Below are 230,686 nucleotides of genomic sequence, written 5' to 3' on the forward strand. Positions count from 1 at the left end.
TTCAGCAGCGATTCATAGCGCGTATTGAGGTCTTTCAGTTCGGTATAGGCGTCCCGATACTGGTTAAGCTCGGCCACCTTCTTCTTGAGCAGGCGGTTTTCGCGCACGGCGAAGAAATAGTCGTCGATCCAGTTGGTGCCGTCGCCCATCTTGTGAACGGGCCATGACAGGACATTATTGACCGGCCCTGCCGCCGCATCGAAGCCTGAGCGGTTGCCATAGGCCGTGGCCTCGTCCTGACCGCGCCGGTCGCCCAGAAACATCAGCGCCGCCCCGACGCAGATCACCGCCACCAGCCCCATGACCGTCCAGGTCACCGGCAATTTCAGATGCTCGAAATGCTTATTATTGTCCCCGTAAGACACGCGACCTGATTCCCTTCAGCGCATCCCGAAAGCGCAATGCACTTTCGGATTCAGACGCGCATCATAACAAAGATTAGAGCGCAACGACCTGCGGGTGGAAAGTCATTTTGCCCATCGGAGAGCGTCACAAGAAAAGTCTGCGCGATTCGCCTTAACAAGGGCTTATGCCGGAGACTTGCGTCCATTTTGTGGACATGGTGCAAAAACTGCGCCGAAAAAGCTCTTATGGGCTGACGGTTCCGATCAGATCAGCTCATCGTGGCGTCGAGAATGCCCTTCATCCAGCGCGGATGTTCCAGCACGCGCCCGCAGCCGATGGCCACGCATGACAGGGGATCCTCGGCCACCGATACCGGCAGGCCGGTCTGGTCGCGGATTTCGACGTCGAGGCCGCGCAGCAAAGCACCGCCACCGGTCAGCATAATGCCCTTGTCGGCGATGTCGGCGGCCAGTTCGGGCGGCGTGGCTTCCAGCGCCACCTTGACCGCATCGATGATCTGCGCCACCGGTTCAGCCAGGGCTTCCGCCGCCTGACGCTCAGAGATGCGCACTTCGCGCGGCACGCCCTGCATCAGGTCGCGGCCCTTGACCTCAATATACATGCCCTCGCCATCGTGTGGCACGCGCGCCGTGCCGATGTCTTTTTTAATGCGTTCGGCGGTGGTTTCGCCGATCAGCAGATTATGGTTGCGGCGCATGAAATTGGTGATCGCCTCGTCCATCTTGTCGCCGCCGACGCGCACCGACTTGGAATAGACGATGCCCGACAAAGACAGAACCGCCACTTCGGTCGTGCCGCCGCCAATATCGACCACCATCGAACCGGTCGGCTCATGGATGGGCAGGCCCGCACCGATCGCGGCGGCCATCGGCTCGTCGAGCAGGCCGACGCGGCGCGCCGAAGCATTGAGGCAGGAATCATTGATGGCGCGGCGCTCAACGGCGGTGGCGCCCGAAGGCACGCACACAATCACCTTGGGGTTCACGAAACCCTTGCGGTTATGCACCTTGCGGATGAAATGCTTGATCATTTCCTCGGCGACTTCGAAATCGGCGATCACACCGTCACGCATCGGGCGGATGGCCTCCATATGGCCCGGCGTACGGCCCAGCATCTGCTTGGCCTCGATGCCGACGGCATGAACCACCTTGCGGCCGCCGACATTGCGCAGCGCCACCACCGAAGGTTCATTGAGCACGATGCCGCGCCCTTTCATATAGATCAGCGTATTCGCGGTTCCCAGGTCGATGGCAATATCATTGGAAAAACTGCCGAAGAAGGATTTTAGCATGGACGATAACTACCTTGGGGCCGCGCGAGGAGGGAAATTCGGGAAGCCGGACGATCCGCTGTGCCAGGCCAAGAGCGATGAAAAGGCCTGGACTCAGCTTCTGTGCGCCCGGATGACCTCACTTGCCCTTAACTGAAAGCAATTTCAAGGCCCTAGACAGGCCCCATGTCAAAAAGATAGTTTCAACTCACAAGGGATTTTTTCAAGCAATTGAAAACGCTTGATTATTACATATATCCGGGTTGATGATCACAGAAAATGTCATTAAAGACCACGGCTTAGGGCCGCTTGCCCTGCTCGGCCCTGTGGCGGCCACGCTCATAGACCTTGCGCGCCGCCAGCATGACGCCCAGCCAGACCACGGCCAGACCGGCCATGACCAGCGCCATCTTCCAGTCCCCCCCCTTTTGCAGCGAGCTGTAGGACGAGCCAAACAGGGTCACCAGCGCCGTCTTGGGCAGGACGCCCAATGCACAGCCGGCGAGAAAGCCCGGAAACGAAGCGCGCGAGGCGCCAAAAGCCATATTGACGACGATAAACGGCGCCGAAGGAATATTGCGCACGATGAACGAAGCCGTAAAGGCGTTGCGTCCCAGATAGGAGGACAGACGATCTAGCCGTTTGCCGCCCCATTTCGTCAGCAGGCCCTGCCCGGCGAAGCGCCCCATATAAAAGGTCACCACCGCCGAGATCAGGGTGGCGACCCACGAATAAACAAAGCCCCACACCGGCCCGAAAGCCACGACGCAGGCGGCGATCAGCACGAATTGCGGCGCGCCGAACAGGGCCGATACGCAAAAGACCAGACTGACAATGAGCACAGCCAGCGGCGAATGCCGGTAGGTGGCCATCCAGTGTTCGAGATCTTGCGTCACCGCCTGCCCCCAGGGCGATTTGCCGATCAGGAAGACCACAGCCATCAGCGCCAGCAGCAGCAGGCTGGCCCAGACGGCGCGCACGGCCCTGGCGTCGAGATTGACGAAAAAGGACGTAACACGCCGCCATATATGTTGAAGCTTGTTGTGCATTGCACACTTTATCGTTTGGAGGCTAAACTGATCCGTCCATAGCACCGCTTTTGCGGTGATGGCACCGAAAATTACGTCCTGTCGTCAGGCTGAGCCGGAAACTGGAAACAGATGCAACGAGGCGCGTTGCCTGAGCCGCACATGCCCGCCCCTCATGAGAGATTTTTGCAAAATGAAGACGGAAGAGAGTTGGACAAACGAAACGGGGCGCGTAAAGAGAGGCCTGCATTTTTCCTCGGGCCCCGATCCAAGGGCCGTTCAGCAGTCGAGCAAACCTATGGCCAATTTTTCCGAATCCGATACCCTGAAGCGCATCAAGCCTTCGCCGACACTGGCCGTTTCCGCCAAGGCGCGTGAACTGGTTCGCCAGGGCAAGAAGGTCATCGGTCTTTCTGCCGGCGAACCCGATTTCGACACGCCGGAAAACATCTGCGACGCCGCCATCAAGGCGATCAAGCGCGGCGAAACGCGCTATACCGATGTTGACGGCATTCCCGAACTGAAAGCGGCCATCGTCGCCAAGTTCAAGCGCGAAAACGGCCTTGATTACAAGACCACGCAGGTTTCGGTGTCGCCTGGCGGCAAGCCCGTCATCTATAATGCCATGATGGCGTCGCTCAACCCCGGCGACGAAGTGATCGTGCCCGCCCCCTACTGGGTATCCTATCCCGACATGGTGCTGCTGGCGGGTGGCACGCCGGTCATCGCGGTCGGCGAAATGGAAACCGGCTTCAAGCTGAAGCCCGAAACCCTGGAAGCCGCCATTACCGACAAGACCAAGTGGCTGATCCTCAACTCGCCGTCCAACCCTTCGGGCGCCGTCTATACGGCCGATGAGCTGAAGGCGCTGGGCGAGGTGCTGAAGCGCCATCCGCAGGTCTGGATCCTGACCGACGACATGTATGAGCATCTTTTGTTCGACGGCGTGCAATATGCCACCATCGCCCAGGTGGTGCCGGAGCTTTATGAGCGCACCCTGACCATGAACGGCGTGTCGAAAGCCTATTCGATGACCGGCTGGCGCATCGGCTATTGCGCGGGCCCTGAGCCCCTGATCAAGGCCATGTCGAAGATTATCTCGCAATCGACCTCCAACCCCTGCTCGATCGCCCAGTGGGCGGCGGTGGAAGCGCTCAATGGCACGCAGGATTTCATCCCGAAGCGCGCCGCCATCTTTAGTAAGCGCCGCGACCTGGTGGTGGCCATGCTCAACAATGCCAAGGGCATTGAATGCCCCACGCCCCAAGGCGCGTTCTACGTCTATCCGTCGGTAGCGGGCTGCATCGGCAAGCAGGCCCCTTCGGGCAAGATCATCGAGTCCGACGAGGATTTCGCCGGTGAATTGCTGCAACAGGAAGAGGTCGCCGTCGTTCACGGCGCGGCTTTCGGCCTGTCGCCCTTCTTCCGCATCTCCTACGCCACGTCGGAATCGGTGCTGACCGAAGCCTGCTCGCGCATACAACGCTTTTGCGCCAGCTTGAAATAAGCTGACGCGGGCAACGCTTTTGCGCCAGCTTGAAATAAGCTGACGCGGGCAACGCTTTTGCGCCAGCCTGAAATAAACGGGCAGGCTCACGAAAAGACGCGACTTGACAAAAAAACGGCGGCAGAGCCTTCTGTCGCCGTTTATAATCCTGAAGCGGCGGGGGCCGAATCTCAGGGCCGGGTTCCGGGCCGGGTCATTGGGGGGTAACCGGCGTTCGTGCGATCCGAATGCCGGGAAACGTGGAGATACAGGTCACACATGATGCTTCACCTGCTCTCGACCTGGCTGGTTTCACCTTTGATCCTGCTGATCGGATTCGCGGCGGCGATTGTCGTGACGACAGCTCTGTCATGGCTGGTGATGCGCGGAGGCCCGATTGATTGCCCGCGCGAACGCGGTGCCCATGACCAGCCCACCCCGACCAGCGGAGGTCTGGCTATGATCGGCGGTACGGCGCTGGCCGTCGGGCTGGTCGTCTGGCTTTTCGGCGCGCAGATTCCGGGCGGCGCGCGTGACGGTTTGCTGCTGCTCGCCTTCGCCAGCCTGATGGGCCTGTGCGGGGCGCTCGATGACGTGTTCGACCTGCCAGCCCGATTGCGGCTCGGCTTTCAGGTCGTGCTCAGCCTGGCCTTTTCCAGCCTTTATCATGTCACCCAGCTCGATTTTGGCCCCGGCCTGATCCTGAACCTGCCGGTCTGGGTGAGTATCGCAGGCAGCACCCTCTGGCTCGTTCTCGGCATCAATGCCATAAATTTCATGGACGGCGCCAATGGTCTGGCCGTCGGCAGCCAGACCCTTGCGCTGGCGGTGTTTGCCTTGCTGATCCTGCTGCTGGCCCCCCTCAGCCCGATTGGGGCCTGGCTCGGTTTGCCGCTGGTCATCGCCGTCTGCGCTATCGGTGCGCATCTCGGTTTTCTGCCGTTCAACCTGCCGCCGGGCCGCACCCGTCGCGCACTCGCCTTTCAGGGCGATGCCGGTTCCTTGTTCGGCGGGGCCCTGATTACCGGCCTCACCCTGATGGTGCGCGCTTACGGCGTTGGTTCGGTGTGGATCGGCGGCTTCGTGCTGGCGCCTTTGCTGGTCGATGTGGTGCTGACCCTGATCGTGCGTGCCCGTCATGGCCAGAATCTGATGCGTCCGCATAAGGAGCACCTCTATCAGCTCTGGCTGCAAAAGCGCGACCCCAGCCATCTGCGGCTGGCCTGGCGAATCTGGCTCCTGATCGCCGCCTCCAGCGGGGTGGGGCTGGCAGCCCGGCTGATCGACTGGCGTTACCATACCGATATTCGCTTCATTGCCCTGGCCTGCGTCCTCGCTTTTTACAGCCTGGGCTGGATGCGCCTGCGTGAACGTCTGCTGGCCGCCCCGGTCAAAGGCACGACGGCTGTCAGCCAGGCCTGATTCAGACGTTTGATTTCAGGTCTGGTCTTCGGGATCGACCCGCCCGCGTCCGGCCTTGACCGTAGCCCGGATCGCCTTTCCCACCAGCCGACGCTGCACCGAACCGCGCGTCGGCTTGGTTTTGATGCGTGGCGGCGGCGGCGGTTCGGCGGCCTTTTGCACCAGTTCGACGAAGCGCTGCAATGCCGCCTTGCGGTTCATATCCTGCGTGCGGTGGGTCTGGACGAACAGCACCAGCTCGCCCTCCTGCGTCACCCGGCGGCCGCCTAATCTGGTCAGCCTCTGCTTGATGTCGTAAGGCAGGCTCCAGTTGTTGACGATCGAAAAGCGCAGTTCCACCGCCGTCGAAACCTTGTTGATATTCTGGCCGCCCGCGCCCGAGGCGCGCACGAAGGTTTCGTGCAACTCATCGTCAGGTACAGAAAGGCGCGGCGTGATATAGACCATGCCGCGCCCTTATCAGAAAAATTAAGCTCTGTCCGGATTCGCGTCAGGGCGAGCCGAGAATGGCGCTTTTCGAGCAACGGAGCGGAGCCTACCGTGCTCAAGGAGCAAAGCGTTCGCACACCTTAAATGTGTAGGTGAGCACCGGAAGCGCAGACAAGCGCCAATTCGCAGGCCGCCCTCACGCGAATTCTTTAAGCTAAAGAGGCTTTCAGCATCCATAGATGCTTCTCATGCGCCGTGATGCGCTGGGTGCACAGGTCGTTGGTGGAAATATCGCCCGCCTCATCAGCCATTTCGGCGGCCTTTTTCAGCGTCGCCACTGTGGCTTCGTTACCGGCCACCAGATCCTTCAGCATGGCATCCGCCGAAAGCGACGGATCGCCGTCCTTAATCGAGGTCAGGTTGCCGAAGGCGTCCGAACCCATCGGCGCAACCTCGCCCAGAGCGCGGATGCGTTCAGCGATCTCGTCCACCGAAGTCCAGATTTCATTATATTGCTCTTCCAGCAACAGGTGCAGGCCACGGAAATTAGGGCCGCGCACATTCCAGTGGTAGCCATGTGTCTTCTGATAGATGGTAAAGGTGTCAGCCAGAACCTTGGACAGTTCGTGGGCCACGGTCTTGTTGTGATCGACGCCGGTTTCTTTCGCCATGTGAATGCTCCTTCTGGACGGTGATGATGCCCATCAATATGACGCCGACCTGTAAGGATTCAAGGTGTATCGCGGCCAATAATCACCGCATTTCTGGTATGTCTGCACAGGCCGAAAAAGGCGCCCGATCACGGCTGTTGTCATAAATCGTGATGATTTTACGACAAAAGCATATTGCATCATACGCCGCAGTGACTATTTTATAGCTACCTTATGCTTAAATTGAGCATAAGTGATGACTGCCCCGCCCACGAGCCGTCTTAAGGAGCCGCTCATGCTGGATCAAGCCCTGCCGCTGGACTTCACCCCTGAGGTGGAAGCTGAAACCCGTGCGATCCATGCCCGGCTGAGCGGCAAGGTGTCGCCGCTGGAATGGCAGATTCAGGCCCCTTTGATCGCCGCCATCAACCGGCTGAAGCGCGAAATGAACGCCGTCATTCTGGCGCACAACTATATGACGCCCGATATTTTCCACGGCGTTGGCGATTATGTTGGCGACTCACTCGGTCTGGCGCGCGAAGCGGCCAAGTCCGACGCCGCCATCATCGTGCAGTGCGGCGTGCATTTCATGGCCGAAACCTCGAAGATTCTGGCCCCCGAAAAGACGGTGCTGATCCCCGATCTGCGCGCCGGCTGCTCGCTGGCCTCATCCATTACCGGCGAGCAGGTGCGGCTGATCAAGCAGCGCTATCCGGGCCTGCCGGTCGTCACCTATGTCAATACCACCGCCGATGTGAAGGCTGAAACCGACATCTGCTGCACCTCGGCCAATGCGGTTCAGGTGGTCGAACATATTGCGCGGCAATGGGGCGTCGATACGGTCATCATGCTGCCCGATCAGTTCCTGGCCAAGAACGTCGCCCGCCAGACCGACATTAAAATCATCGTCTGGGCCGGAGCCTGCGAAGTGCATGAACGCTTTGATGCCGAAGATATTGCCGAGGTGCGCAAGGCCCATCCCGGCGCGGTGGTGCTGGCCCACCCGGAATGCCCGCCCGATGTGATCGCGGCGTCGGATTTCACCGGTTCGACCACGGCGATGAGCGACTATGTAACGAAAAACAAGCCCGCTCAGGTGGTGCTGATCACCGAATGTTCGATGGCCGATAATGTCACCGCCGATGCGCCGGGCGTCGAATTCCTGCGCCCGTGCAACCTCTGTCCGCACATGAAGCGCATTACCCTGCAAGGCATTTATGACAGTTTGCGCCTGCATCAGTTCGAGGTGACGGTCGATCCGGCCATTATCCCGCGCGCCGCCCTAGCCGTGCAGCGCATGATCGACATGCCGCCGCTGGCAACCCCCGCCCGCTACGACATGGTCAAGGCAAGGCATCATGTTGATGTGGAAATGATCTCGTAATTGTCCATCTACAAACTGTAGCGCCCCCTCCGGCGGGACTTCGCCCGCCCCCTCCCCCGCTTCTCAGGGGAGGATCAGAACCACCCCTTGATCCTCCCCTGCGAAGCGGGGGAGGTGTCAGCGCGAGGCTCGAAGAGCCGGTGTCGCTGACGGAGGGGGCAAGCTTAAGGAGGCCATCATGGCCGAAGTCTATATCCATAACGGCCCATTGATCATCGGCGCAGGTCTGGCGGGCCTGTCCACGGCTCTGGCCTGCGCGCCGCATAAGACGCTGGTGTTGTCACCGGTCAGCCTCGGTCAGGCCTGTTCGTCGGCCTGGGCCCAGGGTGGTATCGCCGCGGCGCTTTCCGCCGAAGATTCCCCCGCCGCCCACGCCAGCGACACGCGCAATGCCGGTGCCGGGATCGTCGATGATCTGGCCGCCCTCACCCTGACTGAGGCGGGGCCCGCCACCGTGCGCCACCTCAATGATCTCGGCGCGCCGTTTGACCGCACCCCCGAAGGCGGCTTTGTGCTCAACCGCGAAGCCGCGCACGGTCTGGCTCGCGTGGCGCGCGTCGGCGGCGATCTGGCCGGCAAGGCAATCCTCGAAGCCGTGGTGCGCGCCGTGCAGGCCGCGCCGCATATCGAAATCTGGGAAAACGCACAGGCGCTTGGCCTTATCAAATCGGACGCTAAAACCGTCATCGGCGCTTTGATCCGGCGCGGCGATCAGGTGATCGAAATCTATGCCCCCGCCGTCATTCTGGCCACGGGCGGTTCGGGCGGGCTTTACGCCGTCACCACCAATCCGGCGGCCCTGCGCGGCGAAGGCATGGCGATGGCCGCTCTGGCGGGGGCCGAGATCGCCGATCCCGAATTCGTGCAATTCCACCCGACCGCGCTGAAATTCGGCCTCGATCCGGCCCCCTTGGCCACCGAAGCCCTGCGCGGCGAAGGCGCCACCCTGATCGACACGCATGGCCGCCGGTTTGCTTTCGACGACCACCCCGATGGCGAACTGGCCCCGCGCGACATCGTGGCCCGCGCCGTTTTCACGGCCGACAGAAACGGCGGCGCGTTCCTCGACGCCACGAAAGCCATCGGCGCGCATTTCGCCGAGGAATTCCCGACCGTCTTCGCCTCGTGCATGGCACAGGGGCTCGACCCGCGCGTAACACCCATGCCGGTGGCCCCCGCCGCCCACTATCATATGGGCGGCATCAAGACCGATATCGACGGGCGCACCTCGCTTCACGGCCTCTATGCGGTCGGCGAATGCGCCTCCACCGGCGTACACGGCGCTAATCGTCTGGCTTCCAACAGTCTGTTAGAGGCCGCCGCCTTTGGCGAACGCACCGGTCTGGCCGCCGTCGCCGGTCTGGCCGCCGATTTCAAGCCCGATCCGGCCGATGCTATAAAGCCCGCCGTGCCGCCGCAACTGCCGCCGCAAGACCTGCAAACTCTGCGCGACGCCATGAGCCTTTATGCCGGTCTGGTGCGCGACGAAGCGGGCCTGAAGACGCTTCTGGCCCTGATCGACCAGCTTGATCAGGCCCATCCGGGCGCCCTGGCGCTGGTGTCCGCACGCCTGATTGTCGATTCGGCCTTGCATCGGCGCGAGAGTCGCGGTTCTCATTACCGCAGCGACTTCCCGCACACCGAAACGACGGGCAAGCGCACCTCTACGGACTGGAACGCTGTGAAACCTGCCTTGCCACTTTCACCATCGAGGGAACCCGCCTGATGAACATGACCGGACTGCCTGACCTTCTGATCGAACCCGTTGTACGCGCAGCACTTTTGGAAGATTTGGGAAGGGCCGGTGATGTGACGGCAGCGGCGGTGATCCCGCCCAAGGCGCGCTTTCAGGCCGAATTCCGGGCGCGCCAGACCGGCGTCAGCGCCGGTATCGACTGCGCCCGCCTCGCTCTGGAGATGATGGATCCGCACATTCGCTTTGAGACGCTGCTGCCCGATGGCAGCGCGGTCAAGCCCGGCGATGTGATCGCCCGCATCGAGGGCAAGGCGCGCGCCATACTGGCCGCCGAGCGCGTGGCGCTCAATCTGCTTTGCCATTTGTCGGGCGTAGCCAGCCTGACCGCGCGCTATGTCGAAATCGTCGATGGCCTGCCTGCCAAGATCGTCTGCACGCGCAAGACCCTGCCCAATTTGCGCGGCCTGCAAAAACATGCCGTGCGCTGCGGCGGCGGACATAATCACCGCTATGGCCTCGACGACGCTATCCTGATCAAGGACAACCACATCGCCATCTGCGGCGGGGTGGAGGCAGCCATGCAGCGCGCCAAGGCGGGCGTCGGCCACACGATGAAGATCGAGATCGAGGTCGATTCGATTTCCCAGCTCAAACAGGCCCTGCCCTTTGGCCCCGATGTGCTGCTGCTCGACAATTTCACCATCGATATGTTCGCAGAAGCCGTGAAGCTGGCAGCCGGAAAGACCCTTCTGGAGGCGTCCGGCGGCGTCAATCTCGACACCGTGCGCGCCATCGCCGAAACCGGCGTCGATGTGATTTCGGTGGGCGCGCTCACCCACTCCGCACCCAATTTCGACATCGGACTGGACGCGGTTTAGAATCTCAGACGCCGCCCTTGACGAAGCTTAAGCGCGACACATACTGGCTCAGAGGCTTATCGACCAGAGCATCAAACACAAAGGCCGCCGCGATGGCCAGGGCGACGCCAAAGCCCCACAGGCCCCATTGCGCCGCCGTGCCCAGTCCGAAATGGCTGACCAATTTGGCCGCCAGCCCGAACCAGATCGCCCCCACCAGCGAATGGACGAGAAACAGCGCGAACGAAGCCCGTCCCATGCGCTGAGTCACCACGGTTTCGCGGAAGGTGACCCCGCCCGAAACCGCCAGAACCAGCGCCAGTAAGGCCAGCATCAATGTGTCGAGGCCGAAATTGCGCGGCAGCAGGCATAAAAGCGGCAGGGCGATCAAGGCCCCCACCGCGCCCAGCCAGAAAACCGCTTTCGATGTCGTCAGGCCCGCTGTAGCCCGCTCGATCAGGCTGCCGATCACGAACAGCGGAATGGCGCGCAGCAGCCCCCATTCAAACGGCACATCAACATAGGGATGGTGCACCAGCAGCAGGGCCAGCAGATCGGCCCCGGCCAGCACCAGCACTGCGATCAGCGCCATCTGCCAGCGTTTCAGCCGGTAAACATAGGGCACGTAAAAGCTGAACAGGCCATAGCAGACCAGCAGGGCCGAGATCGTCCAGGTCGGCACATTCCACGAGGGCTCTTTGAACATGCCCCAGCCATGCACCATGAAGGCCTGCGCTATAAAGGCAAAAACGCCATATTTTTCCGGGTGTTTCGGCGTCAGCCCCACCGCTGCCGACAGCATGACGAACGCCCCGAAGGCGAGCAGCACCAGAATATGCGACGGCCACAGGCGCGCAAACCGGCGCAGGAAGAAGTGCGTGCGTCGCATGTGCGAATGCACCAGCCGTTCGCCATAGGCGCGCATCAGCACATAGCCCGACAACATGAGGAAGAAATCGGTGGCCAGCCAGCCTTGCCGGAAGACCGGCAGCAGGGTTTCCAGATCGCGCGGCGCCGTACTGCCATAGTGGAACAGCAGGATGAACAGGGCGGCGAGAAAGCGCAGCACATCAAGCGACGCGCCGCCGGTGCGCTGCGTTACGGGTCTGTTCGACACGAGGCCGGGAGAGGAGAATAAAAACGGCTTCACGCGAAGGAGTTTAGGCCAAAGCTGTTAAAATTTTTTTGGGATGCGCTCCCAGAGCATCATGCCAAAAAGTGGGTGCCACTTTTTGGAAAAACATGATGCGTAAGCAAAGACTTAGAGCGAGATGACGAGTCTATCTAAAGTCATCTTGCTCTAAAGTCAGAATCCCCACCACCACGAGCCATTCTTTGCGCGGCATACCCATGAGTCGGCTCGCGGTCCCCCTCCCCAAATTTGAAGGCAAATTCGGGGAGGTATAAGATAAAGTCTAATTATACCTCCCCATCTTCGATGGGGAGGGGGACCATCAAGCGTAGCGCAGATGGTGGTGGGGGGTCTTGTTCTTACGACCCCGAAGGCGCTGCCGAAGCCGAAGAGGTCGCCGCCGTGGCGTGGGCCGCCTTGCCCGGCTTCATGAACTTGACCAGCACGCGCTGACCGATCAGGAAGGGGGCCTGATCGGCGCTGACCACCACCTCGACCACGCGCTCGTCGGTGGCTTCATTGGCCCCGTCCGACAACAGCTTGCGCGCCCCGAACGTAGCGGCGATGCGCAGCACCTTGCCTGTATAGGTCTTGGCCGGGTCGTTTTCCGAAACGATCTCAGCCTCCTGCCCGACATGCACGTCGGGGATGGCGCTTTCGGTAATTTCAGCGCGCACAATATGCGGAATGGCCGGTTCGATGTCGAACATGTCCGACACATTCAGCGTCGAGGCCCCGGCGCCGGGATTGGCGTAGCGGCGGATGATCTTGCCATCCATCGGAGCACGGATAATGGTCAGTTCTTCATTATATTGCGCCTGCGCCAGTTGCGCCCGCGCCGTCTGCACGGCGGCCAATTGCGAATCAAGCGTGGCCTTGGCGGTGTCGATGGCGTCGCGCGCCTCATCGAGCTTTTGCTTGGCGACGAAATTCTGCGGGGCCAGCGGGGCCAGACGGTCATATTCGCGTTGGGCCGTGCGGATATTGACCTCGGTCAGTTGCTCGGCGGCCTTCGCCTGCCCCACCTGAGCCTGTGCCGTCTGGACGGCCAGCCGCTGGGCGTCATCTTCCTGACGGGCCAGTATTTCGCCCTTGGTGACCGAATCGCCTTCCTGCACATAGACATCGCGCACCGTGCCCGGCGCGCGCGCCGCCACCTGGATTACGCCGCCCTCGACATCGACCTTGCCATTGGCGATGGTGGCGTAGGGGCTTTCCGGCACGGTGACCGCCGCCTGTCCGCCACCCTTGCCGCCGGGCTTCATATGGCAGGCGCTGACCGACAGGGTGAAGATGGCGGCCAGCGTCAGGGTGGCGGCATAGGTGACGGTGCGAGACATGTGGTTTCTCTGTAAATTTATTTGTCGGGGCAAAAATTTAAGCCATAGCCGGCGGCTCAGAGACCATATGGTCGCTTAAGATATGGCCGTCTTCCATGTGGATGATGCGGTCGGCATAGGCTTCGAGGCGCGGATCGTGCGTCACCACCACCACAGCGGCGCCGCGTTCCTTGGCGGCCTGATGCAGCAGCTTGATCACCACCTGACCCGATACCGAATCGAGCGCCGAGGTCGGCTCATCGGCGAAGATCAACGACGGCGACTTGGACAGGGCGCGCGCAATGGCCACGCGCTGCTTTTCGCCGCCCGACATTTCCGACGGCCGTAAAGTCAGGCGATGGCCTAAGCCCACCGATTCCAGCACGGCGCGGGCGCGCAGTTTCGCTTCGCCATGCGGCACCTTGCAATATTTCAGCACCTGCTCAACCTGCTGGGTGGCGTTGAGCGACGGGAACAGGTTGAAGCCCTGAAAGATGAAGCCGCAGTGATCGAGGCGGAACTTGTCGATCTTGCCGCGCTTCTTCTTCCACAGGTCTTCACCCAGCGCCAGAACGCTGCCCTCATCGGGTTTCATCAGGCCCGACAGCGCGGCGATCAGGGTCGATTTGCCCGACCCCGACGGCCCCATCACCATCGTCACCTGACCGTGCCAGGCGGTGAAATCGACGTTTTTCAGCACCTGCTGTTTGGTCTTGCCAATCTTGTAGCTCTTGCCGAGCTGTTTGGCGTCGAGTGCCAGTCTGGGCGCTAATTTGGGTGCATCGCTCATCGCAGCAGATCCGCAGGCTGGCTTTTCTTGAGGACGCCGAGCGAGAACAGGCCCGACAGGATGGCGATCAGCAGCAACACCACCGCCACCGGAATATCGATATAGAGCGGGAAATCCATCAATATGCCAAAGCTGTGAGCCAGCAACGCCACCCCGCCCACCAGCACCACGGTCAGCCCCAGCCCGGCAATCCCCACCCAGAAGCTCAGCTCCATGATGATCCAGCGCAGCGAACCCATCGAAACACCCAGCGCGCGCAGGCCCGCAAATTCCTTGATATTGGCCAGGATCGCCGCCTGAAGCGTCTGCCAGGTGATGACAATGCCGATAAAGATGCCGACCACCACCATGAAGCCGACCAGAATAGAAATCCCGCCCTCTTTCAACATGCCGCTTTCCGACACTTTCGACAGGTCTTCGCGCGTCCAGGCCTTATACTGGCCATTGCCCATCTTGTTCAGCTCGGCCACCACCTGTTTGACGCGCGATGGATCCTTGATGCTGACCAGCAGCGAGCCGACGCGCGGGCCGTCCTGCACGATGTACAAAAGCTTGGCCGTCTGGCTCGACATGAAGACCATCGAATTGAACATCGACGGATAGTCGTTGGTTTCGCCGCGCACATAGACGGTCATGCCGTTCATCTTGGCCTTGTCGCCGATCTTGACGCCCAGCTTGCCCTCGCTCGACTTGTCGATCATGATGGCATAGGGCTCAAGGATAGTTTGCAGCATCTGCTCGTTGAAATCGGTCGGCACGGTGAGCGCGCCCGGCGTCGGATCGATGACAATGACCTGGACGCCGCCGCTTTTGGCGGGTTGCCCCGGCTTAGGAAAATTCGACCAGCCCGCCCAGCCACCGCCCAGCGGCATGACACTGAGCACATCGGGATGCTGATAGATGGTCGGGATAATGCGGCGCGGCAGGCCGTTGGAATTGCCGAACAGGCCCTGAGCCGTCGGCGGCAGCACCATGATCTGGGCCGGTGAACGATCGATGGTGGCGGTGAACGCCTTGCCGACGCCCAAAAACATGCCGGTCATGGCCAGCACCAGCAATCCGGCGACAGCCAGGGCGATGATGGCGGCAAAATAGCGCCGCCATTCAAAAATCAGCGTTGATAAGGCTAGTGACACACATCCCCCAGTGGCTGACGCGAAACGCATCCGCCAACATCTACAGGTTTATTCTAAAGGCCGGATTAAATCACCGCAAGGGGCAACACCGTTCACTTTACAGCTAGCTACAGCCCACCGGCGCGTAAATGCGCAGCCCTGAGCCAGATCATAGCCGGCAAGCGAAGCGGGTATCTCTATACCCGCGAGCGCAGACTTGCGCCACCTACAGCCCACCGGCGCGTAAATGCGCAGCCCTGAGCCAGATCATAGCCGGCAAGCGAAGCGGGTATCGCTTATACCCGCGAGCGCAGAGTGCGTATGAGGTGGCCAGGGATGCGCATTTACAGGTCGTCTTTGGCGGCGATGAAGTAAGCCGCGCCCGTCCAGACCGAGATGATGGCGGCGGCCCAGATCAGCAGATAGGCGGCGGGAAAGACCCATCCCGCCCAGGCGGCGGGCAGGTCGAAGGCCGACCAGCTTTGCGCCAGCAACAGGCTGCCCAGCGCAATCAACTGCACGGTGGTTTTGATCTTGCCCATGAAGCTGACCGGCACCTGAACGCCTTTTGCACCCGCCGCTTCGCGCAAGGCGCTGACGGCGAATTCACGAAACAGGATGAAGGCGGCGGGCAGGTCGAAATAGGGATCGCTGGTTTGCAGGGCGAACAGGCCGAGAATCGTGCCGCACACCAGAATCTTGTCGGCAATCGGATCGAGAATCGCCCCCCAGCGGCTTTCGGCGTGTAATTTGCGCGCCAGCATCCCATCGAACAGGTCGGTAAGAGCGGCGATGACGAAGATATAAAACCCCCAGCGCTGCATCCCGAACAGCATGTCAGAGGTGGTGTTGAGGAACGGAATCCCGCCCGCCGCCCCGGTCAGGAGGCAGAACATCACCACCCCGGCGATCAGACGGATCAGGGTGAGGATATTGGGGATCGGGTTGACGGATTCGCCGGTCATTGAGTCTGCCTGCTGCTGGGGGCCTGTTGGCGGCGCATATTAGCCATCTAAACCCGGCGGCCAAGCCTTTTATCCGATTTGGAGTCACGAAAGCGGCACAGCCCCCGCAGCGGCGCGCTCAATCGCCATGAAAGAAGTCATAGATCTTCTGCGCCATCGCCTGCGAAATGCCATCCACCTTGACCATATCCTCGACGCGCGCCTGCGACACCTCTTTGCCGGAGCCAAAGGCCGCCAGCAGGGCGCGTTTGCGCACGCTGCCGATGCCGTCGATTTCGTCGAGCGGGTTTTTGGTGATGGCGGCGTCGCGCTTCTGTCGGTTGGCGCCGATGGCGTAGCGGTGGGCCTCGTCGCGCAGGCGTTGCAGATAATAGAGCACCGGCGATTTTGGCTCCATCATGAAGGGCAGCCTTCCAGGCATAAAGAAGCGCTCCAGCCCCGCATCACGGTCGGGCCCCTTGGCGACGCCGATCACCGGAATATCGTCAATGCCCAGTTCGCCCATCACGGCCAGCACGGCGTCAAGCTGGCCCTGCCCGCCATCCACCAGCACCAGATCGGGCCGCCCGAAGCCCTTCTGATCTTCCGGCAGATCCTTTTCGCGGATCAGGCGCATGAAGCGGCGGCGAAACACCTCGGCCATCATGGCGTAATCATCGCCCGGCACGGTATCGAGATCGCGGATGGTAAATTTGCGGTACTGGCCTTTCAGAAAACCTTCCGGCCCGGCCACGATCATGCCGCCCACCGCATGGGTGCCGCCGAGGTGCGAATTGTCATAAACCTCGATGCGCGTGGGCGGGTTTTCCAGACCGAAAACCTCGGCCACGCCGCGCAGCAGTTTTGACTGCGCGCCCTGTTCGGCCATACGACGACCCAGGGCCGCGCGGGCATTATTGAGCGCGCTTTGCACCACATCAAACTTGTCGCCGCGCTGCGGTCGCGTCACCGTCACCTTGCGTTCTGCGCGTAAGCCCAGCGCCTCGGCCATCACCTCCGGCTCATGCAGATCATGCGACAGCAAAACCAGCTTCGGCACCTGACGATCCTGATAAAACTGGCCGAGAAAGGCATCGAGGATAGTGCCTGCATCGTCCTCGGCATCGACGCGCGGGAAATAGGCGCGGTCGCCCCAGTTCTGACCGGCGCGATAGAAAACCACCTGCACGCAGGCCGCCGCGCCCTCGTTAAACACGGCAAAGACATCGGCCTCTTCGTCGCGCAGGTCCACCGATGACGACATCGAGACATGGTTAAGCGCCCTGACCCGGTCGCGCAGATGGGCGGCGCGTTCAAAATCCATCTCGTCCGAAGCGGTCATCATCTCGGCGGTCAGGCGCTCGATCACACTGCGGCTCTTGCCCTTGAGGAAATCATGGGCCTGCTTCGCCAGCTCCTGATAGTCGTCGAGCGCGATTTCGCCGGTACAGGGGGCCGAGCAGCGCTTGATCTGATGCAACATGCAGGGCCGGGTGCGCCCGGCATAGACCGCATCTGTGCAGGTGCGCAGCAGGAACGCCTTTTGCAGCGTGTCGAGCGTGTGATTGACCGCCAGTGTCGAGGCGAACGGGCCGTAATAATCGCCCTTGATGGTGTGCGCGCCGCGATGCTTGGTGATCTGCGGCGCCTCATGATCCTTGCGCACCAGAATCTCGGCGAACATCTTGTCGTCGCGCAGCAACACATTATAGCGCGGCTTCAAAGCCTTGATCAGACGCGCTTCCAGCAGCAGGGCCTCGCCCTCGGTCTGGGTGCGCAGCAGAACCATTTCGCGCGTCAAAGCCACCATGCGGGCGATGCGCTGGGTGTGGAAACGGCCTTGCGCATATTGCAACACGCGCTTTTTCAGCGACTTGGCCTTGCCGACATACAAGACCTCGCCCTCGGCACCCAGCATCCGGTAAACCCCCGGCTTATCGGGTGCCAGAGCGGCCTCGCGGCGGATCAGGGCCGCGCCGGTCAGAATCGCGTCTGCGGGTTCAACTGTATCGTCCTTATCCATATCCGCCTTTTAGCATGACTCGCGGCGCATATATGGCGTCGATACAGCGAATGTCACCTCCACCGCCGCGACGGGCGCAAGGCTTGGTAACATTTAAGCCATCACACGTCCGTGATTGTGATTTTGCATTTGCGGGCCAATGCCGTAAAGCCTGCCTTCATGTCGTTTTTGTCACTTTTCCCCGCCCTCCTGCATTCCGTCAAGACGCCCGCCCCGGTCGCGCCCCAAGGCGTCGTTAAACCCAAAGGCGAAATCCGCGCCCTGACGGGCCTGCGCGGCATCGCCGCTCTGTATGTGGTGTTTTTCCACGCCAATGGCCTGCACGCCTTTCCATCGCTGGTGCGGCCCTTCGTCCATCACGGCTATATGGCGGTCGATCTGTTCTTTTTATTGTCGGGCTTCGTGATGGCCCTGACCTATGCCGACATGTTCCGCGACGGTTTCAGCCTCAGCAATTTCAAGACCTTCATCCTGCTGCGGCTGGCGCGCATCTATCCGCTCTATCTGCTCGTTACCCTGATCACGGCGGTGCTGATCAGCACGGTCTTGTCGTCCACCTATCATTTCGACGATAATGTGCTGCGCGCCCTGCCCTATAATCTGACCCTCACCCATGTCTGGGGGCTGGCCTATGCCATTGTGCCGCCGTCATGGTCGATCAGCACCGAATGGGCGGCCTATCTGCTGTTTCCGCTCAGCATCATGGTGGCGATGTGGCTGCCGCGCCGCTATGCGCTGGCGGGCGTGGTCGCGGCCTTCGCCATCCTGGCCTCCGTGGCCTTCGGCCCCTACTGGATGACACGCCACCATCATATGCACGGCCAGCTCGATGTCGTGCATTCCTATGCGCCGGGCACCATCCTGCGCTGTTTGGCCTCGTTCTATATCGGTCTTGTCGCCTTTCGTTTCCGTCATCGGATTCCCGCCGCCGCCGCCAATGTGGCGATGGCGCTGGCGCTGATTTTGCTGTGTTTCCGCAATACCGACCTGTGGCTGGTGGCGGTGTTCGCCGTGCTGATCATGGGCCTGAGCCATGATCAGGGCCCACTGGCGCGCCTGCTGCAAAACCCGGTCATCTACTGGCTGGGGCTTGTTTCCTATGCGCTCTATCTGGTGCATGACCTGATCCAGAAGATCATCCTCAAATCCATGCCGGCCTGGGGCGTGGGCGACAGCCTGTCGCGCAGCTCATGGGTGTGGATTTCGATCGCCATCTCGCTGGCCGTGGCGGCCGTGGCCCATTACGGCTTTGAAAAACCGTCACGGCGCTGGGCGCGCGGCCTGTTCACAAAACGCGACAGCGCCGTCGTGGCCGCACCGGCGGAATAGATCACCACAGCGGATCGGGCGGAAAGCCCATCAGCGCTTCCTGAATCCGCCTGAGCGAACCGGCATTGATATTGTCGGGCAAGGCATCGAGCGCGAAAAAATCGACATTCTTGATCTCGGCGTGCGAGGTCATGGCGCAGGCCTCAAAATCATCGACGCGGAACACCAGCACATGATCGCCGGGGAAAAAGCGCTCATTGGAATGAACTGACAAGAGTTGCGGCAGGCCCACCGGATTGACGCCGGCTTCCTCGCGCAGTTCACGCGCCACGGCCTCATGCGCCGTTTCGCCCGTATCGACGCCGCCACCGGGCAGCCACCAGCCTTCGAGATAGGTGTGTTCTACCAGCAGAACGCGCTTATCCTTATCGACCACCAGCCCACGCACACCTAAGGTCTTGCCGCGCGTCGTGCGCGACCAGGCGAAAAAGAACGGCCTCGAATAGGGCTCGACGATGCGCTTCCAGTCTTCCATGCCGCGATGTTGCCGGTTTTTTTCAGATAGGCAAGGGCGGAAATTTCAATAATGCTACGCGCCACCTCACCATGCAAAACAGGCTTGCCCCCCGGCCCGGCTGAGTTTAACACCTAAACACCATCCTTTGCGGAGTCGCTCCATGCTTGCCATCGCTATTTTCGCCGTCTTCCTGATCGTCATCGGCCTGCTCAACGTCGTCGATTTCGGCCGCGTTGACTAAGACCGCTCCCAAAACGGCTCTCGTTACCGGCGCCGCCAAGCGCATCGGCCGCGCCATCGCCATCGCCCTGGCGCGTGAGGGCTATAATATCGGCGTCCATTATGGCCGTTCGCGCGACGATGCTTTAGCGCTGGTCGCCGAACTGGAAGCCATCGGTGTGCGCGCCTGCGCCTTACAAGCCGATCTGGCCGATGTCGCCACCATCAACCATCTGATCGACGATGCGCGCGCCAGCCTCGGCCCCATCGACGTGCTGGTCAATAATGCTTCGGTCTTTGCCGATGACCGCGCCCGCAGCCTGACGCTTGAGTCGTGGCGGCTGCATATGGATACCAATCTGCTGGCCCCCGTGCTGCTGGCTCAGGCCTTCGCGGCGCAAGCTAATCTGCGCGCCGGTGCCTCGATCATCAATCTGATCGACCAGCGCGTGCTGAAACCCTCACCGCCCTTCTTTTCCTATGGGCTGTCGAAAGCTGGCCTGTGGCACGCCACGCGCACACTGGCGCAGGCCCTGGCCCCCGCCATCCGCGTCAACGCCATCGGGCCGGGGCCGACGCTCAAATCGATCCACCAGTCCGAACAGGATTTCGAACGCGAATCGCGCGCCACCCTGCTGCGCAAGCCCACCTCACCCGAAGAGGTGGCCGAGGCCGCCCTGTTCCTGCTGCGCGCCCCCAGCGTCACCGGCCAGATGATCTGCGTCGATTCCGGCCAGCACCTGACCTGGAAGACGGTCGATATGCTGGATTTGTGATCCGTATATCGTATGAAAGCCCCCTCCGGCTCAGTATATCCTCCCCTGCAAAGCGGGGGAGGTGTCGGCGCGAAGTCGCCGACGGAGGGGGCAAAAAAGACGCCTGGCATTACCCATATGTTCGATCTTTAAGGCCTGCTTTTCAGCTTTTCCCGCACATAACGCACAATCCCCTCACTGACATCATGCGCATCCGCCATAATATCGGCGGCGGCGATCCGCATTGTCTCGATACCCTGCTGCGCAACCCATTGATCGCGCAGATGATCGCGTTGCGGTCTGTCTTCGCGTTCATGAATTTGCCCGTCCACCTCGATAATCAAACCCGCTTTCGCGCAGTAAAAATCAGCGATATAGGGGCCAAGCGGATGCTGGCGGCGAAAGGCAAACCCCTCGCGGGAATGCCCTTTCAGGCCGATCCATAACAAGACCTCGGCATGGGTCATCTGCCTGCGGAAATGCCGCGCCAGTTTAATTTTCGCACCTTTGCGCATAAATGCCCCCTCCGGCTCGACAGGCTCGCCACCTCCCCCGCTTCGCAGGGGAGGATAAAATGGACTGATCCTCCCCTGTAGCGCCGCGTACGGGGGAGGTGGCGCGGCTTGTCCGCGACGAAGGGGGCAAAACCGCCTTACCGCCGCCTGGTATTACCCATCAAACCGCGGATCAACTGACCGGCGATGGCGATGCCCACCGAACGGATGATCGGCACGGCCACCGACGACACGCTTTTGACCATCTGGGCCTGCGCCTTTTGCCGCGCCTTTTCATCGGCCAGCTTCTGGCGCTCGACCTCTTTTTCGGCCTGTACGGCGGCGCGCTGGGCGGCCTTGTCTTCGGCGCTGGGCGGCGCAGGCGGCGCGGAAGCCGCCGCAGCGGCCAGCCGTCCGCTCAACACCTCAAACGCCGATTCCCGGTCGATCGCCTTGTCATAAACGCCTGACACCGGGGAGGCGGCGATGATGACGGCGCGTTCAGAATCGTTCACCGGCCCCATGCGCGAAGCGGGCGGACGGATCAGGGTGCGCTCGGTCACGGTCGGCGTGCCCTTGGCGTCCATCAGCGACACCAAGGCCTCACCCGTCCCCAGTTGCTGCAAGACCTCCAGCGTATCAAAGGCCGGATTGGCGCGGAACGAATCAGCCGCCGATTTCAGCCCCTTCTGCTCCGAAGGCGTATAGGCGCGCAGCGCGTGCTGGACGCGGTTGCCCAACTGGCCCAGCACCGTATCGGGCACATCGGCGGGATTTTGCGTGATAAAATAGATGCCGACGCCCTTGGAACGGATCAGGCGCACCACCTGCTCGATCTTTTCCAGCAGGGCTTTCGACGCTTCATTAAACAGCAGATGCGCCTCATCAAAGAAAAACACGAGGCGCGGCTTATCGGGATCGCCGACCTCCGGCAATTGCTCGAACAGTTCCGACATCAGCCACAAAAGGAATGTCGAATAGAGCTTAGGGCTCTGCATCAGCTTGTCAGAAGCCAGCACATTGACATAGCCCTTGCCGGAAATATGGGTGCGCATCAGGTCTTCGAGCCTGAGCGCCGGTTCACCGAAAAACTGCGCCGCGCCCTGATTTTCGAGCGTCAACAAATTGCGCTGAATGGTGGCGATGGTGGCGGGCGACACCTGACCATAGGTGGCACCGATGTCTTTGGCATTGTCGTTGAGATATTTAAGCATGGCGCGCAGGTCGTCGAGATCGAGCAGCAGCAGGCCTTCCTTATCGGCCACGGCAAAGGCGATATTGAGCACGCCTTCCTGCACATCATTGAGATCGAGCAGGCGCGCCAGCAGAAGCGGCCCCATTTCGGAAATGGTGGCGCGGATCGGGTGACCCTTCTGGCCGAACAGGTCCCAGAAAACCACAGGCGCAGCGGCGGGCTGAAGATCAAGACCAATCTGTTGGGCGCGCTCCAGCACCTTGTCATTGAACTGACCGGCCACGGCAATGCCCGACAGGTCGCCCTTGATGTCGGCGGCGAAGACCGGCACGCCTGCATCCGAAAAGGCCTGAGCCAGAATTTGCAGGGTGATCGTCTTGCCCGTGCCGGTGGCTCCGGCCACAAGGCCATGCCGGTTGGCGCGATTATAGAGCAGGGTTTCGGGCAGCTTGTCGGCATTCTGCGCCTGCCCCACAAAAGCACCGGTTGAGTCTGCCATGATCACGCTCCTGTATGATATGAAGTACGAATTACCGCATCGGCGCGATACGCGCCAGATGCGGCGTCAGCCAGTTGCGAATGTGTTTGCGCATCGGCATTTCGAAAAAGCGAAAGCTGAGCCAGGCCAGCCCCATCGCCGTGCCCATAAAGGCCACGAAGGTCAGGGGCGAACCGAAAATATGGGCGCGCGCCGCGAAGGGCCAGTGGGCCATCACCAGCATGATGCTGATCTGCAAGGGAAAATGGATCAGATAAAGCGAATAGCTGATGTCGCCGATCCAGGCGATACGATGCAGGCTGTCCGGTTTCAGCCACGCCGCCTGCCACAGATTACGGCGCAGGCCGAAATAGACAAGGGTGAGCGGGATCAGGCCGTACACAAAGCCTTCGGTTGACAGGGCCGCCGTCAGGCCGAAACCCTGCGTCCTCAGCCAGTGACGCGCGGGATGCCACAGGGCGTCATAGGCGCAGATATAGGCCAGCAGCCACAGGATCGGCAAACAGGTGACCAATGCGATTTCGGCCCGCCTGCGCCAGGTTTCGCGCTGACGCAGAGCTTCCACCGCATACCAGGCCAGTCCGCCCAGAAAGAAACTCGGCAGGCCGCGCACGAAATCATCGGTCGGGTCAGGATGCAGATATTTGAACACCAGACCCGCCACCACCAGAGCCATCGCCGTCCAGACCGAGTTGAGCCGGAAGCGGCAGAGCAGGAAGAAGACGACATACAGGAACACCTCGACCGAAATCGACCAGCTTGGCCCATTGAACGACTGGTTGGCGTGGGGCCGCCACTGATGCACCATAAACAGGTTGAGCACGAAATTGATCGGGCCATTATGGCTGTAGATGAAATCATGGCCATAGACGGTATGAAACGCCCACTGGATCAGGGCCACGGCGATAAAGGTCATGAAATATAAGGGATAAAGCCGCGCAAACCGGGCAATGAAGAAGCTGCGCAGGCCGGTCTGGCGCGTCGAAATGGCCCCGGAATAGAGCCAGAAAAACACATAGCCGGAGATCGAGAAAAACAGCTCGACGAAGAACTGGCCATAGACATAGACCGGCATCAACACGGTATGAAACGGCATGTCGTGATAATCAAAACCGGCGGCGTCCGAGATCAGCAGGAAGTGCTTGTAATGGAAGGTGACCACCATGAAGGCGGCCAGACCACGCAAAATATCCAGCTCGTAGAACCGGCTTTCCGTCACTTTCGGGCTGTCGCCGGAGCCGGTCAAAACCTTGCGCTCCTAGGTTTGACGCTCGACACTATAAACAGCCAGCGCCTCAAGCGCCGAACGCCACGGGCCGGCTGCAAAACCGCTGAGCGCCGCCAGCGCCGCATCGGCATAGGCGCGCGCCGTCTTGCGCGCCGCATCAAGCGCGCCGGAACTGTGCATCAGGCGCTGGGCGTGGGCGAAATCACCGGGCTGTTGTTCGCGGCGGCCAATCGTCCGTTCCCAGAACGCGCCTTCGGCACCTTGCGTCGCCTGCATGGCCAGAATCAGTGGCAGGGTGGACTTGCCCTCGGCGAAGTCGTCACCGGCATTTTTGCCGAGCGCATCCGCCGAGCTTTCATAATCGAGCACATCGTCGCGGATCTGAAACGCGAGGCCGAGATTGAGGCCGTAATCATAAAGCGCCTGAATCTGCGCATCGCTGGCCTTCGCCGCCACCGCGCCGCTTTCCGAGGCCGCCGAAAACAAGGCCGCCGTTTTCGACGAGATGATTTCGATATAATCGGCCTGGCTGAGATTGAGATCAAACGCCTTGGTCAGTTGCATCACCTCGCCCTGGGTGATGACCGCAGATGCTTTTGACAAGATGCCGAGCGCCCGCAACGAACCGGTTTCGACCATCAGCTCAAAAGCGCGGGCAAACAGGAAATCGCCGACCAGCACCGAGGACGGTGCGCCCCAGATCAGGTGGGCGGCCACCTTGCCACGGCGCAGGGATGAGGAATCGACCACATCATCGTGCAACAGGGTGGCGGTATGGATGAATTCGACCGCCGCCGACAGATTGTGGTGGTGACGGTTATCGGTGCCACACAGACGCGCCGCCGCCACGCACAGCAGGGGCCGCAGGCGCTTGCCGCCCGCCGAAATCAGGTGTTCGGCCAGGGCCGGAATGGTCGGCACATCCGACTGCATACGGTCGGTGATCAGGGCGTTGATGCCGGCCATATCGGCGTCGCACAACGCCACCAGCGCCTGAACATCCGCCTTCGGCGCCACCGCTGCATCGGCTCCGGCGCGCACAGTATCGAGATTGGCCGAATCCAATGCGTTAACTCCTGACATTCACGCTCCGCCATAAACCGCCTTGACGATACAGGCAAGGCGTCACGATACTATTTAACGTTTAGGTTCGCCGGAGCAACAGCTTGAAATCCACTATTTTATCAGAAATCTCTCCAATATGAGCGAAACCACCGCCAAAACCGCTCTGCCGACCACCCTGACCCATCTGCTGGGTCAGAGTGTGCGCCTGATGCAGCCCGCGCGCGGCTATCGCGCTGGCATGGATGCTGCCCTTTTGGCCGCCGCCGTGGCGGCCCTGGCGAGCGAGCGCCGCGCCGCCAGCGCGCTCGAACTGGGCTGCGGCGTCGGCGGGGCACTTTTGTCGCTGAAAGCCCGCGCCCCGCACCTGACCCTCACCGGCATCGAGCGCGAACACGATCATGCCGGACTGGCGGCGCATAATGTGGCGCTCAACGGCTTTGAAGATGTGCGGATCATCACGGGCGACATCGCCGGCGGCTTTAAAGCATTCGGGCTGAATCGCTGTGACATCGTGTTTTGCAACCCGCCCTATTTCGACGATCCGAACGCTTTACGCGCCCCCGATGAGAACAAACGCGCCGCCTGGATGGCCGATGACGGCTTGCAGGCCTGGCTCGATTTCGCCACGGCAGCGGTGCGCGATGGCGGCCATATCGTCTTCATTCACCGCGCCGACCGGCTGGCCGACCTGCTCGGCGGGCTGACCAGATGCGGCAGCTTCATGATCAGGCCGATCCTGCCCTTTGCCGATAGCGACGCCAAACGGGTGATCGTGCGCGCCCAGCGGCTCGGCAAGGCCCCTCTGCGCCTGCTGGCGCCTCTGGTGCTGCATGATGGCGGCGAACGCCAGCACACAGATACGGTCGAGGCTATTTTGCGCGGTGAAGCAGAATTTTCGTGGTGATGGCAGCGGCCAGCACCCGCGCCCCGGCCATGCTTAAGTGCTGGCCGTTGAAATAGAGGACGCCGATGCGCGCCGCATAGACATGGCACAGGCGCTCATCACAAAAACTGTCGGCGGGGCGGATCAGCCTCATGCCGTGCGCCGCCGTGAAGCCTTGCAGTTCGGCGGAGATGGCGGCGTGGGCGGCATCGAAAGCGACCCGCGCCTGCCCCAGATCGCGCGGATCACGCCCCAGCCGCATGTACAGACCGACAGCCGAGGGCGGGTCGAAATTATAGACCGGCAAGGGTGCGATGATCACCACCGCCTTCCCCGCATGGCTGAGATCGAGCGCGCTCAGTTCCAGCCCGCCAGTCATGGCCGCCGCATCCGCATAACGGTCGAAATTGGCGATCAGCACCACGGTCTTGATCGCCGGATCGGCCTTCAGATGCAAGAGCGTATCGGCATTATGGGCGCGGCAGGCCGGATTATAGGCGATGCGAAAACCGAGACTGGGCGGGCAGGCCGAAGCCGTGATCTGACGCACGCCCATGCCGCTTTCACCCAAGGCCTCGGCCAGTTCGACGCCTTCCGAATCGCCCCAGACGGCCAGCGACGCCGCACCTTTCGTCCCCAGAACACAGGTGTCAGCATAGGCGCGCTGCGCCCCCGTCGCCAGATGGCAGCGCTTGCGATCAGGGCTGAAATCCTGCGCGGCGGCAAGGGCGGTTTGTTCGCGTAAGGAAAAGCGCTGCGGCAGGCCGTGACCGGCGAAAATCAGCAGGCACGGCAACACCGACGCGGCCATCAGGGCGGCGGCAAGGCCCCACAGGCGACCGCGCGGCCAGGCATATTTCAAAGCGGGCTGTTCGATAAAACGCCAGCTTAAAAAAGCGATGGCCAAGGCCAGAACCAGCGCTGTCACACTGACCCACAGATGCTCACCCAGCACCATGCGGCCATAGACCAGCAGCGGCCAGTGCCAGAGATAGAGCGAATAGGAAACATTCCCTGCCATCACCAGCGGCGGGGCGGCGATCAGTCTGTTGCCATAACCCTCGGCGCTGATCAGCAGACAGGCCGCGCCGAGGCAGGGCGGCAGGGCGTACAGCCCCGGAAACGGCAGGTCGGCGTTCAGCAGGGCCAGACTGGCCACGATCAGCACGAGCCCGGTCACGGACAGCCAGTGCTGGCGAGCGGGCGTGGCGGCGTAAGTCTGCAAAGGCAGGCACAGGGCGCCGATCAGAAGCTCGAAGGCGCGCGTGGTCGGCCAGTAAAAGGCGGCGTCTCCCGGCGTCAACATGGCCGCCAGCAGAGACAGCAAAGCCAGCCCCGCCAGGATCGGCCACAGGAAGCGGGCCGCAAACCTTCGGATCACCAGCAGTATTACCGGAAAGGCGAGGTAAAACTGCTCCTCAACCCCCAGCGACCATGTGTGCAAAAGCGGCTTGAGCGAGGCTTGCGTGTCGAAATAGCCGCTCAGATGCGCAAAAGCGAAATTGGAGGCGAACAAAGTGGTGAAAAACTGCGTATAGACCAGTTCGCTCAACAGCCTGGGCGGCAGGATGATCAGACCCGCCGCCAAAACGGCGAAAAGCATCCCGTAAAGCGCCGGAAACAGCCGCCGGATGCGCCTTTTGTAGAAGTCGCGCAGGCGAAAAGACCCGCCTTCCATGCCGTCCAGCAGGATGCGCGTGATCAGGAATCCGGAAATGACGAAGAAAATATCCACACCGGCAAAACCACCCGGCACCGCGCCGCGAAAGGCATGAAAGCCCAGCACGGCCAGAACGGCCACACCGCGCAGACCCTGAATATCAGCGCGTTTTGAACCGGTTTCGGTCATGTCTGACCTTGACCCGCCGCTTCATCCAGATCGCGCTTGGTGCGGTCGAGCAGATTGTCTTTCAGAGCGGCGCGGCGCGCCAGCAGGTCGGGGCTGCCCGCGTCGTAATCCTGCATCAGGCGGCGGACAAAATCGCCCGACTGCACCGATTGCAGCACGTCCTGCATGGCGGCGCGCGACGCCTCGCCGATCACGCGCGGGCCGGTCAGATAGGCGCCATATTCGGCGGTGTTGGAGATCTTGCCAAAGCCCTCTGACATGCCGAGTTCCCACAAAAGATCGACGACCAGTTTCAGCTCATAACAGGTTTCAAACCACGCCACTTCGGGCGGATAACCGGCATCGACCAGGGTTTGAAAACCATTGCTGACCAGTTCGCGGGTGCCGCCGCACAACACCACCTGTTCGCCAAACAGATCGCTTTCGCATTCGGCCTTCATCGTCGTTTCCAATATGGCCTTGCGCCCGCAGCCGAGCGCCGCCGCAAACGACAGGCCAAGCGCTTTGGCCTGCCCGCTGGCGTCCTGCTGCACGGCAAACAGACAGAAGACGCCCTCGCCTGCCACGTAAATATCACGGATGCGCGGGCCGATCCCCTTAGGCGACACCAGCAGCACATCGACATCCTCAGGCGGCGTCACCAGCCCGAAATTGCACGACAAACCGTGGGCGAAAATCAGGGCCTGACCCACGCGCAAATGCGGATGGATCTCGTTGGCAAACAGGTCGCGGTGGGCTTCATCTGAGGTCAGGATGACCAGCACATCGGCCCATTCCACGCCTTCGGCCACGGTCACCACATCAAAGCCGTCGCCCTCGGCCTTCGCCCGCGTGGCTGAGCCGGGTTTGAGCGCCACCTTGATTTGCGTCACGCCGGAATCGCGCGCATTCAGCGCCTGGGTGCGCCCCTGACTGCCATAGCCGATCACCAGCACACGCTTTGAGCGGATGATCGCCAGATCGCAATCCTTGTCGTGATAAACGGGTAAAGACATGGCGGGCTCCGCAAAAGAATCGTTCAATAGCGTTCGTTTTAGGCTATTAAGAAGGCCCCCTCCACCACTTCGTGGTCCCCCTCCCCATGCCTTCGGCACAGGGAGGAGAGGCAGGATCGCCTTTCTCCTCCCTGTCTTTGATGGGGAGGTGGCGTCGAGCCCTTAGGCGAAGACGACGGAGGGGTCTTTTTTTCGACGGAAGCACCATGTTTGATCACCCCGAATATCAGTATCTCAACCTCGTCCACGACATCATGGACAATGGCGTGGCGCGTTCGGATCGCACCGGCACCGGTACATTGGGCCTGTTCGGACGTCAGATCAGGTTTGACCTGTCGCAGGGCTTTCCGCTGCTGACCACCAAGAAGGTGCATTTCAAGTCGATCGCGGTCGAGCTTCTGTGGTTCCTGCGCGGCGACACCAATGTGCAATATCTGCACGATCACGGCGTCACCATCTGGGATGAATGGGCGGATGAAAACGGCGATTTAGGGCCGGTTTACGGCAAACAGTGGCGTTCCTGGGAAGCCCCCGATGGCCGGGTGATCGACCAGATGAAAAACCTGATCGACAATCTGAAAACCAATCCCTATTCGCGCCGCCACGTCATCTCGGCGTGGAACCCGGCTGAGGTGGATGAGATGGCCTTGCCGCCCTGCCACTGCCTGTTTCAGTTTTTTGTGGCCGATGGAAAATTGTCCTGCCAGCTTTATCAGCGCTCGGCTGACATCTTTCTGGGCGTGCCGTTCAACATCGCCTCCTATGCCCTGCTGACCCATATGGTGGCGCAGGCCGTCGGGCTGGAGGCCGGGGATTTCGTGCATAGTTTCGGCGATGTTCACCTCTATACCAACCATATCGAGCAGGCGAAAATCCAGCTTGAGCGCACGCCCTTTGCCTTCCCGAAACTGGTCTTGGCCCCCAAGACCGACCTGTTCGGCTTCGACTATGCCGACATCGCTATTGAAGATTACCAGTCGCACGGCGCGCTGAAAGCCAAGGTGGCCGTATGACGTATAATTAGTAAAATAATTTAACCAAAATTTACAAAAAAAAGATCATTCCCCCACAGAATCGCAGCAAGCAATTTGTTAACGCGCTGTTAATTGGAACTACTATGCGTTAATATATGATTCATAGATTGAAGGAATGAATGATTATGTCGCTAATTAGCGTCATCGCAGCGATGTCGGAAGACCGAGTTATCGGGAAAGACAATCGGCTGCCTTGGAACATAAAAAGCGACCTTGCCAATTTTAAAAAAATTACACTGGGCAAGCCTGTTATCATGGGGCGAAAAACCTTTGAGTCCCTTCGCGCGCCCTTACCAGGGCGTGAAAATATTATCATTACTCGGGATCCGTTTTTTACTGCGGAAGGCATTAAAGTCTTTCGGTCCATTGAAGACGGTTTAAATTTTGCCCGTGACATTCCTGCTGATGAAATTATGGTAATTGGCGGTGAACAAATTTTCGAAGCCACTTTAGATACGGCAAATAGGATGTATCTAACTGTCATTCGTCAAATTGTTGTCAACGGCGATGCGTTCTTCCCTGAATATGACACGGCTCAATGGCAACAAATTGAGACAAAAGATTTAGAAGAGAACGTAACATTTACAGTTTATGACAAGATTAAAGCCGCCTAAACTATCAATTTTTGGCTTTGATCATTCGCTACTGAACGTAGCGAATGATTTATCGCGTATAATACACTCGCTATGTCCTATTATCACTGATGATGACACCTGGGATTCGCTGCCGAAAAAGCCGCTGCCGGGGCGGCTTAATCTTGTCCTGTCGCGCGATCTGAAATTCGAGGCCGAGGGCGGCATTATCTGCTCCACCCTGCTGGAGGCCATCGACATCGCCCGCGAACAGGCGGCTGATGACGGCGTCGATGAGATCTGCGTCATCGGCGGGGCTAATATCTATGGACAGACCCTGCCGCGCGCCGACCGGCTCTATGTTACCCATGTCCATGCCGATGTGGAGGGCGACACGCATTTTCCCGCCATTGATCCAAAGGTCTGGAAGGTGGTGCGCGAAGATGCCCACGCAGCCGGTGAAGGCGACGACTACGCCTTCACCGCCACGGTTTATGAGCGGGTTTAAACCAGGGTCGCCAGCAGCTTGCGGTCAAAGCCGTGGGTGTCGCTGAGGCGGCCTTCACGCGCCTTGGTCACCCATTCGGGATCGGCCAGCAAGGCGCGCCCAACGGCGACCAGATCGAATTCACCGCCATCGAGGCGCTTCAGCAGAGCATTGATGTCGGTCGGGCTGGAGACTTCGCCGCCAAAACCGGCAATGAAATCACCCGACAGGCCAACGCTGCCGACCGTGATGGTGGGCGCACCGGTAATCTTCTTAGCCCAACCGGCGAAATTCAGCTCGGAACCCTCGAATTCCGGCTCCCAGAAGCGGCGTTGCGAACAATGCAGAATATCGACACCCGCATCGATCAGCGGGGTCAGCCATTGTTCCATCTCTTCGGGCGTTTTGGCGACCTTCGCATCATAGGCGGGCGATTTGAACTGCGACAGGCGCATAATGATCGGGAAGTCCGGCCCAACCGCCGCCCGCGCCGCCTTGGCGACCTCGACACCGAAGCGCGTGCGTTCGCCCACCGTGGCGCCGCCCCATTGATCGCTGCGTTTATTGGTGCCGTCCCAGAAAAATTCGTCGATCAGATAGCCGTGCGCACCATGCAGTTCGATGGCGTCAAAACCGATGCGTTTGGCATCACCCGCCGCGCGGCCAAAGGCGGCGATGGTGTCGGCAATGTCAGTCTCGCTCATCGGTTCGGCGATCTTTTCACCTGCAATGCTCAGGCCGGACGGTGAATCCATCGGCGTCGGGCGGTAGTCGGGATTCTGGCCATAGACAATGCCGGTATGCCAGATTTGCGGGGCGATCTTGCCGCCCCTGGCGTGCACCGCCTCGACCACCTTTGCCCAGCCGTTCAGGCCCTCGCCGTAAAAATTGGGGATATTGGCTTCGTTTTTTGAGGCCGGACGCTCAATCACCGTGCCTTCGGTCAGGATCAGGCCGACGCCGTTTTCGGCGCGGCGCTCATAATAGGCCGCGACATGCTCATCCGGCACGCCACCGGGCGACATGTTGCGGGTCATCGGGGCCATGACCACGCGGTTGGGCAGGGTCAGATTTTTCAGCGAAAACGGCGAAAACAGGGTGTTGGATGACATGTGGGCTCCATAACAGAAAACGTATCTGTTGCTGATATGGTTTCGCCAGCGCCAACTGCAAGGCAATACTCCCGCATTGCAGCAAATAAACCGCTTACGCGCCGAGTGCCGCCATCACGGCCTCGGCGATCTTACGGAACCGGCCCGCCATCTCGCCTTCGGGTTCCAGCGCCGTCAGCGGGCGGCCCGCATCGCAGCCCTTGCGCAGGGCCGGATCGAGCGGCACTTCGCCGAGAAACGCCACGTCCAGCGCACCCGCCATCGCCTTCGCGCCACCGCGCCCGAAGACCTCGATCTCGCTGCCATCGGGGCCCGTCAGATACGCCATATTCTCGATCACGCCCAGCACCTTCACCCCCGTCTTGCCGAACAGGGTGACGGCCCGCCTGGCATCGGCCAGCGCCATTTCCTGCGGCGTGGACACCACCACCGCCCCGTCGATCAGGGTCTTTTGGGTGAGCGTAAGCTGCACATCGCCCGTGCCCGGCGGCAGATCGATCACCAGCACGTCGAGCGGCTCCTCCGCCGTGCCCCAGCGCGTCTGGGTCAGCAATTGCGTCAGGGCCTGCGAGGCCATCGGGCCGCGCCAGATCATGGCCTGATCGGGATCGACGAGAAAACCGACCGAATTGACCTTCAGCCCAAAAGCTTCAGGCGGCACCATCAGCTTGTCAGCGCCAAATTCCGGCGGCTTGGACAGGCCCAGCATGACGGGTGCGGACGGGCCGTAAATATCGGCATCGAGCAGGCCGATTTTCAGGCCCAGTTGCGACAAGCCGATGGCCAGCCCCAGCGACAGGCTCGACTTGCCGACCCCGCCCTTGCCGGAACCGACAACGATGACATGCTTCACATGGTTGGGGCGGCTTGAGGCCACCGGCGCTTTCGGGCGGCTGTCCTCGACCGCGCGTTCGGACAGCTTGGCCGAGGGGGCCTTGCCCGCCTGCGGGGCCGCCGCCATTTCCGCCGTCAGCACCACCTGTACCTTGCCGACACCGGGCAGGGTCTTTAAAAGCTTTTCCGCCGCCAGCCGCACCGGCCCATATTCGGTGACGCGCGCTTCGGGCACTTCCAGCATGAAGCCCGTGCGTTCGGGCAGCACGATCAGGGCGCGCACCATGCCGGCCTCGGCAAGACCCTTGCCGCTCATCGGATCGGTAATGGTGTTGAGCGCGGAAAGCACCTGATCGCGGTCAAGAGGGGGCATGGACGAACCTTCGGGGACTGTCTAAAACGGGCATTCCTTAGGCCCATTGCGGGTCGGTTAAAAGACCTAAAGCTGCGATGAGCGCATTTGACGCCCCCCTTTATCTGCTGGCCGGCCCGACGGCTTCGGGCAAGTCGGCCAAAGCCCTGGCCTGGGCGCAAAGTACGGGCGGCACCATCCTCAATGCCGATTCGATGCAGCTTTACGCCGACCTGCCGATCCTGACGGCGCGGCCTTCGGCGGAAGATGAGGCGATGGCCCCGCATGTGCTGTATGGCGAGATCGGGCCGCAAACCCTGTGGTCGGCGGGCGAATGGCTTCGGGCGGCCAGACCCTATATCGACGCTGCGCTGAACGGCGGGCCGAAGCTATGTATCACCGGCGGCACCGGCCTCTATTTCAACAGCCTCATTCATGGTCTGGCCGAGATTCCTGAGATCGGCGACGAGGCCCGCCAGCAGGCGCGCCGCGCTTATGAAACCCTCGGCGAGGCGGCTTTCCGCGAAACCCTGCGCCAGCACGATCCGGCGGCGGCCACGCGCATCATGGCCCATGACCGCCAGCGCCTGACGCGGGCTTATGAGGTTTTCCTGCAAACCGGCGTGGCCTTGAGCGACTGGCAGGCGCGCACCCGGCCCGAACTGCCCGACGGTTCCTACCATCTCGAAATCCTCGATCCGCCGCGCGATCAGCTCTATGCGCGCTGCGATGCGCGTTTGCAGATCATGCTCGATCAGGGCGCGCTCGATGAGGTGCGCGATCTGGTGCAGAGCGGCCTTGCACCAGACTGGCCGATCATGCGCGTGCTGGGCCTTAATGAGCTTTCCGCCCATCTGCGCGGTGAGATGACACGGGAAGACGCCCTGAAACTGGCCCGTCAAAAGACGCGCAACTATGCCAAGCGGCAGATGACCTGGTTCCGCAATCAGTTCGGCTAAACCTCCGCGTCCCCCCCTTGCCGAAACAGACGCATGCGGCTAGATTTTGCGCATCAGGGGGGACTTCATCATGACATCGACAACCGACCGCCGTGCGTTTTTGACTGCCAGCAGCGCCATTGCCACCTTCAGCGCCCTGCCCGGTCTGAGCCTGCCGCGCCGCGCCCGCGCCGACACAACCAAACCCGCAGGGCCGCCCGATGTGGCCGTCTATGCCGGTTCGCCGCTCGTTGATCAGATCGCCCTGTCGCCGGATGGTCAGCGCATCGCCATCGTCTCGCAAAAGGGCGATAACAAAATACTGATGCATTTCGACATCAATAATCCGCAACCCAAAAGCCTGAGCCTCGGTCAGAGCAAGGTGCGCGGCCTCTTCTGGGGCGATAATGCCCATGTCGTTCTGATCGATTCCCAGACCACAGCCCTGACGGGCTTCGCAGGCTATCGCCATGAATTCAGTCTGGCACACAGCATCAATATCGATACCGGTGAAGTGGCAGGCCTCTATGATAATATGGGCGGTTTCTACAATGTCGTCCTGGGCAATCTACAGCGCATCAAGACCCCGGATGGCTATCGCGTCACGGCCTCAAATTACCGTCTCCATACCGATGACGGAACAACCTCGGTCTATGATGGCAAGCTGTACCTGTACAGTTTCAGCCTGGACAAGGCACCGGCGCACAGGATTTGCGACGCCTCTCAGGAAGCGACGGGCTTCGTCGTCGGGCCGGACGGAACCCCCATCGCCTATGACGAGCATATCGATCTCCATAATGAATGGAATCTCTATATCAACGGCACACCGGACAACAGATCGCCCGCCTTCCGGCTGGCCTACAGCATGAAGGATCCGGTTGACCTGCCCAGCGCCGAGGGCATTGGCCGCGACGGTCAGTCGGTCGTCGTCTTCTTCAACAAGGGCGATTACGAAGGGCAGTTCCGCGAAATCTCGGTGGACGGAAAGGTCAGCGAGCCGCTCGACCCGCAGGCGACGCTGGACCGCGATGCCCTGTTCCATCCAGTAACGCGCCGTCTGGCTGGATTTCGATATTACGACGACTGGCAGCGTGACGACTATTTCGAACCCTTGCTGAAAAAGCTGGCTGAGGCCCTGCCGCAGGTCGTCGATCCCGGCGACCGCGTCAGGATTGTCGATTTCGCCGAAGACCCGCGCAAGATGCTCATCTATAGCGAAAGCCCGCATAATGCCGGAACCTATGCCTTCATCGATTTCAGCACCGGTGCGGGTTCGCCGATTGCCACCAATTATGGCGACCTGCCCACAGAATGGATCACGCAAAAGCAGCCGATCGACTACAAGGCCGCTGACGGGCTGGACATCCATGCCTATCTGACCGTACCGCCCGATGTCGTGATGAAGGGTCGCCCCCTGAAAAACCTGCCGCTGATCGTTTTGCCGCATGGCGGGCCGTGGGCGCGTGACTATGTTGACTTCGACTGGCAGGCGCAGGTGCTGGCCTCACGCGGCTATGTGGTGCTGCAACCCAATTATCGCGGCTCCAGCGGCAATGGCCGCGCCTTCATGGATGCAGGCAATGGCGAATTCGGCCGCAAGATGCAGACCGATCTCTCGGATGGGGTGCGCCATCTGGTCGTGCAGGGGCTGGTCGATCCGAAGCGCGTCGCCATCCTCGGCGCGTCCTACGGCGGCTATGCGGCGCTGGCGGGGGCCACGATGGATACGGGCGTCTATAATTGCGCCGTCTCGGTGGCCGGGCTGTCCGATGTGGGGGCCTTCGTCAGCTATCTGCTGGAATCGACCAATAATATCGACACGCCTGCCATTGTGGCGTGGCGGCAGGTGCTGGGCGACAAGTCGGGCTGGGACGACATTTCACCCGTACATCAGGCCGCCAGGGCTTCCTGCCCCATTCTGCTCCTGCACGGCACTGACGACACCGTGGTGCCGATCAACCAGAGCCAGCGCATGGAAAGCGCGCTGAAGGCCGCGGGCAAGACCGTCACCTTCATCACCTATCAGGGTCAGGACCATTGGGAAACCATTGGCTCGACGCGCATAGAGATGATGAAGGCGGCGCTCGACTTTCTGGAAAAGTACAATCCGGCTTAGGGCGAAAGCTTAGAGCATTGTCACCATAGCCGCGTCGTCGTCCTGCGTGACCACCTGCAAGGGGTTGCGCAGGCCATAGACAAAAGGATCGGCGGTGATTTCGAACACATCGCCGTCCTGGGTACGGACGCCATCGGCAAACGACGCCGTCGAGGTGCCGAAGCAATGGACATGGACATCACCCGGCTGGCGGAACAGGCCGTATTTGAAATGATGATGTTCGAGATTGGCCAGGCTGTGCGACATATTGTCTTCGCCGGTGGCGAACGGCTTTTCCCACACCAGCTCATTGCCGCGCCAGATGCGCGCCATGCCCTGCACATTGTCGGGCAGTTCGCCGGTCAGCAGTTCCACGCCGATCGAGGCCGGACGCAGCTTGGAATGGGCCAGCCACAGATAATTGTGCTTTTCGGTGACGTGATCGGAAAACTCATTGGCGATGCAAAAGCCGAGGCGGTAGGGCTTGCCATCATCGCCGATGATGTAGATACCGGCCATTTCCGGTTCTTCGCCGGCGTCTTCGGCAAAAACGGGCGAAACGAGCGCCGCATTGGGCCCGGCCAGCGTATAGCCATTGCCCTTATAAAACCATTCCGGCTGCACGCCGGTCTGGCCCTCGGCGGGCTTGCCGTCCTTCAGCCCCATCAGGAACATGCGCATCGTGTCGGTCAGGTTTTCCTCACCCGACGCCGCCGCCTCATGCATCCGGTGGCGGCTTTCGGCCGATCCGAGGTGGGTCAGGCCCGTGCCGGTGACGTGCAGATGCGCCGGATCGGGATGATCGACCGGGGCCAGCACACGACCTTCGGCCAGGGCCAGGGCCACGTCTTCCGTCTCGCCCAGACCCTGTTCGGCGACCTGTGCGGCCAGACCGCGCCCGGCGGCGATAGCCTTGCGCGCCAGGTCGTAGGTGGTGGCGACGCCCTCAATGATGCGCGCCGAACCATCGGTCTCGGCGGCCAGAAGACGGCGTTCGCCGGAAGGGGTGACAATCTGGATCAGACGAAGGGACATGAGACTTTCCTGTGTGGCGTGTGGCTACTTAACTCAGACAAAATATGGGCGACCTGCATGGCTTTGTAAATTGACTTTGTCAAACAGGCAATTCAGTGGCATGACTGCGACATGAGAAAAGCCGAAACTTTCACCGCCGATGTGACCCAGCCCATGTATCAGGGCCGCCTGCATGGCGCACTGGCCTATAAGCTCGGTGTCGATATTCTGCGTGGCGTCCATAAATCGGGCGACATCCTGCCCAATGAAATCGATTCGAGCGCCAATCTCAACATCTCGCGTTCGGCCTACCGCGAAGCCATCCGCATCCTGGCCGCCAAGGGCATGGTGGAAAGCCGCCCGAAAACCGGCACGCGCGTCACCGAACGCACGCGCTGGAACCTGCTTGATCCCGAAGTGCTGGGCTGGATGTTCGCCACTGAACCCGATCCGAACTTCATCCGCGCCCTGTTCGAGTTGCGCCTGATCACTGAACCGGCCGCCGCCGAACTGGCCGCCGCACGCCGCAGCGAAGAACAGGTGGCGCGCATGGGGGCGGCGCTGAAAATCATGGAACGCGACACGCTGCAAACCGAAACGGGACGGCGCGCCGACCTCGATTTCCACCACACCCTGATCGAGGCCACCGGCAATGAGGCCCTGGCCTCGCTGACCAGTTCGATCGGTGCCGCTGTGAGCTGGACGACGCGCTACAAGGCGCGCCAGAACGCCCTGACGCGCGACCCCGTGCCTGATCATGTGCTTGTTTATGAGGCCATTGTCAAAAAAGATACCGGCGCGGCGCGCTGGTGCATGGAATCGCTGATCCGCATGGCGCATCAGGATACCGTGCGCGCGCTGGGCTGACACAGGCGATGCAAGACTTAAGGGCAGACATGATAAAAATCTATTGTCTGACTAATTTCACGGGTCTATGAGTGGTCGCATTCCGCGCCATTTCAAAAAAGCTGGCCCATAAAAAACCCAGGGAGGGATAATCACATGATGAAACGCCTGATGACGGCTGCCGCCTCTATCGCCCTAAGCGCCATGATGGCCCACACGGCGGGCGCGGCCACGGCCACCAAATCCGTGTTCGGCACGCTTGCCGACGGCACGCCCATCGAAGGCGTGACGCTGAAGAACAGCCACGGCCTGTCGGCCCACCTGATCACCTATGGCGCCATGTGGCAGGCCATGCACGTGCCCGACCGCAACGGCAAGATGGCCGATATTATCCTGGGCTATGACACCATCGGCGAATATGTGGCGCGCAACCAGTATTCCGGCATGATCGTCGGCCGTTACGCCAACCGCATCGCCAAGGGCCAGTTCACGCTCGACGGTAAATCCTATCAACTGGCGATCAACAATCCGCCCAATGCCCTGCACGGCGGCCCCACCGGCTTTGAAGTGCGCGTCTGGAAGATCACCCATATCGATGCCGGCGGCGCGGGTAAGCCCGCCAGCGTGACGATGGAATATGTGTCGAAGGACGGCGAAGAAGGCTATCCCGGCACGATGACGGTCGATGTCACCTATACCCTGACCGACTCCAATGATCTGAGCATCGGCTACAAGGCCACCACCGATGCGCCGACCATCATCAACCTGACCAACCACGCCCTGTTCAATCTCGAAGGCGTCACATCGGGCCACAGCGCGCTCAACGCCACGGCGCAGGTCGAGGCCGACACCTATCTGCCGACCGACAAGACGGCGATCCCCACGGGCGATTGTGTGCCGGTCAAGGGCACGGCCTTTGATTTCACCAAACCCGCCGACATCAATGCGCGCGCCCATGACGGCAAGGATCCGCAGATCCTGATCGGCACCGGCATCGACCACAATTTCTGCCTGCGCGGCGGCGTGACCAAAACGCCGAAGCTGGCCGTCACCATGATTGATCATGTTTCGGGCCGCGGCATGAAGATCTTCACCACCGAGCCCGGCATCCAGTTCTATACCGGCAATTTCCTCGACGGCATCACGCCGGGCAAGGGCGGCGTCACCACCCGTCAGGGTGATGGTGTGGCCTATGAGGCGCAGCACTATCCCGACAGCCCCAACCACCCCGATTATCCGTCCACCCGCCTCGATCCGGGCCAGACCTATACCCAGACCACCTCCTATCACTTTTACACAGTCAAGTAGCATAAATGACCGACAAGCCTGCCTCCAAGCCCGGCCTGCGCTCGCGCGCCTGGTTCGATAATCCCGCCAATGCCGATATGACGGCGCTCTATCTGGAGCGTTACATGAATTTCGGCCTGTCGCTGGAGGAGCTTCAGTCTGGCAAGCCGATCATCGGCATTGCCCAGACCGGCTCGGACTTAAGCCCCTGTAACCGCCATCACCTCGTGCTGGCCGAGCGTATCCGCGCCGGTATCATCGAAGCGGGCGGCATACCGCTGGAATTTCCTGTCCATCCGATTCAGGAAACCGGCAAGCGGCCTACGGCGGGGCTTGACCGCAACCTGGCCTATATCGGTCTGGTCGAGGTGCTGTACGGCTATCCGCTCGACGGGGTGGTGCTGACCATCGGCTGCGACAAGACCACGCCTGCCTGTCTGATGGCGGCGGCCACGGTCAATATTCCGGCCATTGCCCTCAGCGTCGGGCCGATGAACAATGGCTGGTACAAGGGCGAACGCACCGGTTCGGGCACGATTGTCTGGAAGGCGCGCGAACTGCTGGCGGCGGGCGAGATCGACTATAAGGGCTTTATCAAGCTGGTCGCCTCGTCCGCACCCTCCACCGGCTATTGCAACACGATGGGCACGGCCACCACGCTCAACTCGCTGGCTGAAGTGCTGGGGATGCAACTGCCCTATTCGGCGGCCATTCCGGCTCCGCACCGCGACCGTCAGGAAATGGCCTGGCGTACCGGCAAGCGCATTGTCGATATGGTTCACGAAGACCTGAAGCCTTCGGACATACTGACCAAAAACGCCTTCATCAACGCCATCCGCGTCAATTCAGCCATTGGCGGTTCCACCAATGCGCCGATCCATCTCAATGCGCTGGCGCGTCATATCGGCGTCGAACTGAAGGTGGAGGAGTGGCAGACCTATGGCGAAGACCTGCCGCTGCTCGTCAATCTGATGCCCGCCGGTGAATATCTGGGCGAGGATTACCACCATGCCGGCGGCGTGCCCGCCGTGGTGCGCCAGCTTCTCGATCAGGGCCTGATCGAGGACGCCCTCACCTGCACCGGCGCATCGCTGGCCGAAAACTGCAAGGACGCCGAAATCGAGGACGAAAAGGTTATCCGTCCGTATGGCCGGCCGCTGAAAGAACGTGCCGGTTATCGCGTGCTGTCGGGCAATCTGTTCACCTCGGCCATCATGAAGACCAGCGTAATTTCCGAACAGTTCCGTCATCGCTATCTCGATAATCCGGCCGATCCGATGGCCTTCGAGGGCCGCGCCATCGTCTTCGACGGGCCGGAGGATTACCACCACCGCATCGATGATCCGGCGCTGGCCATCGACGAGCACTGCATCCTGTTCATGCGCGGCGCAGGGCCCATCGGCTATCCCGGTGCCGCCGAGGTGGTCAATATGCGCTGCCCCGACTATCTGATCAAGAAAGGCGTCACCTCGCTGGCCTGCATCGGCGATGGCCGCCAGTCGGGCACGTCGGGCTCGCCGTCGATCCTCAACGCTTCGCCCGAAGCGGCGGCGGGCGGCAATCTGGCCATTCTGAAAACCGGCGACCGGGTGCGCGTCGATCTCAATAAGGGCACAGTCAATGCGCTGATCTCGGATGAGGACATCGCACAGCGCCGCGCCGAACTGGAGGCGGCGGGCGGCTTCCAGTATCCGGCCAGCCAGACGCCGTGGCAGGCCATGCAGCGCCGCACGGTGGGCCAGATGGATACCGGCGCGTGTCTCGAAGACGCCGTGCCCTTCCAGCGTATTGCCCAAACCATGGGCTTGCCCAGAGACAATCACTAGAATGTCGATGGGCTTGCCCAGAGACAATCACTAGAACCATAAAAGCCGCGCAAGTCTGACTTGCGCGGCGGTTTAGTTTTGATCTCGCCAAAGTGCGAATATTCCTCGTTTGATCGCAAGACCCGGATGCGCGACAAGAGGGCATGAGCACACTGACCGACACTCTTCTTCTGGCCCTGGCGGGTGGCGCGCTGATCGGCGCAGCGGCGGGCGGACTGTATCTGACCACAGGCCGCATCGCGGGCATCAGCGGTATCTTTGGCAATGCCGTATTGCACAAACCACAAGCCTGGCGCTGGCTGTTCGTTGGCGGCCTCATTGTGGCCGGACTGATGGCGCGTCTGTTCGGCATAGCGCCGCACACACTGGGCTCAGGCCCCTTCATTCTGGCCGTTTCAGGCCTGCTGGTGGGCTTCGGCACGCGCCTTGGCAATGGCTGCACCAGTGGTCATGGTGTCTGTGGCCTTGCCCGTCTCTCCCCGCGCTCACTGGTGGCCGTGATAGTCTTCATCGCCACGGCGGCGGCCACCGTCTTCATCGCGCGCCATATCGGAGGTTTGTCATGAAGCTTTCGTCTAACCTCTGGGCTCTGGTCTTTGGCCTGCTGCTGGGCGGCGGCCTGATCGTGTCGGGCATGACCGATACGGCCAATGTCAAAGGCTTTCTCGATTTCGCCGGACACTGGCGTCCGGCTCTGGCACTCGTCATGGGCGGGGCTGTGCTGGTGGCCCTGCCTTTGTTCCGCCTCGCCGCCGTGCGTGGCCGAACCATGATGGGTGCAACGCCGCCGCAACGTATCGACGCACGCCTGCTGATAGGGGCGGGCATCTTCGGTATCGGTTGGGGCCTGAGCGGCATCTGCCCTGGCCCTGGTCTGGTCTGGCTTGGCATCGACCCGCTTCAGGCCGCGCCCTTCATCATCGCCGTGCTCGTTGGAGCTGGTCTGGCTGACCTGCTCGATGCACGCCGCGCCCTTGTGTCCGATACCGCGCCTGCGCCCAAGACCCATTGATCCCAAGACCCAGTGAAGATGGGCTTGTCAGGGATGACAGGCCCATTTTCGCGTCAGGCGCGCCGAACCAGCCGCAGGATAAGGATCAGCACAGCCGCGCCAACCGTAGCGGTAAGGATGGTGGCCAAAATCCCCGTGCCTATATGGATATGCAGGACTCCGGCCAGCCAGCCGCCGATAAAGGCCCCCAGTATCCCGACGATGATGTCGCCGATCAGGCCGAAGCCGCCGCCCTTGATCAGGGTGCCTGCCAGCCAGCCGGCCACGGCGCCGACCACGATCCAGATAATAAGGCTATGCGTATCAAGGGATAAATTAAGGTGATGCGCGTCCATGACGGTCTTTCCGATAATGAAAGGGGCCGCATGTGCGACGCCATTATTAAGGATAACCTGAAAGCAGCATGTTACCAAAGATCGTTTCTTTATTTATCGATGACCGCGACCGTCTTTGATCTTGCGCGCACCGGTAACACCGCCTAGCTTCGCGGCATGATCGACAGACTAACCCGCCTTCCCCACACCCTTGCGCGGCGGCTGAACCTGCCGCAAACCGCCACAGCCCCCTTCTGCCCCAGCGAAGTGCAGGGTGTGATCGCCGTCCCCGACGGACTGAGCCGCCTGAAGCGACTGATGCTCTATGCCGGGCCGGGGCTTCTGGTGGCAGTCGGCTATATGGATCCCGGCAACTGGGCCACCGACATCGCCGCTGGCGCGCGCTTCGGCTATGATCTGCTGTTCGTGATTTTGCTGTCCGGTCTGGCCGGGATTCTGTTGCAGATGCTGGCGGCGCGTCTCGGCATCGTGGCCGGACGCGATCTGGCGCAGGCGTGTAGCGCCCATTATCCGCGCCCCGTGGCGCTGGGCCTGTGGCTGATGGCCGAACTGGCGATCATCGCCACCGATGTGGCCGAGGTGCTGGGCGCGGCTCTGGCCATCAAGCTTCTGTTCGGCCTGTCGTTGTGGCTCGGCATCCTTTTGACCGGCCTGGACCTGGTGATCGTGCTGGGGCTGAAGGGCAAGGGTTTCCGCCAGGTCGAGGCCATCATTCTGGCGCTCGTCTCCACCATCGGCCTGTGCTTCGTCATCGAACTGTTTCTGGCCCACCCGGACGGCACCGCCATCATGGCGGGTCTGGTGCCCGATCTTGGCCGCCTGCGTGATCCCGACGCCCTCTATCTGGCCATCGGCATTATCGGGGCCACGGTCATGCCGCATAATCTCTATCTGCATTCCTCGATCGTCCAGACGCGCCAGGTGGCGCCGGGTGAGGACGGGGTGCGGCGCGCCCTGCGCATGGCGTCGCTCGACACGGTGGTGTCGCTGGCCATCGCCATCTTCATCAATGCCGCCATTCTGATTCTGGCGGCGGCCACCTTTCACCTGCATGGCCGCAACGACATCGCCGACATCGCCGACGCCAAGGCCCTGCTCGCCCCCCTGACCGGCGCGGCGGCAGCGGGCCTGATCTTCGCCATCGCGCTTTTCGCTTCGGGCCAGAGCTCCACTTTTACCGGCACCATTACCGGTCAGGTGATACTGGAAGGTTTTCTCGACCTGAAAATCCCCTGCTGGCAGCGGCGCGCCATCACCCGCATACTGGCGCTGATCCCGGCCCTGGGCGGAGTTTTGTGGCTGGGCGATGGCGGCATTGGTCGCCTGCTGGTGCTGACCCAGGTGGTTTTGTCGCTGCAACTGCCCTTCGCCATCTGGCCGCTGATCCGCCTGACGCGCAATCGCGGCCTGATGAAGACGCATCGTGCGCCGCTGTGGATGGCGCTGGCCGCCTGGGGCATTTTCGCCGCCGTCGTCGGGGCCAATCTGTGGCTGATCCTGCACATGATGGAGGGCTAGGCACGCCTCCAGCTTTTTAGGTGTATTTATTAAGAATTGCGGGTACAGTTTAATGCGATAATGGCGACGTCAAAGGGGATATTTCATGTCGATCCGCGCACGCATTATGGCTTTGATGGCGTGTTTTGCCCTGATGGCCCTGGCGGTCACCGCGCTGGGTCTGGCCACGATTTCCGATTACAACCGCATGATGAAGACCTATGGCCACGCCTACGAAAATGCCTGGCGCGGCGAAAGACTGAACCATCTCGTCTCCAATGTCGTCATGGATTCACGCGGCATCTATCTTGCGCGCAATGCCGAGGAAAGAGACAGTTTCGCCACCAATCTGCGCAATAATCTCGATGAGGTCGAGCGTCTGCTGGCACAGTGGCGGGCCGACGCCACGCCGCAGGAATTGCAAAAAATGCAACCGATCCTGAATCAGGCGCAGGCGTTTATCGTGGTGCGCCGCGATGTGATCCAACTGGCCTTTTCCGGCCAGCAAAGCGCCGCTGAAAAGCGCGGCGTTGATAGCCGTAACGACCGCATCGCCTTCCAGAACAATGTCGAAACCCTGGTCAATGTGATGCGCGACGACCTCAAGGTAACGCAGGCGCAGGTGGACCGTTACAGCCATCGCCGCGCCGGGGAGTTTCTAATCGCCGCGCTTGTCGGCATTTTCGTCATGATGGGCCTGTCCTTGTGGATCGTGGCGCACTTTATCACCCGACCGCTCCAGGATGTGGCTTCGGCCATCATCAAGACATCGAAGGGTGATTATGAGGTCGCGCTCAATGAGCATCAGGGGCAGGATGAGGTGTCGAGCGTCTGGCAGGCTCTGGCCGTGCTGAAGGCGCGCGCCATCGAAGCCGAGCGTCTGGCGGCGGCCCAGCGCGAGGCCGAGCATCAGGAAGAAATGAAATTGCGCGAAATTTTGCTCGATTAGCGCTTGCCCCTTCCCCACCGGGCCGGATGCGCCTATATTGGTAATGTCCGGGCAACCGGACTATGGGGATAAACGCCCACGTAATAAGCGAACTGGACCCGGGTGCGATTCCCGGCGGCTCCACCATCTTCTTTTCCGCCATAGCTGTGGTGGAAATTCATGGGGCCGATCAGCATCGACAGGCGTGTAAAGGTGAAGCTTTCCCCCGGCATGGGCTCCCGCGATCGGCCCATTTTTTAACTGCGAACGATAACTTCGCTCCGGAATATGCTCTTGCTGCGTAATGCAGCGGAGTCATCCGAACCAAACTCCTGACGATTAGCCTCGTCAGGCGGGGCCCGCTGGACGCCTGGCAACAGAAGTCCAGCACTTTTCCAGACAGTTTACAGGCGTCCCAACACCCGACCAGGTGTCGGCGGTTTTCCGCCGCCCGCGCGGAGGCTTTGTGCGAAGCGCAAACGCCGTGAGCGGCAACATGTCGCCTGGCAAGAGAAACCTGTCACCTTTCCCTTTATCAGCCGTGCGCCTGTAACGCCCGACCGGGCGGCGTTCAGGTGCATCACGCTTAAAAGACAGGATTTAACCACGGAAAACACAGAAAACACGGACATCTGGATAGGGCGACATCTATGACATCGGTATCCGGGATCGCAACGCGCAGCCCTTTTCTCGATAGGATGCGCCAGGGGCGAGACGATAGATTTCCGTGTTTTCTGTGTTTTCCGTGGTTGAATAATGGGCAACCGCGCTTTTCACCCGATCTTAAAAGCGGGGCTCTATGCTGTCGGCATGAAGCCCAATGCCTCACCTGACAGCCCGCTCAATACCCTGAACGCCGCCGCCCCGGCTGTGCTGGCTCTGGCAGTCTTTGCGCTGGTCATGTGGCTGCCGCCGCTGCTCAATGACGGCGATACCTGGTGGCACCTGGCCGCCGGTGACTGGATGCGCGCCCACCACGCCATTCCGCGCAGCGATCCCTTTTCGTGGAGCTTTGCCGGTCGCCCGTGGCAGGCGCATGAATGGCTGAGCGAACTGATCCTGTCGGCGGCTTTTTCTCTGGCCGGATGGCAGGGCGTCATGCTGCTCACCGCCGCCGCCTTTGCGCTGGCCGCCGGGCTGTTGATGCGCGCCGCCGCCCGACATCTGCGTGGCTTACCGCTGTGGCTAACCGTGGGCGCGGGCCTGAGCCTGTGCGGGCCGCACCTGCTGGCGCGACCGCATATTCTGGTGCTGCCGCTGATGGTCTTGTGGATCGATGGTCTGGTGCGCGCCCGCGAAAAAGGCCGTGCGCCATCTTTCTGGCTGTTGCCGCTGATGATCGTGTGGGCCAATATGCACGGCGGCTTTCTGGTCGGTCTGGTGCTGATCGCGCCCTTCGCCGCCGAGGCCTGGTTAGAGCGCCGCACTCTGCGTATGGCACTGGGCTGGGGCGGGTTCGGGCTGGCGGCGCTGGCCTGCGCCCTGGTCACGCCGTTTGGCGTGCAGGGGCTGATCTTTCCGATCCGGCTGATGACCATGAGCCAGGTGGACGGCATCGGCGAGTGGGGGCCGATCCTGCTGCATCCGCTACCGCCGATCCTGATCGTGGCGCTTGGCTTCATCATTGTCTGGTGGCGGCAAAAGCCCAAGATCGGTTACATCCGCGCCCTGCTGCTGACCGGGCTTTTATATGTCAGCCTGCGCCATCAGCGCCATGAGGTGATTTTAAGTGTGGTCGGCATCCTGCTGCTGGCCGAACCCTTGGGGCGCAGCTTTCTGACCTCGCCCGCCACGCGCCGACGCACACCGCCCTTCATCCATGCCAGCCTGATCGCACTGGCCGTCGCCGCAACGGTCATCCGCCTTGCCGTGGCCACGCCCGAACCGGTCAACCGCGCTGAACCGTCCGCCGCCATCGCCGCCATCCCGCGCGATCTGGTGCAAAAGCGTGTGTTCAACGCCTATACCTTAGGCGGTTACCTGATCCGCGCCGGTATCCATCCCTATATCGACAGCCGCGCCGACATGTATGGCCCGGCCTTTCTGGCCGCCTATGGTCAGCTCATGGACGATCCGGCACCTCTGGCGGGTTTTCTCGACCGCGAGCATATCGGCTGGACGATTCTCATCCCCGGCACGCCCGCCGCCGAAGCCATGCGCCATATGCCCGGCTGGAAGCGGCTTTATGCCGACCCGCAGGCGGTTATTGATGTGCGCGGTTAGAGCGTTTCCCCAAAAAGTGGATCCACTTTTTGGATAAGGAAGAGCGATAAAACAAAAACTTAGAGCGTCGATCTGAGTCTATCAGATCGAAAAGCGCTCAAAATCCCAACGGCTTTTTTACGGACAGGGCCATTTTTCGGTTTTGTTTCCACCTGACCATGTTAAGTCTTGAAGCGCATATCTCTCGCCCCAAGCCTCTGTGAGTACCGTCCAAGCCTATGTCTGAAGAACCGATGATCATCGATCAGATGGATTATGCCGGAATGACCCAAAACGCCCTGCGCGGCGTGATCCGGCAGGCGCTGCAACGCGCCGACGACCCGGAGGGCCTGCCCGGCGAGCATCATTTCTACATCACCTTCTTAACCCGCGCGCCGGGGGTTTCGATCCCGCCCGACCTGCTGGCGCGGTATCCGTTCGACATCACCATCGTTTTGCAGCACCAGTACCGCGACCTGCGCGTGGCCGATGATTTCTTCCGCGTCACCCTGGCCTTTGGCGGCGCGCCGAAAATCCTGACCGTGCCCTATGCGGCGATCAGCCGTTTCCATGACCCCTATGCCCAGTTCATGCTCGAATTCGAGGTCGATGATCCGGCCTCGCTGACCCAGGACATTGAGGATCCCGAACGCAGCGACGACACGCCCGAAGCCCCGGCAACGGCCAGGGCCGACAATGCGGCCTCGCCCGATGACGATGGAACGCCCAAGATCATTTCGCTCGACCAGTTTCGCAAAAAATAGTTCGGTTTTCGCCAAAAAAGCGCGACGCTGTGCGGCAGAATCGCCTAGATTCATGCTGATGCGAAACCCTCCATTATGGACGGCCAACAGGGGCGAGGGCGAATCATGGTCTGGCGTTTGAAGAAATGGCCCGGATATGCGGCAGCCGGTGTCCTGCTGACCGCCAGCCTGATCCTGGGCGCCGGCCCGGCTATTCCCCAGACCAGCTCGCAGACCAGCTCTCGGGCCACTTCACCGGTCAGTTCGGGCGCCAGCCTGCCCCCAGAGGCCGAACTGCATCCGTTTATCCCGCCTAAGGCCGCCGAACCGGTGACCAGCCGCGCCGCCGCACCCTCGCATATCGCCAGACCACCTGCGCCAAAACCTGCTGCGCCAAAACCCACGGGGCCAAAGCCTGAGCCACGGCCCGCCGCCCCAGCCACCGCCGCGCCGCCTGCGCATCCCGTGCCCTATCTGGCCACCACCACGCCTGCCTCGCAAGCTGCCCCGCGGCCCGCCGCGCCCCATGCGCCCGCCCCCGCCAAAGCGGCGGCAAACCCTGCGTCCACCAGCCCGGCTGCCACTCCGATCAGCGCCGACGACATCGAAACCTTCACCGATTCCGTGGTGCGCACCCTGATGCAGCGCGATCATGTGCTGGGGGCCGAGGTGGCCGTGGTGCAGGGCAATACGCCCCTGCTGATCAAGGGCTATGGCTATGACCGGCTCAATCCCGCCCGCCGCGTCGATCCCGATTCCAGCCTGTTTCGCCTCGGCTCGATCAGCAAGGTCTTCACCTGGGTGGTGGCGCGCCAGGAAATCGAAGCCGGACGCATCAACCCCAATGCCTCGATCGGCGATTACCTGCCGGACGATCTCTATAATGAGGATCGCCGCTACAAACCGATCACCCTCAATAATCTGATGGATCACACGCCGGGCTTTGAAGATACCAGCCTTGGCCATCTGTTCACGCTCGATCCCGCCCGGCTTGAGGGGGTGGACAGTTATTTCCGCATCCATCGTCCGCGCCGCGTGCGTCAGCCGGGACAGTTTTCGTCCTATTCCAATTACGGCACGGCGCTGGCGGCGCGCGCCCTCGTCCAGACCGCCCACGCCAAAGACGTGCCGACCCTGATGGAGGCGCGCGTCTTCGCGCCGCTCGGCATGGACCACACCACCCTGCGCGAGCCCTATCCCGCCGACGGCCTCGATGCCGACGATTTACCGGCCCCGCTGTCGCCCGCTCTGACGCAGGCGCTTTCAGACGGCTTTATCTGGGACGGGGCCAGCTACGCGCCCCAGCCCTTCGATCACGCCATTGCCCTGTCAGGCGCGCTCGGCGCGTCTTCCACCGCGCAGGACATGGCCAAATTCATGAGCCTGATGCTGGATGGCGGCCAGACGGGCAACGGGCCGGACGGCATCCAGCTCTACAATGCCGCATCCGCCAAAGCCTTCCGCACGCCGATGCTCAACATGCCCGAAGGCTATAATGGCTGGGCGTCGGGCCTGATGATCCGCCAGTCACCTTCGGGCTTCACCACCTATGGTCACGGCGGCGCTACCTTGTGGTTCAACGCCAATATGATTCTGGTGCCGCAACTGAACCTTGGTATCTTCATCGCCACCAATACCCAGACCGGCGGAGCCCTGACCGCCAGCTTCCCCAACCTGCTGCTCGATCACCTCAATGGCGATATTGTCAAGCCGCCGCTCATGCCCGCGCCCGATATGGCCTATGCCAATCACCGCGACTATGACCGCGCCATTACCGGCCAGTATGTGTCGAGCCGCCGCGCCTATGGCGGGCTTGAGGGGGCGGTGACGCGGCTGATCAATACGGTGGCTGTCAGCATCGACCGCGACGGGCGGCTGGTTTTGAGCACGCCCAATGGCCAGTCGGCCTTCGTGCCGGCCAGCGCGCCCGGCTTCTATGTGCAGCAGGACGCCGAGGATCCCGGCCCGGCGTCGGATACCGGCGGCCTCCACTTCCTTTTCAACGCCGCGGGCACCCACGTCACCGCCTTTGAGACGGCCAGCAATCTGGCCCGTTATGAGCGCGTCGGCTGGGTGCACAGCCCGCAGGTGCTCGGCTGGCTGACCATCGTGATGGTGATGTCGTGCGTGGTGACGCTTCTGTCGCTGGCGCGCACGCCGGCGCGGCATGAACATCCGACGGCGGCGCAAAACCGCGCCACCTTCCTGTCGGTCGGACTGGCCATCATCTGGCTGGTGGCCTTGTTCATCTTCCATAGCTGGCGCGCCGGACTGACCGATGATCCGGGCTCGCTATTTACCCGCTGGCCCAGCGGGTCGGTGCGGCTGGCCTCGGCGCTCGCCTTCTTCGCCGCGCTGGCCACACTGTATCAGGCGGCCACCTTCTATTTCGTGGTGTCGGAAAATGGTCGTCACGGCGATGGCTGGCCGGTGTGGCAAAAAATCGCCCACGGCCTGCTGGTCGGCTGGTGGCTGTTTTACAGCGTGGTGCTGATGCTGTGGGGCGCCCTGGAGCCGTGGAGCTGGTAGCCCGGCGGCGGGGCCTTTCGGCGTCAGCGCCTGAGCGGATAAACGCGGATATTGATCTGTTCGCGGTCGCCCGGAAAGCGTTCGACCAGCAGGCGCGCCACCTGCGAATCGTCATGAAACACAAAGCCCTTGATGGCGTCGAGCAGGGCCTTGGCGAGATTATCGAGATCCATCATCGGCGGATCGCCGATATGCTCCATGCGAATATCGACGCCGTAATCGCCCCAGGCCGGGCGGTTACCGCGCCATTCCTTGCGGAAAAACTCATAGACCAGCGGCTTGTAATAACGGCCCTGCGTCGAGAGGCCGTCAATGACGATTTCCAGCCCCTCCGGGGTTTCGCGCGCCTTCACCTTGCCCGCCGTGATCCAGTCGCTCACAATCTGGCGCTCACAATCTGGCGCTCATGGCATCACGTCAAGCCGCGCCAGACCGCGCACGCCCGGCACGGCGCGCCAGTCCGCCGGGCCGTTTTCGCGCAGGCGCAGATGCGGGAAGCGCGCCAGCAGGCGGCCAATCGCCAACTGCCCTTCGATACGCGCCAGCGGTGCGCCGATGCAGATATGGGCACCGGCGCCGAAAGCCAGGTGCGGATTGGGCTTGCGGCTGATGTCAAAGCTATGCGGTTCAGCAAAGCGCGCCGGATCGTGATTGGCCGCCAGCAGGCTGACCACGAGGGCGTCGCCGCCATGATAGGGACAGCCCTTGATCTCGCCCTCATGCTTGGTGAAGCGCGCCGTATAGGAGATCGGCGGTTCGAAACGCAGGATTTCCTCGACCGCGCCATTGATCAGGGCCGGATTTTCGGCGATGGCGGCGCGCGCCTCAGAATGGGTCAGCAAAAGCCATATGCCATTGCCGATCAGATCGGCGGTGGTCAGGTGACCAGCCACCAGAAGCGCAAACAGATTGTGCAGGATTTCATTGTCGCTGATGTCCGCGCCCGCGCTTTGCGCCGCCAGCAGGTCGCTGACCAGATCGTCGCGCGGCTCGATACGGCGGGCCGCCATCAGGTCGCGGTAATGGCCGAGAATGCCGCGACGGCCTTCGAGGGCCAGCTTTTCCTGATCGGCGGATTTGGTGGGGTCGAAGGCCAGTTGCCCGCCTTCCGTCCAGCGCTTCAGGTCGTCGAAGCTCTCTTCGGGTGAGCCAAGGATACCGCCCAGCACACGGATCGGAATCTGGGTGGCATAGTCGTTGACCGCATCGAAACCATCACGGCCCTGCAACGTATCGAGGCGCTCATCGATAATGTCCGCCACACGCTTTTGCGCCTTGGCGGCCCGCTTCAGGAAAGCTTCGGCGACAATGCCGCGCACCCGGCTGTGATCGTCGCCGTCGAGGGTGAGCATGGTGTCGTGACGACCATATTCGGCCTCGACGGCGGCATCGAGTTTGCGCACATTGGCGATGACCGGATTATCGGGGGCGGCATCATTGAAATTGCGTGAAAACTGCGGGTCGCGCAGCGTATCGCGGCCATGACGGTGCGCCGTGATCAGCATGGCCGGGATCATGCCATCGTGCTCGACCGGGCGCTCGGCGCGCTGCGGATCGAACAGGGCATGCGGATCGGCGCGCATGGCGGGGTTCAGTTCGGAATATTCAAACAGAAGCAGACGCGGCATGGAAAAGGCCGGTTTCGGCTCGTTCGGCATATTATGTAGTCTCCTTAGGCCTTCGCCTCTGCACAATCTAGGCCCGCTCCACAAAGCTGTCGATGACCTTTTTGTCACCACTCGTCTCAAAATGGACAACAAGCTTGTTGCCATCCTGTTCGGTGATGTGGCCATAGCCGAACTTCATATGGAAAACGCGCTCGCCGAGCTGGAAATTCTTGGCAGACGGCTTGGGCGCAGGCGTGGGACGGTGCGGCGTCGATTTGGGTGTCAGCCGCGACATATCCACGCCGGACACATGACCGCCGAATTCGTCCGAATTGGGGCGGCGGGCATGGTTGGGCTGATGACCCGCCGCATAATTTTCACGCGACCAGCGATCCTGTCCGCCCGCACCGCTGGATTGCCAGCCCGATGACTGATAACCGGTCTGCGACACGGCCTCGACATTCTCAATCGGCAGCTCATCGACGAAGCGTGACGGCAACTGGTTGGTCCAGCGGCCATAGACCTGGCGATTGGAGACAAAGCTGATGCGCGCCTGCTCACGGGCGCGGGTAATACCGACATAGGCCAGACGGCGCTCTTCTTCGAGGGCGCGCAGGCCATTTTCGTCCATCGAGCGCTGCGAAGGAAAGACGCCCTCCTCCCAGCCCGGCAGATAGACGACCGGAAATTCCAGCCCCTTGGCGGCGTGCAGCGTCATCAGACGCACCGAAGACGCGCCATTGTCGCGTTCCAGATCCATGACCAGAGAGACGTGTTCAAGAAAGGCGGCCAGATCATCGAAGGCCTGCATCGAATCGCCGAGTTCCTTCAGGTTGTCGAGCCGCGTCTGGCCCGAAACCTTATCGGCGCGCTGCATGTCCTTGTAGCCGGTATCGGTCAGGATCATGTCGAGCAACACATCGGCGGCCATATCGGCGGCGCGCTCACGCCAGCGGTCATAGTCGCGTAAAAATCCGGTCAGAGGCGTTTTGGCGCGCGACGGCAGTTCGTCGGTTTCGATCAGATCGCGCAGGCCCGCCATCACCGAAACCCCGGCCAGACGCGCCTGTTGCAGCAGCTTTTGCACCGTGGCGTCGCCAATGCCGCGCTTGGGCACATTGATGATGCGCTCAAAGGCCAGGTCATCGTCGGGCGACTGGATCAGGCGCAGATAGGCCAGGGCATCGCGGATTTCGGCGCGTTCGAAAAAGCGCGGCCCGCCCACCACCGTATAGGGGATTTGCAGCATGACGAAGCGCTCTTCGAAGGCGCGCATCTGAAACGAGGCGCGCACCAGAATGGCCATGTCGGCATAGGCGCGACCCGCTTTTTTCTGGCGCTCGATGTCTTCGGCGACGAATTGCGCTTCCGCCGCGCCGTCCCACAGCCCCTGCACCTGCACCTTGTCACCGCCTTTAAGATCGGTGAACAGGGTCTTGCCGAGGCGGGCGGAATTGGCCTTGATCAGGCCCGAAGCAGCGGCCAATATATGCTGGGTGGAACGATAGTTGCGCTCCAGCCGCACAATCTTCGCGCCGGGATAATCGCGTTCGAACTTGAGGATATTATCGACCTCGGCGCCGCGCCAGCCATAGATGGACTGGTCGTCATCACCGACGCAGCACAGGTTTCGGGAGGCCGAGGTCAGCAAACGCAGCCACAGATACTGGGCGACATTGGTATCCTGATATTCATCGACCAGAATATATTTGAATCTACGGTGATAGGTTTCGAGAATATCGGGGTTTTTGGTCAGCAGTTCGAGATTGTGCAGCAGAAGATCGCCGAAATCGCAGGCATTGAGGATGCGCAGGCGATCCTGATACATCCGGTAAAGCTTAACACCGCGCCCGCCGGCGAATTCTGTTCCCTCATCTGATTTGACCTTGTCGGGCGTCAGGCCCTTATTCTTCCACTGGTCGATATGCCAGGCGAACAGCTTGGGTGGAAAGCGTTTCTGGTCGATGCCCTCCTGCTCGAACAGGCCTTTCAGCAGGCGCACCTGATCGTCATCGTCGAGGATGGTGAAGCTCGATTTCAGCCCCACCAGCTCGGCATGGCGGCGCAGGATCTGTGCGGCGATGGAATGGAAGGTGCCAAGGCTCGACAGCCCTTCCGCCGATGCGCCCACCAGAGCCAGGGTGCGTTCGCGCATTTCGCGCGCCGCCTTGTTGGTGAAGGTGACGCACAGGATTTCCCACGGTCGCGCCAGACCCAGAGCCAGAATGTGGGCGATGCGGGTGGTCAGCACGCGCGTCTTGCCGGTGCCAGCGCCTGCCAGCACCAGAACGGGGCCTGACACGGCGCGCACAGCGGCTTCCTGTTCGGCATTGAGGCCTGCAAAAAAATCGGGCCGCGCCGTGGCCAGCTCGCTGAGCTTGGGGCCGTTCGGAACTGTAGGCGGAGAGGTTTCCATCCGCCTCAGTTAATCCTTGTCGCCGCCCACGCCAAGGGACAAACGCAGAACGTCAACAAAAATCGACACACCGAAGCGAGGCATGTGGCCACAGGACGGAGTCTTTTCGCGTAACACTGTTACTTAAAGTGCGCGAACCGGCATCCTCCGAGCCTCGATCAGACCTTTTTGCGGCGTAGGGCAGCCCCCTTCTGGCACCAGGCCAGGGCTGATAACCGGCAAAAAGACGCGAGCAGACTTTCGCCGCGCCGCGAATCGAGTTCGGCGATCAGGGCAGCGAGGCTGAGCTTACGTTCTTTCGCCATCATTTCGAGCACGGCCCAGAATTCAGGCTCCAGCGCCACGGACGTAGCGTGGCCAGCGAGGTTGACGGATCGTTTTTTTAGACCTGGCATTGGTTTTCCTCCGGTTTCGGAAAGGCTTGCCCCCTGACTAAATCGTATCAACACCCCCGACGCTATCGGCACTGGTTATATAACCGACTGAATATACGGTATTATAAAACCACATACTCATATTGAACGGTAATCAGAAACCATTTACTGATAAGCGTCAACTGTTTTTGCTGTCATCCGCCCCTGCAATTCTGCCGGCCTCAAAACGCCGCTCTGTGTTTTTCTGATTTTCTCGTGCATCTTTTTTTAGATGCACCGGCATTCCGTACAGAATACGGTTTTCAGCCGCCTTCTCAACACGCCGTTGTTTGTCACGCGCCTTGCGGGCCTTATTGAGATTGATCAGCTCCGCCATCTCCACTCTCATCCTTTGCTCGGAAAGTATAACCATCCGGATAGGGCTTTATACCCACTTGCGCAGCCCAGAATCTATTTGGGTGCAAGTTTGTATAAAGCATTATTTGCAGCTCAAACGCCGCCATTTCTTTTAAGAAGAATGGGCTCCTCGCATAAGCTCGACGGCCAGTCGGCCTTGCCAAGCCGCCATGAGTCAAGGTCATCGCAGCTTGGTACAGGTAAGCTTTGGCCGTTTGGAAAGTGTTCGCATACGGCAAATAAAATAGCCATTCGCTTTCTCTTTCCGTCCGTTGCCTTCATTATAAATCCAATACCGGTTTAAATCCATTCGGCATCACTTAACCGTGTTAGGATGGTGGCGGGTCGAAATTGCCGGTGAAACGCCGCGCAAAACCCTTATAATCGTCTGATCCTTTGTGCGGAGCGCGGCATGACCCTCATCCTCAATTGTCTCTGGCTGTTTTTCGGCGGCTTCGTGGCGGGCTGTCTGTGGCTGTTTGGCGGGCTGATCCTGGCCTGCACCATAGTGGGCCTGCCGTGGGCCTTCGCCGCCTGGCGCATCGCCGGATTCGTCTTCTGGCCATTCGGACGGCGCATTGTTGACCGTGAGGCATGGAACGGCAAGCCCGATGTCGGCACGGGTTGCCTGGGACTGGGGCTCAATATCATCTGGTTCGTCTTCGCCGGCTGGTATATTGCCCTGGCCCATGTGCTGATCGCTATCCCCGAAGCGATCTCCATCATCGGCATTCCTTTTGCATTCAAGGATTTGCAGCTCGCGCAACTGGCTCTGGCCCCCATCGGCAAGCAGATTGTCGATGCCGAGTGAAGCGGGCGGGCGTCACTTCACCTATTGATACAGTTTGTAGCAAAGCGGTTGGCCAAGACCACCCTGCATTCGGATAATTTCCGAAATTACCGCAAAAATGTGAGAAATTTTACCATCTTGCGCTGCGGCGCGGCACTTTAGCGTACGGTGCAGCAATTTTTTACGAAATACACGATTAACGTCTTTTAATAATTTGAATATATTAAGTATTTTTCTTTCGATCACGGAAATGTGTTAATTTGCACTGCACAAAAAACACCTATATCCCTGCCTGCGCTCAGGCGCATAACAGGAGATAATCTCATGACTTCCACCACTTCCGCCGTTTCGGCCCTCGTTGCTTTTACCGCTTTCATGGCTCTGGCCCTGCTCGGTATCGGCCACATCTAAAACCGCCAGACATATCTGACGGTACAGGGACTAAAAAATAAAAATAAGGCGCGGCGAGCCACTGGCTCCCGCGCCTATTTTTATGCCTCAAAAGGCCGAAAGCCTTAGGACGGATCGACATTCGACCCCTTGCGGAAGAAAGTGACCCCTTGTCTTGAATACCTGTGTTTAGCCCGGATGCACCATATTCTCCGGGCGGACGATCTCGTCGAATTCTTCATTGCTGAGGTATCCGCCGCCGACCGCTTCTTCGCGCAGGGTGGTGCCATTCTTGTGGGCGGTCTTGGCGATCTTGGCGCAGGCGTCATAACCCAGGCGGCCATTGAGCGCCGTCACCAGCATCAGCGAGTTTTCGACACCCTTTTTGATATTGTCGAGGCGCGGCTCGATGCCGACCACGCAATGATCGGTGAAGCTGACCGCCGCATCGGCCATCAGGCGCACCGATTGCAGGAAATTATAGGCCATGACCGGATTATAGACGTTCAGCTCGAAATTGCCCTGCGAACCGGCAAAGGTGAGCGCGGCATTATTGCCGAAGATCTGCACGCAGACCTGCGTCATCGCCTCGCACTGGGTGGGATTGACCTTGCCCGGCATGATCGACGAGCCCGGCTCGTTTTCCGGCAGGGCCAGTTCGCCCAGACCAGCGCGCGGGCCGGACGCCAGGAAGCGGATGTCCTGCGCGATCTTGAACAAAGACGCCGCCACCGTATTGATAGCGCCGTGGCTGAATACCATCGCGTCATGGGCGGCCAGGGCCTCGAACTTATTGGGCGCCGTGGTGAATTTCATGCCGGTGATGGCGGCGATCTTGTCGGCCACGCCTTCGGCAAAACCGATCGGGGCATTGAGACCGGTGCCAACCGCCGTGCCGCCCTGCGCCAGTTGCATCAGCTTGGGCAGGGTCTGCTCGATACGCTCGATTCCGTTGGTCAGTTGCTGGGTGTAGCCGGAAAATTCCTGGCCGAGCGTCAGGGGCGTGGCGTCCTGGGTGTGGGTGCGACCGATCTTGATGATGTCCTTCCACGCCTCGGCCTTATCGTTGACGGCATTACGCAGGGCTTGCAGGGCGGGCAGCAGGCGGTGGACGATCTCCTCGGCGCAGGCCACATGCATGGCGGTCGGGTAGGTGTCGTTCGACGACTGGCTCATATTGACATGATCATTGGGGTGGACGGGCTTTTTCGTGCCCATCTCGCCGCCCATGATTTCGATGGCGCGGTTGGAGATCACCTCATTGGCGTTCATATTCGATTGCGTGCCCGAACCGGTTTGCCAGACAACCAGCGGGAAGTGTTCGTCGAGCTTGCCTTCCATCACTTCGTTGGCGGCCTGCACGATGGCGGCACCGATGGCGGGATCAAGCTTGCCCAGCGCCATATTGGTTTCGGCGGCGGCGCGCTTGACAATGCCTAAGGCCCGCACGATGGGCAGGGGCTGCTTTTCCCAGCCGATCTTGAAATTACCAAGCGAACGCTGGGCCTGCGCGCCCCAGTATCTGTCGGCGGCGACCTCGATGGGGCCGAAGGTATCGGTTTCGGTACGGGTGGTTTTGGTCATCAAGGCTGTCTCCGGGGACGGGTGTGGCATTTCGGAGCTTGCAAAACCGGCTTCGCCTGACGGACGAGGCTTTTTTCCGCCAAAAAGACCGACAGCGCCGTGCTTTCAGCTCCTTACGATTACGGGCGTTTCCTTATACCCTGACCCGGAAAAGGCCAAGAAAAAACCCTCCCGGCAGGCACCGGAAGGGTTTGTTTTTGATGGGCCGCGCTGAAAATCAGCGGGCGCCGAACAGACGCGCCCAGAAACCGGGCTTCTTCTTCGTAGCTTCCTGCGCCTTGCCCGTGGCCTCATGCGCTTTGGCAGCGACATCTGCGGTAAAGGCATCGGCCTTTTTGGCGAAATCCTCGACGTGCGGCCTGGCCTGCTCGATGGCCTCCTCGACGCGCGCCTGAGCCGAAGCGATGGCGGCCTCGGCCTTCTTCTCAATATCCTTCAGCGCCGGTTCGGCAGCCGTCTTGATCTCTTCGATCTTTGCGGCGGCGGCGTCACGCGCCTCATTGATCGAGGCCTTGGCGGATTCGGTGGCCGCATCGACGCGGGCGGCGGCGCTCTGCTTAGCCTGGCTTGCGGCGGGGCGGGTGCGCGATACCTTCTGGGCGGCGGCTTTTTCGATCTTTTCGACCTTGGCTTCCGCCGCCTTGGTGGCGCTGGTCACGCGGCTCTTGGCGGCAGCCGCCGTCTTTTTCACGGCCTTTTCAGCCTTGGCTGCGGTCGTCTTCACGGCTTTTTCCGCCTTGGCCACCCCGGCCACGACCGGCTTCTTGACATCATCGACCACGGCCTTTGAGACAGCGGCGGCCTTTTTCACAGGCGCTGCTTTTTTAACAGCCGCCGCCGGTGCTGCTGCGGTTTTCGCCGCAGGCGCCTTGCGGGCAAGGGTTTTCTTCACACCGGCATCCGCCGCAATGTCCGCCGCCGGGGCTTTCGCATCACCCGAAGTCGATTTTTTGGTAGCTCTCGCCATCGTCTGTCCTTAAATGCCTGTTTTCCAGATAACCGCAAATCTCATGCCGAGGTTATCCGAATCAGTTCGCTGAATCAATTAAAGCCGTTATAATTCCTTACCGCAGGCCCCCATGACCTACAATCCTCAACAAATTATCGCGCGCGGACCGCGCTCCGTCTCGGAAGCCGCCGCCGCCGCCATCGATGCGGACGAGTTGCTGGAAGGCACCACCTATTCGATCCTTGAGGAAGATGAGGATCACGATGTCTGGCGCATCGACGCCTTTCCGACCGCCGAAGACGAGGACGAACGCCTGCAAACCGTGCTGGCCGGTTTCCCGACCTTAAGCGTCAAAGTCGATGCGCTGGCCGATGCCGACTGGCTGGCTATGGCGCTGTCGGGCCTGCCGCCGGTGCGCGCCGGGCGCTTCTTCGTGTACGGCATCCATGATCATGGCCGCACCCCCGACAATACGGTCAATCTGCGCATCGAGGCCGGCGCGGCGTTTGGCACCGGCCACCACGGCACCACGGTCGGCTGCCTGATCGCCTATCACGACCTGCTGAAATCCCACCGCTTTGACCGCGTGCTCGATGTCGGCGCAGGCACGGGCGTGCTGGCCATCGCCGCCGCCAAAACCGGTACGCGCATCGCCGTCGGCACCGACATTGATCCGATCTCGGTACGCATCTCCAATGAAAACGCCAAACTCAATCAGGTCAGGGCGCGCTTTGTGTACGCCAGCGGCCTTGATCACGGCCTGGTGCGGCGCGATGCGCCCTATGATCTGGTCTTCGCCAATATTCTGGCGCGGCCTCTGGTGGGGCTGTCGATGGCCATTCGCGGCGCGCTGAAGCCGAAGGGACTCGTTATCCTGTCAGGCCTGCTGCGCACCCAGGAACGCTTCGTCAAGGGGGCCTATCTCAGCCACGGTTTCCGGGTGGTGCGCCGCATCCACCGTGACGCCTGGTGCACACTGGTGATGCAAAAGATCTGAGGCGCAGACGGCGGGCTTGCATTTGTATGATTTTTTGGCATGATTCCGCCCTCATATAAAAACAGGGAGAGTTGCCCATGCCTATTTCACGTCGCAGCCTGATTGCGTCCTCAGTCGCACTCGGTGGCCTCATGGCCGCCCGCGCCGCCTTCGCCGCCGATGCGCCCGCCACCGCCGCCGCGAAGCCACCGCTCGTCCTCTATGATGATGGCCTGCAAAACGGCTGGCAGGACTGGAGCTGGGGCACCACCAACCACCTTCAGATACCGGCTGGCAATGTCAAGCCGATCAAGGTGGAGGGCGGGGCCTGGTCGGCGCTCGATCTGCACCATGACCCCATGTCCACGGCGGGCTACACCAAGCTGACCTTCTATATCAATGGCGGCGTCGAGGGCGGACAGACGCTTGGCGTTCACGTCAAGACGCCCGATGGAAAGTCGCCGCCCTCGACTTTCACGTTCAAGCCGGAGGTCAAAAAATGGGGTATTGTCGAGGTGCCGCTGAAAGACATCGGCGCCGAGAACACCACCATCGCCGATGTGTTTATTCAAGGCGGGGCCGATCCTTACAAGCCCTATTATATCGACAAGATTCAGTTCGAATAAGAAGCGTTTGAAACGCTGGATGGCGGGGCTATATAGGGAGGGACATTCTCCCGGAAAGCCTCGCCATGACCGCCGACACCGCGCAAAAATCCGACTATTTTCAGCATTACGATGTCACCACCTCGCCGGAGCAGGGTGTGCGCCATGTGGCGGCGCTGCGGGCGCAGATGAACGCGCAGGGGCTCGATGCTTTTATCGTGCCGCATGAGGACGAGCACCAGAATGAATATCTGCCCGACGCCAATGAGCGGCTGGCCTGGGTATCGGGCTTCACCGGGTCGGCTGGGGCGGCGATCATCTTTATGGACCGCGCCATTCTCTTTGCTGACGGGCGCTACACGCTGCAATCGCGCGAACAGACCGATCCGTCCGTCTTCACGGTCGAGGACTATCATGGCGGCGCTGTGGCCGACGCCATCGCCACGGCGCGCCCCGGTGCAATTATCGGCTATGATCCCCGCCTGACCAGCCCGGACGGCCTGAAACGGCTGAATGACGCCGCCACGCGCACCGGCATGACGCTGAAGGCCGTGGACCTTAATCCCATCGACATGGCGTGGGGAAAAGCCCGCCCGGCCCAGCCGATGGCCCCGATTGTGGCCCAGCCGCTTAAGCATGCGGGCGAAGCGTCCGCCGACAAACGCGCCCGTATCGGCGACGCCCTGAAAGCCAAAGGCGTGGCTGCCGCCTTGATCACCGCGCCATCGTCACTGGCCTGGCTGTTCAATATTCGCGGCGGCGATGTCATCCGCTCGCCCCTGCCGCTCGGTCAGGCCATCCTGAAAAGCGATGGTTCGGCGGAACTGTTTGTCGAACCGGCCAAGATCAGCGATGGGCTGGCCGCATGGCTGGGCGATGAGGTGGCGCTGAAAAGCCCCGATGCGATCACAGTCCGCCTCGCGGCCTTCTGCGGCCAGCCGGTGCTGATCGACGGCCAGTTGTCGTCGGCCTATTGGCTGGAAGCCATCCGCGCCGCCGGGGCCACGCCGGTGATGGGCGAGGATCCGTGCCTGCTGCCGCGCGCCATCAAAAACGCCGTCGAGATCGCGGGCACCAAGGCCGCCCATATCCGTGACGGCGCCATGCTGACCACCTTCCTGCACTGGCTGGCCACGGAGGCGCAAAACCTGCTGCCGACCGAGATCGAGGCCGCGCAAAAACTGGAAGCGATCCGCCGCCGCATGTCGGCCCAGACCTTCGGCATCGCGCTGCAAGACCTGTCGTTTGACACGATTTCCGGCTTTGGCCCGCACGGCGCCTTGCCGCATTACAAGGTCAATGTGCAGTCCAATCTGAAGACGGCGCACGGCAATCTGCTGCTCGTCGATTCCGGCGCGCAATATCTGGACGGCACCACCGATGTGACGCGCACTGTGGCCATCGGCACGCCTAAGCCTGAGCATAAACACATGTTTACGCTGGTGCTGAAAGGCCATATTGCGCTGGCCACGGTCAGGTTCCCGGCGGGCACGACGGGTACGCACCTCGACGCTCTGGCGCGGCAGTTTTTGTGGGCCGAGGGCTTTGATTACGACCACGGCACCGGCCACGGCGTCGGCGTCTATCTCGGCGTCCACGAAGGGCCGCAGCGCATCTCGAAAGGCTTAAGCGCGCAAGGTTTGCTGGCTGGCATGATCGTTTCCAACGAGCCGGGTTTTTACAAGACGGACGATTACGGCATCCGCATTGAAAACCTGCAATATGTCACCGAAGCCACGGTGCCCGAAGGCGGCGAGCGCGCCATGCTCGGCTTCGAGAACCTGACATGGGCCCCCATCGACCGCGACCTGATCGATGTCGCCATGCTCAGTGCGCCCGAACGCGCCTATATGGACGCCTACCATGCGCAGGTGCTGGAAAAGGTCGGGCCGCTGGTGTCGGCGGAGGTGAAGGCGTGGCTGGAAGGTGTGTGCGCGCCGCTTTAGTTTATTGGCGGCTTGTTCGTTTTGTGGTAGGTTTAAACTATGAAAATGGAAATCATCAAGGCGCGTAAAGCCGGGGCCAGGCCCAAGACGGTAGCGGTCAAGACCATCATCAATGATGATGGCGAAAAAAGCCGCGTCTATTCGGTCAGCAGCAACAGCCCCAATCTCGGCGAAGACCTGCTATATGTTTTCAAAAAAGGCGTTCAAAAAGCGCGTGAGGAAAATCTACGCCTTTTCGGCTCCCGCTCAGGCAAGTAGGTGTTGCCCGCAAGCCTGCCGCAACCGGAACTATGGATTATCGCCGGACCCAATGGCTCTGGGAAAAGTTCGGCCTATGGTCTGCTGACGATGGATTCGCCTAAGAATTCCGTATGGATCATCAACCCCGACATACTGGCGAAGCGCATCGCCGACAGCGAAGCTCTGGAACTCGATCCTGCCAATCTGCTGGCGGTGCAACGGATCGAGGCATGGCTTTATGCGTCGGTCGAAGCCTATCAGACCGTTGGCGTCGAAACCGTGCTTTCCAGCCCGAAATACCGGCGGCTGGTAGAAATGGCCAGGGAGCGAGGTTTTCAGATCAACCTGATTTACGTCTATCTGAAAACCGTTGAACTGAATATTGAGCGCGTCCGGCTGCGGATCAAACGCGGCGGCCATGATGTGCCCGAAGACAAGATACGTGCAAGACGTAGCCGCTCTTTCGAACAACTCGCCTGGTTTTTCGACATGGCCGACAAGGCGTATATTTTTGATAATTCCGAGGCCGATCCCAAACTGATCGCCTCCAAGACAGATGACGGTTTTTCGGTCGATAGCAGCGCCATCGCCGAAATCATGGACGCCGTCTTAGCCTCCGCGCCGGAATTGAAAGACCTGCTGGAACGACCTGCCGACGGTTTTCAAAAGCTCTAACCCCGGCCATACAGCGGCATTACCGACGCCATCACCGTGACGAACGGCATATTGGCTTCGGGCGGCATCTGCGCCATGTGCAGCACGGTTTTGACGACATGGGCCATCTCCATAAGCGGCTCGGGGCGGGTGGCGCCATCGGCTTGCAACACGCCCGTGGCCATGCCCGCCGACATATCGGACACCACATTGCCGATGTCGATCTGCGACCCCAATATGCCAAAGGCGCGGCCATCGAGGATGATGCTCTTGGTCAGGCCGGTGACGGCGTGCTTGCTCATCACATAGGGGGCGGCGTGGGGGCGCGGCGCATAGGCCGACACCGAGCCATTATTGATGATGCGCCCGCCCTGCGGGTTTTGCGCCTTCATGACGCGGAAGGCTTCGCGCGCGCACAGCAACATGCCGGTGACATTGGTGTCGATCAGGTCGCGCAGAGCCTCGACCGGCAGTTCATCAAGCGGCACGGCGGGCGCGCTGCGCCCGGCATTATTGAACAGAAGATCGACCCGCCCGAAACGCGCCACAGCCGCATCGAACAGGGCGGCGACGGCGTCAGGATCACGCACATCGCTGGCGACGCACAAGCTGTCACCCGCGATGTCAGCGGCGGTCGCTTCAAGCCTGTCCAAATGACGGCCCGCCAGCACCACGGCGTAACCGGCCCCGGCCAGACCCAGCGCCACGGCACGGCCAATGCCCGAACCGGCCCCAGTGATAATGGCGGTCTTCATCCGGCCCCCCCTGCCATGTCCAGCCATTCGTCCTCGCTCAACACGGCCACGCCCAGTTCGGCGGCTTTTTTGAGCTTGGAGCCTGCGCCGGGGCCCGCCACCACATAATCGGTCTTGGCTGAGACTGAGCCTGACACCTTGGCCCCCAGCCGTTCGGCCTGCGCCTTGGCCTCGTCGCGCGTCAGCTTTTCCAGCGTACCGGTGAAGACGATGGTCTTGCCGCTGACAGCATGATCACCGGCCACGACCTCGGCGTCTTCGACCGTCACCTGCGCCTTGAAGCGGTCGTACATCTCGCTCTGGTAGGGGTGAGCGAAATAGCTGATCACGGCCTCGGCCACCACGGGGCCGATCTGGTCGAGATCACCCAGATGCTGTCTGGCCGCCTCATCGCCCTGCGCCGCCGCCGTCATGGCCGCATGAAAATGGCTTTCGGAGCCATAGGCGCGGGCCAGCAGACGCGAGGTGGTTTCGCCGACATGTTTGATGCCAAGCGCCGCGATAAAGCGGTCGAGCGGCAGGGTGCGACGATCATCGATGGCGGCGAACAGCTTGTCGATGCCAGCAAAGGCGCGATTTTCGTCGGCCAGCGCCTTATCTGCGCCCTGACCGCTTTTTTCGCGGCGCTCGGCGGACTGGCGCTTGCGTTCCTCCAGCACGGCGGCGCGCACCTGATCGGCGCGGGCGTGCAGGCGGTAGATGTCCGCCGGTTCGTCGAGCAGGCCTGAGCGATGGAAGACTTCGATATTGCTTTCGCCCAGCCCCTCAATATCAAGCACGCGGCGGCTACAGACATATTTCAGATATTCGACGCGCTGGTGCGGGCAGGCCTGATCGCCCGAACATTTGCGCGCCACCCCCTCCTCGCCCCTGGCATTGGCCTCGCGCACCACCTCGGTTTTAAGCGGACACGGACAGATGACGGGAAATTCATAGGCTTTCGCATCGACAGGGCGCGCCTCCAGCTCAACGCCGACGATCTGTGGTATCACATCACCGGCACGCTGTAACCGCACAAGATCACCGAGATGGATGTCCTTGCGGGCGATTTCGTCGGCATTGTGCAGGGTGACATTGGTGACCACCACCCCGCCGACATTGACCGGTTCCAGCCGCGCCACCGGCGTCAGCGTGCCCATACGGCCAACCTGAATATCGATGGCGAGAAGCCGCGTCAGCGCCTGTTCGGCGGGGAATTTGTGCGCGATCGCCCAGCGTGGCGAGCGCGACACGAAGCCCAGACGACGCTGCCAGTCAAGCCTGTCCACCTTATAGACCACGCCGTCAATATCGTAGCCCAGTTCGGCGCGCGTCTTTTGCAAGCCGCCATAAACATCGAGCAGGCCTTGCGCCCCCGTAACGCGCACGGAATACGGATTAACGATGAAGCCCCAGTCGCAGAATTTTTGCAGGGCTTCAGATTGACTGGCGGCAAAGTCCTCGCTGACCTCTCCCCAGGCATAGGCGAAGAAATGCAGGGGCCGCGCTGCGGTGATACTGGCATCAAGCTGACGCAGCGCGCCAGAGGCCGCATTGCGCGGATTGGCGAAAATCTTGGTGCCCGCAACTTCGGCCCTGGCGTTCATGTCGGCGAAAGCGGCCAGCGGCATATAGACCTCGCCGCGAATCTCAATGTGTTTAGGCCAGCCGGAGCCATGCAGGCGATGCGGAATGTCCTTGATAGTTCTAACGTTTTCGGTGATGTTTTCGCCGGTTCGGCCATCGCCGCGCGTGGCGGCGCGCGTGAGTATGCCATCGACATAGAGGATCGAGCACGACAGGCCGTCGATCTTGGGCTCGGCGGCGAAAGCCACCGACTCGTCGTCCGGCAGTTTGAGGAAGCGGCGGATGCGCGTCTCGAAATCTCTGACATCTTCCGACGCGAAGGCATTGTCGAGCGACAGCATGGGCACGCCATGCGCCACAGGGGCGAACTTTTCCGAGATCGGCGCCCCCACCAGAGCCGTCGGGCTATCCGGCGTTTTCAGGTCAGGAAAATCGGCCTCCAGCGCGCGCAGGCGTTTTTCGAGCGCATCATAATCGGCGTCCGTCAGTTCGGGCGTTTCCTCATTATAATAGAGGTCGCGGTGATGCTGAACCTGCGCCGCCAGTTCGGCATGGAGGGCGCGGGCATCGTCTGGGGTCATGCTGGCCAAGGCGGGACTTCCTGTTCGCGCGGTTCAAACATATCTGGTGGCGCGATAGCATAGTCAGCCACGATGCAGCAACCGGTACGCCGCCTTCCCGCCACGCCCTTACTCCGCCGCCTGAACCGTGATTCGATCCGCAGCTTTCAGACGCTGGGCCGCCGCGCGTGCTTCCGGCGTGATTTCCGCGCCCGACAACATGCGCGCCAGTTCTTCCAGCCCCTGCGCAGGCGTCAGCACCTGCACGGTGGAGCGCATCGCGCCGTCGTGTTCGGCCTTGCTGACCTTTAAGTGCTGATCGCCGCATGCCGCCACTTGCGGGCTGTGGGTGACCACGATCACCTGAGCGTTTTTCGCCAGTCGCTTGAGACGCAATCCCACCGCATCGGCCACCGCACCACCCACGCCCTGATCGACCTCATCGAAGATCATGACCGGCGTAGCCGCCTCTTCGGCACCTTTCGACGCCATTTTCGAGGCAAGGGCCGCCTTGAGCGCCAGGGCAAAGCGCGCCAGTTCGCCGCCCGAAGCGATAGCGCTGAGATTGCCCCAGTCGGCACCCGGATTGGTCTTGATTTCAAACGCCACCGCATCGCCGCCGCCCGCGCCATAGCGCTCAGGCTCCAGCGCCGTCACGCAGACGCGGAAACGTGCCTTGTCGAGCTTAAGCGGCCCCAATTCGGCCATTACGGCCGCACTCAGGCCCTCACCCGCCTGTTCGCGGCGCGCCCGCAAGGCTTCGATTTCCGCATCGAAGGCCTGTTGCGCGGCGTGGATGGCGATGTTCAGCTTGCCAAGATGGGCGTCGAGATCTTCGATTTCATTGAGCGCATGGGCGATGCGCGCCCGTGCCTGCGGCAGGTCTTCGACCAGAATACCCAGCTTGCGCGCCATAGCCCGCAAGGCGAACAAACGTTCCTCACAGCGATCCAACTGGCCCGGTTCGACATCCATACTGTCCGCGGCCTGATCCATCAGGGCCATAGCCTCATCGGCGGCGATCAGGGTACGATCCAGCGCATCGGCGGCAGCGGTCAGGCGTTTCAGCACCTCGTCGTCCGATGTGGCCCCGGCCTGCATGGCGCGGGTGCGGGCGTGATCGAGGGCACGAAACGCCTTGGCCAGACGCTGCGATAGCTGATCGCCGCCCACCGCATCGCGCGCCTCGCAAATATCTTCGAGCGCACGCTCCGAGGCCCCCAGCAGAGCGCGCTCCGAGGCCAGTTGCGCCTCTTCATTTTCCTGCGGATTAAGCCGATCCAGTTCCTGCAAACGCTGGGTCAGGGTTTCCAGTTCGGCCTTGTCGCCCTGAGCGCGCTTCAACAGGTTGCGCTGTTCGTCACGCAGGGCTTTCAGCGCCTTCCAGGCCGCCGCCACGCGCTGGCGTTCAGGCCCCGTCTGGCCATAGGCGTCGAGCAGGCCGACATGGGCGCGCACATCAAGCAGCCCGACGGTTTCATGCTGGCCATGCACTTCCAGCAGGCCCTCGCCCAGCGCCTTGAGCACGGCGACGCTGACCGGCTGATCATTGACGAAGGCTTTCGAGCGGCCATCGCGCGTCACCACGCGGCGCAGCAAAAGCGTCTCGCCCGGTTCGAGCAGCAGCCCCTTGTCATCGAGAAAGGCATAGAGGGGGTGGCTGGCGGCCAGATCAAACTCGGCCGCCACCGAAGCCTGAGATGCGCCTGCGCGGATCAGGCCGGTATCGGCGCGCGCCCCCGTGGCCAGGCCCAGACTATCGAGCAGGATCGACTTGCCCGCCCCGGTTTCCCCGGTCAGGACGCTCAGGCCGGGCCTGAGATCGAGTTCGAGGCGATCAACGAGAACAACATCGGAAATGGTTAGGCGGGTCAGCATAATATGGCCCCGGCAAATGCGAACATTTGGAGAACATGATGCAAAAAATAGTTAAAGTCAATCCGTGTAGCCGTATCTCAAAAAATCGTGGCTATATAAATGCGAAACATATGCTTGGGTCTTATCTGTCAGCCTGCTCGTAATTCCAGTCCCCAAGGTCTGCGAAGACTCCAGATGCTGATTAAATTCCGTTTTCAAACCAAGATACTGACCGACCTCCTGTACATCATCGTGAAGATTTTCATATCTGATGATGTAATCCAGAGGCTCATCAAGAATATTGCCATAGACCTGCCCTGCAATATGGTGCGGTTTTAAAATATTTTTACGGTCATAGAATCGATAGTCGCATTCCAGTACAACATCGCTGCCGAAAAGCTTGTGATATTCAGAAAAATCGATGTTTCCCTGAGAGTCAAGGTAAGTTCCGAAATAATCCATATATTTTAAAGACGATAAAACGCGCGTGTATGGATTTCGGACAACAGAAAATTTAAAATACTCATTCCAGTATTCTGAATAAATTTCTTTAGCTTGACTGGCAATTACATGCTTTGTACTCGATTCTACATACCACCAGTCCTGACCACCTATCCAGGACTCGATACTTGTACCAGCACAACGTGGAATATGTATAAAAATACATTTATGATCATGCGAAATCATACACGAACCTAAAAAAGAATCATCGTGAGCCGGTGACTGTTAATGCATACCGCATCACAGTTTGTCAGACCTTTGGCCGCATAAAGCCCAGCCAGCTCTTCTTCTTGGTGACGTCGGGTGCCTTAGGCCCCTTTTTGCCTTTGGGATCGGGTTTGACATCGGGCTTGGTGCCCTTGTCGGTCAGCAGCTTGTAGGCCGCCGCATACCAGCGGTCGCCCGGATAATTATAGCCCAGCACCGCGCCATCGCGCTTGGCCTCCTCGTCCAGACCCAGCATTTCATTGGCCTCGACCAGACGATACAGGGCCTCAGGCACATGGCTGGTGGTCTGGTAGTTTTCGACCACGGCCTTGAAGCGGCCTATAGCAGCCAGGGGCTGATTATCGTTCAGATACCAGCGCCCGATGGCCATTTCCTTGCCCGCCAATTGGTCATGCACCATGTCGAGCTTGACGCGCGCATCCTTGGCATATTCGCTGTCGGGATAGCGGCGAATCACATCGGTCAGCAAGGCCTGCGCATTAAGGGTGAAGCCCTGATCGCGGCCAACATCGACGATCTGCTCGAACTGGCAGATGGCCTTCATATAATAGGCGTAAGGCGTCAGGTCGCTGCCGGGATACAGCTTGATGAACTGGTCGGCGGCATCGGACGCATCGTCATATTTGTCGGCCTGATAGTCGGCATAGATGGTCATGACAATGGCGCGGCGCGACCATTCCGAATAGGGATGCTGGCGCTGGACTTCCTGGAAATACAAAACAGCGTCCGCCCAGTTTTTCTGATCGAGATTCTGCATACCGGTATTATAAAGCAGTTCAACCGGGCGTTCTTCGTAAACGAGGTGCTCCTGCTTCGACTTACCGGCGCAGGCCGTCAGGCCAGACACGGAAACACCGGCCAGCAACACGACAATCGCCGTTTTTTTGAGAAGACCCGCAGCGCTCACGTTTACATCCTCTTGTTTGCGCAGAGCCCGGAAACACCCGGCACCGCGCTCATCCTGATTTTGAGGATACATCTACACGAGCCATCCCGGCCCGCCAACCGAATTCGGTTAATCAGATCCGTGTGGCGCGCTGGCCTCAGCCGACCTTAGCCAGGGCTGGCCCGCGCGAAACCACACGGTAGGCATCCGGTTGCGACAATAGGGCACGGACCAAGGCATTATTAAGGCCGTGACCGGCGCGGATTCCTTCAAAGCGGCCAAGAATCGGCATACCCAGCACATACAGGTCGCCGATAGCATCGAGCGCCTTGTGGCGCACGAATTCATCGGCGAAGCGCAGCCCGCCCTCATTCATGATATGATCGCCATCGATCACAACGGCATTGTCGAGCGAGCCGCCGCGCGCCAGACCGGCAGCGCGCAAGGCCGCCACGCCATCGAGAAAGCCGAAGGTGCGCGCCGCCGCCAGTTCTTCGCGGAAGGACTGTTCGGTGACGATCAGATCGACGGCCTGATGACCGATCGGCGTGCCGGGAAAATCGATTTCAAAGCGCACTTCGAAACGGTCGGCGGGCAGAAGCGTGGCGCGCTTGTCGCCCTCGGTCACTTCAACCGGCTTAAGGATTTCGATAAAGGATTGCGGAATTGGCTGCGGGCGGAAACCGGCCTGATCGAGCAATTGCACGAAGGGCTCAGCCGAACCATCCATGATCGGCACTTCCGGCCCATCCAGCTCGACCACCACATTATCGATGCTCAGCGCCGCAAAGGCCGCCATCACATGCTCAATCGTCGATACAGAAACACCGGCGGCATTGGTGATGACCGTGCCGAGTGTGGTTTTGGTGACATTATGCGCCAGGGCCGCTACCCGGTTATCACGGTCGGAGACGTCGCTGCGGACAAACATCACGCCCGTGCCGGCAGGCGCAGGACGCACGACCATGCGCACGGCAATGCCCGTGTGCAGACCCGTACCGGCGATAATCGCGGCATGGGCCAGGGTCTGTTCATTCTGATCAGGCAACATGATAACTTCAATCCCTAGGCATTTTTACGGCTGGCTCAAAACGCGGCGCAACGCAAAAACAAAAATGCGGGCGCATTTCTGGCCCGCATTCTGTATATATTTTTAGGCCTCGCCTCACAAACGAACTTGTATTTCCGTTTGTAACGCTTTGCTTAATGAGGATTTAATTGGCAAGGCGTCTTAAAAAAGAAGGAATTTCAAGATCGTCTTCCGCTTCCATAGCGGGCTGGATTTCCGAACGCGCCGCCGGGTTCAGATTACCTTTCGCCGGTGCGGGCACATAGCGGTCAGCCTCTTCGCGGCCATCCCGGCCAGAAGCTTCGGCGGGCGCCTGAGGTGCTGCGTAAGGGGCCGACTGACGCTGCGGGAACAGGCCGCGCCAGAAAGATTCACGCCCCTCTTCCTCACTGGCCAGGCGCGTCGGCTGCGCGGCAGGACGCTGCACCGGAGCTTGCGGAGCCGGATTGGCATAGCTGGCGGGGCGCTGGATCGCCGGGCTGGCGGGGCGCTCAGCATAGGAGGGCTGGGCCACCGGGGTTGATTGCGGCATGACGAAGTTGTCGTCTTCCACCGAAGGATCGACGATCCGCGAAATAACACGCTGCTCGGCGGGTGCCGCTTGCGGTGCAGGCGCAGACTGAGTCGCGGGTGCTTCGTTAAACAGGCTGGAACGCGGCGTCGCGGCGGCGGCCTGAACGGGTGCGTACGAAGGCGTCTGAACCTGCGCTGACGGAACCGGGGCGTTCTGGCGCATTTCGGCGACCTGCGGCACGGGGGCCGGCTGCGATGCGTGTGCGGGGCTTTCCTGACGCGCACCATAACCCATGCCGAAGGTCGGGGCGGGAGTCGGGGCCTGGGTCTTGGCGGGCGTGGTGAGTGGCGTTTGCAGCGCCACCCCATCCATACCTGTCGCCACGACCGATACGCGCAACTTGCCTTCGAGTTGCGGATCAAACGCCGCGCCGAAGATGATGTTCGCTTCGGGATCGACTTCGGAGGAGATAGCGTTGGCTGCCTCATCGACCTCATGCAGAGTCATGTCGAGGCCGCCGGTCACATTGACCAGCACGGCCTTCGCGCCCTTCAGCGAGGTTTCATCGAGCAGCGGATTCTGGATGGCGTTTTGCGCCGCCAGCAGGGCGCGGTCTTCGCCCGAAGCCTCGCCCGTGCCCATCATGGCCTTGCCCATATCGGACATGACCGAGCGCACATCGGCAAAATCAAGATTGATCAGACCGGGCAGCACCATCAGATCGGTGATCGAACGGACACCGGCGTGCAGCACCTGATCGGCCATGCCGAAGGCTTCGGCAAAGGTGGTGCGCTCATTGGCAATGCGGAACAGATTCTGGTTGGGGATGACGATCAGCGTATCAACATAGCGCTGCAACTCGCTGATACCGGCATCGGCCAGACGCATCCGGTGACGGCCCTCAAACGTGAAGGGCTTGGTGACCACGCCCACCGTCAGGATACCGCGCTCGCGGGCGCATTTCGCAATAATCGGTGCTGCACCGGTGCCGGTGCCGCCGCCCATACCGGCGGTGATGAACACCATATGGGCGCCATCGAGATGCTCGGCGATTTCGGCGGCTGATTCCTCAGCGGCGGTCATGCCCACTTCGGGATGCGCGCCCGCACCCAGACCTTGCGTAATGCCAACGCCCAGTTGCACCCGCGCTTCGGTGCGCGAAAACTGCAATTGCTGGGCATCGGTATTGGCGACGACGAACTCGACGCCTTCGAGGCCCGCCTCGATCATATTATTGACCGCATTGCCGCCAGCTCCGCCTACACCGAAGACAACGATACGCGGTTTCAATTCTGTTGCGCGTGGCGCAGAAAGATGAATAGCCATGGCTCTAGGATCAACCTTTCACAATCTCATCCCACTTCGGAAGGCAGCCTTAAAACTGCGCCTCTTTATATAGTGACCTATGAGACTACGGTTATGCTTAACGAATGATTACCCGATAGCTTGAGTCGCGGGGATTTGAACCCGTTTTGGTAATAAATTTTAAGATTGATTACCGAAGTGTGACCAGATGACTGAACAATGAGTCCAAAGGGAGTCGCGGCGCAGAAAGAGTGCCGTTAGGGTAGAAAGCTATTGCGAATCAATATGGTGACAAAATACCTAAAGATTCGCCTTCAGCCAATCAATCACACGCATCACCAGATTACCCGAACCCGAAGGCGCGTCGCGCGGGCCTATCTTGGCGGTCATGATCTTGCGCACCGGCACCACATCGCGCGGGCCGTAAAGCGTGCGCAGGATAACGCCTGATGTGGCGGAAAATGACGGCCCCGACGCCGCATCGCCCAAATGAGGGACTCTACGTGGTTTGCCCAGGCGCACCGGACGATCAAACACACGGATGGCCAGTTCGCGCACACCGGCCAGTTGCGACGCGCCGCCGGTCAGGACAATGCCCGCGCCCGGCTCGATATGGACGCCCGACGCCTTGATCTTTTCGCGCAGCAGCTCGAAAATTTCTTCGACGCGCGGCGCGATAATGCCCTTGAGGATTGAGCGCGGCACCACGATCGGCGCGCCACCACGATCATCGCCGCGCGGCGGGGCCTCGACCGTCTCGCGGTCTTCGTTGCTCGACGCAATGGCAGATCCGTGCAGGGTTTTCAGCCTTTCGGCCCCGGCCAGGGTGGTGGAAAGGCCGCGCGCGATGTCGGCCGTGACGTGGCCGCCGCCGACATTCAGGCAATCGACATGGATCAGTGTGCCGCCCGCGAAAATGGCCGCCGTGGTCGAGGACGCGCCCATATCGATGCAGATGCAGCCCAGTTCCTTTTCGTCTTCTTCGAGCGCCGCCACAGCCGAGGCCAGCGGAGCCGACACGATGGCGTGGACTTCGAGATGGGCCTGCGAAACGCACTGATTGATATTGTTGAAGACGTTGTCGTCGATGGTGACGACCAGCAGTTCGAGGCCAAGGCTGCGGCCGCTCAAGCCACGCGGATCGCGCACGCCCGGTTGCTCATCAACGCTCCACGCCACAGGCAGCAGGTGAATGGCGCGACGGTTGGGGAAGCGCACCTGCGCCAAAGCCGAGGCGATGGCACGGTTGAGATCAAGGTCGGAGATCGGCTTTAAGCCCAGAGACACCTGCGCCGATACGCGATGCGAGGCGCAGCCCGCGCCGGGCACAGTGACGCGCACGCCCTGAATGGACACCTTGGCCATAGCTTCGGCGCGTTCCACCGCCTGGGCTATGGCCTGAGACGCGGCCTCCATATCGATAATCGCGCCTGCGCGTACGCCGCGCGACTGCACATAGCCAACCCCGGCGACGCGGATCGAGCGATCAGCCTGACGCGCCCCTTCCGGCCGCATGATGAAGCAGCCGATCTTCGACGCGCCAAGGTCAAGCGCCGCGATCAGACCAGAGGCGGCAGGCGGCCTGACCTGACCTGCGCCGGACGTACCGGTGGCCCAGTCGGTCTTGCTGACCGGCTGTATGTGCTGGGGGCTGACGCCGCGTTTGGCGTTCTGACGGTCTTCGAATCTGGACATGAGCTTCTACTCGGATCAGATCAGGTTGCAGGGGTAGCGGTTGCCGGATGCGACGGGCGCGCTTCGAGCGGCACGACGACAAGGGCGGTGGGGTCTAAGAGGTCGATTTCGGCAAGGCCCTGATCGAGCACGCGCTGCTGTGCGATCAGCACATCAAGGCGACCAAGAGCCTGATCCTGATTGAGGGCAGGCAGCTTGATGACCGTGCCATTCTTCAGGATGATGTTCCAGCGGCGCGTATCGACGCGCTGAAGGGCAAAGATACGCTGATACAGGTCGGGACGCGCCTGCACGAGCTGGATGATGTCGGAGGCTGTTTCATTGGCGCCTTCGCCGACGATCAGCGGCAGATTGGGAAATTTGACGGCATTGGCTTCGGGAATCACCTGGCCGGTATCATCGATCACCTGCTCGCGGCCATTATATTGCCAGACGGCCAGACGCGGGCGCTCCACCACCGACACGATCAGCGTATTGGGAAACTGGCGATGGATGGTGGCCGACTTGACCCAGCCGACATTTTCGACCGCCGCCTGAACGGCGCTCAGATCCATGAAGACGAAAGGCTGGCCACGATGGAAATCGAGCGCTTTCTTGATGTCGGGCGCCGCCTCATCGGATACACCCGCCAGACGGACATTTTCGAGTTTGACGCCTAAGGACGCCATGCGGTCATCGGCAAAATTGAGCATGGCCCGACCTAATGCCTCGGCGCGATGCCCGGTCAGCAGCACGGCAGCCAATAGCCCGGCGATCACCAGAACCGCCAGCCAGCCCGTCAGTTCGCCCGGCATGGGAACGGCACCGAGCAGACGCGATTTTCCGGCCTGCGGCGCGCGCCCCTTGCCCGCGCGCCGCAGGCCCGCCGTTTTGCCCGCCGCTTTACCAGCCCCCGCTGACTGAGCGGAAGATGCTTGTCGTCTGCCACCACGAACGACAGCGGGCATATGCGCCTCCGGTTACTCAAAATCGTTACAGGGAGCCGGGAAATCGGGTGCGCGCTCAGCCGCCGTCCGGCGCGCTGATCGATCGAATTCCCTGACTGGTTAAGCGCCCATAAAAGCCAGAACGACCTTAACAGACTGATAACGAATCGGGCCCGTCGTAAGATTTTGGTAGGGATAATTGCAAACCTGTAACCGCGCACCGGCTCAGAACGGATCACGGATTCCGCATGTCCAGGTATAAAAAAACCGGAGCAGATGCCCCGGCTTTTCTATACGGATTTTGCCAGCCCTTATTCGGCCACCACCGGCACGGCGGGCGCGGCAGCCGCCTCTTCCTTCGGCGCTTCCGTTTCGGGCACAGCCGAATTGGAGCTGAGTTCGATGGCCACGCCGGTTTCTTCGTCGCGGACGATTTCCTCGCCATTCAGGATCTTGGCGATTTCATCACCGGTCAGGGTTTCAAGATCGAGCAGGGTTCTGGCCAGACGGTGCAGGCCATCGAGATTTTCGGTCAGGATACGCTTGGCCTCTTCATAGCCGACATTGATCAGGCGCTTGACCTCATCATCAATGATCTGCTGCGTCGCTTCCGACGTATCGCGGCCAAGCGCGCCATATTCATCTTCGCCCTGCTTGTAATCGACGAAGCCCAGCTTGTCCGAAAAGCCCCAGCGCGTCACCATCGACTTGGCCAGGCGCGTGGCGGCCTGAATGTCCGAAGACGCGCCGGACGTGATATTGTCCTTGCCCATGATGATTTCTTCGGCGACGCGACCGGCCATCATGATGGCGAGGCGCGAGGTCATCTGGGTGTAGTTCATGGAATAGCGGTCGCCTTCCGGCAACTGCATCACCATACCCAGCGCCCGGCCACGCGGGATAATGGTCGCCTTGTGCACCGGATCGGCCTGCGGGGTTTTCAGCGCCACGATGGCATGGCCGCCTTCGTGGTAAGCCGTATTGCGCTTTTCGTCTTCCGACATGGCCATCGATTTGCGCTCGGCCCCCATCATCACCTTGTCCTTGGCGTCTTCAAAATCGCGCATGGTGACCAGCTTGCGATCCTTGCGCGCCGCCATCAGGGCCGCTTCATTGACCAGATTGGCCAGATCGGCACCGGAGAATCCCGGCGTGCCGCGCGCGATCACCTTGACATCGACATCGACGGCCAGCGGCACCGGCTTCATATGGACGCGCAGAATGGCTTCGCGCCCGGTCAGATCAGGATTGGGCACTGTCACCTGGCGGTCGAAACGGCCGGGACGCAGCAGCGCCGAATCGAGCACGTCCGGGCGGTTGGTGGCGGCGATCATGATGATGCCTTCATTGGCCTCAAAGCCGTCCATCTCGACCAGCAACTGGTTGAGCGTCTGTTCGCGCTCGTCATTGCCACCGCCATGACCGGCGCCGCGATGGCGACCGACCGCGTCGATTTCATCGATGAAGATGATACACGGCGCATTCTTCTTGGCCTGTTCGAACATATCACGCACACGCGATGCGCCGACGCCGACGAACATTTCAACGAAATCCGAACCGGAGATCGAGAAGAAGGGCACACCCGCCTCACCGGCCACAGCGCGCGCCAGCAAGGTTTTACCCGTACCCGGAGGGCCGACCAGCAGAGCGCCCTTGGGGATCTTGCCGCCCAGCTTCTGGAATTTCGACGGATCTTTCAGGAAATCGACGACCTCCTGCAAATCTTCCTTGGCTTCCTCGACACCGGCCACTTCTTTAAACGTGACGCGGTTCTTGTGCTCGGTCAGCAGGCGCGCCTTTGACTTGCCAAAGCCCATCGCCCCGCCGCGTCCGCCGCCCTGCATCTGGCGCATGAAGAAGATCCAGATGCCGATGATCAGCACCACCGGCAACAGCGTGGTGACGATGCTCATGAAGATACCGGCGCGACCCGACTGGATGGCCAGTTGCACGCCCTTGGCCTGCATCTCGTTCTGCAATTGCTGGCTGTCATAGGGGATGGTGGCGTGGAAATCCTTGCCGTCGGCCAGCTTGCCCCTGACCTCGTCATTATGGATGGTGGCCGATTTGACCTGTCCCTTTTCGACCGAATTCAGCAGATCGGAATAGATCAGTTCGGTCGTGCCGCCTCCATCCGCCGCCAGCAGCGGGCCGGATTTCATGTGCATAAAGGAAAAGACACCGATCAGAAGCGCCAGTATGACGCCGATAATCGCCATTGACCTCAAATTCATGCAATTCAATCCTTAATTCAGCCCTTTCGGGTGGCCCCTCCACGGGGCTCTTTACAAACCTATCCCCCATATAGGGAGAAATACAGCGCTTCGCCACACGCCTTTTTCAGAACAGATCAAGTTCGCTCTCTGCCTTGACCGCGCCGATGGCCGCCAGAAAGCGCGGCATGACGAGTCCCGTGACGGAAAGCGCACCTGAATCTGTGCCATTGCTGTCAGGCATTGCAAGAAGCGGGCCTGACTTATCGATCACCGGCAGGACAGGACGCAAGGCGGCGGGCAACCGGGTCAGCCTGCGCTGATCGGATTTCGACAGATGCGCGCGCAGGCCATCCGCAGGGCTTAAAGTGGCTGTGCCCGCGCCTGTCAGTTCAAACCGGCCATCCCAGATAAGCGATCCGGTTTCGTTGACGGTGGCGATGGGTCGCCTGTGCATGTCACCGGCATCGCGCACCAGATGGATATGGCCGTTTTCCAGCCAGACCCTGGCACCGCAAAGTGTGGCGACGCCGCCCTGTTGCAGATTTTGCCACAGATGCGCGGTCTGGCCCTGGCGCGGCAACTGGTCGCGGCCACCGGCACACACCGCCGCCATAGCCAGGATACGACCCTGCCGGTCTTCGCCCAGCCCCGCCAGCCGCGCCGCATCGAGCCGGATCAGGCCAAGCGCACCCCAGCCCTGCGGATCATACAAAAGATCCGTCGGCAAGAGTCCAGGTTCTGATGGCGGAGTCATTTCAGCATCGCAAGCCGTCATATCCTGACGCATACGGGCGCGCAGCGATTGCGGATTGTCATTGGCCGGGTCATCGATCCAGCCGAGCCCCTGCGCCCTCAGCCAGTCACGCAAAGCCGCGCGGCGCACGTTCAGCAGCGGGCGATACAGAAACAGTCCGCGCCCCTGCGGCCAGACCGGCGACGGCGACCAGATACGCGGCGCACCGACATTCGATCCCGCCGCACGCATGGCCCGCGCCTCGATGACATCATCCGCCGTATGGCCCAGACACAGGACGCGGCAGCCGCGCGCCCGCGCGGCTTCGGCCAGCAAGCCATGCCGCGCTCTGCGCGCCGCCGCCGCCAGTCCGCTAGACGGCTTGGCGTCACGCCATTGCAAGGCTGTGAAACCGGCTCCCAGTTGCGTGGCCTGCGCCGCCACCTGTTCGCTCCAGCCGGTCGAGGCCGGGTTGATACCGTGATCGACGCAAAAAACCTCAAGCGGTCTTTGCCCCCACAGAGCCAGACTCTGCAAAAGCGCCAGCGAATCGCCACCGCCGGACACGGCGACGCCCAGCGGCCCCTCACCGTTCAGGCGTGTGGCAAAATCAGCCAACAGGGCCTCAGGCGTAAAATCCTTCGCCTCGGCCTGGCTCAGGAACACTTGTCCTTGGCTTTCAAGTCCTTCGACAGGGCGCGCGTTTCAGCCGTGGCCGCCCTGGCATACACCTTGTCGAACTGGCTGATCGCCGCGCAGGCATCCTTGGGCCGGTTGGCATCGGACAGGACACCGGCCAGCCGCACCGTAGCCTCAGGCGCCCAGGAGGTTTTGGGCCAGCCTTTCAGGGCGGTGGCATAGGCCGCGATCGCGCCATTGACGTCAGATTTCATGGCGCGCAACTGGCCAAGGCGGTACCAGGCTTCGGGCAGTTGCGTCGCTTCCGGCCAGGTGGTGGTGAAGGCCTCAAAAGCACGCTCGGAATCATCGGTCTTGCCGGAGGTCATGAGATTAAAGGCTTGCTCAAAATCACCTTCGGCGCTGCCGGTCGTTGGCGGCGGCGGCGGCGGCGGGGCCAGTTGCGCGTCAATATCCTTCAGATGGGCGTCGGCCAGATCGGCGCGCTTGATCAGGGTATCGGTGCGCGCGGTCAGGGCCGACACTTGCTGGGTCAGGAGCTGGTTATTGTGCTGAGCGTCTTCCAACTGGCCGGTGAGCTGGGTCACGGCCTGATTGAGCTGATCCTGTTTGCGCGACAGGCTATCGACCGTGGCTTGCAGGGCCACCACTTCGGGATCAGGCTCGATCAGGATCGGCGGGCTCGACTTGTTCTCTACGTGTTGCACCGAGCGTTCGAGCTTGCGCACATTGCGATCAAGGCGTTGCAGCTTCTTGGCGTCCCAGACGGTCGAATCCGTCGGCGGCTGAGTGGGATTGTCCTTGTCGTCGTCATCGCCGCCGAAAATCTGGGCATGGGCGCTGGCCGGATGCAGCACGATCGCCGTGCCTCCCGCAATGCCGACGCTCATCACCGCCAGCGACAGGCCCGCCATCAGGCGGACGCGCCAGTTTGCACAAGGTTGCGTTACTGATCCCACTGCCGACATGAAGCCTACCATCCTGCGCTCTAAAAGACCGGGCGCACCAGCCCTTTCAGGCCAGACGCATTGCTAACTGGCTAGAGCGGTTTGCATTCTGATTGAATCGGTCAAAGGAATGCAAACCGCTCTATATTTTACGTTTTTCCGCATCTCGCATTCAATTTGTAAGTCAAATTAAACGCTCGTTGCTCTAGCAACATAGTCGGGCTGAAATAAGACGTAAATGATTAAATACGGGTGCGGCTTTATTGCGAAGCCGCCAGCTTGTCATTGATACCCAGCCGACATTGTCATCGAGCGGAGCTTTCTCAAAAATACCGGGCTGAAAAAGCAACACGCTCCCCACCTTACGGTCAGGGAGCGTGCGTTTCATTCAAAACTTGCGCAGATTATTGCGCCAGATATTTATTGAGCGCCCGATACCAGGGTGGTGTGGGCGTTGCGGTTCTTGGCCCAGGCGGCTTCGTCATCGCCCGGATCGATCGGCTGCTCCTTACCGTAGGAAATGGTGGAGATGCGGGCCGGCACAACGCCATGTGCGGTCAGGAAATCGGCGACAGATTGCGCGCGGCGGGCACCAAGGGCAAAGTTATATTCGCGGGTACCGCGATCATCGCAATTGCCTTCGATGCGGATATTGACCGACGGATAACGCACCAGCCAGGCAGCCTGGGCGGCCAGGATGCTCTGGGCATCGGAGCGGATGTCGGAATGATTGGTGTCGAAATAGACGCGGTCGCCGACATTAACCACAAAATCCTGTTGCGAGCCGGGCACGATACCGGGCAGCGGCGCTTGGGTTACCGGCTGCGGAGCGGGGGGCGGCGGCGCCGGCGGCGGGGCCTGCTCAGCGACGGGCGGCGGGGCGGTTTCCACCGGCTTCGGCTTACTGGCGCAGGCGGCCACCGAAGCGAGAATAAAAGCAGCGGCGGCAATTCGAACGACAGGCTTTGTCGATACCAGCATGGTCTTGGTCCCTTTCACCAGAATATATGTCAGCGCACAATCGCACGGATATGTGACGGCATTATGCGCACCTTTTTATAAGAAAACGATTATATGCCTTTTGGCTTTTGTCAAACGCCAAGCGACACATTTTATCAACAGGCTTCTTTTTTCTGCGCAGACGGCGCGATACGGTATTTTCGGCATGGTGCGCCGCAATCCTATACCATCCGCTGCAACTCCGGCGACAGAGCTTTTTTTGCTCTGCCCGCCTTAATTCCGGCCTAGTTCAGCCGAGGTGACCAGGCCGGGTCGGATGCGCCACCCGGATAGGGCCCATGTTTCTAAAGTGTGTGCCCTATCCTTACTTCAGCCGAGGTGACCAGGCCGGGTCGGATGCGCCACCCGGATAGGGCCCATGTTTCTAAAGTGTGTGCCCTATCCTTACTTCAGCCGAGGTGACCAGGCCGGGTCGGATGCGCCACCCGGATAGGGCACGGGTCTCTCAATGCGGCCCGTGACCTCCACCGTCCACAGAGACGGCAGGCCGCTCGGCGGTTCGCGGAAGAACATGATATAACGGCCATTGGGCGCCCAGGTCGGGCCTTCCTCCAGATAGGACGAGGTCAGCAGCTTGCTGTTGCTGCCATCAGGGTTCATCACGCCAATCGAAAAACGGCCCCCCGCCTGTCGCGTAAAGGCGATCTTATCGCCCTGCGGACTGAAGACCGGCGTTGAATACTGGCCGCCGCCAAAGGTGATGCGGTGAACATTCGAGCCGTCGGCATTCATCAGGTAGATTTGCGGCGAACCGCCACGATCCGATGTAAAGGCGATCTGCGAGCCATCGGCTGAGAAGGAGGGCGAGGTATTGATCGCCCCGCCGCTGGTCAGGCGCGTGGTGGCGCGCGTGCGCAGGTCCATGACATAGATGTTGGTCGCCCCGCCGGTCGAGACGCTGTAGGCCAGCTTGGTGCCGTCGGGTGAGAAGCGCGGCGCAAAGGCCATGCCGTGAATCTGGCCCACGGCTTCCTGACGATTGGTATCGAGATTATAGATATAGATGCGGGCGGAATCGGCGGTCAGCGACATATAGGCCACTTCCTGCGAATCGGCCGAGAAACGCGGCGTCATCACCGCCATCGCGCCATCGGCCACCGGCAGATAGGAGGCATTGGCCCCGTCCTGATCCATAATGGCCAGATGGCGGACGCGGGCATTGCGCGGCCCGCTTTCGGCCACGAAGACGATGCGCGTATCGAAATAACCTTCCTGACCGGTCAGTTTTTCATAGATGGCATCGGCGATCTTGTGCGCCACACGCCGCCAGTTTTCCGGCGTGGCGGTCAGGGACTGGCCTAAGAGCTGGTTTTGCGAGAAAATGTCCCACAGGCGAAAATCGACCTGCAAACGGCCATCGGCATCGACAAAGGCGTGGCCAGAGGTCAGGTACTGCGCGTTGATCGTTTTCCAGCTCTGCCAGGTCGGCTGCACGCTGACATCGAGATTGGTTTCGATAAAGGCATTGGGATCGATCGGCGCGAAATAACCGGAACGCTCAAGATCAGCCGACACCACCTTGGAAATCTGCGCGCCGAGATCATTGCCCGTGGCGTCCTTGCCGAGAATTTCGATGGCGATGGGCAGGGGCTGGATATTGCCCTGATCGACCGTGCCGGTCAGGCCCTGCGCAAGAGCCGCCGCCGGAGACGTGGCCAGAGACGTGGCCAGAGACGTGGCCACGGCCACGCCGCCCAGCCCGCTCAGCACAGCCGTGCGGCGCGTCAGTTTCATCGCTTGGGGAGTCGTCTTGATCATGGCGTAGCTCCTTGTCTGATCTGGCTTCCTGTCAGCAGGTCTGCGGGGCATCATTGCCCCTCGCAGGCCTTTTCCGCCAGGAAGGTGAAGGTAATTTTCTGCCCATACATGCTAACCGGCAAATCTGTCGATTTCTCGGCAGCGTTATTGACCGCCGCCATCGCCAGGCTGGCACCTGCCTGCCAGACGGGATCGCTACGGCGGTTCACCCAGGTGACCTGCAAGGCGCGGCCATTCGGAGTCAATACGAAACTGATTTCCGGATTGACATCGCGCGAGCCCGGCACATCGCAATTGAGCAGCCAGGCGTCCTGCAATCTTTTGCCCAGCAAGGCCAGGGCCTGTTTCTGACCGGCATCGGCCGGGCCGGAACCGACCGCCGACGCGCCGGTCGTGCGGTGCGTATTGGCCCTTGCCTGTTGCCGCGTCGGCGATTTTGACGGGGCGGCGGCCAGTTGCGCCAGAGCGTTGAGATCGAGCGTGGGCTTTTGCGGCTTGGCGGGCTTGGGCGGCACCGGCTTTTTCAGGCCGTTCTTGTCAGGCGGCGCGGGCTTGGGAGGCGCGGGCTTGGGGGTCGGCTTTGGCGTGGGCTTCGGCGCAGGCGTCACGGCCTTTTGCGGCGTGGGCACGGGCAAGGGCGGGGCCGGTTCAGGCTGGGGCGGGGTCGGCGTTTCTTCCGGGGCGGGGATCGGCGATGGCGGCAGGACGGCGTGCTGATCGACCGGGGCCTCGGCCTGTTCGCGGCTCGGAATCTGCGACACAATCTCGACCGGCACGGCGGCAGGCACCAGCGGCTTCTGCGTGCGCACCCAACTGAACAGGAAAAGCGCCAGCAGACCCGCGTGCAGCAGGAGCGAGATCAGAAAGGACGGCCCGAACTTCTTCATGCGTTTACGGCGTCACCGCTGATGAAGCACCGACAGTCTGGCCCACATTCTGACCTTGCGCCTGGCTCATGGTTTCGGTGAGCAGGTTGATCTTGACGAAGCCCGAGGTGGACAGCCTGGCCATCACCTTGGCCACGATGTCATACGAGGCCGCGCCCGCCGCGCGCACATAGACCGGCTTGTCCGTCTCGCCATTGGTGATGGCCAGCAGGCGCGGCGTCAGTTGCGCATAGGAGGCCGGATCGTCATTGACGAACAGATTGCCTTTTTCATCGATGGATACGGTCAGAGGATCCCCCTCGTCCTTCAGCGCGGCGGCCTCGGTCTTGGGCAACTGGATCTTGATGCCGGAGGTCAGAAGCGGGGCCGAGATCATGAAGATGATCAGCAGCACCAGCATGACATCGACCAGCGGCGTGACATTGATTTCCGACAGGGCGGCGCGGCGTCTGAGGCGGCGATTGCTGCGCCTGCCGCCACCACCACCACCGGCGCCTGATGCTCCCATAGCCATGCGAAAGCTCCCTAGTTGCCGAGCTTATCGCCGATGCGGCGGCTCAGCGACACCATCAGCTCATCGGCGAATCCTTCCATGCGCCCCGAAAAGCGCGCCACGCGGGCATTGAACAGGTTGAAGCCAATATAGGCGGGAATGGCGGCGAAAAGCCCCATCGCCGTGGCCGACAGGGCTTCTGAAATGGCCGGGGCCACCGTGGCCAGATTGGTGTCGCCGGCGCTGGCGATAGCGGCAAACGAATTCATAATGCCCCAGACCGTGCCGAACAGGCCGACAAAAGGCGAGGCCGTGGCGATCACCGCCAGCAGGCTCAGGCCCTCTTCGATCGTGTCGGCCTCAAGGGCCATCGTCTGGTTCAGTTCGCGGTCAACCTGCGAGATCAAAAGATCGCCCTGGGCCGGGCTTAAGCCCTTGCCCTTATAGTCCTTCCACGCCGAGGTGACGATGACCAGCAGCTTCTGGAAGGCTTCCTTCGGCTGGGTGCCGAGGCCCGCGGCGATGTCGTCGAGCGCGCGACCGGTGCCGAGCATGGCCTCGAACTGATTGGCCTCGCGGTTAACGCGGCCCAGCGCCAGGGTTTTTTGCACGATAATGGCCCACGACCACAGCGAGGCCAGGATCAGCAGCGCCATCACCGCCTTGACGACGATGTCGGCGTGCATGAAAAGCTGGACGAAGCTCAGGGTGCCTTCAAGGCCACCCGAAGCCGAACTGACGGAACCTGCGTCCATGCGCACCCCCTATATACGATGAATCCGAATGGTGAATCTCTAAGCGCCGCACCTTGCAACAGATTTGACGACATTTCTATGGCAGGCGGTTGTAATTTGCCGTTTTCAGCCGTCTTTTTCGTTAACGGCGCAGGCTGAGATCAGAGCTTGCAGGTGCGCAGGCAGGCGTTTCGGGCGGCCCTGCATATCGATGCACACCACCTGCACCTCGCCCTCGGCCAGCACCTGGCCGTCGCGCTCCACCGCTTGCTTCAGGGTGAAACTGGCGCCGCGCACCCTGATCAGGCGGCTGCGCACCGTGATCATCTCATCGATGCGGGCCGGGGCGCGGTAACGGATATGCAGATCGGCCACGGCGAAGGCCAGCGGAACATCTAACGCAGCAAGCTGATGATGATGGATGCCGATCAGGCGCATATATTCCGAACGGCCGCGCTCGAAATATTTGAGATAATTGGCGTGATAAACGAGGCCCGAAAAATCGGTGTCCTCGTAATAGATGCGCACCGGCAGGTGATGTTCATCGTCTGATATATGGCCGGAAATATCATTCATCCCGCTGTTGTAGCGATATGTGGCGCAGATTTGAACCACGGAAATGAGCCTTTTGTCATCCGGCCCTGCCCCGGCAGCCGGAGTCGCGTACCCGACCAGAACACAAGTGGTTTCACCTGATTTTATTTATGGAATTATTGTTAAGTGTGAGGTCAATCTAATTTTATCGGTATAATTTTACATTTATCCTTTCCCTTCACTTTCACAGGAGGTTGTTATGGGTAAAGGTATTCTGTTGTGGCTGCTCGGTGTACCGATTCCGGTGATCATTCTGCTTGCTCTCTTCTTCCACGGTTGAGGTCATCATGAATATTTCATCGGATAAGGATGGCCCCAACTTCGAATCTTCGTCTTCGGGCATCCACTGGTCGTCGATACTGGGCGGGGCTGCGGTGGCCGCCGCCGTCTCGGTTATGCTGATCCCGCTCGGATCGGCCTTCGGGCTGGGTTCGTTTTCGGTCTTCACCGCCAAACCCGACACCGCCGTGGTCTTCACGGTCGGCATGGCCATCTGGCTGGTGGTGATGCAATGGATTTCGGCAGGTCTGGGCGGCTATATCGCCGGACGTTTGCGCGTCAAATGGGCCGATCTGCACAGCGACGAGGTCTTCTTCCGCGACACGGCGCACGGCTTCATCGCCTGGGCCGCCGCCACCCTGCTGACCGCCGCCCTGCTGGCCGGGGCCGGAGCGTCTGCGCTTGGCACCGCTGGCAAGGCCGCCGCTACAATGGTGCCGGGCATGGACTATTACAGCGATATGATGTTCCGTGGCTCAAGCGCCCCCTCTCCCGAAGCCACCGCTGAAGCGGGCCGCATTCTGGCCCATGATCTGAAAGACGGCAGCGTCAGCGACAGCGACAAGGCCTATCTCGACAGTCTGGTGGCCGCCCATACGGGACTGGACACCACCCAGGCCGATCAGCGCGTCTCCGCCACACTCAATGACATCGAAGCGGCGAAGCAAAAGATGGCCCAGACCGCCGAAGCCACGCGCAAGGCGATGGTGGGCTTCTTCACCGCTCTGTTCATCTCGCTGCTGGTCGGTGCCTTTATCGCCAGCGTTTCCGCCGCTATCGGTGGTCGCCTGCGCGATCAGGTTTAGCGGCTGTTTCAGGCAAATTGGGACGGACGGGATGGCCACATCCCGTCCGTCATCTCGCCTTACGGCGTATCGCGGTAGCGGCAGACATCCTTGCGCATGTCTTGGCGCACTTTCGGGCCCTTATGGGTAAATTCAAGATAGCGCCCGGCCCTGCCATGATCGGGCCACGCCGCCAGCCCCTCGCCTGCCGGTTCCCCGGTCTTGGCGAACTGCGTCCAGTAATCGAGAAGCGGCGGCCAGTGCGCATCGTCCATGCCGGGAGGCTGCGGATTCATCACAAAAGCCAGATCCGATGAATGGTGCGGCGGGCCTTCGCCATGCCCGGAACCAATATCTATGTCGAGCTGATATTCCCAGACCGGTTGGCCCGCCTCGGTCATGCGATCGGCCACCCAGGTGGACGGGCAGCGCATCATCAGGTCGGTGGACAGAGCCATCGAGACGGGCCCCAGCAGCGGATCATCTTTCGGCAGCTTTTTGAGCTTCACATCGTAAAACTTCATCATTTTCGGCGCATGTTTGCCAAATTCACGCACGATGGTGGAATAGACGGCGTCCTGACCGCCATGCAGGCCCAGTTCCTGCGCCACCGTGCCGATGATCAGCGGCACCTGCGCCGCCTGATGCTGGCGCAAGACATCGGCGGGCGGGCGCGTCAGCACCTTGCCGTCGATCACAGCCTGCAACCAGATGAAGCTGTCATCGTCGATCGCCACGGGCAACTGGTCGGCGGCGGTCTGTAGCTGGTGCGCGGGCACGGCGCGTAAGGCCGCCAGCGCCGCATCGCTATCGGGCGCGGCACTGGTGTAGAATTTCGCCAGATCGACACCCATCGCTTCGTTTTGCGCCAGGGTGCGCACCGGCAGGCCGAACTGCGGCGGGCCGCTTTCCTCGATGGCTCTGGCGAACAGGCCGCGCGCATCCGGGGCCACCAGCAACAGACCAACATCCTGCGCACCGGCGCTCTGGCCGAAAATCGTCACATTGGCCGGATCGCCGCCGAAGGCCGCAATATTGTCGCGCACCCATTGCAGGGCCTTGATCTGGTCCATCAGGGCGTAATTGCCGCTATGGCCATCCTGTTCGCGGCTCAGGGCCGGATGCGACAGGAAGCCGAACACGCCAAGCCGATATTGCAGCGACACAATGATCACGCCCTTATCGGCAAATCCGGCCATGACCGTGCCTGCGCCACCCCCGGCGCGATTGGCCCCGCCGTGGATATAGACCATCACCGGCAAGGGGGCGGACGGATGCAGATCGGGCGTGCGGATGTCGAGATAGAGGCAGTCTTCCGAGGATTTGGCGGCCATATCGGTCTGCCAGCCATAGTCGTTTTGCAAACAGGCGGGCGCGCTGTCGGTTTCGTGGCGGACACCGCTCCACGGCGCGGGGCTTTGCGGCGCACGCCAGCGCAAGGGCCCCACTGGCGGGGCGGCAAACGGCACGGCGCGGAAGACGTAGGACTGATCGGGCAGGCGATCCCCGGCCAGTTGACCACCTGTGACATTTAGCACGGTGTCATAAGCGTGGTATGGCGGATGATCGGCTATGACGGGATCTGGAACAGGCAGGACGGGATCTTGCACAGGAGGTTCGACAGTCGGCGCGTCTAGCCTTGCCGGGGTTTGTCGCGATGTCCTATGCGCAGACAAAGGCGCGCCCGGAACCACCATATGAAAGCGGCCATGTGTGGTCTGGCCGCCCGCAAAGGCGAAGGTGGGCAGGACGGCAAGGCCCGCAACCAGGCCAATGGCCAGCCCGCGCAGGCGTCTCACGCCTTCTTCTCATGCTCAGGGGCATGAATCGCTTCCGCGCCCAGTTTATGGCCCGGATTTTGGCCCTGAGCCCACAGATAGGCTGCGCCGCGCACGCCCGATGAATCACCCCATTTGGCGGGGGCGATTTCGGCCTGCCAGCTATCGGAGAAAACATAGGGCCTGATCTTGCCGGGCAGGCGATCATAGATTTCCGGCACATTGCTTAAGCCGCCGCCAAAGACGAATATATCGGGATCAAGCGTATTGACGATGACCGCCATGCCGCGGCCCAGACGGTCGAGCATCCGCTCAAACGCCGCCTCCGCCTCGCCATCGCCCTTGCGCATGGCGTCGATAATCTCTTCGCCTTTTAATGTGCGCCCGGTAGCGGCGTGGAAATCACGCGCGAAACCGGTGCCCGACACCCACATTTCCAGACAGCCGTGCTGACCGCACCAGCATTGCGGGCCGGGCACCTCGTCGAGCTTCGGCCACGGCAGGGGAATATGGCCCCATTCGCCTGTGACGCCGTTGGCGCCTTCCACCAGCTTGTGATCGAGCACAACGCCGCCGCCGCAACCGGTGCCGACGATGATGGCGAACACATTGGCATGAACGCGCGCCACCCCGTCAATCGCTTCGGACAGGGCCAGGCAGTTGGCGTCATTGGCCAGCCGCACGGGGCGCTTCAGCGCCGCCTCCAGGTCTTCGCGGAAGGTCTTGCCGTTCAGCCAGGTCGAATTGGCGTTGCGCATTACGCCGGTGCGCGGCGAAACGCTGCCCGGCGCGCCGATACCGATGGTGGCCATATGCCTGGCCAGTTCGGGATGGCTGGACTGGGCTTCCTTTTCCACCTCGGCGATCAGGTCGCAAACCGTAGTCAGGGCGTCGGCATAGTTGCCGGGATTGGGCTTGCGCTGCCGTGACAGAAACTTGCCGTCTGAATCGAGAACAGCCGCCTCGATCTTGGTTCCACCGAAATCCACGCCAACGTAAAGCATTTCTCATCCCGCGGCGACGCGCGCCGTCTGTTGTTCTTATAATGAAAAACGGCTCCCGGCAGGTGCCGGGAGCCGCATAGGCAGGTTTAGTGCGCCGAAGCGATATCTTCCTCGATGGCGTGAACCGGTGCCTTCTTGGCGGCCAGGGTAAACCACAGGACGTAGAGGTAGCAGATCAGCGGCACGACGAAGGCCAGCGAACGGGCCCCGACGGGGAAGTGGGCCAAGAACTGGTCAACGGCCCAGCCATAGAGCAGCGAGATGAAGCCGCCGCCGCAGATGGCCATGCACATCAGGCCTGACGTGGCCGAAGCCGGAGCCGAAGAACGCTCGAGGGTCAGGGTGAAGATGGTCGGGAACATGATCGAGTTGAACAGGCCGATCAGAATGGCCGCGATGCCGGGCACAAAGCCCATCGTCAGGGCCGTCTGATAACCGAACACATTGACCGTGCCGCCCAGCGGCGTGGCCGGCATGTGGAAGGTGAAGATGACGACGAGGCACAGGATCGCCGCGCCGAGCGCCACAATGGTCAGCATGGTGGTGGCCTTGATGAAGGTCATCAGCCACGAACCGATAAAGCGGCCGAACATGGCCATCAGCATGAAGATCGGCCCGACATAGCCGGCAATCTGCGACGGCACATTGAGGATCTGCGGCTGTTCCAGGAAGAAGATCATGCCCGAAATCACGCAGACCTCAGCGCCGACATACAGAAAGATGCCGAGCGAACCGAGATTGGCCCATTTCGAGCTGAAGGCCTTGAAGGGTGATTCGACGTGCAGGGCCTTCTTCGGCGAATGGGCGGCAATGGTGTTGCGCACCAGAAAGACGGCCAGGGTGAAGACGGCGAAGACAACGGCGATCTCAAGATAGACATTGGTGACGAAGTGCAGACCCGCATCCTTCATGGCCTGGGTCGGCACGACATCCTTTTCGAACAGCGGGCCTTTCAGCAGGAAAACAGCGCCGAACGAGCCGCCGATATAGGCGCCCATCGAGTTGAAGGCCTGCGACAGGTTGAGGCGGAAGTGCGAACCCTGCGGCTTGCCCATCGCGGCGATCAAAGGATTGGCGGCCACCTGAAGAAGGGTGATGCCCGAAGCGGCGACAAACAGGCCAACCAGCACGGTGACGAAGGTGTGCGAATAGGCGGTAGAGAAAGCGATCAGGCAGCCGGCGATAATGCCGATCAGGCCCAGAATAATTGAATTGGCATAGCCGTACTTGGCCAGATACCAGGCCGACGGGATCGACATGACGCCATAGGCGATGAAGAAGGCGAACTGGTTGAGCTGGGCTTCGAGATTGCTCAGATGATAGATAACCATCATCGATTTGACGAGCGGATCGACCAGATTGGTGACGAAGGCCCAGATGAAGAAGAGCGCCGTGACGTAGAGGACGGCCAAGATGAGGCCTCCACCACCGGACTTGGCCTGAGGAGCCGTTGCGGAATCGGACATATTACCTGCCTGTGTGTACTGTTATGGGCGAAAGGGTGCGCTACCTAGCCTTCGCCAATTAAATAAATCAAATTGCAAAAAGCGTGTTTCGACACATCCTGCAAGCCCAAAAGCCTGACTACCCGCCGAAATCGCGCCTGTGCGCGCTTTTTCTGTAACCCGGAATAAATAGTCCGACAAGAGATACCACCCGCCACGAGAGCCCCTGACGGGAATATAGGGGCCCGATGCGATTTTAAGCGCCCATTAAGAGCCGGACAGGCAGAATGGCCATGTCTCGCGGACAATATTCGACAGCGCTGTCATCGTTTGCGGCGCAACGTAAAATTCACTTGACCATGATGGAGAATAGAGGCTTTGTCGCACGCGAAAACGCCCGCCTTAGCTATAAAACGGGTGTGCCCGACAATCCTCATCGCCAGTCTCAAAACTAAGCTTTTGAATTGTCACATAAACTGTGAGTCTAGATTTTGAAAATTCTTCGCCGCCGCAAAACCAAGATCGTCGCCACCTTAGGCCCCGCCAGTTCCAATGCCGAGATGCTGGCCCAGCTTCATCAGGCCGGTGCCGATGTGTTCCGGCTGAATTTTTCGCATGGCAGCCATGAGGATCATGGCCGCAATATCGAACTGATCCGCGCGCTCGAAGCCAAGACCAAACATCCGATCGGCATTCTGGCCGATGTGCAGGGGCCTAAATTGCGCGTCGGCCGGTTTATGGGCGGCGCCGTGGTGCTGACCAATGGCCAGCCCTTCCGCCTCGACCTCAACCCGACGCCTGGTGATTCGCGCCGCGCCAATCTGCCCCACCCCGAAATCATCAAGGCCGCCCAGATCGGTTCGAACCTGCTGCTCGACGATGGCAAGCTGAAGCTGCGCGTGACGCATGTGCGCGAAGATCATCTCGAAACCATCGTCGTCAATGGCGGCCGCCTGTCCGACCGCAAGGGCGTCAATGTGCCCGACGTGGTGCTGCCCATCCCAGCCCTGACCGAAAAAGACCGCGCTGATATGGAATTCGCGCTCGAAAATGGCGTTGAATATATCGGCCTGTCCTTCGTGCAGCGTGCGGAAGACGTGATTGAGGCGCGTGAACTGATCCGTGGCCGCGCCTGGGTGCTGTCGAAGCTCGAAAAGCCGCAGGCGCTCGATAATCTTGACGAAATCATCCGTCTGTCTGATGCCGTCATGGTGGCGCGCGGCGATCTCGGCGTCGAACTGCCGCCCGAAGAGGTGCCGCTGGCGCAAAAGCGCATCGTCAATGCCGCCCGCCTGATGGGCAAGCCGGTCATTGTGGCCACCCAGATGCTCGAATCGATGATTTCGGCCCCTACCCCCACCCGCGCCGAAGCTTCGGACGTGGCCACCGCCGTATTCGATGGTGCCGATGCGGTCATGCTGTCGGCTGAAACCGCCGCCGGTCAGTTCCCCGTCGAGGCCGTCACCATCATGGATCGCATCGTCGCCCGCGTCGAGCAGGATGACGGCTGGCGCGGCCTGACCGACCGCCGCCGTCCTGAGCCGGAAAAATCGACCTCCGGCGCCATCGCCGCCGCCGCCTCTCAGGTGGCGCAAACCATCGGCGCCGTGGCCATTGCCGCCCTGACCAATTCGGCCAATACGGCGTTGCGCGTGGCGCGCGAACGCCCGACCGCGCCGATTCTGGGCGTCACGCCCAATATCGAAACCGCCCGCCGTCTGGCCCTGACCTGGGGTGTGCATCCGGTGATCGCGCCGGTCACCCATTCGATGACCGAAACCGTCGCCGTCGTCACCAAGCTGGCGCGCGCGGAAGGCATTGCCGAGCCGGGTCAGGATCTGGTCATCGTGGCCGGTATGCCGTTCGGCAAGTCGGGCTCGACCAACTCCCTGCGTGTGGCGCGTGTATCGCGCAGCAATGCCGAGGAAGCCGAATTCGTGGACGACAAATAGGCTTGTCTGACCGTTGACGACAAGACAGGCTCCGTATTCTGGCGGAGCCTGTCTTGTATGTGCCCTATTCGATATATGCCGGCGCGTCGATACGCTGGCCCACCAGCATGGCGTCGGCCACGATGCGCAAGGGTGAGAAGTCGGCGTCGCTTTTTCCCGCACGGACAAGATCGTGGAAGTGCTGATAAAGCCCCGGATATTCGGCCTCTTTTTCTTTGATCACCACCCGACCGTCGATCTCCATTTCGGTGCCGCCCATCGAAAGCGTCAGGCGCTCGCCCGCCGCTGATTCAACGAAGATGCTCCAGGTCTGGATGCCGGTTTGCAGGAAGTCGTATTCGGCGCGGATCGGCAGACCGGCCTCGGTGGTCATGTCCATCTCGACCTGAATCGGCGCGGCGCAATTGACCGGCACATGCAGGTCGGCTTTTTTGACCAGCACCGTGTCGGGCAGGATGCGCGTCAGGATCGACAGGGAATTGATGCCAGGATCGAACACCCCCATGCCGCCCGCCTCGAAAATCCAGGTCTGGCCGGGGTGCCACTGACGGACATTTTCCTTCCAGTGGATGGTGATGTTTTTGATGGCACGCTCGACGATCCATGCGCGCGTGGCTTCCACCGCAGGCGCAAAACGCGAATGCCAGCTCGCCAGCAGCGACACGCCTTTTTGCGCCGCCATCACCTTGATCGCCTCAGCCTCGCCCAGTGTGGCGGCGGGCGGCTTTTCCAGAAAGACATGGCGGCCCATCCCGATCACCTGTTTGGCGATGGCGTGCCTGATCTGCGGCGGGGTGCAGATGGCGATGGCCTCGATTTCGGGATGCGCCGCCATCATGGCACCGAGATCGGGATAGGCCACAACGCCTTCGGGGCGGGCGTGCGGCGAACAGCCAGCCACCAGTTCGAGCCCCGGATTGGCGTGTATCGAGGGGATATGCTGATCCACAGCGATCTTGCCAAGGCCGATCAGGCCGATTTTCAGCGGGGCGGTGGATCCCATAGTGCGCTTCCTTTGGTGAGTTTCGGGAGTTGGTGTTTCGGGACTTATAAATTATAATATAATTTGATCAAGGCTGTCGGGTGAGATCATCTTCACATCGCGCAGATAGGAAAACTTGTCCATGCGGCTGCTTTTTTTGCTACACCTTCTTTTGTCAGACTATTGCCAGAGCCTGCGGCGGAGTGCAATCTCTCGTTAAATTTCATATTTGACCAATTTGTTCATATGTGATCAGAATGTAACCGACACGGCAACAGACCGTTCCAATAAGGGGCAGGAAATGACGACCGACGAAACGGCACCCAAGGGCTTCAAAGCCTTCTGGCCAGTGATTTTGATCACCGCCCTGTTCTTCTTCTGGGGCGTGGCCAATAATCTCAACGACATTCTGATCCCGCAGTTCAAGAAGGCGTTCGACCTCAGCAATCTGCAATCGTCGCTGGTGCAGTCGGCCTTCTATATGGGCTATTTCCTGTTCGCCCTGCCCGCAGGGTTTCTGATGCGCCGTTTCGGCTACAAGGCCGCCGTGCTGACCGGGCTTTGCCTGTATGCGCTGGGGGCCCTGCTGTTCTGGCCAGCCGCCGAAGTGCGGCAATATCCGTTTTTCCTCGGTGCCTTATTCGTCATCGCTTCGGGTCTGGCCTTTCTGGAAACCTCGGCCAATCCGCTGATGACCGTGCTCGGTTCGGAAAAGGGCGCGGCCTTCCGGCTCAATCTGGCGCAGGCCTTCAATCCGCTGGGCTCGCTGGCCGGTATCTGGATCGGCAAGACCTTCATCCTGTCGGGCATCGAAAAAATGAGTTCAACCGCCGATTATGTCCGTGAAGCGAAGGCCGTGCAGATACCCTATCTGGTCATTGGTCTGGCCGTTCTGGTCTGGGCCGGGCTGGTGGCGCTCAACCGCTTTCCGAAGGCGGCCACGGATGACGATTCAAAGGGGGCTATCCACGATCACGATGAGGCGCAGTTGTCACCCTGGCAGGCGGTCAGTGGCCTGTTCAAATACCGCCACTTCCTGCTCGGCGTGGCGGCGCAGTTCTTCTATGTCGGGGCGCAGGTCGGCATCTGGAGCTATGTGATCAAATACGGCCAGTCCGAACTGCACATGATCGATAAGACCGCCGCCAACTATCTGACCTATGCCCTGACCGCCTTTTTGATCGGACGCTTCGCGGGCACCGCCCTGATGAGCGTCATCAATCCGGCGCGCCTTTTGACCGGCTTTGCCGTCATCAATATCGGTCTGGCCGCCGTGGCGGTGTTTGTCGGTGGCCAAACCGGCCTGTGGGCGCTGGTGGCCGCCAGCTTCTTCATGTCGATCATGTACCCGACCATTTTCGCCACCGCCGTGCGCGGCCTGGGCCCCCTGACGAAAACCGGCTCGTCCCTGCTGGTCATGGCCATTGTCGGCGGCTTCATCCTGACCAATCTGATGGGCTATATTCTCGATCACGGCAGCGCGCGTCTGGCCATTATCGTGCCTCTGGCCTGCTTTGGCGTGGTGGCCCTGTACGGCCTGACGACACCAAAACTGGCCGGAAAACCGGAGATGGTCGCGGCATGATCGACGCCCACCACCACCTCTGGCAGATCGGACGCAACGGCCATGACTGGCCGGGCCCCGACCTGCCTGACATCTATCGTGACTTTCTGGCTGAGGATTACGCCTCCGCAGCCTCTGATGTTGAGGGCACGGTGCTGGTGCAGTCGCAGGCCTCGGAGGTCGATACGCTGTGGCTGCTGCAACAGGCCGCCGCCATGCCTGTGGTGCGCGCCGTCGTCGGCTGGACCGACATGGCCGCACCCGATGCGGCTGAGCGAATCGCATGGCTGGCGGCCCAGCCCAAATTACGCGGCCTGCGCCCCATGTTGCAGGGATTGTTCGAAGACGACTGGATTCTGCGCCCTGAGCTGGAACCGGCGCTCGACGCCATGCTGGCCCACGGCCTGACCTTCGACGCTTTGGTGTTCACGCGCCATCTGCCGCCTATTGCCGAACTGGCGCGGCGCTGGCCCAGGCTGAAGATCGTCATCGACCACGGCGCCAAACCGCCCATTGCCCGCGCCCAAAGCCATCCGGCTGAGGTCGCCCGCTGGCGCGAGGAGATCGACGCCGTAGCCGCCCTGGCCAATATCGCCTGCAAACTGTCCGGCCTGATCACTGAGGCCGCGCCCGGTGCGCCGTTCGAGGCCGTGCGTCCGTTCGCCGATCATCTGCTCGATGCTTTCGGGCCGATGCGCCTGATGTGGGGTTCTGACTGGCCGGTGCTCAATTTACGCGCAAGCTGGCAGGCATGGCGGCACTGGACGCATGACTGGCTCTCCGATAAGCCAGACGCGACACGCACCGCCATCTTCAGGGGTGCCGCCCGCCAATTTTACGCCCTTTGACCGGATATCCTCCCATGCCCGAAACTGAAAAAACATCCGGTAAGTACCGCGCGCCCGCCCTCGAAAAAGGGCTGGATGTCCTCGAACTGCTGGCCAGCGCCAAGACGCCGATGACCCTGTCGCAGATCAGCGCCCGACTGACGCGCTCGGTCAGCGAACTGTTCCGCATGGTGCAGGTGCTGGAGGCGCGCGGCTATGTCGGCCTGTCGCCCGCCGGCGATGGGTTTGAGCTGACCAACAAACTGTTTTCACTGGGAATTTCTCGCGGCCCCAGCCAGAACCTGCTGGCCAGCGCCCTGCCCCTGATGCAGGCTTTGAGCGAAGACACGCGCCAGGCCTGCCATCTGGCCATCGTTTCCGACGACCGCATGGTGGTGATCGCCCGCGTTGAAGCGCCCGGCGATCTCGGCTTTTCGGTGCGTATCGGTTATCAGCGGCCGCTGGCCCACTCCACGTCCGGCCTTGTCATCTACGCCTTCCAGAAGCCGAAGATCCGCGAACAGTGGCGCGCCTTCCTGCGCCCTGGCCTGACGCAGGAGGAATGGGCGGTGTTTGAAACCCAGTCCGAACGCGCCCTGGCTCAGGGTCATTTCACGGCGAAAAGCGAATATATCGACGGCATTATCGATCTTTCGTGCCCGATTGCCAATGATGCCGGGGTCATTGCCGCCCTGACCATGCCCTATATCCACGTCCATGACGGACTTACCCAGAGCGAGGCTCTGGCCAGACTGAAGGCCACCGGCCAGCTCTTGAGCAAGGCCCTCGGCGGATGAGTAACGGCGCACACCTAAGCCCCTTCATCCTGCTCCATGCCGACGACAATGTGCTGGTCTGCCGGGAAAGCGCGCCTGCCGGTGCGGCCTTCATAATTGATGGCGAAAAGGTGAGCTTAAGCGAAGCTATTACGGTCGGTCACAAGATCGCCCGCCGTGATCTCAATCCCGGCGACAAGGTGATCAAATACGGTGCGCCGATCGGCTCAATGACCGCCCCTGCCTTACGCGGCGCGCATGTTCACATGCACAATATGCAAAGCGATTATCTGTCTTCCCATACCCGAGAGGCCACAGGCCATGTCCACTGACTATCCCGCGTTTCCGGTTTTCGACGGCTATCTGCGCCGCGATGGCCGGAAGGGAATCCGCAATATCATCGTCGTCGGCTATCTGGTCGAATGTGCCCATCATGTGGCGCGCCGTATCGTCGAAATGCCGGGCCACGATGATGTGCATCTGATCGGCTTTCCCGGCTGCTATCCCAATTCTTACGCCTACCGCATGATGGAGGCCCTGACCACGCACCCCAATGTCGGCGGGGTTGTGCTGGTCAGTCTGGGCTGCGAAGGCTTCAACCGCGAAGACCTGAAGCACCATATCGCGGCGTCGGGGCGGCCGGTCGAAACCTTCGTCATCCAGCAAAGCGGCGGCACGCGCGCCACGATTCAGGCAGGCGTGGCGGCAGTAGAACGCATCCGCGCTCAGGCAGCGCAAACCCCGCGCGTGGCAATGGATGTCAGCGAACTGGTCATCGGCACGATCTGCGGCGGTTCGGACGGCACATCGGGCATCACCGCCAATCCGGCGGTCGGGCGCGCCTTCGACACGCTGGGCGCGGCGGGCGCGGCCTGTATTTTTGAGGAAACCGGTGAGCTGGTCGGCTGCGAAACCATCATGGCCTCGCGCGCCATCACGCCCGAACTGGGCGCGGAACTGATGCGCAGCGTGCAGAAGGCCGAGGCCTATTATACGGTGATGGGCTATGGTTCCTTCGCACCCGGCAATGCCGAGGGCGGCCTGACCACCCAGGAAGAAAAATCGATGGGGGCCTATTCCAAATCAGGCTCGGCGCCGATTGTCGGCATCCTCAAACCCGGTGATCTGCCGCCTTCGGGCGGGCTGTACCTGATGGATGTGGTGCCTGATGGCGAGCCGCGCTTCGGCTTTCCCAACATATCCGACAATGCCGAGATCGTTGAGCTGATCGCCTGCGGGGCGCACCTGACCATCTTCACCACTGGACGCGGCAGCGTGGTCGGTTCGGCCATTTCGCCGGTCATCAAGGTGTGCGCCAATCCCGAAACCTATCGCCGCCTGTCCGACGACATGGACATCGACGCCGGACGGATCATGGAAGGCCGCGCCACGCTCGATCAGGTCGGGGCCGAGATTACCGATCTGGTCATGCGCGTCGCCGCCGGTGCGCGCACGGTATCCGAAGAGATGGGCCATCAGGAATTCATCCTGACCTACAAGACCTTCGAACCGGTCGGCCCGGCTTGCCTGCCCCTGCGCGGGTAAGCAGGCTTTTTAGCAGATCAGACGCCGCATGGCTCGCCCAAACGTGGGCGGCGTGCGGTCGCACTTGCCAAGATTCAAAAAAATTTGAATCTTGGAAATTATGGAGAATGAAAACATGGGTCGTCTGACCGGCAAAACCGCTCTGATCACCGCCGCCGGGCAAGGCATTGGCCGCGCCACCGCCGAAGCCTTCCTGCGCGAAGGCGCGCGCGTCATCGCCACCGACATCAATCCGGCCACGCTTGATCTTGACGGCGCGCAATGCCTTCCGCTCGACGTGACCAATGCCGATGCCGTCAAGGCCATCGCCGCCGAATTTCCGGAAGTGGATGTGCTGTATAATTGTGCGGGCTGCGTCCATGCCGGTACGATTCTGGAGTGCGACGAAGACGCCTGGGCCTTTTCGCTCAATCTCAATGTGACGGCCATGTACCGCATGATCCGCGCCTTCCTGCCGTCCATGCTGGCCAATAAAGGCGGCTCGATCATCAATATGTCGTCAATCGCCTCGTCGGTGAAGGGCATTCCCAACCGTTTTGCCTATGGCGCCACCAAGGCCGCCGTCATCGGCCTGACCAAGTCGGTGGCCGCTGATTTCGTGACGAAAGGCATACGCTGCAACGCCATCTGCCCCGGCACGGTCGAGACGCCGTCCCTGCTGCAACGCCTGCGCGATACCGGCGATTTCGACAAGGCTTACGCAGAATTCACGGCGCGGCAGGCGATGGGACGCTTTGGTCGCGTCGAAGAGCTGGCGGCGCTGGCCGTCTATCTGGCGTCGGATGAATCGAGCTTCACCACCGGTCAGGCACATATTATCGACGGCGGCTGGGTGAATTAGCCTTTCGCCGCCGTTGCAACATCCCTAAATAGACGGCGTTAAAGGAACCTCCCCCATGACGCCGCCTGATACCCTGTCCGTCCATTCCGCAGAGCCTTTGCTGCACATCCGCGATGCCTCGGTGGTGCGCGGCACCCGCGCCCTGATCGACCATTTAAACCTCGATCTGATGCCGGGCCAGCACACGGCGATTCTGGGCCCCAACGGTTCGGGCAAGTCCACCCTCGTCAAGCTGATCACGCGCCAGCTCTATCCGCTGGCGGGGGGTGAGGTGCGCATCTTCGGTCAGGATCGCTGGAACGTGGCCGAGCTGCGCAGCCTGATGGGCATTGTGTCGTCGGCCATGCAGCTCGATTTCGACGCCCATCCGCCGCTGGAGGCTTTCGACTGCGTGGTGTCGGGCTTTTTCGCAGCGCGCGGCCTGTGGAAGAACCATAAGGTGACCGACGAGATGCGGGTGCGCGCCACGGAAGCCCTGCACAGCGCAGGGGCCGCCCACCTGACGGGCCGTGATATGTCGAGCCTGTCCACCGGCGAAGCGCGCCGTGTGCTGATCGCGCGCGCTCTGGTGCATCGTCCCCGCGCCCTGTTGCTCGATGAACCGTGCGCCGGTCTGGATCCGGCGGCGCGGCGCAGCTTTCTTGAATCGCTGCGCGGTGTGGCGGCCACCACCACCCTGGTGCTGGTCACCCACCATATCGAGGAAATCCTGCCTGAGATCGGCCATATCGTCATGCTGAAAGACGGTCGGGTGTTCCGCGAAGGCGACAAGGCCGATCTGCTGACCAGCGATGCCTTAAGCGCCCTGTTCGGTATGCCGGTGGCCACCCGGCAGCGCGGCCTGTGGTATCACGCCACGGTCGATTGAATCTTCGCCCCCGGCGTCATGCTCATCGGCACGACACGCGGCCTTTCGGGCACGACCGGGGCTTTCAGCAAGGACACAAAGTCGTCGCGCCAGCGCGACACGTCGCTCTTTTGCACCTTGTCCATCAGCAGTTCCCAGCGGGTCTTGCGTTCCTTGAGCGGCATGGACAGCCCCTTGCGGATCGCTTCGGCCACGTCTTCACGGCTCATCGGATTGACGATCAGCGCCTCCTTCATCTGCTCGGCGGCGCCGGCAAATTCCGACAGCACCAGCACGCCCGGATCTTCGGGCGGTTGCGAGGCGACATATTCCTTGGCGACCAGATTCATGCCGTCGCGCAAAGGCGTCACCAGCCCGACATGGGCCGAGGCATAGATGCCCGCCAGTTCATCGCGGCGATAGGGCCGGTTGACATAGCGCAAAGGCACCCAGTCAACCGTGGCGTGGGCGCCGTTGATCTGGCCGGAGATCGTATCGAGGCGTTCGCGCAAGTCCTGATAGGCGTCCACCGCATCGCGTGAGCGCGTGGCGATTTGCAGCATGAAGACCTGGGTGTGCAGGTCTTCATATTTGTCGAGCAGGGTTTCATAGGCCGAGAAGCGCTCTTCCAGACCCTTGGAATAGTCGAGCCGGTCAACGCCGAGGATCATCTTGCGCCCGGCCTGACTGGTGATCATCAGCTTGCGGAATTCCTCAGCCTTGTCGCTTTTCAGCGTTTCGGCGAAATCGGCGGCGTCGATGCCAATCGGGAAGGCCTTGACGCGCGTGGTCTGGCCACCGGCGCGCACAATGCCGTTATCAAAAGCCTCGGCTTCGAGATCGTGAATGACATAGTCGTTGAAAGCCTCGGCGTCGTCCTCGGTCTGGAAGCCGATCAGATCGTAGCTGAACATCGATTCAACCAGTTCGGCGTGGCGCGGCAGGGTGTTGAGGACGCGCCGCGTCGGCCAGGGGATGTGCAAAAAGAAGCCGATGCGGTTCTTGACGCCGCGTTTGCGCAGTTCGCGGCCAAGCGGGATCAGGTGATAGTCCTGCACCCAGATGATGTCGTCGGGCCCGATCAGCGGCAAAAGCGTTTCGGCGAAGCGCGTATTGACGCGCTCATAACCCTCATCGAAGCTGCGCTCATAATTGACCAGATCGGTACGGTAGTGGAAGAGCGGCCACAGGGTGCGGTTGGCATAGCCGTTATAATATTCCTCACGATCCTGTTCTTCCAGATCGAGCAGGGCGACGGTGACCCCGCCCACCACCTGCATCGACATCTGGCCGGTATATTGCTCGACCGTTTCGCCGCTCCAGCCGAACCACAACCCCTTATCCTCGCGCAGGGCGGCAGATAAGGCCATAGCCAGACCGCCAGAGGTGCCGACGCCGGTATCGGCGGGCGGATTAACGCGATTGGAAACAACGATCAGACGGCTCAAAGCTTGTACTCCAGCAGCAGATTTTCAGTAAGAAGCAGATCCTGCAACCATTCGATGACGGCAACGGACGACTCCAGACGATATTGCGCCCGCGACGGACGGGGCGGGCCGACGAGTATGCCGTAACCGCCCAGATCGACGGCGGCGCGGAAACCATCCTCGTCGGTCAGGTCGTCGCCGACAAAGACCGGCTGGAAACCGGAAAAGGGGGCCTCATCCATAAAGGCGGCAAGCGCCTGCCCCTTGTCAGCCCCCAGCGTGACCAGTTCGGCGACGCAGGTGCCGAATTGCAGCTTCAGGCCGGTGGCGCGCGCCAGTTCCATCGCCAGCGCCTGCACATCGGCCTCGGCCTGCGGGGCGTTACGATAATGCAGGGCGACGCTGAGCGGCTTGTGCTCAACCAGCACGCCTGGGCGGGTTTGCGCGAAATCTTCAAAGGCCGCCGTCGCCACCCTGACGCCCGGATGCGGCGGCACCGCCATGACATGGCCACGCGCATCGCGGCGTTGCAGGCCATGACTGCCCGCCAGGCACAGCACCTGATTATCCAGAATACGGTCGAGATCAGAGATCGAACGCCCGCTGATCACCGCCAGACGGCCATGCAGGCGACGGGCAAGCTGATGCAGCAGGCCATTGCGCTGCGAATCGGGGCCAACGCCCTGCGGCACATCCGTAAAGGGGGCCAGCGTGCCATCGAGATCGAGAAACAGGGCGATGCGATCAAGCGGCAAAGTCATGGGCAGGTCGGAGGTTGGGCCGGTACTCATTTTACCGCGCCCCCTTTACCGTATTGCGCACCGCACAAAACTGTCATCGCCACACCGCTCCTCTTGTTACAGACGCGCCCCTTCAGTTGAAGCTGATCGAAACCTCACATCTCAAAAGCATTAAACCCTAGCATTTAGAATAATTTTTAAGAAACCGAATAGATGTCTTGAAAATAAAAAAACCATAAATGCAAAACGGCAAGATAGTGACAAGGTAGTCGCCGAGACTCAATATGTCCAGACCATAACCTATGTTTTGCCGTATTCTCGCGTTTCTGTGATGCATCGCACCATATTTCGTGAATGGATCGTATGAGGCGATTGATGGTAAGCCATGCACTTGATCATGAAGGATGACCGCACTTGAACCCGTCCGACTCGCTGCCTCCGGCGCAACAGCCCGATCTCGATCTGGCCCCCATCGGCAATTGCAACGCCACAGCCCTGATCGACCGGCGCGGGCGTTTCGTCTGGTCATGTTATCCGCGCATTGATGGCGAACCGGTCTTTTCGGCCCTGCTGGAACCGGCCTGCGGCGGTTCGGAAAAGGCCGGCTACTGGGCCATCGAAATGACCGAGCTTAAGGAGATCCGGCAGGCTTACATCCGCAATACCGCCGTTTTGCGCACCGAAATGGAGGACATCCACGGGGCGATGCTGGAGGTGTTCGACTTCGCGCCGCGTCTGTATAATCTCAACCGCACCTACCGCCCGTGGGCCTTTTTTCGCATCGTGCGCGCGCTGAAGGGTACGCCGCGCATCCGCATCCGCATGACGCCCACCGGCCATTATGGCCGCGAACCGGCGCGCGAAACCTTCGGCTCCAGCCATGTGCGCTATACCTGCGGCAACCACACCCTGCGGCTGACCACCAATGCGCCGCTCAGCTATCTTGGCGACGGGGATGCACCGCCCTTCCGGCTGGAGCAGCCGCTGGCCTTTCACCTCGGCCCCGACGAGCCCTATCCCAGCGATGTGCTGGCCGATGCCATGCACATGATGCACGCCACCACCCAATACTGGCAGGCCTGGGTGCGCACCCTCACCCTGCCGCTGGAATGGCAGGAGGCGGTGATCCGCGCCGCCATCACGCTGAAAATGTGCGTCTTTGAAGATACCGGCGCCATCGTGGCGGCCATGACCACCTCGATCCCCGAAGCGGCCAATACCGGGCGCAACTGGGATTACCGCTATTGCTGGATTCGTGACGCCTATTATGTGGTGCGCGCGCTCAATCGCATGGGCGCGGCGGACATGCTGGAATCGTATCTCGTTTACTTACGCAATCTCGTTGATATGGCGGCGGGGGGGCATGTTCAGCCGCTCTATTCGGTCGGGCTGGAATCAAACCTGCCTGAGCGTATCGCGCCCGACCTCAAAGGCTATCGCGGCATGGGGCCGGTGCGCGTCGGCAATCAGGCCTATGAACATCACCAGCACGATGTCTATGGCCAGATCATCCTGCCGCTCACCCAGTCCTTCTTCGATCAGCGCCTGTTGCGCCTCGGCACCGAAGCCGATTTCCGCGCCATGGAAAAGGTCGGCGAGCGCGCCTTTGCGGTCTATGACCAGCCCGATGCCGGTTTGTGGGAGTTCCGCACCCGCGCCAGTGTCCATACCTATTCGGCGCTTCTGTGCTGGGCGGCGTGCGACCGGCTGGCCAATGCCGCCGAACGCCTGCACCTGCCCGACAGCGAAGCCCTGTGGACCGAGCGCGCCGCCATTATCCGCAAGGCCATCGAAGACAAGGCGTGGAACGCCGAACTGGGCATTTTCGCCGGTTCCTTTGGCGGCAGCGAGGTCGATGCCAGCCTGTTACAACTGTTCGAGCTGGGCTTTTTGCCCGCCGATGATCCGCGCTGCGTCGCCACCTTCAAGGCGGTGGAGCGCCAGCTTCGCAAGGGCGACAACCTCTATCGCTACGCCGATCCTGACGATTTCGGTACGCCTGAGACGGCGTTCAACTTCTGCACCTTCTGGTATATCGAGGCGCTGTACATGCAGGGCGAGATCGACGAGGCGCGCCGCCTGTTCGAAGCCATACTGGCCAGGCGCACCTCATCGGGTCTGCTGTCGGAGGACGTGCAGGTCGAAACCGGCGAATTATGGGGCAATTTTCCCCAAACCTATTCTCTGGTCGGCCTGATCACCTGCGCCACCCTTTTGTCGAAACCGTGGACGACGATACGCTAGAGCAACGAGCGTTTAATTTGACTTACAAATTGAATGCGAGATGCGGAAAAACGTAAAATGTAGAGTGGGTTGCATTCCTTTGACCGATTCAATCAGAATGCAGACCGCTCTAGAGGATCAGCCCACCTCGTCGATGAAGATGCAGGCCAGGCTCTGGTCGAAATCGTGCAGGGTGTCGGCATATTCGAGTTGCGTCATGCGCTGGCCGGGCACGCCCATGCGATAGGCCCAGAAGGAGGCGATATGGGTGAGGATGCCGACGCGCTCGCCCAGTTCGAAAAACAGCTTCGGCCCTTCGAGCAGGAAGTGGCGAAAAGGCGCCGGATTCTGGCCCTCGATCAGGGCCAGATAGGCTTCGTCATAATGGAGCAGGCTCTGGCCGACATGATCGAGCGCGGTCAGGATGCGCTGTAACAGGCGCGGGCGCACCTCGTCGAGATAGGCCTGCAAGGCCTTATCGACCATGCCCGACGCCCGATATTTCATCAGATTGTCGATCAGCGCGCGCAACTGGTCACGCAGTTCGAGATTGCGCCATTTGAAATAGAGAAAGCCGCGCCACGAAAAAATGCCGTCGCTGAACTGGCTGGAACTGAGGCGCAGCGTGTCTTTCAGCGGCTCCAGTTCGTGATCGAGCCGGTCAGCCAGAATCTTGTCAGTGAAGCGCATGGCGGCATGGCTCTGGCCACCGGTAAAGGCGATATTGATCAGCCGTTCGATCTCGGCATTGGCAAAGGCGATCATGGCGGCGATGTCGCCATTGGAAATCTTCAGATAGCAGCCCGCCGGTGATATGCCCTGCCGCGCCAGAGTTTCACGCAGGATGAACGGATCAAGCGACGGCAGGCTGTCGAGCAGGCGCAGCACTTCGAGATCGCGCTGGCCCGACACCTCCATCACATCGACAAAGGCGCGCATCTGCTTATCAAAGCCTGTCTGATTGACGAACAGGGATTCGCCGCCAAGCCGCAGATCCTGGCTTTCGAACGGCAGGATGATCTTGGTGGCCGAACGCCGTGGTTTGCCGAACAGTCCCACCTCATCGGGCCTGAGGCTGTGCTTGATCAGGATCGCCTTGTTGAGCTTGGGATTGTGAAAAAACGGCTTCAGCGCATAGTCGGGATCACGCGCGCAATGAACATAGACATGGTTGAGATTGAGGATGCGGCTGGTCGAGGCCGTTTCCGAAATATTGGCCAGGTTGCGAAAATCGCGTGAACGGCGGGCGGCGCACATTCAGGCCTTACTCCGCCAGACAGGACAGGCTGTCCTCGAAATCCATCAGCACATCGGCATAGTCGTTCGGATCGAGCAGGCCGAAATAGTCGGTGCGGCTCATCCGATAGGCCCAGAACGAACTGATATGGCCGAGAATGGCCACGCTCTCGCCCAACTCATAAAACAGGCTTGGCCCATCGAGCAGGAACTGACGGAAAGGCCCCGGATCGCCGCGTTCCACCAGCGCCCCATAGGCGGTGTCATAGATGTTGAGCGTGCGGCCGATGCTGGTAATGGCGGCGACAATGCGCTTCACAAGACGCGGACGCACCTCAGTCAGATATTCGGCAATGGCGGCTTCAGGCTTGCCGCGCGGCTGATATTTGGCCAGCCCTTCGATGACCCCCCTCATCTCTTCTTGCAGTTCAAGATACCGCCATTTGAAATAGAGGAAGCCGCGCCACGAAAAAATACCGTCGGAAAAGGCTTCATCCGACAGGCGCAGCGTCATTTTGAGCGGCAAAAGTTCGCGGTCGAGTTCATTCGACAGGATCTTGCTGGCCAGCTTGACCGCCGCTCCGTTGACCGCCTCACCAAAGGCGACACGCACCAGTTTCTCAATCTCGCTATTGGCGAAACCGATCATCTTCTGCACATCGTGCGGCGAAATCTTGAGATAGCAGGGGGCGGGTTTGAAACCATTGCGGCCCAGAAGCTCGCGCACCAGAAACGGATCGAGCGACGGGATCGAATCGAGCAGGCGCAGAATCTGGATGTCGCTGTCGCTGTTGATGTCATCAATGCCTAAAAAGGCGCGGCAGAAGGCGTCAAAGCCGACCTGTCCGACAAAGACCGAACTGGCCCCCAGTTTGAGATCGCCGGGATCAAAGGGCAGCACCACCTTGGTGGCCGTGCGACGCGGACGGGCAAACGCATCCTGCTCATTGGCGCGCAGGGTATGTTTGATGATGATGGCGCGATTGAGCCGGGTGTCGCGGAAGAACGGCTTGGCCAGATAGGCCTTGTCATTGGCCGAGGACAGATAGATCTGCTAGATCTGCGACAGGTTAAGCACGCGCGAGGTCGAGGCCGTGTCGCCCAGATTGGCCAGGCTGCGCACATCGCGGCCTTGTTTGGCGGTCTGGCCGGTGACCGGACGGGAACTGCTATTCAGCGATGGTGAGGCTGGACGCATAGTAAAAAGCTCAAGAGATGGATTGGGCGGCAGGGCTTTACGCGACTGGGTGCCGCTCAGACATTCGGGAGCGCGCCGATCAGTCTTGTTGCTTTTCAGGGTGAAGCCTCACCACCCCGAACGCACAACTTAACCTGTCATTATTTATGAAACTAAACCGTAAATAATATGTCACCATTTACCGGGCCACAGTGTTGGTTTGCAAAAAAAACCATCATAGGGCCACGAAAAGAATTTGGCGGCCCGCCCTTGACTCAACCGTGGGCCGGGACTACCTCAAGCGCGCTGTTAGCACTCGATGAAACCGAGTGCTAACACCCTCAATTGCAACTCAACCGGAGAGAATCCCATGAGCTTTCGCCCGTTAGGCGACCGTGTTCTGGTCAAGCGCGTCGAAGAAGAAGCCAAGACCAAGGGCGGCATCATCATCCCCGATACCGCCAAGGAAAAGCCACAGGAAGGCGAAGTTGTCGCCGTTGGCCCCGGCAATCGTAACGACAAGGGCGAGCAGGTTGCGCTCGACGTCAAGGCCGGTGATCGCGTCCTGTTCGGTAAGTGGGGCGGCACCGAAGTCAAGATCGACGGCGAAGACCTGCTGATCCTGAAAGAATCCGACGTTCTGGGCGTGCTGACCAAGTAAGGTCGCGCCACATCCTCAAATTTCCGCAACCATAAAGGAATACATATCATGGCTGCCAAACAAGTTCTGTTCGGTTCCGACGCGCGCGAAAAAATGCTGCGCGGCGTCAACATCCTCGCCAATGCTGTCAAAGTGACCCTGGGCCCCAAGGGCCGCAATGTCGTGCTCGAAAAGTCGTTCGGCGCGCCGCGCTCCACCAAGGACGGCGTGTCCGTCGCCAAGGAAATCGAACTGGAAGATAAGTTCGAAAACATGGGCGCGCAAATGATCCGCGAAGTCGCCTCCAAGACCAATGACAAGGCCGGTGACGGCACCACCACCGCCACGGTTCTGGCTCAGGCCATCGTGCAGGAAGGCCTCAAGGCCGTGGCCGCCGGTATGAACCCGATGGATCTGAAGCGCGGCATCGACAAGGCGGTCAGCGTCGTGGTCGAGCAGATCAAGAGCGCCTCGAAGAAGGTCACCACCAACGGCGAAATCGCTCAGGTCGGCACCATCTCGGCCAATGGCGATGTCGAAGTCGGCGAAATGATTGCCAAGGCCATGGAAAAGGTCGGCAATGAAGGCGTCATCACGGTTGAAGAAGCCAAGACCGCCGAAACCGAGCTGGATGTCGTTGAAGGTATGCAGTTCGACCGCGGCTATCTGTCGCCCTACTTCATCACCAACCCCGACAAGATGGAAGCGGTTCTCGAAGACCCGTACATCCTGGTGTTCGACAAGAAGATCTCCAGCCTGCAACCCATGCTGCCGATCCTCGAAGCCGTTGTGCAATCGGGCCGTCCGCTTTTGATCATCGCCGAAGACGTTGAAGGCGAAGCGCTGGCCACCCTCGTCGTCAACCGCCTGCGTGGCGGCCTGCGCGTTGCCGCCGTCAAGGCACCGGGCTTTGGCGACCGCCGCAAGGCCATGCTGGAAGACATCGCCGTCCTCACCAAGGGCGAAGTGATCTCCGAAGACCTCGGCATCAAGCTGGAAACCGTGTCGCTCGACATGCTGGGCCGCGCCAAGAAGGTCACCATCACCAAGGAAAACACCACCATCGTGGATGGTTCCGGTGAAAAGGCCGACATCGAAGCCCGTGTCGCCCAGATCAAGAAGCAGATCGAAGAAACCACCTCGGATTACGACAAGGAAAAGCTGCAAGAACGTCTGGCCAAGCTGGCTGGCGGCGTTGCCGTGATCCGCGTCGGCGGCTCCACCGAAGTGGAAGTCAAGGAAAAGAAGGACCGCGTTGACGACGCGCTCAACGCCACGCGCGCGGCCGTTGAAGAAGGCATCGTTCCGGGCGGCGGCACGGCCCTGCTGAAGGCTTCGCTGGCGCTGAAGGGCCTGGAAGGCATCAATGCCGACCAGACCGCCGGTATCGCCATCGTGCGCAAGGCCATTCAGGCTCCCTTACGTCAAATCGCTGAAAATGCCGGTGTCGAAGGCTCGGTGGTTGTCAATGCCATTCTGGCCAATGACTCAGCCACCTACGGCTTCAACGCCCAGACCGAAAAGTACGTCGATCTGGTGGCCGATGGCGTCATCGACCCGGCCAAGGTCGTGCGCACGGCGCTGCAAGACGCAGCTTCGGTGGCGGGCATCCTGATCACCACGGAAGCTGCTGTGGCCGAAGCCCCCAAGAAGGACGCTCCGCAAGCTGGCGGCGGCGCTGGCATGGGCGGCGGCATGGGCGGCATGGGCGGTATGGATTTCTAGTCCTCAACGGGAAAGTCCCTCGGCTTCGCCTCGGTGTACTTTCCCATTGGCCCCATATCGTGAGACGTTTTTCGGGCCAAGCCCTGTAAAACGTCTCACATGTTACATGGAAAGAGCGGGTCGCAAGACCCGCTCTTTTTTATATCAGGAGGGAAAGACTATCCCTTCGTAACCCTTTTGATCCAGTGTACAGTCTACCAGTTCTAAAAACTTTCCTTTAGTAAGGCCGACCTGCTTAGCCATTTGACCCAGTAGAGAGTCTCCAATGGTTTTATAGCTGGAACCATGACTCATTTTGGTGCGCTTTGTAGTTTTCTTACCTTCAAGGTTTGTATAAATATAATAATGATGGTCTCTATCATCTTTATAAAAGCCTTTACGCAAAAGCGCTGCTTCAATATCCGCGCGCTCTCTAGTCATGAACCTACCTTGAAATAGGAGTTTAAGGAAGCTTTCAATGCAATTGCATCCGGCGCAAGCTCATCATCTGACGCGCACGCATAGTTACGCCAAAGAACATCTAATTCTTCTAAAATAGCTGAACGTATATGGCCATAGCTTTCGCTAAACACGTCGACACCTAACAATGGATTTTGATACAAAAAAAGCCGAGTTTCATGATCAAAGGCAACTAAAATTGCCATAGACCTTGAAGCAAAAACTTTATGTTTTCCCGATTGAAATTCAGATATTGGCTCTAAGCTGGGCTCAACTTCCACTACTGAGCTAAGTTCACGAAAACCCGTGATATCTCCAGCGTTATTAAAATTGGGATAGCCAACAAGTTTTAGACGCTTTCTAACATTGGCTTGAAGCATAGGTTCTAATGGAAGCGGGTAATCCATACGAACAGCCCTACTCTGAGCAGGCTTCAATATTAAAATAGTTTGCCCATAGTTTATTGTTTGAACTTTGCCAACGACCTCCTCCGATCCGGAATCTGGAACTGGCCCAGATCGAATATGGCTTATAATCTTTCGAGCACGGTCGGCTTTAAAGGTAAAAGGCCCTCTACTTCCAGCTCGGACAGTCACATCTAGTCCACTGTCCTCGTCAGGAATTAGCCCACTCGCAGCATTTGCCAAAAACCATCGTTCTCGGGGATCAGGCAATACTTGTGCGACGAGCTCGCCGTCACCGCTATCAAACGCTTTAAGCGCTGCTAAAAGTTTAGTACGAGCCGAAAAAGCAGCGGGAGAAAAATGACCTGATTGAGAAGCAATGTTGAATGGTTGTAAATGGCTGCCAAATTTAGGAGCTTTACAAATTAATGAGTACTCTCGCTTCACCTTTGCGGTAGCCTTCAACCGCTGCCCAAGTCCTCTACCTTCAGCTCGCATACCAATTATCAACAGCATGCGTTGAAGAGCAGTTAGAGAGTTAATCACAGCGTCAGCAGGGGCGCCCCTAAGGCGCTTTACTGGATCACCATCAAACTTTAGCTGGATGTCGTCAGGTTCCCCGTTCATCGTAATTTTTTGATCTCTTGTCATTTCATCTGCACTTTGAATCAGCCCGACTTTCCACGCAAGAGAATAAATTGACCATCGGTGAAAACAGACCGCTCACTCGTAAGGATTGTGTTAATGATATTAAGAAAGTCAATCATCCGGGGATTTCGTTTATGGCACATCAAATGTGAAAATATTCACGCCCGCTTACTATGGTTCTCCACATATTCCCGCAGGGCGCGGTTGATGCGCGTCTGATAGCCGTCACCGGCATCCTTGAACCGGGCCACCACGTCGGCATCGAGGCGCAGCGATAACGGCTGCTTGACCGGTCTGTACAGCATCCCTCGGCGCGCGCCTTTCTTATACCTCCCCAGCTTGCTGGGGAGGGGGACCATAAGCGCAGCGAACGAAGTTCCGCGCAGCGAATGGTGGTGGGGTTTCTGGCTTTCTTCCCTATGGCAGGAGCCGTTTTCGGAAATATCGGCCAGAACCTGCTGATCGATTCCGACCTTTTAAGCAAGAAACCCCACCACCACGCCGCAAGGGCGGCGCGGTCCCCCTCCCCATCGAAGATGGGGAGGTATAAATAGTATGGATACCCCCTTCCTTATACCTCCCCGACTTGTCGGGGTTTGACGCCGAAAAACGATCCAGTGAATCGTTTTTCAAGTCATGGGACCATGAGCGAAGCGAACGAAGTTCCGCGCAGCGAATGGTGGTGGGGTTTCTGGCTTTCTGCCTTATGGCAGGAGCCGTTTGCGGGAATGCCGGTCAAGGCCTGCTGATCAATCCAGACATATTTAAGCAAGACACCCCACCACCACGCCGCAAGAGCGGCGCGGTCCCCCTCCCCACCATAGGTGGGGAGGTATAAGAAGCGTTGAATCTCTTACTTGCGCTGCGTCGCCAGTTCCGCCGCCAGCAACCGTATGCCATCCGCCGCGCCCTCAGGATCACGATAGACCTCTGGTGCGGGCAGGCGATAAACCTGCAAGCCATTTGCCCTCAGATAAGCCTCACGCACGGCGTCCTTTTGCGCCTGTTCCGGTGCGCTATGCACTGCGCCATCGACCTCAATCACCAGTCGCGCGCGGAAGCAGTAAAAGTCGAGAATATAGGGGCCGAAAGCGTGCTGGCGTTTGAAGATGAGGCCATCATCAAGACGCAGCTTCAGCCTTTCCCAGAGCAGCCATTCCGGGCCGGTCAGGGTTTTGCGCATCTGACGGGCGAGCGCGATTTTTCGCTTCGGTGTTGCGGTCATGGCCTGAAAGTAAGACACCCCACCACCAACGCGCAAGAGCGCGTCGGTCCCGCTCTCCATCAAAGATGGGGAGGTATAGACGGTAACGGTTTCTGATAAAGATGCAATTAGCCCCTTCACGCAGCGCGGCCCCGCCCGTATAGATTTAGGCCCTTCTGAAAAGAGGTTGTGCCGCATGACCACCGCCACCCAGGCCGAAAAACTGACCAATATGGCCACGCAGGTGATCCACAGCGCGGCGCAGGATTATTACGTCTTCATCATCGTGTTCCTGCTGGCCTCGGCGCTGATCGTGCCGCTGGCCCAGCGCTTCAAGGTGTCGAGCGTACTGGGCTTTTTGCTGGTCGGCGTGCTGATGGGGCCCGATGCCCTGGGCCGCCTCAGTCACTTTCTGCCGGGGCTCGACGCCTTTTCGATGATCCGCACCCACGCCGTGCATCGTTTCGCCGAGCTGGGCGTGGTGTTCCTGCTGTTTTCCATCGGGTTAGAGCTGACCTTTGAGCGCTTAAAATCGATGCGGCGGCTGGTGTTCGGGCTGGGGGCTTTGCAACTGGTGCTGTCAACGGCTGTGCTGGCCGTGGTGTTTTTCATGATGGGCCGCAGTCTGGTGGGGGCCATCCTGCTCGGCATGGCGCTGGCGCTGTCGTCCACCGCCGTCGTCATCCCCGTGCTGGCCGACCGCAAGGCGCTGGCCACCGCCTCCGGGCGCAGCGTCTTTGCCGTCCTGCTGGCGCAGGATCTGAGCGTGGCGCCGATCATGGTCACCGTGGTGATCCTGACCGGCGCGTCCGATAACGGCCAGGTGGGGGTGCAGGGTCTGCTGGCGCTGATTCCGGCCCTGATCGGCATGGGCCTGCTGGTGGGCGGCGGGCGCTGGCTGTTGCGGCCCCTGTTCAAATCGGTGGCGCGCACCAAAAGCCGCGAACTGTTCATGGCCGCCTGTTTGCTGGTGATCCTGCTGGCCGGACAGGTGGCGGTGATGACCGGCCTGCCGATGGGGCTGGGCGCCTTCGTGGCGGGGGTGCTGCTGGCCGAAACCGAATATCGCCGCGAGATCGAGGTGATGATCGATCCGTTCAAGGGCCTGCTGCTCGGCCTGTTTTTCGTCACTGTGGGGGCCCGGCTCGATTTCGGCGCGGTCATGGCCCGCCCGGAACTGGTGCTGGGGCTGGCGGCGGGGCTGATCGTGCTCAAGGCACTGGTCGTATTCCCGCTGGCCAAACTGTTCGGCCTGACGACGCGCAGCGCTATTGAGACAGCGGCGGTGCTGGGGCCCGCAGGCGAATTCGCCTATGTCATCATTGATGAAGCCATTGGCCGCCACGTCATCCCGGCCAGCTTCGGCCAGGCCATCATCCTGTCGGCCACCTTGTCTTTGTTTTGCGTGCCGGTGCTGGCCGGGCTGGCGTCGCGCCTCACCGCCCGCATGGCAGGCCCGCGCGAAGCCGCGCCCAGTGAGGCGCCCGACGTGGTCAGCGCCGATGCGCGCGTGCTGGTGATCGGTTTTGGCCGCGTCGGCGAACTGGTGACCGACATGCTGCGCGCCCACGACATCCCCTTCACCGTCATCGATTTCAACCCCAAGGTCACACGGCGGGCGCGGATGCGCGGCGTCGAGGCCTGGTATGGCAATGCCGCCATGCCGGAATTTCTGATGCGCGTCGGGCTGGAACGCGCCCGCGCCGTGGTGGTGACCGTATCGAACGCGGCCTTCACCGAGGATGTGGTGCGCACCGTGCGCGGTTTGCGCGACGACGTGCATATTATCGCCCGCGCCCGCGATGCCGGTCATGCCTATCAGCTCTACCGGCTGGGGGCCACCGACGCCGTGCCCGAAACCATCGAGGCCTCGCTGCAACTGGCCGAAAACACGCTGATCGATCTGGGCGTGCCGATGGGACTGGTTCTGGCCAGCGTCCACGAACAGCGCGATGTCTTCCGCCGCCAGTTCGGCGTGCGCGGCGGTCAGGCGGCCAGTTTGCATGGTCACCCGCTGAAGGGTGAGGCGTGAACGATTAAGGCTTGCCAAGCGCGCGTGGTTTTTCTACCCCTAGAGCGGTCTGCATTCTGATTGAATCGGTCAAAGGAATGCAACCCGCTCTACATTTTACGTCTTTCCGCATCTCGCATTCAATTTGTAAGTCAAATTAAACGCTCGTTGCTCTAGGCCAAGCAGATCAGGAGTACAGCGTGACGCAACCGACCAATAATCGACGCGGTGTTCTGGCCACGGGACTGGCCGCAGGTCTGGCCCTGGTGGCCGCCTCCGTCGCCGCCTGTTCGAAAAAGGCCGCGCCGCCGCCCGCGCCGCCTCCACCACCACCGCCACCTCCGCCGCCCCCTCCACCGCCGGAAACCGTCACGGTCAGTTTGATGACCGATAAGGGCGAGATTGTGATCAGGCTGGAAAACAAGAAGGCGCCGATCACCACCGGCAATTTCCTGAAATATGTCGATTCCGGCAAGCTGAACGGGGCCGACTTCTGGCGCGCCGCCGATTCCGGCCCGTCGGGCTTTATTCAGGGCACGGCGCTTGGCCCCACCTTCCCGCCCATCGCCCATGAACCGACCAGCCAGACCGGTCTGTCGCACACCAATGGCGCGATCTCGATGTCACGCTTCGCGCCGGGCACGGCTACGGCCGATTTCGTCATCTGTGTCGGCGACAATACCTATATGGATGCAGGCCGCTCCGGCTCGACGGACAAGCTGGGTTATGCCGCCTTCGGCCACGTCATCAAGGGCATGGATGTGGTGAAAAGCATATTGCACGGCAAGATCGATCCGAAAACCCCGCCGCAGGGCGGCTGGGCCGGTCAGATGCTGCTGCATCCGGTCAAGATCATCTCGGCCAGGCGCGTGTCCGAGACGCCGGATACGGGCGCGACATCGGCGTCGGCATAAATAAATTACTTCATAAGAAAATAGGCCACTTTAGCAGTTTCTATTATTCAGACTTGCCCCACCATACAATATATACTGAAAATTGCTTGTCTAGCTTGTCTTTCAACGTTCCGCCATCACTACGGTAGGTTCTGCCTCTGGCTTTCTTTTCTGCATGGTATTTGTTACATAGAATATTTTCCGGATCGTTGAGAAGCATGGTAGATCTTTGCAAATACTCTTCTAAATCCAGAGCAGTTTTGTGATTTAATTTATCAGATAAAACGACAAGGTGTTCAAATCCGTGCCTTCGATATTGATCAGCTTTTGTGCCGCAAGGAAGAGATGTCCATCCGATTAGATATTGATCTACGGATTTGCTTGAAATAATAGATTCAATGGTGTTGAGGCATATTTGTGCGCGATTTTTAATTTGTGACATTAAACTCTCCATTCGCAGAATACTTAAACGCTAATTTAACTAAACTTGACACCACCTACTTCTCGCTATCGTGCGCTTCCAGACGGGTGCGTAACGAATCGATCTCGGCGAAGAAGCGCTTGCGCACCTCGCTGGCGAACGGATTATCGCGCTCAATCGACAGGAACAGCTCGTCGGAATCGCCCTGCACCAGGCCTACGCCCTGCATCATCAGGTCGTAGGAGCGCGTAGTATGGACGGTGGGCAAAGGTTCCAGCCCGCTCAACACCTTGGCGATCAGGTGGGTTAAGCCCTGCACGGCGGCCAGGGCGCGGTCGTGCTCCTCCGGCGTGGCCAGCGACACCTTGAGATCGAGCGTCTTCTCGAAAAAGCGAATAATGCTGGCCAGATGGCGCACGCGCACCGGACAGACGACGATTTCGAGATCGTGGATGCCCTTGCGCGCCGATTGCGGCCCGAAAAGCGGATGGGTACACAGGATGGAGGCGTCCGCCGGCATGGCGTCGAGCAGCCAGCGCGCCGGCTTCATCTTGACCGAACCGACATCAATGATCAGGGCGCGCGGCGCAACATGCGGCGCAATCGCTTCGGCCAGCGCCTTTAAGGTGCGGATCGGCGTGGCCAGCACCACGTAAGGACAGGCCGCCGCCTCTTCGAGGCTGACGAGTGTCACATTATGGCGGCTGGCGAATTTGCGCGCTTCCGGCGACGGATCATGGGCGTAGATGTCGAAATAGGGCGACAGGTGCCGGACGATCAGGCGACCGAAGGCACCTAAACCGAACAGGCCCAGTCTGTGGACTTTTTTGAACACGCTCTGTCATTTCCGTCAGCAAAATCAAAGCCCGCCCGTACCACGAATTAGGCGTGGTGGCGAGGCGCAAATACCGCCCGGCCCTGACCGACCCTATCTACCACCAGCCGGAATGCTTTTTCTTGCCCTTGTCGTCGCGCCTCTTGTCGTCATGGCTCTTATCAGCGGCGGCCAGTTCCAGCGCCACCTGCGCCGGTGTCTTGGCCAGTTCGTCAGGTGTGATGAAGCCATCGTGATTGCGATCCAGAATAGCAAAACGCTGATGGGTGGCGGTCAGCCATTCCTCGGCAGAAACGCGGAAGTCGAAATCGGCGTCGGCGGCACGGATCGGCTGCGGCTCGTCAATCAGGCTGTATTGCGAAGCGCCCAGGATCTGCTTGACATACTTGCCGCCATTGGGGCTGTCGTCCTGGCTGGTGTCCATGTCGGGATCATAGTCGTGATGCAGCACCTTCGGCTGCTGGATACGCGGATCGACGTGCTGGATTTCCGGTGCGATGATGCTTTCATAGCGGCTGTTTTCCGGGCTGGAAATATAGCCGTCATGATTGACATCCAGTTCGGCGAAGAAGTTCTGCGCGTCGGTGACGAATTCATCTTGACTGATCTTGCCGTCATGATTGGTATCGGCGGCATTGAACCATTCCATCACCGGATAGGGCTTGCCCGCGCTTGCGCGAAACGGCTGGCCGGAGGGCGAAAAGAACACATTCAGGTTCATGACATCGAGATAGGCCTGCGCGGTGGCCGGCAGGGCGGTGAAGGCGGGCACGGCGGTCAGGCCCAGCAGGGCGACGGAAAACGAAATCGACGAAAAGCGCATAGGCGGATCTTTCGGACAGGGAAGGGCCATCATGGAATTGCGCGCAACTTAGCGGTGGCGGGCCGGATCGGCAAGAGGCTTGACAGGCAGGAAATTCTTGCCCGGTCAATATTTCCCTGAGTAAATTTTGCTTGCTTTTATGTAATCATGGATATATTGATCTAACATTCATTCCAAAACATAGATTTAATTTTGTTATTTTGGTTGCATTGCTGAAATATTTATTAAGTTAACACACTATTAACTTGAATTATTTTCCATGCTATTGCCCGCGAACAGATTTCGGGTTCCAGCAAGGAGAGTCTCATGCAAATCAGCAGTTCGGCGAGCCCCAGCCTCAGCCAGTTGCTGGCGCAGGTGCAGTCAAGTCTGAGCGCGACATCGGGCAGTTCAGACAGTTCGGCGGCATCTTCCGCGACCACGACCGCGACCACGGCCACCACCGCTTCCACCTTCAGCGAAAACCCCGACTATTTCATCAGCGCCCTGTCTTCGAAAATCCTCGAGGGCCTGACGGCGATGCAGTCGCAAGCCTCCACATCGGCTTCATCGACCTTGAGCAGTATCGGTGGCGGCCATCATCACGGCCATCACCATATGCATATGCCATCTGGTAGTGACGGCACATCCAGCCTCAGCGCCAGCCCCGCCTCGCTGGCCGATACACTTTTCGCCAGCATGGACACCAATGGCGACGGCTCGGTTTCGGCGGCTGAAAAAACCAGCTTCGATCAGCAGATGGCCGCCGGTGGAACCACCAGTGGCATGGGCGGCGTCCAGGGTGCATCATCGACGCAGGACACCTCCTTGCTGGATGCCCTGTCTTCGAGCAGCACGTCAGGCAGCGGCAGCACAGCTTCCGGCGCGTCAGACAGCCTGGCCAGCCTGATGCAGCAATTCATCCAGGCCGTGCAAAGCTATTCCAGCACAGCCGCTTCCGGGATGACCGCCGCTTCGATGATCACCTCCATCGACGCCTGATTTATGACAGGCGGTGGGCGGACAGGATGGTGACCGGTCTGGCCAGGATTTCGTCAGGCCAGTCACCGGGCGCGGGCTTGGCTTTCGAACGCGGCGCGTGCAGGATTTGCTTCACCACCGCCATGCCCGACACCACATGGCCGAAGGCGGCATAGCCCTGATGATCGGGCGTGGCATTGCCGCCGGCATCGAGATAGGTCATGTCGCCGACACAGATGGTAAATTCGTTCGACGCCGTGCCGACGGCATAGCGCGCGGTCGAGACTGTGCCGTCGGTATGCGACAAATGGGTCTGGCTGGTCGGCTCGTGCGGGATCGGCGGAAAAGTGCGGTCGCCGCTGTTGAACTGGATGAAACCGGCCTGGCCCGCGGACACGGCGCGATAAAAACTGCCGCCATCAAGCTTGTGGCGGTCAACATAGTGCAGGAAATTGGCCGTGGTGATCGGCGCATCCTTGCCGTCCAGTTCGAGCACGATCGGCCCGTCCGAGGTATCGATCTCCACGCGCACGCGGTCGGGCGGCACATCAAGGCCGATGGCCAGCCGCTTCGGCGGCGGTGCGGGCGGCGGCGGCGCTTTTGACGCCGGTTTCGAACAGGCGGCCAGCAACAAAACGAGCCCCGCCAAGGCCCAAAACCGCCGGTTCATCACGCCCCCTGCTGGCAGGCGGCGCGGATCAGCCAGTCGATCTCGCTTTCCAACTGGCTCAGCGGTACGGCGATCAGGCGTTCTTCCAGCCCCAGACTGATCACGCCATGCACGGCGGCAAACAGGGTGCGCGCCCGCACGCTGAGGGCCTCGGCGGGCAGATCCGGCATGAGAACGGCCAGAGGCTCGGCAATATGGCGAAACAGCCGTAGCTGATCCTCATTGGCCCATTCCGGCACCACTGAGCGCACATGGGTTTCAAACAGCATCCGCCATAGCCGCAGATTTTCACGCGCAAAAACGAGATAGGTTCGGGCCACCTGACCCAGCCTTTGCAGGGCTTGCGCGGGCGTGGTCATCGGCAGGTGATCGCTGGCCTCAGCCGCCGCCGCGCCAAGGCGCGACAGGGTACGCGAATTGACCCGCAGCATCAGATCGTCCATGTCGGCGACGATGTTGTAAAGCCCGCCCAATGCAATGCCGAGATCGGCGGCCAGATCGCGCGCCTTCAGGCTGGCCACGCCCTCGGCGCAGATGCGCGTTTCAGCGGCGCTAATCAGGGCTTCCAGTTGCGCCTGACGGCGGTCGGTCGTGCTTTGGCTGGGGGGCTTGACCATCATATCCTCAAAATAATTTTGAACAGAGTTCACTTTTGTATTGAACGGCGTTCAATTATGCGCTACATCGTAATTGTGAACAGCGTTCATACCATCGTTCGCCTCGATTATGAAGCGCTGATTTCACACTCAGGCGTCGCATGGCTTCTCGCTTAAGCTCGGGCGGCCAGTCGGCCATCGGGGGGCGCGGGGGTGAAAAGGGGCGAAGGCGGCGCAATCCGTTTTCGCCCCGGCTCCCTTGCCACCCAATTTGCAAAGGATAACCACCGTGAAGGGTTTTATCTATACACTGGTCAGCGCTCTGGCCCTGACCGGCTGCCTGTTCGCCGTTGCCGGTTTTGCGCAAAATCCCGCCAGCCTGAACAGCGCCGCCGTCGGCAATGACCTGCCCGCCTTTTTGCATTATCACCCCACCGATGGCGCCAGCACAGGCGGCAAGGTGCGCGCAGCCATGAGGCTTGATCATGTCCAGCCCCGATAAGCGCGTGCGCATCAAAAGCCGCTGGCTGGTGGCAGCAGGCGCTTTCCTGCTGCTGGCCACATTGACCAGCGTTCTCGGCGTGGTTCTGTTCGCGCCCGCGCCATCAGGCGAAGCGCCGCTGGCCCTGCCCGATCTGCTGCATGGCGGCACGGGTACGGGCATTGCCGCCCTGCTGATCATCGCTCTGGCGCTCAAACTGGCGGGCATCCTGATCGCAGCCACCCGCACATGGCAGAAGCGCAAACAGTAACCGTCGCTTCTACCAGATGCGCACGCGCTTATCGGGTGCCACATAATAGGCGTCACCCGGTTGGACATCAAAGGCCTTATACCAGGCATCGACATTGCGCGTGGCCCCGTCGGCGCGGAAATGGGTCGGCGAATGGACATCGGCGGCCACCAGATATTTCATATAGTCGGGCTGGTATTTCGACTGCCATATCTGGGCAAAGCCAAGATAGAAGCGCTGGTCGCCGGAGAAGCCGTCGATTTCAGGTGGGGTCTGCCCCTTCAGCGCGATATGGTAGGCATCGTAAGACACCAGCAATCCGCCGAGATCGGCGATATTCTCGCCCATCGTCTGGTCGCCCTTGACGTGAACGCCCGGCACCGGCTCATACTGATCGAACTGCGCAGCCAGCGCCTTGGTCTGGGCCTCGAACTTCGCCGAATCTTCCGGCGTCCACCAATCGACCAGAGCACCGTTACCGTCATAGTGACGGCCCTCATCATCGAAGCCGTGGGTGATTTCATGGCCGATCACCGCGCCAATGCCGCCATAATTGACCGCCATATCGGCCTTCGGATCGAAGAAGGGCGGTTGCAATATGGCCGCCGGGAAGATGACCTCGTTGCGCGTCGGTGAATATTCGGCATTGACCGTTTGGGGGTACATGCCCCAGTCATCCGGGTCGATCGGGCCGTCAATCTGCGAGACGCGGTGCGCCCATTCAAAGGCCGAGGAGCGCTCGATATTGCCATAGAGATCGTCCGGCTTGATCACAAGCGCGCTGTAATCGCGCCAGTGATCGGGATAGCCGATGCGTACGCCGAATTTCGACAGTTTTTCCAGCGCCTTTTCCTTGGTGGCCGGGGTCATCCAGGTGACGTTTTGCAGGCGAATCTTCATGGCCGCCAAGAGGTCATTGACCAGCGCCACCATCGTCGCCTTGGACTGCGGCGGGAAATATTGCGCGGCATAGGCCTTGCCCAGCACTTCGGGCATATTGTCATCGACCGTGCCGACGGCGCGCTTCCATAGGGGGCGCTGTTCCTTGACGCCATACAGATCCTGCGAACGGAAGGCGAAGCGGCGGTTATAGAAGCGATCCGACAGATAGGCCGAGGCCTGATCAACCGTATGGAAGGCTTCCCAGGCTTTCAGCGTATCGAGCGGCGTGGCGGCGAAGATGGCGGCGATCTTCGGGAAGGCCGTGTTTTCGGCCACGATCACCTTTTGCGCACGGGCGACACCCGCCCCCTTGAAGAAGGCGTCCCAGCCAAAACCGGGCGCATAGGTATTGAGATCGTTCAAAGCCATCGGATTATAGGTCTTGGTGTCATCGCGGCGCTGATCCAGCGTCCAGCTCACCTTGGCAATCTGCGTTTCGAAATCGACGATCTGATGCGCCGATGCCGCCGGATCAGGATAGCCGCTCATGGTCAGCATGTCGGTAATATAGACCTCATAGGCCTTCAGCTTATCGGCATAGGTGGCCGTGAGGTAATAGTCACGATTGGGCAGGCCCAGGCCCGCCTGACCGATTTGCAGGGCATAGAATCCGGGGCGCTTGGCGTCGTCATAGACCGACAGGCCGAACAGGGCCGAGCCGAAGCGTCCGGCGGTCGAGCCCATATAGGCGGCCATCTGCGTCTTGTCGGTGATCGCCGCTATGGCATGGAGTTCCGGCTGCAAAGGTTTGGCGTCGAGCTGATTTCTCAGATCGGTATTCATGGCGCTGCGATACAGGTCAGCGATTTTCAGGTCTTCGCCGCTCAGATCGCTGCGCGCCGCCAGGCCGGTGACCAGCAGCTTTTCGCGCAGTTCCGACAGATCGGCCAGCTTGTTGAAGCTGCCATAGCCGGGCTGATCGCCGGGGATCACCATCGCTTTGAGCGCCTTGCCATTGGCATAGAGGTAGAAGTCATTGCCCGGCCTTATCGAAGTATCCATGCCTCCGACGTTAAAGCCCCACGGCCCATAGGACTTGCCAAGCTCGGCCATCTGAGCGGCGTCCGTGCCGCCGTCCGGGCCACCGGCGGTCAGATCGGCCATCAGGCTGTGCGCGGCATAGGGCTGGGGCACGTCATGCGACACCACCTCAGCCTGAACCGGCAGGCCTGCCATCAGCGGCAGGGTGAGCATAACCGAGCTTAAAAGCGTGTTGCGGAGACTGCGCATGGAATATCCTTTTGTGATCGGACAATATCTGAGGATGATGAGCCGGTAGGTGCCAAGCGTATCATGACGGTATTTAGAGACGGGCCAGCAAAATACGCAACGGTTGCGCTACAAAATAACAGGCTGATGTCGTTTTTTTTGCGGCCACCTGTGATTTGACACCGGTGTAGAAATTATCAGACAAATGGCCGGATCAGAGCATAAAAAAACCCGCTGGAGATGATCTCATCCAGCGGGTTTTTGATTTTATTTTAAGTGAGCGTTTCCTCCCCGAAACGCCGGGAACTGACTTCCTCTTAACCGGGGAAGTTCCGTTCTCTTGGAGCCGTAAAAACAGCTTTTCGGCGCGGGTGTCAACTCATTTTCCATCACTGCGTCAAAATTATTTCGCACCTTCAACAAACCGGTTTCAGCCTCAACAAGAATGCTGTGAGGTGGGGTCAAATTTGACAGCGCTGTCAATTGCTTTCTATGATGGATTTCAAGTGGTTAATGGCTTCGGCACGCGGCAAATTAACCTGTCCGGGCCGCCCTTCTCGCCAGGCCTTATTGTCACTAATTTGCAACGCTAAATCCCGGCCCAAATCGAGGTCTTTTATGGTAACGCTACCAGATTTCAGCTCGTCCTCACCGATCATAGCGACAGCCGGCGACAGCCGGCGATCGGCGTATTTCATCTGCGCCTTCATGCCGGAGCGGCCAAGATAGACTTCGGCGGGAATACCGGCGGCGCGGATTTCGGCGGCCAGCTTGAAATATTCGCCCATATCGGCTTCGGAGAAGTTGATGATGACCACGGGGCCGCGCAGTTTTTCGGCCTTGTGGTCGGTCAGCGCCAAAGCCGCCGCCAGACGCGACACGCCGAACGAAAAGCCGGTGGCCGGCACGGACTGGCCGGTGAAGCGCGCCACCAGATCATCATAACGCCCGCCGCCGCCCACCGAACCGAAGGCGACCGGCTGGCCTTTTTCATCGCGCGTTTCGAGCAGAAGTTCGGCCTCAAACACAGGCCCTGTATAATATTCAAGCCCGCGCACAATGCCGGGATCAAAGACAGCCGCGTCTTCGGCCACGCCCATCGCGGCCAGCGCCGTATGGATACGGCCCAGATCCTCAACTCCCGCCTGCCCTTCCGGCGAGGCCGACAAGACATTGGCCAGACGCGCCAGCACACCTTCGCGGCTGTCGGCGCCGCCGGCCAGCACAAAATCGAGCACCGGCTGAATGGCGGCTTCGGGCAGGTTGGCACCCTTGGTATAGTCGCCGCTGTCATCCTTGCGACCCGCGCCCAGCAACAGCGCCACGCCTTCAGGGCCGAAGCGATCCATCTTGTCGATGGCGCGCAAAACGCCCAGTTGCTGGCCCGGATCGCTCACGCCCAGACTGGTCAGCAGACCATTGAGCAGTTTGCGGTTATTGACGCGCAGGCGCACCGGCACATCCAGCGCCTTGAACCCGGCCACGGCCAGGGCGATCATTTCGGCGTCGGCCTCAGGGCGGTCGGAGCCGACAATATCGGCGTCGCACTGCATGAATTCACGCAAACGCCCCGGCCCCGGCTTTTCATTGCGAAAGACGGAGCCGTAAGCATAGCGGCGAAACGGCTTGGGCAGGGTTTCCCAGTTTTGCGCCGCAAAGCGCGCCAGCGGTGCCGTCAGGTCATAACGCAGGGCCATCCACTGCTCGTCATCGTCCTGAAGCGCGAACACGCCGACATTGGGCCGGTCGGAATCGGGCAGAAATTTGCCCAGCGCATCGGCATATTCAAAAGCCGGGGTTTGCAGGGCCTCGAAGCCGAAGTCTTCATAGACTTTCGACACGGTGCTGATCAGCCGGCGCTCGATGGCGATCTGCTGGCTGCGCTTGTCGGCAAAGCCACGCGGGCTGCGCGCTTCGGGGCGGAAGGTATCGGGGGCGGGGGGGACATTTTCGCTCATGTGCGGCGATTAAACCAAGGCGGCGCGGCTTACAAGCCTCGTGTGGATAACGACGCCCGTCGCTACATATATCATGGCGCAATCCCTTTTTCTGACGAGTGTGTCAAAATAATGCGCGAACACTCTGTTAATTGTGGCAAAACGGTGTTATCATCAAGCTCCCTGATGAGGAGGATAAACTATGAGCAAGCATTCTCATGCCGCGGAAAATTTTTCGCATTTTGTTGTGGCCATCGTCATCGTGGCCCTGGCTGCGGCTGTTATTGTCTGGGTTGCCACCAATTTCCATTCGGATCAGTGCCCCGCCGGTATTCCCTGCCACCCAGGCGGCCAGCCGACCCAGGTGCATTACTGACGCCTGAAGTCCTGACACCACAAAGCCAGACCTGAACTATCCGGTCAGGCCGATAAGGGATGGGCTATTTTTCCTCTGGCCGCCTGTTTTACGGGCTGTATACGCGGGCGTTAACCCATTCCCGCCGAAAATCTGCACAATACGCTCCGATTCGTCAGCAAGGAGCGCAGGCTATGGATTGTTCGGTTGTCGTGGCCCTGGTGTTGAGCGCAACCGCGCCCGTTCACGCGATGCCAGCTTCGCCCGGTTGCTCGGCGGTGATGGTGCGCGTGGCCGATGCGCCTGCGCCGCCCGCCAGTGCAGCCCCCCCTGCGGCGACCAGCAAAATATCGCACGAGCCCTTTTACGGCGGCCTCGTCAATGACGCCCGCCAGTTGCGCGCCGAAACCAAGAGCTTCAATCTCAAGCCCAGCCTGACCTTGCTGAAAAGCGAGCGTTTTACGGTCTATGCCAAGGCCATCCGCAACCTGTCGGCGGGTGATCTGAAGGGCCATAACGACCTGAAGATGCGCGGCACCGACAATGACCTGAAATGTATCATGCTGGGCGTTTCGCGCGACCTGATCAACAAGATCAATGACATCGAAGCCGCCAAAACGGATGCCGCGCTTGGTCAGGCCCTGACCAATATGGATCTGTTGCTGCGCGACAATATCGCCGTCATCGTCACGCCCGAAACCGTCGCTTCCGGCCTCGACTGCGTGGCCGAGTTTGGCAAGGACGCTTAGACAAGCCGGGTTTTGGGCCACGAAAGGCACGAAAACACGAAAAGTATTGAGCCTGATGGCAAAGGTTTGTGGTGCCCGACCTTCCCTTCTCCCCTTAAAAAGGGGAGACGGTGGCCTGAGTGTAACGAGGGCCGGATGAGGGGCTTGGCAGGTACACCAAGACTGCCCCTCACCCGGTCCCCTTCGCTGCGCTTGGCTCCCGTCCTCTCCCCACAAGTGGGGAGAGGGGGACGAAAGCGATTCTAGAGCGGTTTGCATTCTGATTGAATCGTTGAAAGGAATGCAACCCGCTCTACATTTTACGTTTTCCCGCATCTCGCATTCAATTTGTAAGTCAAATTAAACGCTCGTTGCTTTAGATAAAATCACCCCACTCCAGACTTTAGCTATTTTCGTATTTTTTGTGGCCAATTCCCTACGTCGCACCGTCCTCGATCACCCGTACCACATCCGGCGTGTGCAGGATTTGCGGCAGCACGACCGGCGCGGCCTGATGCGCACCGTAATAGACATAGAGTGGCACGCCGGATCGGCCATACAGGCTTAAATAGTGCGAGATTTCGGCGTCCTGATTGGTCCAGTCACCGACCATATAGACCGTGCCCGTATCCTTCAGCGCCTTTTGAAACGCGGGCGTTGACAGAACCAGCCGTTCATTGACCTTGCACGTCACGCACCAGGCCGCCGTCAGATCGACCAGCACCGGCTTGCCCTGACTGCGCAGGGCGGCCAGAGTCCCCACATCAAAATTCTGATGTGCCAGAAGACCCGTCGGCACGGCGTCCGGCTTGTCAGCACGCGGCAGGCTGGCGGCAAACAGGCCGAGCACGATCCCCGCCACCAGCACCACCGGCCTGACCCAGGACGGCAGATGCAGGCGCAAAACGGCAATGATCACCAGCGCCATCGCCAGACCGAGCAGCACCAGCCCGCCGATCTCGACCTGCTGGGCGAAGACCCAGACCAGCCACAGAGCGGCCAGATACATCAGCACCGACAGGCCGTGCTTGAGGCGATCCATCCATTTTCCGGGCCGTGGCAGGGCTTTCGCCACGCCCGGCACATAGGCGATCAGGAAGGTCAGCGCTACGAAAGGCAGGGCGAAACCCACCCCCAGAGCCACGAAGATGGCCAGGGCGACCAGCCCGCCCTGCGCCAGCGCCACGCCGATGGCTGTGGCCATGAAGGGCGCGGTGCAGGGTGCTGCCACCACCACGGCCAGTACACCGGTCAGGAAGGCCGACAGGCGCGGGCGGTTCTGTGTGTTCAGGCCCGCGCCGCCCAAACTGCCACCGAGATTCCCGGCCAAACCCTGTAACGAACTGCCGATCTCAAACAGACCCGACATATTGAGCGCCACCAGCAACATGATCAGGCTCAGGGCGGCGGTGACATAGGGCGACTGCAATTGAAAGCCCCAGCCCAGCGAAGCCCCCAAGGCGCGTGCACCGATCAGTATGCCCGCCAGCGCCACGAAGCTCAACACCGCCCCCGCGCCATAGACCAGCGCCTCAGAGCGCGCCAGCCGCGTATCGTGATGCGCCCGCGACAGGCTGAGCAGCTTCATCGACAAAACGGGAAAAACGCACGGCATCAGATTGAGAATCAGCCCGCCGGTAAAGGCCGCCAGCATGGCCAGCAACACACCGGTCAGCGAGGCGGCGGGGGCGGTGGCCACCGGCGCGCCCAGGCCGTGCATTCCCGGCAGCAGCGGGCCGCGTTGCAGACTGACGGTATAGGCCGTGCCATCGGCGAATTTCAGCACGCCGCTCAGATCGCCCGGCGGCAGATCAGGCCCCGCCGCCTTGACGCGCAGGGCAAAGCCATCGCCGCCGACATCGGGCGTCTGGGCATCGGGCGCGCTGACCACACCCGACTGCAAAGGGAAGAAATAAGCGCCGCGCGGATCATCGAAATGCGGATCGTAGCGGTCGGTGAAGCCCAGTTCGACCGTGCCATTTTGAAGAGCGATGCGTCCCGGCTGAGCGGCGGTTTGCGGCAGGCGTTTTTGTGCATCGACCAGCGCCCCGGCATCCGGCCCCGGCGAAATCGCTCCCACCTTGAGATCGAGCGCCACATCGAGGCTTTCCGGCACACAGACATCCGAACAGACGAGAAAATCGATATGGGCCTTGAGCGGCAGGGTATCGCCGCTCTTGAGCTGTGAGGCATTATGGACGTGCATCAAAAGCGTGGTCTGGCCTTCATAACCGTAAGACATCAGACCGAAGGCGGGCAGTTTTTCCGGCGTCGGCCACTGGATGGCGTCCACCGTCACCCCGTCGGGCAGGTTCCAGTGAAAGGTGGGGGCCAGTCCGGTATCGCCCGGATTGATCCAGTAGGTGTGCCAGCCCCTGGCGGCGGTGTAATCGAGGCCGATGGTCACTTCGCCATCCTGCGGCACCGTGGCCGAGGCGGCGATCAGGCGGGCCTTGATATGGGCCGACTGGCCATCCGCCGCCTGCGCCGGCAAGGCCGATACCAGCAAAAGCGCGAAAAACGTCAGAAGAACTTTAAAACCCGCCGCGATCCGCACACGTCACCTCATCATTGCCTGTGGCTCTATACGAACCCAAGCGGCATTTGGTGACAAGTTATTTCGCGTATTTGTTTTTTGGCGCGCGACCCTACAGATCGAGATCGAGCTTGCGCGCTAAACTGAGAATCTCATTGCGCAGGCTGCCATTGGATGAACTCATCAGCTTTTCAATCGACTTGCGGGCATTGTCGCGGTCGAGGCCCAGAATCATGCGCTTGACCTGGCCGAGGCCTGCTGGCGGCATGGACAGGCGGTTGAAACCGAGCGCGATCAACACAAAGGCTTCGAGCGGGCGTCCGGCGATTTCACCGCACACCGATACCGGCGTGCCCGATTCCTCCGCCGCCTTCTGGATGGCCGACAGGGCGCGCAGCATCGGCGGCGACAGAGGATTGTAGCGGTCGGTCATCTTGGGATTGGTGCGATCCGCCGCAAACAGATACTGGGTCAGGTCATTGGTGCCAACCGAAGCGAAATCGACCAGCGGCAACAAAGCATCGAGATGGAACAAAAGCGACGGGCATTCGATCATGGCCCCGACGCGCAGCAGACCCGGCAGGGGACGCCCGCGCCTTTTGGCCCAGGCCATTTCAATATCGACCATTTCGCGCGCCTGACGGAACTCGTCGATCGAGGCCACCATCGGGAACATGATGCGCAGTTCGCGGCCCGCCGCCGCCGTGATCAGGGCGCGCAACTGCATGCGCAGCAGGGCCGGACGATCCAGACCCATGCGGATGGCGCGCCAGCCAAGCGCCGGGTTTTCCTCGCGCTCCATCTCCATATAGGGCAGGATTTTATCGCCGCCCAGATCGAGCGTGCGGAAGGTGACCGGACGTTCGCCCGCCCCGTCCATGATGCGTTTGTAAAGTTCGGTCTGGCGGTTGAGGCGCGGCAGGTCGTCCGACACCATGAACTGGAATTCGGTGCGGAACAGGCCGATGCCTTCCGCTCCCGTCTCGTTCATGATCTCGATGTCGAATTCCAGACCGGCATTCATCAGCAGGGTGATGCGCTGGCCGTCCTTGGTGATGGCGGCCTGATCCTTGATCTTGACGAATTCGGCGCGGCGCTGGGCGCGCACATCCATGCGGGCCGCCGTCGCGTCGATGATGTCAGGACGCGGGCGCAGATAAGCTTCGCCGGTTTCGCCATCGACAATGACCGTATCGCCCTGGGATACGCGGTCGCGCAGATTTTGCAGCCGCCCGACACACGGAATTTGCAGGGCGCGCGCCACGATGGCAGCATGGTTGGAGGCCGAGCCTTCTTCGAGCAATATGCCCTTCAGCCGCTCGCGGTCATATTCCAAAAGATCGGCAGGGCCTAAGTCACGCGCCACCAGAATGGCGTTGTCCGGGATGGAACGCCGCGCCGTATTCTTGCCCGCCAGCACGCGCAGCAGGCGGTTGGCCAGGTCTTCGAGATCGTGCAGGCGTTCGCGCATATAGGCGTCGCGCGCATTGTTGAGACGGGCGCGCTGTTCGTTACGCACGCGCTCGACGGCGGCTTCGGCGGTCAGACCGTTGCGCACCGCCTCAACCAGATTGCGCGTCCAGCCGCGGTCATGGGCGAACATGCGGTAGGTTTCCAGCACATCGAAGGTGGGCCCGGCCAGGCCATGCTGGCCCTCGAACATCTGGTCGATCTGCTCACGCAGCTTGTCAATGGCGCCGAGCAGACGCACCTCTTCGGCGGCGGCGTCGTCACTGAGCAGGTGTTCGGGTGTGACCGGCACCTCATGCAGCACCACGACGCCGAGCGTCAGGCCGTCGGCGAAGACCGAGCCTTTCAGCCGCTCCGAGCCGGTGGGTGCCAGCTCGATGTCCTTCAGTTCCTCAAGGCCGACCAGTTCGCCCGCCGTGACGATTTCGGCCAGCACCATAGCGATGATCTGGAGGTCTTCGACCTCCTCGTCCTCGTATTTGCGCGCCGCCATATTCTGCACGACCAGCACGCCGATGGTGCGGCCGCCGCGCAACAATGGCACGCCGAGGAAGGATTTAAACGGGTCTTCGCCGGTTTCAGGCCGATAAGAAAAGCTGGGATGGCTGGGCGCGTCCATCAGATTGAGCGGCTGGCCCAGCCGCGCCACCTCGCCGACCAGACCTTCGGACAGCCGCATCCGCGTCTTGTGGACGGCGTCGGCATTCAGACCTTCGGTGGCGAACAGTTCCAGTTCTTCGGAGGTGCGGCGCAGGTAGATCGAGCAGACCTCGGCCACCATAGACGAGGCGATGATGCGCACCACCGTATCGAGGCGGGCCTGAGCCGACTGGCCCTCCTCCATCGTCTCGCGGATCTGGCGCAGCAGGCCGCGCTGGCCGCGAACGGCGAAACCGAACGGTTTCGTGCCTGTCGGAGTTTGTCCCGTCACCGAGCCTGCCTTGACCAATGGTTTCCCCCTTTTTCGCCCTCGCCCTGCTTGAGAGGACGCGCGCGCCGCTTAGAGTGTGTTGCTTTGACGCCGGTGTCTAGTCGCAAGGCACGGGCTTATGCAAGTCACGATGGGGTTATTATCACAAGCCATTAACAGTCTGAAACGATCCGCGAGCCTCAGCCGATTGTCTCGACAAAGCCGATCTCACACGCCGCCCCAGATTAACGACTGGTTTTAAACGCCGATCTTGTCCAGCCCATAGGCGGCATGAAGGGCGCGCACGGCCAGTTCGGTATAGGCTTCGTCGATCAGAACGGAAATCTTGATCTCCGAGGTCGAGATGACCTGGATATTGATGCCCTTTTCCGACAGCGAGCGGAACATGGTTTCGGCCACACCGGCATGTGAACGCATACCGACGCCGACGATTGAGATTTTCGACACCGACGCATCGAGGCGAATGTCGTCGAAGCCAATTTCCTCGCGCGCGTCCTGCATGATCTGTACGGCCCGCTCCGCCTCGCGGCGGCCCACCGTGAAGATCTGGTTGGCATAGTCGCCCGAACGCTTTTCCGACTGGACAATCATATCGACATTGATATTGGCGGCGGCCAGACGGCTGAACACGGTGGCCGATACGCCGATCCTGTTGGGCAGGCCCAGAAGGGTGATCTTGGCCTCATCACGGCTGAAGGCCACGCCGGAAACGATATGCTTTTCCACGATTTCTTCCTCGTCGCACACGATGGTGCCTTGATCTAAATTTTCGCCCGGCTCGACAAAGCTGGACAGGACGCGCACCGGCATGCGCTGGCCCATAGCCAGCTCGACCGAGCGCGTTTGCAGAACCTTGGCGCCCAGAGACGCCATTTCCAGCATTTCCTCAAACGATATTTTCTTCAGGCGGCGCGCCTTGTTCTCGATGCGCGGATCGGTGGTATAAACGCCATCGACATCGGTATAGATGTCGCAGCGCACGGCCTTGATCGCCGCCGCCACGGCCACCGCCGACGTATCGGAGCCACCACGGCCCAAGGTGGTGATACGGCCCGATTCGGTGACGCCCTGAAAGCCCGGCACCACCACGATCTGACCGGCATCGAGCGCGGTTTCCAGCTTGGCGGGCGGAATATCGACGATGCGCGCCTTGCCATGCACATCAGACGTGATGATCGGCACCTGCCAGCCCATCATGGTGACGGCATCATAGCCCATATTGCGCAGGGTCATGCTGAGCAGACCGGCTGTGACCTGCTCGCCCGACGCCACGACGACATCATATTCGTCGTCGCTTTCCATGGCCTTGCCACTTGGTTTGCCGGCCTCATCGGTCCAGCCGACCAGCTCATTGGTCTTGCCCGACATGGCCGACACCACGACCGCCACACTATGACCGGCATCGGCCTCAGCCGCCACGAGGCGGGCGGCTCTGCGGATGCGTTCGAGATCGGCCATCGACGTGCCCCCGAACTTCATCACCAAACGCGTCATGTCTTCACTTTCTTTGCTTTACTTTAGCTCAGACGCCGCCATTCCCTTTTAAGAAAGAATGGGCTCCTCGCATAAGCTCGGGCGGCCAGTCGGCCTTGCCATGCCGTAGCATGGAAATGCCTTCACGGGCTTGCCCTTGAAACTTGCGCGGCCTATCTAGCGATGTCAGCGTCCTGCTGCAAGGAATTATCCACCGGGTACGGTGAGAAATACGGTGCGAAATGTCAGAAAATCCAACCGGCTCCCTTACAGATGAAGCTCCGGCCCACGGCGACGCCACGGGTTTTTCGATTGATGCGCGCGAGGTTGAGCAGTTTTCGGCCCTGGCCGCCAAATGGTGGGACACCAAGGGCGCATTCGCGCCGCTGCATAAATTCAACCCGACGCGGGTGAAATTTATCCGTGAAACCTGCCTTGAACATTTCAGCCTGGCCCCGCGCGAGCGCGCGCCTTTCACCGGCCTGCACCTGCTCGATGTCGGCTGCGGCGGCGGCCTGCTCAGCGAGCCGATGCACCGCATGGGCTTTAACGTTACCGGGCTTGACGCCTCGGCCAGGAATATCGGCACGGCGAAAGCCCATGCCGATAGCGGCGGGCTCGACATTCGCTATCTCAACCAGACGGTCGAGCAATTGGCCGCTAATGGTGAGACACTGTACGACGTGGTGCTGACGATGGAGGTGATCGAGCATGTGGCCGATCCCGAAGCCTTCCTCAAGGTGTGCGCCTCGCTGGTCAAACCGGGCGGCATCCTGTTTGTGGCCACGCTCAATCGCACGTTGAAAGCGCACGCCCTGGCCATTGTCGGGGCCGAATATGTCCTGCGCTGGGTGCCGAAGGGTACGCACGACTGGAAAAAATTTCTCAAACCCGCCGAGATTCATGGCTTTCTGGCCGATACCCGGCTGAAGGCCGAACCAGCGGTGGGCGTCAGCTACCATCCCCTCACCGGCCAGTGGGCCTTATCAGAGGATACGGATGTCAACTACATGGTGGTGGCCACCTATCCCGCCAGCGCTGCTTTTTAGCCTTTGAACCACGGAAAACACGGAAAGCACGGATAGACACAACGCCGCTCTGGCTAAACAGTGTCTGTGTTTGGCGACATCGAACTACCTTTCCGTGTTTTCTGTGTTTTCCGTGGTTCCACCTTTCCTCAACGAACAAGTTTAGCCAATGACCACACTCGTTAAAGCCTGGACCGGCGCGCAAAAGCGTCTGAAAGCCGCCGGAATCGACTCGCCAGCCATCGATGCCCGCCTGCTGCTCGAAGCGGCCAGCGGGGCGACGCGCACCGACATACTGACCGATCCGCACCGCGAGCTGACGCCCGAACAGGACGCCACGTTTGAAAGCTGGCTTAACCGCCGCGAAAAGCGCGAACCGGTGGCGCGAATCTTAGGCCGTAAGGGCTTCTGGAAGCTGCTGCTCAATCTGTCAGAGCATGTGCTGATCCCGCGCCCGGAAACCGAGTGCATCGTCGATATGATCCTGAAAGCCAGCCAGCCGGGCGACGCCTTTTCTATGGCCGATCTCGGCACCGGTTCGGGCGCGATCCTGTTGTCGGTATTGAGCGAACGGCCCGCCGCCCGCGGGCTGGGCACCGACATCAGCGAGGACGCTCTGGCTGTGGCGCGCGATAATGCCGCCAATCTGGGTCTTGAGGGCCGCGCCGCCTTCCTGCGCACCTCATGGGGTCAGGGCCTGCATGATGGCGGCTTTGATTTCATCGCCTCCAACCCGCCCTATATTCGTTCGGATGTGATTCCCACCCTCGATCCTGAGGTGAAGAATCACGATCCGATGCTGGCACTCGATGGCGGTGAAACGGGTCTGGAAGCCTATATCGCGCTGGCGCCTGAGATTTTCCGCCTGCTGAAAACGGGGGGAAAAGCGTGGCTGGAAATTGGTTTCGATCAGTCGGAAGCCGTGGAAAACCTCATGAAATCAGCGGGATTTGCCGAGGTGGTCACCTATCTCGACCTGTCCAACCTGCCGCGCGTGGTGACAGGCTACAAACCCTGACATAAAAATCCGCTTGGCAGGAGCCGCAAGAGGCGCTAAGCATCTTATGTCTTCATCCCCCCGCGAGCTGCAAAAGACCCCTGCCAAGGGTTTAAGCCGTTTCATCGCGTCAGGGACGTGCGAAAGCGTGAGAGATAAATGGGGCAAAACTGACCCCTGCGCTTTTCCGACAAGCCAAGACACAAGCAAGGTCGATCACCGCCACAACACACGCCATTATCCGGCCCGCCAAAGCGGAACCTTGCCATCCCAAGCACAATCGCCGCCCTGCCCACATTCAGGCGGCGCGTAGAGAGACGTAAGTTATATGAAAGACTTTCGGGGCATGAAACGGCAACGCAGCCGTAACCGCAAACCCTCGGGCAATTCCAATAATCCCAACCGCGCCTACGAATCGAACGGGCCGGAGGGGACGAAGGCGCGCGGTAACGCCCAGACCATCTACGAAAAGTACCAGCAACTGGCGCGTGACGCCAATTCGGCGGGCGACCGCGTGCTGGCCGAAAACCATTTGCAGCACGCCGAGCATTATTTCCGCCTGATCCGTCAGATGCAGCCGCAGCGTCCGGTGTCCGAATTCGTGCAGCGTGACCCCTTCTCCAACGGCTTTGACGATTTCGACGACGAGATGGACGCCGAAGCCCAGGACAATCAGGAGGCCGAAACGGCTTCCGAAGACGCCTATGCCGATGAGGGGCGCGGCGACAACCGCTCTGAGAACCGCGCCGACAACCGGGATGGCCGTGACAACCGCGACCGTTACCGTAACGACCGCAACGGTAATGACCGCAGCAATGGCGACCGGGGCAATGGCGACCGGGGCAATAATGGCCGCGACCGTAACCGCGACCGCGACCGCAACGAACCGCGCAGCTTCGAGCCGCGTAACAATGAAGGCCGCACGCCTGAACCGCGTAGTGGCGAACCGCGTGCCACGGAACCGCGCGAAAGCGAGTTCGACGCCGACGGCAATCGCCGCGAAACGCGCCGCGAACGCTATGAACGCCGCCGCGCCCAGCGTCTGAATGAGCAGGAGCAGGTTCTGAATTCAGCGCCGGGCTTCATCGCCTCCACCGAACCGCTGGGTGGTGCGCCGCGTCCCGCGTATTCTGAAACCAACCGGGCCGAAACCGCACCGGAAACCGTGGCCGCCGAAGCGCCCGCCGCCCGCGAACCGCGTGCCCGTCGCGCCCGAACCGAAGACGACGCCTCGCACCTGCCCGCCTTCCTGCGCGCACCCGTGCCAAGCGCCGCCGCCGCCGCCGAGGCGGAAGACGCGCCGGCCAAGCCGAAACGCGCCCGCCGCCGCAAGGCCGAAGACGAGGTCAGCGCCGAACAGGCCTGATGCTAGAGCAACGAGCGTTTAATTTGACTTACAAATTGAAGGCGAGATGCGGAAAAACGTAAAATGGAGAGCGGGTTGCATGCCTTTGACCGATTCAATCAGAATGCAAACCGCTCTAAAAACCCCTCCGGTTTCGCCGGAGGGGTTTTTTATTGCGCGGGACGAATTCCCCTCTCCCCTCGTGAGGGGAGAGGACAGGAGCGAAGCAAAGCGAGCGCGACCGGGTGAGGGGCGTTCTTGATGTACTCGCCAAGCCCCTCATCCGGCCTTCACTCCGTTCAGGCCACCTTCTCCCATTGTCATGGGGAGAAGGGAAAGGCAGGCGGCACATCCCTCCTCCCTATCGAAGATGGGGAGGTGTCGGCATAGCCGACGGAGGGTCACTTTTTAATATTTCTTACCTAATTCAGCTTCTTATCAAGCTGTGCCGGTCTGGTTTCCGGTACGGGTAAGGCCCCGTCCTTCACCCCGCCGGGACTGCTGACCGGCAAGGGGGCCACCGGCACACCCTCTTCCACCAGCGACTTCACCTCATCCTGCGTTGCCTCGCCATAGATGGGCCGGTCGGGGGCCAGGCCATGATGGATGTCGCGGGCCTCGCTGGCGAAATCGCCACCCACATAGTCATGCGTTTTTTCAACATGCTGACGCAGGCGGTGCATGGCCTCGGCCACGGCGCGCTGCGTTTTCGCTGCTGTCTCGTCGGCCTGTTTGCCGGTGCGCACCATCGGGGCCATGATCGCCTTGCTGACCATGACGGAGCCGCACATCGGACATGCGACCAGCCCTTTGGCGGTCTGGGCATCATAGCCGTCAGACGAATCAAACCAGGCCTCGAATTCGTGCCCGACATCGCATTTCAAAGCATAACGGATCATGTGGAATAATCCCGGTCGTGCCGAAGCTGCGGCAGGGCCTGACGGGCGGCGGCCACTTCGCCGAAATCGAGCGTGGCTTCCAGAATGGCCGGATGGTCATGATCAAGCCGGGCAATCACCTCGCCCCACGGACTGACCACCAGCGAATGGCCATAGGTGGTGCGGCCGTCTTCGTGCAAGCCGCCTTGCGCCGGGGCCAACACGAAGGCGCCGGTTTCGATGGCGCGGGCGCGCAGCAAGACCTCCCAGTGGGCGCGGCCCGTCGGCACGGTAAAGGCGGCGGGCACAGCGATCATAGGGACGTTTTGCCGCGCCAGCGCCCGGTAAAGATGGGCAAAGCGCATGTCGTAACAGACGCTCAAGCCCAGTCCACCCCACGGGGTCTGGGCCACCACAGCCCTGTCGCCGGGGCGCATGGTGGCGCTTTCGCGGTAGGATTTGCCATCGGGCGTATCGGCGTCGAACAGGTGAATCTTGTCATAGCGCGCCGTGATGTCGCCATGACCATTGACCAGCAGGCTGCGATTGGCATTGCGCGGGGCGTCCGGCCTTTCGGCATCAGACTCGGCCTTCACAATCGCCGAACCGATCAGGATCGGCACGCGCAGGCCCTTGGCCAGTTCGCGGATACCGGCAATGAACACATCCTCATCTTCAGCGCCCACCACCTGCGCCTTGCGCTCATGGCGGCTCTCGACCAGATTGGCGCATTCGGGCAGCAGGATGAACTGCGCGCCATTACCCGCCGCCTTCAGGATCAGCGGGCGGGCGTGCTCAAGCGCGCGAACCGGATCGGCGGGGGTGCGAAGCTGCACCAAGGCGAGACTGAGCACCGTGTCGGCCATCGCGCGTCCGGTTCAGACCGCCAGCAGCGGATCAAGCCCGCCGCGTGAATCGAGCGCCACCAGATCATCGCAGCCGCCGACATGCAGATCATCAATAAAGATTTGCGGATAGGTATAGCGGCCAGAGCGCGTATTCATTTCAGCCCGTAAAGTGGGATCGTTTGACGCCACGATCTCATTGAAGGCGACGCCCTTCTTTTCGAGCAGCGACTTGGCGCGCTCGCAATAGGGGCAATAGGGCTTGGTATAGATGTCGATCTTGGCCATGAACTCAGCATTCGCAAAAAGGGTAAAAGGTCACTTACATATAGAGATGTAACAAGCGGATTTAAAGAGCTTCCGCAGGTACGGCGCGCGCCAGCACACAGACATCGACCGAAGCCGCCCCGTGGCGCAGCAATTCCAGCGCGCAGGCCTTCAGCGTGGCCCCCGTGGTGAAGACATCATCGATCAGCACGACGCGCCGGCCCGCCACCCGCTTTTGCCCGTCAGGTGAAAGCGCAAAGGCGCCGCGCACATTTTCCCAGCGCGCCTGCGCCCCCTTGCCGCGCTGATTGGTCATGCGGGTGCGGCGCAGGGCGTGGGCCAGATAGGGCCGCCTGACATGACGCGCCACCGGACGGGCCAGTTCGGCGGCCTGGTTATAGCGCCTGTGCAGCAGGCGTAAGGGATGCAGCGGCACCGGCATGATCAGATCGGCCTCAGCCAGAATATCTGCGCCAGCGCGTTCGATCCAGCGCGTCAGCATGGGGGCCAGATCGAGCCGGTCGCCATGCTTGAAGCCGAGGATCAGCGCTTTCGAGGCGTCATCATAGAGGCAGGCCGCCCGTGCCCGCCCGAACGGAAATGGCGTTTCGCTGCAAAAGCGGCACAGCGCGCCCTCGCCTAGCCACAGCCCGCCATCGAAAGGCCGGGCACACATCTCGCAGCCGTCGTGGTCGAGGAAATGCAGGCGTGACCAGCGCCGTCGGTCGAGCCCGGCGCCGCCGGCCAGTTCGGCTGCGGCTTCGGGCATAAGATCAGATTGCGGGGCGTGCGACGGCAGTATCTGGTGCGGAAAGATCGCGTCGATCAGCCGGGCGACAGGGGCGCGCAGATAGGCCAGGCTCAGGCGATCGGCGAGATAGGCCTTAACCTCGGCGCGCAGATGACCTAAATGATGTTTCAGTTTCCGCATGTGAGTTTTGCCCCCCTGATGTCCGACCCAACCACTACAGCCGCCAACGCGCCACAAAGCGCAACCCGGCTTTTTGATCGCGCCTTACTGGCCCATCGTCTTGATCGCGCGGCCAAGGACTTTGCGCAAGCGCAATTTCTGAAGGATCGCGTCTGCGAGGACATGCTCGACACCTTGGCGGCGATCAACCGTGATTTTCCGCTGGCCCTCGATATAGGGGCGCGCGGCGGCGTTTTTGCGCAAGCTCTGGCGAATTCACCGGTGGCCAGCAAGGTGGGGCTGCTGATCGAGGCCGATCTCTCGCAGGCCATGACGGCGCAAGGGAGAGGCGCGGCCCGACTGGTGATGGACGAAGAGGCCCTGCCGTTTGGCGATGACAGCCTCAATCTGATCGTATCGGGACTGGCCCTGCACAGCGTCAATGACCTGCCCGGCGCTCTGGTGCAGATACTGCGTGCGCTGAAACCCGACGGCCTGTTCATCGGGGCGCTGTTTGGCGGGGAGACGCTGACGGAATTGCGCGCCTGCCTGATGGAGGCCGAGATCGAGCTGCGCGGCGGCTATGGGCCGCGCATCGCACCCTTCGCCGAATGCCCTGACCTGATCGACCTTCTGAAGCGCATCGGTTTTGCCATGCCGGTAGTCGATTCCGACCGGGTCAGCGTGTCGTATGAACATCCCTTGCGGCTGATGAACGATCTGAAGCGCATGGGCGAGAGCAATGTGCTGATCGAACGCCCGCGCACAGGTCTGAACCGGGCCATTTTGCTGCGGGGTTCGGAGCTGTATTTCGCGCGTTTCGCCGATGATGAGGGCCGCATCACCGCCACGTTTGAGATCATCACCCTGTCGGGCTGGAAGCCGCACGAAAGCCAGCAAAAGCCGCTGCGGCCCGGATCGGCGAAAATGCGGCTGGCCGATGCGCTGGGTGTGCCCGAAGGCAAGCTGTAGGGCGAGATGGTTTAAAGTAAGAACCCCACCACCACTTCGCTACGCTTGTGGTCCCATGACTTGAAAAACGATTCACTGGATCGTTTTTCTGCGTCAAACCCCGGCAAGCCGGGGAGGTATAAGAATCGCGCTTTTTTATACCTCCCCAGTTTTACTGGGGAGGGGGACCGCACGAAGACGCGAAGCGGCTGAGATGTGGTGGTGGGGGTTCTTGCTTGATAAAACTCTTGCTGCGGCCAGCAGCTTACATCTGTCGCTCAGAGAAAATCCTGCAAATAGGCCACCAGAGGCGCATCGGCGGGCGGCATGGGATAGTTGCGCATATCATTGGGGCGCACCCATTTCAGCGCCTCATGCTCCACTTTTTGCGGTTCGCCCTCCCAGCGCCGGATCAGAAACAACGGCATGAGCAGGTGAAAATCATCATAGGTGTGCGAGGCGAAAACAAACGGCGCCAGGCAGGCCTGTTTGACCGTGATCTTCAATTCTTCGTGCAATTCGCGGATCAGAGCGATTTCCGGCGTTTCGCCGGGCTCGACCTTGCCGCCGGGAAATTCCCACAGCCCCGCCAGTTGCTTGCCCTGCGGCCGCTGGGCGATGAGCACGCGGCCTTCATCATCGACAAGGGCGGCGGCCACGACAAGGACAGTTTTCAACGGCGGAAACTCCCGATAAACACATTTTCGCCAAGCTCTTTTCATAATTGCGACGGTGAGAAAACGAAAAAGCGCACCGGCAACACATTTTTAGCTGATTTGGCCGCAGCTTCGATTCACCCCCCCTCTTTATATTGTTCCTGCCATGACCAGTTTTCACGCCCCACCTGATCCTTCCCGCCGCGCCGCGCTTGGCCTGATGGCCGGCGGCCTCGCGCTTGGCTCGCTGGCCGCCTGCAAGCCCAAGCCGCACAAACAGGTTGCCGTGGCTGAAAAGCCCGTGCCGCCGCTCAAGCGGGCGATCCAGCACTGGCCGACGCTCGACGCCCTGGGCGACCGGATGGTCAAGCTGCGCTTTACGCCCGGCGTCAGCCTGAGCGTGATGCACAAGGGCACCTTGCTCTATTCGCGCGGTTTCGGCGATTCCAACATGGCCGACAACAGGCCTGTAACGCCGCAGACCGGCTTTCGCATCGCCTCGGTGACCAAGCAGTTCACCGCCGCCGCCATTCTGGTGTTGCAGGAACAGGGCAAGCTGTCGGTGCATGATAAGCTGTCACGCTTCCTGCCCGATTTTCCGCAATCCGAGCGCGTCAATCTGGCCCAGATGATGAGCCATACCTCCGGCATGAATGATTATCTCAATCACCAGAGGCAGAGCGTTCTGGATGAGGCACAGCACCGCGATTACACATCGCCGGAACTGTTCTCGATCATCGCAGCGGTGCATCCGCCCTATTCGGCACCGCCGGGCACGCGCTGGCTCTATTCCAACTCGGCCTTCAGCCTGCTCGGCATCGCGGTCGAACGCGCGTCGGGCATGAACCTGGCCAAATTCTGCCAGACGCACCTGTTCGAACCCGCTGGCATGGCGCAGACCTCGATCGATGAATCGTGCACGGCCTTTACCGGCTGCACCGGCTACAGGCCCAATTTCCGCGCCCACACGGGCTTTGATACCATCCTGCCGATTTCGCCCACCTTCGGCGGCGGGGCAGGCGGCATCGCTTCGACCACCGAGGATCTGGCCCGCTGGCATTCGGCCCTGCTCGGTGGCAGGATCCTGAAGGCGGCCAGCCTGAACCAGATGATCACGCCGATGTTGCTCAACAGCGGCAAACCTGCCTGGGAAGTGGTCGGCCCTGAACGGCTCAATTACGGTTTCGGCCAGGGCATCGGCAAGCTCGATGGCCGCACCTTCATCGCCCACGGCGGGCGTCTGAACGGTTTCACCAGCCATTTGCGCAGTCTCGTTCACGAACAACTGACCGTGGCGGTTTTGTACAATTGTGATGGCACGGGCGTGCCCGGTTATACCAATGCCCAGCGCGCCCTGCGCATCGAGGCCATGCGGCTTGGTCTTGACAAGATCAGCAAGGCCTGATGCCACAGCCCGTTTCAGGCATATGGCTTCAGGCAATGGCCGCCGACGGCATGGCATAGGCTTCCACCGCCCTTTGCAGGGCGCGGAAAATATCGAGCCACGGCTCGCTGCGCGATGACAGGCGCGACAGGCGATCCAGATAAAGCCGGATCGGTTTGGCCGCCTCGTCCGTCTCGCGCGTTTCAACGTGCGGCAACAAATGCGCCCGCAACAGGCGAAAGGCGGCGTCACGGTCTTCGGGCTGGCGCGCCTCCATGACGCGGCGCATCAGAATGGACAGGGACGGCAGATCAATATCGGACGGGCGCATGGGAAACTCGCTTAACTGACAACAGGTGGCACTGAGAACAGATGGCGCGCAAATTAGCAGGCGCTCCATAAGAATGCCGCCACAGGTCTGACGGGATTTATCAGGAAGTCATAAGGACAAAGCGACCGGTCATTGATCTTTTCGTTCGTTTTCACCCTGATGTGCGCCCGGCGGCGGGCCGCGTCCGTAGTCGCCGCGCTCGTCATGGCCATCGCCTTGCAGGCCCTTCTGACTTTCCGGCTGGGCATAGCCTTCGCGTTCAGGGTGAGTGTCGTCGATCCCGATGTCTTGTGCGCCGGGCTGGCTACCGGCATGGCGGCGTATTCCGTCCTGCCGGTCACGATCATCATTGAAATGATGCGAAGGCGCGGGTGTGGCACCTTTTGGCTGGTCACGACGGGCGGGCTGGTCAGCGGGATCGGCCATGCCAAAGCCGCCGATACGGTTCGGGTCGTGGCTTTTGCCCGTCTGCTGCCCCGTCTGCTGTCTGGCCTGCTGTTTGGCCTGACCCGGCTGATGCGGCGCAGGCCGAGCGCCTTGCGCCGGACGGCCCTCTTGTCCGCTGTTTATCGCCCGGCCCTGCGGGGTGATGCTATCGACATGATGCACAGACGGTTTTGCGGCGGGTTTACGGGTTCGGGACATAAAACGCTCCTGCGGCTTTCATAAGCACACCCTATCCTGCCTGCCATAAACGCGGTGTATGAGTTGGGGCCTGTGTGACAAAGGCGAGGTAAGCGGCGCATGGCCAAGCCTATTGAAATCTTATGCCGCAGGATGGAGGCTGGGCCATCATCACAGCCATAAGGGAAACGCATCATGACACTGACTGTCCGACTGGAAGGCTTCGAGAATGGCGCCGCCATCCCGGCGCGTTTTGCCACCTGCACCGCCGATGGTGCGGGCGGGGTGAAACCCGGCGGCAATCTCAGCCCGGCCATCCAATGGGAGGGCGCGCCCTTCGATACCCAGTCCTTTGCTTTGATCGTGGTGGACCGCGATGTGCCCGCCGATTTCGGCCCGGCCAATAAGCCCGGTCAAACCATCGCCGCCGATGCGCCGCGCCAGAGCTTTTACCACTGGCTGGTCGTCGATATTCCGCCCGTCATCGCCCGCATCGAGCCCGGTGCCCCCGCCCCCGGCCAGGTGGGTCGCAACAGTTTCGGGGCGCGCGCTGCGGGCCATAACGGCTATGACGGCCCCTGCCCGCCCTTCAATGACGAGCGCCTGCACACCTATCGTTTCATGGTCTATGCGCTCAACGTCACCAGCCTCGATCTCGACGAAGGCTTTACGGGCGAAGAGGCTGAAAAGGCGCTGGCCGGTTATGTGCTGGCCGAGGGCGAGGCCACCGGTGTTTACACCACAAACCCTGAACGTGTCGGCTAAGGATCAGACGCCCAAAGGCCAGCCGTCATTTGTAGATGGCGGCCGGCTTTTGTTATATCTGAGACGATGCGGATCAGACCACTGCGCCGTGATGCAGCGATTTGGGGCGCGACCTGGAAGGCTTGTCGTACATATTGCCCGGCAGGGACGGATAGGCCTTCATGTCGCGCTTGACGGCGGCCATATCGTCGGCCAGTTGCTGCGCCTGAGCTTCATTGAGGCAGGCCCTGGCCTTCTTCCAGACCTCGCTCTCCTCTTCGGCGACGTGGTGGCTGACGGCGTGCTTGAATTCGCCGAAGGTTTCGATCCACGATTCATCGTGCATGTCCAGGCCGCTCAGGCGGGAAAGATAGTCGCGGATTTCCTGATGCTCGTCTTCGGCATGATCCATCTTTTCCGCAACGGGCGGGGCAGAGGACGCCTGTTCGATGGCTTTGTAAAAGGTGACTTCCTCGCTGTCGATGTGGAGCAGAAGTTCTTTGCGTATCCTGGCGAACAACTCGCGGCGGCGCTGCATGTCGCGGTCATCAAGAAGCTGCTGCATCAGGTCGGCGACGGCGCGGTGGTCTTTCTTGATATAGTCGTAAATGTCCATGAGAGGGCTCCTGTGGGAAAAGGCTGGTGCTGGGCGTTCGCGTGTGAATCCCCCCTCATGCAGCTCCGTTTTGCGGGAGGCGCGGCCCATCATGCCGCCTTGGCGAATAAGGATAAAAGCCTGTCCGGGCCTTGCCACATAAGGCTTTTATAAACCTCCCCCGTCCTGCCTTATCCCCGCTTTACGGACACAGCCGCACTTCGCCACATCATGCTTATGGCCTGTGGCCTATAATGCCGATAAGCGCCGCCTCAGGAGGGGCTATGCAGATGATGATCACAATTTTCAAAAGCTTTATCGATGGCCTCAAGGGCAAGCCCACCAGAAAGGCCTGCCTGCGTGCCGACAAGAAGATGCGCGACAATCTCGATGAAGGCCAGATCGATGAAATGGTCGATGAATCGTTTCCGGCCAGCGATCCGCCCGCCAGCTATTGAGATTTTTGCGATAAAAAAGCGTCCGCCACGCACGCCGCTCTTGCCATCCGTCGTAATTTTGCACATGCTCACAAATGGCTGGCGGCGCTGCTTCGCATGACCAGTCCGGGCAATGCCGCCCTCAGCCGAACCGGTTTGCGCCGGTGACGGGTGGGGCGGCTTTTTTATTTTGGGCAATGCTTGCGAAAGGCCGGAACGGAACGCTGAATGAACGTTCTTATCATCGACCCCGACGAGGCGCGCGCGGCGCATGTGGCCGACGGCATCCGCGCCGAATATGCCGCTCAGGACACTGTGATCCGTCAGGGCGCGCATTTCGAGCTGCGCATGTTGCGCGATTTCGACCCCGATATGGTGATCATCGCCTGCGAAAGCCCCGACCGCGACATGCTGGAAGCCTTGCAGGTGGCCAATGAGGCCGTGCCGCGCCCGGTCGTCATGTTCGTTGACCGCTCCGATGCCAATGCCACGGCCAGGGCACTGGAAGCGGGTGTCGCCGCCTATATTGTCGATGGCTATAACCCCAACCGCATCGCTTCGATCCTGACGGTGGCGGCGCATCGTTTCAGCCTGACGCAAAACCTGCGCAAGGATCTCGACAAGGCGCGCGCCGATCTGGCGGCGCGCAAGGTCATCGACCGCGCCAAGGGCATACTGATGGCTTCGCGGGGTTTAAGCGAAGACGACGCCTACAAATTGCTGCGCAAGCACGCTATGGATACCGGTCGTCCCTTGCAGGCCGTGGCCGCCGACATCCTGGCCGTCAGCGACCTTCTGAAGCCGGGAAGCGCCTCATGAAACTGACCCTCGCCTATAATCCGCTCAATGACGCCGCCCTGATCCTGATCGCCGAGGCGCTCGGCTTCTATGACAGCGAAGGGCTGGACGTTACCCTGTCGCGTGAGGCCAACTGGTCGAATATCCGCGACAAGCTGGCCTATGGTCTGATCGACGCCGCCCATATTCTGGCCCCCATGCCGTTTGCCGCCGCCCTGGGGCAAGGGCCTTCGATGGGACGGATCATCGCGCCGATGGCGCTGGGGGCCAATGGCAATTCGGTGCTGGTGTCGTCTGAGCTGAAGCAGCGGCTCGAACAGGAGGGCGCGGTGCCGAAAACCCTGCTGGGCAGTGCCCGCCTGCTGGCGCGCGAGGTCGAACGCAGGCGCTATGCCGGGGCGGGACGGTTGGTGTTCGCCGTTCCCTTCACCTTTTCGCCGCACCATTTCATGCTGCGCCACTGGGTTGCGGCGGCGGGCCTCGATCCCGAACGGCAGATTCAATGGGTGGTGGCACCGCCCTCGCGTATGGCCGATATGGTCAAGGACGGTGTGATCGACGGCTTCTGCTCCGGCGCGCCGTGGCCGCAGACCGCGCAACGAAACGGACAGGGCGAAATCCTTTTCTCCGATCCCGATTTCTGGACGCTGAAACCGGAAAAAATCCTGGGGGTGCGCGCCGACTGGGCCGACAGCCACCCCGAAGCCACGATCGCCCTGACGCGCGCCCTGCTGCGCGCCGGATTATGGGCCAGTGACGCCGGACACCATGATGATCTCGTCCGCATTCTGGCGCGCAAAACCTATGTCGGGGCCACCGCCGAAGCCATAGAACTGGCGCTGCTCCCGCAGGAAACGCCGGGCGGCACGGGCCTGTGTCTCGATCCGCGCATCGCCACCTTCCCGTGGATCAGCCACGCCAAATGGTTTCTGGGCCAGATGGTGCGCTGGGGCTGGCTGTCGCCCGACCACGATTTCGACCAGTTGGCCCGGCGTGTGTACCGGCCCGACCTGTGGCGTCAGGCGGCGGGCGGGCTGGGCCTCAACCTGCCGCTTTTCGATGAAAAGGACGAAGGCGGCCACCCGCACGACTGGCTGTTACCGGCCAGCCCCGCCGACATCGCCATGCCGCCCGATCAGATGTTCGACGGCGGTATCTTCCGCTGCGCGGCGTCCTCGAAGATATAGATGTCGAGCAGGCCGTGATCGCCGCCCGCGACGAAAGGCTGTCGGATATTTAAGTGCGGTTGCCACCACAGGGTTGACGCGGCTTGGCGATGTTCGGCATAGACGGGTTACAGACAATCCAGCCGCGAAAGAAACGCCACTATGAAAATCACCATTTCGGGCCTCGGTTATGTCGGGCTGTCCAATGCTGTTTTGCTGGCCCAGCATCATGAGGTGGTGGCGCTCGATGTGGTGGCCAGCAAGGTCGAGATGCTCAATGCGCGGCAATCGCCGATCGTCGATGCCGAGATCGAGGACTATCTTAAAAACCGCCCGCTCAATCTGCGCGCCACCCTCGACAAGGCCGACGCCTATGCCGGTGCCGATTTCGTCATTATCGCCACCCCGACCAATTACGACCCCGACAGCAATTATTTCGACACCCGTTCGGTGCAGGCCGTCATCCGCGATGTGCTGGCCTATGTACCCTCGGCTACCATCATCATCAAATCGACCATCCCTGTCGGCTTCACCGAAGAGATGCGCGCCCAGTTCGGCTGCGACAATCTGATCTTTTCGCCCGAATTCCTGCGCGAAGGCCGCGCGCTTTATGACAATCTGCACCCGTCGCGCATCGTGGTGGGCGAACGCTCGAAACGTGCCGAAACCTTTGCCGGCCTGTTGCAGCAAGGCGCCATCAAGACCGATATTCCCGTCCTGTTTACCGGTTCGAGCGAGGCCGAGGCGATCAAGCTGTTCGCCAATACCTATCTGGCCATGCGCGTCGCCTATTTTAACGAGCTTGACACCTATGCCTCGCTGGCGGGCTTAAACACGCGCGAAATCATCGACGGAGTCGGCCTCGATCCGCGCATCGGCACTCAGTACAACAACCCGTCCTTCGGTTACGGCGGCTACTGCCTGCCCAAGGACACCAAGCAATTGCTGGCCAATTATAACGAGGTGCCGCAAAACCTGATCCGCGCCATCGTTGACGCCAATACCACGCGCAAGGATTTCATCGCGCGCGAGGTCGTGCAGCGCAATCCGAAGATTGTCGGTGTGTATCGCCTGACCATGAAGGCCAATTCCGACAATTTCCGCGATTCCTCGATCCAGGGCGTGATGAAGCGCATCAAGGCCAAGGGGATCGAGGTGGTGATCTATGAACCCGCCCTGCATGAAGAACAATTCTTCCGTTCGCGCGTCGTGCGCGACTTAAGCGAGTTCAAAGCGATGTGCGATGTCATCCTGTCGAACCGCCTGTCGCCCGAACTGGCCGACGTGTCCGACAAGGTCTATACGCGCGACCTGTTCGGCAGCGACTGACAAAAAGACACGAAGCAAGGCCCGCTCCGCCCCACTGTGGAGAGCGGAGCGGGCCTTGCGTCATATCACGGCAGCTTATCAAACTTCGCCAGTACGATGTCATTGGCGCGCATCGCCACGGTGTAATGCGCCGTGCCGTCTGGGCCAACCACAATGGTCTTGGTGCTTTCGGGCTTGTCGGTCGTTTTCGCCTGAAGATCGGCAATCTGCTGCGCGCTCAGATCCTTGGGTGAGCCCATATCGATATAGGCGCTGTCGGCGTCATTGGCACGGTAACCGGTGCGGAAGACGGTGACGATATAGCGTCCCGGCGTCAGGCCCTTCAGGTCAAACTGGGCGGGCGCGGCGTCGTGGGTCGGCAACAGATGGGTATAGGTCGGGCGGTTGCTTTTCGCCTGCACCGGCTGCTCGAAATCCCAGACCAGGGCGGTGACGTCATTCCCTTTGTGCGTCACATAGGCGGACGCATCATTGGTTTTCAGCTCATCCGGCCCCAGTTCGGCCAGATATTTATAGGCAAACCAGGCGGGCTTTCGGATGCCATCGCGGTTCATCAGGCCAAAACCGCCCTGAAAAGCGGCGGTCGGCGGGCCGGGTTCCTCAAACAGATCGGAATAGGTCCAGTAGCTCATGCCCTGCACCAGTCCCTCGGATTTTTTCAGCTTGCTGAGGATATAGGGGGCCGAAATATAGGAATCGTGTACCGGATCGCGCGGCGTATAGCTGGTGGACCATTCGGTGAAATAGAGCGGCAGGCCCGGATAGGCCGAGGCCTGAATTTCATTACGCACCTTGCGCACATCGCCGACAATCGCATCGGGCGACGGCGACAGCTTGGTATCGGACTGGCCGTTTTCATCGAGGAAGCCGCCATCGACGCCATAGGTATGGGTGGTGACGAAATCGACCGCCGCGCCCGACGCCTTGACGTGAGCGAGGAATTCCGGCACCCAGGCCGCGCCCGCCGTTGATGGGCCGCCGACGCGCAAATCGGGATCAACCGCCTTCAGGGTGCGCGAGGTCAGGTCGAAAAGCTTGAAATAGGCGTCCTGATCGGCGCCTTCCCAGAAACCGCTAAGATTCGGCTCGTTCCACACCTCGAAATACCAGCTTCGCACCTCATCCTTGCCGTAGCGCGCCTCGATATGGCGCGCAAAGGCATCGACCAGTCCGGCCCACAGCTTCGGATCGGGATGCGAGGTATTGCCCTTCCAGTAGAAGATGGTCTGATCCGAGGTCTTCATCGCTTCGGGCGTGAAACCCAGTTCGACAAACGGCTTGATGCCGATCTTCAGCAGGTGATCATAGAGATAGTCGATCTTCGTCCAGTCATAGACCGGCTGGCCATTGACGATCTTATAGGTGCCCAGCACATCATGAAAGATGGCGTGGAAGCGGATATAGCGGAAATGCAGCTCATCCTCGGCGGTCTGGAGCTGGGCCAGACTGTCATCGCGGATCAGGGTGCCCGGATAGTCGGAACCGACCGACAGATCAAAGAAATGATCGAGCGGCCCTTTTTCCACGTGCATATCGGCGGTGATATGGCGCACCGGCGTTTCGGCACGGGCGCTCAGCGGCAGGATCAGGGCCGCGCTGGCCAGCAGGGTGATGAGATGTGACTTCAACATGACTTTCCTCTTTTGTCCGACCATAGCCAAACAGAGCCGTCATGCAAGCCCTGCCAGCGCGCTTTCCTGTTATCGCTATCAAAAAACCCGGCCCAGCAGCCGCTTATCTGCGGCCTCCATTTTGCCCCTTGCATCGCGGCCATTAAGGATCATGGGCCGCGCCACCTCCCCCGCTGCGCAGGGGAGGATCATCCCTTCTCATCCTCCCTTGTAGCGCAGCGTACGGGGGAGGTGGCGAGCAAGCGCAGCGCGTCGAGCCGGAGGGGGCGGTTTCACCTCGCCGTCAACCTTCAGCCGGGCCGTACATGGCTAGCCCCTATTTCACCGGACAGGTAGCGGCGTCGCCCTCATCCGAGGCCAGCTTGATACTGGAATAGCTGATCGACAGGGCCTTACCGGAGCTGAGCGCGAACGGTACGCCCACCTTGTTCATGTCGGTGCCGGCAGCGTGCATACAGTCGAGCGTCATTTTGAGCGTGGCCCATTGCCCGACCGGTGCGGTCAGCAGCGACGAGACATCGATACCGTGAATGTGCTGCGCGTCTTCGCCCATCGCCAGCATGACCGGCCCGGCCACCGGCGCATCAAGCCGATAGGTCATGGCGAGCGTCATCTTGCCGCCCATCTGACGACTGAGATCGACCGGCTTGCCGCTGATCATCGCTTCGCCTTCGCCTGCGCCCGAAAACACCAGCGAACGACCCGCCTCCTGCTTACCGGCATCAACCGCCGACTGCTTGACGAAACCATCCGGGCTGGCAAAGGCGTCGCGGTCGCCCTTCGTCGCGCCCTTGTCGTCGCTCAGGTTCAGCGTCCACGGCGCTTTCACGCGACCGGCGTCGAAATAGTCATCGACATTGACGACATCGGCATCGCTGACGCCGGAATCTTCCGAAAGCTGCGGCACATCGCCAATATCTTCGTAGGTCAGGCCATAACCATAGGCGAACAGAGGATCATAGCCGGGCGTGCCGACATTGAGCGGGCCCTGATTGCCCTTTTTGGGCCAGGAGAAGGTCAGCTTGCCTTTGAAATCATAGCGCGGCTTGCCATTCTGGTCGCCGATCAGCACATCGGCGACGCCGCCGCCTTCCGAACCGGGCAGCCAGGCTTCGACAAAGGCGTCAGAAGCGTTGATATAGGGGTTGGTCCACAAGGGGCGGCCCGACAGAAAGACCGTCACCACCGGAATACCGGCCGATTTCAGCTTCTGGATCAGTTCGAGATCGGAGGTGTCGCCCTGCTTATAGATCAGGTTCGGACGATCACCCTGGAATTCGGCATAGGGGTCCTCGCCAATAACCACAATGGCTACGTCCGGCTTGGTGGTGTAGCTGCCATCAACGCTGAGATCGGCGCTGCCGCCCGCCTTTTCGACCGCTTCCTTGATGCCGCCATAGATGGACTGGCCATTGGGGAAGTCGGCATTGGTATTGCCTGTGCCCTGCCAGGTGATCGTCCAGCCACCGCACTGCTTGCCAATATTGTCGGCGCCGTCGCCCGCCACGAGGATATGCTGGGTGGGGTTGAGCGGCAGGGTGTGGTTTTCATTCTTGATCAGCACCAGCGATTCGCGCACCGCCTGCCGCGCCACGGCGCGATGGGCGGGGGAGCCTAAATCTTCCCAATGCCCCGCCAGAGGCCGGGTTTTCGGCGCGCCCTCATCGAACAGACCGCCCTTGATCTTGGCGCGTAAGATTCGGCGGACGGCGTCATCGAGACGGCTCATCGGGATGATGCCCGATTTCACCTCGGCCAGTTCGTGGTTATACATGCCCTTCCAGCCATCGGGGGCCATGAACATGTCGATCCCGGCATTCATGGCGGCGGGGCAGTCATCATTGCTGCATCCGGGCACCTGGCCCTGCGCATTCCAGTCGGTAATGGCGAAGCCGTCAAAATGCATACGCTGCTTGAGCGCGCCGGTGATCAGTTCCTTGTTGGCGGTCATCTTCTGGTTATTCCACGACGAGAAGGACACCATGACCGACAAAACACCCGCCTTGATGGCCGGCGGGTAACCCGCGCCATGAATGCGGGCCAGATCGGCTTCCGACATCTCGGCGTCGCCCTGATCCTTGCCGCCTTCCGTGCCGCCATCGCCTAAGAAATGCTTGGCCGACGAGATGATATGGCCGGGTTTGATACCGTCCATGCCGCCATTCACGCCTTGCAGGCCTTCCACCATGCGGCCCGCATAGGCGGCGACATCGGCGGGATTTTCCGAATAGCTTTCATAGGAGCGGCCCCAGCGCTTGTCGCGCACCACGGCCACGGTCGGGGCAAAGGTCCAGTCCACGCCCGCCAGCGACATTTCATCGGCGGTGACTTCACCGATCTTCTGCACCAGATCGGGATCGTGGGCCGCGCCCAGACCGACATTGTGCGGGAAGATGACCGCACCGACCAGATTGGAATGGCCATGCACGGCGTCGATGCCGAACATCAGCGGTATATGCACCTTGGTGGGACGTGCCGCCGCGCCGCGCCAGTAATCGTCGGCCAGTTGCAGCCATTGGTCGGGCGTGGCGCGCTCATTGCCGCCGGGCGAGGAATTGCCACCGGCCAGAATCGAGCCAATCGGATATTCGCTGAGGTCTTTCGGCGTGATGAAATTGATGTCGGCCTGAATCGTCTGGCCAACCTTTTCCTCAAGCGTCATCTGCGCCATGATCTTGGTGATGCGCGCCTCGGTGACCGGATCGACGATGCCGACTGGGGCCAGTTTCGGCCAGGCGGGATCGACCGGAATCACGGTGGATTTGGCGGCCGGTTTTTTGCCTGTCTTCTCGATCGTCTTGTGCGCGACCTGGTGCGGTTTCGGATGAACCCTGGCGTCGGCCTGCGGCGCGATCAGCCCCAGGCCCAGCAAAACGCCCAGCGCGGCCCCGGCCTTGAGAGCGGACTTCAGACAAGGGAGCGTATAACGGCGCGCGCCGCGATCGGTTTTGGACATGGGGTTTCCTTGCGTTCTTCCACAACATTGTTTTTTCACATCTGTAGCACGCAGAGTTCCGATTGGACAGCCGCATATCCCCAGACTTCTCCCGCCTGTGCGACGGGATGACGTGTCATTTATTGACAGCGCTATCAGCCAGCGTCAAGCCACACAAAGATATGGAAGCGCTGTCAGACAGGCTTTTTGCCATTCGCTTCCTATTTGCATTATTATTTATTTGACAGCGTTGTCAGATAGCGCTAAATCACAATCACCCTGTTTCCTGTTGCGGTTCGCCGTGGCGGGATTGTGTTTAGAACCACATCACAGGGGCCTGGGTTTCTTTCCCTTTTTCATAACCCTGGCCTTTGGTGGTTTTAAAGCGCCTTCTTAAATGTGGCATTATTTGGAAGGCACTGGCCTTTATACCCGATGAACCGGTTTCCGGTTTGTCGGGTTTTTTTTGCGCGTATTTAGATCTTGCGGTCGGAATCGCGGCGTTGCAGCTCGAACGGCAGAAGTCGGCTGCGCGTATGCAGACGCGCGCCCTCGCCGTTTTCGGCACGCGACAGCAAAAGATCAGCGGCGGCATGGGCCAGATCGGTCACCGGCTGGCGGATGGTGGTCAGGTGTGGCCAGATGATCAGCGAGCCGGGCGTATCGTCAAAACCGACCACCGACACCTGATCGGGCACACGAATGCCGGTCTGCTGGGCATAGGCCATGACGCCGAACGCCATTTCGTCATTGCTGGCGAAAACGGCGGTGGGCAGGTCACCGGCATCGCTGAACAGGCTGCGCGCCGCCGCCTGACCTGAGGCGAAGCTGTTATAGCCCTGCGCCATATGGTTGAGGCGCGGCTTCAGGCTGGCCTCGTTCATGGCGCGGATATAGCCTTCATAGCGGCGGTGCGATGAACCGTGTTCGGGATGGCCGCGCACAAAGCCGATGTCAGTGTGGCCGCGATCGAGCAGATAGCGCGTCATATCATAGGCGGCCTGCACATCGTCCATTTCGACATAGGCCGAGCGGCCCGGAAAGGTCGAGGGCGACACGCGCACATAGGGCACACCGGCAGCCTCGACCGCATCGAGTACCTGCCCCATATCGCACAGGGGCGGAGTCAGGATCACGCCGTCGAGGCGGATGGTGGCCAGAAGGCTGGAAATCGCCCGGCCCAGATCGGGGGCCAGACTGTCCTGCGGCTCAGACAGGACGTGATAACCGCTGTCGCGGCAGCGGCTGATCACGCCTTCCTGCATGTCGATGACATAGCTCGACGACGGATTATCGTAGAGAAGCCCGATCAGAAACGAGCGCGAACCGGCCAGCGAACGCGCCAGCAGATTGGGCCGGTAATGCAAAAGAGCGGCGGCTTCCTTGACCTTAGTGCGCGTTTCCTCACGCACATTGGGTTCATTATTCATGACCCGCGACACGGTCTTGATCGACACGCCCGCCAGACGCGCCACATCATTGATGGTGGACACCGCATTGGCGGACGTGGATGCCGGGGCGCGGAAACCCGCCTCGCCCGTGCGCTGGCCCAAACCCTTGTTCTGCGTCAAGCGCGCCGTCCCTGAAATAGGCGCGCAGCTTATCGCCGGGCGCGAAAATTGGTCTGCTAAACTGCGCTGCGGATGACAGCTTTGTCAACTGTCATCCGCCCTGTCTTTTCAGAGGTTTAAAACCGGCCCCTGTCCGGTCTTGTCCTGCAAACCATTCCGCTGCGGCTGATCAGACCTTTTTGCCAAAGGCCGCCACGGCTTCGGCCGACAGGCGGGTAATCTCGGCCCAGTTGCCCTCGGCCATCGCCCTGGACGGCGCCACCCACGAACCACCGACGCACAGGACATTATCGAGCGCCAGGAAGTCGGCGGCGTTTTTCACGTCGATGCCGCCGGTCGGGCAGAATTTCGCCTGCGGCAGGGGGCCACCAATGCCTTTGAGGTACGGAATACCGCCCGCCGGCACCGCCGGGAAGAATTTCAGATGGGTAAAGCCCCATTCCAGCGCCTTCATCACTTCTGACGACGTGGCCACACCGGGCAGCAAAGGCAGGGCGTCCTGCTGCGCCAAAGACTTGGTCAGGCCCGGAGAGACAAGAAATTTCGCACCGGCTTTGGCGGCCTTTTCGGCGTCCTTCGGCGTCAGAACCGTGCCCGCGCCAACCACGGCGTCGGGGCGTTCCTTGGCGATCAGCTTGATGGCGTCAAGGGCGCAATCGGTGCGCAGGGTGATTTCCAGCACCTTGATGCCGCCCGCCATCAAGGCGTCGGCCAGAGGCAGGGCCTGATCGAGCGACGGGATGACCATGACCGGCAGAACGGGGCCCATAGTCATGAATTTCGGGATGTCGGGATGGGTGCTCATGGGCGTTATCCTTGAAGTGAAAATCTCATATTTCCAAATCTCAATGCTCTTCGCATTGGGATTTGGCAAGGGCGACCGCCCGCCGCGCATATTTGCGCGTGAGCCTGCGCGGCGACTGAGCGCACAGGCAAAAAATGCAGATACTGGCGGTTACGCCAGTATCTGCTGATCGGTCAGGGCGTTGGCCGAACCCAGCAGGGCGGCGTAAGGGTGGATGATGATGCTCGACGGAATGGCCGCCACCATGCCCGCCATCGGGGCCTTGGCCTCCATGCGGGCGCGGAAACGCCGTTCGTCGATATGTTTGATCAGGCGCGGCGCGATGCCGCCCGCCATGAACATGCCCGACACCGCGCCGTGCGCCAGAGCCAGATCGCCGCACACACTGGCCATGATGTCGAGGAAGGCTTCCACCGTATAACGGCAGCCCTGCGCATCATTGCCTTCGAGATGGGTAATCTGGGCAGGGGTCAGATCCTGCGCCACCTCGCCACGTATCGAGGCGATGGCCTGATAGAGATTGACAAGACCGGGGCCCGACAGCACCATTTCGACCGTGACGCGGCCATGCTTCTTGCGCAGGAAGCGCAGGATTTCGCTCTCATAATCATTGACGGGGGCGAACGAGATGTGGCCCGATTCCGTTGACAGGCAATAGGGGCCAAACGGCCCGCCCACCAGCACCGAAGCGCCGAAACCGGTGCCTGCGCCCATGACGGCATGAACATCGCCGAAGCCTTTTTTCACCGGGCCGATGATCTTGGTGTCTTCGTCGGCCAGATGCGGCAGGCAATAGGCCAGCGCCGCATAATCATTGATCAGCCTGGCCTTTTTAGCACCCGCCGTTTCGGCCAGCTTGTCTTCGCGCACTTCCCAGTCAAGATTGGTGAACTTGATCGCCCCGTCCTTGACCGGCCCGGCCACCGCCACGCAGGCATAGTCAAAGTCCGGCTTTTCGCCGATCTCTTCGAAATAGGCTGTGAGGGCGTCGTAGAAATCCTTGTGATCCGAGGTTTCCAGCGACTTGAAATGGGTCAGGCGCGTCTTGCCCGCTCCTTCATGGGCCCCGCCTTCATGGCCGCCAGATTCATGGCCGCCCCCCGCCCTGAGGCTGGGGCGTTCAGCCACGGCAAAGCGGGCATTGGTGCCGCCAATATCGCCGACCAGACCACGGATGATGCCATCGGAAGAAAGTTCGCCTGTTGTGATTTTACCCGGCGGTGTTTTCACCGACGTGGTTTCGAAATGCGCTGTCATATATCTACCAAAAAACTGCGCCGCCCTGATCGGCAGGGCCTACCTGCCGACGCATGTGCGCAAAAAGTTCCCGTCCCACGCCATCGGCTTCTTGTGGCCGTTTGGCGTCTGTTCTTTGAGCAAACTCGGCGGCATTTCCGAGGTAGTCTATCGTCCCTTTTTCGCAGTCCACGCGCAACATGTCGCCGTTTTGCAGACGGGCGATCGGCCCGCCCTCCATCGCTTCCGGCGTCAGGTGGATGACACCCGCCACCTTACCCGAAGCGCCCGACATGCGGCCATCCGACACCAGGGCTACCTTGCGTCCGGCATCGAGAATCGACGACAGAGACGGCGTCAGCGAATGCAGTTCGGGCATACCATTGGCTTTTGGCCCCTGGAAGCGCACAACGCAAACAAAATCGCCTTCCGGCAGTTGCTTCGCCTTGAAGGCCGCCAGAAAATCGTCCTGATCGTCAAATACCACGCACGGCGCCTCGATGATGCGATGCTCCGGCTTGACCGCCGAAATCTTGACCACAGCATGGCCGAGATTGCCGGTGACTTCGCGCAAACCGCCTTCGGGTGAGAACGGATTGGAGACGGGGCGCAGCACGTTTTCATCGAGGCTGTGTTCGGGCAGGTCGCGCCAGATCAACTGGCCACCCTCAAGCACAGGCTCTTTGGCGTACAGGCTCAAACCCTTGCCCCAGACGGTTTCGACATCCTCATGCAGCAGGCCCGCCGACAGAAGTTCGCGGATAACAAAGCCGATGCCGCCCGCCGCGTGGAAATGGTTCACATCGGCCGAACCATTGGGATAGACGCGCGCCAGCGATGGCACCACCTTTGACAGGTCGTTCATATCGGCCCAGGTCAGGATGATGCCCGCCGCCCGCGCCATCGCCGGCAGGTGCAGGGTGTGGTTGGTGGAACCGCCGGTAGCCAGCAGGCCGACCACGCCATTGACGAAGGCTTTTGCATCGAGCACATCGGCCAGACGGTGCGGGTCTTTGGAATTTTCAGCCGTTTTGGCGGCGCGCTCAACGGCAGCGGCGGTCAGGGCGTCGCGCAGCGGCGTGGACGGATGGACAAAGGCCGCGCCCGGCACATGCAGCCCCATCATCTCCATCAGCATCTGGTTGGAATTGGCCGTGCCATAGAAGGTGCAGGTGCCCGCTGCGTGATAGGAGGCCATTTCGGCGGCCAGAAGCGCGTCGCGTCCGACCTCGCCCAGCGCATAGAGGGTGCGCACCTTGGCTTTTTCCGGGTTGGGCAGGCCGGACGACATCGGGCCGGACGGCACGAAGATCACCGGCAGATGGGCAAACGACAAAGCGCCGATCACCAGACCCGGCACGATCTTGTCGCAAATGCCGAGCAGCAGGGCCGCATCGAAGGCGTCATGGCTGAGTGCAATCGCCGTGCCCATAGCGATCACATCGCGCGAGAACAGCGACAATTCCATGCCGGGGCGGCCTTGCGTCACGCCGTCGCACATGGCCGGAACGCCACCGGCGACCTGAGTCGTCGCCCCGACTTTACGGGCAAAGCCGCGCAGCTTTTCGGGATAGTCATGATAGGGCTGGTGGGCCGACAGCATGTCATTATAGGCGGTGACAATGCCGATATTGGGCACGGAATCGAGCGCCGCCTGAAGCTTTTCATCCGGCGTCGAGGCCGCCACCACATGGGCGTAATTGGCGCAGGACAGCTTCTTGCGGCGCGGCTCATCGGCCTTGTAGCGGTCGGCGCGCTTCATGAAATCGGCGCGCAGATCTTTCGAGCGTTCGATGATGCGCTGGGTGACTTCGGCGAGGACGGGATGCAGTTCAGTCATAATCTGTATTTACCTTAGGCCGACCAGACGAAATCGACGGGAACCGGGCACTGGGCGAGGAAGGCGCCAATCGGCGAAACAAACGGATCGCTATCGCGCGCCATCGATTTTAGCACATCCAGCTTGGCCTGACCGGTGATGAAGAACACAATCCTGCGACTGGCATTGATGGCGGGCACGGTAAGGGTGATGCGCGGCAGTTTCGGTTCGATGGAGCCGTCCGTGGCGGCCACCGGCAAAACGAGACGCGGGCCGTCATAGACGGTGGCATTGATCGGATGCTGCGGGAAGATCGAGGCATAGTGGCCATCCGGCCCCATGCCGAGCAGGGCGAAATCGAACATGACGCCTTTTGGGGGCACATCGCCATCACCCAGATCGCGCAGAACCGCCTCGGCCTTGTCGGCGCAGGCCTGTTGATCATCGAGATCCTGGATCAGGCTTTCCAGCACCAGACCGGCATCGATGGCGGGCGCAAGCGCTTCGCGCATCATGCGGGTATTGGAATCGGGGCTGTCGGTCGGCACCCAGCGCTCATCGACCTGGGCCAGGGTCACCTGCGACCAGTCGAGCACGGCTTCGTTCAGGCGCTCATAGACCGGCTTCGGCGTGGTGCCGCCGCAACCGACCCACACGGCCTGACCGCGCTCGTCCAGCGCCTGTTGCAGCGCTTCGGCGATCTGATCCGCCACAAAGGCACCGGCTTCGGCCTTGTCGGCAAATTCATGGATACGCACCGACGGCGACAGGGTTTCGATCTTCTGGGCCAACTCAGTCATTCCACATGCGCCCGTCGCGGTCCATCAGCGTGTAGGCCGATACCGGCCCGACCGTACCCGCCTGATAGGTCTGCGGCTTCATGCCGACCTCTTTCCAGCGGCGGACAATGCCATCGACATAGACCCAGGCGGCTTCCACCTCATCGCGGCGCACGAACTGGGCGTTATTGCCGTTGAGCGCATCAAGGATCAGGCGCTCATAGGCGATGCGGCGGCGCGGCGGCTTTTCGCCATTCGCGTCGAAAGCGCTGGCGAGCGACAAGGACAGATCGAGCGCCTGCAAATGCATACCTTCGGAGGTCAGGCCGGGGGCCTTGTTCATCAGGGTCAGCTTGATGTCTTCATCGGGTTGCAGACGGATGATCATGCGGTTGGGGCGCGCCTCGCCGCCAAAGATGGAGTGCGGCACGGCCTTGAACTGGATGACGATTTCGGTGGCGCGCGACGGCAGACACTTGCCGGTGCGCAGGTAGAACGGCGTGCCGGCCCAGCGCCAGTTGGCGATCTCGACCTTGACCGCCACATAGGTTTCGGTATCGGACGGCGAGCCCTTTTCGGCCTCGTAACCGGCGATGCGCTCACCATCGGCAAAGCCCGGCCCGTACTGGCCGCGCGCCGTCTTGTGCAGCACGTCGTCCATCGGCTTCAGGCTTTTCAGCACCTTGACCTTTTCGTCGCGCAGGGCATCGGACGACAGACCGGCGGGCGGCTCCATCGCCGTCAGGCAAAGCAGTTGCAGCAGGTGGTTTTGCAGCATGTCGCGCACCGCGCCATACTCATCGTAATAGCCAAGACGATCCGCCGTGCCGACTGTTTCGGCGATGGTGATCTGGACGTGGTCGATCGACTGGGCGTTCCACAGGGGCTCAAACACCGTATTGCCGAAACGCAACGCGATCAGATTCTGCACCGTCTCCTTGCCGAGATAGTGGTCGATGCGGAAGATGCGCGACTCTTCAAAAGCGTGGGCAACGGCGTCATTGATCTGTTTCGAGGTTTCGAGATCGCGGCCAATCGGCTTTTCGATCACCACGCGGTTGGGCGCAGCATTGAGGCCCGCGCGGGCAATATGTTCGCAGATCGGCTTGAACAGGGTCGGCGACACCGACAGGAAGAAGACGACATCGAGATGGGCCGTATCGCCCAGTTCGGCCTTGAGTTTCGTGCCCCAGTCATCATGGGCGGCATCGAGCGCCACATGCACGATGCGCTTGCGAAAACGCGGCAGTGTGTCCTTTTCGAGATCCTTGCCGATGCGCTTTTTCACCGCCTCACCGATGCGGTCGACGCAGACCTCGGTGCCGCAATCTTCGCGCGCCACGGAAATGATACGCAGGTCCTCGCTCAGGAACCCGTCCTGATCGAGCATGGCGAGCGACGGCCACAACATGCGCATGGCCAGATCGCCGGTGCCACCGACGAGGACAAAAACGGGCTGACGATGGCCAGCGGAAGCAGACGTGTTCGACATGTACGTGTTTCAATCCCGGACTTAAAAGCTGCCCCTTACACAGGGTCTTTGTATGACAGCGCTGTCATATCCCCTGTTTTACAGAAGGTCAACCGACAATGTACGCAAGCGGCCTGCCGCGCCGCTCTTTGGCGTCATATAGGCCGATTGGACAACGGAAAACAAGGTTGATCGCGGGTAATTAACGCGCGACATCACCCCGTATTGCGCAAGCCCGACGCGATGCCGTTCTGCGCTCAAGCAGCGAAGCGGTAGCGCGACAACATGCGCTCAAGCAGCGAAGCGGTAGCGCGCCATAAATCGGTGAACGGCCATATCACCCCGTATTGCGCAGGCCCGACGCGATGCCGTTCACCGTCAGTTGCATGGCCAGCTTGACCAGCTTGTGCTGGTTGCCGTGGCGGCGGATCGACAGAAGATAGGTCTGCAAGCGGTTGAGGCTGGCCACCAGCGGACGGGCGCGTTCGATCGAGGCGCGCAGCTTTTCCTGCGTCGATAACAGATAATCGGCGCCACGAATGCGCTTGATCAGGGCCACCGTATCCTCGAACTCAAAACGGATGGTGGCATAGATGCGGTCGGCCTCGGTCTGGTCGGTGGCCAGATCGGCATAGGCGCGCGCCAGATCCATATCGCTGGAGGCCAGCGCCATCTCCATATTGGCGATAAAAACGTCGAAGAAGTCCCAGTTCAGCATCTCGCGCAAGGTGGCGTCCGTGGTGCCGGTTTCGCGCACCGCCGCCGCAAAGCCATACCAGCCCGGCAGCATGAAGCGCGTCTGGGTCCACGAAAACACCCACGGGATGGCGCGCAAGTCCTCGATCTTGCCCGACGCCGTGCGCGAAGCCGGGCGCGAACCGATCTTGAGATCGGAAATCTCACCCACCGGCGTCACCGTGCGGAAAAAGTCGAGAAAGTGCGGATCATCGTAAACAAGTCCGCGATAGGCCTTGAAGGAGGCGTTGTTGATCGCGTCCATCACCGGCGTGAAGCGTTCTTCCAGCGCCCTGTCGTCTTCGGAAATAATGCCTTCCGTGCCGATGCCATCGGGCAATGACGACAGGAAGGTGGCGGCGGCGAAGGTGTCGAGCGTCTTGTGGGCGGTGATGGCATTGCCGAACTTGCGCGCAATCATTTCGCCCTGTTCGGTGACGCGAATCTGGCCGCCGACCGTGCCTTCAGGCTGGGCCAGGATGGCGGCAAAGCTGGGGCCGCCGCCGCGCCCGACCGACCCGCCGCGACCGTGGAACAGACGCAAGCTTACCCCCGCCTCGCTGCACACGGCTTTGACGGCTTTCGACGCCTTGTGCAGCGACCAGCGCGACGAGGTATAGCCGCCGTCCTTGTTCGAATCCGAATAGCCGAGCATGACCTCCTGCACGGCAGGTCTGCCCATCAGCGAGCGCACGGCGGGGAGGCCCAGCCAGCGCTTCATGATGTCGGGCGCGGCCTCCAGATCGCCGATGGTTTCAAATAGAGGCGACACGCGGATCATGGTGTGCGGCTGCTGACCGCCCAGCACCAGTCCCGACTGCTTCATCAGCACCAGGGTTTCGAGAATGTCGGACACCGAATCGGCCTTGGAGATCACATAGGCGCCGATGGCTTCGGGGCCATAATGGCGCACGATCCCGGCGGCGGCATCGACGATCTTCAGTTCGCGGCGCGTCTCATCGGAATAGGGGGCAAACTGCCAGCGCAGGATGCGGTTATTTTTCAGCTCGGCCAGCAGTACCGAAATCCGCTCCGATTCCGACATGCTGAGATAGTCGATCAGTTCCGGTGAGTGGGTAAACAGTTCGGCGATGACGCGCTCATGCACATCGGAATTCTGGCGCAGATCGAGCGACAACAGATGGAAACCGCACGAACGCGCCACCTGAATAAGCGAGCGCAGGGTGCGCCCCACCAGCCGCTTGCCGCCATTGGCCACCAGCGAATCGCGCATAATATTCAGATCGTCGATAAAGGTCTGGATGCGCTCATAGGCCGGGGCGGCTGGCGCCGCCTTGCCCGCGCCGCGCCGCTCATCGATGCCGAGCAAAACCTGGCGCGTACCGGTCAGGCGCGCCCGGATCCAGGCGATGGCGCGACGATAGGGTTCGTCGGCACGATGCACATCGGTATTGGCAGCCTTGCGCGCCAGATCGATCAGGGCGTCGCTGACCGGCGTCAGTTCTTCTGACAGGGTCAGTTCGGTATCGAGCTTGCCCAACTGCTCCATATAGAAGCTGAGAATCAGGCGGGCCTGTTCGCGGAAGGCATAGTTGAGCGTGGTGTCGTCAACATGGGGGTGGCCGTCGCGGTCGCCGCCGATCCATGAGCCGAGCTTGAGCACTTTCGGCAGCGGCCCGGTCAGCGGGATTTCACGGCTCCATTCGCCGTACAGCGTCAAAAGCGCCGGCAGGATCGAGCGGCTGACGGCGCTTAAGGTGTTATTGATCTCGTCCATCACCGTGATACGCTCAGGCCGGTGCAGGCGCGTATTGTAAAGCAGGGCAACGGCGCGGTAGAGGCTGTCTTCGAGCGCGCCCTTTTCCGACGGTGATCCCGCCTTTTCATAGGCCTGCAAAAGCTGGGTAATGTCGTATTCGCGCGCCACCACACTGGCGCGGCGCATTTCGGTGGGGTGGGCGGTGAAGACCGGCGAGGCGAGGATGCCATTCAGCGTCGTCTCGATTTCGGCATTATCGAGCCCGTCATGACGCGCCGAGCGGATGGCATTGACCAGTCCGATCGGCTGCATGGTGCCGTCGCTGGCCTCAAACGTGTCGATCTGGCCAAGCTGGCCGACATCCTCGGCAATGACGCTGAGCGCCGACAGGCAGGTCATGATGCGCGCCGCGTGGGCCGCCTCGGATTCGCTCAGGGACGAGAAATCGAAATCGGCGTTTTGCAAATCCTCGATCTTGGCCATGATGTCGGCGCGGCCGAAATCCTGCACGGCTTCATGCAGAAAAGCCTCAAGCATGGCGATGTGCTGGCGAGCGTGATCGAGAACGGCGTCGGTCATCATGCGTATCTCCGGTCAAACCAGCGCACAGACTTCCGCTCGACAGCGCCCTGAAACAAACATCAAGTTCAGTTCGTCCGACAGCGAGCAGGCTCTGCGTGGCCGGTTTTGTTATTTTTACCCTCGAAGCTTAGCGTCATTTTTTTGTGCACCGCAAGGCGCGGATTGATTTCTTTTGCAACTATGGTAGCGCTATAACAAATAAATACAACAGGTTACCTGGCGATTTCAGGGCGATATTTTTCACATCTGCTGCAAAGCAATACGCCCTGACGTGCTCTTATGGCTGGAAATGGGAAATATTAAACTTTTTCACTTAAGCTGAACGATCCAATGACCCGGAAGAATTCAGGGAAACCCCTATGGCCAAGGCTACATTTCATCGTCATCAGCGTGTTTATGTCGAACCCGTCGGCACCTGGGCCGTCGTCGATAAGGTCAATCCGGTTTGGGTAAAGGGCTTCAACGAGCCGGTCCGCGTCACCTATGATTGCGGGCTGGGCCGCGATTTCGCCGCCGAAGAACTGGCGGCGGAAAAGGATGTCGAAGCACTTGACGCCAATGGCTTTGAGGCCAGGGCGGCCAACTGGCGGCTGATGCGGGCGCGCAACAAATGGCAGACACCGGAAGAAAGCGCCCACCATCCTTTTCCCGGCACCTATCCGGTGATCGTCACCGACGAAAACGATTGGGGCGGCTGGCGCGTGCCGGGCGCTGAATATGAGCGCGATCCCGGCCTGATCGAAATGCAGGCCCGCCTGATCGCCAGCGCGCCGAAACTGCTCAAACTGGCGCGCGATCTGGCCGATTACGGCCGCGGCAATGCCGACATTGACGACGAGCTGATCCAGTTGGTCAAACGCGCCGAACAGGTGCGCAAGGCGGTCGAAAACGACGGTGTCGAGACGGCCAGCCCGAAGGCAAAAACCGGGGTTTAGGCTCTGTATCTGCGGTGTTTTGCCATCACGACCCTCGCATTTTTAACCACGGAAAACACGGACCGCCGCTTCGCGTCGTCACGGATGCCACATGTAAATCGAGCGGGTTGGTGATGACGCGCCCTACTTCCGTGCCATGGCCACAGGCCATGATCCGTGTTTTCCGTGGTTAAATTCCTGAAATAAAGCACCGTTCCACGCCGCGCTGAAAGAAAAATCAGCGCCTATGGGTGGCGCATCCCGCGCATGAGGCCTAAATCGGTAGAACACTGATTTCAGGCCCTTCAGGATACGTCATGCGCACAGATACGCCCCAGCCCATCCGCCTCGCCGATTACCGCGCACCCGATTTCAGCTTTCCGGCCATCGACCTCACCTTCGATCTGCACCCGACTCAGACACGGGTGAAGGCGCGCCTGACGGTGGAACGTAAGGGGCATAAGGACGCGCCGCTGGTTTTGATGGGCGAGCGCCTGAAACTGATCTCGGTCGCGCTGGATGGCCGTCCCCTCACCCCGGCCGACTATGCGCTGAGCGACGAAAACCTGACCCTCCCGAATGTGCCGGACAGCTTCACGCTCGAAACCGAGGTCGAGATCGACCCGTCGAACAATAAAACGCTGGAAGGCCTCTATATGTCGTCGGGCCGCTTTTGCACGCAATGCGAGGCGGAGGGCTTTCGCAAGATCACCTACAGCCTCGACCGGCCCGACAGCTTAAGCCGCTACCGGGTGCGTATCGAAGCGCCGAAGGCGGGTTTCCCGCACCTTTTATCCAACGGCAATCTGATCGAACGCGGCAGCCTCGATGGTGATCGCCACTTTGCCCAGTGGGAAGACCCGTTTTTCAAGCCCTGCTATCTGTTCGCCCTGGTGGCTGGCGAACTCGACATGCTGGAAGACAGTTTCACCACCATGTCGGGCCGCCGCGTGGACTTACGCATCTATGTCGATACCGGCATGAGAACACGCGCCGCCTACGCGATGGACGCGCTCAAGCGGTCGATGAAATGGGACGAAGACACCTATGGCCGCGAATATGATCTTGACCTGTTCATGATCGTGGCCGTGCGCGATTTCAACTTCGGGGCGATGGAGAACAAGGGGCTGAACATCTTCAACGCCTCGCTGCTGCTGGCCGATCCGCACACCGCCACCGATGCCGATTATGAGCGCATCGAAAGCGTGATCGCCCACGAATATTTCCACAACTGGTCGGGCAATCGCGTTACCTGCCGCGACTGGTTCCAGCTCTGCCTGAAGGAGGGCCTGACCGTCTTCCGCGATCAGGGCTTTTCCGCCGATCAGCGCGGTCATGCCGTGGCGCGCATCAAGGATGTGCGGGCGCTACGGGCGCGCCAGTTCGCTGAGGATTCCGGCCCGCTGGCCCATCCGGTGCGCCCATCGGCCTATGTCAAGATCGACAACTTCTACACCGCCACCATTTACGAAAAAGGCGCGGAAATCGTCGGCATGTTGAAAACCTGTGTCGGACCGGCAACCTACCGCAAGGCGCTCGATCATTATTTCGCCGCCAATGACGGCACGGCGGCCACGCTGGAGGATTTCCTCGCCAGCTTCTCGGCGGTGACCGGAGACAGCTTCACCGGCTGGCTCGACTGGTACACCCAGGCCGGCACGCCGCGCGTCGAGATAGAGACGGTCTATGATGACAAGGCGCGCACCCTGACCCTGACCGCGTGCCAGACCACCCTGCCCACGCCCGGCCAGCCCGACAAGATGCCCCTGCCGATTCCGCTGCGCTTCGGCCTGCTCGACCCCGATGGCGCGGCCATGAGCTACACACTGGATGGCGAAACGGCGACCGAAAGCCTGTATATCCTGCGCGCGCCCGAAACCGAGATCGTGCTGCATGACGTGGCGCAGGCCCCCGTGCTGTCGGCCCTGCGCCATTTTTCGGCACCCGTGATCCTGACCGTGGCGGAAGACGATGCGGCGGCCTTTGCGCGCTTTCGCGGCGACGCCGACCCGTTCAACCGCTGGGAGGCGGCACAAGGTTTGGCGCGTCAGTTGATCCTTGATCCGCACTTGCCGGAGGCGGGCGTGGCGCGCTTTGCCGATGCCTTGCGCGCCTGCCTCGAAGACGAGCGGCTCGACGCCGCTTTTCAGGCGCTGATCTTAAGCCTGCCCAGTGAATCCGATCTGGCGCAAACGCAGCGCCCGGTCGATCCCGGCTTTTTGCACTCAAACCGCAAGCGCTTCAAATCGGCCCTGTCGCTCAAGCTTGGCTCCACCTTGCGCGAACTCTATAATGCCGTGAGCCTGCCCAATGCGTTCAGCCCCGACGCCCATTCGGCCGGTTTGCGCGCCCTGAAAAACGCCCTGCTCGACCTGATCATGGCGGGCTATGCTGAGGCTGAAGACCGTGCCGAGCGGCTGGCTTTGGCTGAGGCGCATTTCGACCATGCCGACAATATGACGGATATGATCGGCGGGTTGTCAGCGCTGTCTTATGCAAGCAAGGAGGCTTATGCAAGCAAGGGGCCTTACGCGGGCGGCGACGCCTTTCAGAGCGCGCTCGACAGCTTCTATGCCCGCTTCCGCAGCGAACCGCTGGTCGTGGATAAATGGTTCGCCCTGCAATCAGGCACGCCCAATGCCGACCCGGCCGAAACGCGCCAGCGTGTGCGCGCCCTGACGCAACATCCCGATTTCGACGCGAAGACGCCCAATCGCTGGCGATCGGTGGTACAGGCCTTTGCCGGTAATCCCGGTGCCTTCCACGCCACTGACGGTTCGGGCTACGCCTTTCTGGTCGAACAGATCCTGATGGTGGACGCCTTCAACCCGATGACGGCAGCGCGTTTGATCGAACCCTTGAGCCGTTATCGCGTTTACGCCTCGCCGTGGCGCGAAGCGATGCAGGCGGCGCTTGAACGGATTCGCGCCACATCCGGCCTGTCGAAAAATGTGTTCGAACTGGCCAGCAAGGCGCTGGAGGATTAGGCCTTCCACCGCAAAGCCCGCATTGTTTTTTCGGTGGATGTGAGCGAAACGGAGAAATCCTTAACCAATCTTAAGGATAACCGCCCTAGATTCGCGACGTGCCGGGTCTGATTTTCCGGCACGCCCACACTTCCCGTCAGGAGAGACGATTGGCTGGCCTTGAACGTGTCAGGTTCCTGGTGGTGGACGACAACGCCCACATGATCAGCATCGTCAAAACCATCTTGCGTGGTTTTGGTGCTTTGCACGTCTTCGAGGCGCGTGATGCCACCGAAGCCTTTCACCGCCTCAAGCACGACGCCATCGACATCGTGATCACCGATTACCAGATGGACGTGCTGGATGGCGTTGAATTCGTGCAGCTTGTGCGCAATTCTTCGGACAGCCCCGACCGTTATGTGCCGATCATCATGCTGACCGCCCATTCCGAGCGCTCGCGGGTGCTGGCGGCACGCGATGCCGGTTCCAATGAATTTTGCTGCAAGCCGGTCACCGCGCTGGAGCTGCGCCGCAAGGTGGTGGCCATTGTCGATCATCCGCGCCCCTTCATCAAGACCGGCAATTATTTCGGGCCCGACCGCCGTCGCAAGATGGATCAGCATTATCAGGGCCCGGAACGGCGCGAGGGCTGGAGCGAGGATCACCAGCCGCCGCTGAACAATCGCAAGCGCCAGAGTTCCGGCAGCGCCGATGATGAGCACGTGGCCTGACGAGAATTCGGTTTATAAAACCTTAAGACTCTCGACAATAGGTTAACCCCGCGTTTACCCTTCAGGTACAGTGCGAATCATTTGGGATTATCCGTGGCGGCAGGGCGTCAAAAACAGCGCATAGAGGCGCAAGCTTCCGAATCGTCGCCCAAACCGGGCGCGTTCGCGCTTCGCCGCCCGCCGCACAAGGCGCGCTCGGCCTTCTCCATCGCCGCCAATTACAATATCGCTATGGCCATGCCGCGCTGGGTGCGCATCGGTGCGCTCAGCCTGACGCTCGGCCTGATGCTGTTTGTCGGCCTGTCCACCATGCAACTGGGCAACAGCATTTCCGCCGACCGTGACAGCGAGGGGCAGGCCCTGCTCAGTACGGCCAGCCTGCAAGCGGCGCGTCTCGATTCGCGCTTCACCGCATCGGGCGTGGCGCTGGAAGCGGCCAGTGCGCAACTGGCGACGCGGCGCGACGAACCCTTAAGCGCCACCGAGACGGGCCTCAAGCTGGCGCACGGCCATTTGCTGGCGGTCAGCGCGGTCAGTGCCGGGGGCAGCCTGCTGGCGCAAAGCGGCAGCGACGATGCCGACCTGGCCGTTCAGGCCGCCGCCGCCGCGCATCGTGATCTAGACATTGTGACGGTCGCCTCAAGGCTGGTGCCGACGCCGCGCCCCTATCTTGTGCTGCGCGGCGAAAATGGCCAGCCTGACCTGGTGGGCCGCCTCGACAATTCGCTGGCCGCGCCCGGTGACAAGGTCTTGAGTCTGCTGATCGACAGCGACGGCGTGATCGTTGAGGCATCCGATGAAAGCCTGATCGGCGCATCGCTGAAAGATGCCCTGGCCGTGACCTATGCGCAGGTGCGTGATCGCGCCGATTCGCGCAATCTCATTCAGGGCGCGCTCAAGGAAGGCGGCTTTGTCAAGATCGCCTCGGTGCGCGAAGACGCCGGGGCCGTTGTCGATAATGGCCTGATCCTGCTGCGGGCCATGCCGAGCAAACGCTTCTATTCCCCTTCCGCCGACCTGACACGCGCCATCTTTTTTGCCGGTTTCCCACTGCTGATCGGTATGCTGTTCGGTCTTCTGCTCTTTTTGCAGGCCCGCAAAAGCCGTGACGATACCTTGCAGTTTCAGGCCAATGAACAGCGCTACAAGCTGGCCGTGGAATCGGCGCGCTGCGGTATCTGGGACTGGGATCTCGACCAGAACCTCGTCTATATGTCCGATGTGACCGGTGCCATGTTCGGCTGGGGCGGCTCAGGCGTGGCCACCACCGACGAGGTTTTGCAGCGTATTGCGCCGGAACACCGCAGCGATGTTGTCAATGCGCTCGACGCCGCGCGTCGCAAGGGGGCGTTTGATGTGTCGTTCCGGGTGACAAGACCGGATGCACAATCTCTGTGGGTCGATGCGCGCGGCCAGTCGGTCAGCGGCAGCGCCGATGGCGGTTTCACGCGCTTGAGCGGCGTGGCGCTCGATGTCTCCGAAGAGCGTATCGCCCAGCTTCGCGCCCAGCGCGCCGAGGCCCGCCTGCGCGACGCCATCAATTCGGTGTCGGACGCCTTCGTGCTGTGGGACCGCAAGGGTCGCCTCCTGATGTGGAACGCCACCTTCGGTGACACCTTCAATATCGATGCGCGCTTCTTAAAACCCGGCACCACCCGCGACCTGATCGATCAGGTGATGCAGATCGCCATCCGCCGCCAGCAACCGGCCCAGGACGAGCGTGAGGGCGTGATCGAGGCCGAACTGAATAATGGCCGCTGGATTCAGATCTCGGAAAGTCGCACAGCCGAAGGCGGCCGCGTCCTGACCGGCGCCGACATCACCGCCGTCAAGCTTCAGGAAGAAAAGAGCCGCGAAAACGAGGAAATGCTGCAAGGCCTCGTCGAGAAACTGGAGCAGAGCCGCCATCAGCAGACGGTTCTGGCGCGTAATTACGAGATCGAAAAGCTGCGCGCCGAAGCCGCCAATCATGCCAAGAGCGAATTCCTGGCCAATATGAGCCACGAATTGCGCACGCCCCTCAATGCGATCAACGGCTTTTCGGAGATCATGGCCTCGGAAATGTTCGGCCCGCTCGGTCATGACCGTTACCGCGAATATGCCGGCGACATCCTCAGTTCCGGCCAGCATCTTCTGTCCCTGATCAATGACATACTCGACATGTCGAAGATCGAGGCGGGCAAGCTGACTCTGCGCCTCGAACCGGTTCTGGTCGATGAGGTGGTCGAAGACACGCTGCGTCTGGTGCGCCAGCGCGCCGAAAAGGCGGGCTTGCGGATTCGCGTCCACCTGCCGCAACTGCCGGAAATCAGCGCCGATTTTCGGGCGCTCAAGCAGATTTTGCTTAATCTGCTGACCAATGCGGTGAAATTCACCCCGCACGGTGGCACCATTACCATTTCCGCCGTGGCCACTGATGAAAACGTCCATATCCGCGTCGCCGATACCGGCATCGGCATTGCCGAAAAGGATCTGGAGCGGCTGGCGCGTCCGTTCGAGCAGATCGAGAACCAGTTTTCCAAAACCCGCGAAGGTACAGGGCTTGGTCTGGCCCTGACCAAGTCACTGATCGAAATGCACCACGGGCGCTTCGAGGTGGACAGCGTTCTGGGTCAGGGCACGACGGCGCAGATCATCCTGCCAATCCATCAGGCTTCGCAAGGTGCAATGGATGGCAAGGGCAGCCGCATCACCAGCGCCGCCTGATCGAACACGGGTTTATTGCGAAGCCTGTTCGGCGTGTTGCGGGGCACCTTGCGGCGATGACGCCACCGGCTTCTGCGGCGGATGGCCGAGGCGACCGAAACGTAAGGACGGCCGCATCACCTGACTGGAGATGAAGGCGCGTTCCTTGGGCGACATGGTTTTCATACCAACGATCAGCGCATTTTCGATCTTGCAGCGCGCGCCATCCTCGGCATTGCGCGCCTGTTCCGACAATATGGCCGCCTGGGTGGCATCGTAAGGTGCCTTATTGATGATCTGGCTGGCCTGAAGGCGCAGGGTGCGCGCACGGGCCATATCGTCCTCACCCGCCAGACCCGCGCTCTTGAGCAGGCCAAACACCTGATCACGCTCGGCGGGGGTCAGTTCCTTGATGGCGGCCCGCCAGGCATTGATCCCGCGCATGGCTTTTTCATAATGATGCATATTTTGCCGAATAACCACGGCCCCGCCGCCGATCACCGCCAGCAGGAAGATATTGACCGCCACCGAGACGCCCAGCGCCCATTTCCACTTACGCGCCGTCAATTGTTGTCTCCGTCGATAATCTGCACCTGAGCCAGCACGGTCTGGGCGCGCATATCGCCGATACTCATCAGGCTTAAGTGCGCCCCAACCGCCGCACCGGCCACGCAGGCGGCCAGACCGATACCCGTCCACAACCACGGCAGGCTTTGCGGCCTTGGCGCTGCACGACGCGGCGCGGGCAGGCTGACCACCTTATCGATGCCGGCATTCATGGCTGGCAGCAGGCGCGACAGGGCGCGCATTTCGGCCGCCTGATCGGCCTCGGCGCGCACATGCTCCGCCAGGCTGACACCACCCAGCAGGCCATCGGTGGCGCGCGCCTCAGCCAGCAAGCCATCCGCCAGATCGGCATGGGCCTGCATGAAAGCCAGGGCGGCTTCGCGCTCGGCCTGCGGCCAGCGCCGCGCCTCGGCACCATAGGCCGCCAGGATCGCTGCAAAACGGGTTTCGTCCATACGCTTGTTCATATTATACCTCCCGCCCTGAGGGTCGGGTTCTTTTATCCTGTCGATGATCGTCTTTTTGACGTGTCCGTGGCGCGTGATCGGCGGTAACATCGTTATCGCCCTGCATCAAGCCCTTCAGGCCACGGCGCGCCCGCGCCAGCAAACTTTCCAGCGCCTCGATACTGACCTCCATCATGGCCGCCGCTTCGATATTCGACAATTCCTGATAATAGCACAGCGTAATCGCCACCTTCTGACGCTCCGGCAGGCTATTGAGGGCCGTCTGCAAACGCTGCGCCGTCTGGGCCTGTTCGAGAAGCGCCGCAGGACCAGCGGCGCTGTCGATGATCTCGATGTCGTCGGCGCTGACATTATCGCGCCGCCTGCGCAGGCGATCATAGCAGAGATTGAGCGCCACCCGGTGCATCCAGGTATCGATGCGCGCCTTGCCGGGCACCCAGTCGCGCGCCTGCTTCCAGGTACGCAACAGGGTTTCCTGCGCCACATCCTCGGCCTCGCTGGCGTCACCGAGCAGGCGACGACCGAGCGACATCAGTCTGGGCATTTTGCGCGCCACAAAGACCGACAGGGCCGAGGCGTCACCGCGCGCTATGCGTTCCAGCAAGAGTTCGTCGGGATCGCTGCTCAACCTGTTCCCCGGAATAACGCTCAAATGCACAGGCCGCGCCAGCGGCGCAACGTCGCTCGAACCTTCCGGATCAGGTTCCGGCGTTATGAGCTTCAGATGCCGCATGGTTCGCGTTCCTTGCATGGAGGCCTTTAACACAGGCCGTCACCTCTGCCTATGGCCTGCCGACTTCGGAGGCTTCGATGAAGCCGTCGCCATTCTTGTCCAGGGCCTTGAATTCGGCGTCGGCGGCGGCCTTGAACTCATCGGCTGAAATCGACTGGTCGCCATTGGTATCGGCGGCTTTCAGCGCATCAAGGCGCTTTTGCATCCGTTCAGCGCCGCGTCCGCCTTTGCCATTCATGCGTTGCGCCATAGCGTCGATCTCGGCGAAGCTGATCGCGCCATTGCCGTCGGCGTCCATGCGGTTAAACATCATCTGGCGACCGGCCTCATATTCGGCGAGGCTGATCTTGCCATCATGATCCGTATCATAACGGCCCAGCATACCGAGCGGCCCGCCACGGTCGTGCCCCCCGCCCTGGCCCATGCCCTGGCCCATGCCCTGCCCCTGGGCGAAAGCTACGCCCGCGGTCAGACCGGACGCCGTCAAGAGCACCGCCACCAGGGCGGAAGAGGTCAGTGTAATACGCGACATGAGCGTCATTCCGTAAAATGCGACGGCCACCACGGCCTGTCCTTGCTGCATTCCACGGCGCAGGCGGCCACTATCCGTCGCCGGGCGTCACGATTTTCTCAAACGCCGTTCTGGCGCGGCGGCGGATAGCCTTCAGTTTCTTCTCCAGCGTGTCGAGCCTGCGCGTATGCACGGCGCGCGCCAGCTTGCGCTGAAAGGCCTCCGGCTCATTATGCGGATCGTCGAACTCGGTCAGGGAGACGCGCATCACCTGGGCCAGACTTTGCTGCACGCGCCAGGCGCTGATCAGGGCCTCGATCTCGGCTGTGGGGGCAAGGCCGGCGCGCTGCATGGCGGAAAGCGCTTGCAGCGTGCCGACGCGCAAGGGCCCGCTGGCCTCGGCATGGATCAGTTGCAGATATTGCGCAGCAAATTCGCAATCGACCTGACCGCCCACGCTCAGTTTAAAATCCCAGAACCCCTTGGCCGGGCGCTCCTTTTCCATCAGGGCACGCATGGCCAGCACGTCCAGCGCCGTTTCGCTGCGTGACCGCTGGCGGCGCAGCACGGTTTCGATCTTCAGCCGCACCAGATCAGCGAAATCGGCCGAGCTTGACCACACCACGCGGGCGCGGGTCAGGGCCAGGAATTCCCAGGTATCGGCCTCGCGCGTGTAATAGTTCTCGAACGCCGCCAGCGACACGGCCACCGGCCCCTTGGCGCCGGTGGGGCGCAGCTTCATGTCGATCTCGTACAGCCGCCCTTCGTGGGTGGGGGCCGAGAGCGAAGAAATCAGCCGCTGGGTAAAGCGCGCGAACCAGGTTTCCGGTGCCCAGGTCTTGAGGCTGGAAACGCTGGACGGATCATCGGGCAGATAGATCGCCATCAGGTCGAGATCGGAGGTGGCTGTCATCTCCATCGAGCCGAGTTTGCCGAGCGCCACAATGGCCACCTGACCGTCCAGCCGCCCGGCCTGACGCTCGATGTCCGCCAGCGCCACCGGCGCCAGATGGTTGAGACAGGCATCGGCCAGTCGCGCATAGGCCCCGCCCGCCGCCTCGGTGCTGAGGCGGCCCGACAGCACCTGCATTCCGATGCGGAACTGCTGCTCGCGGCCAACCCGGCGCAGGGCGTTCATCACCGCCTCCAGATCATCCCCGGCACGCGCAACCTCACGCGCCACAATGGCGTCCAGTTCCTCGCCGAGCGGCTCAAAAAAGCCTGCGTCGAGCATGGCGTCGAACGAGGTGGGATGGCGCGCCAGCATCTGGGCCAGGCGTGGTGAAAAGCCCATGATCTCAACGACCGTGCGAAACAGTTTCGGATTGGCCAGAAACAAAGACTGGATCTGCACCCCGGCATTCAGGGTGGCGAAAAAGACGGCGAAGCGCGTGAAGGCGATGCTGGGCGTGCCGGTTTCGTTGAGCGCCTCCAGCAGGCGCGGCACCAGCCGCGTGAACAGTTCGCGCCCGCGTTCGGAGCGCGTGGCCGGGATGCGGCCATGATGCCACGAACGGATGGTGGCCGACACCTGCTGAGGCTGGTCAAACCCCATGCGCGCCAGCGTCTTCAGCGTTTCGGGATCATCCTCGATACCGGTAAAGACCAGACTGCCGAACGAGGAGGACAGAGGCTCGTCCTCGGAAAACAGTTCGCCATAATGGCTGTTGACCAGACGAAGGGTGCGCGACACGGCCAGATCGAAGCGCGACAGGTTGGCAAAGCCCGACAGAGCGGCCACGCGCATCCGCTCATCATCGGCTTCCGGCAGTTCGTGGGTCTGCTCGTCATTGAGCATCTGGACGCGGTGTTCCCAGTTGCGCAAACGGACATAGGCCTGTTTCAGCTCCTTGGCGACCGCCGGGGCCAGATGACCGGCGCGGCGCAAGGCATCCAGCGCATCCAGCGTGCGGCGTGAGCGCAAGGACGGGTCGCGTCCACCTAAGATCAGTTGCTGGGTCTGGGCGAAAAACTCGATCTCGCGGATGCCGCCCGCCCCCAGTTTGAGATTGGCCCCCGCCGCGTCGAGCCGGTCATCGACCTTATAGACGTGGATCTGGCGCTTGATGGCGTGGACATCGGCAATGGCCGGATAGTCGAGCGAGCGCCGCCAGATGAACGGGGCCAGATCGGCCATAAAAGCCTCGGCCTCGATCATATCGCCCGCCACAGGCCGCGCCTTGATGAAGGCGGCGCGCTCCCAGTTCTGGCCCACCGATTCATAATAGTTGAGCGCGTAGGGCACGCTGACCACGGTGGGGGTGGAGGCCGGATCGGGGCGCAGGCGCAGATCGACGCGGAACACATAGCCATCGGCCGTGCGCTCTGACAGCAGGGTGGAGACGCCGCGCGCTACCCGGTCGGCAAAGCTCTGCGCCTCGACCCCGGCGGCGATCGGCAGGCGGGTAAGCTCGGCGAAAAAGGTGATGTCGATATCGGACGAATAGTTGAGTTCGCCCGCCCCGTGCTTGCCCATAGCCAGGACGAAAAGACCGGGCAGGATGCCGCGTCCGGCAGCCTCTTCGGCGGCCGGTGTCACGATCCGCCCCTTGTCGCGTTCCTCGCGCACCATCAGGGCCAGGGCGGCGCTGGTCACGGCGTCGGCGAACCGGCTGAGCGCCGCCGTGACGTGATCAAGCCCCCACACGTCGCCGAGATCGGCAATGGCGGTCAGCAGGTGGCAATCGGCCTTGAGGTGGCGCAGGATTTTGCGCGCCGCCTCCATATCGGGAACATCAACGGTCAGGGCCTGCTGCTCAATGGCCTCGACCGCCAGCAGGATAGCCTTCAGCCGCGCTTCCGGTGCGCTGATCAGGGTTTCGCGCAGGCGCTGCGGATCACGACGCATCAGTCCGGCCAGATAGGGCGAGGCCGAAATCACCGGGCGCAGGGCGGGCTCGGCCTGACGCAGCACGTCGATCCAGCCCTCGGCTTGCGCCACCTCGCGCAGCGACTCGATCACATAGTCCGGACTCGAGCCCGCCAGTTCGGGGCCGCACGGATGCAGCCGGTCGAGAAGGGAGGAGAAGAGTATATCCGCCATGACACCGCAAGAAATAACGCGCCGGAAAGCCGCGTGAGGATTTTTATAGTTTCCTTTTAAACCTGACTCGTCCCAAATACCAAGCCCGTGATGATTCCGCCCTTCCGAACCTGCAAAAAGGGCCGCAACATCCGTTACGGCCCTTCATGTACAGTGATGATCAAACGCCTATTTTTTGGCGCCGGCATCCGGCTTGAGCGACAGGGGCACCGGCACATTCTGACCACCGCGGCTGATCAAAAGCAGGATGGCCGGACGACCCGCCTTTTTCATATCGGCGACGATTTTGGCGAAATCGGCCTGTGTCGCCACCGGCTGATTATTGGCGCGCACAATAATATCGCCGGGCTTGAGGCCCTTTTGACCGGCATCGGAGCTGTCATCGACATCGGTGATCAACAGGCCGCTGACACTGGCATCGAGGCCATAGGCGCGGCGCGCATCGGGCGTGATCGGCTTGACGCTGAGGCCGATCACCGGTGCCGAACTGCTAACCGCACCAGGGGCCGAGCTGTCATCGGGCGCGTTCGGATTATTGAGGACGTCTTCGGACGGACGCAAGGCCGCCGTCACCGACAGATTGACCATCTGGTTATTGCGCATCACGCCGATATTGACCTTTTCACCGACCTTGACATCGGCGATGCGCCGCGTCAGGTCGGTCGGGCTCTTGACCGTCACACCATTGACGGTTCTGACGATGTCGCCAATCTGCATCCCGGCCTTGTCAGCGGGCCCGCCCTTATTGACCTGGGTGACATAGGCGCCGTCGAGATCCTTGATGCCGAGCGCATCGGCATTATCCTGCGTCACCGGCGCGATAGCGATGCCGACATAACCGCGCTGGATGGTAATGCCCTTCATCAGTTGCGAGGTGATCTTGGCCGCCACATCGGCCGGAATGGCGAAGCCGACACCGGCATTGCCGCCCGACGGCGTGACGATGGCGGTATTGATGCCAATGACGCGGCCATACATATCGAAGGTGGGGCCGCCGGAATTACCGCGATTGATGGCGGCGTCGATTTGCAGGTAATCGACGTAATCGGCCCCGCCTTCGGCCAGGTCACGGCCATAGGCCGACACAATGCCCGCCGTGGCGGTATTGGAGAAGTTGAACGGATTGCCCATCGCGATCACCCAGTCGCCGACGCGCGGCTTGTGATCCAGCTCAAAGCGCACGAACGGGAAGTCGGTGCCCTGCACCTTGAGCACAGCCAGATCGGTGGCCACATCGCGGCCCACCACGGTGGCCTTCAGTTCCTTATTGTTGGTCAGCTTGACCGTAATGTCGTCGGCACCATCGATGACGTGGTTATTGGTGACCACATAGCCGTCAGGCGAAATAAAGAAGCCCGAACCGGCACCGTGCACCTCCTGCTCCTGCGGCTGGCCGTCGCCCTGACCGGGGAAGCTGAAGCCCGGCAGATTGGGCAGGCCGGTATCGACCTTCATCTTGCCAGTGGTTTCGATCGACACCACGGCGGGCGACACGCGCTCGATCAGGTCGGCGAACGACATCGGCGCGCCTGCCGGCGGGGTTATCGGGGTGAGATCGGCCGTCTTCATCAGGCTGGCACCGTCAAATTTGCCGACATGCGCGCCGCCCAGACCCGAAATGGCCGCGCCCGCCACACTGGCACCGAGCGCCAGACCGACCACGCCGCCGGCCAGTACCGACTTGTTCTTCAGCATCGTTTTGAAATTCCACGTCCCCATATTCTTTACCTTATGTCCTTGTGTGTCTGCGCACGTCCCGCAAACGTCATCTGAGCGCTTCAAAGCGCAAAAACAACCTTAAAGACGCGCAAATTCCCTCAATCGCAACTAATCAAAGCGATACGGCAAAATCGTGACGTCATTCGCGGTTCTTCAGCAGTTGGTGAAGTTTTTTCTCCTCGTCGGCACTCAGCGGCGCAACATCGGGCGCATCGGGCTTTTTCCGACGTAAAAACAACAGGATAAGCCCCACCAAGGCGATCAGGGGCGGCAGACCCCACAGCAACAGATTGCTCCTGGTCAGGCGCGGACGAAACAGCACATAATCGCCATAGTGGTCATAAAGCGATGTGCGGATCTGCTGGTCGGTCATGCCATTGGCCATATCGACGCGGATTTCGCGGCGCATCTCACCGGCGATGGGAGCGTCAGAATCGGCGATGCTCTCGCTCTGACACTGCACGCAGCGCACCTCGGCGAACAGGCGTTCGGCGCGCGCCTCGTCATGCGCCGCAGCGGGAATCGTATCGGCCAGGGCCGGAGCCGCCAGCAGCAGGAAGATCAGGCCGATCAGCCGTTTCATACCCTGACCTCCGCCTTTGGTCGCGCCGCCACGCCAAGGCGCAGACGACGATCACTGAGCGACAAGACCCCGCCCAGCGCCATCAGCAGCGGGCCGAAAAAGATCAGCCGCACCCACGGATTGACGAAAAAGCGTATCTGCCAGGCGGGTTTGCCGTCAGGCCCCACTGAGGGTTCGGCCATCACCACATAAAGGTCATCGAGCGGGCGGAAACACAGGGCCACCTTTGACTGCACCTCATTGGAGGCCGGATAGAAGCGCCTTTGCGGGCTGGCCCGGCAGACCAGATGGCCGGAGGGATCGCGGATGTCGAAATGGCCGCCCTGCGCATCGTAATTCTTGCCGGTGGCCGAATAAAGACCGGTAAAACGCATATCATAATGGCCGAGATGAACGCGGTCGCCGGGGCTCATCACTTGCAGGGCGCTCAGGCGCTCATGGCCTTCCACCACCGCGCCGAGCACAAACACGCCCAGCCCCGCATGGGCCAGCATCATGCCGTAAAAGGCCAGAGGCACGCCCCTGAGGCGGCGGAATTTGAAATCCACCCGCTCGGCCAGGGTCTTGAGCGTGCCGAAGATCAGCCAGAAGCCAATCAGCAGGCCGAGGCCGAAAATGATCTCGCTCAGCCACGGCCCATGATAGAAGACGGTTCCGGTCACAGCCGCCAGAGCCGCCACGCCAAAGGCGACGGCCAGCCGCTGCACAACCCCCTTCAGATGGGCGCGCCGCCACGCCATCAGGCCTGACAGCGGCAGGATGAGCAGGGCTGCGGCCATGATCGGCACGAATACCGCCACATAATAGGGCGCGCCGACCGACATGGTCTTGTCGAACAAGGACTGCATCAGGATCGGGTAGAGGGTGCCGAGAAACACCGAGCACAGCCCTGCCGAAATCAGCAGATTATTGAGCACCAGCACGGCCTCGCGGCTGACCGGTGCAAACAGGCCGCCCGGCGACAGGGCAGGCGCGCGCCACGCAAACAGGGCAAAGCCCGCCCCCGCCGTCACGAACAGGATAATGGCCAGCAGGATGCCGCGCGTCGGGTCAAGGGCGAAGGCGTGCACCGAGGTCAGCAGGCCGGAGCGTACCAGAAAGGCACCCAGCATCGAAAAGGTGAAGGCCAGCAGGCTTAAGAACACCGTCCACGCCTTGAGCGCGTCGCGCTTTTCCATCACGATGGCGCTGTGCAAAAGGGCGGTGGCCGCCAGCCAGGGCATGAAGGAGGCGTTTTCGACCGGGTCCCAGGCCCACCAGCCGCCCCAGCCCAGTTCATAATAGGCCCAGAAGGCACCGAGTGTAATGCCGAGGGTCAGAAAGCTCCATGCCGTCAGCACCCACGGCCGGATCCAGCGCGCCCAGGCGCGGTCGATCCGGCCCTCGATCAGGGCGGCCACGGCGAACGAAAACACCACCGAAAAGCCGATATAGCCGAGATAGAGCATGGGCGGATGGAAGGCGAGCGCCGGGTCTTGCAGGGCCGGATTGAGCGACAGCCCCTGTACCGGGGCGGGATCGAGACGGGCCAGCGGATTGGAGCTGAAAAGCGTAAAGCCGGTAAAGGCCGCGCCGAGCAGACCCTGCACACCCAGCGCCTTCAGCTTCAGCCCCTGCGGCAGGTTACGTCCCAGAAGCGTGATCAGCGCGCCATAGACGAGCAGAATCGTGCACCACAGCAGCATCGAGCCTTCGTGGCTGCCCCAGGCCCCGGCGATCTTGTAGAGGAGCGGTTTTTCGGTGTGGGAATGCTGATAGACATTCATTACCGAAAAATCGGAACGGATAAAGGCGACAATCAGAATCACGAAGCTGATCAGGATACTGAGCGCCGCCGCCAGCGACACGCCTTCGGCCCAGCGCGCGATACCACGCAACGGTTTGAACCTGTCCAGCCCCACCAGCACGGCCTGCCCCAGTGCGAAGCAGAAGGCGAGAATCAGGCAGTAATTGCCGATTTCATCGATCATCGAACGCTTCTTACCCTCATCATGAAAACGGCCTGAGCGGTGCGGCCGACTGATCCATACCGGAACCGGGCCGCCATTCGCCCTGTTCTTTCAGAGCCTTTTCGACATTTTTCGGAATGTATTTTTCATCATGCTTGGCCAGAACCTGCGTGGCCTTCAGCGCACCCGACGCCTGCAAAACGCCTTCGCAGACCACGCCCTGACCTTCGCGGAACAGATCAGGCAGATCGCCCTTATAGCTGACCGTCGTGGCCTCCAGCTTGTCCTGTACCACAAAGGTCACCGTGCCGTCCGGCGCCTTGGCGATGGAGCCGGGTTTGACGAGGCCGCCCAGCCGGATGGTGCGGCCCGCCGGTACGTGGGCGGCGTCGAGCTGGGCCGGGGTATAGAAATAGACCACCGTGCCGCGCAGAGCATAGAGGCTCAAAGCCACCGCCGCTGCCAGCACCGGCGCGGCGATCAGAAACACGATGAGCCTGCGTCTGGCCCGCGCCGATTTCGGTATCCAGCCCATTATAGCGCTCCCCCAGGACAAGTGGTGGCATCGCCTGACCTTCCCTTCTCCCCATAATAATGGGGAGAAGGTGGCCTGAACGCAGTGAAGGCCGGATGAGGGGCGTGGTGGCGACACAAAGATTGCCCCTCACCCGGTCGCCTTCGCTGACGCTCGGCTCCCGTCCTCTCCCCACATGTGGGGAGAGGGGAAGAAAAGAGGTGCCCTGTGAAGTCATCCCATTCCAAGGCTTCGCTCCTTGAGCGCTTGGTGTCTCGCGCTAACGCTTCGCTCCTTGAGCGCATTATAACCCCCCCGTGTTTTCCGCGCCGACCGCCTGTTGCGAACGGGCCAGAATATCGGCGGCCACGGCGGGTTTATCGCGGTAATGGGCCTGCATAGCCTGCACCGCCCTAGCCTGTCCCGCCGTGTCGCCAAGCACATTGTAAGAGCGGATCAGCCGCGCCCAGCCATCGGGATTGTCAGGGCTGGCCTTCAGTTGCGCTTCGAGCGACGCCACCATGCCGCCGATGCGCGCCTTCATGGCGTCCGCCGCCTTTTCCGCCGGAGCGACCGCATCCAGCGCCTGCTGCACCATCGGGCGGCTGGAATCGTGGGCGTCCATCGTGGCAAGCGCGGTCGTGAAATGCGTGCGCGCCGTCTCATAATCGCCTTGCGCCACCGCCTGCTGGCCGAGATAAAAATGGGCGCGCGCATCCTGCGGATCCTGCGCCAGTGCGTGCCCGAAAGCCGCCTTGGCATCATCGGTAACATTGCCATTGGCCACGAAGGTCAGGGCCTCGCCCAGTTCCGACCAGGCGGTGAAGTGCTGCGGATCGAGGGCGCGCGCCTTTTCATAGTCCTGCGCGCCCTGATAATTATTCCCGGCCAGCATGTCGATACGGCCCATGAACAGCCAGTAGGCCGGGTCTTTGGCGTGGCTGTCACGCCCCTGACGTAAGACCAGGGCCAGAGCCTCCGGCGACAAGGCATTGGGGTCGGTCTGAGCGGTATGAGTCCAGGCTTGCAGGCGCGCCTGAAAAGGCTGGTCGGGTGCCAATGGATGACCGAACAGGCCATAGAGGCCGAGACTGACCACGGCCATGATGATCAGCGCAACAAGGCCGTAAACGGGCTTGATCTGATGGTCTGGCTGCGCGGCGTCTCCGGCCCGCAGCAGGGCGCGCCCCGCCGCCGCCTTTTCCTCACTGGCCGCCTCGGCGTCGAGATCACCCGCCGCGAACCGGCGTTCAACATCGGCGACAAAGCCCTCATAGAGCGCTTGTTCCTGCGCGAGCGGCGGGCCTGAGCGCACGGCCTTTTGCCAGACCGCGGCAAGGGCGATCAGGGCGGCGGTGATCAGGGCGCAAACAAGGGCAAGCAACAGCATCCATCTGACATAGACGATTTGCGATCAAAGAAAAGAGACTTTGCGCAATCAGGCCACGCTTCGCGCCGGTTTCAGCCGTTCACACGATGCGACACGACGCCGCGCCGTCTGGGCCTTTTCATCACCGCACGACAGGGCCATCAGGTCGGTAACCAGATCAAAGCCCCGCATGACCAGCACCATATCGGCCGGTTCGTCGCTGTTGGCCAGGCTGAGAAGCTCGGCGAACCAGGCGTCCATATAGGCTTCCAGCGCCTGCGCCACCTTGGTGTGCAGGGTCAGGAATCCGCCCATATTGGCAATGGGGCGCGCCTTGCCGATAAAGCCGAGGGTCTGGCGGATTCGCGCCTCAAGCACTGCATCGGGCAGGCGTTCGAGATCGGGCACCTCGCGCTTGATCCGTCCGTTGCGGCGCTCGTTTTTCATGATAAGCGCCTGTTCGAGCAGTTTTTCCGCGCCATTCAACGGCTGTTCGACCAGCGCGGCCAGATGTTGGCGTGCCGCCATCACACGCTTGCCCCACAGGCCGTCGCGCGACAATTCGATATAGTGTTCGAACGCCTGCAACTGGCCAAACCCCTGCGCCACCTGCTCGGCGGCCTTGTCGAGGTTATCGCCGTGGCGATCCTCCATATCATGCTTGAGCACGCCAATGCGCGCCTCGATCTGATCGAGAATACGTTCGCCAAAGATGGCCATTTCCGATTCGGCCAGAAAGCGATCCTTGGGGCGATCAGAAACCGTGGCCACGAATTTGATAATCTGCGCCCCGTCTTCGAGATTGGCGAAAATCAGTTCGAGAAAACGATAACCGCTGGCCGGATCGAGCGCCGAAGCGTCACCAAACATGACACGCAGGGCGGCGGCTTTTTCGGCGTCCATCCGGCCCAGAAATTCGGGCAGGCGCGCCAGGGTCTGGCGCATCAGCCTGTGCAGGTCGAGATAGGCGGCGAATTCGCCAACCGTCACCATATCGGTTTCTGCGCCATTGACGGGCGCTATATCCTGCGGTGCTTCCCGGCATATATCGGCCGCCGCCTTGACGAGGCGGAAAAAGACCACCGGCGTCGGGTCTTCGGTACGCAAGACGCGCAGCGCCTGCGCCGCCTCTGTGCACAATGGCGCTTGGTTTTGCTCCAGCCAGCTCCACAGGCGATACAGAAGCCAGCGCGGAAAACGCATCGCATCCAGACCATCGGCGCGCGCCTCGAACATGGGCGTGAAGGGCAGAAAAACGCTGTCACGCAGATGGCGGGTCTCGATCTCGGCCGTCACAAGGGCGCGCACCTCGATCAGCAGCGCGTCGTTCGTCATGCCAAGCGCCATTTCGAGCGAACGCAGCGGCGCAGGCGGCAGGGTGTTGATCAAACCCTTCAGCAGAGTCATGCGGCTGACAGCGATCGAAGCCATGAATGCGGGACGTCCTTGCGCGACAAGTGTCTGGTGCAACAAGTCTTGGGTAAACTGGTTAATTTTCCCTGATGAGGCTCAATCCGCCAGCAGATTAGCCGGCAAACGCGCTGTTATTTTCAATCCGCCCATGCCGGATCGGTCGAGATGCAGGGCTCCGCCATAGGCGCGCACCAGTTCATCGACGATCGACAGGCCAAGCCCCGAACCCGGCACGCTTTCATCGAGACGTGCGCCGCGCTTCAGCACCTCATCAAAGCGCGCCGCATCGAGGCCCGGCCCGTCATCCTCGATGCTCATATCGAGCATCTGAACGTCAGCATGAAATTCGGCATTGATCCTGACCTGGCGCTTGCACCAGATGCAGGCATTTTCGAGCAGATTGCCCGCGATTTCCTGCAAATCCTGACGCTCACCGCGAAAAGCCAGATGATCGGGGACGCGCCAGTCGATGATCACCCCCTTGTCCTGAAACACCTGCTCCAGCATCACGGCCAGTTCGTCAAACACCGGCTCGACCGGCGTGCGTTCGCCCATCGCCTGAGAGCGGGCGGCGGCGCGGGCGCGGCGCAGATGGTGATCGACCTGGGCGCGCATAGTTTCGGCCTGCTTGCGCACCGTCTCCGGCAAGGGGCCATCGGCGTCGCCCGCCCCTTCCTCGCGCGCCGCCGTCATCAGCACCGAAAGCGGGGTCTTGAGCGCGTGGGCCAGATTGCCAACGTGCATCCGCTGGCGCTCCACCACCTCCTGCGCATAGTCGAGAAAAGCATTGAGCTGGCGCGCCACAGGGCGGATTTCCGCCGGATAGGTCTTGGTCAGGCGCTGCTGAAAGCCGCCCTGCACATGGGAAATCTCGTCGGTCAGATCAAACAAAGGCCGCAAACCGACGCGCACCTGAATGAAGATCGCCGCCAGCGAGCCGAGCGCCAGAATGAACAGAGCCCCCGCCGTCAGCAGGGCGAAGGTGCGTACATCGTGGGCGACCGGGCTGGCATCCTCGCCGGCCATGAAGACATAGGCGTGCTGATCGACCATCGAATAGATGACCGCCACGCGCAGCGGTTCGCCCACGGGGCCGGTGCCATCATAAAAGACGCTGGTGCCGCTATGGGCCCTGGCCTGCGCCAGCACTTCGGGCGGCAGGGGCAATTGCTCGTTCCACAAAGAACGCGATGTCACGGGGGCGCTGATCTGCCCCTGCCCGTCCACCATCCCCACCTGCCAATAGAGGCCAGAATGGATAATGCTGGCGCGCGCATCAACGAAGCGGCTGGTATCAATGCCTTCAGGGTCAATATCGGTAACAGAATACAGGCTGTCGGCGATCTGGCCCACACGCTCCTGAAAGCGGTGCATGGTGACTTCATGGAAATAGGTGGTCAGCACGATGCCGGTAAGGACAAGGGCGAAGATGAACCAGGCCGAGGCCAGACGGATCAGCCGCCCCACCAGTGAATCGCGCGCGCTGACCCGCCGCCATAGCCGCAGCAAAAAGGCGTCATGGTCGCGCGGCGACACCAAGCCTGACCCGGCCTTGTTCGCCTCTGCTTGGCTCACAGGCTTTCTATCTCATCATGCAGCGGCTTGAGACGGTAGCCAAGGCCGCGCACGGTTTCGATGCGCTCCGTGCCGATCTTTTTGCGCAGACGGCCCATAAAGACCTCGATCGTGTTGGAATCGCGGTCGAAATCCTGATCATAGAGGTGCTCCACCAGTTCGGTGCGCGAAATGACGCGGTTCTGGTGCATCATCAGATAGTGCAGCAGCCGGTATTCGAGTGAGGTCAGGCGTAAGGGTTCACCGCTGACCGAGGCGCGCGCCGCGCTGGGATCAAGGCGTAAGCCGCCGCAGGTCAGAAGGGGCTGGGCATGACCGGCGGCGCGGCGCACCAGAGCGCGCAGGCGGGCCAGCAATTCCTCGGTATGAAACGGCTTGGTCAGATAATCATCGGCCCCGGCGTCGAAGCCCGCCACCTTGTCGCTCCACGCACCACGCGCCGTCAGGATCAGCACCGGCGTGGAACGGCCTTCGCGCCGCCAGCGTTCCAGAACCGAAACGCCGTCGATCTTCGGCAGGCCGAGATCGAGGATGATGCAGTCATAGGGTTCGGTGTCGCCAAGAAAATGCGCCTCTTCACCATCAGGCGCGTGATCGACCACATAGCCCGCATCGGCCAGCGACGCCTTCAGTTGCCGTGACAGGTCGGGATCGTCTTCAGCCAGAAGCAGTCTCACTATTTTTCTCCCACTATGCGGCCGGAATTCGCATCGACCAGCAGATCGACGCGGCCATGACCTGTATCGACACGCACCCAGAAGACCGATCCGCCCTGCGATCCGGCATCGAGCACCCGCCCGCGCGACCGGGCCACGGAAATAGCGCGGTTGATGCGGTCATCACGCGGCCCGGCACCACGGCCTTCGGGGGCATCGCGGCGATAGGCAGGCGGCGCATCGGGAGCATTACGGTACGCATTGTCATCGCGGCTGTCGTTCTGATGATGCCTGTCGCGATACGGATCGGCTGAGGCGCAACTGGCCCATCCGGTCGCAAGGAGCGGGCCAGTCATCAGGGCAAGACAGAAAATGAGCGCGGTGCGTTTCATAAGCTTCGGTATAGCGGCAAAGACCTGAACCTTAGCTGAACGAACATATCAAGCTTGTCAAATATTGGCTTGCTATTTGCGCCGCGCCGGCATGACCGGCGTATAATCGGCCTGCTGACGCCATTTTTCAGCCAGGGTAAGCAGTTCCTGATAGAGACCGTCCGGCATACCGCCCGGCACTTTATCGGGCAGGGCGATGACGATATGGGCGAACAGATCGCCGCGCGTGCCGCCCTTGGCCTCATAGGCGCCGCGCCCCTTCAGGCGCAGAATCGCGCCGGAATTAGAGCCTTTCGCCAGACTGACACTGACCGGCCCGTCAGGGGTCGGGGCCTGCACCTTGCCGCCCAGCAGGGCGTCGGGCAGGGAGACATACAGGTCCATATGCAGGTCATGGCCTTCGAGGCGGAAGACCGGGTGCGGTTTCAGATGCAGCTCGGCCAGGGCGTCGCCATGCGGGCCGCGACCATTCGGCGAAGGCGCGCCCTGCCCTTTCAGGCGCAGCACCTGACCGTCATGCGCGCCCTTGGGGATATTGATATCGACCGTGCGACCATCCGACAGCAAAACGCGGCGCGTATTGCCGACAATCGTATCGAGCAGGTCGATATCAAGCTTGATGCGCAGGTCGCTGCCCTTTTGCGGCGCGCTGTTAAAGCCAGCCCCGCGCCGGCCTGCTGCCGCGCCGCCACCAAACATGCCCATAATGTCGTCGAGATCGATGCCGTCGAACTGCGTACCGCCAAAGCCTGCGCCACCGCCTGCGCCAAACGGCGATCCACCGGCCTGACGCCCACCACCGGCACCGGCACCGGCACCGCCAAAACCGCGAAACGTCTCGCGGCCATCGGCGTCGATTTCGCCACGGTCAAAGCGCTTGCGCTTGTCGGCGTCCTTCAGGAAATCATAGGCCGCCGTAATGCGCTTGAAACGCTCTTCCGAGGCCGCATTGCCCTTGTTCTGGTCAGGATGCAGCTCCTTGGCCAGTTTGCGGAACGCCTTCTGAATCTCGGCATCGCTGGCGCCGCGTTTGACGCCCAGTTCCTGATACGGATCACTTGCCACTGAAATTCAACCTCCAAAACGCAGAGGTGTGTCCTACAGGCTCTCATTTCAAGGTGCAAGCGCTGGCCTGCGCCAACAGCGTCCATGCTCGTTAATATGACAATACACCGGGTTGCGATGATCTTCTTATCGCAACCCGGCAAGCGCGACTGCGCGCCCGAGCGGATGCGAGGAGCCATGCGGCGTTTGAGCTACAAAAATGCCAGCGACAAAACCGCGCCATAGCCATAGATCTGCGACATCTGCGCGATCTCGATGCGCGCCCCGGCGCTAAAACCGCCCGGAAAGTCCATGCCCTGCATCGCCGCCGCATAGACAAAGGGCGAGGCCGCCACCTCGACCGACCGCTTCAGGCCCGCATCGTCCAGCACCTGCACGCGATAGGCCTCCGCCTCCTCGCACAGGGGCGGCTCGCCCTCCCAGCTATCGCCGCCATAACGCGGCGAACGCAGCCAGCTTACCGTCAGGTCGCCAGTGCCCGTGATTTGGCCCGTGATACGCCCGTAAACCGGGGCGCGCGGCCGCAGGGCCAGTCCGCTCCAGGTGGCGCTGACATCGAGCGCGCCCCCGGCCACCGCCCCGAAACCGCGCTTACCTGTGCGGAAAAGGCGGCTGAGGCCCCGTTCCTCGCTGGACATATCAGCGCGCACAAAACCAGACGGCAGGCTGATCAGCGAAGCCCCGGCCACTATCCCCGAAGCCAGGGCCTGTTCCGACCCCCACTGGCCGCGCACCAGCCCCGACAGGCGGTAGCGATCCGTATCGAGCGCCGTCACGTTCAGATATTGCACGATCTCCCATTCACCACTGGCTGCCTGAACGCACAGGAAATTGCCGCCCGCATACAGGGTGTCGAGATCGCACGAAACGGGGGCCTCGCCTTCGAGATAGATGTCGAGAAAGGCCTGTTCGAGCAGATAGTTGCGCCTCTGGGCAGGCAGGCTGTTTAAGGCCGTGCCGATGCCCGCCTGCGCCATCACGCTGCCGCGCAGTTTCAGGCTTGAGGCACCCGCTCCGGCATAGACATCGCAGCCCAGCCACGGATCGGCGGATGGCACGAGAATGGGCCGCACATCGCTTTCATCCGTGCCGAAACACGGCAGTTCGAGCAGGATAAAACCGGTGATCAGCGTCATGGCCACGCTTGGCGGCACAGCGCCCGACAGCGACGGATCCTGCGCTGTCAGCTCGCGCGGCACAGGGGCGGGCTGCAAGGTCACGGTCGGGGTTTCGCTGAGATCGAGGCCGGTGACGCGATAGGCGGTGGCGTCGTTTTCCAGCCTGACGCCATCGCCCGCCTCGATCTGCAACAGCATCAGAGGATCGCCGTCCAGGGTCAGGGTGTGGCGCACGGTCTGGGCGGCCTGCAACAGATAGGCGGCATAGGTTTCAGCCTGACCGGCGCTCAAAACCAGCGGCAGATCCACCGCCATCTGGTCAGCGCCCGCGCGGTCGGTGCGCACCGTGACCGACTGCAACTGGTAATCATGGTCGGGGTCGTAACAGCGTAAACTCAGGCTGGCGGGCACACTGACCAGATCGCGCCGCACCTTGAGCGGGCTGTGATCCTGATAGGCCATCTGATCGAGACTCAGGCTCAGGTCGCTGGCGTGATCGCTGGCCACAAAGCGCACAACCGTGCCGCTTTCCGCCGCCTCCAGTCCCAGCCAGGCCAGAACCGGCGTCAGGGCGTCGGCGGCGGTCATCGGCTGACTGACGACATAGCCGTCAATCGCGCCCGTCACCTCGTCGAGATCGAGCTGATCGGGGCCAAGGCCCGCCTGTCCGGCCAGTTCGATCAGGATATTGCGCGCATCGCCCATGCCCACGCGCCCGTTCAGCCAGTGGCCGGTGCGCCAGTTGGCCGTATCACCCCACACATCGCTCAGTTGTGGAAAATACGGATAGGGCCGCGCGTCCCAGCACCAGACCGCCATATCGGCCAGCATCGGCCCGCCATAGACGCTGCTGACCGGATTATTCGCCGCATAATAGCTGTGAAAAGCACTCAGATAGGCGCGCTGCGCCCGGTCGTCGCGCACACCGTTTGAGAAGGGCGGAATGGCGCTTTCGCTGCTCTTCGGATCGAGGAACAGATTGGGCGCGTTCGGCCCCTTGTCGATGGCCGCACAGCCGATCTCGATCAGGCGGATCGGCTTTGATTGCGCCACCCAGGCCGTCGGCGTGGCGATGCGCACACCATTTGGCCGGTCATGATGCAGGTTCGACCACCAGCCGAAAATGTCCTTGGGCCGGAACATCCAGTCCTCACCATAGGCCCCGTCATGGATCGGTGTGCGCACCTGCGCCTCCCGATCCGCCGAACTGGCATAGTACCAGTCATAGTCCTCACCGGCATGGATGCGGCCTTGCAGATAGGCCGGATCATAGATGGAGGCGAAGCCTGCCTGCGCATCAAGATGGTCCGTGCCGTCGCGCCAGTCGGTCAGCGGCGCGTACCAGTCGATGCCAACGAAATCGATATGATCATCGGCCCACAAAGGATCGAGATGAAAGACGGCATGGCCGGTGCCATCGGCGGGCTGGTGGCCGAAATATTCGCTCCAGTCCGCCCCATAGCCGATCTGCGTGCCTGCGCCCACCAGCGTGCGCACCTGCGCCGCCAGATCGCGCAAGGCCGTCACCATCGGATAGGTATTGACCGCGCTCCTCACCGTCGTCAGGCCACGCAGTTCCGAGCCCAGCACGATGGCCGTCACCCCGCCCGCCCGCTGGCCCAAAGCCGCCACATGCAGGATGAACCGGCGCAAACCCCATTCATCGGGGCCGCTATAGGTGACAGCCTCCGCCGAGACCGTAAAATCCGCCGCGGCCGCCGTGCCCATGATGTGTGCAATATCGTCCGCCGCCGCCGCGCTCATATCGTGGTTTGAGGTGATGCGACCGCGCCACGGATAGCCCGCGCAATCCATCAGGATGAACGGGATCAGCGTCACCTGATAGCCGCGCGCCTTCAGGGCCGTGATCGCCGCCGCCACCACATCATCGGAGGGCGTGCCGCCATAGGCCGGACGGCCCTCCACCTGACTGACCAGATGGGCCGTGTCGCGCGCAATCCCCGCCACCGACCAGACCAGGGGCTCGGTGACGCGCGTGCGTCCCTCGACGCCGGGCATGATGGTGCAGGCCCCCGCATCGAGACTTGTTCCGAACCAGCTCACCACCAGATTGACGCGCTTCACATTGGGCAATTGCGCCTGCAACTGATCGAGCGCCACGGTGAAATCGGTGCGGCCATCGCCCGTATGCTGCGTCTCGAAGCTGGCGCGCGTCAGGCCCGAACGCAGGGCATTCGGTTCGGTGGCGTAGATGAATTCGCCCGCCCCCGGAATCAGGCACACGCCTTCGATCTGGCTTTCCATATCGGCAAAGGTGCCGCGCGGACGACGAAACACCTCGACCGACAGATTGGGCGGGCGGTTGCCGAAAGGGGTAATATCGAGATCCTCGAACAGCAGATAGGCGACGCCGCGATAGGCGGGCGCGCTGCCCTCGATGGCGCTGATCAGACTATCGGGCGTCTGGTCTTCCGTGCCCGGATACAGGCGGTAAGCGATCTGCGACTGATCGAGCAATTGCCCGTCGGCCCACAGGCGGCCAATGCCGTCGATCGGCCCTTCGCACAGCGCCACGGCAAACGACAGGCTGTAGCTGTAACTCTCGGTCTTCGGGCTCGATTTGCTGGCGCGCGTGGTCGAGCGGTTTTCTTTCAGCCGTGCCGCCCAGATGACCGTGCCCGCCACGCGCATCCTGCCGAACACCTGCGCCACAGGATCGCCCTGCGCGCTTTGCGTCAGTTGCAGACCGGTCAGGCGCGGCCCGACCTGCCGCGCCGGCATCAGGCTGTTGACGACGGTGCGGTCGATGGCGGCGCCAATCTGATGGCCGATAAAGCCGCCAATGGGGCCGCCCAGCGCCGTGCCCGCCGCGCTCAAAATCACCTGCGCCATATATTCCTCCGGTCTAAATCAAGGGAAAGCGGAAAGCGCCCACGACGCGCTGCCGCCAGAAGGGGTTAAGCCAGCTCTCGACCACGGCATGACCCCAATAGGCGTGGATCAGGCGCGCATCGGAGGCCGCTAGCCCGCCTGCGCTCAAAATGGCGGCGTGCTTGGCCAGCGCCCCCGGCTTCATGCGAAAGGCGATCACGTCACCGGCCTGCGCCTGCCCCACACTGACCGGCTGAAAATGCGCGCCTAAGCCCGCCAGCAGCCAGTCCTGACCGCACACCTCGGCCCAGTCCGGGCTATAGGGCGGCAGGCTTGCAGGCTCCGGCCCGACCACTTCGCGCCAGACGCCACGCACCAGACCGATGCAATCGCAACCGACGCCTTTCAGGCTCATCTGGTGGCGATAGGGCGTGCCGAGCCAGGTGCGCGCCTCGGCTACAATCCGGCTCATCGCCCGGAACTTTGGCCGCTCGATCCGCCATCGAGCACATCGCCGTCACGCGGATAGAGGGTGAGGAAATCCTCACCGGGCAAATCAGGAAAGCCACGAAAATTCAGCGTGTTGGAAAATGTGCCGTTGCAGGTGCGGTAGCGTTTGTCGCAAACCGTCACCGCCAATCCCGCCAGATCGAGCCCGCAGCGCGCATCACCGAGCGCCGCATCGCACAGAAAGCCGAACCGGCGACCGATCACGCGGTCGAGCCGTGACGCCACCCCCTCGACATGGGCCACGAACACGCCTTGCGCATCGTCGATGCCGCCCGTGGCGTCGAGCTGCGCCAGATAGCCCGCGCCCGTCTCGACATACTGATCGGGCGCGGTCCAGTCGATGACATAGGTGCGCAGTTCCGCCCCGTCATAAAGCCCCGCCTCGATGTCCGCCGCCGCCAGTCCATCGGCGCTGATAATGCCGGATATGGCCAGACTGCCCGGCTGATCGAGGCCGATGTCTTGCATCGCCGCGCCTTGGGTCAAGCCGCTCTGCGCCTGACAGGTGACGCCGAGAAACTGAATATCCGCATCGTGGTCGGTAAAGCCCAGCACCGCGCCATCGCCGCGCGTCAACAGCCAGACATGGCAAAACTTCGCCGCCCCCGACGCCAGCGCCGCGGTCATGGCTTCTGAAATATGTCGCATATTTCGCCCTTTTAATTTTTGCTGTGTCGCTCTTTCTGATCCAAAACGTGGAACCACTTTTTGGGAAAACGCTCCGCTAAACCCGGATTTCGACCATCGCCACCGCCGTCACCCGCCCGGCGTCAAAACTCTCCAGCGTCAGGTCGATGCGGTCGCTGTCGAAACGCACCGGCGTGTCGAAGACAAAGCCCGCCGTGACGGCTGCGCCTGAAGCGGGCGGCGTGGCCAGCGTCATAAGCCCGGTCGTGTCATCAAGGGTGAAGGCCGTCGTCTCGACGCCCCCCACCGCCACGCGCGCCGTGCCGGCCACCGGCTTGGCAACCGGTCGCCACACCGCGCCGTAAGCCTTGCGCAGGGCAAATTGCGCCGTCGCGCCATCGCCCGTGCCCAGAAGCTGATCGAGCGGCCCCGGCGTCAGATTGAGCGCGCAGCTTTTGCAATCGGCGAAATCGCGGAAACGAAAACCGTAAAGCTGACCCTCGCGCGCCTCGAAAAAACTGAGCAATTCGGTGGCATCGACCAGCGAGCGGATACCCGCCCCGACCAGATAATGGCGACGGCCCAAAGCCCACGGGCTGATCCGGCGCTCATAGCCTGAAGCGAGGGCGGTGATCTCGGTGCGGCGTTCAATGCCCGCGCCGGAGCCAAAGGCCAGACGCGCCGGAAACGACACTTCATGAAAACCCGACATTTATCTCACCCCCATGCGGGCGGCGCGGTTGAGCGCCGCCGCCACCTGCGCTTCGGAGCGCACCAATGCTTGCGCCCCACCCGTCACCATGACATTGACGCTGACATTCGGCCCTGCCGTACCCGCCGCCTCAATCGTGCCGCCCGTACTGGGCCGGAAGACTTCCGGGCCGCGTTCACCGACCAGATAGCCGCCGCCCGCACTGACTGGCCCACCATCGGCGCGCGCCCCCGAAAAGCTGGAAACGGCCTGCGAAATCGCCGCGCTTAAGCCGCTGCCGCTGTTGCCGCCGCCCATCGCCTGATCGACGGCGGTAATCAGGGCCGAGGCCAGTTCCGACAGGCTGATCTTGCCATCCGAAGCGGCCCTGGCCAGCGATTTGGCCAGACTGTCGCCCGCCTTTGAAAAGGCCTGATCAATGGCGTCAGCGGCGTCGCTGGCCGGGGCCTTCAGGCTGGACAGCGCCGCCGCCGTCTCGGCCACGCGGCTGTCCATGCCGCCCAGGGCCGTCGTTTCAGAAAATGGATCGCTCATTGTCCCTCATCCGGAAATTGCCGCTGCATCTCGTCGAAATCCGCCCGGTCGAGCGGCCTTGCCATCGTCTGTGGCGCACTGTTCAGCATCACCCATTCGCGCCAGCTTAAGCGCCAGAAGACCTCCGGCGTCAGGCCGATGTGCAGGGCGCGCCGCAGCATGACCGCCCACGGGCTGCTCATGGATTCATCGCCGCAAAAGCCAGCACCACGGCGCGCATGGCTTCGTTCAGGCCGATCTCCAATCCGTCCAGATCCTCCACGCACAGGGCGCGCAGCACGCTCAGCAGATCGCCCGCGCCCAGATGTTTCAGCCGTTCGGCCAAAGCCTCAAAGCCCGACACGCCGAAATGACTTTCCAGCGCCGCCAGTCCGCCCAAGCTCACGCACAGCCGCACCTCACGCCCGCCCAGCGTGGCCATCACCTCGCCACGCGCCGGGTTACACAGAAGCAAAACTGACCTCGCCCGATGAGGCCAGGGTAATGGCGAAGGTGGCCTCGCCATCGTGCTGACCGGCATATTCGAGCGCCGCGATCAAAAATGCGCCCGCGAACTGGCCAAACCCCGGCACGATGATCTGCCAGTCGCGCGCGGCCTGCGCAAAGAAAGCGTCGCGCATGGTGGCGTCGGACGCCGCATCGCGGAACACGCCCGAGCCCGAAATGGCCAGAGAGCGCACGCCGGAACCTTCCAGCAGTTCGCGCCAGCCGCCGGAATCAGAATCGGTCACCTCCACGGCCCTGGCGTTCAGTGACACGGTGCGCGCCCGCAAACCCGCCACGGTCTGATAGGTGGGGGTATCGGCTCCGTCGGAGATTTTGAGCAGCATGTCGCGGCCCTGTTGCACAGCCATTTCGGCCTCCTTGGTTTTGAAAAATACCGCCGCTCACAACGGCTCGGACACGGCCCGTAACCTCACCAAAGCGTAGGTCGTGCGCCGGTCAGCGGCGCGGAGCACATCGATGAAACTGACGCGCAGACTGACGAGCGCCTGATCGGTAAGCGTCAGCGCCGCGCCATCGAGCAGGACGCGCAGCTCGCCCGCCATCGCTCTGGCCTCTTCGCTGCCGCCAAAGCGCGACACGCAAAGCAGGCTCAGCGTCTGTTCGGTCAGGTCGCAATCGACGCCGCCAATGGCTTGCGCCTGTACGCGACCCAGGGTCACATAGGGGTAAACCGGCTCGGCGGGCGGCTGGTCATAGATGCGGGCAGGCGTGCCCAGCCACACCGACAGGCTGGCCTGCCCCGTCAGCCAGTTCAGAATGGCGGCTTGCAGGTCGCGTAACGGATCGAGTGTCATGATTTACCTCAGGAATGGAGTCGTTCGAGCCGCAGCCGCACCGTGCCTGTGGCGTCTTCGTCGAGACTGGTGATCTGCCAGTCGGCACCGCGCACACTGAGCCAGCCGCCCAGGCTCAAACCCTCCACTGAGCGGCAGAGAAAATCCGCCGTCTGGGCCACATAGGGATCGCCATCGCCGGGGGCTTGCAGGGCGGGCTTGTCGGGCTGGAAATCGCCCCAGACGGTCGCCACCAGGCTGAGGCTGCGCGTGCGTCCGCCAAACGCCGTCTCGGTTTCACTGAGCGCATAGACGCCCGCTGGCGTGCTGACCGCGCTGATCTGAAGCGGCCTCATAGATGCACCACGCGGTAAGGGGCCAGCCAGGTTTCCAGCGCGTCGCTATCCACCGCCACCTCGCCGCGACCGCTATAGGCTTCGGCCACCAGATAGAGGAGGCACAGGCGCAAAGGGGCGGGCGAGGCATCGTCAAGCACCAGCCCCGTCAGATCGGCGATGCGCGTAACCGCCGCCGCGATGAAGGTGGCGATAAGCGTATCCTCGGCGGTGTGCGACACGCGCAGGAACAGCTTGGCCTCGTCGAGCGAGACAGGATCGGCCATGGGAAATGTCCTTGAAAAGAAATTGGATCTGCAAAAGGGCCGCTTCGATAGCCAGACCTGCGGGACGAAACCTCCCTCCTCCCCCGTAGCTTTAGCGTACGGGGGAGGTGTCAGCGCGAGGCCCGCCAGGGCCGGTGTCGCTGACGGGGGCAGTCAGGCTTTAGCTGGCGGCTATCTTGAGCACTTTCAGCGCATCAAAATTCTGCACGCCGCCGCCCACGCGCTTGGTGGTGTAGAACAGAACATAGGGCTTGGCCGAATAGGGATCGCGCAGCACCGACAGACCGGCGCGGTCAACGATCAGATAGCCCTTGGCGAAGTCCCCGAAGGCAATCGGCGCGGCATTGGCGGCAATGTCGGGCATGTTCTCGATTTCCTGCACCGGATAGCCGAGCAGCAGGGGCAGATTGCCCGCAGCGGTGGCCGGCTGCCAGATATAGTTGCCGTCGGCGTCCTTGAACTTGCGGATCTTGGCTGCCGTGCGCCGGTTCATGACGAAATGCGCATTGGGGCGATACTGCGCCTTGGGGGCATAGATCAGGTCAATCAACGCACCCACCGGATTGCTGGCGGCGAAATCGCTGGCCGCGCCCGACGCCACATAGCCGATCTGGCCCCAGCTTGCCGAGGCATCAGCCGCCATGGTGTAGCTTAAGAAACCCATCGGCTTATCCGAGCCATCACCGGCCACGAAGGCGGCGGTTTCCTGAGCGGCGAAGCTGTCTTCGATTTCCGAGGCCAGCCAGTCGTCGAGATTGATATAGGCGTCGTCGAGAATATCCTGCGTGGCCGAGGGCGAGGCGTACAGCTCACCCGAAGCGAAGGTGAGCAGCGACAGCGTGGCCGGATCGGTTTCCGGGCGGCCATCGGTTTCGCCCACCCAGCCCGACACCACCGAGGCGGTCGAAACCGGCTTTTTGAAAGTGGCGGCGCCGACGCTGCGCACCGTGGCCAGCGAACGGAAGGGCGAGGCCTGAGCCAGACGGCGCTCGATATAGGTTTCGGTTTCAGTGGGCGCCAGAACGCCCGAACCGCTGCCCGACGAAAGGCCCGATTGCAGATAACCGGCCCAGGCGGCCTTGGCTTCCGAAGGCTCCGGCTGGCGCGTGTCGGCTTCCAGCATCGGGCGCGACTTCTGGCTGAGCAGGCGGTTGAGGCGCGCCTCGGCGGTTTGCAGCGAGGATTCGATGCGCTCCAGCTTGTCTTCGAGCAGACCATCGCCGCGCTTGGTTTCGATGGCGTCGAGGCGGGCGTCATTGGCCGCCTTGAAAGCCTCGAAATGGCTCAGTACATCATGCAGGGCCGCGCGCACTTCCGGCGAGGCTGCCGCCTGTTTCACTTCTTTCATTCCGTTTTTCTCCAGTTGAAAACACAGCCGCAGACACGGCTTTCTCATACCTCCCCGGCTATGCCGGGGAGGGGGACCGCGACCGTTTACGGTCGTGGTGGTGGGGGTTCTGACTTCAGAAATTACGCCGCCTGAGCCACGCTTTCGGAAAACCGCGTGATCCGCGCGCTCGGCAGCATGGGAAAGGTGACAATCGAGATTTCCCACAGCTCGACCTCGCTCAAGACCCGCAAGCGTCCGCCATCGGAAGGCCGACTTTTCTGCGTGCGAAAGCCAATCGACAGACCATCGACCACGCCGCTTCTGACCAGCGATGCCACCATGCGCGCTTCGGGCGAGGCGTCGATGATCCGCCCGCGCACGAACAGCCCGATGGCGTCTTCGCGGATCTCGTCCCACACACCGACCGGCGATCTGACCGCGTGCTGATACAGCATCCGCACACCGCGCGGGCCGGAGCGCAGCAGGCTGTCACGAAAGGCCCCCGGCACCACCACATCGTCATTCAGATCGCGCAGGCCAAAGCGCGAGGCATAGCCTACAATCGTCAAACTCATCCCCTCGCCTCCAGCTTGCTTTCAATCCGGTCGAGTGTGGCGCGCTGCGCCACCGCCTGTTCTTCGAGCCGCGCCAGCCGCTCGGCCACGCCCGCCTGCTGCTCCAGCCGCGCCTCCATCATGTCGATGCGCGCCCCGGCCCGGCCTACCCACAACAGCACGAAGGCCGTCTGGATGATGACCGTCACCACCACCGACACCGGCACGATCTGCCACAATAGATAGGGCGTCATGTGGCGATCTCGCCGTCATGGCCGCCATCTTCATGCGCCACCGGTGCCAGACCGGCCAGATGACGGCGTTCGGCGTCGCTCAGGAAGCTGGCATTTTCCAGCCGCGACCACAGAGCGTCGCGCTCGGCGGAAAGCGCAGGCAGGGCCTCGATGTCGTTGACGATGCGCGCGCCGGGAAACTTCGCCTCCAGCCAGGCGCTCAAACCGCGCGTCGTCTTCTCGGCCAGCGGCAACACCGTATTGCGCCAGAAGGCGGCATTGGCCTCCTTGTAATTGGCGTAGGAATTATCGCCGGGAATACCGAGTAATTGCGCGGGCACGCCGAAGACGAGCGCAATATCGCGGGCGGCGGCATATTTGCCCTGAATGAAATCCATATCGGCGGGCGTCAGCGACATCGGCTTCCAGTCAAGCCCGCCTTCGAGCAACAGGGGCCGCCCGGCATTGTCTTTACCGGCATAATCGTCGGCAAGCTGCGTCTTCAGCCGGTCGAACTGATCCTGCGACAAACGCTCCGAAGCCTTGGCGCCATAGACCAGCGCCCCCGAAGGTCTGGCGGCATTATCCAGCAAGGCCTTGTTCCACGCCCCCGACGCATTATGCACGTCGATGGAAAAACCCGCCGCCTCCAGAGGCGCAAAGCCGTACCAGTCATCGAGCGGGTGCCACATCTTGAGGTGCAGAACCTTCAGCCAGCCCTCGCCATCGCGCCCGATCAGCGCCTTGCCCGCGCCGGTTGAATATTCATAAGCTTCGGGCCAGCCCTGACGATTGGGGATTACCTTCATGCGGTCGGGCCGCAGGTTCCATAGCTCAAATGGCGCCGTCTCACCCTCGGCGAAGGCGGCCTCGATATAGCCATTGCCGGAGGTTTGCAGCCCGCCATACAGTGCTTCACGCAAAGACCCGCCGCCCTGCTCGGCATTGGGCCGATCCAGCAGGCGCTGCAACGGATGGTCAGGCGCGCGCCTGCCCTCAAATTCGACCCGCAGCGGCACCGAGGCGCAGGCCTCGGAGATCATGCGGATGCAGCGATAGGCCACCGCATTTCGGGTGAAGCCCTCCACCGCCATGCAGTGATAATTGCGCGCCGTCCATACCGGCTTGCCGACGGCATTCATGGCGATCAGCGCGCCCACGGCGCTCTGTTTTTGCTCAGGCTTCATCGTCCGGCCCAACAGGCCGTTCAGAGCTTTCAACATCGAAATTACCTCATTTAATCATCCTCCCCTGCTTGCGGGGGAGGTGTCAGCGAAGCTGACGGAGGGGGCTTACTGCCTTCATAGGCGCCGCAAACTCGGTTCGACGCGGTCGGTGATCAGCAGGGCCGTCAGCGCCCAGACCAGAGCATCGGCCCGGTCGGGGCTGTGGGTCGTCGTCTCGCTGCCCAGCGCCATCAGTTCCTCGTCCAAAGCGTTAAAGCGCGCGCCCTCCGGGCAATGGCTGATCCGCCCCTGCTCATAAAGCGCCGCCACGGGCTCGGCCCGCGTCCGTTTGCCGGTGCGCGCATGAACCAGTTCAATCGGCACGTCACAACCGGCCAGGGCCAGCACCGAACGGATCATCTCACCGCCCTGATTGGCCTCGGCCACCACGCGCTGCGCCCCGAACACCGTCACCAGACCGGCCACATGCTGCGCCCATCCCAGCGGCGACAGGCCCGACACCGTGCCATCGGCCAGCACATAGCCGCGCTGTTCCAGCCGTCCGGCCACCACGATACCGCAGGCATCGCCGTGGCTCGAAGCGGGCGGATCGACCGCCACCACCACCTCGTCGAAACACGGTGGCCGCGCCCCATAGCAACGCGCCAGATCATCGGCCCGCCACAGGGCGCGGTGGTCGTCAGCCACCACCAGCCCGTCCAGTTCCTGCGCCGCCAGCCGGGTGCCGCCATACAGCCCTTCGAGACTGGTCAGGAAATCGTCCGACAGCCCCGCCAGATTGTCGCGGGTGGCCGAGCGCGTCATCACCGAACCCGTCTCGCCCATGAGGGTGCGCAGGGCCGCAATCGGTTTCGGCGTGGTGGTGACGCACAGGCGCGGCTTCAGCCCTAACCGCAAACCCATGCGCAGCATGGCCAGGGTTTCACCGGGCGCCTTCCACGCGCAGAATTCATCGGCCCAGGCAAAGTGAAACTGCGGGCCGCGCAGGCTTTCCGGGTCTTCCGCCGAATAGGCGTAGGCCACCCCGCCGCGCGGCCATTTCAGCCGCCTGCGCGACACCTCGTACACCGGCTTATCACCCGCCCCGGCCAGGGTGCGCAGACCCGAAGGCCCCTCGATCATCACCTCGCGGACATCGTGCAGGCTGGGCCCTACCAGCGCCACGCGCACGCCGCCCTTGATCAGCCCCAGCAGCCACTGCGCCCCGGCCCGCGTCTTGCCCGCTCCGCGCCCGCCTAAAAAGAGCCAGCTATGCCAGTCCCCTTCCGGCGGATGCTGTTCGGGCCGCGACCAGAATCCCCAGTCATCCGTCAGCCTCTTCATCACCTCCGGCTTGTGACGGCTGATCCAGTCCTGCCGCACGCCTTGCGGCAGCGAGACGATCGAGCTTGCGTTCAATAATGGCTTGCCAGGTTGCCACAGAGCCGGCGCTTGCGTCGTCGTGGTTTCCGTCTTGCGTTTCGTCATCCATGCCTTGCTCTCCCCGCACAGAATTTTGCGGATATATGTCCTTCATGGTCTTGCGCACGGCCAGCAGGGCGCGGGCCTGTTTCTCGACGGCGGCGTAATCGCTCGCCGCCTCATAGGCCGACAGCAGGGCCTCAAACTGCACGCGCAGCCTGTCTTCCTGCTGAAGCCGTAATTTCCTGTTGCGCCGTGCCTGCGTGACCGCTTTTCGTTCCATGCAACAAGAATAGCCCCGTGCCGTGAGGCAGGGGAGGAAAGGCCGAAACTATTTGGCAAGTCGTTGTTTTAAGAGAAATTTATTTTGCAAACCGCGTGGATATTCACGGCTGGGTCAGGTCGGCGGCGCTCTCGCGCATCACCACGCGGTGCGCCACCACCTCAAGCCGGTGCGCCCCCGGCGGGGTGCTGGAGCGCGCACCATTGATCTGGTCGAGCACCAGAGCCACGGCGCGCGCGCCGATCTCCTTCAGCGGCTGATGCACGGTGGTCAGCGGCGGCCAGATAATTTCGGAAACCGGCGTATCATCAAAGCCGGAGACAGACAGATGCTTGGGTACTTCAAGACCCAGCTTGTGCGCAGTGAACAATGCGCCGACCGCCATATCGTCATTGGCGCAGATCAGGGCCGTCGGGCGGTTGGGCAGGGCCAGCAGCCTGGCGGTCGTTTCAACGCCGGAGCGAAAGCTGAAATTGCCGCGCGCCGTGGGCACGCTATTGTCGTCAAGCCCGGCTTCCTTCAAAGCGCGCCGGAAACCGGTATAGCGTTCCTCGGCCGACAAATGGCCTTCCAGCCCCTTGATAAAACCCATATTGCGGTGACCGAGCGACAGCATGTAGCGCGTTATTTCATAACCGGCTACCTCATCATCAATGCCCACGCCTGCGGCGGCGGCCTGGGCCTCGTAGCCGGGCGCGATACACACCACCGGAGCCTTACGTTTTTGTAACTCATGCAAAAGGGACAGATCGTCGGAAAAGGGCGGCGTCAGGATCAGGCCATCGCAACGCCTGGAATCGAAAACATCGAGGATTTTCTGGCTCTTGTTCAGCGAATGCTGGTTGATGGTGTGCATCAAAAGCTGGAAGCCGCGCTCCGAACAGGCCCTGAGCGCACCCAGTTCGAGGCCCGCATGGTAAAAGGAATTGGGCTGGCTGTCGAGATCGGAGGCATAGACCATAGCCAGCATCTGGGTGCGGCCCCCGGCCAGATAGCGGGCCTGCATATTGACCTTGTATTGCAGCTTATCGACAGCCTGCAACACGCGCACACGCACTTCTTCGCGTACGTTCGGCCCACCATTCAGCACGCGCGACACGGTGGCCCGCGCCACGCCTGACAAGGCGGCCACATCGTCAATGGTCGGTTTACCTGCGCTCACCCGTTCGTCCCGCCTGATCCCTGCAAACGCTTTATGCGGTGTCAGGCGAACCGATACAAGCCCTAACCTTCAATCGTGCCTAATGATCAAAATTGTGACGATCACCATGATCATCGTGATGATAGCGGTCATGGTTGTGATGGTGGCTGCCATAATGGTCATAAGCACATGCACTCAGGGTAAAAAGGGCCAGCGAGGTCGCAAAAACAAGGGTGAGATTTTTCATGATATGGACCTTCTCCGACGATGGCCGGTTGTAAAGTTCAGCGATGACCATGATGGATACGGTAACTGCGATAGCCGTTATAGGGCTCGCGGCGGAAATGACGGCCATCGTCGCGGCGATAATCGCGCCGCCCCGGATCGCGGTAGTAAAACCAGCCGTCATGGCCCCAGTACCCCTGGCGCACCGGGCCGTAATAGCCGTCATAATAGACATCGTAATCACTGGCATAGCCATAACCGGGGCGGCCATAGCCGTAATCTACGCAGGCGGTCGTGCCCATCAGGGCCGTCAGGCAGGCGGCCAGTATCAGCGCTTTTTTCATGACGAACCCGCTTTCCTTCCAAATCTGCCCCAAATCTTTCAGGACACTCTGCGGGATCGGCCATAAGCGGAAAAGTCGGATTTCGGCCTTATTTCTTAATTTTAGGTAAGATTTCGGGTTTGTAACAATCGTGGGCCACCCTCGCGGGTCACCATCGTGGCCGTGCCGGAAAGCTGGCGCAATCAGTCCTCGAACACGTCCCAGTCGGAACGGTCGGCCTGCAAATCCCAGGCGATAAAATCGAGCGCGTCTTCGGGATCGGCCAGGGCCAGTTCTGAAACCGTCTGGCCACGGATCGACACACCCGCCTGATGCACGGTTTCGCGGTCGCCGGTGATCAGATAGTGCCATTGCGGCAGGGGCTTGCCCTCATGCAGGCGGCGATAGGCGCACGATTTCGGCATCCACAGCAGGTTTTCGATATTGTGCGGCGTCAGCTTGATACAGTCGGGCACGTGCTTTTTACGCGCCGCATAATCGGAGCAGGCGCAGGCGTCCGGGTCGAACAGTTTGCAATGGACGCGGGTGGGGATGATGTCGCCCGTATCCTCATCCTCGAAGCGCACCAGACAGCACAGGCCGCAGCCATCGCACAGTGATTCCCACTCCTGGGCATTCATCTGCTCAAGGGTCTTGGTTTCCCAGAAAGGCGGGTCATTCAAAGACGGATGGTTGTCATGGGCGCTCATAGCGTTCTTATCTTCGCCGGACGCCGGAAATGCAAATCAAAAAACCCCACCGAAAAAAGCTTTGTAAAAGCGGCGCGCCCCGACTACACCCGCCCCATGTCCAAGCCCCCCGCTAAAGCCCCGCTGCTCGCCCTGAAAGATGTCCGCCTGATGGACGGTGCCACCCCCCTGTTCGATGGCGTCGATATGGCCATTGAGCGCGGGATGCGCGCCTGTCTGGTGGGCCGCAACGGCGCGGGCAAATCCACCCTGATGCGGATGCTGGCCGGGCTGGTCGAAGCCGATTCGGGCGAACGCATCGTCAGTCAGGGCCTGCGCTTCGCTTTTGTCTTGCAGGAACCCGAACCAACGGGCCTAAGCGTGCTGGACTGGGCCTGCTCCGGCGGTGCCGAACACTATACGGCCGAGGCCGACCTGGCCGCCTTCGGTATCGACCCCGCCGGGCCCACCGGTTCGATGTCGGGCGGGGAAAAGCGCCGCGCCGCGCTGGCCAAGGCCTTCGCCGAAGCGCCCGACCTGATCTTTCTCGACGAGCCGACCAACCACCTCGACATCTTCGCTATTGAGACACTGGAAGAGCGCCTGCGCGCCTTTCGCGGCGCCGCCCTGATCGTCAGCCACGACCGCACCTTTCTGGAGCGCACCACCAGGGCCTGTTTCTGGCTCTATGACCGGCGGATTTTGCGCCGAGACGAAGGCTATACGGGTTTCGACGCCTGGCAGGCGCGCATTGAGGCCGACAGCGCCGAATCCTTGCGCCGTCTCGAAAAGGCCATCGAGCGCGAAACCTACACCTTCTATCGCTCGATCACCGCCCAGCGCACGCGCAATGAAGGCCGCGCCGCCCGCCTGCAAGAGATGCGCGCCGACCGTGCCGAGCGCGTGCGGCTGATGGACAGGCCGATGGAGATGAGCATCGATTCCGGCGGCACATCGGGCAAGCTGGTGGCCGAGCTGAAAAACGTCTCCAAGGCGTTTGGCGACAAGGTGCTGCTCAAGGATTTCTCGACCCGCATCCTGCGCGGCGACCGGCTGGCCATTGTCGGCCCCAACGGGGCGGGCAAGTCCACCCTCGTCAAGCTGCTGATCGGCGAAGCGCCCGCCGATACGGGCCAGATCAAGCTCGGCACCAATCTCGACGTCGCCTATCTCGATCAGGGCCGTGATGCGCTGAGGGGTGAGGAAACCCTGTGGGACGTTCTGGCCAATTCCGGTTCCGATTCGATCATGGTGCGCGGTCAGCCGCGTCACGTCGCCGCCTATGCCAAGGATTTCCTGTTCCGCGAAAAGCAGTTGCGCCAGCCGGTCAAAACCCTGTCAGGCGGCGAACGCAACCGCCTGCAACTGGCCCGCGCCCTGGCCAAGGCCACCAATCTGCTGGTGCTCGACGAACCGACCAACGACCTCGACATGGACACGCTCGACCTGCTCGAAGACATGCTGGCCGATTATGACGGCACGCTGATCCTGGTCAGCCACGACCGCGACTTCATCGACCGGCTGGCCACTTCAACCCTGGCGCTCAATGGCCGCGGCGGGGCGGCGGAAACGCCCGGCGGCTGGCAGGATTTCATGCGGCAAAACCCGGATTTCTTTGTCGAAATTTCGCAAAAAGACAGCCGAAAAACCGCGTCCGCCCCCGTAGCCGCCAGCAAGACCGCACCGAAAAAGCTGAGCTATAAGGATCAGAAACGCCTCGAAGACCTGAACCGGCTGATGCCGGAATGGACGGCCGAGATCAAACGCCTGGAAGCCGTTCTCGACGATGCCACCCTGTATAGCCGCGATCCGAAGCGCTTCGACGCTACCATGCAGGCGCTCGACAGCTTGCGCACCCATCTCGAAAACGGCGAAATGGAGTGGCTGGAACTGGAAGAAAAGCGCGAAAACCTCGGCTAGAGCAACGAGCGTTTAATTGGACTTACAAATTGAATGCGAGATGCGGAAAAACGTAAAATGTAGAGCGGGTTGCATGCCTTTGACCGATTCAATCAGAATGCAAGCCGCTCTAAACGCCTTTGCGCCGCATGGCTTACCGGTCTTTATTAGGTAAAACTTAAACCCATTGATTTACGGTTTGCGGATTACAACCTGAAACGGTCACCGCCAGCCATGAAACTGCCCGCACGTACTTTGCGTATTTACGCTCCCATACTCGCCGCCCTGGCGTTGGGCATGGGCGTCAGTGCATCGGCAAATGCGGCCACCAGCCCGCTCGACTGGCAGAACAAGGACGATAATCAGGCCGCCTATCCGGTGCCGCCATCGCCCTATGGTCAGGTCGGCGATCCGTTCGTCCATACGCTGCGCTGGCCGGCAAAAAAGCCTGACTCGCAACCCGCTGCTCAGCCCGCCGGACAACCCGCAGAAAACCCGCCCCGGATGGTCGCCGTGCCCGCCGCCCCGGTCAGAAGCGCGCCAGTGGCTTCCATCGCCGCGCCCGTGCCGCTGACGCAACCACAGCCGGTTGCCGTCGTCCCCTGGCCCGCAGCCGCGCCGGTTCCCACGCCCGCCAAAGTCGATAACCATCCCGATCCGGGCCTCGCCGACGATCCCGGCATGGCCGATGACGCGCCCATTATCGGCGCACCCTCATCGCCGGTGGCTGTCAGCACGCCTTCTGTCCCTCCGGCCACGCCGACAGCCCAACCTGTGGTGGCCGCACCCGCGCCCCCCGCCTTTGTGGCCGTGGCAACCCCTGTCGCCCCCTCCAGACCCGTGGCCGTTGCTCCGGCGGCTATCGCGGCTCAGACCACCGAAAACGAAAAGGAACTGCAAAGCGGCCTGTTCGACGGTGGTTTTCAGGTGCCCGCCTCCAGCCCCTATGCCGCGCGCATCTCTGCCGCGCGCTCCGCCATCGCCCGCCAGAGCGCGCAACCGGCCCCGCCGCAAATGCCCGTCGCCAAAGCCTCTCCTGCACCCGTTTCGGCTCCCGTTTCGGCTTCCGGGCAGGGGCAGGCTCAGGCCCCCGCACCGGCCCTTGCCTCCGCCGCCGACCGTCCCTTTGTGCCCGGCGAACACTATACCGATCCCTCTCAGGAGCCGCGCTTCTACAGCCTGCACCGCGAATATGGCTACCGCCCCGATCCGATCACGGTCGATGATAATGCCACGGGCGCGCTGCTGACCGTACCCCCCGACAAGGCTTCCCACGCCGCTGACGACGATTCCGCCGATGACCACCCTTCTTCCGACCAGAAAGACGCCACCTCGGCGACCAACCCCTAAGGTATAAGCATGTCCCGCGTGCCGACCTCCGCCCTGACCGACCTGATCGACCTGGCCAAAGAACCCTCAAGCGCCAAGCGCCGCGAGCTTCTGCGTCAGGTGACCACCATTTTCATGACCCATCCCGAAGACATCAAGGATTCGGAAATGGCGCTTTACGATACGGTGATGAGCCAGTTATCGACCGATATGGAAACGATGGTGCGCGCCGAAATCGCCAACACGCTGGCCAGCGCCCGCGTGGCCCCCTTAGGCCTGCTGCGCAAGCTGGCCAGCGACCATATCGACGTGGCCGAGCCGATCCTGACGCGCTCCAGGGCTTTGAGCGAAAGCGATCTCGTTCATATCGTCTCGACGCAGGGCCAGGATCACCTGCGCGCCGTTTCGCGCCGTGAAAATGTGCCGGAAAGCGTGTCGGGCGTCATCGTCAAGCGCGGCGACGACACCACCTTACACACGCTTTTGTCCAATGACGGAGCGCGTTTGTCGCGCGCCTCTTCGGAAGAGGTCGTCCAGCGCGCCCAGGCCAATCCGGCCCTGCACGAGGTGGTGGTGGGCCGTTCCGATCTGCCGCCCGACCTGATGAACGACATGTATTTCGTGGTCGAAACCCGCCTGCGCGAACGCATTATCGCCGAAAATGCCAGGCTTGATCCCTCCGTGGTCGAAACGGCGCTGGCCAGGGGCCGCGACAAGGTGGCCGTGGCCTATGGCAGCTTCCCCGAAGACTATGAGCAGATTTCGGCCGATGTCGACGTCTTACGTAAAAACGAAAAACTGACCCCGTCCCTGCTCGCCAAATATATGCGCGACCCCAACCCGACCTGGTTTCTGGTGGCCCTGTCGCAAATGGCCGACATCGATTTCCTGACCGCGCGCCATCTGGTCGAAAAGCGCGAGATCGACGCTCTGGCCATCGCCTGCAAGGCCGCCGGGCTCGATAAGGCCCTGTTCCTGACCTACGCCATGATCATGCTGTCGGATTCAGAAAATGCGATGGGCCGCGCCGCCGATTATGCGAAGCTCTATACCGATCTGCCGCTCGAAACCGCCCAGCGCACCATCCGTTTCTGGCGCTTACGCCGCGGCGAAGGCCGCGCGGCTTAGGACGAGACAGACCCCATCATCATGTCCGGGTGACAGATGGCACATCCCTCCTCCCTGCGCGCAAGCGTGGGGAGGTGGCGCGCAGCGCCGGAGGGGTCGCTTTCTTCGACAAGTGGCTGAATGTCGATCCGTCCTAAACCCAGTCCGGATCGAGTTGCAGCCACATGGCGCGCGCCACGCCATCGGGATCATTGGCCAGCGTACAGCCCGTATCGACCAGAACAGTGGGCCGCGTCGCCACCGCATAGGCTGGCCAGTCGGCCACGCCCGGCGCGGACGGCTTGCCCGTATGGGCGAAGCTGGCCCAGATGGCGCTGAGATTGAGCGAAGCCGCCTTCACCCCCGGCCCATCGCCATGCAGGCCCTTTTCATCGAAATTGGCAAATGTCGGCCCGATGTCGGTGGCATGACCCGCGCCCAGCGTGGCCTTCGTGCCTGGCACCGGCAGGTTCGACGCATAATCCCAGCGATAGCGATAGACGGGCGCACCTTGCGCGGCCTTTCGGTCGGCCAGCACGGTCGTTTCGACGCCCATCGTGCGCGCCGTGGCGATCTTCAGATAAAGCTGCGATGGCGTAGCGACCGGGTATAGCTGGCGATAGGTGGCCAAAACCGTCGCAGCCTTGTCGCCATATTCGGTCTTCATCCGCGCCTCAAGCGCTGGCGCATCCATATTGAAAATCTCCGGCTGGCCCATGAAGAAGAAGGCCGCCTCGGTCTTGTTATTGGAAATCAGCAGGGGCACATCGGCGCACAGGGGTGTGGCCACCGGATCGAACGGATCGACTGGCAGGCATGTGCCATCCACCACCGGGCCGAAATGACCGGGCACGGTCGATTCCGAAAAGGAAATACCGGGCATGTCGGGTGCGGGCGGGGCGGTGAAACCCGGCGTCGCCTGCATCAATGGCCCCTGCCCGTTTTCACCGGCCCATTGCAGCTTGAGCAGGGTCTGCACCGGCACGTCGAGCAGTTTGCGCGCATCACTCAAGCCCAGCGCCCGCATCAGGCGCTGCGCTGTTTCGGCGGCCGTGGCGCGCGTCATGCGCCTGAGCTGCGCCCCGCTCTGGATACCCGCCTTGTGGAACAAACCCTTCGCCTGCGGCATACCGAGCAGCGTGCCCACCTTGGCACCGCCACCCGATTCACCAAAGACCGTTACATTGCGGGGATCGCCGCCAAAGGCCTCGATATGATCGCGCACCCATTCCAGCGAGGCGATTATATCAAACATCGATTGATTGCCGGATGTGGCATAGTCCTGCCCCAGCAAATCGCCGAGCCACAAAAAACCCAGCAGGCCGAGGCGGTGATTGGGGGCCACAACCACCACATCGTAAAGCGCCGCCAGCCGCGCCCCGTCCTGGGTGGGCGATCCGCCCGATCCGGTCGAATAGCCGCCGCCATGCAGATACACCATGACCGGGCGCTTGCGACCATCCTTGACCGCTGGCGTCCAGACATTGAGCACGAGGCAGTCTTCGCTGCGCGCCGGTTCCTGTTCGCCATAGGTCGAACCCGGCGTTTGCGGCGCGGGCGCGCCCAGCTTGAGCGCATCGAAAACGCCGCTCCACGGCGTCACCTTTGGCGGGGCTTTGAAACGGTTTGCACCCGACACCGAACCGGCATAGGGGACGCCCTTGAAGGCCACGGCCCCACGCTCATGGCCGCCGCGCACCCGACCGCTGGGGGTGTCTATCTCAACAAAGGGGGCGGTAATAAGGGTGGACGTAGCCAAATCCTGGGCATCCGCTTGGCCCGCCAAACCCGCAAAACCCAGACCACTTGTGACCAGACCGGCAGCCATTACGCTGCGGCGATTGAGATATGTCATGGCGTTGTCCCTGCTTGAGATTTTCAGGCAGGCTACGCCGCGCTTTTGGGAACGGCAAGGTTTTTGTTAGCGCTATCAGAAAATCAGGACTTTACCCGTTCCTGCAAGCTTCTGGCCGAAGCACTCAGGCCGCGCAATCCCTGTTCGGCAAAGATGTCGAGCGCCGCATCCAGTGCATAGGCCGCTTCGGTGCGCTCCATCATGAAGCCGGTCATATCGCCGCGCGCCACATAGAGCCGCGCCAACTGCATCTGAAGCACGGCCCAGGTGACCGGATCGTCCTGCGGCTTGGTAGCGCGCAAGGCGATCTTGAAATGCGCCTCGGCGGCGTCGAGCGCCTTTAAGTCGCCCTGACTTTCGGCATGGCGCGTATGGCACAGCGCCCGGTCTTCGATCAGGCTGGCGCGCAGTACCAGACCCTTTTGCAAGGGGCGCTTCAGGGCCAGATCATACACTTGCAAGGCGCGCTCATGCAGGTCGGCGTTCAGGGTCAGTTCGGCCAGAACCTGCAAACCCATGGCCAAAGCCTGCTGGTGCGTGGCCCAGTCGAGCGGCGAATGTTCGAAATCGAGACAGGCTTCGTCATTGGACAACAGGGCAATGCCCTCGCTGACCATATCGGGCCTGCCGTCGATCTCGCCCTTCCAGATCTGGGCCTGAGCCAGCCTGAGCAAGACGCGCGCATAGGTGACGGGCTCATAGGCCGGATCGAGCCTGGCCATCACGGCTTCGAAATCCCTGATCACCGCCGTCATCAGGCTGGAATCGCTGCGATCAAGCCCCACCTTCATCAAAAGGTCGGCGCGCTCAAAACGCGCCTGTGCGGCCTCAATCTTATCGGCACTGGCATGGCATTTCTGCACAAGCTGATCGGCGCGCTCGACGGCGCGATCAATGTGCGACATGGCCAGAAGCGCCAGTTCAAGGTCCCCGCCCACCCCTTGCGTCAGGGCCAGCCGCGCCGCCAGTTGCGCCTCGGCGCTGTTATAGCGGGCGCGCAGGGTTTCATCGTCCTGCACGGCGGGGCGGCCATTGGCCAGCAGGTCTTCCGCCGAAGACAGCAGATCGCCGGTTTCAAAAAGATCGTGGCTGAGCAGGCAGGTCTGGGCCTGCTCCAGCGCGGCCTGCGCCGCTTCGGCGGCGGTATGGGCATCCTTGCCCGCGTTTTCAGCCGCGGCGGCGGCGCGGCGCATGGCCACCGGATCGCCGGTGCGACGCGCATATTCGCGCCAGATGCGGGCCGCCTGAAGATAGGGGCTGAAACGGTCGCGCGTCGAAACCCGCCCGCCTTCAATATCGAACTGCCGCCCCTGCGCGATCAGCAATTGCAGGTTCATCAGCTCATACAGGCTGGTATCGGCATCGATCCGGTCGTGGTGACGGAAGATGCGCCGCAATTCGCGTCCGAACTCAAACATGCTGGCTCTGGTCAATGATCGGTCAAAAAACGTATCAGGACGATACGCTCCGCCTGCTCCTGAACCAACTTTGCAAACCCCGCGCCGTGGGCCCAATTGACGTTTGGAATTTTGGCAAATTTTCCATGACGATGGTTGTCAGCAGAAAAGTAACCCCTCCGCCGACTACGTCGGCACCTCCCCGCGTTTTAAGCGCAGAGAGGAGGGATGTGCCGCCATTCTTCCTCTCAATGCTATTACCTCCTCCCTGCGCATCGCGTGGGGAGGTGGCGAGCAAGCGAAGCGCGTCGAGACGGAGGGGTAAATCTTGACGAAAATCTAGCCGCCTGCTGCCCGCCCCGCCGCATCAAGCGCCGCGAAATCCGCATCACTGAGCGTCAGACCCGCCGCCTTCACATTGTCTTCGAGATGTTTCACCTGGCTGGTGCCGGGAATGGGCAGCATGACCTTTGAACGCTTCAGCATCCAGGCCAGGGTCACCTGCCCCTGCGTGGCGCTCAGCTTTTGCGCGATCATATCGACCAGGCCGCCAGGCTTTGCCAGCTTGCCCGCCGCCAGCGGATACCACGGAATAAAGCCGATACCCTCGGCCTCGCAATAGTCGAGCACATCCTCGCTCTGGCGCTCGATCAGATTAAACTTATTCTGCACGGTGGCGACCGGAAAGACCTTGCGTGCCGCCTTGATGTCTTCCACCGACACTTCCGACAGGCCCGCGTGATGGATGACGCCATCATCGAGCAGGCGCTTGACCGCATCAAACTGCTCATCGCGCGCCACCTTGGGGTCGATACGGTGCAACTGCCACAGATCGATGTGTTCGACGCCCAGTTGCTCGCGGCTTTTGTGCGCCTCGGCGATCAGATAGTCGGGATCGCCCTTCGGCGTCCAGATATTCGGCCCTTGCCGCGTCAGGCCCGCCTTGGTGGCGATGACCAGTCCGTCATAGGGATGCAGAGCCTCGCGGATCAGCTTTTCCGACACGTCAGGCCCATAGGAATCGGCGGTGTCGATGAAGTTGACGCCCAGTTCGGGCAGGCGCTTCAGGGTGCGGATCGCCTCGTCACGATCCTTTGGTTCCCCCCACACGCCGGGGCCGGTAATGCGCATGGCGCCGTAGCCCAGACGATGAACGGTGAGGTCGCCGCCGATGGAAAAGGTTGCGAGTGCGGTCATGGCTTGGCTCCTTCTGTGCAGAGACTACAGATAGGGGCTCATTCGCAGATCAAAAGGCGCTATGGCAGAAAAACCCCCAGGACGAATCGACATTCAGCCCCTTGCTGAAGAAAGTGCCCCCCTCCGTCTCGACGCGCTTCGCTTGCTCGACACCTCCCCCGTACGCTGCGCTACAGGAGAGGAGGGAGGCAGGCGGCACATCCCTCCTCCCTGTCGAGCGAAGCGAAAACGGGGAGGTGGCATCGAGCCCGACAGGGCGAAGATGACGGAGGGGTTTCTGAATGCCGATCCGTCTTAGAGCGGTTTGCATTCTGATTGAACCGGTCAAAGGCATGCAACCCGCTCTACATTTGGCGTTTTTCCGCATCTCGCCTTCAATTTGTAAGTCAAATTAAACGCTCGTTGTTCTAGCCGCGCTCTTTCGTCCGCTGGAAGCTGACATCCGGGAAGCGCTCGGCGACGTAATTGATCTCCCAGGCCGACTTCCCCAGGAAGACCGGCGCTTCGTCAATATCCGCCCCCATCGCCGAGCGATACTTACCGGCAAAATCCTCGATCTTGGCTGGATCACCGCCCAGCCAGCGCGCCTCAGAGAAGGGCGATGGCTCGAACAGGCATTCCAGCCCATATTCATTGGCCAGACGATCGGCCATCACCTCGAACTGGAGCTGACCCACCGCGCCGACGATGAAATCCGAACCGATCGAGGGGCGGAAAAGCTGCGTCACCCCCTCTTCGGCCAGGCTTTCCAGCGCCTTTTTCAGGTGCTTGGCCTTGAGCGGGTCTTTGACGCGCACGCGCTGCAAGATTTCCGGCGCAAAGTTCGGCAGACCGGCAAAGCGCACCGTGCCGCTTTCCGACAAACTATCCCCCACGCGCAAGACGCCGTGGTTCGGGATGCCGATCACGTCGCCGCCAAAGGCATTTTCGGCCAGTTCGCGGTCGGAGGCGAAGAACATGATCGGCGCATTGACCGAGATCTGCTTGGCCGTGTTCTGCACCTTCAGCTTCATGCCGCGCGTAAACTTGCCGGAGGTCAGTTTCAGCATGGCAATGCGGTCGCGGTGATTGGGGTCCATATTGGCCTGCACCTTGAACACGAAGCCCGTCACCTCTTTCTCGGTCGGATCGACGGTCGCATCGACGCCGTTTCTCGACGCCTTGACCCGCTTGGGTGGCGGCGCAAAACCGCCAATCGCCGCCAGCAACGGGTTGACGCCGTAATGGCGCAGCGCCGAGCCGAAGATCACCGGCGTCATATGGCCTTCCAGGAAGCTCATCCGGTCAAACGGCTTGAAGCCGCCCTCGATCAGCTCCGCCGTATCCTTCAGCTCGGCCAGTTCGGCAGCATCGAGCCAGCCCTTTGCCACAGCCTCATCGACCGGCACGGCCTCATCATGGCCCTGATCATATTCCGCGGCCGACTCGCGCCGGGTGAAGGGATGGAAAAGCCCGGTCTTCAGTTCGATCATGCCGCGAAAACGGTTACCCGAACCGGCGGGCCAGTAGAGCGGCGACGGGTCGAGTTGCAGCTTCGACGCCACCTCATCGAGCAGGGCCAGCGGGTCTTCGGCCTCGCGGTCCATCTTGTTGATGAAGGTGATGATCGGGATGTCGCGCAGGCGGCACACCTCGAACAGTTTCAGCGTCTGCGGCTCGATGCCCTTGGCGGCGTCCAGCACCATGACGGCGGCGTCGGCGGCGGTGAGCGTCCGGTAGGTGTCTTCCGAAAAGTCCTCGTGGCCCGGCGTGTCGAGCAGATTGAACATCAGCCCGTCATGCTCAAACGTCATGACCGAGGACGACACCGAAATACCGCGTTCCTTTTCGATCTTCATCCAGTCGGAGCGCGTGCGGCGGTTTTCACCGCGCGCCCTGACCTGCCCGGCGGCGCGGATCGAACCGCCCGCCAGCAGCAGATGCTCGGTCAGCGTCGTCTTACCGGCGTCCGGGTGCGAGATGATGGCGAAGGTTCTGCGCCGGGGCGCTTCGGTTTCGGGGGTGTTGGACATGGCCGTGGCGATACGGCTTTGGCGGGCAAAAGTCAAAGCAAGAAACCCCCGCAACATGCCTTCAGCAGAATAAGCCGTAGGGCTTATGCCAACTTGCGCAGACCAGAACCCATTCGGGTACAAGTTGATATTCGCTTTCCAAAACGGTCTATTTCGCCGTCGTCAGCACCACGCCGACCAGCACCGCCACATATTGCAGCACGGCACCGGTGATGACGTGGCCGTGCCAGATGGCGCGGCGGAATTTCAGCTTTTTCATCATGTAGAAGATGGTGCCGACCGAATAGACCACACCGCCGGTGGCCAGCAGGATCAGGGCGGCGGGCGGCACTTCGCGCACCATCGGCCGGATGGCGATCACCACCAGCCAGCCGAGCGCCAGATAAAGCGCCACCCAAAGCCCCTTGCCCCAGCCCGAATGCGACAGATTGGGCAGCAAAAGCTTACCCAACATGCCCAGGGCGGCCAGCGACCATACGGCCACACTCATCCACAGAGCCCAGCCGCCTTTCAGCGCCTGTGTGGTGAAGGGTGTATAGCTGGCGGCGATCATCAGAAAAATACCGGCATGATCGAGCCGGCGCAAAAAGGGCTGCCATGACGGCTTGGCGAAATTATAGGCAGTCGAAAAGGCCAGCATGGCGATCATGCCGACCGCATAGACGATCACCGCCGCCACCTTGCCGATCAGGCCATGACTGACGGCCAGACCCAGCGCCACACCGCCGCCGAACAGCGCAAAAGCCAGCCCGATGATATGCACGATCAGATCGGCATGGCGCGCCCAGGCGGTGGGGTAATGCGGCAAGGTCAGCTTGATATTCATGGCTTCAGTTTACGCCTTTCACAGCTTTACGGCCAATCACGTCACATCAACAATCATGTCGTCGTAAACTGACGTTAGCGTAAGCTTATCCATGCCGCAAGCCCATGCGACATCAGGCCGCCATGCGGTGCCAGACCTCGTAATCAACCTTATGGGCATCAAGCTGGCCGCACATCTGCTGTTCGTACATCATGCCCATCGCCATTTCGTTCAGCGATTTGAAGCTGGCCTCCACCTGTTCCACCCCGCCCACGCCCGTGGCCATAAACTGGGCGGCATTGACGCGCGGCATTTTGAGCTGGATCAGATAGGCCAGTCGGCGGGCGCGTTCGGCATTATGACGGTGGGCCTGTGCGTCTTCTGCAAACATTTCCTTGCCGAGTTGCGCAATATAGTCAGCGCTCAGCGACGCAAAACGATCCGCATCAAGCGGGTGCATCATGTTGGCGGGTTCAAGTTGCAGGACAAGGTCATTGAGGAGGAAATACAAACGAATACCCATAGGTCGGTTACGCGGTATTTCACCCTAGCTGAAAGGTTTTGTTTTTTAATTGAAGAAGACGGTGAACGCGGCGTTCACCCTGTTTCGCCGGAGCCTTCGGGCGCGCCCTCAACCTTTTCCGTCAGGAAGTGCCGCCCGTGCGCATCCTCGATCTCGACCACCCACAGATCGGGATCATAACGAAGCTGGCGCTCCGTATAGAGGTCAAGCGCGCCCTCGTCCAGACTGTCGAGCGGCCTTATCCACACGGTTTCATCGCCCATCGTCACCTCACGCAGCAGATAGGCGTCGCGCGTGCGCAGATTGACCACCTTCAGCAGCACCGAACCGTGGGCGCGGTCGCCGCGCTTCGCCACATAGGCAAAGCCGCCCGCCAGCCCCGCCCGCCGAACCAGCGCCGAAACCCACATATCCGCATTGAGTAACATAGGCTTAACCCTGTTTGGCAACCAGACCCTAAGCCTGCTGCCTTATAGTGCATGTCATACCAGGCGTTCCTATAGCAAAAGCGGCGGCATGAAAAAAACATATCCCGGCACGAAAGCGGCTCTGAAGCGCAGCCTGACAGGCGCGCTGGCTGGTTTTGCCGCCTTCTGTCTGGCCGCCGCCCCCGCCGTTATCGCCGCCGACGCCGCCGATGCCGTCACCGCCACCACGGTCAGCCGCTATTTCCTGGCCAATGCCGATGCGCGCTGCCACGCCCTGCCCGATGCCGCCGCCACGGCGCTGAAGGCCGGTTATCTGCAAGCGCGCAACACAGCCTTGCGCGCCGGTCACAGCATGGACGATCTTGGCCCGTGGCTGGCGCGCGCCCGCGCCGCCGCCTTGGCTACACCTTGCGATGATCCGCGCCTCACCAGCGATTTCGCCACGGCCGACAGCGCCTATCGCGGCTTCATCGCCCAGAGCCATCTCACCCTGCCCGGCACACGCAGTGTCTGGAGCGCCGACCGCAGCTTTGCTGAGAATGATGCGTGGCGGCTGGTGCAATATCAGCACCTGGCCGATGCCGATCTCGCTTTTGGCCTGTATGGCCCGCTCGACCATGCACGCTTCACCGTCATGGCGCATTTTGCCGATGGTGCGCAGCCTTATGCGGCGCGGCTTTTGCTGCGCGATGCTGATCGCGTCGCCAATGGCCTGATCGACCTGTCGCCGCAGAGCGTCTCAACCCTGCCGCCTGCCGGATTCACCGGTGATGCGCCACTCGCCTTCATGGCGCGCGCTTCCGCCACCCTCGACACGGTACTGAGCGCCGCCCCGCATACCAATCTGGCCGGTTTCACCGTCACTGGCGACTATGCCGGCAAGGCCGTTCCGGTCAGCGCCGTGCGCTTCGATTTCCCCAGCCGGTCGTGGCCTGCCATTGCGCGCCTTGATCCGCGCGAGGATATGGTGGTCGAGTTCGATTTCGACGACGGCCCGCGTTATGTCCGCTTCGAGGTCGGCGACTTCATGACCGGGCTGATGTACGTCTCCCTGCCCCAGCCCTACAGCCACGCCCAGGGCCCGGCGCAGGACTGATCAGCTTTTCGGCGGGCGGATCACGAATTCGCCAAAGCCATGCAGGCTGTCGGACGCGCGGTGAATATCTTCCAGCGGATTATAGACCGGATATTGCGCCGCATGGACGAAAGCTTCCAGCGACTGCACCACGGCCTGGGTGTCGCCGTCCGTGCCCGGCCCCGCCATATCTGTGCCTTCCGGCTTTTTTTCCGAATCGCTGAGAGGATCAGCCAGCGGCAGCAGCGGCTGGTCGGGGTCGGCCTCGACCTGGACGCGCGGCAGCACCACCGTCACCCGGGTGCCTTCGCCCAGCACCGAATGCAGGCTCATCCGCCCGCCCAGCAAATGAGCCATAGCCTTGACGATAGACAGGCCCAGCCCCGTGCCCATAGCGCGCTGTTCGGCGGGCCCGCCCTGTTCATAGGGCTGGCCGATGCGCTGTAAATCCTCAGGCCCGATACCGATACCGGTATCGCTGATGATGATACTGACCCCGCCTTCCACCGCCCTGAGATCAAGCCCGACATGGCCTTCGCGCGGCGTGAACTTCAAGGCGTTGGCCAACAGGTTCAGGCATATCTGCTTGACCGCGCGGCGATCAGCCTGAACGCTCAGGGGCCCCGGCGGCAATTGGCTGACAATCTCTATCCCCTTGTCGTGCGCCTGAGCGCGCAACAGGCGCAAGGCCTGCGAAACGGGTTCGCGGATATCGAACACCTCAAGGCTCAACTCGTATTTTTGCGCCTCGATCTTCGACATATCGAGAATATCATTGATCAGGTCGAGGACGTGCTGGCCCGATTCCCAGATCAGTTGCGCATATTCGGTATATTTGGGCGACAGCTCACCGAAAAGCTGCTGGCGCATAATGTCCGAAAAGCCGATGACGGCGTTGAGCGGTGTGCGCAATTCATGGCTCATACTGGCCACGAAGCGCGTCTTGCCCTGATTCAGCGCCTCGGCCTCGCCGCGCGCGGCCTCCAGCCCCGCCTCATGGGCGTGTTGCAGCGATGCGTCGCGCATCACGCCATACAGACGGCCATCCTCACCCTTGCGCAAACTTAGGGCTACATAGTGATCCAGCCCGGCATGGGGCGTAAACCCGACTTCTGAGCGGCCATCGCGTAAGGCTGTTTCCAGCGCCGCCGTCACATGGACGCGATCCGGCACATGCGCCGCCCCGCTCAGCCCCACCTGACGCAAGCCCTTGAGATCGACCCCCGCCGGAGCTTCACCAAAGGCCGACACCATCCGTCCCGCCGTATCGAGGCACACGATCAGGGCCGGTTGCTCGGTCAACATGCGAAAAAGCCTGGCGCGCGCCTCCTCGGCATCGACGGCGCGCTCCACCCGCACCCGCAGGGCGGGCAACAGTGCCACACCCAGTCCTACAACCAGCGAAAACACTGAAAACAGCGACAGCCAAAGGCTGGCCTGCGCGCCGGGCGTGGGCATTTCCTGCCACAGGCTGACAAAGGCCGCCAGCAATGTCACCACGAAGGCCAGTGTGGCCCCCAACGAGATCAGCACACGCTGATTGAGCACCACGGCGGCCACCATCGGCATGGCCACCCAGGCCGCCAGCGGGCCGGTCAGGCCGCCGGTCAGACTCACCGCCACCGCCGCCCCCAGTGTCCAGGCCCAGATCACCACACGCCGGTTCAGATAATTGTCCTGCGACAACAGCAGCACGCAGCACACTCCCGGCATCGCCATGGACAGCAGCGCCACGATCACCGACAGGGATACGGGCAGGAACAGCATCCCCAACATGGCCAGCAGTACAAAGCCTGCCCAGCCGAAATGCCACACGACCACACCAAGGCGCAGGCCGCTGACGGCCTGTCCCTGCGATTTCATGGCAGTCTCAACGTCGGCTTTCAGCGACACGCCCGCGGCTTTCTCGTTTTACATCAGGTTCGCGCGACATCTTCGCCTGCGACGATTCTCAAACTTTTGAATCTTACCCGTTCTGTAGCAAATTACGAAACCTCTCCCCCGGCAAGCGAAGAATCCCGCTATGCACACACAATTGCGAGACATAATTTTAGCTCAGACGACGCCAGGCCTGGTGAGCCACGACATAACCAGCCGGTAAGGCAAACTTAAGACCGCCCGTCTATGTTGCCCGATGGGCGAGCGTGACCGGCTCAGATGCCCCAGGGTTTTTTCATGGCTTACCCCCAGCACACCGAGCCTGCGCCCGGCGAAGCACCGGGCTGGATGCTTGATCCGGCGGCCTCGCCTGACCGCGACACGGCGCGACGCGCCTTTCTGCGCATGGTCAGCCACGAATTGCGCACTCCGCTCAATTCGATTATCGGTTTTTCCGAAATCCTGCGCAGCGAACTTTACGGCCCGCTCGGATCACCGCAATATATTGAATATGCAGGCATTATACGCGACAGCGGCACGCGCCTGTTAAGCCTGTTCAACAATGTGCTCGACATGATGCGCCTCGAAGGCGGCGGCGATTTCCATCCTGTGCCGGAGCCGGTTCTGCCCTGGCTGGAAGAGGCCGTGGCGCGCGTACAGACTCTGGCGACAGAGCGCGGCATCGCCTTGCGCATTCTGCCCAGCGAAGAGGGCCTGCAAGCCGTCTGCGATCCCAAGGGGCTGATGGCCTGTCTCGATCATCTGCTGCATAATGCCATTGATTTCACCGCCCAGGGCGATGTCATCGAAATCAAGGCGCGCCAGTGCGGCGACAGGGTCGATATTTCCGTTTTCAATCGCGGCAAAGCCCCCGCGCCTGACGATATTGCCCGCCTGATGCGGCCTTTTGAGCAGGGCGAACCGGCTTTGAGCCGCACCCGCGAAGGTGCCGGTCTCGGCTGGCCGATCGTCAGGCTGACCTGTAACGCGATGGGCGGCGAATTCGGCGTCATTACCCGCCAGGGCGAGGCGCTGAAGGCCGTGCTGCGCTTTGCGGCGGCTTAAAAAGTGTAAAGACTTGCACTACGCCGAACAGGCCGCATATAGAGCCAGACCCTTCCTTTAAAAGACCTTGCCCATATGTCCTTTGCCGCCTCCGATGTGTCCAGCCGCCTCAACGACCTGCTTGAGGAATTCGAGCTGTTCGACGACTGGGAGGAGCGCTACCGCTATATTATCGATCTCGGCAAGAATCTGACACCGCTCTCGCCGGAAGAAAAAAACGAAGCCACGCGCGTGCGCGGCTGCGCCTCTCAGGTCTGGCTGGTGATGGATCCGGCCCCGCCGGGCATTCTGAAGTTTCGCGGCGATTCCGACGCCTTTATCGTCAGGGGTCTGATCGCCATACTGATCCGCCTGCTCAATGACCGGCCCTATAGTGAGATTCAGGACTTCTCCATCCGCGATACGCTGACAAGGCTCGGCCTCGACGAAGCCCTGTCATCGCAGCGCACCAATGGCCTGATGTCGATGGTGGAACGCCTCAAGCGCGCCACCGCCTGACATTTCAAGCAGGTTGGGGCTCAAAAGTTTGACATCCTTGGGTTCAGGGGCGTTTTGCAGGCAGGCTTCCAGCCTTTCCAGCCGGGCATCGAAAAGAGCATCGTCGCGCAAATCCTCGATCAGGCGGCAGGCATGGCCCGCCGTGGTGCGGTCGCGCCCGAAGGCCCGGCCCACGCGCGCCAGCGGCCATTGCCAGGCCACATAGGACAGATACATGGCAATCTGCCGCGCTCGCGCCGCGCGGGCATGGTTGCGCGTTTCGCAGGCGATCTGATGGGCCGGAACGCCCGTGGCCAGGGCCACAAGCTCCATCACGAAAAGCGCCCGCTCCTCATCGCCATGCACCTGTGTTGAGCTACCGCTTTCCATGCCGTTCTTATCCGCCGTCCGTCCCTTTATCATCGCCTATAGCCTCGTAAAATCCGCGCCCTCATGACACAGCACGGATCATAGGAGTTTGGCCAATATAGAGGATAACTTTCCTATTGAAACATAATTATAGGCATATAATCCTCTTTGATACACCTATAGCGCGCATATTTTGATATAATTCTTTTTTGGTGTTTCCCCGCGCACAAAGAAAATTGCACCGGGGACAAGATCGCCAGGCAGAGGATCACAACGGCTTGCCGTCGAACTTTCAGGAGGCCGAGCGGATTCCGCTATTGACCAGATCAACCCTGCCGATCAGGGCGTCATGGCCCAGAATCATATCGACATTTCGTCCATCGCTGGACAGGGGCAGGCGCAGCCAAAACAGGCTGAGCGAGGCTGCGCCGCGCCAGGCCATCGAATGCAGGCCGACATTCGGCTTGCGCTGCGACACCACGAAATCGAGATGTTCGGCCCAGTATTCGGCTTCTTGCGGCGTATAGATGGCGTCGAGCGTCTTGCCGGTGATTTCCTCGCCATAGGCGGTGAACAGCTCGGTGCCCGCCAGACGCTGCCGAAAGGCGGCGGCCCTCACGCCGGCTTCGCAATCCAGCACATCGATCAGGCTGATGGTAGGCAGGCGCAGGCGGATAGCCACCGGATCGAGGTCGGCGCGCGCAGGCAGACGGCCACGACGACGCAGGCTCTTCCAGTAGCGGAAAATGGCTTCATGCGCTTGCAACGCCACCAGCATTTCGGAAGCTAACCCAGCCATATGTGATAAGCGCTACTGCCCCAGCGTAAATGTCATACCGAATCACCCAAATTCACCTTCTCTTAACTGGTGATTCCTTGGCAAGCAAAAAAGGGTTAACGGCGCCTTTCACATTCTGCCAGCGCATGTGCATAACCGCCCGCACGCCCATAAAAAAAGCTCCGGTCATCAAACCGGAGCCTTGATTCTTAAAACCCTGTTCGGCGGCTTATGCCTTAACGCGGGCCTTGCGTGCCACCTGACGGCCGCCCTGACCGAGCCCCATCTGCTTGGCAAGGTCGGAGCGCGCCTTGGCATAGTTGGGTGCCACCATCGGATAGTCTTTCGCCAGTCCCCATTTGGCGCGATAATCTTCCGGGCTCATGCCGTACTTGGTGCGCAAATGGCGTTTCAGCGATTTAAACTTGCGTCCGTCTTCTAAACAGACGATGAAATCAGAAGAAATGGACTTCTTGACAGAAACCGCTGGCTCCTTGGGAGCTTCGGTCTTGGTTTCCTCGCCCGACGATATTGCATTCAGAGCCTGATACACGCTTTGAATGAGCGCAGGTAACTCGCTGGCGGGCATTGAATTATTGCCGACAAAGGCGGAAACGATATCCGCTGTCATATCCAGGGCGTCAGTCTTGCTTTCCATTACTAAATCCTTTGAAAACCACGCGCTTTACCTAGGCCAAGGTCTTGACTTATTCAAGTCTGAATATGCAAAAAAACGCAGATGGCGATGTAAAGCAAATGTTTTACTTAAGGTCAGGCCGAAAATTCTGCTTTCAGGACTTCAAATCCTGAGCGAAAGCCAGCATGGCGGCGCGCTGCGGCACACTCATCGAATCAAGATCAGCGTCCTCGCCCGAAGCAATGGCGCGCAACATGACATGGGTGAGCGCCGACGACAAAGACCAGTTCCAGTAACGCAGCACCGTCTGGGCGCGGTCGGTGGCCAGGGTGTCGTAGGTGACCAGCACATTGGCCAGGTCGGGATGGGTACGGCCATCGGCGTCGCGCAAAGGTCGGCGCAGCGCCTTCCACAAAGCGCGCAGCGCCTTGCGTGACAGGCCGGTGGCCTTGCACAGCACGGCCAGCCCCTCGCCGCCGCGATCGCGCAACAGCTTGGCGCCCGTGGTGGGCTTGATGCCGGACAGATAGGCGATTTCCTCAGCCACCTTGCGCGTCATGCCATTCTTGGCGGCTTCAGCAATGGCGTCTTCCAGCGAGGCATAGGGGCTTTTTTTGAGCGCCTCGCGGTTGCGCTGGCGGCGCTCGATGAATTGCAGCGCCTTGCGCGACAAAGGATCCTGCCACTTTTCCTGCGCCACCATGCCGAACACATCCGACGCCATATCCTGCATGATGTCGCGGTTGACACCAAAGCGCGTCAGAATCTGACGGCGGCAGTCGGCATCGGCCCACCAGAACAGCACATAGGCCGAGGACGGGCGCATTTCGCTGCGCTTCATGAGCAGAGGAATGAGATGCGGATGATCCTGACTCATGGCCACAATGGCCTCCAGCGCCGGTTGCGACAGGCGGGCGCGCAGATTTTTGAGCAGGATCTCGATCACGGTGATGTCGCCGGTATCAACCAGGGCTTCACACAGTATGCCCGGCAATTCCTTGCGCGCAGCCAGCAGCCTGTGGTGATCGCTGTTGCCGTTGCGGGCGCAGAAATGCAGGTCGCTGTCGCCCAGGGCGTCGCAGTTCTCGATCAGGTGCTGCGCCACGTCTGGCGCATCGATGATCAGCACGCGCACCAGTGAATTGGGCACTTCCGCCAAGATGCTGACGCGCCTGGCCACACGCACCCGGTCGGCCAGCGCCGATTCGCGCAGCATCTCGACCAGCAGATCGGCGGTGACGGCGCGCTCGAAGGCGTTGATCCGGCTTTCCGGCAGGCAGACCACATCGGCGAGGCGGCGCATAAGCACATGGCGCGCCTGAAATTTCGGTTCAGGCTGCGCTGAGTCGTCCGCGCGCACAGCCTCGGAATCCACACCTTCCTCAGGCATGGCGAAGGCACCGGCGGACGCGCTTGAAATCGACATGGCCGCGATCATGCGCGCCATCCGTTAATCTTTTGTGTAGCACGATTAAGGATGGCGCCGCAGACGCATTAAAGCCCGTCGAACAGGGCGGTCGACAGGTAACGTTCGGCAAAGGACGGGATGATGGCCACAATCGTCTTGCCGGCATACGCATCCTGCGTTGCCAGACGAAAGGCCACTTCGAGCGCCGCGCCCGACGAAATTCCGACCGGCAGCCCCTCTAAGCTGGCCGATTTGCGCGCCATAGCAAAGGCGGCGTCATTGCTGACCTTTTCCACGCCATCGATCACGCCACGATCCAGAATGGCGGGCACGAAACCCGCGCCTATGCCCTGAATCTTATGCGGCCCCGGTTCGCCGCCCGACAGGATGGCCGAGGATTCCGGCTCGATAGCGATCATTTTCACCGACGGCTTTTTCGCCTTCAGCACTTCGCCGACGCCCGAAATCGTGCCGCCCGTGCCGACGCCCGACACCACTACATCGACGGCCCCATCCGTATCGTTCCAGATTTCTTCGGCGGTCGATAGACGATGGACGAGCGGATTGGCCTCATTTTCAAACTGGGCAGGGATAATGGCACCGGGTGTTTCGGCCAGCAGTTCCTGCGCGCGGTTGATCGCGCCGCGCATCCCCTTTTCCGCCGGGGTCAGTTCGAGGCGAGCGCCGAGCAGCAACAGCATTTTGCGGCGTTCGATCGACATCGATTCCGGCATGACCAGAATGCACTTATAGCCCTTGGCGGCCGAGACGAAGGCGAGCGCAATGCCGGTATTGCCGGATGTGGCCTCGATGATCGTGCCGCCCGGCTTCAGCTTGCCTGAGGCTTCGGCGGCCTCGATCATGGCGATGCCGATGCGATCCTTGACCGAGGACAGCGGATTGAAAAATTCAAGCTTGGCCAGAACAGTGGCTTTCGCCCCCAGCGCTTCGGACAGGCGCGGCAGGCGGATCAGCGGCGTATCGCCCATCGTATCGAGGATCGAATCGAAAATCTTGCCGCGCCCTTTGCGGGCCAGTTTATGGCTGCCGGTCGCTGGGCCTGTCGATGATGAGGAATTGGCCATGAGTGTCTCCTGAAAGTTTCTGGTGGCGTTTTCTGATGGAGCGTTCAAAACGAGGGGTTTGCGGTAACACAATGCTTTTACGCACTGAAGGCCTGCCCTTCCGTTAAGATGATTTTAAAATATCTTATATCGTCCTGACTTCAAATTTAAGGCAAATCAGCTCACATGAATAGTGAGTTCCGCTAAACCCTGACAGGATATGAATATGCATACGGACGAACTGGCCACCGAAACGCTTACCCCCCCGGCCACCGATCCGGCTGCGCCCGACCCTGTACAGGCAGGCGGCTATCAGATGGGTGCCCACGCCCTGGCCACCCAGCTCGTCGCCAAGCTGTGCCATGATTTCATTTCGCCCGCCGGCGCCATCATCTCCGGCCTCGACCTGCTCGAAGACCCGACGGCCCAAGATATGAAGCAGGAGGCGATGAACCTGATCTCGACCTCGGCGAAAAAGCTGGTCACGCTGGTTCATTTCGCGCGCGTCGCCTACGGTGCCGCCACCACGTCCGAAGCCTTTAACGGTTCGCAACTCAAAACGATCCTCGCCGATGTTTTTTCCGGGATGCGCGCCGAACTGGTGTTCGACATTGCACCGGACGCGCTTTTTTCCAAACCCGCCGCCCGCGCCCTGCTTAATCTCGGCCTGATCGCCGGTAACGCCCTGCCGGTAGGCGGCACGGCCACGCTCACGATGCAGCGTGATGAAAACGGCCTGATCCTGACCTCGGACTCCAAGGGTGCGCGCGCCCGTCTGAAGGCCGAGGCCATCGAAGGCTTAAAAGGCCTGCCGCTCGGCGACGGCCTGTCCGGTCAATGGATACAGCCGCACTGGCTATACAGCGTGGTGCATGAGGCGGGTGGCAGGCTCGATTTCGTTGCTGAACCCGATTCGCTCGGCATCACGATCCATATGCCGGAATAGGGGGGCGCAAACCCGGCAAAAAACGACAAATTTAGGTTTTGTCAATCTCTTGCCAACCCTCTCTTAACCAAAGCCATTGATAGTGAACCCGAAACAGGCTCGCCCGACGTGTAACTTACGGGCAGTCATCAGATGCGGGGTTGCACTGTGGACGATTTAATTGCCGAATTTCTTACCGAGACCGGCGAAAGCCTTGAGGTCGTCGATTCCGAACTGGTCAAGTTCGAAGCCAATCCTACCGAACGCAAGACGCTCGACAATATTTTCAGGCTTGTCCATACTATCAAGGGCACCTGCGGCTTTCTCGGCCTGCCGCGACTCGAAGCCGTGGCCCATGCCGGTGAAACCCTGCTGGGCCGCTTCCGTGACGGCAAGCTTGAGGTCACGCCGGTCGCCGTTACTCTGGTTTTGCACTCCATCGACCGCATCAAGGTTATTCTGGCGGGCCTGGAAGCCACCGGCAATGAGCCCGAAGGCGATGATCGCGACCTGATCGCCCAGCTTGAAGCGATGGCCGAAGGCGGCGAAGTCGATCTGACCGCCGTTCAGGCCGTTCAGGTGCCTGACCGTCCGATCGGCTCCGACATCGATCCTGCCGAACTGAATGTGCCGGCGCTGGGTGCTATCCCGCCGGAATCGACAACCCCTGCCACCGGGCTGAATGTCGGCGACATCGATCCGGCCACGGGCCGCGCCTTGCGCCCCGGTGAAGTCTCCGAGGCCGATCTCGAAGCCGCCTTCGCCGCCGCCGATGCACCCGACTGGATGAATGACGAACCCGAACCGGTGTCGGAAGTCGCGCCGGAACCGGCTGTCGCCGCCAAACCCGCCGAATCTGCCGCCGCAAAAGCACCCGAAGCCATGTCGGGTTTAGGCGGGCCCGGTTTAGGCGGTGAAGAAACGCAAGGCATCACCACCACCCAGTCGATCCGCGTGTCGGTCGATGTGCTCGAAGGGCTGATGACCCTCGTGTCGGAAATGGTGCTGACGCGCAACCAGCTCCTGCAAATCAGCCGCAACCGCGAAGATTCCGCCTTCGCCACGCCCTTGCAGCGCCTGTCCACCCTGACCGGCGAATTGCAGGACAGCGTGATGAAAACGCGGATGCAGCCGATTGGCGCGGCGTGGAAAAAGCTGCCGCGTCTGGTGCGCGACCTGTCCTACGAACTGGGCAAGAAGATCGATCTGGTCATGGAAGGCGAGGGCACCGAGCTTGATCGTCAAGTGCTGGAGCTGATCCGCGACCCCCTTACCCATATGGTGCGCAATTCCGCCGATCACGGCCTGGAATCGACCGAGGAGCGTGTCCAGCTCGGCAAACCCGCCAATGGCACGGTCAAGCTGTCGGCCTTCCATGAGGGCGGCTATATCGTCATCCGCATCTCCGATAACGGACGCGGCCTCAATACAGGCCGCATCCGTGAGAAGATCATCGAAAAAGGTCTTGCCTCGCGCACCGAGGTCGAGGGCCTCAACGACCAGCAGATTCACCGCTATATCTTCGCCCCCGGCTTCTCGACCGCCGCCAAGGTCACCAATCTGTCGGGCCGCGGCGTCGGCATGGACGTGGTGCGCACCAATATCGAACAGATCGGCGGCCAGATCGACCTGACCTCGGTGAGCGGCGGCGGCACCACCTTCACCATCAAGATTCCGCTGACCCTGGCCATCGTCTCGGCCCTGATCGTCGGGGCGGGCGGACAAAAATTCGCCGTGCCGCAAACCTCGGTGCTCGAACTGGTGCGCACCGGCCAGAATGCCGAACACCGGATCGAAAAAATCAATGACGCGCTTGTCCTGCGCCTGCGCAACAAGCTGTTGCCGCTGGTGCAGCTTGGCCCCACGCTCCAGCTTGAAGCCGCCAGGGACGAAGACGCCACCTTCGTCATGGTCATTCAGGTCGGCGAACGCCGCTATGGGCTGGTGGTCAATGATGTGCTCGACACCGAGGAAATCGTCGTCAAGCCGCTGGCCTCGATCCTGCGCGATGTCGATGTCTTTTCCGGTGCCACCATTCTGGGCGATGGCTCGGTGGTGCTGATCCTCGATCCCAATGCCCTGTCCGAACGCGCCGGCAATATGCTCGAAGAAAAGGCGTCGGAAGATGCCGAAGACGCGGTCGATACCGGCGACACGGCCACGGTGGCCATGCTGCTCTTCAAGGCGGGCGGCGGCGCACCCAAGGCCGTCGAACTGGCCCACATCACCCGCCTCGAACATATCGAGGTCGAAAAGATCGAACGCATGGATGGCCGCGCCGCCCTGCAATATCGCGGCAAGCTGATGCCGGTGCTCGGCCTCAATGGTATGCACGACCTGATGAGCGAGGGCATTCAGCCCCTGCTCGTCTTTACCGGCGAAGGCTATGCGATGGCGCTGGCGGTCGATGAGATCGTCGATGTTGTCGAGGATCGCCTGTCGATCGAGTTGTCGCCCGACCGTTCGGGCGTGCGCGGCACCGCCGTGGTGGCCGGTCGCGCCTGTGAAATCCTCGATGTCGATTATTATAATGTGCAAGGCCTGGCCGAACATCAGCGCAAGCCGGGTGCAGCTTCCAGTGAAAGGGCCGTCGCATGAGCCTGCGTGACTATGTAACCCTGCGTGTCGGCGGCCAGCTTTTCGGCGTCGATGCCGCCCGTGTCCATGATGTTTTCCATCCGCGCGGCCTGACGCCCGTGCCGCAGTCGCGCCCCGAAATTGCCGGCGTGCTCAATCTGCGCGGCCGTATCGTCACCGCCGTCTGCGCGCGCAGGCGTCTGGGTCTGCCGCCCCGCGAGGAAGGCGCGCCCGAACCCCTGGCCATCGGCCTCGAAGTGCAGGGCGATTCCTATGGGCTGGTCATCGATTCGGTCGATGAGGTGCTGAAACTCGACGACGAAAAATTCCACGCCGCCCCCGGCAACCTGCCGCCGCGCTGGGCAGAAATTATCGTCGGTGTTTATCAATTGGAAAAGGAACTTCTGATAGTGTTGGATCCGCATACGCTGCTGGACAACGCCCATCTCAAGGCAGCCTAACACTTTGTATATAGGGAATAAAACAGGATGAAAACCTGTCTCGTCGTCGATGATAGCCGCGTGATCCGCAAGGTGGCTCGCCGCATCCTGGAAAACCTGTCGTTTGAAGTCACCGAAGCCAATGACGGCATGGAGGCGCTGAAGGCCTGTAAGGACAAGATGCCTTCGGCCATTCTGCTCGACTGGAACATGCCGGTCATGGACGGCATTACCTTCCTGCGCCAGTTGCGCAAGGAAGACGGCGGCAAGGCCCCCATCGTGGTCTTCTGCACCACCGAAAACGATCTTGGCCACATCACCGAAGCCCTGACCGAAGGGGCTTCCGAATACATCATGAAGCCCTTCGACGGCGAGATTCTGGAAGCGAAATTCTCCGAAGTCGGCCTTTTATAATCAGCTTTTAGCCTACGGCCAGACCTCTATGTCGCTTAATCCCCACACGGCTGCCTCGCTGCGCCCCCTCAAGATCATGATTGTCGATGATTCGGCGGTCGTGCGGGGTCTGATCTCGCGCTGGCTCGAACAGGAACCAGACATGGTTCTGGCGGGTCTGGCCATTGATGGCGCCAAGGGCGTCGAGAAGGTGCGCGAGATCCAGCCCGATGTGCTGATCCTCGACATCGAAATGCCGAATATGGGCGGGCTGGAAGCCCTGCCCAAGCTGCTGGCGGCCAAGCCGGGCCTCAAGGTGCTGATGGCTTCCACCCTGACGACGCGCGGCGCCAATGTCACGCTGCGCGCCCTCGAACTGGGGGCCGCCGACTATATCCCCAAGCCCGATTCGTCGCGTATCGGCGGGGCTGATGGTTTCCGCTCAGAACTGCTGACCAAGATCCGCGCCCTGTGCGGCCGCACGCGCTCGTGGCCCCTGCCCCCGGGTGCCGGGACGGTCGAACGCGCGCCGCAGGTCGAAAAGCCCGCTGCGCTCGAGCGTCCGTCACCTGCGCCCGCAGGCTTCACGCCCGCTCCGCGTCCGATCATCACTCCCGCTGCGCCTGTTTTGCGCGCCCGTTCCGGCGGCCCCAAGCGCATCGACGCCCTCGTGGTGGGAGCTTCCACCGGCGGCCCGCCCGCCCTGCGCGCCTTCCTGCTGGGCCTTGGCCCCGACTGGAAGCTGCCGGTGCTGATCGTGCAGCACATGCCCGCCACCTTCACCGCCATCCTGGCCGAACACCTTGATAAGGCGCTGCCGCAGCGCGTGGTCGAGGCGAAGGACGGCATGAATATCGAATCGCGCACCATCTATATTGCGCCCGGCGATTTCCATATGACCATCAAGGGCCCGCTCGGTCTGCCCACCCTGAAGCTCGATCAGGGGCCTCAGGTCAACTGGTGCCGCCCGGCTGTCGATCCGCTTTTCCGTTCCGCCGCCGAGGTTTACGGCAATCACGCGCTCGGCGTGGTGCTAACCGGCATGGGCCATGATGGCCGCGATGGCGCCCAGGCCCTGGTGAATGTTAATGGCAGCGTGCTGGTACAGGACGAAGCCTCCAGCGTCGTCTGGGGGATGCCCGGTGCCGTTGCCGAAGCCGGCCTGGCCGAACTGATCAAACCCATTCCTGGCCTGTCTGCGGCCTGCAAGACCTTCGCACGTGGAGAGCGTCCCCAATGAGCCCTGAAGACATCGAACACCTGGCCTCGACGCTCAAGACCCGTTCCGGCCTGATCCTCGGCACCGACAAGACCTATCTGATCGAAAGCCGCCTGTCGCCCGTGGCGCGCCGCGAAGGCTTCGCCAATGTCGATGCCCTGTTGACCGCCCTGCGTATCAAGCGCGACGAAAAGCTGTTGGTGGCCGTCACCGACGCCATGACGACCAACGAAACCTTCTTCTTCCGCGACAAGACACCGTTCGACCAGTTCAAGAGCGACATCCTGCCGACGCTGGCCCGTTCGCGCGTCAGCGGCGACATCAAGGTGTGGTGCGCCGCCTGCTCCACGGGTCAGGAACCCTATTCGCTGGCCATGATGATGGAAGAGCTGAAAATGCTCTATCCGCGCGTCAATCTCGATATTCTGGCCACCGACATCTCTGACCGCTGTCTGGAAAAGGCGCAATCGGGCCTCTACACCCAGTTTGAGGTGCAGCGCGGCCTGCCCATCACCATGATGGTCAAGCATTTTGAGAAGGTTGATGAGATGTGGCGGCTGTCGCCCCGGATCAGGGCCAGCGTGCGCTACAAGAAGATGAACCTGCTCGAAGACCTGCGCTCCATCGGCCGTCAGGACATCATCTATTGCCGCAATGTGCTGATCTATTTCGATCTCGAAACCAAGAAGCGCGTGCTCGAACAGATGGCCAGCCTGCTGCCCGAAGACGGCTATCTGCTGCTCGGTGCCGCCGAAACCGTGCTGGGCATCACCGATGTGTTCAAGCCCATGCCGGGGATGCGCGGCCTGTATATCAAGAATCAGGCGATCCGCACCCAGACGCCTCTGCGCAAACTGGCCTGAAACGGCTTTATCGAGATTTAAGGGATTTTCGCAGCGGTATGGTGGAGCTATGCGGATTCGAACCGCAGACCTCCTCATTGCGAACGAGGCGCTCTACCAACTGAGCTATAGCCCCATACCTGCCGCGAAGTGCCGTCTATTTAAGCGATGCGGCGCGCTTGTCAAGCGCTGCTTAACTTGCGCAGGCCGCAGAATGCCCTATATTCCGTGCAGCGTCATTTACAGGAATTTTTCATGCCCACAGGTCTTGCCGGTTTTATCTATTACATCGTCAATGGGCTGCTCGACGTCATCGTCCTGTGCCTGATTATCTCCGCCGTTCTGAGCTGGCTTGTGGCCTTTAACGTCATTAATACCCGCAACCCGATCGTCTGGCGGATCCTTGATATTGTCGATCGCATCACAGCGCCGGTACTGGCGCCGTTTCGCGCCGTCATCCCCAATATCGGCGGCCTCGACATCAGTTACATTGTCTGCTTCCTCGTCATTCGCGGCATTCAGGGTTATCTGCTGTTACCGGCGGCCATGACCCTGCAACAACTGATCGGCTGATCACCATGCGGCTGGTCGTGCGCCTGACGCCGAAAGCGGCGGCGGATCGCATAGACGGCTGGGACAAGGACGCGCATGACCGCGCCGTTCTCAAGGTGCGCGTTCGGGCCGCCCCCATCGAAGGCCGCGCCAATACGGCCCTGATCGCCCTGCTCGCCAAGGCCCTCGATATGCCGAAATCACGGATCACCCTGCTGAGCGGCGATACGTCACGCCTCAAAACGCTTGAGATTGATGGGCTCGATGAGGCCGAGCTAAGCCAAAAACTGACATGAAAAAGCCGGGCCCGCGATGAGCGCGCCCGGCTTTTTCCGTCCTTGAGTGCGCCTCAGCCAAGTGCCTTCATCAGTTCGGGAATGGCGGTCTGATAATCGGCCACCAGACCGAAATCGGCCACGCCAAAGATCGGTGCCTCGGCGTCTTTGTTAATCGCCACAATAACTTTCGAATCCTTCATCCCGGCCAGATGCTGGATCGCGCCGGAAATGCCGATGGCGATATAGAGATCGGGGGCCACCACCTTGCCGGTCTGGCCGACCTGATAATCATTGGGCGCGTAACCGGCATCGACAGCGGCGCGCGAAGCCCCTACCGCCGCATTCAGCTTTTCCGCCAACGGATTGAGTACAGCGTCAAATTCCGCCTTGGAGCCCAGTGCGCGTCCACCGGACACCACCACCTTCGCCGAGCCCAGTTCCGGACGATCCGATACCACCATCTCTTCGGAGATAAAGCGCGTACCCGCCGAGGGCGCCGGGGCCGCCACGTTCTCAACCGCCGCCGACCCGCCTTCGCCCGCTGCGGGTGCAAAGGCCGTGGTGCGCACGGTCATGACGATTTTGGCGTCGGAGGTCTGGATGGTTTCGAGCGCATTACCGGCATAGATCGGGCGCACGAAGGTATGGGCGTCCACCACCTGCATCACATCGCTGATCAGTGACACATCGAGCAGGGCCGCCACGCGCGGCGCGAAATTCTTGCCCGAGGTCGAGGCTGGAACGGCCACCGCGTCGTAACTGGCAGCCAGACCGGCCACCAGCACAGCCACATCT

The 230,686-nt window shown here is 61.2% G+C and carries 214 protein-coding genes, 1 tRNA gene and 1 other RNA gene (2 of these 216 cut by a window edge); 78 read left to right on the plus strand and 138 right to left on the minus strand.

Annotated features, from left to right (window positions below):
- Both mreC and QB905_RS07720 read right to left on the minus strand, forming a co-directional pair.
- On the minus strand, window positions 1-365 hold the beginning of the coding sequence (gene mreC, locus QB905_RS07715; protein WP_282974122.1) for a rod shape-determining protein MreC. Its footprint begins 883 nt before the window's first position; only the first 365 of its 1,248 coding nucleotides appear in the window; it begins with the start codon at window positions 363-365; its stop codon lies off the left edge, out of view.
- Window positions 366-613: 248 nt separating this feature from the next.
- On the minus strand, window positions 614-1,657 hold the full coding sequence (locus tag QB905_RS07720) for a rod shape-determining protein (protein WP_282974123.1): 1,044 nt from the start codon (window positions 1,655-1,657) through the stop codon (window positions 614-616).
- Between QB905_RS07720 and QB905_RS07725 the strand changes: the two genes are divergently transcribed.
- On the plus strand, window positions 1,656-1,793 hold the full coding sequence (locus tag QB905_RS07725) for a hypothetical protein (RefSeq protein WP_282974126.1): 138 nt from the start codon (window positions 1,656-1,658) through the stop codon (window positions 1,791-1,793). The two genes, QB905_RS07720 and QB905_RS07725, sit on opposite strands and share 2 nt — an antisense overlap.
- 142 nt (window positions 1,794-1,935) lie before the next feature.
- Here the strand turns inward: QB905_RS07725 and QB905_RS07730 are convergent, their stop codons facing one another.
- Complete coding sequence (locus tag QB905_RS07730) at window positions 1,936-2,685, minus strand: TVP38/TMEM64 family protein (protein WP_282974127.1); 750 nt, start codon at window positions 2,683-2,685, stop codon at window positions 1,936-1,938.
- A gap of 277 nt (window positions 2,686-2,962) precedes the next feature.
- On the opposite strand from QB905_RS07730, the gene QB905_RS07735 reads away from it, so the two are divergent.
- Both QB905_RS07735 and QB905_RS07740 read left to right on the plus strand, forming a co-directional pair.
- Window positions 2,963-4,171 (plus strand): pyridoxal phosphate-dependent aminotransferase, encoded by a 1,209-nt coding sequence (locus QB905_RS07735; RefSeq protein ID WP_282974128.1) that lies wholly within the window; start codon window positions 2,963-2,965, stop codon window positions 4,169-4,171.
- Between the two features lie 258 nt (window positions 4,172-4,429).
- Window positions 4,430-5,572 (plus strand): glycosyltransferase family 4 protein, encoded by a 1,143-nt coding sequence (locus QB905_RS07740; RefSeq protein WP_282974130.1) that lies wholly within the window; start codon window positions 4,430-4,432, stop codon window positions 5,570-5,572.
- A 15-nt stretch (window positions 5,573-5,587) separates the two neighbouring features.
- Here the strand turns inward: QB905_RS07740 and arfB are convergent, their stop codons facing one another.
- Both arfB and QB905_RS07750 read right to left on the minus strand, forming a co-directional pair.
- Window positions 5,588-6,019, minus strand: coding sequence for an alternative ribosome rescue aminoacyl-tRNA hydrolase ArfB (gene arfB / locus QB905_RS07745; RefSeq protein ID WP_282974132.1), 432 nt, complete (start codon window positions 6,017-6,019; stop codon window positions 5,588-5,590).
- 191 nt (window positions 6,020-6,210) lie between these two features.
- Window positions 6,211-6,672, minus strand: a complete 462-nt coding sequence (locus tag QB905_RS07750) for a Dps family protein (protein ID WP_282974133.1) — start codon at window positions 6,670-6,672, stop codon at window positions 6,211-6,213.
- 274 nt (window positions 6,673-6,946) lie between these two features.
- Between QB905_RS07750 and nadA the strand changes: the two genes are divergently transcribed.
- The 3 genes from nadA (at window position 6,947) to nadC (ending at window position 10,609) form a co-directional block, all read left to right on the plus strand.
- The gene (gene nadA, locus QB905_RS07755) at window positions 6,947-8,035 is read left to right on the plus strand and encodes a quinolinate synthase NadA (protein ID WP_282974135.1); all 1,089 of its coding nucleotides are present in this window, start codon (window positions 6,947-6,949) and stop codon (window positions 8,033-8,035) included.
- Window positions 8,036-8,213: 178 nt separating this feature from the next.
- Window positions 8,214-9,761 (plus strand): L-aspartate oxidase, encoded by a 1,548-nt coding sequence (locus QB905_RS07760; RefSeq protein WP_282974137.1) that lies wholly within the window; start codon window positions 8,214-8,216, stop codon window positions 9,759-9,761.
- Window positions 9,761-10,609, plus strand: a complete 849-nt coding sequence (gene nadC, locus QB905_RS07765) for a carboxylating nicotinate-nucleotide diphosphorylase (protein WP_282974139.1) — start codon at window positions 9,761-9,763, stop codon at window positions 10,607-10,609. Before QB905_RS07760 ends, nadC begins: the two co-directional genes overlap by 1 nt.
- Window positions 10,610-10,613: 4 nt before the next feature.
- Here the strand turns inward: nadC and QB905_RS07770 are convergent, their stop codons facing one another.
- From QB905_RS07770 to uvrC, 6 genes are all read right to left on the minus strand, one after another.
- Window positions 10,614-11,705, minus strand: coding sequence for an acyltransferase family protein (locus QB905_RS07770; protein ID WP_282974141.1), 1,092 nt, complete (start codon window positions 11,703-11,705; stop codon window positions 10,614-10,616).
- 374 nt (window positions 11,706-12,079) lie between these two features.
- On the minus strand, window positions 12,080-13,060 hold the full coding sequence (locus QB905_RS07775) for an HlyD family secretion protein (RefSeq protein ID WP_282974142.1): 981 nt from the start codon (window positions 13,058-13,060) through the stop codon (window positions 12,080-12,082).
- 37 nt (window positions 13,061-13,097) lie between these two features.
- Window positions 13,098-13,829 (minus strand): ABC transporter ATP-binding protein, encoded by a 732-nt coding sequence (locus QB905_RS07780; protein WP_282974144.1) that lies wholly within the window; start codon window positions 13,827-13,829, stop codon window positions 13,098-13,100.
- Window positions 13,826-14,965 (minus strand): ABC transporter permease, encoded by a 1,140-nt coding sequence (locus QB905_RS07785; RefSeq protein ID WP_282974145.1) that lies wholly within the window; start codon window positions 14,963-14,965, stop codon window positions 13,826-13,828. Before QB905_RS07785 ends, QB905_RS07780 begins: the two co-directional genes overlap by 4 nt.
- 323 nt (window positions 14,966-15,288) lie before the next feature.
- Entirely contained in the window at window positions 15,289-15,909 is a 621-nt protein-coding gene (gene pgsA, locus QB905_RS07790; RefSeq protein ID WP_282974147.1) for a CDP-diacylglycerol--glycerol-3-phosphate 3-phosphatidyltransferase, read from the minus strand.
- A gap of 118 nt (window positions 15,910-16,027) precedes the next feature.
- The gene (uvrC, locus tag QB905_RS07795; protein WP_282974149.1) at window positions 16,028-17,911 is read right to left on the minus strand and encodes an excinuclease ABC subunit UvrC; all 1,884 of its coding nucleotides are present in this window, start codon (window positions 17,909-17,911) and stop codon (window positions 16,028-16,030) included.
- Between the two features lie 159 nt (window positions 17,912-18,070).
- Between uvrC and QB905_RS07800 the strand changes: the two genes are divergently transcribed.
- Complete coding sequence (locus tag QB905_RS07800) at window positions 18,071-19,240, plus strand: acyltransferase family protein (protein ID WP_282974150.1); 1,170 nt, start codon at window positions 18,071-18,073, stop codon at window positions 19,238-19,240.
- A gap of 1 nt (window position 19,241) precedes the next feature.
- On the opposite strand, the gene QB905_RS07805 is transcribed toward QB905_RS07800, so the two are convergent.
- Window positions 19,242-19,715 carry an NUDIX domain-containing protein gene (locus QB905_RS07805; protein ID WP_282974152.1) on the minus strand — a complete coding sequence of 158 codons (474 nt, stop codon included), beginning with the start codon at window positions 19,713-19,715 and terminating at the stop codon, window positions 19,242-19,244.
- A 215-nt stretch (window positions 19,716-19,930) separates the two neighbouring features.
- Between QB905_RS07805 and QB905_RS07810 the strand changes: the two genes are divergently transcribed.
- Window positions 19,931-20,692, plus strand: a complete 762-nt coding sequence (locus tag QB905_RS07810; protein ID WP_282974153.1) for an SDR family oxidoreductase — start codon at window positions 19,931-19,933, stop codon at window positions 20,690-20,692.
- Between the two features lie 128 nt (window positions 20,693-20,820).
- Here the strand turns inward: QB905_RS07810 and QB905_RS07815 are convergent, their stop codons facing one another.
- The 4 genes from QB905_RS07815 to QB905_RS07830 all read right to left on the minus strand — a co-directional run bounded on the left by QB905_RS07815 (window position 20,821) and on the right by QB905_RS07830 (window position 25,170).
- Window positions 20,821-21,186 carry an endonuclease domain-containing protein gene (locus tag QB905_RS07815; protein ID WP_282974155.1) on the minus strand — a complete coding sequence of 122 codons (366 nt, stop codon included), beginning with the start codon at window positions 21,184-21,186 and terminating at the stop codon, window positions 20,821-20,823.
- Window positions 21,187-21,323: 137 nt separating this feature from the next.
- Window positions 21,324-22,859, minus strand: coding sequence for a helicase HerA-like domain-containing protein (locus QB905_RS07820; RefSeq protein ID WP_282974157.1), 1,536 nt, complete (start codon window positions 22,857-22,859; stop codon window positions 21,324-21,326).
- Between the two features lie 31 nt (window positions 22,860-22,890).
- Window positions 22,891-24,105, minus strand: a complete 1,215-nt coding sequence (locus tag QB905_RS07825) for an acyltransferase family protein (RefSeq protein ID WP_282974158.1) — start codon at window positions 24,103-24,105, stop codon at window positions 22,891-22,893.
- A gap of 12 nt (window positions 24,106-24,117) precedes the next feature.
- Window positions 24,118-25,170 carry a polyprenyl synthetase family protein gene (locus tag QB905_RS07830; protein WP_282974159.1) on the minus strand — a complete coding sequence of 351 codons (1,053 nt, stop codon included), beginning with the start codon at window positions 25,168-25,170 and terminating at the stop codon, window positions 24,118-24,120.
- Between the two features lie 118 nt (window positions 25,171-25,288).
- Here QB905_RS07830 and QB905_RS07835 point away from each other — a divergent pair, with 118 nt between their 5' ends.
- Window positions 25,289-26,056, plus strand: a complete 768-nt coding sequence (locus QB905_RS07835) for a tRNA1(Val) (adenine(37)-N6)-methyltransferase (RefSeq protein ID WP_282974161.1) — start codon at window positions 25,289-25,291, stop codon at window positions 26,054-26,056.
- Here QB905_RS07835 and QB905_RS07840 read toward each other — a convergent pair.
- Together QB905_RS07840 and ilvC are read right to left on the minus strand one after the other, a co-directional pair.
- A complete protein-coding gene (locus tag QB905_RS07840; protein WP_282974162.1) occupies window positions 26,022-27,884 on the minus strand; it encodes an acyltransferase family protein in 1,863 nt (620 codons plus the stop codon). The genes QB905_RS07835 and QB905_RS07840 overlap by 35 nt on opposite strands.
- Window positions 27,881-28,879 (minus strand): ketol-acid reductoisomerase, encoded by a 999-nt coding sequence (gene ilvC / locus QB905_RS07845; RefSeq protein ID WP_282974163.1) that lies wholly within the window; start codon window positions 28,877-28,879, stop codon window positions 27,881-27,883. The genes QB905_RS07840 and ilvC overlap by 4 nt, the downstream gene beginning before the upstream one ends.
- A 206-nt stretch (window positions 28,880-29,085) precedes the next feature.
- Between ilvC and QB905_RS07850 the strand changes: the two genes are divergently transcribed.
- The 3 genes from QB905_RS07850 to QB905_RS07860 all read left to right on the plus strand — a co-directional run bounded on the left by QB905_RS07850 (window position 29,086) and on the right by QB905_RS07860 (window position 30,993).
- Complete coding sequence (locus QB905_RS07850; protein WP_282974165.1) at window positions 29,086-29,892, plus strand: thymidylate synthase; 807 nt, start codon at window positions 29,086-29,088, stop codon at window positions 29,890-29,892.
- Window positions 29,893-30,032: 140 nt separating this feature from the next.
- The gene (locus QB905_RS07855) at window positions 30,033-30,527 is read left to right on the plus strand and encodes a dihydrofolate reductase (RefSeq protein WP_282974167.1); all 495 of its coding nucleotides are present in this window, start codon (window positions 30,033-30,035) and stop codon (window positions 30,525-30,527) included.
- Entirely contained in the window at window positions 30,505-30,993 is a 489-nt protein-coding gene (locus QB905_RS07860) for a dihydrofolate reductase (RefSeq protein ID WP_282974170.1), read from the plus strand. The genes QB905_RS07855 and QB905_RS07860 overlap by 23 nt, the downstream gene beginning before the upstream one ends.
- Here the strand turns inward: QB905_RS07860 and QB905_RS07865 are convergent.
- The gene (locus QB905_RS07865) at window positions 30,990-32,084 is read right to left on the minus strand and encodes an NADH:flavin oxidoreductase (protein ID WP_282974172.1); all 1,095 of its coding nucleotides are present in this window, start codon (window positions 32,082-32,084) and stop codon (window positions 30,990-30,992) included. The two genes, QB905_RS07860 and QB905_RS07865, sit on opposite strands and share 4 nt — an antisense overlap.
- Before the next feature lie 94 nt (window positions 32,085-32,178).
- Window positions 32,179-33,291, minus strand: a complete 1,113-nt coding sequence (locus tag QB905_RS07870) for an Mrp/NBP35 family ATP-binding protein (protein WP_282974173.1) — start codon at window positions 33,289-33,291, stop codon at window positions 32,179-32,181.
- Window positions 33,292-33,368: 77 nt separating this feature from the next.
- Here QB905_RS07870 and miaA point away from each other — a divergent pair, with 77 nt between their 5' ends.
- Window positions 33,369-34,229, plus strand: a complete 861-nt coding sequence (miaA, locus tag QB905_RS07875; protein WP_282974174.1) for a tRNA (adenosine(37)-N6)-dimethylallyltransferase MiaA — start codon at window positions 33,369-33,371, stop codon at window positions 34,227-34,229.
- Between the two features lie 70 nt (window positions 34,230-34,299).
- Complete coding sequence (locus QB905_RS07880; protein ID WP_282974176.1) at window positions 34,300-36,324, plus strand: alpha/beta hydrolase family protein; 2,025 nt, start codon at window positions 34,300-34,302, stop codon at window positions 36,322-36,324.
- Window positions 36,325-36,333: 9 nt separating this feature from the next.
- Here QB905_RS07880 and araD1 read toward each other — a convergent pair whose 3' ends face one another.
- Window positions 36,334-37,338 carry an AraD1 family protein gene (araD1, locus tag QB905_RS07885; protein ID WP_282974178.1) on the minus strand — a complete coding sequence of 335 codons (1,005 nt, stop codon included), beginning with the start codon at window positions 37,336-37,338 and terminating at the stop codon, window positions 36,334-36,336.
- A 111-nt stretch (window positions 37,339-37,449) separates the two neighbouring features.
- On the opposite strand from araD1, the gene QB905_RS07890 reads away from it, so the two are divergent.
- From QB905_RS07890 to QB905_RS07910, 5 genes are all read left to right on the plus strand, one after another.
- Window positions 37,450-38,184: a FadR/GntR family transcriptional regulator gene (locus tag QB905_RS07890; protein ID WP_282974179.1), complete on the plus strand. Its 735-nt coding sequence runs from the start codon at window positions 37,450-37,452 to the stop codon at window positions 38,182-38,184.
- A 135-nt stretch (window positions 38,185-38,319) separates the two neighbouring features.
- On the plus strand, window positions 38,320-39,471 hold the full coding sequence (locus QB905_RS07895; RefSeq protein WP_282974180.1) for an aldose epimerase family protein: 1,152 nt from the start codon (window positions 38,320-38,322) through the stop codon (window positions 39,469-39,471).
- Between the two features lie 5 nt (window positions 39,472-39,476).
- Window positions 39,477-41,276 (plus strand): IlvD/Edd family dehydratase, encoded by a 1,800-nt coding sequence (locus QB905_RS07900; RefSeq protein ID WP_282974182.1) that lies wholly within the window; start codon window positions 39,477-39,479, stop codon window positions 41,274-41,276.
- 143 nt (window positions 41,277-41,419) lie between these two features.
- A complete protein-coding gene (locus QB905_RS07905; protein ID WP_282974183.1) occupies window positions 41,420-41,842 on the plus strand; it encodes a YeeE/YedE family protein in 423 nt (140 codons plus the stop codon).
- Window positions 41,839-42,288 (plus strand): DUF6691 family protein, encoded by a 450-nt coding sequence (locus tag QB905_RS07910; protein ID WP_282974184.1) that lies wholly within the window; start codon window positions 41,839-41,841, stop codon window positions 42,286-42,288. The genes QB905_RS07905 and QB905_RS07910 overlap by 4 nt, the downstream gene beginning before the upstream one ends.
- A 53-nt stretch (window positions 42,289-42,341) precedes the next feature.
- Here QB905_RS07910 and QB905_RS07915 read toward each other — a convergent pair whose 3' ends face one another.
- Window positions 42,342-42,623 carry a GlsB/YeaQ/YmgE family stress response membrane protein gene (locus QB905_RS07915; RefSeq protein WP_282974185.1) on the minus strand — a complete coding sequence of 94 codons (282 nt, stop codon included), beginning with the start codon at window positions 42,621-42,623 and terminating at the stop codon, window positions 42,342-42,344.
- Window positions 42,624-42,779: 156 nt separating this feature from the next.
- Between QB905_RS07915 and QB905_RS07920 the strand changes: the two genes are divergently transcribed.
- From QB905_RS07920 to QB905_RS07945, 6 genes are all read left to right on the plus strand, one after another.
- Window positions 42,780-44,141, plus strand: coding sequence for an Nramp family divalent metal transporter (locus QB905_RS07920; protein ID WP_282974186.1), 1,362 nt, complete (start codon window positions 42,780-42,782; stop codon window positions 44,139-44,141).
- 85 nt (window positions 44,142-44,226) lie between these two features.
- Window positions 44,227-45,069 carry a methyl-accepting chemotaxis protein gene (locus tag QB905_RS07925; protein ID WP_282974187.1) on the plus strand — a complete coding sequence of 281 codons (843 nt, stop codon included), beginning with the start codon at window positions 44,227-44,229 and terminating at the stop codon, window positions 45,067-45,069.
- 6 nt (window positions 45,070-45,075) lie between these two features.
- Window positions 45,076-45,440: a transfer-messenger RNA gene (ssrA, locus tag QB905_RS07930) on the plus strand.
- Window positions 45,441-45,804: 364 nt separating this feature from the next.
- Window positions 45,805-47,271 (plus strand): hypothetical protein, encoded by a 1,467-nt coding sequence (locus QB905_RS07935; protein WP_282974188.1) that lies wholly within the window; start codon window positions 45,805-45,807, stop codon window positions 47,269-47,271.
- 218 nt (window positions 47,272-47,489) lie between these two features.
- Entirely contained in the window at window positions 47,490-48,014 is a 525-nt protein-coding gene (locus tag QB905_RS07940) for an SspB family protein (RefSeq protein WP_282974190.1), read from the plus strand.
- Window positions 48,015-48,119: 105 nt separating this feature from the next.
- Complete coding sequence (locus QB905_RS07945; protein ID WP_282974192.1) at window positions 48,120-50,522, plus strand: serine hydrolase domain-containing protein; 2,403 nt, start codon at window positions 48,120-48,122, stop codon at window positions 50,520-50,522.
- 23 nt (window positions 50,523-50,545) lie between these two features.
- Here the strand turns inward: QB905_RS07945 and QB905_RS07950 are convergent, their stop codons facing one another.
- The 5 genes from QB905_RS07950 to QB905_RS07970 form a co-directional block, all read right to left on the minus strand.
- On the minus strand, window positions 50,546-50,905 hold the full coding sequence (locus QB905_RS07950; RefSeq protein WP_461781797.1) for a RusA family crossover junction endodeoxyribonuclease: 360 nt from the start codon (window positions 50,903-50,905) through the stop codon (window positions 50,546-50,548).
- A gap of 21 nt (window positions 50,906-50,926) precedes the next feature.
- A complete protein-coding gene (locus QB905_RS07955) occupies window positions 50,927-52,180 on the minus strand; it encodes a cytochrome P450 (protein ID WP_282974196.1) in 1,254 nt (417 codons plus the stop codon).
- A gap of 37 nt (window positions 52,181-52,217) precedes the next feature.
- On the minus strand, window positions 52,218-54,545 hold the full coding sequence (locus QB905_RS07960) for an ATP-dependent helicase (protein ID WP_282974197.1): 2,328 nt from the start codon (window positions 54,543-54,545) through the stop codon (window positions 52,218-52,220).
- A gap of 158 nt (window positions 54,546-54,703) precedes the next feature.
- Complete coding sequence (locus QB905_RS07965; RefSeq protein ID WP_282974199.1) at window positions 54,704-54,940, minus strand: ribbon-helix-helix domain-containing protein; 237 nt, start codon at window positions 54,938-54,940, stop codon at window positions 54,704-54,706.
- 157 nt (window positions 54,941-55,097) lie between these two features.
- On the minus strand, window positions 55,098-55,295 hold the full coding sequence (locus tag QB905_RS07970; protein WP_282974201.1) for a DUF4169 family protein: 198 nt from the start codon (window positions 55,293-55,295) through the stop codon (window positions 55,098-55,100).
- A 432-nt stretch (window positions 55,296-55,727) separates the two neighbouring features.
- Here QB905_RS07970 and QB905_RS07975 point away from each other — a divergent pair, with 432 nt between their 5' ends.
- On the plus strand, window positions 55,728-56,126 hold the full coding sequence (locus QB905_RS07975; protein WP_282974203.1) for a YccF domain-containing protein: 399 nt from the start codon (window positions 55,728-55,730) through the stop codon (window positions 56,124-56,126).
- Between the two features lie 558 nt (window positions 56,127-56,684).
- Here the strand turns inward: QB905_RS07975 and fumC are convergent.
- Together fumC and QB905_RS07985 are read right to left on the minus strand one after the other, a co-directional pair.
- A complete protein-coding gene (gene fumC, locus QB905_RS07980; protein ID WP_282974204.1) occupies window positions 56,685-58,079 on the minus strand; it encodes a class II fumarate hydratase in 1,395 nt (464 codons plus the stop codon).
- 217 nt (window positions 58,080-58,296) lie between these two features.
- The gene (locus QB905_RS07985; RefSeq protein ID WP_282974206.1) at window positions 58,297-59,046 is read right to left on the minus strand and encodes a hypothetical protein; all 750 of its coding nucleotides are present in this window, start codon (window positions 59,044-59,046) and stop codon (window positions 58,297-58,299) included.
- A gap of 112 nt (window positions 59,047-59,158) precedes the next feature.
- Between QB905_RS07985 and QB905_RS07990 the strand changes: the two genes are divergently transcribed.
- The 5 genes from QB905_RS07990 to QB905_RS08010 all read left to right on the plus strand — a co-directional run bounded on the left by QB905_RS07990 (window position 59,159) and on the right by QB905_RS08010 (window position 63,470).
- Window positions 59,159-60,025, plus strand: coding sequence for a 50S ribosomal protein L11 methyltransferase (locus QB905_RS07990; RefSeq protein ID WP_282974207.1), 867 nt, complete (start codon window positions 59,159-59,161; stop codon window positions 60,023-60,025).
- Between the two features lie 77 nt (window positions 60,026-60,102).
- Window positions 60,103-60,630 carry a hypothetical protein gene (locus tag QB905_RS07995; protein ID WP_282974208.1) on the plus strand — a complete coding sequence of 176 codons (528 nt, stop codon included), beginning with the start codon at window positions 60,103-60,105 and terminating at the stop codon, window positions 60,628-60,630.
- A 65-nt stretch (window positions 60,631-60,695) separates the two neighbouring features.
- On the plus strand, window positions 60,696-62,555 hold the full coding sequence (locus QB905_RS08000; protein WP_282974209.1) for an aminopeptidase P family protein: 1,860 nt from the start codon (window positions 60,696-60,698) through the stop codon (window positions 62,553-62,555).
- Window positions 62,556-62,594: 39 nt separating this feature from the next.
- On the plus strand, window positions 62,595-62,813 hold the full coding sequence (locus QB905_RS08005) for a hypothetical protein (RefSeq protein WP_282974210.1): 219 nt from the start codon (window positions 62,595-62,597) through the stop codon (window positions 62,811-62,813).
- Window positions 62,814-63,470, plus strand: a complete 657-nt coding sequence (locus tag QB905_RS08010; protein WP_282974212.1) for an AAA family ATPase — start codon at window positions 62,814-62,816, stop codon at window positions 63,468-63,470. It begins immediately after the preceding gene.
- Here the strand turns inward: QB905_RS08010 and QB905_RS08015 are convergent.
- The 18 genes from QB905_RS08015 to ybgC form a co-directional block, all read right to left on the minus strand.
- Complete coding sequence (locus tag QB905_RS08015; RefSeq protein WP_282974213.1) at window positions 63,467-64,204, minus strand: SDR family oxidoreductase; 738 nt, start codon at window positions 64,202-64,204, stop codon at window positions 63,467-63,469. The genes QB905_RS08010 and QB905_RS08015 overlap by 4 nt on opposite strands.
- The gene (gene ligA, locus QB905_RS08020) at window positions 64,201-66,351 is read right to left on the minus strand and encodes an NAD-dependent DNA ligase LigA (protein WP_282975599.1); all 2,151 of its coding nucleotides are present in this window, start codon (window positions 66,349-66,351) and stop codon (window positions 64,201-64,203) included. The genes QB905_RS08015 and ligA overlap by 4 nt, the downstream gene beginning before the upstream one ends.
- 108 nt (window positions 66,352-66,459) lie before the next feature.
- Window positions 66,460-68,208 (minus strand): DNA repair protein RecN, encoded by a 1,749-nt coding sequence (locus QB905_RS08025; protein ID WP_282974215.1) that lies wholly within the window; start codon window positions 68,206-68,208, stop codon window positions 66,460-66,462.
- Window positions 68,209-68,265: 57 nt separating this feature from the next.
- Window positions 68,266-68,874 (minus strand): sulfotransferase family 2 domain-containing protein, encoded by a 609-nt coding sequence (locus tag QB905_RS08030; protein WP_282974216.1) that lies wholly within the window; start codon window positions 68,872-68,874, stop codon window positions 68,266-68,268.
- Window positions 68,875-68,938: 64 nt separating this feature from the next.
- Complete coding sequence (locus QB905_RS08035; protein ID WP_282974218.1) at window positions 68,939-69,823, minus strand: outer membrane protein assembly factor BamD; 885 nt, start codon at window positions 69,821-69,823, stop codon at window positions 68,939-68,941.
- A gap of 136 nt (window positions 69,824-69,959) precedes the next feature.
- Complete coding sequence (gene lpxC, locus QB905_RS08040) at window positions 69,960-70,853, minus strand: UDP-3-O-acyl-N-acetylglucosamine deacetylase (RefSeq protein WP_282974220.1); 894 nt, start codon at window positions 70,851-70,853, stop codon at window positions 69,960-69,962.
- Window positions 70,854-71,016: 163 nt separating this feature from the next.
- Complete coding sequence (ftsZ, locus tag QB905_RS08045; RefSeq protein ID WP_282974221.1) at window positions 71,017-72,711, minus strand: cell division protein FtsZ; 1,695 nt, start codon at window positions 72,709-72,711, stop codon at window positions 71,017-71,019.
- 279 nt (window positions 72,712-72,990) lie between these two features.
- Complete coding sequence (gene ftsA, locus QB905_RS08050; RefSeq protein WP_282974223.1) at window positions 72,991-74,385, minus strand: cell division protein FtsA; 1,395 nt, start codon at window positions 74,383-74,385, stop codon at window positions 72,991-72,993.
- 20 nt (window positions 74,386-74,405) lie between these two features.
- Window positions 74,406-75,332 carry a cell division protein FtsQ/DivIB gene (locus QB905_RS08055; protein ID WP_282974224.1) on the minus strand — a complete coding sequence of 309 codons (927 nt, stop codon included), beginning with the start codon at window positions 75,330-75,332 and terminating at the stop codon, window positions 74,406-74,408.
- A 290-nt stretch (window positions 75,333-75,622) separates the two neighbouring features.
- A complete protein-coding gene (ftsH, locus tag QB905_RS08060) occupies window positions 75,623-77,545 on the minus strand; it encodes an ATP-dependent zinc metalloprotease FtsH (RefSeq protein ID WP_282974225.1) in 1,923 nt (640 codons plus the stop codon).
- A gap of 106 nt (window positions 77,546-77,651) precedes the next feature.
- Window positions 77,652-78,926, minus strand: a complete 1,275-nt coding sequence (tilS, locus tag QB905_RS08065) for a tRNA lysidine(34) synthetase TilS (protein ID WP_282974226.1) — start codon at window positions 78,924-78,926, stop codon at window positions 77,652-77,654.
- Window positions 78,917-79,867 carry a tol-pal system YbgF family protein gene (locus tag QB905_RS08070; RefSeq protein ID WP_282974227.1) on the minus strand — a complete coding sequence of 317 codons (951 nt, stop codon included), beginning with the start codon at window positions 79,865-79,867 and terminating at the stop codon, window positions 78,917-78,919. Before QB905_RS08070 ends, tilS begins: the two co-directional genes overlap by 10 nt.
- Before the next feature lie 399 nt (window positions 79,868-80,266).
- Complete coding sequence (pal, locus tag QB905_RS08075; RefSeq protein WP_282974228.1) at window positions 80,267-80,827, minus strand: peptidoglycan-associated lipoprotein Pal; 561 nt, start codon at window positions 80,825-80,827, stop codon at window positions 80,267-80,269.
- A 423-nt stretch (window positions 80,828-81,250) separates the two neighbouring features.
- Complete coding sequence (gene tolB, locus QB905_RS08080) at window positions 81,251-82,600, minus strand: Tol-Pal system beta propeller repeat protein TolB (RefSeq protein WP_461781798.1); 1,350 nt, start codon at window positions 82,598-82,600, stop codon at window positions 81,251-81,253.
- 74 nt (window positions 82,601-82,674) lie between these two features.
- Window positions 82,675-83,511, minus strand: a complete 837-nt coding sequence (locus tag QB905_RS08085; RefSeq protein ID WP_282974232.1) for a hypothetical protein — start codon at window positions 83,509-83,511, stop codon at window positions 82,675-82,677.
- A 4-nt stretch (window positions 83,512-83,515) separates the two neighbouring features.
- Window positions 83,516-84,025, minus strand: coding sequence for an ExbD/TolR family protein (locus QB905_RS08090; protein ID WP_282974234.1), 510 nt, complete (start codon window positions 84,023-84,025; stop codon window positions 83,516-83,518).
- An 11-nt stretch (window positions 84,026-84,036) separates the two neighbouring features.
- A complete protein-coding gene (tolQ, locus tag QB905_RS08095; RefSeq protein WP_282974236.1) occupies window positions 84,037-84,759 on the minus strand; it encodes a protein TolQ in 723 nt (240 codons plus the stop codon).
- 105 nt (window positions 84,760-84,864) lie between these two features.
- On the minus strand, window positions 84,865-85,353 hold the full coding sequence (gene ybgC, locus QB905_RS08100; RefSeq protein WP_282974238.1) for a tol-pal system-associated acyl-CoA thioesterase: 489 nt from the start codon (window positions 85,351-85,353) through the stop codon (window positions 84,865-84,867).
- Window positions 85,354-85,619: 266 nt separating this feature from the next.
- On the opposite strand from ybgC, the gene QB905_RS08105 reads away from it, so the two are divergent.
- Entirely contained in the window at window positions 85,620-86,417 is a 798-nt protein-coding gene (locus QB905_RS08105; RefSeq protein ID WP_282974239.1) for a hypothetical protein, read from the plus strand.
- A gap of 59 nt (window positions 86,418-86,476) precedes the next feature.
- Here the strand turns inward: QB905_RS08105 and QB905_RS08110 are convergent, their stop codons facing one another.
- The 3 genes from QB905_RS08110 to QB905_RS08120 form a co-directional block, all read right to left on the minus strand.
- Window positions 86,477-88,195: a carboxylesterase/lipase family protein gene (locus QB905_RS08110; RefSeq protein WP_282974240.1), complete on the minus strand. Its 1,719-nt coding sequence runs from the start codon at window positions 88,193-88,195 to the stop codon at window positions 86,477-86,479.
- Window positions 88,192-89,178 (minus strand): ROK family protein, encoded by a 987-nt coding sequence (locus QB905_RS08115; RefSeq protein ID WP_282974242.1) that lies wholly within the window; start codon window positions 89,176-89,178, stop codon window positions 88,192-88,194. The genes QB905_RS08110 and QB905_RS08115 overlap by 4 nt, the downstream gene beginning before the upstream one ends.
- A gap of 86 nt (window positions 89,179-89,264) precedes the next feature.
- On the minus strand, window positions 89,265-90,644 hold the full coding sequence (locus QB905_RS08120; protein ID WP_282974244.1) for a sugar MFS transporter: 1,380 nt from the start codon (window positions 90,642-90,644) through the stop codon (window positions 89,265-89,267).
- Between the two features lie 470 nt (window positions 90,645-91,114).
- On the opposite strand from QB905_RS08120, the gene pyk reads away from it, so the two are divergent.
- The gene (gene pyk, locus QB905_RS08125) at window positions 91,115-92,575 is read left to right on the plus strand and encodes a pyruvate kinase (RefSeq protein WP_282974245.1); all 1,461 of its coding nucleotides are present in this window, start codon (window positions 91,115-91,117) and stop codon (window positions 92,573-92,575) included.
- Between the two features lie 64 nt (window positions 92,576-92,639).
- On the opposite strand, the gene QB905_RS08130 is transcribed toward pyk, so the two are convergent.
- Entirely contained in the window at window positions 92,640-93,578 is a 939-nt protein-coding gene (locus QB905_RS08130; protein WP_282974247.1) for a Gfo/Idh/MocA family protein, read from the minus strand.
- Between the two features lie 280 nt (window positions 93,579-93,858).
- On the opposite strand from QB905_RS08130, the gene fucP reads away from it, so the two are divergent.
- From fucP to QB905_RS08165, 7 genes are all read left to right on the plus strand, one after another.
- Window positions 93,859-95,142: an L-fucose:H+ symporter permease gene (gene fucP / locus QB905_RS08135; RefSeq protein ID WP_282974248.1), complete on the plus strand. Its 1,284-nt coding sequence runs from the start codon at window positions 93,859-93,861 to the stop codon at window positions 95,140-95,142.
- Complete coding sequence (locus QB905_RS08140) at window positions 95,139-95,969, plus strand: amidohydrolase family protein (RefSeq protein ID WP_282974249.1); 831 nt, start codon at window positions 95,139-95,141, stop codon at window positions 95,967-95,969. Before fucP ends, QB905_RS08140 begins: the two co-directional genes overlap by 4 nt.
- Before the next feature lie 14 nt (window positions 95,970-95,983).
- Window positions 95,984-96,745 carry an IclR family transcriptional regulator gene (locus QB905_RS08145; RefSeq protein ID WP_282974251.1) on the plus strand — a complete coding sequence of 254 codons (762 nt, stop codon included), beginning with the start codon at window positions 95,984-95,986 and terminating at the stop codon, window positions 96,743-96,745.
- Complete coding sequence (locus tag QB905_RS08150; protein WP_282974252.1) at window positions 96,742-97,056, plus strand: UxaA family hydrolase; 315 nt, start codon at window positions 96,742-96,744, stop codon at window positions 97,054-97,056. Before QB905_RS08145 ends, QB905_RS08150 begins: the two co-directional genes overlap by 4 nt.
- The gene (locus QB905_RS08155) at window positions 97,046-98,269 is read left to right on the plus strand and encodes a UxaA family hydrolase (RefSeq protein WP_282974254.1); all 1,224 of its coding nucleotides are present in this window, start codon (window positions 97,046-97,048) and stop codon (window positions 98,267-98,269) included. The genes QB905_RS08150 and QB905_RS08155 overlap by 11 nt, the downstream gene beginning before the upstream one ends.
- A gap of 115 nt (window positions 98,270-98,384) precedes the next feature.
- Complete coding sequence (locus QB905_RS08160) at window positions 98,385-99,110, plus strand: SDR family oxidoreductase (RefSeq protein ID WP_282974255.1); 726 nt, start codon at window positions 98,385-98,387, stop codon at window positions 99,108-99,110.
- Window positions 99,111-99,165: 55 nt separating this feature from the next.
- Window positions 99,166-99,978, plus strand: a complete 813-nt coding sequence (locus tag QB905_RS08165) for an ABC transporter ATP-binding protein (protein ID WP_282974257.1) — start codon at window positions 99,166-99,168, stop codon at window positions 99,976-99,978.
- On the opposite strand, the gene otsA is transcribed toward QB905_RS08165, so the two are convergent.
- Together otsA and otsB are read right to left on the minus strand one after the other, a co-directional pair.
- Complete coding sequence (otsA, locus tag QB905_RS08170; protein WP_282974259.1) at window positions 99,960-101,405, minus strand: alpha,alpha-trehalose-phosphate synthase (UDP-forming); 1,446 nt, start codon at window positions 101,403-101,405, stop codon at window positions 99,960-99,962. The genes QB905_RS08165 and otsA overlap by 19 nt on opposite strands.
- Window positions 101,402-102,175 (minus strand): trehalose-phosphatase, encoded by a 774-nt coding sequence (gene otsB, locus QB905_RS08175; protein ID WP_282974260.1) that lies wholly within the window; start codon window positions 102,173-102,175, stop codon window positions 101,402-101,404. Before otsB ends, otsA begins: the two co-directional genes overlap by 4 nt.
- 363 nt (window positions 102,176-102,538) lie before the next feature.
- On the opposite strand from otsB, the gene QB905_RS08180 reads away from it, so the two are divergent.
- Window positions 102,539-104,368: a glycoside hydrolase family 15 protein gene (locus QB905_RS08180; RefSeq protein ID WP_282974261.1), complete on the plus strand. Its 1,830-nt coding sequence runs from the start codon at window positions 102,539-102,541 to the stop codon at window positions 104,366-104,368.
- A 117-nt stretch (window positions 104,369-104,485) separates the two neighbouring features.
- Here the strand turns inward: QB905_RS08180 and QB905_RS08185 are convergent, their stop codons facing one another.
- From QB905_RS08185 to QB905_RS08195, 3 genes are all read right to left on the minus strand, one after another.
- Window positions 104,486-105,604: a hypothetical protein gene (locus QB905_RS08185; protein WP_282974263.1), complete on the minus strand. Its 1,119-nt coding sequence runs from the start codon at window positions 105,602-105,604 to the stop codon at window positions 104,486-104,488.
- A gap of 7 nt (window positions 105,605-105,611) precedes the next feature.
- Window positions 105,612-106,487: a hypothetical protein gene (locus QB905_RS08190; RefSeq protein ID WP_282974265.1), complete on the minus strand. Its 876-nt coding sequence runs from the start codon at window positions 106,485-106,487 to the stop codon at window positions 105,612-105,614.
- 150 nt (window positions 106,488-106,637) lie between these two features.
- The gene (locus QB905_RS08195; protein ID WP_282974267.1) at window positions 106,638-106,781 is read right to left on the minus strand and encodes a hypothetical protein; all 144 of its coding nucleotides are present in this window, start codon (window positions 106,779-106,781) and stop codon (window positions 106,638-106,640) included.
- Between the two features lie 349 nt (window positions 106,782-107,130).
- Between QB905_RS08195 and groES the strand changes: the two genes are divergently transcribed.
- Together groES and groL are read left to right on the plus strand one after the other, a co-directional pair.
- On the plus strand, window positions 107,131-107,421 hold the full coding sequence (groES, locus tag QB905_RS08200; RefSeq protein WP_282974269.1) for a co-chaperone GroES: 291 nt from the start codon (window positions 107,131-107,133) through the stop codon (window positions 107,419-107,421).
- A gap of 48 nt (window positions 107,422-107,469) precedes the next feature.
- On the plus strand, window positions 107,470-109,125 hold the full coding sequence (gene groL, locus QB905_RS08205) for a chaperonin GroEL (protein ID WP_282974270.1): 1,656 nt from the start codon (window positions 107,470-107,472) through the stop codon (window positions 109,123-109,125).
- A 144-nt stretch (window positions 109,126-109,269) separates the two neighbouring features.
- On the opposite strand, the gene QB905_RS08210 is transcribed toward groL, so the two are convergent.
- The 4 genes from QB905_RS08210 to QB905_RS08225 form a co-directional block, all read right to left on the minus strand.
- Entirely contained in the window at window positions 109,270-109,545 is a 276-nt protein-coding gene (locus QB905_RS08210; protein WP_282974271.1) for a hypothetical protein, read from the minus strand.
- Window positions 109,542-110,618, minus strand: coding sequence for a hypothetical protein (locus tag QB905_RS08215; RefSeq protein WP_282974272.1), 1,077 nt, complete (start codon window positions 110,616-110,618; stop codon window positions 109,542-109,544). The genes QB905_RS08210 and QB905_RS08215 overlap by 4 nt, the downstream gene beginning before the upstream one ends.
- A 155-nt stretch (window positions 110,619-110,773) precedes the next feature.
- Entirely contained in the window at window positions 110,774-110,974 is a 201-nt protein-coding gene (locus QB905_RS08220) for a BrnA antitoxin family protein (protein WP_282974274.1), read from the minus strand.
- Between the two features lie 494 nt (window positions 110,975-111,468).
- The gene (locus tag QB905_RS08225) at window positions 111,469-111,840 is read right to left on the minus strand and encodes an endonuclease domain-containing protein (protein WP_282974275.1); all 372 of its coding nucleotides are present in this window, start codon (window positions 111,838-111,840) and stop codon (window positions 111,469-111,471) included.
- Window positions 111,841-112,015: 175 nt separating this feature from the next.
- On the opposite strand from QB905_RS08225, the gene QB905_RS08230 reads away from it, so the two are divergent.
- Together QB905_RS08230 and QB905_RS08235 are read left to right on the plus strand one after the other, a co-directional pair.
- Window positions 112,016-113,851: a cation:proton antiporter domain-containing protein gene (locus tag QB905_RS08230; protein WP_282974277.1), complete on the plus strand. Its 1,836-nt coding sequence runs from the start codon at window positions 112,016-112,018 to the stop codon at window positions 113,849-113,851.
- Between the two features lie 179 nt (window positions 113,852-114,030).
- Window positions 114,031-114,744 (plus strand): peptidylprolyl isomerase, encoded by a 714-nt coding sequence (locus tag QB905_RS08235; RefSeq protein ID WP_282974279.1) that lies wholly within the window; start codon window positions 114,031-114,033, stop codon window positions 114,742-114,744.
- 43 nt (window positions 114,745-114,787) lie between these two features.
- Here the strand turns inward: QB905_RS08235 and QB905_RS08240 are convergent, their stop codons facing one another.
- From QB905_RS08240 to QB905_RS08250, 3 genes are all read right to left on the minus strand, one after another.
- Window positions 114,788-115,165, minus strand: coding sequence for a hypothetical protein (locus tag QB905_RS08240; protein ID WP_282974281.1), 378 nt, complete (start codon window positions 115,163-115,165; stop codon window positions 114,788-114,790).
- A 55-nt stretch (window positions 115,166-115,220) separates the two neighbouring features.
- On the minus strand, window positions 115,221-115,979 hold the full coding sequence (locus tag QB905_RS08245; RefSeq protein ID WP_282974282.1) for a prephenate dehydrogenase/arogenate dehydrogenase family protein: 759 nt from the start codon (window positions 115,977-115,979) through the stop codon (window positions 115,221-115,223).
- A 97-nt stretch (window positions 115,980-116,076) separates the two neighbouring features.
- Window positions 116,077-116,802 (minus strand): EF-hand domain-containing protein, encoded by a 726-nt coding sequence (locus QB905_RS08250; protein WP_282974283.1) that lies wholly within the window; start codon window positions 116,800-116,802, stop codon window positions 116,077-116,079.
- Window positions 116,803-117,108: 306 nt separating this feature from the next.
- Between QB905_RS08250 and QB905_RS08255 the strand changes: the two genes are divergently transcribed.
- The gene (locus tag QB905_RS08255; RefSeq protein WP_282974285.1) at window positions 117,109-117,783 is read left to right on the plus strand and encodes a hypothetical protein; all 675 of its coding nucleotides are present in this window, start codon (window positions 117,109-117,111) and stop codon (window positions 117,781-117,783) included.
- Window position 117,784: 1 nt separating this feature from the next.
- Here QB905_RS08255 and QB905_RS08260 read toward each other — a convergent pair whose 3' ends face one another.
- Window positions 117,785-118,432, minus strand: coding sequence for a peptidylprolyl isomerase (locus QB905_RS08260; RefSeq protein ID WP_282974286.1), 648 nt, complete (start codon window positions 118,430-118,432; stop codon window positions 117,785-117,787).
- Window positions 118,432-119,049 carry a TetR/AcrR family transcriptional regulator gene (locus QB905_RS08265; protein ID WP_282974287.1) on the minus strand — a complete coding sequence of 206 codons (618 nt, stop codon included), beginning with the start codon at window positions 119,047-119,049 and terminating at the stop codon, window positions 118,432-118,434. Before QB905_RS08265 ends, QB905_RS08260 begins: the two co-directional genes overlap by 1 nt.
- A 268-nt stretch (window positions 119,050-119,317) precedes the next feature.
- On the opposite strand from QB905_RS08265, the gene QB905_RS08270 reads away from it, so the two are divergent.
- Both QB905_RS08270 and QB905_RS08275 read left to right on the plus strand, forming a co-directional pair.
- Window positions 119,318-119,530 (plus strand): hypothetical protein, encoded by a 213-nt coding sequence (locus QB905_RS08270; RefSeq protein ID WP_282974289.1) that lies wholly within the window; start codon window positions 119,318-119,320, stop codon window positions 119,528-119,530.
- Window positions 119,514-119,780, plus strand: coding sequence for a hypothetical protein (locus tag QB905_RS08275; RefSeq protein WP_282974290.1), 267 nt, complete (start codon window positions 119,514-119,516; stop codon window positions 119,778-119,780). Before QB905_RS08270 ends, QB905_RS08275 begins: the two co-directional genes overlap by 17 nt.
- A gap of 9 nt (window positions 119,781-119,789) precedes the next feature.
- Here QB905_RS08275 and QB905_RS08280 read toward each other — a convergent pair whose 3' ends face one another.
- On the minus strand, window positions 119,790-121,931 hold the full coding sequence (locus QB905_RS08280; RefSeq protein WP_282974292.1) for a M13 family metallopeptidase: 2,142 nt from the start codon (window positions 121,929-121,931) through the stop codon (window positions 119,790-119,792).
- Window positions 121,932-122,389: 458 nt separating this feature from the next.
- The gene (hisS, locus tag QB905_RS08285) at window positions 122,390-123,868 is read right to left on the minus strand and encodes a histidine--tRNA ligase (protein ID WP_282974294.1); all 1,479 of its coding nucleotides are present in this window, start codon (window positions 123,866-123,868) and stop codon (window positions 122,390-122,392) included.
- A 181-nt stretch (window positions 123,869-124,049) separates the two neighbouring features.
- Here hisS and QB905_RS08290 point away from each other — a divergent pair, with 181 nt between their 5' ends.
- Window positions 124,050-124,223 (plus strand): hypothetical protein, encoded by a 174-nt coding sequence (locus tag QB905_RS08290; RefSeq protein ID WP_282974296.1) that lies wholly within the window; start codon window positions 124,050-124,052, stop codon window positions 124,221-124,223.
- Between the two features lie 173 nt (window positions 124,224-124,396).
- Window positions 124,397-124,951, plus strand: a complete 555-nt coding sequence (locus QB905_RS08295) for a hypothetical protein (RefSeq protein WP_282974298.1) — start codon at window positions 124,397-124,399, stop codon at window positions 124,949-124,951.
- 415 nt (window positions 124,952-125,366) lie between these two features.
- On the opposite strand, the gene QB905_RS08300 is transcribed toward QB905_RS08295, so the two are convergent.
- From QB905_RS08300 to QB905_RS08310, 3 genes are all read right to left on the minus strand, one after another.
- Window positions 125,367-127,487 carry a protein-disulfide reductase DsbD family protein gene (locus tag QB905_RS08300; protein ID WP_282974300.1) on the minus strand — a complete coding sequence of 707 codons (2,121 nt, stop codon included), beginning with the start codon at window positions 127,485-127,487 and terminating at the stop codon, window positions 125,367-125,369.
- Between the two features lie 91 nt (window positions 127,488-127,578).
- Window positions 127,579-129,780, minus strand: a complete 2,202-nt coding sequence (ptsP, locus tag QB905_RS08305) for a phosphoenolpyruvate--protein phosphotransferase (RefSeq protein WP_282975600.1) — start codon at window positions 129,778-129,780, stop codon at window positions 127,579-127,581.
- A gap of 324 nt (window positions 129,781-130,104) precedes the next feature.
- Entirely contained in the window at window positions 130,105-131,361 is a 1,257-nt protein-coding gene (locus QB905_RS08310; RefSeq protein ID WP_282974302.1) for an aspartate kinase, read from the minus strand.
- A 221-nt stretch (window positions 131,362-131,582) separates the two neighbouring features.
- Here QB905_RS08310 and ubiG point away from each other — a divergent pair, with 221 nt between their 5' ends.
- From ubiG to QB905_RS08325, 3 genes are all read left to right on the plus strand, one after another.
- Window positions 131,583-132,389, plus strand: a complete 807-nt coding sequence (gene ubiG, locus QB905_RS08315; RefSeq protein ID WP_282974304.1) for a bifunctional 2-polyprenyl-6-hydroxyphenol methylase/3-demethylubiquinol 3-O-methyltransferase UbiG — start codon at window positions 131,583-131,585, stop codon at window positions 132,387-132,389.
- A gap of 148 nt (window positions 132,390-132,537) precedes the next feature.
- Entirely contained in the window at window positions 132,538-133,386 is an 849-nt protein-coding gene (gene prmC, locus QB905_RS08320; protein ID WP_282974307.1) for a peptide chain release factor N(5)-glutamine methyltransferase, read from the plus strand.
- Between the two features lie 325 nt (window positions 133,387-133,711).
- Entirely contained in the window at window positions 133,712-134,731 is a 1,020-nt protein-coding gene (locus QB905_RS08325; RefSeq protein WP_282974309.1) for a DUF4167 domain-containing protein, read from the plus strand.
- 401 nt (window positions 134,732-135,132) lie between these two features.
- Here the strand turns inward: QB905_RS08325 and QB905_RS08330 are convergent, their stop codons facing one another.
- The 4 genes from QB905_RS08330 to QB905_RS08345 form a co-directional block, all read right to left on the minus strand.
- Complete coding sequence (locus tag QB905_RS08330) at window positions 135,133-135,609, minus strand: DUF1178 family protein (RefSeq protein WP_282974310.1); 477 nt, start codon at window positions 135,607-135,609, stop codon at window positions 135,133-135,135.
- The gene (locus QB905_RS08335; RefSeq protein ID WP_282974311.1) at window positions 135,606-136,454 is read right to left on the minus strand and encodes a carbon-nitrogen hydrolase family protein; all 849 of its coding nucleotides are present in this window, start codon (window positions 136,452-136,454) and stop codon (window positions 135,606-135,608) included. The genes QB905_RS08330 and QB905_RS08335 overlap by 4 nt, the downstream gene beginning before the upstream one ends.
- Before the next feature lie 12 nt (window positions 136,455-136,466).
- Window positions 136,467-136,721, minus strand: a complete 255-nt coding sequence (gene grxC, locus QB905_RS08340) for a glutaredoxin 3 (RefSeq protein WP_282974313.1) — start codon at window positions 136,719-136,721, stop codon at window positions 136,467-136,469.
- Between the two features lie 61 nt (window positions 136,722-136,782).
- Complete coding sequence (locus QB905_RS08345; protein WP_282974318.1) at window positions 136,783-137,631, minus strand: ComF family protein; 849 nt, start codon at window positions 137,629-137,631, stop codon at window positions 136,783-136,785.
- Between the two features lie 18 nt (window positions 137,632-137,649).
- On the opposite strand from QB905_RS08345, the gene QB905_RS08350 reads away from it, so the two are divergent.
- A complete protein-coding gene (locus QB905_RS08350) occupies window positions 137,650-138,582 on the plus strand; it encodes a methyltransferase domain-containing protein (RefSeq protein ID WP_282974322.1) in 933 nt (310 codons plus the stop codon).
- A gap of 257 nt (window positions 138,583-138,839) precedes the next feature.
- Here the strand turns inward: QB905_RS08350 and mutT are convergent, their stop codons facing one another.
- A complete protein-coding gene (gene mutT, locus QB905_RS08355; RefSeq protein ID WP_282974329.1) occupies window positions 138,840-139,283 on the minus strand; it encodes an 8-oxo-dGTP diphosphatase MutT in 444 nt (147 codons plus the stop codon).
- A 100-nt stretch (window positions 139,284-139,383) separates the two neighbouring features.
- Between mutT and QB905_RS08360 the strand changes: the two genes are divergently transcribed.
- Window positions 139,384-140,622 (plus strand): serine hydrolase domain-containing protein, encoded by a 1,239-nt coding sequence (locus QB905_RS08360; RefSeq protein ID WP_282974330.1) that lies wholly within the window; start codon window positions 139,384-139,386, stop codon window positions 140,620-140,622.
- A 28-nt stretch (window positions 140,623-140,650) separates the two neighbouring features.
- On the opposite strand, the gene QB905_RS08365 is transcribed toward QB905_RS08360, so the two are convergent.
- Window positions 140,651-140,932 (minus strand): hypothetical protein, encoded by a 282-nt coding sequence (locus QB905_RS08365; protein ID WP_282974331.1) that lies wholly within the window; start codon window positions 140,930-140,932, stop codon window positions 140,651-140,653.
- Window positions 140,933-141,061: 129 nt separating this feature from the next.
- The gene (locus QB905_RS08370; protein WP_282974333.1) at window positions 141,062-141,577 is read right to left on the minus strand and encodes a hypothetical protein; all 516 of its coding nucleotides are present in this window, start codon (window positions 141,575-141,577) and stop codon (window positions 141,062-141,064) included.
- 174 nt (window positions 141,578-141,751) lie between these two features.
- Between QB905_RS08370 and QB905_RS08375 the strand changes: the two genes are divergently transcribed.
- A complete protein-coding gene (locus tag QB905_RS08375) occupies window positions 141,752-142,321 on the plus strand; it encodes a YbhB/YbcL family Raf kinase inhibitor-like protein (RefSeq protein WP_282974335.1) in 570 nt (189 codons plus the stop codon).
- Between the two features lie 73 nt (window positions 142,322-142,394).
- Here QB905_RS08375 and QB905_RS08380 read toward each other — a convergent pair whose 3' ends face one another.
- The gene (locus QB905_RS08380) at window positions 142,395-142,916 is read right to left on the minus strand and encodes a hemerythrin domain-containing protein (protein WP_282974337.1); all 522 of its coding nucleotides are present in this window, start codon (window positions 142,914-142,916) and stop codon (window positions 142,395-142,397) included.
- Between the two features lie 269 nt (window positions 142,917-143,185).
- Here QB905_RS08380 and QB905_RS08385 point away from each other — a divergent pair, with 269 nt between their 5' ends.
- The 4 genes from QB905_RS08385 (at window position 143,186) to QB905_RS08400 (ending at window position 146,625) form a co-directional block, all read left to right on the plus strand.
- Window positions 143,186-143,353, plus strand: a complete 168-nt coding sequence (locus QB905_RS08385) for a hypothetical protein (protein WP_282974338.1) — start codon at window positions 143,186-143,188, stop codon at window positions 143,351-143,353.
- A 207-nt stretch (window positions 143,354-143,560) separates the two neighbouring features.
- Complete coding sequence (locus QB905_RS08390; RefSeq protein WP_282974339.1) at window positions 143,561-144,151, plus strand: ANTAR domain-containing response regulator; 591 nt, start codon at window positions 143,561-143,563, stop codon at window positions 144,149-144,151.
- A complete protein-coding gene (locus QB905_RS08395; RefSeq protein WP_282974340.1) occupies window positions 144,148-145,317 on the plus strand; it encodes an ABC transporter substrate-binding protein in 1,170 nt (389 codons plus the stop codon). Before QB905_RS08390 ends, QB905_RS08395 begins: the two co-directional genes overlap by 4 nt.
- A gap of 141 nt (window positions 145,318-145,458) precedes the next feature.
- Window positions 145,459-146,625, plus strand: a complete 1,167-nt coding sequence (locus QB905_RS08400; protein WP_282974342.1) for a nucleotide sugar dehydrogenase — start codon at window positions 145,459-145,461, stop codon at window positions 146,623-146,625.
- A 65-nt stretch (window positions 146,626-146,690) separates the two neighbouring features.
- On the opposite strand, the gene QB905_RS08405 is transcribed toward QB905_RS08400, so the two are convergent.
- The 9 genes from QB905_RS08405 to ppc form a co-directional block, all read right to left on the minus strand.
- Window positions 146,691-148,256 carry a GH39 family glycosyl hydrolase gene (locus QB905_RS08405; RefSeq protein ID WP_461781776.1) on the minus strand — a complete coding sequence of 522 codons (1,566 nt, stop codon included), beginning with the start codon at window positions 148,254-148,256 and terminating at the stop codon, window positions 146,691-146,693.
- 316 nt (window positions 148,257-148,572) lie between these two features.
- Window positions 148,573-151,212: a glycoside hydrolase family 3 protein gene (locus tag QB905_RS08410; RefSeq protein WP_282974343.1), complete on the minus strand. Its 2,640-nt coding sequence runs from the start codon at window positions 151,210-151,212 to the stop codon at window positions 148,573-148,575.
- 455 nt (window positions 151,213-151,667) lie between these two features.
- On the minus strand, window positions 151,668-152,762 hold the full coding sequence (locus tag QB905_RS08415) for a LacI family DNA-binding transcriptional regulator (RefSeq protein ID WP_461781777.1): 1,095 nt from the start codon (window positions 152,760-152,762) through the stop codon (window positions 151,668-151,670).
- 169 nt (window positions 152,763-152,931) lie between these two features.
- Window positions 152,932-153,567: a bifunctional 4-hydroxy-2-oxoglutarate aldolase/2-dehydro-3-deoxy-phosphogluconate aldolase gene (gene eda, locus QB905_RS08420; RefSeq protein ID WP_282974345.1), complete on the minus strand. Its 636-nt coding sequence runs from the start codon at window positions 153,565-153,567 to the stop codon at window positions 152,932-152,934.
- 150 nt (window positions 153,568-153,717) lie between these two features.
- A complete protein-coding gene (locus QB905_RS08425) occupies window positions 153,718-154,824 on the minus strand; it encodes a glucokinase (protein WP_282974346.1) in 1,107 nt (368 codons plus the stop codon).
- Window positions 154,825-154,828: 4 nt separating this feature from the next.
- Complete coding sequence (edd, locus tag QB905_RS08430; protein WP_282974347.1) at window positions 154,829-156,643, minus strand: phosphogluconate dehydratase; 1,815 nt, start codon at window positions 156,641-156,643, stop codon at window positions 154,829-154,831.
- Between the two features lie 14 nt (window positions 156,644-156,657).
- The gene (pgl, locus tag QB905_RS08435) at window positions 156,658-157,422 is read right to left on the minus strand and encodes a 6-phosphogluconolactonase (RefSeq protein WP_282974349.1); all 765 of its coding nucleotides are present in this window, start codon (window positions 157,420-157,422) and stop codon (window positions 156,658-156,660) included.
- Window positions 157,415-158,893 carry a glucose-6-phosphate dehydrogenase gene (zwf, locus tag QB905_RS08440; protein ID WP_282974351.1) on the minus strand — a complete coding sequence of 493 codons (1,479 nt, stop codon included), beginning with the start codon at window positions 158,891-158,893 and terminating at the stop codon, window positions 157,415-157,417. The genes pgl and zwf overlap by 8 nt, the downstream gene beginning before the upstream one ends.
- Window positions 158,894-159,209: 316 nt before the next feature.
- Complete coding sequence (ppc, locus tag QB905_RS08445) at window positions 159,210-161,909, minus strand: phosphoenolpyruvate carboxylase (RefSeq protein WP_282974352.1); 2,700 nt, start codon at window positions 161,907-161,909, stop codon at window positions 159,210-159,212.
- Between the two features lie 359 nt (window positions 161,910-162,268).
- Between ppc and QB905_RS08450 the strand changes: the two genes are divergently transcribed.
- From QB905_RS08450 to QB905_RS08465, 4 genes are all read left to right on the plus strand, one after another.
- Window positions 162,269-162,844, plus strand: a complete 576-nt coding sequence (locus QB905_RS08450) for a hypothetical protein (protein WP_282974354.1) — start codon at window positions 162,269-162,271, stop codon at window positions 162,842-162,844.
- A gap of 296 nt (window positions 162,845-163,140) precedes the next feature.
- A complete protein-coding gene (pepN, locus tag QB905_RS08455) occupies window positions 163,141-165,810 on the plus strand; it encodes an aminopeptidase N (protein ID WP_282974357.1) in 2,670 nt (889 codons plus the stop codon).
- A gap of 149 nt (window positions 165,811-165,959) precedes the next feature.
- Window positions 165,960-166,520, plus strand: a complete 561-nt coding sequence (locus tag QB905_RS08460; protein WP_282974359.1) for a response regulator — start codon at window positions 165,960-165,962, stop codon at window positions 166,518-166,520.
- Window positions 166,521-166,613: 93 nt separating this feature from the next.
- Window positions 166,614-169,226: a sensor histidine kinase gene (locus QB905_RS08465; RefSeq protein ID WP_282974361.1), complete on the plus strand. Its 2,613-nt coding sequence runs from the start codon at window positions 166,614-166,616 to the stop codon at window positions 169,224-169,226.
- A gap of 12 nt (window positions 169,227-169,238) precedes the next feature.
- Here QB905_RS08465 and QB905_RS08470 read toward each other — a convergent pair whose 3' ends face one another.
- The 36 genes from QB905_RS08470 to QB905_RS08645 all read right to left on the minus strand — a co-directional run bounded on the left by QB905_RS08470 (window position 169,239) and on the right by QB905_RS08645 (window position 201,383).
- Window positions 169,239-169,772, minus strand: coding sequence for a periplasmic heavy metal sensor (locus QB905_RS08470; RefSeq protein WP_282974362.1), 534 nt, complete (start codon window positions 169,770-169,772; stop codon window positions 169,239-169,241).
- Window positions 169,769-170,239: a hypothetical protein gene (locus QB905_RS08475; protein WP_282974364.1), complete on the minus strand. Its 471-nt coding sequence runs from the start codon at window positions 170,237-170,239 to the stop codon at window positions 169,769-169,771. The genes QB905_RS08470 and QB905_RS08475 overlap by 4 nt, the downstream gene beginning before the upstream one ends.
- A gap of 1 nt (window position 170,240) precedes the next feature.
- On the minus strand, window positions 170,241-170,972 hold the full coding sequence (locus QB905_RS08480) for an RNA polymerase sigma factor (protein ID WP_349252563.1): 732 nt from the start codon (window positions 170,970-170,972) through the stop codon (window positions 170,241-170,243).
- A 49-nt stretch (window positions 170,973-171,021) separates the two neighbouring features.
- On the minus strand, window positions 171,022-171,504 hold the full coding sequence (locus tag QB905_RS08485; RefSeq protein ID WP_282974366.1) for an EF-hand domain-containing protein: 483 nt from the start codon (window positions 171,502-171,504) through the stop codon (window positions 171,022-171,024).
- A 70-nt stretch (window positions 171,505-171,574) separates the two neighbouring features.
- Complete coding sequence (locus tag QB905_RS08490) at window positions 171,575-174,526, minus strand: bifunctional [glutamine synthetase] adenylyltransferase/[glutamine synthetase]-adenylyl-L-tyrosine phosphorylase (RefSeq protein WP_282974368.1); 2,952 nt, start codon at window positions 174,524-174,526, stop codon at window positions 171,575-171,577.
- A 168-nt stretch (window positions 174,527-174,694) separates the two neighbouring features.
- Window positions 174,695-176,245: a Do family serine endopeptidase gene (locus QB905_RS08495; RefSeq protein ID WP_282974370.1), complete on the minus strand. Its 1,551-nt coding sequence runs from the start codon at window positions 176,243-176,245 to the stop codon at window positions 174,695-174,697.
- A gap of 139 nt (window positions 176,246-176,384) precedes the next feature.
- Entirely contained in the window at window positions 176,385-176,828 is a 444-nt protein-coding gene (locus QB905_RS08500) for a cytochrome c-type biogenesis protein (RefSeq protein ID WP_282974372.1), read from the minus strand.
- A complete protein-coding gene (locus tag QB905_RS08505; RefSeq protein ID WP_282974374.1) occupies window positions 176,825-178,798 on the minus strand; it encodes a heme lyase CcmF/NrfE family subunit in 1,974 nt (657 codons plus the stop codon). The genes QB905_RS08500 and QB905_RS08505 overlap by 4 nt, the downstream gene beginning before the upstream one ends.
- Window positions 178,799-178,817: 19 nt before the next feature.
- Entirely contained in the window at window positions 178,818-179,312 is a 495-nt protein-coding gene (gene ccmE / locus QB905_RS08510; protein ID WP_282974375.1) for a cytochrome c maturation protein CcmE, read from the minus strand.
- A 283-nt stretch (window positions 179,313-179,595) separates the two neighbouring features.
- On the minus strand, window positions 179,596-180,681 hold the full coding sequence (ccmI, locus tag QB905_RS08515; protein ID WP_282974376.1) for a c-type cytochrome biogenesis protein CcmI: 1,086 nt from the start codon (window positions 180,679-180,681) through the stop codon (window positions 179,596-179,598).
- Between the two features lie 48 nt (window positions 180,682-180,729).
- The gene (locus QB905_RS08520; protein WP_282974377.1) at window positions 180,730-182,091 is read right to left on the minus strand and encodes a hypothetical protein; all 1,362 of its coding nucleotides are present in this window, start codon (window positions 182,089-182,091) and stop codon (window positions 180,730-180,732) included.
- Between the two features lie 78 nt (window positions 182,092-182,169).
- The gene (locus QB905_RS08525; protein WP_282974378.1) at window positions 182,170-183,648 is read right to left on the minus strand and encodes an ATP-binding protein; all 1,479 of its coding nucleotides are present in this window, start codon (window positions 183,646-183,648) and stop codon (window positions 182,170-182,172) included.
- Window positions 183,645-184,325, minus strand: coding sequence for a response regulator transcription factor (locus QB905_RS08530; RefSeq protein ID WP_282974380.1), 681 nt, complete (start codon window positions 184,323-184,325; stop codon window positions 183,645-183,647). The genes QB905_RS08525 and QB905_RS08530 overlap by 4 nt, the downstream gene beginning before the upstream one ends.
- Complete coding sequence (locus QB905_RS08535; RefSeq protein ID WP_282974381.1) at window positions 184,325-184,660, minus strand: hypothetical protein; 336 nt, start codon at window positions 184,658-184,660, stop codon at window positions 184,325-184,327. The genes QB905_RS08530 and QB905_RS08535 overlap by 1 nt, the downstream gene beginning before the upstream one ends.
- Window positions 184,661-184,768: 108 nt before the next feature.
- Window positions 184,769-185,761: a DnaJ C-terminal domain-containing protein gene (locus QB905_RS08540; protein ID WP_282974383.1), complete on the minus strand. Its 993-nt coding sequence runs from the start codon at window positions 185,759-185,761 to the stop codon at window positions 184,769-184,771.
- Between the two features lie 191 nt (window positions 185,762-185,952).
- Window positions 185,953-189,732 carry a baseplate multidomain protein megatron gene (locus tag QB905_RS08545; protein WP_282974385.1) on the minus strand — a complete coding sequence of 1,260 codons (3,780 nt, stop codon included), beginning with the start codon at window positions 189,730-189,732 and terminating at the stop codon, window positions 185,953-185,955.
- A 13-nt stretch (window positions 189,733-189,745) separates the two neighbouring features.
- Entirely contained in the window at window positions 189,746-190,183 is a 438-nt protein-coding gene (locus QB905_RS08550; protein ID WP_282974386.1) for an NlpC/P60 family protein, read from the minus strand.
- Entirely contained in the window at window positions 190,180-190,869 is a 690-nt protein-coding gene (locus QB905_RS08555) for a DUF2163 domain-containing protein (RefSeq protein ID WP_282974388.1), read from the minus strand. Before QB905_RS08555 ends, QB905_RS08550 begins: the two co-directional genes overlap by 4 nt.
- Window positions 190,870-190,945: 76 nt before the next feature.
- On the minus strand, window positions 190,946-191,560 hold the full coding sequence (locus tag QB905_RS08560) for a DUF2460 domain-containing protein (RefSeq protein ID WP_282974390.1): 615 nt from the start codon (window positions 191,558-191,560) through the stop codon (window positions 190,946-190,948).
- A complete protein-coding gene (locus tag QB905_RS08565) occupies window positions 191,561-192,094 on the minus strand; it encodes a phage tail tape measure C-terminal domain-containing protein (protein ID WP_282974391.1) in 534 nt (177 codons plus the stop codon).
- On the minus strand, window positions 192,091-192,276 hold the full coding sequence (locus QB905_RS08570) for a phage tail assembly chaperone (RefSeq protein WP_282974392.1): 186 nt from the start codon (window positions 192,274-192,276) through the stop codon (window positions 192,091-192,093). Before QB905_RS08570 ends, QB905_RS08565 begins: the two co-directional genes overlap by 4 nt.
- A complete protein-coding gene (locus tag QB905_RS08575; protein WP_282974393.1) occupies window positions 192,273-192,548 on the minus strand; it encodes a GTA-gp10 family protein in 276 nt (91 codons plus the stop codon). The genes QB905_RS08570 and QB905_RS08575 overlap by 4 nt, the downstream gene beginning before the upstream one ends.
- Window positions 192,535-192,948 carry a phage major tail protein, TP901-1 family gene (locus QB905_RS08580; RefSeq protein WP_282974395.1) on the minus strand — a complete coding sequence of 138 codons (414 nt, stop codon included), beginning with the start codon at window positions 192,946-192,948 and terminating at the stop codon, window positions 192,535-192,537. Before QB905_RS08580 ends, QB905_RS08575 begins: the two co-directional genes overlap by 14 nt.
- A gap of 33 nt (window positions 192,949-192,981) precedes the next feature.
- Window positions 192,982-193,395: a DUF3168 domain-containing protein gene (locus tag QB905_RS08585; protein ID WP_282974397.1), complete on the minus strand. Its 414-nt coding sequence runs from the start codon at window positions 193,393-193,395 to the stop codon at window positions 192,982-192,984.
- An 8-nt stretch (window positions 193,396-193,403) separates the two neighbouring features.
- The gene (locus QB905_RS08590; RefSeq protein ID WP_282974398.1) at window positions 193,404-193,730 is read right to left on the minus strand and encodes a hypothetical protein; all 327 of its coding nucleotides are present in this window, start codon (window positions 193,728-193,730) and stop codon (window positions 193,404-193,406) included.
- Window positions 193,727-193,996, minus strand: coding sequence for a head-tail connector protein (locus QB905_RS08595; RefSeq protein WP_282974399.1), 270 nt, complete (start codon window positions 193,994-193,996; stop codon window positions 193,727-193,729). Before QB905_RS08595 ends, QB905_RS08590 begins: the two co-directional genes overlap by 4 nt.
- A gap of 160 nt (window positions 193,997-194,156) precedes the next feature.
- Window positions 194,157-195,344 (minus strand): phage major capsid protein, encoded by a 1,188-nt coding sequence (locus QB905_RS08600; protein WP_282974400.1) that lies wholly within the window; start codon window positions 195,342-195,344, stop codon window positions 194,157-194,159.
- A gap of 122 nt (window positions 195,345-195,466) precedes the next feature.
- On the minus strand, window positions 195,467-195,901 hold the full coding sequence (locus QB905_RS08605) for an HK97 family phage prohead protease (RefSeq protein WP_282974401.1): 435 nt from the start codon (window positions 195,899-195,901) through the stop codon (window positions 195,467-195,469).
- Window positions 195,898-196,134 carry a hypothetical protein gene (locus tag QB905_RS08610; RefSeq protein WP_282974403.1) on the minus strand — a complete coding sequence of 79 codons (237 nt, stop codon included), beginning with the start codon at window positions 196,132-196,134 and terminating at the stop codon, window positions 195,898-195,900. Before QB905_RS08610 ends, QB905_RS08605 begins: the two co-directional genes overlap by 4 nt.
- Window positions 196,131-197,336 carry a phage portal protein gene (locus tag QB905_RS08615; protein ID WP_461781778.1) on the minus strand — a complete coding sequence of 402 codons (1,206 nt, stop codon included), beginning with the start codon at window positions 197,334-197,336 and terminating at the stop codon, window positions 196,131-196,133. Before QB905_RS08615 ends, QB905_RS08610 begins: the two co-directional genes overlap by 4 nt.
- Window positions 197,337-197,414: 78 nt before the next feature.
- Window positions 197,415-198,698 carry a DNA-packaging protein gene (locus QB905_RS08620; protein WP_282974404.1) on the minus strand — a complete coding sequence of 428 codons (1,284 nt, stop codon included), beginning with the start codon at window positions 198,696-198,698 and terminating at the stop codon, window positions 197,415-197,417.
- Complete coding sequence (locus QB905_RS08625; RefSeq protein ID WP_282974406.1) at window positions 198,604-198,984, minus strand: hypothetical protein; 381 nt, start codon at window positions 198,982-198,984, stop codon at window positions 198,604-198,606. The genes QB905_RS08620 and QB905_RS08625 overlap by 95 nt, the downstream gene beginning before the upstream one ends.
- A 103-nt stretch (window positions 198,985-199,087) precedes the next feature.
- Entirely contained in the window at window positions 199,088-200,146 is a 1,059-nt protein-coding gene (locus tag QB905_RS08630) for a LacI family DNA-binding transcriptional regulator (RefSeq protein WP_282974408.1), read from the minus strand.
- A gap of 79 nt (window positions 200,147-200,225) precedes the next feature.
- Window positions 200,226-200,372, minus strand: coding sequence for a hypothetical protein (locus tag QB905_RS08635; protein WP_282974409.1), 147 nt, complete (start codon window positions 200,370-200,372; stop codon window positions 200,226-200,228).
- Window positions 200,373-200,409: 37 nt separating this feature from the next.
- Window positions 200,410-200,694: a hypothetical protein gene (locus QB905_RS08640; protein ID WP_282974411.1), complete on the minus strand. Its 285-nt coding sequence runs from the start codon at window positions 200,692-200,694 to the stop codon at window positions 200,410-200,412.
- 182 nt (window positions 200,695-200,876) lie between these two features.
- The gene (locus QB905_RS08645) at window positions 200,877-201,383 is read right to left on the minus strand and encodes a YcgN family cysteine cluster protein (protein ID WP_282974413.1); all 507 of its coding nucleotides are present in this window, start codon (window positions 201,381-201,383) and stop codon (window positions 200,877-200,879) included.
- A gap of 96 nt (window positions 201,384-201,479) precedes the next feature.
- Between QB905_RS08645 and QB905_RS08650 the strand changes: the two genes are divergently transcribed.
- From QB905_RS08650 to QB905_RS08660, 3 genes are all read left to right on the plus strand, one after another.
- The gene (locus QB905_RS08650) at window positions 201,480-203,282 is read left to right on the plus strand and encodes an ABC-F family ATP-binding cassette domain-containing protein (protein ID WP_282974414.1); all 1,803 of its coding nucleotides are present in this window, start codon (window positions 201,480-201,482) and stop codon (window positions 203,280-203,282) included.
- Between the two features lie 213 nt (window positions 203,283-203,495).
- Window positions 203,496-204,611: a hypothetical protein gene (locus QB905_RS08655; protein ID WP_282974416.1), complete on the plus strand. Its 1,116-nt coding sequence runs from the start codon at window positions 203,496-203,498 to the stop codon at window positions 204,609-204,611.
- Between the two features lie 9 nt (window positions 204,612-204,620).
- On the plus strand, window positions 204,621-205,718 hold the full coding sequence (locus QB905_RS08660; protein ID WP_282974417.1) for a DUF2336 domain-containing protein: 1,098 nt from the start codon (window positions 204,621-204,623) through the stop codon (window positions 205,716-205,718).
- Between the two features lie 133 nt (window positions 205,719-205,851).
- Here the strand turns inward: QB905_RS08660 and QB905_RS08665 are convergent, their stop codons facing one another.
- The 7 genes from QB905_RS08665 to QB905_RS08695 form a co-directional block, all read right to left on the minus strand.
- Window positions 205,852-207,552, minus strand: coding sequence for a carboxylesterase/lipase family protein (locus tag QB905_RS08665; RefSeq protein WP_282974418.1), 1,701 nt, complete (start codon window positions 207,550-207,552; stop codon window positions 205,852-205,854).
- Between the two features lie 83 nt (window positions 207,553-207,635).
- Entirely contained in the window at window positions 207,636-208,970 is a 1,335-nt protein-coding gene (locus tag QB905_RS08670; protein WP_282974420.1) for a hypothetical protein, read from the minus strand.
- 318 nt (window positions 208,971-209,288) lie between these two features.
- A complete protein-coding gene (locus QB905_RS08675) occupies window positions 209,289-210,146 on the minus strand; it encodes an aldo/keto reductase (RefSeq protein WP_282974421.1) in 858 nt (285 codons plus the stop codon).
- A gap of 407 nt (window positions 210,147-210,553) precedes the next feature.
- Window positions 210,554-212,158 (minus strand): peptide chain release factor 3, encoded by a 1,605-nt coding sequence (locus QB905_RS08680; protein ID WP_282975605.1) that lies wholly within the window; start codon window positions 212,156-212,158, stop codon window positions 210,554-210,556.
- Between the two features lie 148 nt (window positions 212,159-212,306).
- A complete protein-coding gene (trhA, locus tag QB905_RS08685; protein ID WP_282974422.1) occupies window positions 212,307-212,984 on the minus strand; it encodes a PAQR family membrane homeostasis protein TrhA in 678 nt (225 codons plus the stop codon).
- 112 nt (window positions 212,985-213,096) lie between these two features.
- On the minus strand, window positions 213,097-213,486 hold the full coding sequence (locus tag QB905_RS08690; protein ID WP_282974424.1) for a hypothetical protein: 390 nt from the start codon (window positions 213,484-213,486) through the stop codon (window positions 213,097-213,099).
- 74 nt (window positions 213,487-213,560) lie between these two features.
- Complete coding sequence (locus QB905_RS08695; RefSeq protein ID WP_282974425.1) at window positions 213,561-213,914, minus strand: DUF1491 family protein; 354 nt, start codon at window positions 213,912-213,914, stop codon at window positions 213,561-213,563.
- Between the two features lie 88 nt (window positions 213,915-214,002).
- Between QB905_RS08695 and QB905_RS08700 the strand changes: the two genes are divergently transcribed.
- Window positions 214,003-215,010, plus strand: a complete 1,008-nt coding sequence (locus tag QB905_RS08700) for a hypothetical protein (protein WP_282974426.1) — start codon at window positions 214,003-214,005, stop codon at window positions 215,008-215,010.
- On the opposite strand, the gene QB905_RS08705 is transcribed toward QB905_RS08700, so the two are convergent.
- The gene (locus QB905_RS08705; protein ID WP_282974428.1) at window positions 215,011-216,852 is read right to left on the minus strand and encodes a HAMP domain-containing sensor histidine kinase; all 1,842 of its coding nucleotides are present in this window, start codon (window positions 216,850-216,852) and stop codon (window positions 215,011-215,013) included. It abuts the gene before it with no gap.
- A 312-nt stretch (window positions 216,853-217,164) separates the two neighbouring features.
- Between QB905_RS08705 and QB905_RS08710 the strand changes: the two genes are divergently transcribed.
- A complete protein-coding gene (locus tag QB905_RS08710; RefSeq protein WP_282974430.1) occupies window positions 217,165-217,932 on the plus strand; it encodes a sensor histidine kinase in 768 nt (255 codons plus the stop codon).
- A gap of 75 nt (window positions 217,933-218,007) precedes the next feature.
- A complete protein-coding gene (locus QB905_RS08715) occupies window positions 218,008-218,430 on the plus strand; it encodes a SufE family protein (RefSeq protein ID WP_282974432.1) in 423 nt (140 codons plus the stop codon).
- Here the strand turns inward: QB905_RS08715 and QB905_RS08720 are convergent.
- The 5 genes from QB905_RS08720 to cysK all read right to left on the minus strand — a co-directional run bounded on the left by QB905_RS08720 (window position 218,368) and on the right by cysK (window position 222,686).
- Complete coding sequence (locus QB905_RS08720) at window positions 218,368-218,832, minus strand: helix-turn-helix domain-containing protein (protein ID WP_282974434.1); 465 nt, start codon at window positions 218,830-218,832, stop codon at window positions 218,368-218,370. The genes QB905_RS08715 and QB905_RS08720 overlap by 63 nt on opposite strands.
- Window positions 218,833-219,070: 238 nt before the next feature.
- Complete coding sequence (mopJ, locus tag QB905_RS08725) at window positions 219,071-219,577, minus strand: motility/cell cycle regulatory protein MopJ (RefSeq protein ID WP_282974436.1); 507 nt, start codon at window positions 219,575-219,577, stop codon at window positions 219,071-219,073.
- Between the two features lie 208 nt (window positions 219,578-219,785).
- On the minus strand, window positions 219,786-220,214 hold the full coding sequence (locus QB905_RS08730) for a Ros/MucR family transcriptional regulator (protein WP_282974438.1): 429 nt from the start codon (window positions 220,212-220,214) through the stop codon (window positions 219,786-219,788).
- 133 nt (window positions 220,215-220,347) lie between these two features.
- Window positions 220,348-221,583, minus strand: a complete 1,236-nt coding sequence (locus tag QB905_RS08735; RefSeq protein WP_282975606.1) for a DUF2336 domain-containing protein — start codon at window positions 221,581-221,583, stop codon at window positions 220,348-220,350.
- 104 nt (window positions 221,584-221,687) lie between these two features.
- Window positions 221,688-222,686 carry a cysteine synthase A gene (gene cysK / locus QB905_RS08740; RefSeq protein WP_282974439.1) on the minus strand — a complete coding sequence of 333 codons (999 nt, stop codon included), beginning with the start codon at window positions 222,684-222,686 and terminating at the stop codon, window positions 221,688-221,690.
- A gap of 199 nt (window positions 222,687-222,885) precedes the next feature.
- Between cysK and chpT the strand changes: the two genes are divergently transcribed.
- The 6 genes from chpT to QB905_RS08770 all read left to right on the plus strand — a co-directional run bounded on the left by chpT (window position 222,886) and on the right by QB905_RS08770 (window position 229,082).
- The gene (gene chpT, locus QB905_RS08745) at window positions 222,886-223,611 is read left to right on the plus strand and encodes a histidine phosphotransferase ChpT (RefSeq protein WP_282974441.1); all 726 of its coding nucleotides are present in this window, start codon (window positions 222,886-222,888) and stop codon (window positions 223,609-223,611) included.
- 147 nt (window positions 223,612-223,758) lie between these two features.
- Window positions 223,759-226,188 (plus strand): chemotaxis protein CheA, encoded by a 2,430-nt coding sequence (locus QB905_RS08750; protein WP_282974447.1) that lies wholly within the window; start codon window positions 223,759-223,761, stop codon window positions 226,186-226,188.
- Window positions 226,185-226,628: a chemotaxis protein CheW gene (locus tag QB905_RS08755; RefSeq protein ID WP_282974449.1), complete on the plus strand. Its 444-nt coding sequence runs from the start codon at window positions 226,185-226,187 to the stop codon at window positions 226,626-226,628. The genes QB905_RS08750 and QB905_RS08755 overlap by 4 nt, the downstream gene beginning before the upstream one ends.
- Window positions 226,629-226,655: 27 nt before the next feature.
- Window positions 226,656-227,021 (plus strand): response regulator, encoded by a 366-nt coding sequence (locus tag QB905_RS08760; RefSeq protein WP_282974451.1) that lies wholly within the window; start codon window positions 226,656-226,658, stop codon window positions 227,019-227,021.
- 28 nt (window positions 227,022-227,049) lie between these two features.
- Window positions 227,050-228,240 (plus strand): protein-glutamate methylesterase/protein-glutamine glutaminase, encoded by a 1,191-nt coding sequence (locus QB905_RS08765; RefSeq protein ID WP_282974453.1) that lies wholly within the window; start codon window positions 227,050-227,052, stop codon window positions 228,238-228,240.
- Entirely contained in the window at window positions 228,237-229,082 is an 846-nt protein-coding gene (locus tag QB905_RS08770) for a CheR family methyltransferase (RefSeq protein WP_282974455.1), read from the plus strand. Before QB905_RS08765 ends, QB905_RS08770 begins: the two co-directional genes overlap by 4 nt.
- A 39-nt stretch (window positions 229,083-229,121) precedes the next feature.
- On the opposite strand, the gene QB905_RS08775 is transcribed toward QB905_RS08770, so the two are convergent.
- A tRNA-Ala gene (locus QB905_RS08775) sits at window positions 229,122-229,197 on the minus strand.
- Between the two features lie 119 nt (window positions 229,198-229,316).
- On the opposite strand from QB905_RS08775, the gene QB905_RS08780 reads away from it, so the two are divergent.
- Complete coding sequence (locus QB905_RS08780; protein ID WP_282974457.1) at window positions 229,317-229,634, plus strand: YggT family protein; 318 nt, start codon at window positions 229,317-229,319, stop codon at window positions 229,632-229,634.
- A gap of 5 nt (window positions 229,635-229,639) precedes the next feature.
- Window positions 229,640-229,909, plus strand: a complete 270-nt coding sequence (locus QB905_RS08785; protein ID WP_282974459.1) for a DUF167 family protein — start codon at window positions 229,640-229,642, stop codon at window positions 229,907-229,909.
- A gap of 53 nt (window positions 229,910-229,962) precedes the next feature.
- Here the strand turns inward: QB905_RS08785 and QB905_RS08790 are convergent, their stop codons facing one another.
- On the minus strand, window positions 229,963-230,686 hold the 3' portion of the coding sequence (locus QB905_RS08790; protein WP_282974460.1) for an electron transfer flavoprotein subunit alpha/FixB family protein. 224 nt of this gene lie beyond the right edge of the window; 724 of the gene's 948 nt are visible here — the last part of the coding sequence; its start codon lies off the right edge, out of view; the stop codon is at window positions 229,963-229,965.

This window comes from Asticcacaulis sp. EMRT-3, assembly GCF_030027245.1.
GTDB lineage: Bacteria > Pseudomonadota > Alphaproteobacteria > Caulobacterales > Caulobacteraceae > Asticcacaulis.

Excerpts from the sequence above, each read along its gene's own strand:
- QB905_RS07725 (WP_282974126.1), top strand. The coding sequence starts at position 1,656 with ATGGACGATAACTACCTTGGGGCCGCGCGAGGAGGGAAATTCGGGAAG.
- QB905_RS07720 (WP_282974123.1), bottom strand. The coding sequence starts at position 1,657 with ATGCTAAAATCCTTCTTCGGCAGTTTTTCCAATGATATTGCCATCGAC.
- QB905_RS07730 (WP_282974127.1), bottom strand. The coding sequence starts at position 2,685 with ATGCACAACAAGCTTCAACATATATGGCGGCGTGTTACGTCCTTTTTC.
- QB905_RS07735 (WP_282974128.1), top strand. The coding sequence starts at position 2,963 with ATGGCCAATTTTTCCGAATCCGATACCCTGAAGCGCATCAAGCCTTCG.
- QB905_RS07740 (WP_282974130.1), top strand. The coding sequence starts at position 4,430 with ATGATGCTTCACCTGCTCTCGACCTGGCTGGTTTCACCTTTGATCCTG.
- arfB (WP_282974132.1), bottom strand. The coding sequence starts at position 6,019 with ATGGTCTATATCACGCCGCGCCTTTCTGTACCTGACGATGAGTTGCAC.
- QB905_RS07750 (WP_282974133.1), bottom strand. The coding sequence starts at position 6,672 with ATGGCGAAAGAAACCGGCGTCGATCACAACAAGACCGTGGCCCACGAA.
- nadA (WP_282974135.1), top strand. The coding sequence starts at position 6,947 with ATGCTGGATCAAGCCCTGCCGCTGGACTTCACCCCTGAGGTGGAAGCT.
- QB905_RS07760 (WP_282974137.1), top strand. The coding sequence starts at position 8,214 with ATGGCCGAAGTCTATATCCATAACGGCCCATTGATCATCGGCGCAGGT.
- nadC (WP_282974139.1), top strand. The coding sequence starts at position 9,761 with ATGAACATGACCGGACTGCCTGACCTTCTGATCGAACCCGTTGTACGC.
- QB905_RS07775 (WP_282974142.1), bottom strand. The coding sequence starts at position 13,060 with ATGTCTCGCACCGTCACCTATGCCGCCACCCTGACGCTGGCCGCCATC.
- QB905_RS07780 (WP_282974144.1), bottom strand. The coding sequence starts at position 13,829 with ATGAGCGATGCACCCAAATTAGCGCCCAGACTGGCACTCGACGCCAAA.
- pgsA (WP_282974147.1), bottom strand. The coding sequence starts at position 15,909 with ATGACCGGCGAATCCGTCAACCCGATCCCCAATATCCTCACCCTGATC.
- uvrC (WP_282974149.1), bottom strand. The coding sequence starts at position 17,911 with ATGGATAAGGACGATACAGTTGAACCCGCAGACGCGATTCTGACCGGC.
- QB905_RS07800 (WP_282974150.1), top strand. The coding sequence starts at position 18,071 with ATGTCGTTTTTGTCACTTTTCCCCGCCCTCCTGCATTCCGTCAAGACG.
- QB905_RS07805 (WP_282974152.1), bottom strand. The coding sequence starts at position 19,715 with ATGGAAGACTGGAAGCGCATCGTCGAGCCCTATTCGAGGCCGTTCTTT.
- QB905_RS07815 (WP_282974155.1), bottom strand. The coding sequence starts at position 21,186 with ATGCGCAAAGGTGCGAAAATTAAACTGGCGCGGCATTTCCGCAGGCAG.
- QB905_RS07820 (WP_282974157.1), bottom strand. The coding sequence starts at position 22,859 with ATGGCAGACTCAACCGGTGCTTTTGTGGGGCAGGCGCAGAATGCCGAC.
- QB905_RS07830 (WP_282974159.1), bottom strand. The coding sequence starts at position 25,170 with ATGTCAGGAGTTAACGCATTGGATTCGGCCAATCTCGATACTGTGCGC.
- QB905_RS07835 (WP_282974161.1), top strand. The coding sequence starts at position 25,289 with ATGAGCGAAACCACCGCCAAAACCGCTCTGCCGACCACCCTGACCCAT.
- QB905_RS07840 (WP_282974162.1), bottom strand. The coding sequence starts at position 27,884 with ATGACCGAAACCGGTTCAAAACGCGCTGATATTCAGGGTCTGCGCGGT.
- ilvC (WP_282974163.1), bottom strand. The coding sequence starts at position 28,879 with ATGTCTTTACCCGTTTATCACGACAAGGATTGCGATCTGGCGATCATC.
- QB905_RS07850 (WP_282974165.1), top strand. The coding sequence starts at position 29,086 with ATGTTTGATCACCCCGAATATCAGTATCTCAACCTCGTCCACGACATC.
- QB905_RS07855 (WP_282974167.1), top strand. The coding sequence starts at position 30,033 with ATGATTATGTCGCTAATTAGCGTCATCGCAGCGATGTCGGAAGACCGA.
- QB905_RS07860 (WP_282974170.1), top strand. The coding sequence starts at position 30,505 with ATGACAAGATTAAAGCCGCCTAAACTATCAATTTTTGGCTTTGATCAT.
- QB905_RS07865 (WP_282974172.1), bottom strand. The coding sequence starts at position 32,084 with ATGTCATCCAACACCCTGTTTTCGCCGTTTTCGCTGAAAAATCTGACC.
- QB905_RS07870 (WP_282974173.1), bottom strand. The coding sequence starts at position 33,291 with ATGCCCCCTCTTGACCGCGATCAGGTGCTTTCCGCGCTCAACACCATT.
- miaA (WP_282974174.1), top strand. The coding sequence starts at position 33,369 with ATGAGCGCATTTGACGCCCCCCTTTATCTGCTGGCCGGCCCGACGGCT.
- QB905_RS07880 (WP_282974176.1), top strand. The coding sequence starts at position 34,300 with ATGACATCGACAACCGACCGCCGTGCGTTTTTGACTGCCAGCAGCGCC.
- araD1 (WP_282974178.1), bottom strand. The coding sequence starts at position 37,338 with ATGTCCCTTCGTCTGATCCAGATTGTCACCCCTTCCGGCGAACGCCGT.
- QB905_RS07890 (WP_282974179.1), top strand. The coding sequence starts at position 37,450 with ATGAGAAAAGCCGAAACTTTCACCGCCGATGTGACCCAGCCCATGTAT.
- QB905_RS07895 (WP_282974180.1), top strand. The coding sequence starts at position 38,320 with ATGATGAAACGCCTGATGACGGCTGCCGCCTCTATCGCCCTAAGCGCC.
- QB905_RS07900 (WP_282974182.1), top strand. The coding sequence starts at position 39,477 with ATGACCGACAAGCCTGCCTCCAAGCCCGGCCTGCGCTCGCGCGCCTGG.
- QB905_RS07905 (WP_282974183.1), top strand. The coding sequence starts at position 41,420 with ATGAGCACACTGACCGACACTCTTCTTCTGGCCCTGGCGGGTGGCGCG.
- QB905_RS07910 (WP_282974184.1), top strand. The coding sequence starts at position 41,839 with ATGAAGCTTTCGTCTAACCTCTGGGCTCTGGTCTTTGGCCTGCTGCTG.
- QB905_RS07915 (WP_282974185.1), bottom strand. The coding sequence starts at position 42,623 with ATGGACGCGCATCACCTTAATTTATCCCTTGATACGCATAGCCTTATT.
- QB905_RS07920 (WP_282974186.1), top strand. The coding sequence starts at position 42,780 with ATGATCGACAGACTAACCCGCCTTCCCCACACCCTTGCGCGGCGGCTG.
- QB905_RS07925 (WP_282974187.1), top strand. The coding sequence starts at position 44,227 with ATGTCGATCCGCGCACGCATTATGGCTTTGATGGCGTGTTTTGCCCTG.
- QB905_RS07935 (WP_282974188.1), top strand. The coding sequence starts at position 45,805 with ATGGGCAACCGCGCTTTTCACCCGATCTTAAAAGCGGGGCTCTATGCT.
- QB905_RS07940 (WP_282974190.1), top strand. The coding sequence starts at position 47,490 with ATGTCTGAAGAACCGATGATCATCGATCAGATGGATTATGCCGGAATG.
- QB905_RS07945 (WP_282974192.1), top strand. The coding sequence starts at position 48,120 with ATGGTCTGGCGTTTGAAGAAATGGCCCGGATATGCGGCAGCCGGTGTC.
- QB905_RS07955 (WP_282974196.1), bottom strand. The coding sequence starts at position 52,180 with ATGCCGAACGAGCCGAAACCGGCCTTTTCCATGCCGCGTCTGCTTCTG.
- QB905_RS07960 (WP_282974197.1), bottom strand. The coding sequence starts at position 54,545 with ATGGAAACCTCTCCGCCTACAGTTCCGAACGGCCCCAAGCTCAGCGAG.
- QB905_RS07965 (WP_282974199.1), bottom strand. The coding sequence starts at position 54,940 with ATGCCAGGTCTAAAAAAACGATCCGTCAACCTCGCTGGCCACGCTACG.
- QB905_RS07970 (WP_282974201.1), bottom strand. The coding sequence starts at position 55,295 with ATGGCGGAGCTGATCAATCTCAATAAGGCCCGCAAGGCGCGTGACAAA.
- QB905_RS07975 (WP_282974203.1), top strand. The coding sequence starts at position 55,728 with ATGACCCTCATCCTCAATTGTCTCTGGCTGTTTTTCGGCGGCTTCGTG.
- fumC (WP_282974204.1), bottom strand. The coding sequence starts at position 58,079 with ATGACCAAAACCACCCGTACCGAAACCGATACCTTCGGCCCCATCGAG.
- QB905_RS07985 (WP_282974206.1), bottom strand. The coding sequence starts at position 59,046 with ATGGCGAGAGCTACCAAAAAATCGACTTCGGGTGATGCGAAAGCCCCG.
- QB905_RS07990 (WP_282974207.1), top strand. The coding sequence starts at position 59,159 with ATGACCTACAATCCTCAACAAATTATCGCGCGCGGACCGCGCTCCGTC.
- QB905_RS07995 (WP_282974208.1), top strand. The coding sequence starts at position 60,103 with ATGCCTATTTCACGTCGCAGCCTGATTGCGTCCTCAGTCGCACTCGGT.
- QB905_RS08000 (WP_282974209.1), top strand. The coding sequence starts at position 60,696 with ATGACCGCCGACACCGCGCAAAAATCCGACTATTTTCAGCATTACGAT.
- QB905_RS08005 (WP_282974210.1), top strand. The coding sequence starts at position 62,595 with ATGAAAATGGAAATCATCAAGGCGCGTAAAGCCGGGGCCAGGCCCAAG.
- QB905_RS08015 (WP_282974213.1), bottom strand. The coding sequence starts at position 64,204 with ATGAAGACCGCCATTATCACTGGGGCCGGTTCGGGCATTGGCCGTGCC.
- ligA (WP_282975599.1), bottom strand. The coding sequence starts at position 66,351 with ATGACCCCAGACGATGCCCGCGCCCTCCATGCCGAACTGGCGGCGCAG.
- QB905_RS08025 (WP_282974215.1), bottom strand. The coding sequence starts at position 68,208 with ATGCTGACCCGCCTAACCATTTCCGATGTTGTTCTCGTTGATCGCCTC.
- QB905_RS08030 (WP_282974216.1), bottom strand. The coding sequence starts at position 68,874 with ATGATTTCGCATGATCATAAATGTATTTTTATACATATTCCACGTTGT.
- lpxC (WP_282974220.1), bottom strand. The coding sequence starts at position 70,853 with ATGTTGCCTGATCAGAATGAACAGACCCTGGCCCATGCCGCGATTATC.
- ftsZ (WP_282974221.1), bottom strand. The coding sequence starts at position 72,711 with ATGGCTATTCATCTTTCTGCGCCACGCGCAACAGAATTGAAACCGCGT.
- ftsA (WP_282974223.1), bottom strand. The coding sequence starts at position 74,385 with ATGTCCAGATTCGAAGACCGTCAGAACGCCAAACGCGGCGTCAGCCCC.
- QB905_RS08055 (WP_282974224.1), bottom strand. The coding sequence starts at position 75,332 with ATGCCCGCTGTCGTTCGTGGTGGCAGACGACAAGCATCTTCCGCTCAG.
- ftsH (WP_282974225.1), bottom strand. The coding sequence starts at position 77,545 with ATGAATTTGAGGTCAATGGCGATTATCGGCGTCATACTGGCGCTTCTG.
- QB905_RS08070 (WP_282974227.1), bottom strand. The coding sequence starts at position 79,867 with ATGTCGGCAGTGGGATCAGTAACGCAACCTTGTGCAAACTGGCGCGTC.
- pal (WP_282974228.1), bottom strand. The coding sequence starts at position 80,827 with ATGCTGGTATCGACAAAGCCTGTCGTTCGAATTGCCGCCGCTGCTTTT.
- tolB (WP_461781798.1), bottom strand. The coding sequence starts at position 82,600 with ATGAAACTGACGCGCCGCACGGCTGTGCTGAGCGGGCTGGGCGGCGTG.
- QB905_RS08085 (WP_282974232.1), bottom strand. The coding sequence starts at position 83,511 with ATGAAGAAGTTCGGGCCGTCCTTTCTGATCTCGCTCCTGCTGCACGCG.
- QB905_RS08090 (WP_282974234.1), bottom strand. The coding sequence starts at position 84,025 with ATGGCTATGGGAGCATCAGGCGCCGGTGGTGGTGGTGGCGGCAGGCGC.
- tolQ (WP_282974236.1), bottom strand. The coding sequence starts at position 84,759 with ATGGACGCAGGTTCCGTCAGTTCGGCTTCGGGTGGCCTTGAAGGCACC.
- QB905_RS08105 (WP_282974239.1), top strand. The coding sequence starts at position 85,620 with ATGAATATTTCATCGGATAAGGATGGCCCCAACTTCGAATCTTCGTCT.
- QB905_RS08115 (WP_282974242.1), bottom strand. The coding sequence starts at position 89,178 with ATGCTTTACGTTGGCGTGGATTTCGGTGGAACCAAGATCGAGGCGGCT.
- QB905_RS08120 (WP_282974244.1), bottom strand. The coding sequence starts at position 90,644 with ATGTCCGATTCCGCAACGGCTCCTCAGGCCAAGTCCGGTGGTGGAGGC.
- QB905_RS08130 (WP_282974247.1), bottom strand. The coding sequence starts at position 93,578 with ATGGGATCCACCGCCCCGCTGAAAATCGGCCTGATCGGCCTTGGCAAG.
- fucP (WP_282974248.1), top strand. The coding sequence starts at position 93,859 with ATGACGACCGACGAAACGGCACCCAAGGGCTTCAAAGCCTTCTGGCCA.
- QB905_RS08140 (WP_282974249.1), top strand. The coding sequence starts at position 95,139 with ATGATCGACGCCCACCACCACCTCTGGCAGATCGGACGCAACGGCCAT.
- QB905_RS08145 (WP_282974251.1), top strand. The coding sequence starts at position 95,984 with ATGCCCGAAACTGAAAAAACATCCGGTAAGTACCGCGCGCCCGCCCTC.
- QB905_RS08150 (WP_282974252.1), top strand. The coding sequence starts at position 96,742 with ATGAGTAACGGCGCACACCTAAGCCCCTTCATCCTGCTCCATGCCGAC.
- QB905_RS08155 (WP_282974254.1), top strand. The coding sequence starts at position 97,046 with ATGTCCACTGACTATCCCGCGTTTCCGGTTTTCGACGGCTATCTGCGC.
- QB905_RS08160 (WP_282974255.1), top strand. The coding sequence starts at position 98,385 with ATGGGTCGTCTGACCGGCAAAACCGCTCTGATCACCGCCGCCGGGCAA.
- QB905_RS08165 (WP_282974257.1), top strand. The coding sequence starts at position 99,166 with ATGACGCCGCCTGATACCCTGTCCGTCCATTCCGCAGAGCCTTTGCTG.
- otsB (WP_282974260.1), bottom strand. The coding sequence starts at position 102,175 with ATGAGTACCGGCCCAACCTCCGACCTGCCCATGACTTTGCCGCTTGAT.
- QB905_RS08185 (WP_282974263.1), bottom strand. The coding sequence starts at position 105,604 with ATGTGCGCCGCCCGCCGTTCACGCGATTTTCGCAACCTGGCCAATATT.
- QB905_RS08195 (WP_282974267.1), bottom strand. The coding sequence starts at position 106,781 with ATGCGTCCAGCCTCACCATCGCTGAATAGCAGTTCCCGTCCGGTCACC.
- groES (WP_282974269.1), top strand. The coding sequence starts at position 107,131 with ATGAGCTTTCGCCCGTTAGGCGACCGTGTTCTGGTCAAGCGCGTCGAA.
- groL (WP_282974270.1), top strand. The coding sequence starts at position 107,470 with ATGGCTGCCAAACAAGTTCTGTTCGGTTCCGACGCGCGCGAAAAAATG.
- QB905_RS08210 (WP_282974271.1), bottom strand. The coding sequence starts at position 109,545 with ATGACTAGAGAGCGCGCGGATATTGAAGCAGCGCTTTTGCGTAAAGGC.
- QB905_RS08215 (WP_282974272.1), bottom strand. The coding sequence starts at position 110,618 with ATGACAAGAGATCAAAAAATTACGATGAACGGGGAACCTGACGACATC.
- QB905_RS08220 (WP_282974274.1), bottom strand. The coding sequence starts at position 110,974 with ATGGTCCCCCTCCCCAGCAAGCTGGGGAGGTATAAGAAAGGCGCGCGC.
- QB905_RS08225 (WP_282974275.1), bottom strand. The coding sequence starts at position 111,840 with ATGACCGCAACACCGAAGCGAAAAATCGCGCTCGCCCGTCAGATGCGC.
- QB905_RS08230 (WP_282974277.1), top strand. The coding sequence starts at position 112,016 with ATGACCACCGCCACCCAGGCCGAAAAACTGACCAATATGGCCACGCAG.
- QB905_RS08240 (WP_282974281.1), bottom strand. The coding sequence starts at position 115,165 with ATGTCACAAATTAAAAATCGCGCACAAATATGCCTCAACACCATTGAA.
- QB905_RS08250 (WP_282974283.1), bottom strand. The coding sequence starts at position 116,802 with ATGCGCTTTTCGTCGATTTCGTTTTCCGTCGCCCTGCTGGGCCTGACC.
- QB905_RS08255 (WP_282974285.1), top strand. The coding sequence starts at position 117,109 with ATGCAAATCAGCAGTTCGGCGAGCCCCAGCCTCAGCCAGTTGCTGGCG.
- QB905_RS08260 (WP_282974286.1), bottom strand. The coding sequence starts at position 118,432 with ATGAACCGGCGGTTTTGGGCCTTGGCGGGGCTCGTTTTGTTGCTGGCC.
- QB905_RS08265 (WP_282974287.1), bottom strand. The coding sequence starts at position 119,049 with ATGGTCAAGCCCCCCAGCCAAAGCACGACCGACCGCCGTCAGGCGCAA.
- QB905_RS08275 (WP_282974290.1), top strand. The coding sequence starts at position 119,514 with ATGTCCAGCCCCGATAAGCGCGTGCGCATCAAAAGCCGCTGGCTGGTG.
- QB905_RS08280 (WP_282974292.1), bottom strand. The coding sequence starts at position 121,931 with ATGCGCAGTCTCCGCAACACGCTTTTAAGCTCGGTTATGCTCACCCTG.
- hisS (WP_282974294.1), bottom strand. The coding sequence starts at position 123,868 with ATGAGCGAAAATGTCCCCCCCGCCCCCGATACCTTCCGCCCCGAAGCG.
- QB905_RS08290 (WP_282974296.1), top strand. The coding sequence starts at position 124,050 with ATGAGCAAGCATTCTCATGCCGCGGAAAATTTTTCGCATTTTGTTGTG.
- QB905_RS08295 (WP_282974298.1), top strand. The coding sequence starts at position 124,397 with ATGGATTGTTCGGTTGTCGTGGCCCTGGTGTTGAGCGCAACCGCGCCC.
- ptsP (WP_282975600.1), bottom strand. The coding sequence starts at position 129,780 with ATGGAGGAGGGCCAGTCGGCTCAGGCCCGCCTCGATACGGTGGTGCGC.
- QB905_RS08310 (WP_282974302.1), bottom strand. The coding sequence starts at position 131,361 with ATGACGCGTTTGGTGATGAAGTTCGGGGGCACGTCGATGGCCGATCTC.
- ubiG (WP_282974304.1), top strand. The coding sequence starts at position 131,583 with ATGTCAGAAAATCCAACCGGCTCCCTTACAGATGAAGCTCCGGCCCAC.
- prmC (WP_282974307.1), top strand. The coding sequence starts at position 132,538 with ATGACCACACTCGTTAAAGCCTGGACCGGCGCGCAAAAGCGTCTGAAA.
- QB905_RS08325 (WP_282974309.1), top strand. The coding sequence starts at position 133,712 with ATGAAACGGCAACGCAGCCGTAACCGCAAACCCTCGGGCAATTCCAAT.
- QB905_RS08330 (WP_282974310.1), bottom strand. The coding sequence starts at position 135,609 with ATGATCCGTTATGCTTTGAAATGCGATGTCGGGCACGAATTCGAGGCC.
- QB905_RS08335 (WP_282974311.1), bottom strand. The coding sequence starts at position 136,454 with ATGGCCGACACGGTGCTCAGTCTCGCCTTGGTGCAGCTTCGCACCCCC.
- grxC (WP_282974313.1), bottom strand. The coding sequence starts at position 136,721 with ATGGCCAAGATCGACATCTATACCAAGCCCTATTGCCCCTATTGCGAG.
- QB905_RS08345 (WP_282974318.1), bottom strand. The coding sequence starts at position 137,631 with ATGCGGAAACTGAAACATCATTTAGGTCATCTGCGCGCCGAGGTTAAG.
- QB905_RS08350 (WP_282974322.1), top strand. The coding sequence starts at position 137,650 with ATGTCCGACCCAACCACTACAGCCGCCAACGCGCCACAAAGCGCAACC.
- mutT (WP_282974329.1), bottom strand. The coding sequence starts at position 139,283 with ATGAAAAGAGCTTGGCGAAAATGTGTTTATCGGGAGTTTCCGCCGTTG.
- QB905_RS08360 (WP_282974330.1), top strand. The coding sequence starts at position 139,384 with ATGACCAGTTTTCACGCCCCACCTGATCCTTCCCGCCGCGCCGCGCTT.
- QB905_RS08365 (WP_282974331.1), bottom strand. The coding sequence starts at position 140,932 with ATGCGCCCGTCCGATATTGATCTGCCGTCCCTGTCCATTCTGATGCGC.
- QB905_RS08370 (WP_282974333.1), bottom strand. The coding sequence starts at position 141,577 with ATGTCCCGAACCCGTAAACCCGCCGCAAAACCGTCTGTGCATCATGTC.
- QB905_RS08375 (WP_282974335.1), top strand. The coding sequence starts at position 141,752 with ATGACACTGACTGTCCGACTGGAAGGCTTCGAGAATGGCGCCGCCATC.
- QB905_RS08380 (WP_282974337.1), bottom strand. The coding sequence starts at position 142,916 with ATGGACATTTACGACTATATCAAGAAAGACCACCGCGCCGTCGCCGAC.
- QB905_RS08385 (WP_282974338.1), top strand. The coding sequence starts at position 143,186 with ATGATGATCACAATTTTCAAAAGCTTTATCGATGGCCTCAAGGGCAAG.
- QB905_RS08390 (WP_282974339.1), top strand. The coding sequence starts at position 143,561 with ATGAACGTTCTTATCATCGACCCCGACGAGGCGCGCGCGGCGCATGTG.
- QB905_RS08395 (WP_282974340.1), top strand. The coding sequence starts at position 144,148 with ATGAAACTGACCCTCGCCTATAATCCGCTCAATGACGCCGCCCTGATC.
- QB905_RS08400 (WP_282974342.1), top strand. The coding sequence starts at position 145,459 with ATGAAAATCACCATTTCGGGCCTCGGTTATGTCGGGCTGTCCAATGCT.
- QB905_RS08405 (WP_461781776.1), bottom strand. The coding sequence starts at position 148,256 with ATGTTGAAGTCACATCTCATCACCCTGCTGGCCAGCGCGGCCCTGATC.
- QB905_RS08410 (WP_282974343.1), bottom strand. The coding sequence starts at position 151,212 with ATGTCCAAAACCGATCGCGGCGCGCGCCGTTATACGCTCCCTTGTCTG.
- eda (WP_282974345.1), bottom strand. The coding sequence starts at position 153,567 with ATGAGCACCCATCCCGACATCCCGAAATTCATGACTATGGGCCCCGTT.
- QB905_RS08425 (WP_282974346.1), bottom strand. The coding sequence starts at position 154,824 with ATGACAGCGCATTTCGAAACCACGTCGGTGAAAACACCGCCGGGTAAA.
- edd (WP_282974347.1), bottom strand. The coding sequence starts at position 156,643 with ATGACTGAACTGCATCCCGTCCTCGCCGAAGTCACCCAGCGCATCATC.
- pgl (WP_282974349.1), bottom strand. The coding sequence starts at position 157,422 with ATGACTGAGTTGGCCCAGAAGATCGAAACCCTGTCGCCGTCGGTGCGT.
- zwf (WP_282974351.1), bottom strand. The coding sequence starts at position 158,893 with ATGTCGAACACGTCTGCTTCCGCTGGCCATCGTCAGCCCGTTTTTGTC.
- ppc (WP_282974352.1), bottom strand. The coding sequence starts at position 161,909 with ATGATGACCGACGCCGTTCTCGATCACGCTCGCCAGCACATCGCCATG.
- QB905_RS08450 (WP_282974354.1), top strand. The coding sequence starts at position 162,269 with ATGGCCAAGGCTACATTTCATCGTCATCAGCGTGTTTATGTCGAACCC.
- pepN (WP_282974357.1), top strand. The coding sequence starts at position 163,141 with ATGCGCACAGATACGCCCCAGCCCATCCGCCTCGCCGATTACCGCGCA.
- QB905_RS08475 (WP_282974364.1), bottom strand. The coding sequence starts at position 170,239 with ATGAACAAGCGTATGGACGAAACCCGTTTTGCAGCGATCCTGGCGGCC.
- QB905_RS08480 (WP_349252563.1), bottom strand. The coding sequence starts at position 170,972 with ATGCGGCATCTGAAGCTCATAACGCCGGAACCTGATCCGGAAGGTTCG.
- QB905_RS08485 (WP_282974366.1), bottom strand. The coding sequence starts at position 171,504 with ATGTCGCGTATTACACTGACCTCTTCCGCCCTGGTGGCGGTGCTCTTG.
- QB905_RS08490 (WP_282974368.1), bottom strand. The coding sequence starts at position 174,526 with ATGGCGGATATACTCTTCTCCTCCCTTCTCGACCGGCTGCATCCGTGC.
- QB905_RS08495 (WP_282974370.1), bottom strand. The coding sequence starts at position 176,245 with ATGGGGACGTGGAATTTCAAAACGATGCTGAAGAACAAGTCGGTACTG.
- QB905_RS08500 (WP_282974372.1), bottom strand. The coding sequence starts at position 176,828 with ATGAAACGGCTGATCGGCCTGATCTTCCTGCTGCTGGCGGCTCCGGCC.
- QB905_RS08505 (WP_282974374.1), bottom strand. The coding sequence starts at position 178,798 with ATGATCGATGAAATCGGCAATTACTGCCTGATTCTCGCCTTCTGCTTC.
- ccmE (WP_282974375.1), bottom strand. The coding sequence starts at position 179,312 with ATGGGCTGGATACCGAAATCGGCGCGGGCCAGACGCAGGCTCATCGTG.
- ccmI (WP_282974376.1), bottom strand. The coding sequence starts at position 180,681 with ATGCTGTTGCTTGCCCTTGTTTGCGCCCTGATCACCGCCGCCCTGATC.
- QB905_RS08520 (WP_282974377.1), bottom strand. The coding sequence starts at position 182,091 with ATGGCTTCGATCGCTGTCAGCCGCATGACTCTGCTGAAGGGTTTGATC.
- QB905_RS08535 (WP_282974381.1), bottom strand. The coding sequence starts at position 184,660 with ATGACTGGCCCGCTCCTTGCGACCGGATGGGCCAGTTGCGCCTCAGCC.
- QB905_RS08545 (WP_282974385.1), bottom strand. The coding sequence starts at position 189,732 with ATGGCGCAGGTGATTTTGAGCGCGGCGGGCACGGCGCTGGGCGGCCCC.
- QB905_RS08550 (WP_282974386.1), bottom strand. The coding sequence starts at position 190,183 with ATGAGCCGGATTGTAGCCGAGGCGCGCACCTGGCTCGGCACGCCCTAT.
- QB905_RS08555 (WP_282974388.1), bottom strand. The coding sequence starts at position 190,869 with ATGCGACATATTTCAGAAGCCATGACCGCGGCGCTGGCGTCGGGGGCG.
- QB905_RS08560 (WP_282974390.1), bottom strand. The coding sequence starts at position 191,560 with ATGTCGGGTTTTCATGAAGTGTCGTTTCCGGCGCGTCTGGCCTTTGGC.
- QB905_RS08565 (WP_282974391.1), bottom strand. The coding sequence starts at position 192,094 with ATGAGCGATCCATTTTCTGAAACGACGGCCCTGGGCGGCATGGACAGC.
- QB905_RS08570 (WP_282974392.1), bottom strand. The coding sequence starts at position 192,276 with ATGAGCAGCCCGTGGGCGGTCATGCTGCGGCGCGCCCTGCACATCGGC.
- QB905_RS08580 (WP_282974395.1), bottom strand. The coding sequence starts at position 192,948 with ATGGCTGTGCAACAGGGCCGCGACATGCTGCTCAAAATCTCCGACGGA.
- QB905_RS08585 (WP_282974397.1), bottom strand. The coding sequence starts at position 193,395 with ATGACACTCGATCCGTTACGCGACCTGCAAGCCGCCATTCTGAACTGG.
- QB905_RS08590 (WP_282974398.1), bottom strand. The coding sequence starts at position 193,730 with ATGAGGCCGCTTCAGATCAGCGCGGTCAGCACGCCAGCGGGCGTCTAT.
- QB905_RS08595 (WP_282974399.1), bottom strand. The coding sequence starts at position 193,996 with ATGGCCGATCCTGTCTCGCTCGACGAGGCCAAGCTGTTCCTGCGCGTG.
- QB905_RS08600 (WP_282974400.1), bottom strand. The coding sequence starts at position 195,344 with ATGAAAGAAGTGAAACAGGCGGCAGCCTCGCCGGAAGTGCGCGCGGCC.
- QB905_RS08605 (WP_282974401.1), bottom strand. The coding sequence starts at position 195,901 with ATGAGTTTGACGATTGTAGGCTATGCCTCGCGCTTTGGCCTGCGCGAT.
- QB905_RS08610 (WP_282974403.1), bottom strand. The coding sequence starts at position 196,134 with ATGACGCCCTATCTATTGTGGCAGATCGTGCCGGTGTCGGTGGTGGTG.
- QB905_RS08615 (WP_461781778.1), bottom strand. The coding sequence starts at position 197,336 with ATGTTGAAAGCTCTGAACGGCCTGTTGGGCCGGACGATGAAGCCTGAG.
- QB905_RS08625 (WP_282974406.1), bottom strand. The coding sequence starts at position 198,984 with ATGGAACGAAAAGCGGTCACGCAGGCACGGCGCAACAGGAAATTACGG.
- QB905_RS08635 (WP_282974409.1), bottom strand. The coding sequence starts at position 200,372 with ATGAAAAATCTCACCCTTGTTTTTGCGACCTCGCTGGCCCTTTTTACC.
- QB905_RS08640 (WP_282974411.1), bottom strand. The coding sequence starts at position 200,694 with ATGAAAAAAGCGCTGATACTGGCCGCCTGCCTGACGGCCCTGATGGGC.
- QB905_RS08645 (WP_282974413.1), bottom strand. The coding sequence starts at position 201,383 with ATGAGCGCCCATGACAACCATCCGTCTTTGAATGACCCGCCTTTCTGG.
- QB905_RS08650 (WP_282974414.1), top strand. The coding sequence starts at position 201,480 with ATGTCCAAGCCCCCCGCTAAAGCCCCGCTGCTCGCCCTGAAAGATGTC.
- QB905_RS08655 (WP_282974416.1), top strand. The coding sequence starts at position 203,496 with ATGAAACTGCCCGCACGTACTTTGCGTATTTACGCTCCCATACTCGCC.
- QB905_RS08660 (WP_282974417.1), top strand. The coding sequence starts at position 204,621 with ATGTCCCGCGTGCCGACCTCCGCCCTGACCGACCTGATCGACCTGGCC.
- QB905_RS08665 (WP_282974418.1), bottom strand. The coding sequence starts at position 207,552 with ATGACATATCTCAATCGCCGCAGCGTAATGGCTGCCGGTCTGGTCACA.
- QB905_RS08670 (WP_282974420.1), bottom strand. The coding sequence starts at position 208,970 with ATGTTTGAGTTCGGACGCGAATTGCGGCGCATCTTCCGTCACCACGAC.
- QB905_RS08675 (WP_282974421.1), bottom strand. The coding sequence starts at position 210,146 with ATGACCGCACTCGCAACCTTTTCCATCGGCGGCGACCTCACCGTTCAT.
- QB905_RS08680 (WP_282975605.1), bottom strand. The coding sequence starts at position 212,158 with ATGTCCAACACCCCCGAAACCGAAGCGCCCCGGCGCAGAACCTTCGCC.
- trhA (WP_282974422.1), bottom strand. The coding sequence starts at position 212,984 with ATGAATATCAAGCTGACCTTGCCGCATTACCCCACCGCCTGGGCGCGC.
- QB905_RS08690 (WP_282974424.1), bottom strand. The coding sequence starts at position 213,486 with ATGGGTATTCGTTTGTATTTCCTCCTCAATGACCTTGTCCTGCAACTT.
- QB905_RS08695 (WP_282974425.1), bottom strand. The coding sequence starts at position 213,914 with ATGTTACTCAATGCGGATATGTGGGTTTCGGCGCTGGTTCGGCGGGCG.
- QB905_RS08700 (WP_282974426.1), top strand. The coding sequence starts at position 214,003 with ATGAAAAAAACATATCCCGGCACGAAAGCGGCTCTGAAGCGCAGCCTG.
- QB905_RS08705 (WP_282974428.1), bottom strand. The coding sequence starts at position 216,852 with ATGAAATCGCAGGGACAGGCCGTCAGCGGCCTGCGCCTTGGTGTGGTC.
- QB905_RS08710 (WP_282974430.1), top strand. The coding sequence starts at position 217,165 with ATGGCTTACCCCCAGCACACCGAGCCTGCGCCCGGCGAAGCACCGGGC.
- QB905_RS08715 (WP_282974432.1), top strand. The coding sequence starts at position 218,008 with ATGTCCTTTGCCGCCTCCGATGTGTCCAGCCGCCTCAACGACCTGCTT.
- QB905_RS08720 (WP_282974434.1), bottom strand. The coding sequence starts at position 218,832 with ATGATAAAGGGACGGACGGCGGATAAGAACGGCATGGAAAGCGGTAGC.
- mopJ (WP_282974436.1), bottom strand. The coding sequence starts at position 219,577 with ATGGCTGGGTTAGCTTCCGAAATGCTGGTGGCGTTGCAAGCGCATGAA.
- QB905_RS08730 (WP_282974438.1), bottom strand. The coding sequence starts at position 220,214 with ATGGAAAGCAAGACTGACGCCCTGGATATGACAGCGGATATCGTTTCC.
- QB905_RS08735 (WP_282975606.1), bottom strand. The coding sequence starts at position 221,583 with ATGCCTGAGGAAGGTGTGGATTCCGAGGCTGTGCGCGCGGACGACTCA.
- cysK (WP_282974439.1), bottom strand. The coding sequence starts at position 222,686 with ATGGCCAATTCCTCATCATCGACAGGCCCAGCGACCGGCAGCCATAAA.
- chpT (WP_282974441.1), top strand. The coding sequence starts at position 222,886 with ATGAATATGCATACGGACGAACTGGCCACCGAAACGCTTACCCCCCCG.
- QB905_RS08755 (WP_282974449.1), top strand. The coding sequence starts at position 226,185 with ATGAGCCTGCGTGACTATGTAACCCTGCGTGTCGGCGGCCAGCTTTTC.
- QB905_RS08760 (WP_282974451.1), top strand. The coding sequence starts at position 226,656 with ATGAAAACCTGTCTCGTCGTCGATGATAGCCGCGTGATCCGCAAGGTG.
- QB905_RS08765 (WP_282974453.1), top strand. The coding sequence starts at position 227,050 with ATGTCGCTTAATCCCCACACGGCTGCCTCGCTGCGCCCCCTCAAGATC.
- QB905_RS08770 (WP_282974455.1), top strand. The coding sequence starts at position 228,237 with ATGAGCCCTGAAGACATCGAACACCTGGCCTCGACGCTCAAGACCCGT.
- QB905_RS08780 (WP_282974457.1), top strand. The coding sequence starts at position 229,317 with ATGCCCACAGGTCTTGCCGGTTTTATCTATTACATCGTCAATGGGCTG.
- QB905_RS08785 (WP_282974459.1), top strand. The coding sequence starts at position 229,640 with ATGCGGCTGGTCGTGCGCCTGACGCCGAAAGCGGCGGCGGATCGCATA.